This is a genomic window from Bordetella genomosp. 12 (assembly GCF_002261355.1).
GTDB lineage: Bacteria > Pseudomonadota > Gammaproteobacteria > Burkholderiales > Burkholderiaceae_B > Bordetella.
Window position 1 is genome coordinate 681,687 of the sequence record NZ_NEVU01000002.1, and the last position, 219,370, is coordinate 901,056.

At 64.8% G+C, this 219,370-nt stretch carries 241 protein-coding genes, 2 tRNA genes and 2 pseudogenes (2 of these 245 only partly in view); 140 read left to right on the top strand and 105 right to left on the bottom strand.

Features of this window, described 5'->3' with window-relative positions:
• On the bottom strand, positions 1-976 hold the 5' portion of the coding sequence (locus CAL22_RS08490; protein WP_094812195.1) for a D-alanyl-lipoteichoic acid biosynthesis protein DltD. 134 nt of this gene lie to the left of the window's left edge; only the first 976 of its 1,110 coding nucleotides appear in the window; it begins with the start codon at positions 974-976; the stop codon falls past the left edge of the window.
• Between the two features lie 332 nt (positions 977-1,308).
• On the opposite strand from CAL22_RS08490, the gene CAL22_RS08495 reads away from it, so the two are divergent.
• A tRNA-Pro gene (locus CAL22_RS08495) sits at positions 1,309-1,385 on the top strand.
• A 199-nt stretch (positions 1,386-1,584) separates the two neighbouring features.
• Positions 1,585-1,839, top strand: a complete 255-nt coding sequence (locus CAL22_RS08500) for a DUF1488 family protein (RefSeq protein ID WP_094812197.1) — start codon at positions 1,585-1,587, stop codon at positions 1,837-1,839.
• A gap of 130 nt (positions 1,840-1,969) precedes the next feature.
• Here the strand turns inward: CAL22_RS08500 and CAL22_RS08505 are convergent, their stop codons facing one another.
• Positions 1,970-6,406, bottom strand: a complete 4,437-nt coding sequence (locus CAL22_RS08505) for an autotransporter outer membrane beta-barrel domain-containing protein (RefSeq protein WP_094812199.1) — start codon at positions 6,404-6,406, stop codon at positions 1,970-1,972.
• Between the two features lie 468 nt (positions 6,407-6,874).
• Between CAL22_RS08505 and CAL22_RS08510 the strand changes: the two genes are divergently transcribed.
• From CAL22_RS08510 to CAL22_RS08540, 7 genes are all read left to right on the top strand, one after another.
• Complete coding sequence (locus CAL22_RS08510) at positions 6,875-7,507, top strand: GntR family transcriptional regulator (protein ID WP_094813533.1); 633 nt, start codon at positions 6,875-6,877, stop codon at positions 7,505-7,507.
• A gap of 27 nt (positions 7,508-7,534) precedes the next feature.
• Positions 7,535-8,524 (top strand): tripartite tricarboxylate transporter substrate binding protein, encoded by a 990-nt coding sequence (locus CAL22_RS08515; protein WP_094812201.1) that lies wholly within the window; start codon positions 7,535-7,537, stop codon positions 8,522-8,524.
• Positions 8,525-8,551: 27 nt separating this feature from the next.
• Positions 8,552-9,556 carry a Bug family tripartite tricarboxylate transporter substrate binding protein gene (locus tag CAL22_RS08520; protein ID WP_094812203.1) on the top strand — a complete coding sequence of 335 codons (1,005 nt, stop codon included), beginning with the start codon at positions 8,552-8,554 and terminating at the stop codon, positions 9,554-9,556.
• Between the two features lie 32 nt (positions 9,557-9,588).
• Positions 9,589-10,650, top strand: coding sequence for an isocitrate/isopropylmalate dehydrogenase family protein (locus CAL22_RS08525; protein WP_094812205.1), 1,062 nt, complete (start codon positions 9,589-9,591; stop codon positions 10,648-10,650).
• A 2-nt stretch (positions 10,651-10,652) separates the two neighbouring features.
• Positions 10,653-11,522, top strand: a complete 870-nt coding sequence (locus tag CAL22_RS08530) for an amidohydrolase family protein (protein ID WP_244193818.1) — start codon at positions 10,653-10,655, stop codon at positions 11,520-11,522.
• 338 nt (positions 11,523-11,860) lie between these two features.
• Positions 11,861-12,070, top strand: a complete 210-nt coding sequence (locus CAL22_RS08535; RefSeq protein ID WP_094812207.1) for a cold-shock protein — start codon at positions 11,861-11,863, stop codon at positions 12,068-12,070.
• A 258-nt stretch (positions 12,071-12,328) separates the two neighbouring features.
• Entirely contained in the window at positions 12,329-13,159 is an 831-nt protein-coding gene (locus CAL22_RS08540) for a DNA/RNA non-specific endonuclease (protein ID WP_167383580.1), read from the top strand.
• 22 nt (positions 13,160-13,181) lie between these two features.
• On the opposite strand, the gene CAL22_RS08545 is transcribed toward CAL22_RS08540, so the two are convergent.
• The 3 genes from CAL22_RS08545 to CAL22_RS08555 all read right to left on the bottom strand — a co-directional run bounded on the left by CAL22_RS08545 (position 13,182) and on the right by CAL22_RS08555 (position 15,976).
• Positions 13,182-15,143, bottom strand: coding sequence for a BCCT family transporter (locus CAL22_RS08545; protein WP_094812209.1), 1,962 nt, complete (start codon positions 15,141-15,143; stop codon positions 13,182-13,184).
• Between the two features lie 191 nt (positions 15,144-15,334).
• Entirely contained in the window at positions 15,335-15,583 is a 249-nt protein-coding gene (locus CAL22_RS08550) for a hypothetical protein (protein ID WP_094812212.1), read from the bottom strand.
• A 114-nt stretch (positions 15,584-15,697) separates the two neighbouring features.
• On the bottom strand, positions 15,698-15,976 hold the full coding sequence (locus tag CAL22_RS08555) for a hypothetical protein (protein ID WP_094812214.1): 279 nt from the start codon (positions 15,974-15,976) through the stop codon (positions 15,698-15,700).
• Between the two features lie 91 nt (positions 15,977-16,067).
• On the opposite strand from CAL22_RS08555, the gene CAL22_RS08560 reads away from it, so the two are divergent.
• A complete protein-coding gene (locus CAL22_RS08560) occupies positions 16,068-16,520 on the top strand; it encodes a low affinity iron permease family protein (RefSeq protein WP_094812216.1) in 453 nt (150 codons plus the stop codon).
• Here CAL22_RS08560 and CAL22_RS08565 read toward each other — a convergent pair.
• Entirely contained in the window at positions 16,517-16,987 is a 471-nt protein-coding gene (locus CAL22_RS08565) for an Lrp/AsnC family transcriptional regulator (protein ID WP_094812218.1), read from the bottom strand. The genes CAL22_RS08560 and CAL22_RS08565 overlap by 4 nt on opposite strands.
• A gap of 265 nt (positions 16,988-17,252) precedes the next feature.
• Here CAL22_RS08565 and CAL22_RS08570 point away from each other — a divergent pair, with 265 nt between their 5' ends.
• Both CAL22_RS08570 and CAL22_RS08575 read left to right on the top strand, forming a co-directional pair.
• Entirely contained in the window at positions 17,253-17,846 is a 594-nt protein-coding gene (locus CAL22_RS08570) for a BPSL1445 family SYLF domain-containing lipoprotein (protein ID WP_094812221.1), read from the top strand.
• A 45-nt stretch (positions 17,847-17,891) separates the two neighbouring features.
• Positions 17,892-18,176, top strand: a complete 285-nt coding sequence (locus CAL22_RS08575) for a CsbD family protein (RefSeq protein ID WP_094812223.1) — start codon at positions 17,892-17,894, stop codon at positions 18,174-18,176.
• 61 nt (positions 18,177-18,237) lie between these two features.
• On the opposite strand, the gene CAL22_RS08580 is transcribed toward CAL22_RS08575, so the two are convergent.
• Entirely contained in the window at positions 18,238-18,420 is a 183-nt protein-coding gene (locus tag CAL22_RS08580; RefSeq protein ID WP_094812225.1) for a hypothetical protein, read from the bottom strand.
• Between the two features lie 458 nt (positions 18,421-18,878).
• Between CAL22_RS08580 and CAL22_RS08585 the strand changes: the two genes are divergently transcribed.
• The 4 genes from CAL22_RS08585 (at position 18,879) to CAL22_RS21460 (ending at position 20,974) form a co-directional block, all read left to right on the top strand.
• Positions 18,879-19,091, top strand: a complete 213-nt coding sequence (locus CAL22_RS08585; protein ID WP_244193819.1) for a hypothetical protein — start codon at positions 18,879-18,881, stop codon at positions 19,089-19,091.
• A gap of 152 nt (positions 19,092-19,243) precedes the next feature.
• Complete coding sequence (locus tag CAL22_RS08590) at positions 19,244-19,456, top strand: hypothetical protein (RefSeq protein WP_094812229.1); 213 nt, start codon at positions 19,244-19,246, stop codon at positions 19,454-19,456.
• A gap of 130 nt (positions 19,457-19,586) precedes the next feature.
• On the top strand, positions 19,587-20,663 hold the full coding sequence (locus CAL22_RS08595; RefSeq protein ID WP_094812231.1) for an AGE family epimerase/isomerase: 1,077 nt from the start codon (positions 19,587-19,589) through the stop codon (positions 20,661-20,663).
• Positions 20,664-20,758: 95 nt separating this feature from the next.
• Positions 20,759-20,974, top strand: coding sequence for a hypothetical protein (locus tag CAL22_RS21460; RefSeq protein WP_094812233.1), 216 nt, complete (start codon positions 20,759-20,761; stop codon positions 20,972-20,974).
• A 6-nt stretch (positions 20,975-20,980) separates the two neighbouring features.
• Here the strand turns inward: CAL22_RS21460 and CAL22_RS08605 are convergent, their stop codons facing one another.
• Together CAL22_RS08605 and CAL22_RS08610 are read right to left on the bottom strand one after the other, a co-directional pair.
• Entirely contained in the window at positions 20,981-21,346 is a 366-nt protein-coding gene (locus tag CAL22_RS08605) for a Rieske (2Fe-2S) protein (RefSeq protein ID WP_094812235.1), read from the bottom strand.
• Positions 21,347-21,399: 53 nt separating this feature from the next.
• Positions 21,400-23,199 carry an ABCB family ABC transporter ATP-binding protein/permease gene (locus CAL22_RS08610; protein WP_094812237.1) on the bottom strand — a complete coding sequence of 600 codons (1,800 nt, stop codon included), beginning with the start codon at positions 23,197-23,199 and terminating at the stop codon, positions 21,400-21,402.
• A 147-nt stretch (positions 23,200-23,346) separates the two neighbouring features.
• Between CAL22_RS08610 and CAL22_RS08615 the strand changes: the two genes are divergently transcribed.
• Positions 23,347-24,150, top strand: coding sequence for an aldo/keto reductase (locus CAL22_RS08615; protein WP_094812239.1), 804 nt, complete (start codon positions 23,347-23,349; stop codon positions 24,148-24,150).
• A gap of 3 nt (positions 24,151-24,153) precedes the next feature.
• Positions 24,154-25,140 (top strand): aldo/keto reductase, encoded by a 987-nt coding sequence (locus CAL22_RS08620; RefSeq protein ID WP_094812241.1) that lies wholly within the window; start codon positions 24,154-24,156, stop codon positions 25,138-25,140.
• 54 nt (positions 25,141-25,194) lie between these two features.
• Here the strand turns inward: CAL22_RS08620 and CAL22_RS08625 are convergent, their stop codons facing one another.
• Positions 25,195-25,389: a hypothetical protein gene (locus tag CAL22_RS08625; protein ID WP_094812243.1), complete on the bottom strand. Its 195-nt coding sequence runs from the start codon at positions 25,387-25,389 to the stop codon at positions 25,195-25,197.
• Positions 25,386-26,561, bottom strand: coding sequence for a PepSY-associated TM helix domain-containing protein (locus tag CAL22_RS08630; protein ID WP_094812245.1), 1,176 nt, complete (start codon positions 26,559-26,561; stop codon positions 25,386-25,388). The genes CAL22_RS08625 and CAL22_RS08630 overlap by 4 nt, the downstream gene beginning before the upstream one ends.
• A 102-nt stretch (positions 26,562-26,663) precedes the next feature.
• Between CAL22_RS08630 and CAL22_RS08635 the strand changes: the two genes are divergently transcribed.
• Positions 26,664-27,392, top strand: coding sequence for a metallophosphoesterase (locus CAL22_RS08635; RefSeq protein WP_208621936.1), 729 nt, complete (start codon positions 26,664-26,666; stop codon positions 27,390-27,392).
• Here the strand turns inward: CAL22_RS08635 and CAL22_RS08640 are convergent.
• Both CAL22_RS08640 and CAL22_RS08645 read right to left on the bottom strand, forming a co-directional pair.
• Positions 27,387-29,918: a penicillin-binding protein 1A gene (locus CAL22_RS08640; RefSeq protein ID WP_094812247.1), complete on the bottom strand. Its 2,532-nt coding sequence runs from the start codon at positions 29,916-29,918 to the stop codon at positions 27,387-27,389. The genes CAL22_RS08635 and CAL22_RS08640 overlap by 6 nt on opposite strands.
• Positions 29,919-30,089: 171 nt before the next feature.
• Positions 30,090-32,006: a S9 family peptidase gene (locus tag CAL22_RS08645; RefSeq protein ID WP_094812249.1), complete on the bottom strand. Its 1,917-nt coding sequence runs from the start codon at positions 32,004-32,006 to the stop codon at positions 30,090-30,092.
• 134 nt (positions 32,007-32,140) lie between these two features.
• Here CAL22_RS08645 and CAL22_RS08650 point away from each other — a divergent pair, with 134 nt between their 5' ends.
• On the top strand, positions 32,141-32,587 hold the full coding sequence (locus CAL22_RS08650) for a BPTD_2524 family lipoprotein (protein WP_094812251.1): 447 nt from the start codon (positions 32,141-32,143) through the stop codon (positions 32,585-32,587).
• A gap of 24 nt (positions 32,588-32,611) precedes the next feature.
• Here CAL22_RS08650 and CAL22_RS08655 read toward each other — a convergent pair whose 3' ends face one another.
• Positions 32,612-33,040: a PaaI family thioesterase gene (locus CAL22_RS08655; RefSeq protein ID WP_094812253.1), complete on the bottom strand. Its 429-nt coding sequence runs from the start codon at positions 33,038-33,040 to the stop codon at positions 32,612-32,614.
• A 170-nt stretch (positions 33,041-33,210) separates the two neighbouring features.
• Between CAL22_RS08655 and dinB the strand changes: the two genes are divergently transcribed.
• The gene (gene dinB, locus CAL22_RS08660; protein ID WP_094812255.1) at positions 33,211-34,293 is read left to right on the top strand and encodes a DNA polymerase IV; all 1,083 of its coding nucleotides are present in this window, start codon (positions 33,211-33,213) and stop codon (positions 34,291-34,293) included.
• A gap of 11 nt (positions 34,294-34,304) precedes the next feature.
• Here the strand turns inward: dinB and CAL22_RS08665 are convergent, their stop codons facing one another.
• Positions 34,305-34,766, bottom strand: coding sequence for a GatB/YqeY domain-containing protein (locus tag CAL22_RS08665; protein WP_094812257.1), 462 nt, complete (start codon positions 34,764-34,766; stop codon positions 34,305-34,307).
• Between the two features lie 139 nt (positions 34,767-34,905).
• Between CAL22_RS08665 and hmpA the strand changes: the two genes are divergently transcribed.
• The 3 genes from hmpA (at position 34,906) to CAL22_RS08680 (ending at position 37,958) form a co-directional block, all read left to right on the top strand.
• Positions 34,906-36,132, top strand: a complete 1,227-nt coding sequence (gene hmpA / locus CAL22_RS08670; RefSeq protein ID WP_094812259.1) for an NO-inducible flavohemoprotein — start codon at positions 34,906-34,908, stop codon at positions 36,130-36,132.
• 21 nt (positions 36,133-36,153) lie between these two features.
• Entirely contained in the window at positions 36,154-36,591 is a 438-nt protein-coding gene (locus tag CAL22_RS08675; protein WP_094812261.1) for an Rrf2 family transcriptional regulator, read from the top strand.
• Positions 36,592-36,710: 119 nt separating this feature from the next.
• The gene (locus CAL22_RS08680) at positions 36,711-37,958 is read left to right on the top strand and encodes a D-amino acid dehydrogenase (RefSeq protein WP_094812263.1); all 1,248 of its coding nucleotides are present in this window, start codon (positions 36,711-36,713) and stop codon (positions 37,956-37,958) included.
• Between the two features lie 7 nt (positions 37,959-37,965).
• Here CAL22_RS08680 and CAL22_RS08685 read toward each other — a convergent pair whose 3' ends face one another.
• Positions 37,966-38,799 carry a 3-keto-5-aminohexanoate cleavage protein gene (locus CAL22_RS08685; protein ID WP_094812265.1) on the bottom strand — a complete coding sequence of 278 codons (834 nt, stop codon included), beginning with the start codon at positions 38,797-38,799 and terminating at the stop codon, positions 37,966-37,968.
• Positions 38,796-39,761, bottom strand: coding sequence for a 3-hydroxyacyl-CoA dehydrogenase family protein (locus CAL22_RS08690; RefSeq protein WP_094812267.1), 966 nt, complete (start codon positions 39,759-39,761; stop codon positions 38,796-38,798). Before CAL22_RS08690 ends, CAL22_RS08685 begins: the two co-directional genes overlap by 4 nt.
• A gap of 111 nt (positions 39,762-39,872) precedes the next feature.
• On the opposite strand from CAL22_RS08690, the gene CAL22_RS08695 reads away from it, so the two are divergent.
• Positions 39,873-40,787, top strand: a complete 915-nt coding sequence (locus tag CAL22_RS08695) for a LysR family transcriptional regulator (RefSeq protein ID WP_094812269.1) — start codon at positions 39,873-39,875, stop codon at positions 40,785-40,787.
• Here the strand turns inward: CAL22_RS08695 and CAL22_RS08700 are convergent.
• Positions 40,784-41,467: a GntR family transcriptional regulator gene (locus tag CAL22_RS08700; RefSeq protein WP_094813541.1), complete on the bottom strand. Its 684-nt coding sequence runs from the start codon at positions 41,465-41,467 to the stop codon at positions 40,784-40,786. The two genes, CAL22_RS08695 and CAL22_RS08700, sit on opposite strands and share 4 nt — an antisense overlap.
• A complete protein-coding gene (locus CAL22_RS08705; RefSeq protein WP_094812271.1) occupies positions 41,467-43,203 on the bottom strand; it encodes an IlvD/Edd family dehydratase in 1,737 nt (578 codons plus the stop codon). The genes CAL22_RS08700 and CAL22_RS08705 overlap by 1 nt, the downstream gene beginning before the upstream one ends.
• Positions 43,204-43,418: 215 nt before the next feature.
• On the opposite strand from CAL22_RS08705, the gene CAL22_RS08710 reads away from it, so the two are divergent.
• Both CAL22_RS08710 and CAL22_RS08715 read left to right on the top strand, forming a co-directional pair.
• On the top strand, positions 43,419-44,411 hold the full coding sequence (locus tag CAL22_RS08710) for a tripartite tricarboxylate transporter substrate binding protein (RefSeq protein WP_167383616.1): 993 nt from the start codon (positions 43,419-43,421) through the stop codon (positions 44,409-44,411).
• 203 nt (positions 44,412-44,614) lie between these two features.
• Entirely contained in the window at positions 44,615-45,355 is a 741-nt protein-coding gene (locus CAL22_RS08715) for a hypothetical protein (RefSeq protein WP_143276948.1), read from the top strand.
• Positions 45,356-45,532: 177 nt separating this feature from the next.
• Here the strand turns inward: CAL22_RS08715 and CAL22_RS08720 are convergent, their stop codons facing one another.
• Both CAL22_RS08720 and CAL22_RS08725 read right to left on the bottom strand, forming a co-directional pair.
• Positions 45,533-45,973 carry a hypothetical protein gene (locus CAL22_RS08720; RefSeq protein ID WP_244193820.1) on the bottom strand — a complete coding sequence of 147 codons (441 nt, stop codon included), beginning with the start codon at positions 45,971-45,973 and terminating at the stop codon, positions 45,533-45,535.
• A gap of 11 nt (positions 45,974-45,984) precedes the next feature.
• Positions 45,985-46,545, bottom strand: coding sequence for a UDP-N-acetylglucosamine acyltransferase (locus tag CAL22_RS08725; RefSeq protein WP_094812279.1), 561 nt, complete (start codon positions 46,543-46,545; stop codon positions 45,985-45,987).
• A gap of 774 nt (positions 46,546-47,319) precedes the next feature.
• Here CAL22_RS08725 and CAL22_RS08730 point away from each other — a divergent pair.
• Positions 47,320-48,477, top strand: a complete 1,158-nt coding sequence (locus CAL22_RS08730; protein WP_094812281.1) for a linear amide C-N hydrolase — start codon at positions 47,320-47,322, stop codon at positions 48,475-48,477.
• Positions 48,478-48,618: 141 nt separating this feature from the next.
• Here the strand turns inward: CAL22_RS08730 and CAL22_RS21285 are convergent.
• The 3 genes and pseudogenes from CAL22_RS21285 to CAL22_RS08745 all read right to left on the bottom strand — a co-directional run.
• Positions 48,619-48,841: pseudogene (locus tag CAL22_RS21285) on the bottom strand (transposase); the annotation flags it as partial.
• A 78-nt stretch (positions 48,842-48,919) separates the two neighbouring features.
• Positions 48,920-49,336 carry a type II toxin-antitoxin system VapC family toxin gene (locus CAL22_RS08740; RefSeq protein ID WP_094812285.1) on the bottom strand — a complete coding sequence of 139 codons (417 nt, stop codon included), beginning with the start codon at positions 49,334-49,336 and terminating at the stop codon, positions 48,920-48,922.
• Positions 49,333-49,590, bottom strand: coding sequence for a FitA-like ribbon-helix-helix domain-containing protein (locus CAL22_RS08745; RefSeq protein ID WP_094812287.1), 258 nt, complete (start codon positions 49,588-49,590; stop codon positions 49,333-49,335). The genes CAL22_RS08740 and CAL22_RS08745 overlap by 4 nt, the downstream gene beginning before the upstream one ends.
• Positions 49,591-49,823: 233 nt before the next feature.
• On the opposite strand from CAL22_RS08745, the gene CAL22_RS21290 reads away from it, so the two are divergent.
• The 4 genes from CAL22_RS21290 to CAL22_RS08760 all read left to right on the top strand — a co-directional run bounded on the left by CAL22_RS21290 (position 49,824) and on the right by CAL22_RS08760 (position 51,370).
• Positions 49,824-50,108, top strand: coding sequence for a hypothetical protein (locus CAL22_RS21290; RefSeq protein ID WP_244193821.1), 285 nt, complete (start codon positions 49,824-49,826; stop codon positions 50,106-50,108).
• 117 nt (positions 50,109-50,225) lie between these two features.
• Positions 50,226-50,618 (top strand): integrase core domain-containing protein, encoded by a 393-nt coding sequence (locus CAL22_RS21295; protein WP_244193855.1) that lies wholly within the window; start codon positions 50,226-50,228, stop codon positions 50,616-50,618.
• Between the two features lie 63 nt (positions 50,619-50,681).
• Positions 50,682-50,978: a CopG family ribbon-helix-helix protein gene (locus CAL22_RS08755; protein ID WP_094812289.1), complete on the top strand. Its 297-nt coding sequence runs from the start codon at positions 50,682-50,684 to the stop codon at positions 50,976-50,978.
• A complete protein-coding gene (locus CAL22_RS08760; RefSeq protein WP_094812290.1) occupies positions 50,975-51,370 on the top strand; it encodes a type II toxin-antitoxin system RelE/ParE family toxin in 396 nt (131 codons plus the stop codon). Before CAL22_RS08755 ends, CAL22_RS08760 begins: the two co-directional genes overlap by 4 nt.
• 135 nt (positions 51,371-51,505) lie before the next feature.
• Here the strand turns inward: CAL22_RS08760 and CAL22_RS21120 are convergent, their stop codons facing one another.
• The 28 genes from CAL22_RS21120 to CAL22_RS08890 form a co-directional block, all read right to left on the bottom strand.
• Positions 51,506-51,673: a hypothetical protein gene (locus tag CAL22_RS21120; RefSeq protein ID WP_167383581.1), complete on the bottom strand. Its 168-nt coding sequence runs from the start codon at positions 51,671-51,673 to the stop codon at positions 51,506-51,508.
• 519 nt (positions 51,674-52,192) lie between these two features.
• Positions 52,193-52,268: transfer RNA gene (locus CAL22_RS08765), tRNA-Ala, on the bottom strand.
• A gap of 56 nt (positions 52,269-52,324) precedes the next feature.
• On the bottom strand, positions 52,325-53,110 hold the full coding sequence (gene xth, locus CAL22_RS08770) for an exodeoxyribonuclease III (protein ID WP_094812292.1): 786 nt from the start codon (positions 53,108-53,110) through the stop codon (positions 52,325-52,327).
• A gap of 133 nt (positions 53,111-53,243) precedes the next feature.
• On the bottom strand, positions 53,244-53,462 hold the full coding sequence (locus CAL22_RS08775) for a helix-turn-helix transcriptional regulator (RefSeq protein WP_094812294.1): 219 nt from the start codon (positions 53,460-53,462) through the stop codon (positions 53,244-53,246).
• A complete protein-coding gene (locus tag CAL22_RS08780) occupies positions 53,462-53,728 on the bottom strand; it encodes a hypothetical protein (RefSeq protein WP_143276949.1) in 267 nt (88 codons plus the stop codon). The genes CAL22_RS08775 and CAL22_RS08780 overlap by 1 nt, the downstream gene beginning before the upstream one ends.
• Positions 53,721-54,098, bottom strand: coding sequence for a hypothetical protein (locus tag CAL22_RS08785; protein ID WP_094812297.1), 378 nt, complete (start codon positions 54,096-54,098; stop codon positions 53,721-53,723). The genes CAL22_RS08780 and CAL22_RS08785 overlap by 8 nt, the downstream gene beginning before the upstream one ends.
• Positions 54,088-54,555, bottom strand: coding sequence for a hypothetical protein (locus CAL22_RS08790; RefSeq protein ID WP_094812299.1), 468 nt, complete (start codon positions 54,553-54,555; stop codon positions 54,088-54,090). The genes CAL22_RS08785 and CAL22_RS08790 overlap by 11 nt, the downstream gene beginning before the upstream one ends.
• 1 nt (position 54,556) lies before the next feature.
• Positions 54,557-54,829, bottom strand: coding sequence for a hypothetical protein (locus CAL22_RS08795; RefSeq protein WP_094812301.1), 273 nt, complete (start codon positions 54,827-54,829; stop codon positions 54,557-54,559).
• A complete protein-coding gene (locus CAL22_RS08800) occupies positions 54,826-55,035 on the bottom strand; it encodes a hypothetical protein (RefSeq protein WP_048939998.1) in 210 nt (69 codons plus the stop codon). The genes CAL22_RS08795 and CAL22_RS08800 overlap by 4 nt, the downstream gene beginning before the upstream one ends.
• Complete coding sequence (locus CAL22_RS08805) at positions 55,035-55,226, bottom strand: hypothetical protein (RefSeq protein ID WP_043223546.1); 192 nt, start codon at positions 55,224-55,226, stop codon at positions 55,035-55,037. Before CAL22_RS08805 ends, CAL22_RS08800 begins: the two co-directional genes overlap by 1 nt.
• Positions 55,226-55,507 carry a hypothetical protein gene (locus CAL22_RS08810; protein ID WP_094812303.1) on the bottom strand — a complete coding sequence of 94 codons (282 nt, stop codon included), beginning with the start codon at positions 55,505-55,507 and terminating at the stop codon, positions 55,226-55,228. The genes CAL22_RS08805 and CAL22_RS08810 overlap by 1 nt, the downstream gene beginning before the upstream one ends.
• Positions 55,504-56,406, bottom strand: a complete 903-nt coding sequence (locus CAL22_RS08815; protein ID WP_094812305.1) for a hypothetical protein — start codon at positions 56,404-56,406, stop codon at positions 55,504-55,506. Before CAL22_RS08815 ends, CAL22_RS08810 begins: the two co-directional genes overlap by 4 nt.
• A 1-nt stretch (position 56,407) precedes the next feature.
• Positions 56,408-56,908 carry a hypothetical protein gene (locus CAL22_RS08820; protein WP_143276950.1) on the bottom strand — a complete coding sequence of 167 codons (501 nt, stop codon included), beginning with the start codon at positions 56,906-56,908 and terminating at the stop codon, positions 56,408-56,410.
• A 50-nt stretch (positions 56,909-56,958) separates the two neighbouring features.
• A complete protein-coding gene (locus tag CAL22_RS08825; RefSeq protein WP_094812309.1) occupies positions 56,959-57,489 on the bottom strand; it encodes a hypothetical protein in 531 nt (176 codons plus the stop codon).
• A 10-nt stretch (positions 57,490-57,499) separates the two neighbouring features.
• Positions 57,500-58,051: an HNH endonuclease gene (locus CAL22_RS08830; RefSeq protein ID WP_094812311.1), complete on the bottom strand. Its 552-nt coding sequence runs from the start codon at positions 58,049-58,051 to the stop codon at positions 57,500-57,502.
• Between the two features lie 84 nt (positions 58,052-58,135).
• Positions 58,136-59,128 carry a recombinase RecT gene (locus CAL22_RS08835; protein ID WP_094812314.1) on the bottom strand — a complete coding sequence of 331 codons (993 nt, stop codon included), beginning with the start codon at positions 59,126-59,128 and terminating at the stop codon, positions 58,136-58,138.
• A gap of 2 nt (positions 59,129-59,130) precedes the next feature.
• Positions 59,131-59,607, bottom strand: a complete 477-nt coding sequence (locus CAL22_RS08840; protein ID WP_094812316.1) for an HNH endonuclease signature motif containing protein — start codon at positions 59,605-59,607, stop codon at positions 59,131-59,133.
• On the bottom strand, positions 59,604-60,461 hold the full coding sequence (locus tag CAL22_RS08845; protein ID WP_094812318.1) for a PD-(D/E)XK nuclease-like domain-containing protein: 858 nt from the start codon (positions 60,459-60,461) through the stop codon (positions 59,604-59,606). The genes CAL22_RS08840 and CAL22_RS08845 overlap by 4 nt, the downstream gene beginning before the upstream one ends.
• Positions 60,458-60,661, bottom strand: coding sequence for a hypothetical protein (locus CAL22_RS08850; RefSeq protein WP_094812320.1), 204 nt, complete (start codon positions 60,659-60,661; stop codon positions 60,458-60,460). The genes CAL22_RS08845 and CAL22_RS08850 overlap by 4 nt, the downstream gene beginning before the upstream one ends.
• A gap of 2 nt (positions 60,662-60,663) precedes the next feature.
• Positions 60,664-60,900, bottom strand: coding sequence for a hypothetical protein (locus tag CAL22_RS08855; RefSeq protein ID WP_094812322.1), 237 nt, complete (start codon positions 60,898-60,900; stop codon positions 60,664-60,666).
• Positions 60,897-61,253, bottom strand: a complete 357-nt coding sequence (locus CAL22_RS08860; protein ID WP_094812324.1) for a hypothetical protein — start codon at positions 61,251-61,253, stop codon at positions 60,897-60,899. Before CAL22_RS08860 ends, CAL22_RS08855 begins: the two co-directional genes overlap by 4 nt.
• A 2-nt stretch (positions 61,254-61,255) precedes the next feature.
• On the bottom strand, positions 61,256-61,441 hold the full coding sequence (locus CAL22_RS08865) for a hypothetical protein (RefSeq protein ID WP_094812326.1): 186 nt from the start codon (positions 61,439-61,441) through the stop codon (positions 61,256-61,258).
• 37 nt (positions 61,442-61,478) lie between these two features.
• Entirely contained in the window at positions 61,479-62,234 is a 756-nt protein-coding gene (locus tag CAL22_RS20995; protein WP_143276951.1) for a DUF7666 domain-containing protein, read from the bottom strand.
• Between the two features lie 196 nt (positions 62,235-62,430).
• Complete coding sequence (locus tag CAL22_RS08875; protein ID WP_143276952.1) at positions 62,431-62,640, bottom strand: hypothetical protein; 210 nt, start codon at positions 62,638-62,640, stop codon at positions 62,431-62,433.
• A gap of 115 nt (positions 62,641-62,755) precedes the next feature.
• Complete coding sequence (locus tag CAL22_RS21000) at positions 62,756-63,082, bottom strand: hypothetical protein (protein ID WP_143276953.1); 327 nt, start codon at positions 63,080-63,082, stop codon at positions 62,756-62,758.
• A 133-nt stretch (positions 63,083-63,215) separates the two neighbouring features.
• On the bottom strand, positions 63,216-63,410 hold the full coding sequence (locus CAL22_RS08880) for a hypothetical protein (protein ID WP_094812332.1): 195 nt from the start codon (positions 63,408-63,410) through the stop codon (positions 63,216-63,218).
• A 39-nt stretch (positions 63,411-63,449) separates the two neighbouring features.
• Positions 63,450-64,022, bottom strand: a complete 573-nt coding sequence (locus CAL22_RS08885; RefSeq protein WP_143276954.1) for a hypothetical protein — start codon at positions 64,020-64,022, stop codon at positions 63,450-63,452.
• Positions 64,023-64,129: 107 nt separating this feature from the next.
• Positions 64,130-64,582, bottom strand: coding sequence for a hypothetical protein (locus tag CAL22_RS08890; RefSeq protein WP_094812336.1), 453 nt, complete (start codon positions 64,580-64,582; stop codon positions 64,130-64,132).
• A gap of 42 nt (positions 64,583-64,624) precedes the next feature.
• Here CAL22_RS08890 and CAL22_RS08895 point away from each other — a divergent pair, with 42 nt between their 5' ends.
• Positions 64,625-64,867: a transcriptional regulator gene (locus CAL22_RS08895; protein ID WP_094812338.1), complete on the top strand. Its 243-nt coding sequence runs from the start codon at positions 64,625-64,627 to the stop codon at positions 64,865-64,867.
• On the opposite strand, the gene CAL22_RS08900 is transcribed toward CAL22_RS08895, so the two are convergent.
• The 3 genes from CAL22_RS08900 to CAL22_RS21125 form a co-directional block, all read right to left on the bottom strand.
• Entirely contained in the window at positions 64,854-65,504 is a 651-nt protein-coding gene (locus CAL22_RS08900; RefSeq protein ID WP_094812340.1) for a hypothetical protein, read from the bottom strand. The two genes, CAL22_RS08895 and CAL22_RS08900, sit on opposite strands and share 14 nt — an antisense overlap.
• A gap of 50 nt (positions 65,505-65,554) precedes the next feature.
• Positions 65,555-65,854: a hypothetical protein gene (locus tag CAL22_RS08905; RefSeq protein ID WP_094813543.1), complete on the bottom strand. Its 300-nt coding sequence runs from the start codon at positions 65,852-65,854 to the stop codon at positions 65,555-65,557.
• Positions 65,855-65,939: 85 nt separating this feature from the next.
• Positions 65,940-66,104 carry a hypothetical protein gene (locus CAL22_RS21125; protein ID WP_094812342.1) on the bottom strand — a complete coding sequence of 55 codons (165 nt, stop codon included), beginning with the start codon at positions 66,102-66,104 and terminating at the stop codon, positions 65,940-65,942.
• A 76-nt stretch (positions 66,105-66,180) separates the two neighbouring features.
• Between CAL22_RS21125 and CAL22_RS08915 the strand changes: the two genes are divergently transcribed.
• From CAL22_RS08915 to CAL22_RS09085, 35 genes and pseudogenes are all read left to right on the top strand, one after another.
• Entirely contained in the window at positions 66,181-66,486 is a 306-nt protein-coding gene (locus CAL22_RS08915; RefSeq protein ID WP_094812344.1) for a hypothetical protein, read from the top strand.
• Positions 66,487-66,488: 2 nt separating this feature from the next.
• A complete protein-coding gene (locus tag CAL22_RS08920) occupies positions 66,489-66,896 on the top strand; it encodes a recombination protein NinB (protein ID WP_094812346.1) in 408 nt (135 codons plus the stop codon).
• A 179-nt stretch (positions 66,897-67,075) separates the two neighbouring features.
• Entirely contained in the window at positions 67,076-67,210 is a 135-nt protein-coding gene (locus CAL22_RS21420; RefSeq protein WP_279628538.1) for a hypothetical protein, read from the top strand.
• Positions 67,210-67,905 (top strand): hypothetical protein, encoded by a 696-nt coding sequence (locus tag CAL22_RS08930; RefSeq protein WP_094812348.1) that lies wholly within the window; start codon positions 67,210-67,212, stop codon positions 67,903-67,905. The genes CAL22_RS21420 and CAL22_RS08930 overlap by 1 nt, the downstream gene beginning before the upstream one ends.
• The gene (locus CAL22_RS08935) at positions 67,887-68,273 is read left to right on the top strand and encodes a hypothetical protein (RefSeq protein WP_244193822.1); all 387 of its coding nucleotides are present in this window, start codon (positions 67,887-67,889) and stop codon (positions 68,271-68,273) included. Before CAL22_RS08930 ends, CAL22_RS08935 begins: the two co-directional genes overlap by 19 nt.
• Positions 68,270-69,211: an AAA family ATPase gene (locus CAL22_RS08940; RefSeq protein ID WP_094812350.1), complete on the top strand. Its 942-nt coding sequence runs from the start codon at positions 68,270-68,272 to the stop codon at positions 69,209-69,211. Before CAL22_RS08935 ends, CAL22_RS08940 begins: the two co-directional genes overlap by 4 nt.
• Positions 69,208-69,792 (top strand): RusA family crossover junction endodeoxyribonuclease, encoded by a 585-nt coding sequence (locus CAL22_RS08945; protein WP_094812351.1) that lies wholly within the window; start codon positions 69,208-69,210, stop codon positions 69,790-69,792. The genes CAL22_RS08940 and CAL22_RS08945 overlap by 4 nt, the downstream gene beginning before the upstream one ends.
• Positions 69,789-69,992: a hypothetical protein gene (locus CAL22_RS08950; RefSeq protein WP_032954932.1), complete on the top strand. Its 204-nt coding sequence runs from the start codon at positions 69,789-69,791 to the stop codon at positions 69,990-69,992. The genes CAL22_RS08945 and CAL22_RS08950 overlap by 4 nt, the downstream gene beginning before the upstream one ends.
• Positions 69,989-70,429, top strand: a complete 441-nt coding sequence (locus tag CAL22_RS08955; protein ID WP_094812353.1) for a hypothetical protein — start codon at positions 69,989-69,991, stop codon at positions 70,427-70,429. The genes CAL22_RS08950 and CAL22_RS08955 overlap by 4 nt, the downstream gene beginning before the upstream one ends.
• 318 nt (positions 70,430-70,747) lie before the next feature.
• Positions 70,748-71,308: a hypothetical protein gene (locus CAL22_RS21300; protein WP_244193823.1), complete on the top strand. Its 561-nt coding sequence runs from the start codon at positions 70,748-70,750 to the stop codon at positions 71,306-71,308.
• A complete protein-coding gene (locus CAL22_RS08965; RefSeq protein ID WP_094812355.1) occupies positions 71,298-71,783 on the top strand; it encodes a terminase in 486 nt (161 codons plus the stop codon). Before CAL22_RS21300 ends, CAL22_RS08965 begins: the two co-directional genes overlap by 11 nt.
• Positions 71,770-73,047 carry a terminase large subunit gene (locus CAL22_RS08970; RefSeq protein WP_094812357.1) on the top strand — a complete coding sequence of 426 codons (1,278 nt, stop codon included), beginning with the start codon at positions 71,770-71,772 and terminating at the stop codon, positions 73,045-73,047. The genes CAL22_RS08965 and CAL22_RS08970 overlap by 14 nt, the downstream gene beginning before the upstream one ends.
• Positions 73,048-73,051: 4 nt before the next feature.
• Complete coding sequence (locus tag CAL22_RS08975) at positions 73,052-74,470, top strand: DUF4055 domain-containing protein (RefSeq protein ID WP_094812359.1); 1,419 nt, start codon at positions 73,052-73,054, stop codon at positions 74,468-74,470.
• Positions 74,442-75,554 carry a phage minor head protein gene (locus CAL22_RS08980; RefSeq protein ID WP_244193824.1) on the top strand — a complete coding sequence of 371 codons (1,113 nt, stop codon included), beginning with the start codon at positions 74,442-74,444 and terminating at the stop codon, positions 75,552-75,554. The genes CAL22_RS08975 and CAL22_RS08980 overlap by 29 nt, the downstream gene beginning before the upstream one ends.
• Before the next feature lie 5 nt (positions 75,555-75,559).
• A complete protein-coding gene (locus CAL22_RS08985) occupies positions 75,560-75,802 on the top strand; it encodes a hypothetical protein (protein WP_032954938.1) in 243 nt (80 codons plus the stop codon).
• A 122-nt stretch (positions 75,803-75,924) separates the two neighbouring features.
• Positions 75,925-76,527 carry a hypothetical protein gene (locus CAL22_RS08990; RefSeq protein WP_094812361.1) on the top strand — a complete coding sequence of 201 codons (603 nt, stop codon included), beginning with the start codon at positions 75,925-75,927 and terminating at the stop codon, positions 76,525-76,527.
• Between the two features lie 26 nt (positions 76,528-76,553).
• Positions 76,554-77,522, top strand: coding sequence for a major capsid protein (locus tag CAL22_RS08995; protein WP_032954940.1), 969 nt, complete (start codon positions 76,554-76,556; stop codon positions 77,520-77,522).
• A gap of 9 nt (positions 77,523-77,531) precedes the next feature.
• Positions 77,532-77,783 carry a hypothetical protein gene (locus tag CAL22_RS09000; protein ID WP_032954941.1) on the top strand — a complete coding sequence of 84 codons (252 nt, stop codon included), beginning with the start codon at positions 77,532-77,534 and terminating at the stop codon, positions 77,781-77,783.
• Positions 77,784-77,843: 60 nt separating this feature from the next.
• A complete protein-coding gene (locus CAL22_RS09005) occupies positions 77,844-78,326 on the top strand; it encodes a DnaT-like ssDNA-binding protein (RefSeq protein ID WP_032954942.1) in 483 nt (160 codons plus the stop codon).
• Between the two features lie 2 nt (positions 78,327-78,328).
• The gene (locus tag CAL22_RS09010; protein WP_094812363.1) at positions 78,329-78,721 is read left to right on the top strand and encodes a hypothetical protein; all 393 of its coding nucleotides are present in this window, start codon (positions 78,329-78,331) and stop codon (positions 78,719-78,721) included.
• Between the two features lies 1 nt (position 78,722).
• Positions 78,723-79,121 (top strand): HK97 gp10 family phage protein, encoded by a 399-nt coding sequence (locus tag CAL22_RS09015; RefSeq protein WP_032954944.1) that lies wholly within the window; start codon positions 78,723-78,725, stop codon positions 79,119-79,121.
• A complete protein-coding gene (locus CAL22_RS09020; RefSeq protein WP_094812365.1) occupies positions 79,118-79,540 on the top strand; it encodes a DUF4128 domain-containing protein in 423 nt (140 codons plus the stop codon). Before CAL22_RS09015 ends, CAL22_RS09020 begins: the two co-directional genes overlap by 4 nt.
• A 7-nt stretch (positions 79,541-79,547) precedes the next feature.
• Positions 79,548-80,048 (top strand): HNH endonuclease, encoded by a 501-nt coding sequence (locus CAL22_RS09025; RefSeq protein WP_094812367.1) that lies wholly within the window; start codon positions 79,548-79,550, stop codon positions 80,046-80,048.
• Positions 80,049-80,197: 149 nt separating this feature from the next.
• Positions 80,198-80,818 (top strand): phage tail protein, encoded by a 621-nt coding sequence (locus CAL22_RS09030; protein WP_244193825.1) that lies wholly within the window; start codon positions 80,198-80,200, stop codon positions 80,816-80,818.
• A gap of 12 nt (positions 80,819-80,830) precedes the next feature.
• On the top strand, positions 80,831-81,160 hold the full coding sequence (locus CAL22_RS09035; RefSeq protein WP_094812369.1) for a phage tail assembly chaperone: 330 nt from the start codon (positions 80,831-80,833) through the stop codon (positions 81,158-81,160).
• Positions 81,161-81,177: 17 nt separating this feature from the next.
• The gene (locus CAL22_RS09040) at positions 81,178-81,468 is read left to right on the top strand and encodes a DUF1799 domain-containing protein (RefSeq protein WP_032954949.1); all 291 of its coding nucleotides are present in this window, start codon (positions 81,178-81,180) and stop codon (positions 81,466-81,468) included.
• A 24-nt stretch (positions 81,469-81,492) separates the two neighbouring features.
• Positions 81,493-83,952 (top strand): annotated as a pseudogene (locus tag CAL22_RS09045) (phage tail tape measure protein); the annotation flags it as partial.
• Between the two features lie 317 nt (positions 83,953-84,269).
• Positions 84,270-84,650, top strand: coding sequence for a hypothetical protein (locus tag CAL22_RS09050; RefSeq protein ID WP_143276955.1), 381 nt, complete (start codon positions 84,270-84,272; stop codon positions 84,648-84,650).
• Complete coding sequence (locus tag CAL22_RS09055) at positions 84,643-85,158, top strand: DUF1833 family protein (protein ID WP_094812374.1); 516 nt, start codon at positions 84,643-84,645, stop codon at positions 85,156-85,158. The genes CAL22_RS09050 and CAL22_RS09055 overlap by 8 nt, the downstream gene beginning before the upstream one ends.
• On the top strand, positions 85,155-85,496 hold the full coding sequence (locus tag CAL22_RS09060; RefSeq protein ID WP_094812376.1) for a hypothetical protein: 342 nt from the start codon (positions 85,155-85,157) through the stop codon (positions 85,494-85,496). The genes CAL22_RS09055 and CAL22_RS09060 overlap by 4 nt, the downstream gene beginning before the upstream one ends.
• The gene (locus tag CAL22_RS09065) at positions 85,493-88,363 is read left to right on the top strand and encodes a host specificity factor TipJ family phage tail protein (protein ID WP_094812378.1); all 2,871 of its coding nucleotides are present in this window, start codon (positions 85,493-85,495) and stop codon (positions 88,361-88,363) included. Before CAL22_RS09060 ends, CAL22_RS09065 begins: the two co-directional genes overlap by 4 nt.
• Positions 88,364-88,420: 57 nt before the next feature.
• Positions 88,421-91,210 carry a hypothetical protein gene (locus CAL22_RS09070; RefSeq protein WP_094812380.1) on the top strand — a complete coding sequence of 930 codons (2,790 nt, stop codon included), beginning with the start codon at positions 88,421-88,423 and terminating at the stop codon, positions 91,208-91,210.
• Positions 91,207-91,527, top strand: coding sequence for a hypothetical protein (locus tag CAL22_RS09075; protein ID WP_094812382.1), 321 nt, complete (start codon positions 91,207-91,209; stop codon positions 91,525-91,527). The genes CAL22_RS09070 and CAL22_RS09075 overlap by 4 nt, the downstream gene beginning before the upstream one ends.
• Complete coding sequence (locus tag CAL22_RS09080; RefSeq protein ID WP_094812384.1) at positions 91,528-91,818, top strand: holin; 291 nt, start codon at positions 91,528-91,530, stop codon at positions 91,816-91,818. It abuts the gene before it with no gap.
• Positions 91,815-92,225: a M15 family metallopeptidase gene (locus CAL22_RS09085; protein WP_094812386.1), complete on the top strand. Its 411-nt coding sequence runs from the start codon at positions 91,815-91,817 to the stop codon at positions 92,223-92,225. Before CAL22_RS09080 ends, CAL22_RS09085 begins: the two co-directional genes overlap by 4 nt.
• A gap of 23 nt (positions 92,226-92,248) precedes the next feature.
• Here CAL22_RS09085 and CAL22_RS21130 read toward each other — a convergent pair whose 3' ends face one another.
• From CAL22_RS21130 to CAL22_RS09100, 3 genes are all read right to left on the bottom strand, one after another.
• Positions 92,249-92,590, bottom strand: a complete 342-nt coding sequence (locus tag CAL22_RS21130) for a hypothetical protein (RefSeq protein WP_167383582.1) — start codon at positions 92,588-92,590, stop codon at positions 92,249-92,251.
• Positions 92,591-92,676: 86 nt separating this feature from the next.
• The gene (locus CAL22_RS09095) at positions 92,677-92,895 is read right to left on the bottom strand and encodes a hypothetical protein (protein ID WP_094812390.1); all 219 of its coding nucleotides are present in this window, start codon (positions 92,893-92,895) and stop codon (positions 92,677-92,679) included.
• A gap of 11 nt (positions 92,896-92,906) precedes the next feature.
• Positions 92,907-94,163, bottom strand: a complete 1,257-nt coding sequence (locus CAL22_RS09100) for a tyrosine-type recombinase/integrase (protein WP_094812392.1) — start codon at positions 94,161-94,163, stop codon at positions 92,907-92,909.
• 141 nt (positions 94,164-94,304) lie between these two features.
• On the opposite strand from CAL22_RS09100, the gene CAL22_RS21005 reads away from it, so the two are divergent.
• Together CAL22_RS21005 and CAL22_RS09105 are read left to right on the top strand one after the other, a co-directional pair.
• Complete coding sequence (locus tag CAL22_RS21005) at positions 94,305-94,613, top strand: hypothetical protein (RefSeq protein ID WP_143276956.1); 309 nt, start codon at positions 94,305-94,307, stop codon at positions 94,611-94,613.
• Positions 94,614-95,192: 579 nt separating this feature from the next.
• Complete coding sequence (locus CAL22_RS09105; RefSeq protein ID WP_094812394.1) at positions 95,193-95,699, top strand: hypothetical protein; 507 nt, start codon at positions 95,193-95,195, stop codon at positions 95,697-95,699.
• A gap of 395 nt (positions 95,700-96,094) precedes the next feature.
• Here the strand turns inward: CAL22_RS09105 and yidD are convergent, their stop codons facing one another.
• The 4 genes from yidD to CAL22_RS09125 all read right to left on the bottom strand — a co-directional run bounded on the left by yidD (position 96,095) and on the right by CAL22_RS09125 (position 97,978).
• Positions 96,095-96,316, bottom strand: a complete 222-nt coding sequence (yidD, locus tag CAL22_RS09110; RefSeq protein WP_208621940.1) for a membrane protein insertion efficiency factor YidD — start codon at positions 96,314-96,316, stop codon at positions 96,095-96,097.
• Entirely contained in the window at positions 96,300-96,551 is a 252-nt protein-coding gene (locus CAL22_RS09115) for a DUF4177 domain-containing protein (protein ID WP_094812396.1), read from the bottom strand. Before CAL22_RS09115 ends, yidD begins: the two co-directional genes overlap by 17 nt.
• Positions 96,552-96,917: 366 nt before the next feature.
• Complete coding sequence (locus CAL22_RS21480; RefSeq protein ID WP_094812398.1) at positions 96,918-97,100, bottom strand: integrase core domain-containing protein; 183 nt, start codon at positions 97,098-97,100, stop codon at positions 96,918-96,920.
• A gap of 215 nt (positions 97,101-97,315) precedes the next feature.
• Positions 97,316-97,978 (bottom strand): GntR family transcriptional regulator, encoded by a 663-nt coding sequence (locus CAL22_RS09125; RefSeq protein ID WP_094812400.1) that lies wholly within the window; start codon positions 97,976-97,978, stop codon positions 97,316-97,318.
• Between the two features lie 94 nt (positions 97,979-98,072).
• Here CAL22_RS09125 and CAL22_RS21425 point away from each other — a divergent pair, with 94 nt between their 5' ends.
• The 9 genes from CAL22_RS21425 to CAL22_RS09165 all read left to right on the top strand — a co-directional run bounded on the left by CAL22_RS21425 (position 98,073) and on the right by CAL22_RS09165 (position 105,963).
• Positions 98,073-98,204, top strand: coding sequence for a hypothetical protein (locus CAL22_RS21425; protein ID WP_279628539.1), 132 nt, complete (start codon positions 98,073-98,075; stop codon positions 98,202-98,204).
• The gene (locus tag CAL22_RS09130) at positions 98,201-99,493 is read left to right on the top strand and encodes an amidase (RefSeq protein ID WP_094812402.1); all 1,293 of its coding nucleotides are present in this window, start codon (positions 98,201-98,203) and stop codon (positions 99,491-99,493) included. Before CAL22_RS21425 ends, CAL22_RS09130 begins: the two co-directional genes overlap by 4 nt.
• A gap of 8 nt (positions 99,494-99,501) precedes the next feature.
• A complete protein-coding gene (locus tag CAL22_RS09135; protein ID WP_094812404.1) occupies positions 99,502-100,698 on the top strand; it encodes a CaiB/BaiF CoA transferase family protein in 1,197 nt (398 codons plus the stop codon).
• Between the two features lie 15 nt (positions 100,699-100,713).
• Positions 100,714-101,505: an enoyl-CoA hydratase gene (locus CAL22_RS09140; protein WP_094812406.1), complete on the top strand. Its 792-nt coding sequence runs from the start codon at positions 100,714-100,716 to the stop codon at positions 101,503-101,505.
• 70 nt (positions 101,506-101,575) lie between these two features.
• Positions 101,576-102,553, top strand: coding sequence for an ABC transporter substrate-binding protein (locus tag CAL22_RS09145; RefSeq protein WP_094812408.1), 978 nt, complete (start codon positions 101,576-101,578; stop codon positions 102,551-102,553).
• Positions 102,554-102,571: 18 nt separating this feature from the next.
• Complete coding sequence (locus CAL22_RS09150; RefSeq protein WP_094812410.1) at positions 102,572-103,417, top strand: ABC transporter permease; 846 nt, start codon at positions 102,572-102,574, stop codon at positions 103,415-103,417.
• Positions 103,418-103,424: 7 nt separating this feature from the next.
• Positions 103,425-104,174: an ABC transporter ATP-binding protein gene (locus CAL22_RS09155; RefSeq protein WP_094812412.1), complete on the top strand. Its 750-nt coding sequence runs from the start codon at positions 103,425-103,427 to the stop codon at positions 104,172-104,174.
• A gap of 14 nt (positions 104,175-104,188) precedes the next feature.
• Complete coding sequence (locus tag CAL22_RS09160; RefSeq protein WP_094812414.1) at positions 104,189-105,061, top strand: polysaccharide deacetylase family protein; 873 nt, start codon at positions 104,189-104,191, stop codon at positions 105,059-105,061.
• A gap of 17 nt (positions 105,062-105,078) precedes the next feature.
• Positions 105,079-105,963 carry an alpha/beta fold hydrolase gene (locus CAL22_RS09165; RefSeq protein WP_094812416.1) on the top strand — a complete coding sequence of 295 codons (885 nt, stop codon included), beginning with the start codon at positions 105,079-105,081 and terminating at the stop codon, positions 105,961-105,963.
• A 24-nt stretch (positions 105,964-105,987) separates the two neighbouring features.
• Here the strand turns inward: CAL22_RS09165 and CAL22_RS09170 are convergent, their stop codons facing one another.
• Positions 105,988-106,680, bottom strand: coding sequence for a M48 family metalloprotease (locus CAL22_RS09170; protein WP_244193856.1), 693 nt, complete (start codon positions 106,678-106,680; stop codon positions 105,988-105,990).
• A gap of 233 nt (positions 106,681-106,913) precedes the next feature.
• Complete coding sequence (locus CAL22_RS09175) at positions 106,914-109,196, bottom strand: heavy metal translocating P-type ATPase (RefSeq protein ID WP_094812420.1); 2,283 nt, start codon at positions 109,194-109,196, stop codon at positions 106,914-106,916.
• Between the two features lie 102 nt (positions 109,197-109,298).
• Between CAL22_RS09175 and cadR the strand changes: the two genes are divergently transcribed.
• Both cadR and CAL22_RS09185 read left to right on the top strand, forming a co-directional pair.
• Positions 109,299-109,733 carry a Cd(II)/Pb(II)-responsive transcriptional regulator gene (gene cadR, locus CAL22_RS09180; RefSeq protein WP_094812422.1) on the top strand — a complete coding sequence of 145 codons (435 nt, stop codon included), beginning with the start codon at positions 109,299-109,301 and terminating at the stop codon, positions 109,731-109,733.
• Positions 109,734-109,889: 156 nt separating this feature from the next.
• Positions 109,890-110,492, top strand: coding sequence for a nitroreductase family protein (locus tag CAL22_RS09185; RefSeq protein WP_094812424.1), 603 nt, complete (start codon positions 109,890-109,892; stop codon positions 110,490-110,492).
• Between the two features lie 76 nt (positions 110,493-110,568).
• Here CAL22_RS09185 and argH read toward each other — a convergent pair whose 3' ends face one another.
• Entirely contained in the window at positions 110,569-111,981 is a 1,413-nt protein-coding gene (argH, locus tag CAL22_RS09190) for an argininosuccinate lyase (protein WP_094812426.1), read from the bottom strand.
• A 110-nt stretch (positions 111,982-112,091) separates the two neighbouring features.
• Here argH and CAL22_RS09195 point away from each other — a divergent pair, with 110 nt between their 5' ends.
• A complete protein-coding gene (locus CAL22_RS09195; protein WP_094812428.1) occupies positions 112,092-113,399 on the top strand; it encodes a mechanosensitive ion channel family protein in 1,308 nt (435 codons plus the stop codon).
• 75 nt (positions 113,400-113,474) lie between these two features.
• Positions 113,475-115,529: an NAD(+) synthase gene (locus CAL22_RS09200; protein WP_094812430.1), complete on the top strand. Its 2,055-nt coding sequence runs from the start codon at positions 113,475-113,477 to the stop codon at positions 115,527-115,529.
• A 55-nt stretch (positions 115,530-115,584) separates the two neighbouring features.
• On the opposite strand, the gene CAL22_RS09205 is transcribed toward CAL22_RS09200, so the two are convergent.
• Positions 115,585-116,475 (bottom strand): LysR family transcriptional regulator, encoded by an 891-nt coding sequence (locus CAL22_RS09205; protein WP_094812432.1) that lies wholly within the window; start codon positions 116,473-116,475, stop codon positions 115,585-115,587.
• A 121-nt stretch (positions 116,476-116,596) separates the two neighbouring features.
• Between CAL22_RS09205 and styA the strand changes: the two genes are divergently transcribed.
• The 7 genes from styA (at position 116,597) to CAL22_RS09240 (ending at position 123,543) form a co-directional block, all read left to right on the top strand.
• Positions 116,597-117,862, top strand: coding sequence for a styrene monooxygenase subunit StyA (gene styA, locus CAL22_RS09210; protein ID WP_094812434.1), 1,266 nt, complete (start codon positions 116,597-116,599; stop codon positions 117,860-117,862).
• Positions 117,863-117,946: 84 nt separating this feature from the next.
• Positions 117,947-118,456 (top strand): styrene monooxygenase NADH-dependent flavin reductase subunit StyB, encoded by a 510-nt coding sequence (gene styB, locus CAL22_RS09215; RefSeq protein ID WP_094812436.1) that lies wholly within the window; start codon positions 117,947-117,949, stop codon positions 118,454-118,456.
• A gap of 46 nt (positions 118,457-118,502) precedes the next feature.
• Positions 118,503-119,012, top strand: coding sequence for a styrene-oxide isomerase StyC (gene styC, locus CAL22_RS09220; protein ID WP_094812438.1), 510 nt, complete (start codon positions 118,503-118,505; stop codon positions 119,010-119,012).
• A gap of 51 nt (positions 119,013-119,063) precedes the next feature.
• Complete coding sequence (gene styD, locus CAL22_RS09225; protein ID WP_094812440.1) at positions 119,064-120,554, top strand: phenylacetaldehyde dehydrogenase StyD; 1,491 nt, start codon at positions 119,064-119,066, stop codon at positions 120,552-120,554.
• Positions 120,555-120,606: 52 nt separating this feature from the next.
• A complete protein-coding gene (locus CAL22_RS09230; protein ID WP_094812442.1) occupies positions 120,607-121,299 on the top strand; it encodes an OmpW/AlkL family protein in 693 nt (230 codons plus the stop codon).
• Positions 121,300-121,417: 118 nt separating this feature from the next.
• Positions 121,418-122,746 carry a phenylacetate--CoA ligase PaaK gene (gene paaK / locus CAL22_RS09235; RefSeq protein WP_094812444.1) on the top strand — a complete coding sequence of 443 codons (1,329 nt, stop codon included), beginning with the start codon at positions 121,418-121,420 and terminating at the stop codon, positions 122,744-122,746.
• 458 nt (positions 122,747-123,204) lie between these two features.
• On the top strand, positions 123,205-123,543 hold the full coding sequence (locus CAL22_RS09240; protein WP_094812446.1) for a P-II family nitrogen regulator: 339 nt from the start codon (positions 123,205-123,207) through the stop codon (positions 123,541-123,543).
• A 149-nt stretch (positions 123,544-123,692) separates the two neighbouring features.
• Here CAL22_RS09240 and CAL22_RS09245 read toward each other — a convergent pair whose 3' ends face one another.
• Positions 123,693-124,598, bottom strand: coding sequence for a LysR family transcriptional regulator (locus tag CAL22_RS09245; RefSeq protein WP_094812448.1), 906 nt, complete (start codon positions 124,596-124,598; stop codon positions 123,693-123,695).
• A 111-nt stretch (positions 124,599-124,709) separates the two neighbouring features.
• Here CAL22_RS09245 and ggt point away from each other — a divergent pair, with 111 nt between their 5' ends.
• The 5 genes from ggt to CAL22_RS09270 all read left to right on the top strand — a co-directional run bounded on the left by ggt (position 124,710) and on the right by CAL22_RS09270 (position 131,664).
• Positions 124,710-126,338 (top strand): gamma-glutamyltransferase, encoded by a 1,629-nt coding sequence (gene ggt / locus CAL22_RS09250; RefSeq protein ID WP_094812450.1) that lies wholly within the window; start codon positions 124,710-124,712, stop codon positions 126,336-126,338.
• 65 nt (positions 126,339-126,403) lie between these two features.
• Positions 126,404-127,924 (top strand): ABC transporter substrate-binding protein, encoded by a 1,521-nt coding sequence (locus CAL22_RS09255; RefSeq protein WP_094812452.1) that lies wholly within the window; start codon positions 126,404-126,406, stop codon positions 127,922-127,924.
• 67 nt (positions 127,925-127,991) lie between these two features.
• Complete coding sequence (locus tag CAL22_RS09260) at positions 127,992-128,936, top strand: ABC transporter permease (protein ID WP_094812454.1); 945 nt, start codon at positions 127,992-127,994, stop codon at positions 128,934-128,936.
• Positions 128,933-129,802 (top strand): ABC transporter permease, encoded by an 870-nt coding sequence (locus tag CAL22_RS09265; RefSeq protein ID WP_094812455.1) that lies wholly within the window; start codon positions 128,933-128,935, stop codon positions 129,800-129,802. Before CAL22_RS09260 ends, CAL22_RS09265 begins: the two co-directional genes overlap by 4 nt.
• 14 nt (positions 129,803-129,816) lie before the next feature.
• Complete coding sequence (locus CAL22_RS09270; RefSeq protein WP_094813553.1) at positions 129,817-131,664, top strand: dipeptide ABC transporter ATP-binding protein; 1,848 nt, start codon at positions 129,817-129,819, stop codon at positions 131,662-131,664.
• A gap of 50 nt (positions 131,665-131,714) precedes the next feature.
• Here the strand turns inward: CAL22_RS09270 and CAL22_RS09275 are convergent, their stop codons facing one another.
• Positions 131,715-132,350: a LysE family translocator gene (locus CAL22_RS09275; RefSeq protein ID WP_094812457.1), complete on the bottom strand. Its 636-nt coding sequence runs from the start codon at positions 132,348-132,350 to the stop codon at positions 131,715-131,717.
• An 80-nt stretch (positions 132,351-132,430) separates the two neighbouring features.
• Here CAL22_RS09275 and CAL22_RS09280 point away from each other — a divergent pair, with 80 nt between their 5' ends.
• Positions 132,431-132,979 (top strand): YaeQ family protein, encoded by a 549-nt coding sequence (locus tag CAL22_RS09280; RefSeq protein WP_094812459.1) that lies wholly within the window; start codon positions 132,431-132,433, stop codon positions 132,977-132,979.
• A 163-nt stretch (positions 132,980-133,142) separates the two neighbouring features.
• Positions 133,143-134,321, top strand: a complete 1,179-nt coding sequence (locus CAL22_RS09285; protein ID WP_094812460.1) for an MFS transporter — start codon at positions 133,143-133,145, stop codon at positions 134,319-134,321.
• Here the strand turns inward: CAL22_RS09285 and CAL22_RS09290 are convergent.
• Complete coding sequence (locus tag CAL22_RS09290) at positions 134,307-134,942, bottom strand: chorismate--pyruvate lyase family protein (protein ID WP_094812462.1); 636 nt, start codon at positions 134,940-134,942, stop codon at positions 134,307-134,309. The genes CAL22_RS09285 and CAL22_RS09290 overlap by 15 nt on opposite strands.
• Before the next feature lie 66 nt (positions 134,943-135,008).
• Here CAL22_RS09290 and CAL22_RS09295 point away from each other — a divergent pair, with 66 nt between their 5' ends.
• The gene (locus CAL22_RS09295) at positions 135,009-135,740 is read left to right on the top strand and encodes a pseudouridine synthase (protein WP_094812464.1); all 732 of its coding nucleotides are present in this window, start codon (positions 135,009-135,011) and stop codon (positions 135,738-135,740) included.
• Positions 135,741-135,810: 70 nt separating this feature from the next.
• On the opposite strand, the gene CAL22_RS09300 is transcribed toward CAL22_RS09295, so the two are convergent.
• Entirely contained in the window at positions 135,811-136,722 is a 912-nt protein-coding gene (locus CAL22_RS09300) for a LysR family transcriptional regulator (protein WP_094813555.1), read from the bottom strand.
• Between the two features lie 211 nt (positions 136,723-136,933).
• Here CAL22_RS09300 and CAL22_RS09305 point away from each other — a divergent pair, with 211 nt between their 5' ends.
• The 3 genes from CAL22_RS09305 to adeC are packed head-to-tail and all read left to right on the top strand — an operon-like array spanning position 136,934 to position 142,785.
• The gene (locus CAL22_RS09305; protein ID WP_094813557.1) at positions 136,934-138,130 is read left to right on the top strand and encodes an efflux RND transporter periplasmic adaptor subunit; all 1,197 of its coding nucleotides are present in this window, start codon (positions 136,934-136,936) and stop codon (positions 138,128-138,130) included.
• Between the two features lie 12 nt (positions 138,131-138,142).
• A complete protein-coding gene (locus CAL22_RS09310; RefSeq protein WP_094812465.1) occupies positions 138,143-141,313 on the top strand; it encodes an efflux RND transporter permease subunit in 3,171 nt (1,056 codons plus the stop codon).
• Positions 141,310-142,785 (top strand): AdeC/AdeK/OprM family multidrug efflux complex outer membrane factor, encoded by a 1,476-nt coding sequence (adeC, locus tag CAL22_RS09315; protein WP_094812467.1) that lies wholly within the window; start codon positions 141,310-141,312, stop codon positions 142,783-142,785. Before CAL22_RS09310 ends, adeC begins: the two co-directional genes overlap by 4 nt.
• Before the next feature lie 95 nt (positions 142,786-142,880).
• Here the strand turns inward: adeC and CAL22_RS09320 are convergent, their stop codons facing one another.
• From CAL22_RS09320 to CAL22_RS09345, 6 genes are all read right to left on the bottom strand, one after another.
• Complete coding sequence (locus CAL22_RS09320; protein ID WP_094812469.1) at positions 142,881-143,132, bottom strand: GlsB/YeaQ/YmgE family stress response membrane protein; 252 nt, start codon at positions 143,130-143,132, stop codon at positions 142,881-142,883.
• A 97-nt stretch (positions 143,133-143,229) separates the two neighbouring features.
• Positions 143,230-143,853: an SCO family protein gene (locus tag CAL22_RS09325; RefSeq protein ID WP_094812471.1), complete on the bottom strand. Its 624-nt coding sequence runs from the start codon at positions 143,851-143,853 to the stop codon at positions 143,230-143,232.
• A 108-nt stretch (positions 143,854-143,961) separates the two neighbouring features.
• On the bottom strand, positions 143,962-146,019 hold the full coding sequence (locus tag CAL22_RS09330; RefSeq protein ID WP_094812473.1) for a M3 family metallopeptidase: 2,058 nt from the start codon (positions 146,017-146,019) through the stop codon (positions 143,962-143,964).
• Between the two features lie 126 nt (positions 146,020-146,145).
• Positions 146,146-147,000 (bottom strand): bifunctional methylenetetrahydrofolate dehydrogenase/methenyltetrahydrofolate cyclohydrolase FolD, encoded by an 855-nt coding sequence (folD, locus tag CAL22_RS09335; RefSeq protein WP_094812475.1) that lies wholly within the window; start codon positions 146,998-147,000, stop codon positions 146,146-146,148.
• Positions 146,997-147,623, bottom strand: a complete 627-nt coding sequence (locus tag CAL22_RS09340; protein ID WP_094812477.1) for a response regulator transcription factor — start codon at positions 147,621-147,623, stop codon at positions 146,997-146,999. The genes folD and CAL22_RS09340 overlap by 4 nt, the downstream gene beginning before the upstream one ends.
• On the bottom strand, positions 147,620-149,374 hold the full coding sequence (locus tag CAL22_RS09345) for a PAS domain-containing sensor histidine kinase (protein WP_094812479.1): 1,755 nt from the start codon (positions 149,372-149,374) through the stop codon (positions 147,620-147,622). Before CAL22_RS09345 ends, CAL22_RS09340 begins: the two co-directional genes overlap by 4 nt.
• Positions 149,375-149,918: 544 nt before the next feature.
• Here CAL22_RS09345 and aceE point away from each other — a divergent pair.
• Genes aceE through lpdA form a run of 3 tightly spaced genes read left to right on the top strand, consistent with a single transcriptional unit; the run spans position 149,919 to position 156,119 of the window.
• Positions 149,919-152,630, top strand: coding sequence for a pyruvate dehydrogenase (acetyl-transferring), homodimeric type (aceE, locus tag CAL22_RS09350; protein ID WP_094812481.1), 2,712 nt, complete (start codon positions 149,919-149,921; stop codon positions 152,628-152,630).
• Positions 152,631-152,642: 12 nt separating this feature from the next.
• Positions 152,643-154,322, top strand: a complete 1,680-nt coding sequence (aceF, locus tag CAL22_RS09355; RefSeq protein ID WP_094812483.1) for a dihydrolipoyllysine-residue acetyltransferase — start codon at positions 152,643-152,645, stop codon at positions 154,320-154,322.
• A 15-nt stretch (positions 154,323-154,337) separates the two neighbouring features.
• Positions 154,338-156,119 carry a dihydrolipoyl dehydrogenase gene (gene lpdA, locus CAL22_RS09360; RefSeq protein WP_094812485.1) on the top strand — a complete coding sequence of 594 codons (1,782 nt, stop codon included), beginning with the start codon at positions 154,338-154,340 and terminating at the stop codon, positions 156,117-156,119.
• A 170-nt stretch (positions 156,120-156,289) separates the two neighbouring features.
• On the opposite strand, the gene CAL22_RS09365 is transcribed toward lpdA, so the two are convergent.
• Both CAL22_RS09365 and CAL22_RS09370 read right to left on the bottom strand, forming a co-directional pair.
• Entirely contained in the window at positions 156,290-157,930 is a 1,641-nt protein-coding gene (locus tag CAL22_RS09365; protein ID WP_094813559.1) for a FliC/FljB family flagellin, read from the bottom strand.
• A gap of 206 nt (positions 157,931-158,136) precedes the next feature.
• Complete coding sequence (locus tag CAL22_RS09370) at positions 158,137-158,880, bottom strand: RNA polymerase sigma factor FliA (RefSeq protein WP_094812487.1); 744 nt, start codon at positions 158,878-158,880, stop codon at positions 158,137-158,139.
• A 426-nt stretch (positions 158,881-159,306) separates the two neighbouring features.
• Here CAL22_RS09370 and flhD point away from each other — a divergent pair, with 426 nt between their 5' ends.
• From flhD to flhF, 15 genes are all read left to right on the top strand, one after another.
• Positions 159,307-159,630 carry a flagellar transcriptional regulator FlhD gene (flhD, locus tag CAL22_RS09375; protein WP_094812489.1) on the top strand — a complete coding sequence of 108 codons (324 nt, stop codon included), beginning with the start codon at positions 159,307-159,309 and terminating at the stop codon, positions 159,628-159,630.
• A gap of 32 nt (positions 159,631-159,662) precedes the next feature.
• A complete protein-coding gene (gene flhC, locus CAL22_RS09380) occupies positions 159,663-160,235 on the top strand; it encodes a flagellar transcriptional regulator FlhC (RefSeq protein ID WP_094812491.1) in 573 nt (190 codons plus the stop codon).
• A gap of 235 nt (positions 160,236-160,470) precedes the next feature.
• Positions 160,471-161,346 carry a flagellar motor stator protein MotA gene (gene motA / locus CAL22_RS09385; RefSeq protein ID WP_094812493.1) on the top strand — a complete coding sequence of 292 codons (876 nt, stop codon included), beginning with the start codon at positions 160,471-160,473 and terminating at the stop codon, positions 161,344-161,346.
• Between the two features lie 18 nt (positions 161,347-161,364).
• Positions 161,365-162,309: a flagellar motor protein MotB gene (gene motB, locus CAL22_RS09390; protein ID WP_094812495.1), complete on the top strand. Its 945-nt coding sequence runs from the start codon at positions 161,365-161,367 to the stop codon at positions 162,307-162,309.
• Between the two features lie 8 nt (positions 162,310-162,317).
• Entirely contained in the window at positions 162,318-162,692 is a 375-nt protein-coding gene (locus tag CAL22_RS09395) for a response regulator (protein WP_094812497.1), read from the top strand.
• 54 nt (positions 162,693-162,746) lie between these two features.
• On the top strand, positions 162,747-164,744 hold the full coding sequence (gene cheA / locus CAL22_RS09400; RefSeq protein WP_094812499.1) for a chemotaxis protein CheA: 1,998 nt from the start codon (positions 162,747-162,749) through the stop codon (positions 164,742-164,744).
• 13 nt (positions 164,745-164,757) lie between these two features.
• Positions 164,758-165,261 (top strand): chemotaxis protein CheW, encoded by a 504-nt coding sequence (cheW, locus tag CAL22_RS09405; protein WP_094812501.1) that lies wholly within the window; start codon positions 164,758-164,760, stop codon positions 165,259-165,261.
• Between the two features lie 43 nt (positions 165,262-165,304).
• Positions 165,305-166,999 (top strand): methyl-accepting chemotaxis protein, encoded by a 1,695-nt coding sequence (locus tag CAL22_RS09410; protein WP_094812503.1) that lies wholly within the window; start codon positions 165,305-165,307, stop codon positions 166,997-166,999.
• A gap of 7 nt (positions 167,000-167,006) precedes the next feature.
• Positions 167,007-167,855, top strand: coding sequence for a CheR family methyltransferase (locus CAL22_RS09415; protein ID WP_432264295.1), 849 nt, complete (start codon positions 167,007-167,009; stop codon positions 167,853-167,855).
• Complete coding sequence (locus CAL22_RS09420) at positions 167,852-168,901, top strand: protein-glutamate methylesterase/protein-glutamine glutaminase (protein ID WP_094812505.1); 1,050 nt, start codon at positions 167,852-167,854, stop codon at positions 168,899-168,901. The genes CAL22_RS09415 and CAL22_RS09420 overlap by 4 nt, the downstream gene beginning before the upstream one ends.
• Before the next feature lie 30 nt (positions 168,902-168,931).
• Positions 168,932-169,321 (top strand): chemotaxis response regulator CheY, encoded by a 390-nt coding sequence (gene cheY, locus CAL22_RS09425; RefSeq protein WP_094812507.1) that lies wholly within the window; start codon positions 168,932-168,934, stop codon positions 169,319-169,321.
• A 7-nt stretch (positions 169,322-169,328) separates the two neighbouring features.
• The gene (gene cheZ / locus CAL22_RS09430) at positions 169,329-169,958 is read left to right on the top strand and encodes a protein phosphatase CheZ (protein WP_094812509.1); all 630 of its coding nucleotides are present in this window, start codon (positions 169,329-169,331) and stop codon (positions 169,956-169,958) included.
• Between the two features lie 152 nt (positions 169,959-170,110).
• Complete coding sequence (flhB, locus tag CAL22_RS09435) at positions 170,111-171,253, top strand: flagellar biosynthesis protein FlhB (RefSeq protein WP_094812511.1); 1,143 nt, start codon at positions 170,111-170,113, stop codon at positions 171,251-171,253.
• A gap of 3 nt (positions 171,254-171,256) precedes the next feature.
• On the top strand, positions 171,257-173,374 hold the full coding sequence (flhA, locus tag CAL22_RS09440; RefSeq protein ID WP_094812513.1) for a flagellar biosynthesis protein FlhA: 2,118 nt from the start codon (positions 171,257-171,259) through the stop codon (positions 173,372-173,374).
• The gene (flhF, locus tag CAL22_RS09445) at positions 173,371-175,803 is read left to right on the top strand and encodes a flagellar biosynthesis protein FlhF (RefSeq protein WP_094812515.1); all 2,433 of its coding nucleotides are present in this window, start codon (positions 173,371-173,373) and stop codon (positions 175,801-175,803) included. Before flhA ends, flhF begins: the two co-directional genes overlap by 4 nt.
• Positions 175,804-175,862: 59 nt before the next feature.
• On the opposite strand, the gene CAL22_RS09450 is transcribed toward flhF, so the two are convergent.
• From CAL22_RS09450 to flgA, 3 genes are all read right to left on the bottom strand, one after another.
• On the bottom strand, positions 175,863-176,345 hold the full coding sequence (locus tag CAL22_RS09450) for a flagella synthesis protein FlgN (protein ID WP_244193827.1): 483 nt from the start codon (positions 176,343-176,345) through the stop codon (positions 175,863-175,865).
• A complete protein-coding gene (flgM, locus tag CAL22_RS09455; protein WP_094812517.1) occupies positions 176,342-176,641 on the bottom strand; it encodes a flagellar biosynthesis anti-sigma factor FlgM in 300 nt (99 codons plus the stop codon). Before flgM ends, CAL22_RS09450 begins: the two co-directional genes overlap by 4 nt.
• Before the next feature lie 125 nt (positions 176,642-176,766).
• Complete coding sequence (gene flgA / locus CAL22_RS09460) at positions 176,767-177,462, bottom strand: flagellar basal body P-ring formation chaperone FlgA (protein ID WP_094812519.1); 696 nt, start codon at positions 177,460-177,462, stop codon at positions 176,767-176,769.
• Between the two features lie 172 nt (positions 177,463-177,634).
• Here flgA and flgB point away from each other — a divergent pair, with 172 nt between their 5' ends.
• From flgB to CAL22_RS09535, 15 genes are all read left to right on the top strand, one after another.
• A complete protein-coding gene (gene flgB, locus CAL22_RS09465; protein WP_094812521.1) occupies positions 177,635-178,045 on the top strand; it encodes a flagellar basal body rod protein FlgB in 411 nt (136 codons plus the stop codon).
• A gap of 20 nt (positions 178,046-178,065) precedes the next feature.
• Positions 178,066-178,485 (top strand): flagellar basal body rod protein FlgC, encoded by a 420-nt coding sequence (gene flgC, locus CAL22_RS09470; protein ID WP_094812523.1) that lies wholly within the window; start codon positions 178,066-178,068, stop codon positions 178,483-178,485.
• Between the two features lie 11 nt (positions 178,486-178,496).
• Entirely contained in the window at positions 178,497-179,198 is a 702-nt protein-coding gene (locus tag CAL22_RS09475) for a flagellar hook capping FlgD N-terminal domain-containing protein (RefSeq protein WP_094812525.1), read from the top strand.
• 66 nt (positions 179,199-179,264) lie between these two features.
• Complete coding sequence (gene flgE, locus CAL22_RS09480) at positions 179,265-180,485, top strand: flagellar hook protein FlgE (RefSeq protein ID WP_094812527.1); 1,221 nt, start codon at positions 179,265-179,267, stop codon at positions 180,483-180,485.
• A gap of 12 nt (positions 180,486-180,497) precedes the next feature.
• The gene (locus CAL22_RS09485) at positions 180,498-181,262 is read left to right on the top strand and encodes a flagellar basal body rod protein FlgF (protein WP_094812529.1); all 765 of its coding nucleotides are present in this window, start codon (positions 180,498-180,500) and stop codon (positions 181,260-181,262) included.
• Positions 181,263-181,311: 49 nt separating this feature from the next.
• On the top strand, positions 181,312-182,097 hold the full coding sequence (gene flgG, locus CAL22_RS09490; RefSeq protein WP_094812531.1) for a flagellar basal-body rod protein FlgG: 786 nt from the start codon (positions 181,312-181,314) through the stop codon (positions 182,095-182,097).
• On the top strand, positions 182,097-182,783 hold the full coding sequence (locus CAL22_RS09495) for a flagellar basal body L-ring protein FlgH (RefSeq protein WP_094812533.1): 687 nt from the start codon (positions 182,097-182,099) through the stop codon (positions 182,781-182,783). The genes flgG and CAL22_RS09495 overlap by 1 nt, the downstream gene beginning before the upstream one ends.
• A gap of 4 nt (positions 182,784-182,787) precedes the next feature.
• Complete coding sequence (locus CAL22_RS09500; protein ID WP_094812534.1) at positions 182,788-183,924, top strand: flagellar basal body P-ring protein FlgI; 1,137 nt, start codon at positions 182,788-182,790, stop codon at positions 183,922-183,924.
• Between the two features lie 12 nt (positions 183,925-183,936).
• Complete coding sequence (flgJ, locus tag CAL22_RS09505) at positions 183,937-184,905, top strand: flagellar assembly peptidoglycan hydrolase FlgJ (RefSeq protein ID WP_094812535.1); 969 nt, start codon at positions 183,937-183,939, stop codon at positions 184,903-184,905.
• Between the two features lie 75 nt (positions 184,906-184,980).
• Positions 184,981-186,630: a flagellar hook-associated protein FlgK gene (gene flgK / locus CAL22_RS09510; RefSeq protein ID WP_094812537.1), complete on the top strand. Its 1,650-nt coding sequence runs from the start codon at positions 184,981-184,983 to the stop codon at positions 186,628-186,630.
• A 17-nt stretch (positions 186,631-186,647) separates the two neighbouring features.
• Complete coding sequence (gene flgL / locus CAL22_RS09515; RefSeq protein ID WP_094813565.1) at positions 186,648-187,889, top strand: flagellar hook-associated protein FlgL; 1,242 nt, start codon at positions 186,648-186,650, stop codon at positions 187,887-187,889.
• Positions 187,890-187,963: 74 nt separating this feature from the next.
• Entirely contained in the window at positions 187,964-189,802 is a 1,839-nt protein-coding gene (locus CAL22_RS09520) for a methyl-accepting chemotaxis protein (protein ID WP_094812539.1), read from the top strand.
• 133 nt (positions 189,803-189,935) lie between these two features.
• The gene (locus CAL22_RS09525; RefSeq protein WP_094812541.1) at positions 189,936-190,367 is read left to right on the top strand and encodes a hypothetical protein; all 432 of its coding nucleotides are present in this window, start codon (positions 189,936-189,938) and stop codon (positions 190,365-190,367) included.
• A 110-nt stretch (positions 190,368-190,477) separates the two neighbouring features.
• Positions 190,478-192,211 carry a methyl-accepting chemotaxis protein gene (locus CAL22_RS09530; RefSeq protein ID WP_094812543.1) on the top strand — a complete coding sequence of 578 codons (1,734 nt, stop codon included), beginning with the start codon at positions 190,478-190,480 and terminating at the stop codon, positions 192,209-192,211.
• A 146-nt stretch (positions 192,212-192,357) separates the two neighbouring features.
• Complete coding sequence (locus CAL22_RS09535) at positions 192,358-193,992, top strand: methyl-accepting chemotaxis protein (protein ID WP_094812545.1); 1,635 nt, start codon at positions 192,358-192,360, stop codon at positions 193,990-193,992.
• Between the two features lie 41 nt (positions 193,993-194,033).
• On the opposite strand, the gene fliR is transcribed toward CAL22_RS09535, so the two are convergent.
• From fliR to fliF, 13 genes are all read right to left on the bottom strand, one after another.
• Positions 194,034-194,822 (bottom strand): flagellar biosynthetic protein FliR, encoded by a 789-nt coding sequence (fliR, locus tag CAL22_RS09540; RefSeq protein WP_094812547.1) that lies wholly within the window; start codon positions 194,820-194,822, stop codon positions 194,034-194,036.
• Positions 194,823-194,827: 5 nt separating this feature from the next.
• The gene (gene fliQ / locus CAL22_RS09545) at positions 194,828-195,097 is read right to left on the bottom strand and encodes a flagellar biosynthesis protein FliQ (RefSeq protein ID WP_032956713.1); all 270 of its coding nucleotides are present in this window, start codon (positions 195,095-195,097) and stop codon (positions 194,828-194,830) included.
• A gap of 16 nt (positions 195,098-195,113) precedes the next feature.
• On the bottom strand, positions 195,114-195,881 hold the full coding sequence (gene fliP / locus CAL22_RS09550) for a flagellar type III secretion system pore protein FliP (RefSeq protein WP_094812549.1): 768 nt from the start codon (positions 195,879-195,881) through the stop codon (positions 195,114-195,116).
• A gap of 19 nt (positions 195,882-195,900) precedes the next feature.
• Positions 195,901-196,215 (bottom strand): flagellar biosynthetic protein FliO, encoded by a 315-nt coding sequence (gene fliO, locus CAL22_RS09555; RefSeq protein WP_094812551.1) that lies wholly within the window; start codon positions 196,213-196,215, stop codon positions 195,901-195,903.
• A 6-nt stretch (positions 196,216-196,221) separates the two neighbouring features.
• Entirely contained in the window at positions 196,222-196,743 is a 522-nt protein-coding gene (gene fliN / locus CAL22_RS09560) for a flagellar motor switch protein FliN (RefSeq protein WP_094812553.1), read from the bottom strand.
• Complete coding sequence (gene fliM / locus CAL22_RS09565) at positions 196,736-197,740, bottom strand: flagellar motor switch protein FliM (RefSeq protein WP_094812555.1); 1,005 nt, start codon at positions 197,738-197,740, stop codon at positions 196,736-196,738. The genes fliN and fliM overlap by 8 nt, the downstream gene beginning before the upstream one ends.
• Positions 197,741-197,742: 2 nt before the next feature.
• Complete coding sequence (locus CAL22_RS09570) at positions 197,743-198,336, bottom strand: flagellar basal body-associated FliL family protein (protein ID WP_094812557.1); 594 nt, start codon at positions 198,334-198,336, stop codon at positions 197,743-197,745.
• A 138-nt stretch (positions 198,337-198,474) separates the two neighbouring features.
• Positions 198,475-199,770 (bottom strand): flagellar hook-length control protein FliK, encoded by a 1,296-nt coding sequence (locus CAL22_RS09575; protein ID WP_244193828.1) that lies wholly within the window; start codon positions 199,768-199,770, stop codon positions 198,475-198,477.
• Between the two features lie 16 nt (positions 199,771-199,786).
• Positions 199,787-200,233 carry a flagellar export protein FliJ gene (gene fliJ / locus CAL22_RS09580; RefSeq protein WP_094812559.1) on the bottom strand — a complete coding sequence of 149 codons (447 nt, stop codon included), beginning with the start codon at positions 200,231-200,233 and terminating at the stop codon, positions 199,787-199,789.
• Entirely contained in the window at positions 200,226-201,686 is a 1,461-nt protein-coding gene (fliI, locus tag CAL22_RS09585; protein WP_094813569.1) for a flagellar protein export ATPase FliI, read from the bottom strand. Before fliI ends, fliJ begins: the two co-directional genes overlap by 8 nt.
• On the bottom strand, positions 201,668-202,405 hold the full coding sequence (gene fliH, locus CAL22_RS09590; RefSeq protein WP_094812561.1) for a flagellar assembly protein FliH: 738 nt from the start codon (positions 202,403-202,405) through the stop codon (positions 201,668-201,670). Before fliH ends, fliI begins: the two co-directional genes overlap by 19 nt.
• Positions 202,398-203,408, bottom strand: a complete 1,011-nt coding sequence (fliG, locus tag CAL22_RS09595; protein WP_094812563.1) for a flagellar motor switch protein FliG — start codon at positions 203,406-203,408, stop codon at positions 202,398-202,400. The genes fliH and fliG overlap by 8 nt, the downstream gene beginning before the upstream one ends.
• A complete protein-coding gene (gene fliF, locus CAL22_RS09600) occupies positions 203,398-205,044 on the bottom strand; it encodes a flagellar basal-body MS-ring/collar protein FliF (RefSeq protein WP_094812564.1) in 1,647 nt (548 codons plus the stop codon). Before fliF ends, fliG begins: the two co-directional genes overlap by 11 nt.
• Before the next feature lie 277 nt (positions 205,045-205,321).
• On the opposite strand from fliF, the gene fliE reads away from it, so the two are divergent.
• Positions 205,322-205,660: a flagellar hook-basal body complex protein FliE gene (fliE, locus tag CAL22_RS09605; RefSeq protein WP_094812566.1), complete on the top strand. Its 339-nt coding sequence runs from the start codon at positions 205,322-205,324 to the stop codon at positions 205,658-205,660.
• 8 nt (positions 205,661-205,668) lie between these two features.
• Here the strand turns inward: fliE and CAL22_RS09610 are convergent, their stop codons facing one another.
• The 7 genes from CAL22_RS09610 to CAL22_RS09640 form a co-directional block, all read right to left on the bottom strand.
• The gene (locus CAL22_RS09610; RefSeq protein WP_094812568.1) at positions 205,669-206,076 is read right to left on the bottom strand and encodes a hypothetical protein; all 408 of its coding nucleotides are present in this window, start codon (positions 206,074-206,076) and stop codon (positions 205,669-205,671) included.
• A complete protein-coding gene (locus tag CAL22_RS09615; protein ID WP_094812570.1) occupies positions 206,069-206,371 on the bottom strand; it encodes an EscU/YscU/HrcU family type III secretion system export apparatus switch protein in 303 nt (100 codons plus the stop codon). Before CAL22_RS09615 ends, CAL22_RS09610 begins: the two co-directional genes overlap by 8 nt.
• Positions 206,368-207,618 carry a flagellar hook-length control protein FliK gene (locus CAL22_RS09620; RefSeq protein ID WP_094812572.1) on the bottom strand — a complete coding sequence of 417 codons (1,251 nt, stop codon included), beginning with the start codon at positions 207,616-207,618 and terminating at the stop codon, positions 206,368-206,370. The genes CAL22_RS09615 and CAL22_RS09620 overlap by 4 nt, the downstream gene beginning before the upstream one ends.
• Positions 207,615-207,965, bottom strand: coding sequence for a flagellar protein FliT (locus tag CAL22_RS09625; protein ID WP_208621942.1), 351 nt, complete (start codon positions 207,963-207,965; stop codon positions 207,615-207,617). The genes CAL22_RS09620 and CAL22_RS09625 overlap by 4 nt, the downstream gene beginning before the upstream one ends.
• 46 nt (positions 207,966-208,011) lie before the next feature.
• Positions 208,012-208,440: a flagellar export chaperone FliS gene (gene fliS, locus CAL22_RS09630; protein ID WP_094812574.1), complete on the bottom strand. Its 429-nt coding sequence runs from the start codon at positions 208,438-208,440 to the stop codon at positions 208,012-208,014.
• An 11-nt stretch (positions 208,441-208,451) separates the two neighbouring features.
• Entirely contained in the window at positions 208,452-209,828 is a 1,377-nt protein-coding gene (gene fliD, locus CAL22_RS09635; RefSeq protein ID WP_094812576.1) for a flagellar filament capping protein FliD, read from the bottom strand.
• A gap of 134 nt (positions 209,829-209,962) precedes the next feature.
• Positions 209,963-210,331, bottom strand: coding sequence for a flagellar protein FlaG (locus CAL22_RS09640; RefSeq protein WP_094812578.1), 369 nt, complete (start codon positions 210,329-210,331; stop codon positions 209,963-209,965).
• A 149-nt stretch (positions 210,332-210,480) separates the two neighbouring features.
• On the opposite strand from CAL22_RS09640, the gene CAL22_RS09645 reads away from it, so the two are divergent.
• A complete protein-coding gene (locus CAL22_RS09645) occupies positions 210,481-211,218 on the top strand; it encodes an IclR family transcriptional regulator (protein WP_094812580.1) in 738 nt (245 codons plus the stop codon).
• Between the two features lie 4 nt (positions 211,219-211,222).
• Here CAL22_RS09645 and CAL22_RS09650 read toward each other — a convergent pair whose 3' ends face one another.
• The 4 genes from CAL22_RS09650 to CAL22_RS09665 are packed head-to-tail and all read right to left on the bottom strand — an operon-like array spanning position 211,223 to position 214,987.
• On the bottom strand, positions 211,223-212,389 hold the full coding sequence (locus CAL22_RS09650) for an acyl-CoA dehydrogenase family protein (RefSeq protein WP_094812582.1): 1,167 nt from the start codon (positions 212,387-212,389) through the stop codon (positions 211,223-211,225).
• The gene (locus CAL22_RS09655; protein WP_094812584.1) at positions 212,389-213,606 is read right to left on the bottom strand and encodes a CaiB/BaiF CoA transferase family protein; all 1,218 of its coding nucleotides are present in this window, start codon (positions 213,604-213,606) and stop codon (positions 212,389-212,391) included. Before CAL22_RS09655 ends, CAL22_RS09650 begins: the two co-directional genes overlap by 1 nt.
• Entirely contained in the window at positions 213,603-214,568 is a 966-nt protein-coding gene (locus CAL22_RS09660) for a Bug family tripartite tricarboxylate transporter substrate binding protein (RefSeq protein ID WP_094812586.1), read from the bottom strand. Before CAL22_RS09660 ends, CAL22_RS09655 begins: the two co-directional genes overlap by 4 nt.
• 32 nt (positions 214,569-214,600) lie before the next feature.
• The gene (locus tag CAL22_RS09665; protein ID WP_094812588.1) at positions 214,601-214,987 is read right to left on the bottom strand and encodes a cupin domain-containing protein; all 387 of its coding nucleotides are present in this window, start codon (positions 214,985-214,987) and stop codon (positions 214,601-214,603) included.
• A gap of 162 nt (positions 214,988-215,149) precedes the next feature.
• On the opposite strand from CAL22_RS09665, the gene folC reads away from it, so the two are divergent.
• The 4 genes from folC to purF form a co-directional block, all read left to right on the top strand.
• Positions 215,150-216,454, top strand: a complete 1,305-nt coding sequence (gene folC / locus CAL22_RS09670) for a bifunctional tetrahydrofolate synthase/dihydrofolate synthase (protein WP_094812590.1) — start codon at positions 215,150-215,152, stop codon at positions 216,452-216,454.
• A 118-nt stretch (positions 216,455-216,572) separates the two neighbouring features.
• Entirely contained in the window at positions 216,573-217,400 is an 828-nt protein-coding gene (locus CAL22_RS09675) for an SPOR domain-containing protein (protein WP_094812592.1), read from the top strand.
• Positions 217,397-217,885: a CvpA family protein gene (locus tag CAL22_RS09680; protein ID WP_094812594.1), complete on the top strand. Its 489-nt coding sequence runs from the start codon at positions 217,397-217,399 to the stop codon at positions 217,883-217,885. Before CAL22_RS09675 ends, CAL22_RS09680 begins: the two co-directional genes overlap by 4 nt.
• Before the next feature lie 43 nt (positions 217,886-217,928).
• Positions 217,929-219,370: the 5' portion of an amidophosphoribosyltransferase gene (gene purF / locus CAL22_RS09685; RefSeq protein WP_094812596.1), read on the top strand. 79 nt of this gene lie beyond the right edge of the window; 1,442 of the gene's 1,521 nt are visible here — the first part of the coding sequence; its start codon is at positions 217,929-217,931; its stop codon lies off the right edge, out of view.

A 219,370-nucleotide genomic window follows, 5' to 3' on the forward strand; every position in this document is an offset into this window, starting at 1 on the left:
GCGCGCAAAGCGCGAGGATGCGCTGGCGCACGGGTTCGAAGCGCTCCAGATCCCGATAGACCAGTGGATTGAGCGGCTGGAGCACCAGCAGGCTTTTTGCCTGCTGCCGCGCCAGCAAGGCCATGAGGCGTTCCAGGTCGGCCAGTTCGGCGGCGGGATTCATGTCTGCCGAATAGGCATCCAGGCGTGCGGGTGTGAGTTCACGCAGAAACGTGTCGAGATAATCCTGGCGCACGCCATAAGAATTGTTGGCCATGAGGGGCAGTTCGGCCTGCTGGGCCTGTGCGTGCAGGCTCGGCCAGTCAGCCGGGCCGTGTGACCAGGGCTTGGGGGGCGGCATCGGGCCCGAAGCCTGCGGCGGGCTGAACCAGTGCTGCGCGGTCTGTTCAGCCTGGCTGCGCAATTGGTAGGCGAGCTCGGCCGCGGCCGCGATCGCGACATCGGTGTTGCCGCGCCTGCGCCACCATTGCGCCAAGGCGTCCCGTGCCTGTGCCTGATCCATGAGACGCGGCATCAACGGCAGCACATGCTCCTTGAATGCGGCCCGATCCAGGCCGCGGGAGTCAAACCAACCCGGCGAGACCATGATGACGACGCGCGACGGGGGCGAGAGCTTGTCTTGCTGCGCGGCGAGCAGGAAGTACATGCCCAGCGACTGAAAATAAGCATGGCCGTAAGCCATGACAGGCGCCGCGAGCTCGCGGGCCAGGAAGTGATACGGGATGAAGCGCAGGTCGGAGCTGGTCAGTTCGGAGGAGCCCAGCAAGACGACGGCTTCACCATGCTCGAGCGCGTGGCCCAGCCTTTCCAGCGTGCCGAGTTGGGCGGGATAGTTGGAGCCAAGATTACCCACGTGGCCGGATACCAGGGCCTGGCGAGGAATGCCGCTGGCCGGCATGAAGAGGTGCAGGGCCATCACGGTGGCCGCGGCCGCCAGGATGGCCAGAATGTGCGCGCCGCCGCGCCCCATTAGCATCGCTCTCAATTCGCGCGCTCCTCATCGCTTGACCAAGATGCCCCGGCGCTGCGGGCACGGGCTCGAACCCGAAGCGGTGCGAGCGCACGAGTGTAGCAACGAAGGTGGCGGCCGCACATCCGGGCGCGTGATGAGCGCGCCTGCGGCGGTCTAAAGTCACCGCGGCGGCACTCAATAAACGGGCTTGTGCGCAAAGCCTGCGCAAAAAAGCGTAAGGCCCAGGCCGCTTTGCGTCTTCTTTGCGCAAAGCGAAAAAAATAGCCGGCACGACGAAAAAAAGTGGTGTGATCCGTGCACTCTTAATTTTTTTCTGCTATAGTTTCGTTCTCTTTCGGGGCGTAGCGCAGCCTGGTAGCGCACTTGCATGGGGTGCAAGGGGTCGCGAGTTCGAATCCCGCCGTCCCGACCAGAAAGACAAAAGGGGCTAGTGATTATTCACTAGCCCCTTTCCTATTTGCGCGCTGCGTTGCGACCGGAGTGTGGTTGTGCTGCGGATAGAGCCTTGCGGCAGACGCCTTCTATCAAGGCGCGGCTTGCCGCCAGGGCGCGCGGATCAGACCTTATCGTGATCACGCCCGCTTATTTCTGCGCGGCATTCAGGAGCTCCCATGTTTGATGAGACCGCTCGGTTCAGTCCGAATCCCAAAGGCGTGGCATTTGCCTTTGATGATGGTGACGGCGAGCCGTGCGTGGGGTGGGTGGCCGTCGATGCGCTGGCCGAGTTGATGGGCAGGGACCTCAGCCCGGATGAGGCGCTGGCTGCCTATCGAGACCATTTTTCCCGCATCCACGCGATCGTCGAGCGCAAGATCGCGCGCAGCCAGGGCAGCCGGGTGTTCGTGGAAGATTTGTTCGGCGCCTGATGCGCCGCCGCGCTGGCGGCGTGCTGTGGGCGGCGCGTGCCGCCCGCCTTCTTGGTGCCGCGCTTCAGGGGCGTTGCGCCGGAGCCAGGTTGCTAGAGGCAGCCTTGGCCCCGGCATGGCGCGCCGCGGCTCACCATTGATAACGCAGCGTGGCGCGTGTGCTGCCCGACTGATAGCGATGCCCGAACTCGCCTTGCACTTGCAATCCGACCGCCAGGCCGCTGGCCAGGCGCAATTCCGTGAAGGCCGACAGCAGGGCGGTGTCGGCCACGGGGGCGATGCCGCTGGCGGCCAGCGAGTCGTCGGGCAGGTTGCGCAGTGAGGTCTCGACCCGCGGGTTACGCGTATGCGCGTGTGCCCACGCTGCAGACGTGCGCAGGGCCAGCGATCGGCCGCCTGGCAGGGCGTAGACGCGATCCAGTGACGTGCCAAGTTCGGTGCGCAACTGAGTGACCGAGCGGCGCTCGTAGTTCAGCGCGAGTTGGCCGGGCGCCTCATATTTGGCCGATTCGTCATAGCCAGGTGTCGTGAAGCGCTGGGCCTGCACGGCGGCGTAAGGCGTGAAGCCGTAGCCATCCGGCAGGTTCAGGCGCCAGCCGCTTTCCAGTCGAGCCGTCACACCGTGCGCATCGAAATCGCTGTCATACGCCGCATTGAGCAATTGCAGCGTGCGCTTGCCTGTCATGCGATGCTGGTTGTATGACACCGCGGCAGAGGCATACGCCGGGCCGAATTCCTGTCTGGCAAAGGCGCCCAGTTGCAGCAGGTTGTCGTGGCCGCGATAGGTGTCGCCCGCATCGAAGCGCGATACGCCCACGCCCACGGCAACCCCCACCGTCGTGTGGGCCGCGACACGCCGGTCCATGCCGATGGCCAGACCAAAGCCGCGCGTATCCAGGCTTGCTTCGGATTGTTTGCGGTCCAGGCCCATGCTGCTGGTGTCGCCATAGATTTGCGCCCAGACGCCGTTATCCGGTTCGCCCTGTCCGGCGGACTCGGTCGCGCCGCGCAAGGCGTTCTGCCTTTGCAGCAGGGCGCGGCTGAACGCCGTATCCAGGCGCATGCCGGCAAGGGCGGCCGAGGACGCCGCCGCTCCGCTGACATTCCAATAGGCTTGGTTCAGACGTTCGACGGTGGGCACTTCCACCAGTTTTTCGACCGGGCGCTCGAAGTGAGTCAGCCCCCGGCTTTGCGCCAGGCCGATGAGTGCGCCAAGGCGCGCGCCGTCGCTATTGAGGCCTTGCGGGCTGAAGTCCGCCGAGGAACTCAGCTTCAGTGTGCTGCCCTCCTGGCGTAGTCCGAACGTCATGATGGCGGTATTGCCCAGCGTCAGGCCAGACACATCGACCGGACCGCTGGCACGCAGGAAGTCGCCCAGATCGGTCGTGCCAGGCTTGATTTGACCGGCATTGAGGAAGGAGGCCTGCAGCTTGCCGGCCAACTGGGCCGCGCCGCTGACTTCGAAGGTGTCCACCGTGGCGCCGGCGTGATCCACGCGCAACTCGAGGATGCCCGAGGATTCCTGGCGCAGATCGCCCGAGATGCGCGTCACGCCCTGGGCCGCGCCGCTTTTGAGGACCCCTTCGTTGCGCAGCAGGCCGCCGCCCAGGTCGATCGCACTGCCGGCCACGATCACGCCGCCGGCCAGATTGTGCAGCAGGTTGCTGGCGCCCTGAGCAAGCTGGACATTGCCTTGCAGCGTCCCGGCGTTGCTGACGGTGGTGTCGCCGCTCAGCGTGCGCACGGCCAGGCCTTCCGCACCGTCGATGTTGGCGAGATTGCCCCGGTTGTTGAGCTGGTTGGTGGGGCCTTCGAAGTCCACCGCGCTGCCTCCCGAGCCGCCTATCAGCGTCGAGCCCCGGCCGACGTCGACGATGGGGTCGGTCGACGACATGGTCTTGATGGCCGAGGCCCCGGCGCCGGTCGCTGAAATGGTCACCTTGTCGGCGACCACGACATGGACCAGCCCGCTGCTGCCGGATGTGCCGCCCAGGAACTGGGTCGTCGTGCCGTTGAGGACCAGACCGCCGCCGCCACGCACCGATTGCGCCACCACGCCGTGCGCACCCGCGCCCGTGGTGGTGATGGGAGCGTTGACGTTGACCGTGACGGCCGCGGCGTTGCCGCTGCCCGATTCCAGGTGCGCGGTCACCGCGCCACCGGTGGAGATGACCGCGCCGCCTCCGCCGCCGACGGACTGCGCCAGAATGCCGTAGGCGTTGATGCCGCGGGTCGTGATGGCGCCGTTGCTGGTGACGGTGACCGCGCCGGCATTCGCGCCGCTTGGCCCTCCGCCCAGCGTGGCGCTGCCCGTGGCGTAAGCCAGGCCGCCGCCGCCGCCGATGCTTTGCGCGACGATTCCCAGGGATCCTGCGCCGGTGGTGCTCACGGCGGCCGAGCTGGTGACGGTCACGTCGCTGGCTGCCACGCCCAGGCTGTGGCCCGAGGACACCGCGCCCAGGTCCACATTGCTGGCCTGGGTCAGGCTCACGCCGCCGCCGCCGCCCACCGATTGAGCCACCACTGCGGGCGAGAGGGCCGCCGTCGTCGCGACGCTGCCGCTCAAGGCCACTGTCACGGTACCGCCCGTGCCGGCCACGCCGGCACGGCCGCCCAGATTGACCCCGCCGCTGAAGGGATTGCTGCCGGCCGTGGCCGCCACGGTCGTGCCGCCGCCCAGGCTCTGCGCCAGCAGGCCGATAGACTGCATGCCGAAGGTGGCGATGTCCTGATCGCTGCTGACGCTGACGGCGCCGCCGTTGCCGCCGGTGCCGCCGCTGCCGCCCAGCGAGGCGCTGTTGAGCACGCCCACTCCGCTGCCCGCGCTGGCGAAGGCGCTCACGCCGCCGCCGCCGCCCACCGATTGGGCGAACAGCGCGGTGGACTGCGTGCCGAACGTGCTGATGCTGCTGGCCACGCTCACGGTGACCGCGCCGCCTGCGCCGCCGCCGCCGCCCGTGCCGCCCAGGCCGGCCGAGACGGCCACGCCACTGGCGGCGGAGGCGCTACTGCCGGCGCTGCCGTTCGAGGCGCTGTTGTCCTCGGTCGAAGAAGTGTTGCCGGCCGACGCGGCCGTGTTGACCGCGCCGCCGGATCCGCCGCCGCCTCCCACCGATTGGGCAAAGATGCCGGCGGAGTTGTCGGCATAGGTCAGCAGGGCGCCCGTGGCGTTGACCGTCACCATGCCGCCCGCTCCGGCACCCGCGCCGATGCCGCCCAAAGACAGCGCCACGCTGGCTTTACCGGCGTCGGCATTGCTGCTGCTGGCGCCGCCATTGCCACCGCCGCCGCCCACGGATTGGGCAAAGATGGCCGGTGATTGGGCGCCGACCGCCACGGCGCTGCCAGTGACGATGGTGCCCTGATGGGTGACCGTCACCGCCGCGCCGGCGCTGCCGGCACCGCCCGCGCCGCCCAGTGACAGGCCGGCCGCGTAGCCGCCGTCAGATCCGTCCCCCGACCCTTTGGGCTGGGAGGTGCTGCCGGCGGCTGGCACCGTTCCGGCGGTGGCGGCGTTGCTGTCGCCGGTAGGCGCCGATGCCGTGGATTGGGTGCCGGTCGAGGCGCTGGTCTTGCCGTCGCCTTTGGCGGCGGCTGCCGCCGACGCGGCGCTGGAGGCGGCGCCGCCATTGCCGCCGCCGCCACCGACCGATTGCGCGAAGATGCCCGCCGAGTTCGCGCCCAGCGTACCGATGTCACCGGTATTGAGGACCGCCACGGCGCCCGCGGCGCCGCCGCCTGCGCCCGATCCGCCCAGGCCGAAGGAGGCCGCGGCCTTGCCGCCGCTGGACGAGGTGCTGACCGCTGAGCCGCCATTGCCGCCGCCGCCGCCCACGGACTGCGCGAAGATGCCATGGGATTGCGTCCCGCTGGTGCGGATGGTGCCGCTGTTGGAGACGGCGACCATGCCCGCGTTGCCTCCCGGCCCTCCCGAGCCGCCGAGACTGAGCGAGGCCGAGGCGTTGCCGCCGCTGGCGTCGGTGCTGCTGGCGCCGCCGTTGCCGCCGCCGCCGCCGACGGACTGGGCGAAAATGCCATTGGACAAGTTGCCTTGGGTGGTGATGGCGGCCGAGCTGCTCACGCCCACCAGGCCGCCGCTGCCGCCTGCGCTGCCCGCGCCGCCGATGGCCAGGGCCGCTCCGGCGCCGTTATCGGCTTGTTGTTCGTCCTGCGCGGACCCCGCGCCATCGCTGGGGGTGAGCTTTTTAGCGATGGATAGCGTGACCTTGCCCACGGTCTTGCCGACCAGGCCGGTGTAGGCGGCCGCCGCCGCATCCTGCACGGCGCCGTCAGCGCCGGCCGATTTGCTCGAGGCTGACCCCCCGTTGCCACCGGCCCCAACCGTGCCGCCGGAACAGCCTGCGGCGACAATGGTGCCATTGAAACTGCCGCCGGCGGGGTTGAACACCACCGTGCGGGTCACGCTGGGTGCGGTCAGCGCGTCGGTGCCCGGCACCGGGCCGCTGGCGCAGGAATGGTTTCCCGTGGCATCCAGACCGGCCAGGCCGTCGGCGCCGAACAGAAAGGTCGTGCTGGGACTTTGAAAGTAGTTCGGACCTGTGGTCACCAGGCCGTCGGCCTGGGCAGCATTCAGGAAAAGGGAGCCGCCCGCCAGCAGTGAGAGCGCCAGACCCCCGGGCGCTTGCGGTCGCGCTCCGTGGTGTTGCCGGGCGCCTGCGCGGCGGGGACGGAAAGGAGCGTGAACGGCATGCTGCGAGGTCCAGGGGTGGGCGGACGGCGGTGGGACGCGGGCCGCCCGGCGGCTGGGGACATCCTGCTTCGACAGTCCTGTCCGCTCCCGCGCCAGACGTGGCGGGGTCACGGAGCGGACAGAATATTACATAGTATTAATGAATGTAAACGTGCGGATCGCAGAGCGATGGGCTGGGGCCGCGCGGTCGGATCCGGGAGGGCCGCAAGCGGGGTTAGCGTCTTGCGGCAGCCGGATATCCGCCGTGTCGCCGGGCCAGCGGCGGCAGGACGTTTGCGCCCTTCTTTTTTGTATGCAAAAATATACAAAACAAGCGAGATCACCGTGCCTATTCCCACGCGCAATTCCCAAGCCTTCGCGGCCTATACCGAGATCAAGCGGCGCATCCTTGGCGGGATGTTCACGCCCGCCGACCGGCTGCGCGAAGTCGAGGTCGCCGATCTGCTGGCGATGGGCCGCACGCCCGTGCGTGAAGCGCTCAAGCGCATCCAGGATGAGGGCCTCATCACCCATGAGCCCGGACGGGGCCTGGTGGTGACCACCATGGATCAGCAGGAGGTGGGTGAGCTGTATTCCATGCGCGAGGTGCTGGAGGGCGCGGCAGCCGCCTTCGCCGCGCGTCACGCCACCGATGCGGAGATCGCCAACATGCAAGCCTTGCTCGATGAGGGCGACCACGGCGATCCCGTCACACAGAATCTGCGTTTTCATCAAGCCATCTACAGCGCCGCGCACAACCGCTATTTGCTGCGATCGCTGCAATCCTTGACGGAGACCACCTATTTGCTCGGACGCAGCACGCTGAGTTCGCCGCAGCGGGCCGAGCGCTCGCATCAGGAGCACCAGGCCATCGTAGATGCCATCCGTGCCCGCGACGTGCAAGGCGCGCAAGACGCGGCCCGACACCATATTCACCAGGCCCTGCTGGAACGCCTAAAGATGCTGCGCCAGGGCTGAGCGCGGCCATCGATCGGAGACAAGTCGATGAAGCAGTTCAACCTATCCCCCCGGCGGCTGCTGGCGGGGCTGGCCCTCGTATTGCCCGCGTTCGGCGCGGCCGCAGCGGACGCCGTCGCCAGCTATCCCGACCGCCCCATTACGCTGGTCGTGCCTTTTGCGGCCGGCGGCGGCACCGATAGCATCGCGCGCGATATGGCGCGCACGCTGGCCGACAAACTGGGCCAGCCCGTGGTCGTGGAGAACCGGGGCGGCGGCGGAGGCTCGATCGGCGCCTCGCTGGTGGCCAACGCGCGCCCTGATGGCTACACCTTGCTGTTCGCCACGTCGACCTTCGTGACGAATGCGGCGGCCGGCATCAGCACCAACTATGACGTGCTCAAGTCCTTCGCGCCCATCGCGATGCTGGGCCGCGGCCCGCTGTTCGTGGTCACGGCCAAGGACCTGAACCTGAAGTCCATCGCCGACTTGCGCGCGCTGGCCGCCAAACCGGAGGCGGAGCTGAACTTCTGCTCGGCGGGTAACGGCAGCATCAATCATCTGGCCGGCGAACTGTTCAAGCAGAAGACCCAGGCGGCCATGACGCATGTGCCCTATAAGGGCAGCGGCCCGGCGACGGTCGACCTGCTGGCCGGACGCGTGCAGGTGTTTTTCGCCACGGTGCCCACCATTCTTTCCCAGGTGCGGGATCAGCGCGTCGATCTGCTGGCGGTCACGGGCAAAACGCGTTCGCCGCTCTTTCCGGACACTCCGACGGTGGCCGAAGCCGGCGTCGCGGACTTCGACATCACGACGTGGTGGGGAGTGCTGGCGCCGGCCGGCACGCCAGCCGGGATCATCGCCAAACTCAATCAGTCGATCAATGATGCCGCCGCCGACAAACTGCTTGCCGAACGCTTGAGCCACGAGGGTGCGCAAGCCATACGCGGCACGCCGGAGGAATTCGCAGAGGCGCTCGCCGCGGAACTGCAGATGTGGCAGGGCGTGGTGAAGCAATCGGGCATGGCGCTGGACTGACACAGACACGAACAACGAGGAGACAGCATGCATCATCATCAACATCCGGCCAGCCCCATCCGCCGACGCCTGTTGCAGGGCGCCGCCGGCGGCCTGGTCTGGGCGGTGGCCGGCGCGGCCCGTGCCGCCGAGACTTACCCGTCCCGCCCGGTCACGATCATCGTGCCGTATGCGCCGGGCGGGCAGGGCGACGTCTTTGCCCGCTTGCTGGCCGAGCGCCTGGGCACGGAGCTCAAGCAGACTTTTATCGTCGAGAACCGGCCTGGCGCCTCGGGGGCGGTGGGTTCACGCCTTGTGCTGCGTGCGCCCGCCGACGGCTACACGCTGCTGCTGGGCCAGACCGGTGAGATGGCCGTCAACCCCTACGCCATGAAGTCCCTGGGCTATGATCCGCTGCGCGAGTTCGCCCCGGTGATTCTGGTCGGCGATTCGCCCCTGGTGCTGGCCGTGCCCGAGAACTCACCCTATGCCGATCTGGGCGCGTTGATTGCCGCCGCGCGCGCCAAGCCCGATACCGTGGCCTATGCTTCCTCCGGCACCGCCACGCCGGGGCATCTGGCCGCTGCGGCGCTGGCGCTGGGCACCCAGACGCAGATGATCCATGCTCCCTATAAAGGCGCGGGGCAGGCCATGGCGGACTTGCTGGGCGGCCATGTCGGCTTTTTCTTCTCCAGTGCGTCGGCCGCCATGCCGCATATCAACAGCGGCCGCCTGCGCGCGCTGGCGGTATCCTCGCGGCAGCGTCTGGCGGTGCTGCCCGCCGTGCCCACCATCAGCGAAACCCTCGTGCCGGACTTTCAGTTCAGTCTCTGGGGCGGCTTGTTCGCGCCGGCCCAGACTCCGGCCACGGTGGTCGCGCAGTTGAATGCGCGGCTCAACGCCATTTTGGCCGAGCCGGCCATCAAGTCGCGCCTCGAAGGCGATGGCGCGGCGGTGCGCGCCAACAGCCCCGAGGAATTCACGGCCTTCGTGCGCAGCGAAGCCGCCAAATATCAAAACCTGGTGCAAGCCACCGGGGTTCAGGTCGATTAAGCCCGGCCGTTACTCAGACAGGAAAACTCTCCATGAAAATCGTTGTACTCCCCGGCGATGGCATCGGTCCCGAAACCATGGCGGTGGCCGTCGACGTGCTCGAGGCCGCGTCGCGCCGTTTCGGCCTGGGCCTGCAATTCGAGCATGAGCTTGCCGGGCATGAAAGCCTCAAGCGGCATGGCGCCACTGTCACGCCGGCCTTGCTGGAGAAGGTCAAGGCGGCCGATGGCCTGATGCTCGGGCCCATGGCCACCTATGATTTCAAGGATGAGGCGCGCGGCGAGATCAATCCCTCGATGTACTTCCGCAAGAATCTCGATCTGCATGCCAATATCCGCCCGGCCCGCACTTACCCGGGGATGCCGGCGCGTCTGGGCGAGTTCGATCTGGTGGTCGTGCGTGAAAATACGGAAGGCTTCTACGCCGACCGCAACGTGGCCTCCGGCGGCAGCGAAATGCTGATTACGCCGGATGTGGTGGTCTCCTTGCGCCGGATCACGCGCCAGTGCTGCGAACGCATCGCGCGCACCGCTTTCGAACTGGCCATGACGCGCAACAAGCATGTCACCCTGGTTCACAAGGCCAACGTGCTCAAGCTGGGCGACGGCATGTTCCTCGACATGTGCCGCCAGGTGGCCCAGGAGTTTCCGCAAGTACGGGTCGACGATGTGATCGTCGACGCCATGATGGCGCATGTGGTGCGCGCGCCGCAGCGCTACGACGTCATCGTCACGACCAATATGTTCGGCGACATCCTTTCCGATCTGACGGCCGAGCTGTCGGGCAGCCTCGGGCTGGGCGGTTCGCTGAACGCGGGCCGTGACTACGCCATGGGCCAGGCCGCGCACGGCTCCGCGCCGGATATCGCCGGGCAGAACATCGCCAACCCCATCTCGTTGATACTGTCTGGCGCCATGCTCTTGAACTGGCATGGTCAGAAGACCGGCAATCCGGTCTACACCCAGGCCGCGTCTGCCATCGAGGCCACCATCGCCAAGACGATTCTGGCGCAGGAATGCACCCGCGATGTCGGCGGCAAGCTGGGCACGCGCGAGGCGGGCGCCGCTTTTGTCACCCGTTTGCTGGAGGGCTGAGCATGGATGCGGCACTGCCTTCCCATGCCTGCGATTGCCATGTGCACGTGGTGGGGCAGCCCGCCGACTATCCCATGCTGCCGGACCGGCACTACACCCCGGGACCGGCTTCCGTCGCGGCCCTGCGCAGCCACCTGCAGCGCCTGGGCCTGGCCCGCGCCGTGATCGTTCAGCCCAGTATCTATGGCGATGACAATCGCCTGCTGGTCGACAGCCTGCTGGCTTTGCAGGGTGCGGCGCGCGGCGTGGCGGTGGTTGGCGACGATGTCTCCGATGAGCAACTCGCGCGCCTGCACGAGGCAGGCGTGCGCGGCTTGCGCGTCAATCTGGAAAGCACGGGGGCCAGTGACGCGGCCACGGTCAGCCGGGCCTTGTCGGCCTGGTCCGCCAGGCTGGCGGGCCAAGGCTGGCACATCCAGGTCTACGCCTCACTGGAGGCCATCGCCGCTGCCGCGCCGGCGCTGGCCCGTCTGGCCGTTCCCGTGGTGCTGGATCACTTTGCCATGATTCCGGCGCACTTGCCGCTGCAAGATCGCCGCGTGCAGCAGGTGCTGGACCTGGTGGGGCAGGGCAAGGCCTATATCAAACTGTCGGGCGCCTATCGTGTCGCCGCGGATCCCGATGACCCCGCCCAGGCCGCCAATGTGGCTGCCCTGGCGCATGCCATCGTGGCGCGCAATGCGGAGCGCGCGCTGTGGGCCAGCGACTGGCCGCACACGAATCGCGAGCCGGGCAAACGGGCGACGCAGGTCAGTGCTTATCGCGACGTGCCGCCCGCGCGCCTGGTCAGGGAGATCGGGGACTGGCTGGCCGATCCCGGCCTGCGCCGGCAGGTATTGGCGCTCAATCCTGCACGCCTGTACGGTTTTTAGCCGGCGGCGGCGCCTTGGCCGGAAGCCCTTTGCCATCGTGACACCAGGGATTCAGCGCCATGCATTGATACGGCGTTGGATTTTTGCATTTGAAATGCCCGTGGTTTTCAGGCGGACGCGCCGTGTTTTCATGATTCATCGGCAGGCCGGCGCGGCCGTACAGCAACGCCTGCCCGTTGCACGGCGCGCGGAATCCGTACGTCCCTGTTTGATAATGTTACCCAGGCATGGCTGCGCCACAGCAGAATGCCGACTATTTGGTAACACCGCTATCTTTATGCCCGGCGACAGTCCACAGTGGGTGCGAGGGAATATCTCTCTCGCAACTAGGAAATACATTGAAAACTGAAACTGGTGTAGTGAAGTGGTTTAACAGCGAAAAGGGCTTTGGTTTCATCATGCCGGAGTCTGGCGGCAAAGACCTCTTCGCCCATTTCTCGGAAATCGTTGGCAGCGGCTACAAGTCGCTCGAAGAAAATCAACGCGTCACCTTCGTTGAAGGCATGGGTCCCAAAGGGCCTTGCGCCACGAAAATCGAAGTGATCTAAGCGATCGAATTCGGCAGCTGTCGTGCCGATTGCAGGGCTGACCTTGAGTCGTATCGGGTCAGCCCTTTTCTATTTTGACGCCGGCAAGTTATTCGGCCGCGCTCGCGGCCCGGTGCGCGGTGGCGGGTCATCTACAATCGCTGCCCTGAAACTGCCCCTGATTGGGCGGCAGGATAATCTTGAAACCGCATGACGCGCACCAGACGAACCGTTTCCAAATCCAGGCGCCGCCCGGCAGCCTCTCGTTCCAACCATCGGATGGGACGTTTTTTCCGAGCCCTGATCGTTTCATCGGTCGCCACTTTCGGCGCAGTGACCTATGCATTGGGCCCCAAGTTTTCCTTGCTGCCGGCGGATATTCTGGCCCGGCTTGGCTGGCCCCCGCAGACCGAGGTCGCGCCCGCGGCGCTGCCCTCCGGCGATATGCTGCAGACGCGCTTTGCGGACTGCCCGGAGTTTTTCCCGCCAGGGCAGATGCCGGCGGTGCCGGCCAGTCCCAAGTTGCGTGAACTCTGTTTCTCGTCCTTCGCCATTTTGCACGATGGCCAGACCAGAACGCCCGTGGTGGTGGCCGAGCGCCTGAATCGCAGTGCGGTGAGCCAGGCGCAGGGCATGTCACGCACCGACCGGTTCTATCCCGAAGCGCGCCTGCCCGCCGCGGAGCGCGCCGAGCTGGCGGATTATCGCGGCTCGGGGTATTCGCGCGGCCACATGGCGCCGGCTGGGGACATGGCCACCGCCGAAGGCATGGCGCAGAGCTTCTCGCTGGCCAACATGGTGCCCCAGGATCAGAAGCACAATGCCGGGCCGTGGAGCCGCATCGAGCAGGACACCCGCAAATATGCACTGCGGGCGGCCGGCGATGTGTATGTGTTCACCGGGCCGGTTTACGCCGCGCAGCCCCGGTACATCGGTGCCGGCGTCGCCGTGCCGCAGTCGCTGTTCAAAGTGGTTTATGACGCCACCACCCAGCGCGCCTGGGTCCACTGGCAGGACAACAGCTCAGCCGCCAAGGTGCAGGCCCCCATCAGCTACGCGGACTTCGTGCAACGTACCGGCATGCGCTTGCTGCCGCCGGCCGCGCACTGAAGCGGGGCGGCGGCGTCCGCCCTCAGCTCACCACGTGCAGGTAATGGCGGTGGCGTTCGTACTGATCCAGGATGTCGCCGATGACTTCGGCGCGGCTCCAGCCCATGATGTCATAGTCCTGGCCCCCTTCGCCGAGGTGGACTTCGGCACGGAAATAGCGCCGCTCTTCTTCGTCGCGGGCGTCTTCGGGCGTGAGGCTGGGACGTATCTCGGCCACGGGCATGACGGTGTAGCTGAAGTCCAGATACTGGCCGTGATGGGCCACGTGCAGGGTGACGCCGCCGTCTTCACCGTCGTCGACGCGGCAGGCATAGCCTTCCTTGGCGAGTTCTTCGGCCACGTTTTCCATGGCCGGGCGCGCCACGTCAGCGATAAAGCGCTGCACATGGGCGCGGCGCGGCATCATCACCATGTTGCGAATGCGGCGCTGCCAGGTTTCCGACTGCGGCCGGACCGCCCCGCGGCTGGTGCTGCGATAACGTAGCCGGCGCTTGGCGCTATCGAGTTTCAGCGCCTTGAGCAGGCCATAGATAGCAATCAGAATGACGACGGAAAACGGCAGCGCGCTGGCCACGGTGGCCGTTTGCAACGCCTTCAGACCGTCGGCCAGCAAGAGCGCGATGGCCAGCGCGCCCATCATGATCGACCAGAACACCCGTTGCCAGACAGGGGCGTTGTCCACGCCCGAGGCCAGCATGTCCACCACCAGCGCGCCCGTATCGGCCGAGGTGACAAAGAAGATCAGCACCATCACCACGCAGAAGAAGGACATCACCGTGGTCCAGGGGAACTGCTCGAGGAAGACGAACAGGGCCAGTGTGCTGTCGGCACGGATAGCCTGGCCGAAATCCGACATGCCCCCGGTCAGGATGTGGAAGATGGCCGAGTCGCCAAACACCGTCATCCAGAAAAAGGTGAAGCCGGTGGGCACCAGCAGCATGCCGCCGAGAAACTGCCGGATGCTGCGTCCGCGCGAAATGCGGGCGATGAATACGCCCACGAAAGGCGACCACGCGATCCACCAGCCCCAGTAGAACAGCGTCCAACCGCCGATCCAGTCCGTCTGGTCGTAGGCATACAGGTTGAAGGTGCGCGCCACGATGCCGGACAGGTACACGCCGACGTTTTCGACGAAGGCCTGCAGCAGGAACACCGTGGGACCGGTAAACAGCACGAAGAGCAGCAGCAGCACCGCCAGCACCATATTGGCTTCGGACAGGTAGCGCACGCCTTTGTCCAGGCCGCTGGCCGCCGACAGCGTGGCCAGGCCGCAGGCGATGACGATCAGCCCGATCTGCACGGGGATGCTGATGGGCACGTCGAACAGATAGTTCAGGCCCGCGTTCATCTGGGCCACGCCCAGGCCCAATGAGGTCGCCACACCCAGCACGGTGCCAATGATGGCGAAGATGTCGACGGCATTGCCGATCGGGCCGTAGATGCGGTCGCCCAGGATGGGGTAGAGCGCCGAACGCAAGGTCAGCGGCAGGCCATGCCGGAACGAAAAGTACGCCAGGATGAGCGCGACGGCGGCATAAACCGCCCAGCCATGCAGACCCCAGTGAAAGAAGGTGATGCTCAGGGCCTCGCGCGCGGCTTCGGGCGTGCCGCCCTGGCCCAGCGGCGGGTCCAGAAAGTGCATGACGGGCTCGGCCACGCCGAAGAACATCAGACCGATCCCCATGCCGGCGGCAAAGAGCATGGCGTACCAGGTGGGGTCGCGGTAGTCCGGCTGGCTGTGGTCCGGGCCCAGCTTGATGTCGCCATAACTGCTGAACGCGATCAGCACCATCGTCACCAGAATCGTGGCCACGGCCAGCATGTAGAACCAGCTGGCATTGGCGAAGATCCAGTCCTGCACCGCGCCGAACAGCCATTGCGCCCGGGCGGGAGCCAACACCGCGAACAGGGCCAAAGCGAGAATGAGGGCGCCCGAGATAAAGAAGACCGGACGATTGATCAGAATGCGGGGCTGTTGCGTCATAGGGCGCTCGGAGAGGGGCGTGGCGTCATGGGTGCTTCACTGCCGGCCGCCGCGCGTCCTGCCCGAAACCGGGGCAGCGTCGGCACGGGGCCAGGCGCGAAATGATGCCATGAACCGCGAAGGCGGGTCGATATCGCGCGCAGGGACCAGGCAGGCCGCGCGATGCGCCGGCCGGCTTGCCAGCCCTGGCCCTAGCCCGGGTCGCGGTTGATGCCCTGCCAATGGCTCGCGCCAGGCAGGTAGAGGGGCAGCCCTTCGTGGCTGGCCAGCGCGGCGCGGGCCTCTTCCGCCGAGAACGGCAGGCCGAATTCGCGCGAAAGCTGGGCCAATGCTTCGGCGGCGGTGGTGATCCCCCAGCGTTCCAGGGGCTGCAGACGCGCCGCCACGGCCGGATCCGTATCGGAAAGATGCAACAAGCGCAGTACGTTTGCCTTGCTCATATCGTCCCCTGAGGTGTTGGGCGGCGTGCGGCCCGGATCACGCGCCAGGCGCCGCCAGCTAGTGTGATCCTACCCCGAAACCCCGCCGCCCGGCAGCCGGATTTGCGCCTGGAGTCAGGCCGCGGGCGTCTTCAGGGGCGGATGACCGGCGGCCTCCAGGTAGGCATTGACGGCCAGCGTCAACTGGCCCAGCGCCTGCCCGGTCAGGGGGCGGTCGGCACGCGGCTCGACCAGCCCACGGGCAATTTTCTCGAAGGCCGCGCCAAAGCGCGCGCGCGTGGGCTCGTCCTGAGCTTCGATCAGGCAGTGCAGGGCGGATTCAGCCGTGGCGGTCTTGGCGGCCAGTTCCTGGATGGCTTGGGCGAAGGCGACGAGAACTTCCTGGTTTTCCATGGTGTTTCCTGATGCAAAACGCCAGTGTAGGCGATTGCCTGGCGCAGGGCGCTGCGCTATGGTCGGTGAGCCGAGACCCCGGAGATCCGCCATGCCGCATTCCCCTTCCAGGCAAGCCAGCACACCTTCGGCCTCGCGCGGCCCGTCGCGTGTGGCCAGCGCTTTCGATCATTTCGCCCGTTTCGCCACGCGCTGGGCGGGCAGCTCGCTGGCCTTCGCCACGGCCCTGGCGCTGGTGCTGGGCTGGGCGGTGAGCGGGCCTGTTTTCGGCTATTCGCAAACCTGGCAACTGGTCATCAACACCGGTACGACCATCATTACCTTCCTGATGGTTTTTCTGATTCAGCAGAGCCAGAACAAGGATAGCCAGGCCGTTCACCTGAAGCTCGACGAACTGCTGCTGGCGCTCAAGGGCGCCGACGACGGTCTGGTCGATGCCGAAGATCTCGACGAAGCGCAACTGCGCGAACTGGCGGATCACTATGCGGCGGTGGCCAAGCACCTGCAGGGGCGCTTGAGCCGCCTCGATGCGGGCAGCGCCTAGCGCAGCGGGACGGCCGTGGTGTAGAGCACCTGTTTGAGCGCGAAACTGGAGCGGATACTGGCTACGCCGGGAATGCGCGTGATGCGCTCGACGATGAGCCGCTCGAGGGCGTCGACATCCTCGACCAGGGCGCGCACCAGATAATCCGCGTCGCCGGACATGAGATAGCACTCCATGATTTCGGGCAGGACGGCGATTTCGCGCTCAAACACATCGAGCGCCGCCTTGCGCTGCTTATCCAGCGAGATCTGGATGAACACATTGACTTTCAAGCCCAGCTTGCGCGCGTTGAGCAGCGTCACACGGCGATCGATCAGGCCTTCGGTTTCCAGGCGGCGCACCCGCGCCAGACAGGGCGACGGGGAGAGGTTCACGCGCTGGGCCAGCTCGACATTGGATAGCCGGGCGTCGCGCTGCAGTTCGTTGAGAATGCGGATATCGGTGGCATCGAGATCGGATGCTGGCATGAGTGAATTGCCTTGCCGGAAAGCGCCATGCGGCTGTGCTGCCATGCTAGCGGATTGCGGTGATTTGCGGCAGTGGCCGGGCGGGCCGGGGCCTGCGGGCCTACCTGCGGCGTGCAATGCTGACAATACCTTACCAATGCAGGGCTGAAAGCACTTGAAGTTTCGTTCAGTAACATTTTTGGGGCGATCTGTCGCCAAATTGTTGCGATGCGTTGGTCTGGCTTTGCTAAGCTGAATACGACCTCAACCACGGAAGGAGGGTCCCATGTTTAATGCCTATACTCGTACCCGGCGCGCGGGAATGGCCGCAGCAGCCGTTGCTTTGGCAGGACTGGTTTTCACGGGTTGCACCACCACCAAGGCGCAGGACAGCGGCACCGCTTCCAGCCAGCGCCAGGAAATCAATTCGGGTGCCGATAACGCGCTGTCGCGCCTGAATCAAGCTTCGCCCGACGCGGCGGCCCTGATTCAGAAGGCCAAGGGCGTGCTGGTATTCCCGTCGGTGGTCAGCGCCAGCTTCATCGTTGGCGCGCAATACGGCAAGGGCGTGCTGCGCGTCGGCGGCAAGGACGTCGGCTACTACAGCACCACCGCCGGTTCGGTCGGTTTCCAGGCTGGCGCGCAATCCAAGGCTGTCATTCTGCTGTTCATGACCCAAGAATCGCTGGATAAATTCCGCAACAGCAATGGCTGGACGGCTGGCGTGGATGCCTCGGTGGCGGTGGCCAATATCGGCGCCAATGGCCGTATTGACACCATTTCGGCACAGAAACCGGTGGTCGGCTTCATTCTGACCAACACGGGTCTGATGGCGGGCGTTTCGCTTGAGGGTGCCAAGATCAACAAGCTGGATCTCTAAGGTAGGCGCGCCGCCGTGAGGCGGCGCTATCAAAGGAGCTGCAATATGTCGATCGATACAGTGACAGGTAAGGCCAAGGAACTGGCGGGCCGAGGTGAAGAGGCCGCCGGTGAAGTGTTCGAGGACGCCAAGCTGCGCGCGCGCGGGCTGGCGCGCCAGATGGAAGGCAAGGTGCAAGGCGCCATGGGCTCGGCGGCGGATAGCATCGATGACGTTGCCGACACCGTGCAGTCGCTGGTGCGCCGTCATCCGGTGGGTTCGCTGGTGGCCGTCGGTGTGGCCGCGTATCTGCTGGGCCGTGTCGCGGGCGCCATCCGCCGCCGCCATTGATCAGCGGTTCTGGCCACAAAAAAAGATCCCGGTATTTACCGGGATCTTTTTTATTGCCGCTTTACTCCCATGAAGAGACGAGCAGAAAGCCCAGCGGAATAATGAGAAGAAACGCATACGTCGATCCGGCCAGGGCGGCTGACATCTTGGCCGCGATTTCCGTCCCGGCGGATTGCCAGGTTTTCACCGCCAGTGCAGCGATGGCCAGGATCACCAACAACGAACAGACTGCTACATAGGTCATGTTGCCTCCGTCACACCCCCGGGGGGTACAACGGCGTCGCGGGGGTCGCAACGCCTTGTTCATGCTGTGGTAAATGCATTTTGCGCCCCTGACTTGGAAAGTATCCTAGGGTTTTCCTGGGGCGTTTTCGCGCGGCCGCAACGCCGTTGCGCTGCCGCATGCGTGTGGGTTGCAACGCGTCAATGTCAGGGGGACGGTTGCCTGGCCCGGGAAGACCGTGGCATAGCCGGCTCAGACCTGCCCATCGCGGGCCGAATTGGTGCGCTGCACTCGTGCATTGCGCAAATATTGCGCAATGTAGCAAGGGGTACGGCCGTGTTGCGAGACGGCCTCGCCGGCGGTTGCACGGCCCGTTTGCGTGTCATCACCACGCCAAGTGCAGGGAAATGTGTTTCAGCCCCCCGCAAGGCGGCGGAAGCGGGCATGATATGTTCTGCGCTTTTCGTTTCGAGGTTCAGATGGCACGGCACGCGTTTCAACAAGGGGAGTTGGCCTATTGGCTGCAAATCATCGCCGAACAGGGCGACGCGGCGCAGGTGCCTGAGAACTTTGCCGAGGCGTTGTTGACGCTGCGCTGTGTCGAGCGCGGCCGTGAGGGCCAGCTGGTGATCACGGAGAAAGGCAAGCTGGCGCTCCACATGGAAGGGCCGGGAGCGATTCATCGCGCTTAAGGGGTATTGCGGAACACACTGTTGCGCAATCGGCTCGCCGGCCGGTTGAACTTGCAAGCATTGGGACAGTCCAAGTAGTACAGGCGGGAGTTTTCCGCCCTCCAACAAGACGGTCATCCGGCCGACTTGAAGCTAACTGGGAGGACGCCATTATGCAGCTTCGCGACCAGGAAGTACTGATAGACCTGTCTACGGCCGCCATGGATACAGGCGGCTATGGGGTATTGCTTACCGTGACGGCCGAAGGCGGCACCGAGATAGACGCCGCGTTTTCTTACCTGGGCCCGTGCACGTCACTGGATGAAGCACGCGATAGAGCGGAGTCTTTCGCGCAGGATTGGCTGAGCGAAAACATATATCGTTAATCTTCCCAACCCTCAACGACGCCAAGGGCCGGCCACATACCGTGGACCGGCCCGCGTCGCTTCTGGGGATCGCTGCTGGACTTGGGTTATTCTGCTGGTCGGCCGCGACGCACTCTTTTTGCCAGCAAGCATGTCTCACTCTGATCTCGCCGATATTCAATCCCTTTTGCGCCAGCACTATAGCGATGTCGTGCTGCCCCTGTGGCTGAACGCGGGTTTCAATCCCGCCCTCGGCTTGCCCTACGAAGCGGTGGACGACACCAGTTCGCGCCCTTTGCCGGTGGCGCGATACCGGGCCATGGCCTGTGCGCGGCAGATCTTCATCTACGCCCGCGCGCCGCAGGGTCAGGAGCATGCGGGCCGTTTGTTCGACACCTTGCAGCGGGTGTTCCGCAATCCGGCCGGCGGCTGGTTCTACAGCGTGGACGCCGCGGGGCAGCCCCTGGATGACACGCAGGATCTCTACACGCATGCCTTCATCGTGCTGGCCTGCGCCGTGTATTTCGAGCGCACCCGGCGCAGCGACGCCCACAAGCTGCTGCTGGCCACGGTGCGCGATATCGAAAGCCGTTTCCGCGACGCGCAGGGGTGTTACATCGCCGCACGGGCAGCAGATGGCACGCTCCTGCGCGGCCGCGAGCAGAATCCCGTCATGCATTTGACCGAGGCCTATCTGGCGGCGGCGGCATTGGCCGAACCCGCCTGGTTCGCGCAACGGCTGCGCGAACTCGCGCAGCAGGTGTTCGATGTTTACGTCGATGCCGGCAGCCATTGCATTCTCGAGCTTGCCCGTGGCGAGGCGAACAACCGCATCGAACCGGGTCATCAGTTCGAGTGGTACGCCCTGTTGGCCAGCGCGCCCGAGGTGTTTGCCGGGTTGGAGCTGGCCGCGGTGGTGCCGCGCGCCGCTGCCTGGGCCGAGGCCCGGGGCGTGGCGGCGCAGACGTGTGGCGTGAGCGCGGCGCTGGCGCTGGATGGCAGCATCATCGATGACCAGCAGCGTATCTGGGCGCAGACCGAGTACGCGCGCTATCTGGCGCTGGTGGCCAGCCCGCAGCGGCTGCGGCAATTGCAGGCCTTGCGCGGGCGGTTTCTGCACGCCGGCGGCTGGCACGAAGTGTTGGGCCCGGAGGGCGAGGTCCTGCGGCGCGACATGCCGGGCACGACGCCTTATCACCTGTTTACCGGCTACGTCAGCGTCGATTGAGTCCCTCCGGTACAGGCCAGGCGCAGGCCTCTGTTACTGGAAAGCTCGTGTTGTGGCTATCCCTTACAATTTGGTAATTATTGAAGAGGGAAGCCATGAGCGTGATGTGTCCTGCGTGTCAGTCGATTCAACCGGGGCTTTCTGGTGTGATACCGCACCAGCAGTTGGGTCATCAGGGGTATACGCAAGCAACGCAGCGAGGGCGGGAGACCCATCGCGAAGATCATTTCCGTTGCATTGAGTGCGACGCCAAGTGGCTGCGCGAGACGGACAGGTGGGGCGTGGATCTGGGGTTTCGCCTGGCGCCCTGAGCCCTTTCATAGCGGCTGGATCTTGCCCGCCGGCAGCCAGTAGACCGCGCCGTCGCGTTCCTCGACCATCAGGGCGGTCAGGCGGCTGTTTCTGCCTGCGCCGCCGGCGCATACGCCGGTGTCCGGTTGAAACGTGGCCCCGTGCCGCGCGCACATGAGCAGATCGCCCGCGCGCGTGAAAAAACTGTTTTCCCAGTCCATCTCGACGCCGACATGCGTGCAGCGGTTGAGATAGCCATAGACCTTGTCCTGATAGCGGACAAAAAAGACGGTGGTCTGGCCCGCGCCGTCGGTAACGGGCAGTTTGACCCCTGGCCCGCCATTGACCAGGGATTGCGCGTCGCATACGCGCACGGCGGTCGGTTCAGACATACCGGCATTCCATAAGTGGGCAGGCGCCCATTTTGCCACGCGCAGGGACGGTTTCAGACCGCAATGGGAGCGCCGGATTCCTGCTGCCGGGCCCACAGGCTGGCATAAACCCCCTTGCGTGCCAGCAGGTCAGCGTGACGGCCCCGTTCCACCACCCGGCCCTCGCCCAGTACGATGATGTCGTCGGCATCGGCAACCGTGGACAGGCGGTGGGCGATGATGAGTGTGCTGCGCCCCTGGCTGACCTCGCGCAGATTGTCCTGGATCTCGCGCTCGGTGTGCGAGTCCAGCGCGCTGGTGGCCTCGTCGAAAAGAAAGATGCAGGGATTCTTGAGGATGGTGCGGGCGATCGCCACGCGCTGCTTCTCGCCGCCGGACAGCTTCAGCCCACGCTCGCCGACGACGGTGTCATAGCCCTCCGGCATGCCCATGACGAGGTCGTGGATATGCGCCAGGCGGGCGGCTTGATGCACCTGGGCTTCGCTGGCTTCGGGGCGGCCGTAAGCGATGTTGTAGCGGATCGTGTCGTTAAAGAGCACGGTGTCCTGAGGCACGACGCCGATGGCAGCGCGCAGGCTGGTCTGGCGGACCGTGCGGATGTCCTGCCCGTCGATCAGGATGGCGCCCTGTTTGACGTCGTAGAAGCGAAACAGCAGCCGCGCGAGGGTGGACTTGCCCGCGCCCGAGCTGCCCACCACGGCGACGGTCTTGCCCGCCGGGACCGTGAAACTCACGCCTTTGAGAATGGGGCGGCGCTCGTCATAGCCAAAACCCACATCGCGGAATTCGATCGTGCCGCCCTGCAGCCGCAGGTCGGGCGCGGCGGGTTGATCGGCCACTTCGCGGTCCTGGCCCAGCAATTCGAACATGCGCTCCATATCGATGAGCGCCTGCTTGATCTCGCGGTAGATGAAACCGAAGAAACTCAGCGGGTCATAGAGCTGCAGCAGATAGGTATTGACCAGCACGAAGTCGCCCAGCGTGTAGCGGCCCTGGGCGATGCCTTGAGCCGCCATCCACATCACCACGGTCAGGCCGGCCGAGATGATGAGCGCCTGGCCGATGTTCAGGATGGACAGGCTGACCTGGCTGCGCACGGCGGCGCGCTCGTAGCTGCGCAAGGACGCGTCGTAGCGCCGCGCTTCGTGCTCTTCATTGCCGAAGTACTTGACCGTTTCATAGTTCAGCAGGCTTTCGACCGCCTTGGTGTTGGCCTGAGAGTCTGTTTCGTTCATCTCGCGCCGGAACTTGGCGCGCCACTCCGTGACGATGAGGGTGTAGGCCAGATACAGCGTGACCGTCAGGCCCGTGGCCAGCGCCAGCCAGCCGTCGAACATCTTCCAGAGCACCACGCACACCAGGCCGATCTCGAAGAACGTCGGCAGTACGTTGAACAGCAGAAAGGTCAGCAGGGTCTGGATGCCTTTGGTGCCGCGCTCGATGGCGCGCGTCAGCCCGCCTGTCTGGCGTTCGAGGTGAAAACGCAGCGCCAGTCCGTGCAAGTGCCGGAAGATCTGCAGACCCACGGCGCGGATGGCGTGCTGCGCCACGCGCGCGAAGATCGCATCGCGCAACTCCGAGAACAGCAGCGACAGCACGCGCGCGGCGCCATAGGCCAGGATCAGCCCGACCGGCACGACCAGCTTGCCCGGCGTGCCCTGGCCCAGCGCGTCGATGGCCTGCTTGTACAGAATGGGTACGTAGACGAGCGCGGCCTTGGCGATGATGAGGCTGAGCACGGCCAGCACGACGCGCGCTTTCAGGCCCGGACGGCCAGGCGGCCACAGATAGGGCAGCAGCGTGCGGATCGTGGCCAGGCTACCACGCGGCATAGGGGAAAGAGGGGCGGACATTGTGGGGCGGGGGCGCGGCATTCAGGGCCGCCGGCTAGGGGAGATGTCCGAATTATCCCCTACGCAGCTATGATGGTCCTCGACACCGTCGCCAACGGAGGAGGCGGGACGATACCGGGAGGTTGTATGGCAACACGCGTTCCTGTCATGCCTTTGAACGATGGCAACGCCATGCCCCAGCTTGGGTTTGGCGTCTGGCAAGTCCCCAATGACGAGGCCGCCGCGGCGGTCACGGCGGCCTTGCAGGCAGGCTACCGATCGATCGACACCGCGGCCATTTACGGCAACGAGGTCGCCGTCGGCCAGGCCATCAGCGCCGCCGGCGGCGCACGCGATACGCTGTTCGTGACCACCAAGCTTTGGAATGACCGCCACCAGCACGCTCGGGCGGCACTGGAAGACAGCCTGGCCAAGCTGGGTCTGGCCTATGTGGATCTCTATCTCATTCATTGGCCCATCGCGGGCAGTTCGTCTTTCCTGGACGCCTGGCGCACGATGATAGCGCTGCGCGAGGCCGGCCTGACGCGGTCGATCGGCGTGTCCAATTTCACGCGGGAAAACCTGACGCTGCTGATGGAGTCGACCGGCGTGATTCCTGCGGTCAACCAGATCGAACTGCATCCGGGGTTCGCGCAGCGCGAGTTGCGGGCCTTCCATGCCGATCATGGCATTGCCACCGAGTCCTGGAGCCCCTTGGGTCAGGGCGGCGCCTTGCATGACGCCACCCTCAGCGCGATCGCGCATCGTTTGGGAAAAACGGCGGCACAGGTGATTCTGCGCTGGCATCTGCAAAGCGGCCTGATCGTGATCCCCAAGTCGGTGACGCCCTCGCGCATCAAGGCCAATATCGAGGTGTTCGATTTCGAACTCAGCAGTGAAGACATGCAGGCCATCGACGGCCTGTCCAATGGCAAACGGCTGGGCCCCGACCCGGCTGTCTATAAGGGTTGAGACATGCAATACGTGAAATTGGGCAATACCGGCGTGAAGGTCTCGCGGCTGTGCCTGGGCTGCATGACCTACGGCGATCCGCAGCGGGGCAAGCACGCCTGGACGCTGGATGAGGCGCAAAGCCGGCCGCTGCTGCGCCAGGCGCTGGACATGGGCATCAATTTTTTCGATACGGCCAACAGCTATTCGGATGGCTCCAGCGAAGAAATCGTCGGGCGTGCCTTGTGCGATTTCGTCAAGCGCGAGGACGTCGTCATCGCCACCAAAGTGTATTTTCCCGTCGGTGGGCATCGCGGCGGCTTGTCGCGCAAGGCCATCATGCGCGAGATTGATGCCAGCCTGGCGCGGCTGGGCACGGACTACGTGGATCTCTATCAGATCCACCGCTGGGACTATGCGACGCCCATCGAGGAAACCCTGGACGCGCTCAACGATGTCGTCCGCGCGGGCAAGGCCTTGTACATCGGCGCTTCGTCCATGCATGCCTGGCAATTTGCCCGGGCCCTGTTTCTGTCGGAGCAAAAAGGCTGGGCGCGCTTTGTGACCATGCAGAACCACTACAACCTGATGTACCGCGAAGAAGAGCGCGAGATGCTGGGTTTGTGCGCGGACCAGAAGATAGGCGTGCTGCCCTGGAGCCCCTTGGCGCGGGGCAAACTCACCCGGGATTGGGATGAGAGCAGCCAGCGGGCCGAGAGCGACGAGGTGCTGCAAAATATTTACCGTGCCACCGCCGAGTCGGACCGCCTGGTGGTGCAGGCGGTGGCGGATGTGGCGGCCGCGCGCGGCGTGCCGCGGGCGCAGGTCGCGCTGGCCTGGCTGCTGCATCAGCCGGGCGTGACCGCGCCCATCATCGGCGCCAGCCGGGCGGGCCATCTGCAGGATGCGCAGGCGGCCTTGGCGTTGAAGCTGGACGCGGCGGAAATCGAGCGTCTGGAGTCGGCCTATGTGCCGCATCCGGTGGCGGGCTTTACCGAGGCACGGCGCTGACCCGCGCCAGACGAACAAGCCCGCATGCGCGGGCTTGTTCGTTGAGAGGGCGCGCTAGGCGCGGGCTTTTTTGTCTTGCGGCCGCAGCCAGTACCAGCCGATGACCAGCAGGGGCCAGGTCAAGGCGGCCCAGGAGGCCCAGTGCCACAGGCCCGTGCCCAGCAGGGCGGCCAGCAGACCGAAAACCGCCAGCAGGCCGAGGTAGATGGGCGCGCCCCAAACGAACCAGAATTGTTGGCGGGGTGTCATGCGGGTTTTCCTTGCGGCGCGGCGGCCTGCTGATGTTTGCGTACGAGTTCGGCCACGCGCGCGTCGGTCGTTTTGCGGCGCGCGATCCAGAGATAGAGGCCGCTGGCCAGCACCACGATGGTGATGAGGTCCAGGATGGCCCAGATGATTTTCAAGGGCAGGCCGCCATAGTCGCCGAAATGCAGGGGCCGGGAGACCTCCAGCGCCGTCAGGTACCACGGCATTTGCGCCACCTTGGCCAGCTCGCCGGTGGTGCCGTCGATCAGCACCGGGGTGTGCAGTTTGGAGGTCAGCGGCGTGTCGCCCCGCATCCAGACCGTGAAGTGCTGCGGACTGCCGTAAAGATTGCCGGGATAGGCCATGGAGGTGATCTTGGTGCCAGGCAGCGCCGCCAGCGCGTTGTCGGCCACGAGCTGGGGCGAAGCCAGCTGCTTGGGCACAGGCTTGCCTTGGTAGGGTTCCAGCAGGGCGGTCAGTTCGGTGGCTTGCCAGAGACGGAACAGGGGCGTGGACAGTTCATTGATGACGCCGGTCAGCCCGACGACAAACGCCCAGACCAGGGTGACCACGCCGAGCAGATTGTGCAGGTCCAGCCATTTGATGCGGGTCGAACGGCCGGCGCGCACCGTGCCGAATTCGAGCTTCTTCATGAAGGGGCCGTACAGCACGATGCCCGAGATGATGGCCACGCAGAACAGCAGGCCCATGAAGCCGAGAAAGAGTTCACCCGCCAGGCCGGCATACAGATCCATGTGCAGGGCCAGCATGATGCCCATGAAGGAAAAACGGTCGGCACTGTAGAGCGGGCCATCGTGCAGTAGTTCGGCGCTGCGCACGTCCACGCGCACGGCATGCCCGCGCTCGGTGGACTTGGCCTGGTCGGGCGTCATGCCGACATAGGCCTGGGGTTCGTCCGGATCCAGATAGAGATAATCGATCAGCTCATCGGGATACTGCGCGCGGGCGGTCGCGGCGATCTTGTCCAGGCTGGCCATGGGCGTGTCGGCCGGCATCTCGACGATGGGCTTGCCTTCGTCGAACAGATGCTCGATCTCCTCATGAAAGATGAGGGGCAGCCCGGTCACACAGATGATGAACAGGAAGAGGGTGCAGACCAGGCTGGTCCATTTATGGATCAGGTACCAGGTCTTGATTTTTGCGGCGGCGAGCATGGCGCGAGCAGAAATTCCGAAAGATAATCAGGAATAATAGTTATTTGCAGGATCATAGTTCAAGATTTCCGCCCTGGGCAGGGCAATGGTTTAATTCCCTTCATGCTTGCCAGTCATCTTCCCGACGCCAGCGGGATTCTTCAGCTGGGCCCCAACCCCCGGGGCCGGGATCTCGCCGTGGGCGATATCCACGGCCATTTCGACCGCCTGCAGCAGGCGCTGGATGCTTTCGGCTTCGACCCGGCTCGCGACCGGCTTTTTTCCGTGGGCGACATGATCGATCGCGGGCCGGACAGCGAGGCGGCCGCCGATTGGCTGGACCAACCCTGGTTTTTCGCGGTGCAGGGCAATCATGAGGATATGGCCGTGCGGCATGTCCGCAACGGGCAGGTCGATGTCGACAACTGGCGCCGATACGGGGGCGGATGGTTCCTGGATCTGCCCGCGCAGCGCCAGCGGGTGCTGGCGGCGCGCTATGAGGCGCTGCCCGTGGTGATCGCGCTGCAGACGGCGCAGGGCGTGGTGGGCCTGTTGCATGCGGACAGCCCGGTGCGCGATTGGTCGCGCCTGGCCGAGGCGATGCGGGACCATCGCCGGCGTTCACGCGCCCGGGCGCAGTGGTCGCGGGACCGGCTGAGCCAGGCAGATGCCGGCGGCGTGGCCAATGTCCGCGCGGTCGTGGCCGGGCATACGCCCGTGCCCGAGCCGGTCATCCTGGGCAATGTCTATCACATCGACACCGGCGGCTGGCAGGATGGCGGTTATTTCACCTTGCTGGAGCTGGGCAGCCTGAGCCTCTGGCCCAGGCCGGCGCGCGCAACCCCGCTATAAAGGGCGCGCGGCGATGGCGCCCGGCGCCGTGACCGCGCCCAGGTTGCCCGCCGAAGCGGCGGCCGGGCCGGCCTGCGAGGTCGAATGGACGGCCGGGGGCGCGGCCGGCACCGGGATGCTCAGGGGGGGCGCGGACTGGCCCGGCTGGCGCACGCGCGTGTCGCTATCGTCGGCGGGGCGATAGTTGTTCAGGAAATCGGACAACGCATCCCCGGTGCTGAGATCCAGCGCCGCAACGGCCTGCCCGGGCGGAAACTCGCTGAAGTAGTAGTTGCCGTTATCGGCGATCAGGCCTTGCGGCCGGGGCGGGCGAGGGGTCTCGGCCACGCCCTTGAGCATGGGGCTGGCGTAGTCCAGCCAGGTGGTCAGCGCCAGGCCGCTGCCGAACTCATTGCTGCCCAGACTGCGCGGCTGGTCAAAGCCCATCCAGACCGTGGTGACCATATCGCGGTTGTAGCCGGAGAACCAGACGTCGACCGAGCCATTGGTGGTGCCCGTCTTGCCGGCGAGGTCGTTGCGCTTGAGCGTGCGATAAACCCGTGCCGCCGTGCCCTTGACCGTGGTGTCGTGCATGATGTCGTCCATGACCCAGGCGGTGCGCGGATCGATGGCGCGCACGGCCTCGTCGCCGGCGACGTCCGGTTTGGCCTGCATCAGCACCTTGCCCGAACGGTCGGTGACACGATCGATCAGAAAAGGCGTGAGCCGGTAGCCGCCATTGGCAAAGACGCTGTAGGCATTGGCCACTTGCAGGGGGGTGGCCGCGCCCGCGCCCAAAGCGATGGGCAGCACGGCGGGCCAGCGGTCGCGATCGAAACCGAATCGGGTCAGATAGTCTTGCCCATACTGCGGCGTGATGGCCTGCAGCAGCCGGATCGACACCATGTTCTTGGATCGGTAGAGCCCTTCGCGCAAGGTCAGCATGGGTTCGTACTGATTGTTGTCGTTCTTGGGCTGCCAATCGCGCGATCCGGTCTGCGCGGCCGTCATCATGAACGGCTGATCGGAAATCTGCGTGCCCGGCGTGAAACCGCGTTCCAGCGCGGCGGCGTAGATGAAGGGCTTGATGGTCGAACCGGGCTGGCGCCAGGCCTGGGTGACGCGGTTGAATGCGCCCCGGAAATAATCGAAGCCGCCCACCATGGCGCGGATGGCGCCATCCTGGGGCCGCAACGACACCAGGGCCGCCTGCAGCGCGGGCATGTTGATGATCTCCCAGCCGTCGTCATTTTTGTGCAGATACACGACCGAGCCGCGCTGCAGGCGCAGGTCGGCGGCGGCCTTGGGGTTGAGGGCGCGCGCCACGACGGCCAGCGCCTTTTTGTCGTTGACGGTGACGATATCGTTGCTGCTGCGCGCAACCTTCACTTCCGTGGGGCTGGCCGCCAGCACCACGCCGGCGTACAGGCCGTCGCTGTCGGGATGTTCTTCCTGGACGCCGTCGAGCAATTCATCGAAGGCCTGGGCGTCGCCTTCGATGCCATCGGGCAGATCGACCTGGCCTTCCGGGCCGGGGTAGGGCGCGCGGCGGGTGTAATCGAGCACGCCGTCACGCACGGCGCGGTAGGCTGCCTGCTGGGCTTTGGAGTCGATGGTGGTGTAGACGTCGATGCCCCGCGTGTAGGCGTCTTCCTTGTAGACCCCATACATCAATTGACGGGCCAGTTCGGCGGGGTATTCACCGCGTACCGCGTAGCCGTGCGAGGCGCCGCCTTCGGCGCCGCGCACGGAGATCTTCTCGGCACGCGCGGCCGCGACCTGTTCGGGCGTGAGAAAGCCCAGCGCCTGCATGCGGCCCAGCACATACCCTTGCCGCGCCTTGGCGCGATCGAAGTTCGACAAAGGGTTGGAGCGCGAGGGGGCTTTCGGGATACCGGCCAGCATGGCGGCTTCGGCCGGCGTGACATCCGCCAGGGCCTTGCCGAAATACGTGCGCGCCGCGGCGGCAAAACCATACGCGCGATGCCCCAGGTAGATCTGGTTCATGTAGAGCTCGAGGATCTGGTCCTTGGTGAGCTCAGACTCGATCTTGTAGGTGAGCAGCAGTTCGTAGAACTTGCGGGAATAGGTTTTTTCGGACGACAGATAAAAATTGCGCGCCACCTGCATGGTGATGGTGCTGGCGCCCTGCGTCTTGGACATCTTGACCAGATTGGTCAGGCCCGCGCGCAATACGCCCGTCCAGTCTATGCCGCTGTGTTCATAGAAGCGGTCGTCCTCGGCGGCCAGCACCGCATGGCGCATGACTTCCGGAATCTCGTCAAAGCGCAGCACATTGCGGTGTTCTTCACCGAATTCGCCGATGAGCACTTTGTCGGCCGTGTAGACGCGCAGCGGCACGCGCGGACGGTAATCCGTCATGGCGTGCAGTTCCGGCAGGCTGGGCCAGGCCATGGCCAGGGCCAGCCCCAGGACGATGAGGCCGGATAGCGCCAAGCCGCCGGCGGCGATGCCGGCTTGTATGAGGAGACGTCGTTTGCCGCCGGCCTTGGCCGGGCGGTCCTGGGATTGCGGTGCGTGATTCATCGGAGCCGATTCTAGGGCAGAACCGCATAGACCAGCCCGAGGGGCCAAAGGTTTCCGTAACCAAACATGGCGGCCAGGCGGACGGCCGCGGGGGCTGGCGCAGAGCTGAAAAAAAGGGACGCGGCCTTACCGGCAGCGTCCCGCGAGTGTAACGCCGGCGCGCCGGCCGGATCAGGGCTTGAGGTGATCGACGAAGAATTTTTCCATTGCCGAATAGAACTCGAACTTGTCCTCTTCGTTGTGGAAACCGTGGCCTTCGTTGTCCTTGACCATGTATTCGACCTCCACGCCCCGGTCGCGCAGCGCCTGGACGACCTGATCGCTTTCGGCCTTGTTCACGCGCGGATCCTTGGCGCCCTGAGCGATGAACAAGGGTGTTTTGATGCGGTCGACATGCAGGGCCGGGGACGTGGCCGTCAGACGCGCTTTGTCACGCACCGGGTCGCCCACCATGTCCTGCATCTTTTCGAGCATGGGTTTCCAGTAGGGCGGAATCGTCTGCATGAAGGTGAACAGGTTGGAGACCCCCACATAATCGACCGCGGCGGCATACAGATCCGGCGTGAAGGTGATGCCGGCCAGGGTGGCGTAGCCGCCATAGCTGCCGCCATAGATACCGATGCGCTTGGGGTCGGCGATGCCCTGGTCGATCAACCACTTCACGCCGTCCGTGATGTCATCCTGCATGGCCAGGCCCCATTGCCCGAAGCTGGCTTCCCAGAACTGGCGGCCGTAGCCGGTCGAGCCGCGGAAGTTCATCTGCAGGATGCAGAAGCCCCGGTTGGCCAGGAACTGGACTTCGGGGTTGTAGCCCCAGCCGTCGCGCGCCCAGGGACCGCCGTGGGGATTGACGATGCAAGCCAGGTTTTTGGGGTCGCGCCCTTTGGGCAGCGTCAGATACCCGTGGATGGTCAGGCCGTCGCGCGAGGTGTACTGAATCGGCTTGACGATGGCCATGTCGGCCTCCGGCAGCGCAGGGTTGATGACGGCCAGCTCATGCAGTTTGTCGTGGGTCGCGTCGTAGAGATAACGCACGCCCGGCGTACGGTCGTTGTAGGCCGCGACGATGAAGGTGTCTTCGGCGAGATTCCAGCTTTGCAGCGCGAACTCGTAGCCCGGCAGGTGCTGCTTGAGCTTGTCGAACAGCTTGCGGGTGTCTTCATCGAAGAAACGGTACTGCGGCTTGTCGGTCTGATAGGCCGCCAGCGTCAGCACTTTGCGCTTGCGCGAAAAACCGGCCGCGTCCAGATCCACCGTGTCGGCTTCGAAGATCTTTTCTTCGGCATCGGGGCTGGCCGGGTCGATCACGACCAGGGCCAGGCGGTCGCGGCCGCGATTGGACAGCGCGTAAAGTTTCTTGTCGTCGAAGGTGAAGAACGACGGGCTGACGCTGGTGCGGTAGTCGGTCGTGATGATAGGGCGGAACGGCGATTGTTCGTCGTCGCGATAGAGCAGGGTGGTGTTCAGGCCATCGCTGGTGACGGCCGCGCGCACCCGGCCGTGATGGTCGGTCTGCCAGCCCACGACGTTGCCGGGGTTCTCGGCCACGCGCGTGGCCTGGCCGGTGTGTACGTTGACGCGGTAGACGTCGAAGATCTGCGGATCGCGCTGGTTGTGCGAAATCAGGATGTGATCCGGATCGTCGGGCAAGTCATCCTCGATGCCGGCGCGCACGCCCTCGAAGGGCGTGAGGTCGGTGACCTTGCCATTATTGATATCCACGGCCACGACATGGAAGTTCTCGTCGCCGCCGAAATCCTTCTGGTAGAGGACGGTGTGCGACCCTTTCCAGAAGAAATTGCTGATGTCGCGCGCGCTTTCGCTGGTGAGTTTGCGCGCCTGGCCCTGCGGTTGGCCATCGGCCAGCGGTTGCACATAGATATTCATGCGCGGCGGGCTGCCGTCGATGCTCACCGGCTGCATGAAGCCCAGGGTCTTGCCGTCGTCGGCCAGGCGGAAAAAGCCCTTGTCCGGGTTGCGGAAGAAATCCTTGAGGGGATATTGGCGCGGGGGCTGCTGCGCCGCGGCGCCCAGGCTGGCGCCGATCAGGCCGGCGGCCAGGAGGGTGCGGGAGAGAATTTTGAGCAAGATGACCTCCGGAATGCGGGCGCGGCATCCGCTGCGAAACGCCGCGCCTGGAGCCTTCGATCATGCCACAGGCCTCGGGCAGGTGTCGAACCGGCGCGAATGCGGGATAATCCCGCGCAGTCTATGGAGGAATCATGTACAAAGCCATCCCTCTTGCCGCAGCGGTCCTGGCCCTGGCCGGGTGCGCGGTCGGGTCCGGGCCCAACGGCGGCGCGCTGTCGGAAGAAATGCAGGCCCAAGTGCCGGTCAAGGCCGCCTATGAGGCCGCCGTGGCCCAGGCCGAGCGTTGCCTGGTCGGCCAGGGCGGCTACCGGGTCGATGGCCGGCTCGACGAGCGGTCGGCCACCCTGCGCGTGCTCACGCCGTTTGGCGATAACGAGATGACGCGCGTGGAAATCCAATCCACGGGGCCGGCCTCCTCGGCCGTACACATCAATATGTGGGGGCGCAGCATCTGGAACACCGATGCGATGCGCGCCATGAAGGAAGCCATCACCTTTGGCGTGCCTTCGTGCGTGGCCTACATGCCCGGCGATCCGCAGACCAAGGAAGAGGTCTGGAAGCGGCCGCAGCCGCGCTGAACGCGCGGCCCGGCCGCATTGGACTCAATCGCTGCCGGGCCGCTGGGCGACCAGCTTGAAGGTCGCCGAGGCCTTGGCCACCAGTTGATCCTTCTCGTCGCGGATCTCGCCTTCGCAGAAGGCGATGGAGCTGCCCTTGCGCAGGCAGCGCGCCTCGACCACCAGATCGCCCATCCCCGGCGCGAGGAAGCTCGTGGTCATGTCGATGGTGGCCATGCCGATGTTGGCCTGATGGCCGCGCGCCGCGGCGCTCAAGGTGAAATCCAGCACACTCATCATCGTGCCGCCATGGACATGGCCGCGGCTGTTGGTCAGTTCGCGCCGCCAGGGCAGGCGGCAGCGGGCCACGCCGTCCGTGATGGATTCGGGAATCAACCCGAGGTAGTCCATGAGGGGAATCTCCAGGCCGAAGTAATCCGTGGGCGCGCGTGCTGTTGTGTTCTGTTGCGTCATGGGTAGCTGAGGGCCCGTCGGGCCAGGGATGCCGAGAAACCTCGCACTGTAGCGCGAAACCCCGCCTGGCCCCAGGCTGCTGTCCCCAGGGTGGTCAGTCTCGGTCATAATAGCGCTACCGTATATTTATCCAGTAGTTCGGGCGGGCCGGCAACGGGCCGCCGCAGGTGATGACCGACCCGACCCGCAAAATCGTGCATATCGACATGGACGCCTTTTATGCGTCTGTCGAGCAACGCGACCGGCCCGAGTTGAAGGGGCTGCCGGTCATCGTGGCCTGGACTGGCGCGCGCTCCGTCGTCTGTGCCGCCTCCTATGAGGCCCGGCCTTTCGGCGTGCACTCCGCCATGGCGGTGTCGCGCGCGCAGCGGCTGTGCCCGGATGCCGTCTACGTGCCGCCGGACTTCAATCGCTATCGGGCCGTGTCCAGGCAGGTGCGCGAGATCTTCGCCCGCCATACCGACCTGATCGAACCGCTGTCGCTGGACGAAGCCTATCTGGATGTCACGGTCAACAAGCAGGGCCTGCCGTCGGCGACGGCCGTGGCCGAAGTCATCCGCAGCCAGATCCGCCAGGAAACCGGCCTGACCGCGTCAGCGGGCGTGGCGCCCAACAAGTTTCTGGCCAAGATCGCCTCCGACTGGAACAAGCCGGACGGCCTGTTCGTGGTGCGTCCCTCCAGGGTGCTGGCCTTTCTCGAACCCTTGCCGGTGCGCAAGGTGCCGGGCGTGGGCAAGGTCACCCAGGCGCGTCTGCAGGCCCTGGGCATCGAGACGGTGGGCGAGCTGGCCACCCATGGCCTGGCCGAACTCGAACATCATTTCGGGCGCTATGGCCGGCGGCTCTACGAGCTGGCGCGCGGCCTGGACGAGCGTGAGGTGCAGCCCGATCAACCTTTGCAGCAGGTGTCGGCCGAGACCACCTTCGAGCGTGATCTGCTCTTGCCGCAATTGGACGAGACGCTGGAGCGCCTGGCGCTGCGTGTCTGGGAGCAGGCGCGCAAGAAGGGGCAGTTGGGGCGTACCGTGGTCCTCAAGCTCAAGACCGATCGCTTTCGCATCCTGACCCGCAGCCAGACGCTATTGCAGCCGCCGTCCTCGGCGCAGGCATTGGCCGCCATCGCGCGGCTGCTGTGCGACCGCGTCGAGCTGCCCGCCCACACGCGCTATCGGCTGGCGGGCGTGGGCATGAGCAATTTCGCGGATCCGCTGGACAGCGCGCGCCAGCCAGACCTGTTCGGCGGCGCTTTCTAGCGGAACGCCGCTCAGGCCAGGCGCGCCTTGATCTGTTGCGAGATCAAGGACATGTCGGCGCGGCCGGCCAGGGCCGGCTTGACGATGGCCATGATCTTGCCCATGGCCGCCGGGCCGGTGACACCCTGAGCCTGCACTTCGGCAACCGCGGCGGCCACCACGGCTTCGACCTCATCGGCGCTGGCGGCCTGCGGAAGAAACTCCTGCAGCACGAGGACTTCGGCTTTTTCCTGGTCAGCAGTTTCGCTGCGGCCAGCCGACTCGAACGCGGCAATGGATTCCCGGCGCTGCTTGACTTGCTTCTCGATGATGGCGGTGATCTCGGCGTCGCTGACGTCGCGGCGCTCATCGACTTCCTTCTGCTTGATGGCCGCCAGCAGAAAGCGCAGGGTGCCCAGGCGGGCGCTGTCTTTGTCGCGCATCGCCTGCTTCATGGCGTCGGAGAGAGTGGTCTTGAGCGTGGTGGTGCTCATGGCGGAATCCTTGAGGGTTGCTGCAAAGCCCGTGTTTTAACCGCGCCCGCGCCCAGGCCGCAAGTTGAGGCCGCTTTTAAAAGATGTAGAATAAATACATGTTTAAGCCAGCCACGCTGGTATTCCCGAGGAGCAAGCTATGTTGAGCGTCACCGTCCGTGAACTGGTCAAGTCCACGGCCCCTGTCCTGAAAACCCATGGCGAAGCGTTGACGCGCCATTTCTACGCCCGCATGTTCGAGGGCAATCCGGAACTCAAACAGGTCTTCAACCAGGGGCATCAGCAAAGCGGTCAGCAGCAGCAGGCGCTGGCCCTGGCGGTGGCGGCCTACGCCGAGCACATCGACGATCCTTCCGTGCTTGGGCCGGTGCTCGAGCGCATCGCCCACAAGCATGTCAGCCTGGGCATACGTCCCGAGCATTACGCCATCGTCGGCAAGCATCTGCTGGCGTCGATCCGCGAGGTGTTGGGCGAGGCCGCCAGCGAGGCCTTGATCCACGCCTGGGCGGCCGCCTACGGCCAGTTGGCCGATGTGCTGATCGCGCTCGAGTCGCAGCTGTACGCCGCTTCGGCCGCCAAAGCGGGCGGCTGGACGGGCTGGCGCGGCTTCAAGGTGGTGGGCAAAGTCCCCGAAAGCGCGGAGATCACGTCGTTCTATCTGCGGCCTGCCGATGGCGGGCCGCTGCCGGATTTTCTGCCGGGCCAGTATCTGTCGGTGCGCTTGTATATCCCGGAGCTGGGCTTGATGCAGCCGCGCCAATACAGCCTGTCGGATGCGCCCGGCAAGCGCAGCCTGCGCATCTCGGTCAAGCGTGAGGCGGCCGGCAGCGGGCCAGCCGGGCGCGTGTCCAACCGCCTGCACGACGACATCCAGGAAGGCGACGTGCTGGATGTCGCCCCGCCCCAGGGCGATTTCGTGCTCGATGTCGAGGCGGGCACGCCGGTCGTGATGGTGTCGGCGGGCGTGGGCATCACGCCCATGATGGCCATGCTCAACACGCTGCTGCAACGCCAGCAGGAGGGCGGGCCGGCGCGCGAATTGCGGTTTATCCACGCCTGCCGCAGTGCGGCGGTGCACGCCATGCGCGATGAGGTGGCGCAGGCCGCCGGTCGCCATGCCAATGTGCGGCGCCACGTCTTCTACGAGCAGGTGGGCGAGCGCGATCGCCTGGGAGTGGACTACGACCATGCGGGCCGTGTGGATTGGCAGCGCATCGCGCACGACGCGGTGTTGCCCGAGGCCGATTACTATCTCTGTGGCCCGCTGCCTTTCATGCGGGCGCAACACGAAGCGCTGAGCGCGCTGGGCGTACCGGCCGGGCGCATCCACGCCGAGGCTTTCGGCACCGGCGGCCCGGGCTGTTAGCACTGACTCTTCCCCTACGCCATGCAACTGACCCGTTTCTCCGATTTTGGCCTGCGCGTCCTGATGTATCTGACGCAATGCCGGGCGCGCGCCCAACCCGTGACCATCCCGGAGATCGCCGAGCGCTTCGCCATCTCGCGCAACCATCTGGTGAAAGTGGTGCATTTCATGTCGCAACAGGGGTGGGTGGCCGCCACGCGCGGCAAGGGCGGCGGCCTGGCGCTGGCCCGGCCCGCGCAGACCTACCGCCTGGGGCAATTGTTGCGGGTGTTGGAGCACCAGGCCGGGCTGGTGGATTGCGGTGATCCGCCCTGTGCGCTGCAGGGCGCATGCCGCCTGGCGGGGGTGCTGAACGACAGCCTGCAGATCTTCTACGAGAGCCTGGACCGCCATACCCTGGCCGATCTGGTGGCGCCGCCTACGGGGGCGGCCATCATCCGATTGCATCGCGCCGCCTGAGCGCTGCCGGCCGGGCCGACCAAACCTTTGGTTATGGCTGCCCGCCGCATAGGCATTTGCCGCCGGCCTGGCAGCCTTGCAGAATCGAGCGTTGTCTTTCTTTTCCGGGTTGCGGGCGTATGCGCGTATGTGTGATTGGTGCCGGGGTCATCGGTGTGACGACGGCCTATTTTCTGGCGCGCGAAGGCCATGAGGTGGTGCTGGTCGACAGCCAGGCCCAGCCGGCCGAGGTGTCCAGCTACGCCAACGGCGGGCAACTGAGCTATAGCTATGTCGCGCCCCTGGCCGGCCCCGGGGTGCTGCCCAGCGTGCCGGGTTGGCTGCTACGCGCCGACTCGCCGCTGCGCTTTGTGCCGCGCCTGGATCCGCATCAATGGCGTTGGTGCCTGCAGTTCGCGCTGGCCTGCAATGCCGCGACAGCGCGCCGCTCCACCGCGCAACTGCAAAGCCTGTCCTACCTCAGCCGTGACGTCCTGCATCGTCTGCTGGCGCAGGAATCGCTGGCATTCGGCCATTTGCGTAATGGCAAGCTGATTGCCTACCGCAGCGCCGAGCTGCTGGACAAAGCGCGCAAGCTGGCGGCCTATCAGGCCAGCCTGGGCGCCGAGCAGCAGGTGCTGGATGCCGCGGCCACCCTGGCCTTGGAGCCGGCGCTGGCGGGCATGGGATCCAGCCTGGCGGGCGCCATCTATACCCCGAGCGAAGAGGCGGGAGACTGCCATCAATTCACGCTGGCGCTCTACGAGCGGTTGCAAGCGCATGGCAACGCGCAATGTCTGATGAACACCCGGGTCCGCAGCCTGTGGACCGAAGGCCGGCGCGTGGTGGCGGTGCGGACCGAGCAAGGCGATATCGGGGCCGACGCGGTGGTGTTGGCCACGGGGGTAGGCACCCGGGATCTGCTGCGGCCGCTGGGGCAGGATGTGCCGCTCTACCCCTTGAAGGGCTACAGCCTGACCCTGCCATTGACGCCCGGCGATACGAGCGCACCGGCGATCAGCGTGACCGATTACGAGCGCCGTATTGTCTATGCCCGCCTGGGCTCGACCTTGCGGGTGGCCGCCATGGTGGACATCGGCAGCCACGACCGCGGCATCGATCCTGACCGTATCGCGCTGCTCAAGCAGCAGGTTGCCCAGGCCTTTCCGGCGCTGGACTTGAGCCAGGCGCGGGCCTGGGCCGGATTACGGCCGGCCACGCCGACCGGCAAGCCCCTGATCGGGCGTACGCGCGTGGCCGATAACCTGTGGCTCAACATCGGCCAGGGGGCGTTGGGCTTTACGCTGGCCTGCGGCAGCGCGGCGTTGCTGGGCACCTTGATGAACGGCATGGCGCCGCCCATCGACCCGCTGCCGTTCCAGCCTTGATGCGCGCTTACCCCAGCGCGCCGTAGATGGCGCGCGCCTGGGCGGCGTTGGCCAGCGGCCGGCCCAGCACCCGTGCGCCTTCGGCGGCCTGGCGCACCAGCGCGCTGTTGCCGGGCGCGACGCGGCCGTCGCTGAGCAGCAGATTGTTTTCAAATCCCACGCGCATATGCCCGCCCAGGGCCGCGGCCGTCGTGACGCAGGCATTTTCCTGGCGGCCGAAGGCGCAGATGGCCCAGGGCAAGGTCTGGCCGCTGATCTGCAGGAAAGGCAGCAGATCCTGCGGCGAGGACTGCTGGCCGGCCACGTAGCGGCCCAGCACGTAGAGCAGGGCCCAGCAGCCTTGCGGCACCAGGCCGCGGGCGCGGAAATCCTGCCAGCGAGCCAGATCCTCGGCGCTATAGAGGATGATCTGCGTCATGATGCGTTCGGCGGCGATCCAGGCGAAGAAGGCCGCCAGCTCATGCTCGCTGATGTCGGGCACCGCGATCTCGCGCAGCCCGATGGAAACCGCCTGCGGCTTGAGTTCGCGCACCATGGCCATCTGCTGCCCGGCCTGGTAGACGCCGGCCGCTTCGCTGGTGACCTGCACCAGCATCTCGCGGCCCACGGCGCGCTCGACCGCGGCCAGGGCATCGCGATAGGCCTGCACATCGAGCGAGTGCTTGCCTTCGGGCGTGCGTACATGCATGTGCATCATGGCCGCGCCGGCGTCCAGGCAGGCGCGCGCCTCGGCGGCCAGCGCGTCCGGCGTCATGGGCACGGCCGGGTGGTCCTGCGCCGTTTTGTAGGCACCGTTGGGCGCCACGGTAATGATCAGGGGTGAATCGGCCAGCAGTGTCACGGTTCGATCTCCGGGAGTTCGTTCGACAGCAGTTCCAGTCCGGCGCGCAACAGCGTGTCGTAGCGTTGGCGCTCGGCGGCGATGGCCTCCGGTGTCCAGGTGTAAAAGCCCGCGCCGGCCTTCATTCCGTGGCGGCCGTCGGCCGCGCGCTCGGTCAGGCAGCGCGCCGGCTGCGCGTCGTTGCAGAACGTGGGATACATGGTGGCGCCCGCGGCGGCGTGCACGTCGATGCCGGCATGGTCGCGTTGCATGACGGGGCCGGCGGCCAGAAAGCGGAAGCCAAAGCCAAAGCGTACCGCGTTGTCGACGTCCTCGGGCGAGGCGATGCCCTGGTCGATGAGGGCGAAGGCCTCGCGCGACAGCGCATGTTGCAGGCGGTTGGCCAGAAAACCCGGCAGATCGCGGGCCACGCGCACCGGCACCATGCCGCAGCGCCGCATGAAAGCAAACAGGGCGTCGGCGGCGGCCGCGTCGCTGGCCTCGCACAACACGACTTCGACCAAGGGCACCAGATGCGCGGGCATGAAGAAATGCAAGCCCAGCATGCGCCCGCGTGTGCGCAGTCCCGCGCCGATGGCGCTGATCGGAAAGCTCGAGCTGTTGCTGGCCAGGATGGTGTGCGCATCGGCGAGCGCTTCGAGTTCGGCAAACAGCGCCTGCTTGAGCGCCAGCCGCTCGGGAATGCACTCGATGACCAGGCCCACGCTGCGCCAATCGACGTCAGTCAGGGCGGGCACGACCGATACCGGTCCGGTCTGCGCCGCGCCCGGCAGGGCGGCGAGATTTTGCTGCACACGGCCGGGCAGGGCGGCGGCGCGGCCGGCGTCGGGTTCGATGACGGTGCATCGGCATTGGGCGCGGGCCAGCACCACGGCCACGTCGGCGCCCATGGTGCCGCCGCCGACCACGACGACATGCGAAGTGGCGGGACGCGCCAGGGCGGAATAAAGGCTTGCATTCATGCTGCGGACTTCCGGGTTGGGATGTCAGGCAGTGTAGGCAAAGGCTTTTGATTGATGAATCAGATTTTTTAAATAGAATGATCGATATTGTCGATCAATAAGGAAAGTGGGATGGCCATCAACCTGTCGATGCGGGATATCGACACCGTGCTGGTGCTGGGCCGCATGCTGAACTTCCGGCAGGCCGCGGCGCACTTGCATTTGTCGCAGTCGGCGCTGTCGACCCAGGTGCTGCGCATCGAGGAAACGCTGGGGGTGCGCCTGTTCGACCGCAGTACGCGCAGCGTGCGCCTGACGGCGGCCGGGCAGGTGTTTCTGCAGCAGGCGGCCAATTTGCAGGTTGCCTTTCGCGAGGCCATCGACGCGGTGGGCGGCATCGCACGTGCCGATCAGGGGCAGGTGGCCGTCGCGGCCCTGCCGTCGCTGGCGGCCCGGTTGCTGCCGCGCGTGCTCATGGCGTATCGCAAGGCCCATCCCGGCGTGGCGCTCAAGGTGCACGACGTGCTGTCGGGGCCGGCGTTCGATCTGGTGCGCGGCGGCGAGGTGGACTTCGCCCTGACGGCCGCCGACCCGCAGCAGGCCGACCTGCATTACGAGGCGCTGATGTCGGATAGTTTCATTCTGCTGGTGCCGCCGGATCATCCCCTGGCGCGCTCGCGCGCGCCCGTGCGCTGGCTGGAGACGGTGGACGCGGCTCATGTTTCGATGGTGCAGCCCAGCAGCGTGCGTCAGTACACCGAATGGGCTTTTCTGCAGAATCGCGTGCGTTTCCAGCCGGCTTTCGAGGCCGAACATCTGGCCACCATCGTGGCCATGGTGGAGTGCGGCTTTGGCGTGGCGGCGCTGCCGGAGATCGCCGCGCATGCCGTGGCGCATCAAGGTCTGATCGAGCGGCCCCTGATCGGTCCGGTGGCAGAACGCTCCATCGGCCTGGTCACGGCGCGTCAGCGCAGCCTGTCGCCGGCCGCTCAGGCGCTGGTCGAGCTGCTGCGCGGGCATGCGCCTGCGCGCGCCCGGCGCCGTTAGGCCGGCTCGGGCGCCACACCGTGGCGGGCGCGCTCGGCCGCCAGATAGGCGTCGCGCGACGGGATCAGGTGGCGCGCGCAGATGTCGGTCAGCGCCGCGCGATTGCCCTCGCGCAAGGCTTCGATCATGGCCCAGTGTTCCTGCCGGGCGCGTTCGCGATAACTGGCCTGCGCCAGCGTGCCGAAGCGGATCGGGTGGGTGCGGCGTGCGTATTCTTCGATGGCCTGCTCAAGGACTGGGTTGCGCGTCAGGGCAAACAGCGCACGATGAAAACGCTGATTACTGCGGAACACGGCGCGGGCATCGCCCAGACTGACGGCCGCGTCGTGCTCGCGCTGGATGCCGATGAGTTCCTGCAGACTTTGCGCCGGCACGGGCAGGGGAATCTGCGCGGCCGCGCGCGTTTCCAGTAATTCGCGCAAGGCGTACAGCTCGACCACTTCCGCGGCCTGGAAAGCGCGCACCTCCGCACCGATATTGCGCTTGCGTTGCACCGCGCCCATGAGCTCCAGGTTCGCCAGCACATTGCGCACCGCGTGGCGCTTGAGCCCGAAGCGGGCCATCAACTCGTCTTCGGTCAGGCGCTGGCGGGGATGCAGGCGGCCCAGCACGATGTCCTCTTCGAGGGCATCGCGGGCGCTATCGGCCGTAAAGGCGGCCGGCTCGGCAAGCAGGGTCATCATCGATCGGGAACCTTCTGAGTCATGTCCGCGGCGCGCAGGAAATCGAAATCGACCCCCTGGTCGGCCTGCGTGACGCTTTGCAAAAAGAGCTTACGATAGCCGCGCTCGGCCTGGGGCCGTGTCTGCGGCGCCTCGGCGGCGCGGCGGGCGAGCTCTTCGGCGCTGACCTGCAGCTCGATCAGCCGCTCGCGCAGCGACAGTTTGATGCGGTCGCCGTTGCACACATAGGCCAGCGGCCCGCCAACGGCGGCCTCCGGCGTGACGTGCAGCACGATGGTGCCGGCGGCCGTGCCGCTCATGCGCCCATCGGAGACGCGCACCATGTCCTTGACCCCGGCGCGTGCCAGTTTTTTGGGGATGGGCATATATCCGGCCTCTGGCATGCCGGGCGCTCCCGTCGGGCCGATGCGCTTGAGCACCAGCACGTCATCGGCGCGCACGTCGAGGTCTTCGTCATCGATGCGCCGCGCCATATCGGCCGCATCCTCGAACACCACGGCGCGGCCCTCGTGTTCCATGAGATCCGGATTGGCTGCGGATTGTTTGATGATGGCCCCGCCCGGCGCCAGATTGCCGCGCAACACGGCCAGGCCGCCCGCGGGATAAATGGGCGCGCTGCGCGGCCGAATGACATCCTGCGCGAAGGGCGCGGGCGCGGCCTGCAGTTCCTCGCCCAGGGTGCGCCCCGAGACCGTCAGGGCATCCAGATGCAGCAAGGGGGCCAGTTCACGCAGCAGGGCGGGCATGCCGCCGGCTTTGTGGAAGTCTTCCATGTAGTGCTGGCCCGAAGGTTTGAGGTCGACCAGCACAGGCGTTTCGCGGCTCATGCGGTCCAGCCCGGCCAGATCGATTTCGATGCCCAGGCGCCCGGCGATGGCGGTCAGGTGCACGATGCCATTGGTCGAGCCGCCGATGGCCAGCAGCACGCGCAGGGCGTTCTCGATGGACTTGCCGGTGATGATCTGCTGCGGGGTCAGGCGCGCGGCGGCCATGGCCACGGCGGTCGCGCCGGTCTGTTCGGCCACGCGCACACGATCGGCGGTGACGGCCGGCGCCGAGGCGCCGCCGGTGATCATCATGCCCATGGCTTCGGTCAGGCAGGCCATGGTGCTGGCCGTACCCATCACCGAGCAGGTGCCCACGCTGGCCACCAGCTTGTTGTTGACCTCGGCGATATCCTCGGCGTCGATCTCCTCGGCCCGGTAGCGGCCCCAGTAGCGGCGGCAATCGGTACAGGCGCCGACGCGCTCGCCCCGATGCGCGCCGGTGAGCATGGAGCCCGTGACCAGTTGGATGGCGGGCACGCCGGCCGAGGCCGCACCCATCAATTGCGCCGGGACGGTCTTGTCGCAGCCGCCGATCAGCACCACGGCATCCATGGGCTGAGCCCGGATCATTTCCTCGGTGTCCATCGACATGAGGTTGCGCAAATACATGCTGGTGGGCTGGGAGAAACTCTCGTGCACGGAGATCGTGGGAAAGTCCACCGGCAGGCCGCCGGCCAGCATGACGCCGCGTTTGACGGCTTCGATCAGTTGGGGGGCATTGCCGTGACAGGGGTTGTAGCCGCTGCCGGTATTGACGATGCCGATCACCGGCCGCGAGAGCGCGTCGTCGGTGTAGCCCGCGCCCTTGATGAAGGCCTTGCGCAAAAACAGCGAGAAGCCGCTATCGCCGTAATTGGTCAGTCCCTTGGAAAGCCCGCTATCCGGGGATGGCTTCTTTTCGCTCATGATCGCCTCAATAATATTATTGATAATTAAGTTCGCGCAGCTTAAATCTAGTCTTGACTGCACCGCAAGCAGAATTTTTCGAATCGATTATTGATCGATAAAACAGATCAGTAATTCAAAAATTACTGATTCTTCAATCAAGGTGGCTCCTCCTACACTGCAGGCGAGCGAGCCGGGCGCCACCCTCCATTCTTCTCCCGGCAAGAGGAGACATGATGTTCGACTGTCGTCACATGGCGCGTCGCGCGCGCCTCGCGTTGCTGGCCGGCATCGCCGGCGTGACCTTGAGCGCAGCGGCGGCCGCCGCCTATCCGGAGCGCCCCATCCGCCTGATCGTGCCATACCCGCCCGGCGGCGCCACCGATGTGATCGGGCGCGTGCTCGCCCAGGAAATGACCGGTGCGCTGGGCCAGACCGTGGTGGTGGAAAACCGCGCCGGCGCGGCCGGCAATATCGGTGCGGATCAGGTCGCCAAGGCCAATCCCGACGGTTACACGCTGCTGATGGGAGCGCTGACCAGCCATGCCATCAATGCCGTCCTCTATACGGACACCGTCAGCTACGACATTGAAAAGAGTTTTGCGCCGGTCTCCATCGTCGGTACGGTGCCCCTGGTGTTCGTGGTCAATCCGCAAGTGCCGGCGCAGTCGCTGAGCGACTTCATCGCGCTGGCCAAATCCCGCCCTGGCGCGGTGACCATGGCGTCGGCGGGCAACGGCTCGCCGCAGCATCTGGCCGCGGAGATGTTCAAGCGGGTGGCGGGCGTGGACGTGCTGCATGTGCCCTATAAAGGCAGCGGCCCGGCCATGACCGACCTGATGGGCGGGCAAGTCATGAGCATGATAGAAACCGTGCCGGCCGCGCAGGGCAGCGTCAAGGCGGGCAAGCTGCGCGGTCTGGCCGTGGCCGCCGACGCGCGCGCCGAGGCGCTGCCTGACGTGCCGACCACGGCCGAAGCCGGTCTGGGCGGTTTTCAGGTGAGTTCGATGTTCGGCATCGTGGCGCCCGCAGGCACCCCCGCCGAGGTCATCGCCCGGCTCAATGGCGCCTTGAAGGACATCCTGGCCCAGCCCAAGGTGCGCGAGGCCTTGCTGCGGCAGGGCGCGGTCGCCACCTGGACGAGCCCGCAGGAGGCGGCCGCCCGCATAGGCGCGGAGCGCCAGCAGTGGGCCAAAGTCGTGGCCGACGGGGGCGTCAAACCCGATTGAACTGGCATGGCCTGTCAGTGACCGCCGGCACGGGCTGCCGGCGGTTGTAAATCCGCCGCATCCGCCTCGCCCGGCTGCGTTCAAAGCCGATTGAAAGTTTCAGTTTCTACACTGTGAACATGCCGGTCGGACATTGCAGCGGGTGGTTTGCCTAGCAGGGCGAATCACGAAAAACAGCGCCGCTTCCATCAGGAAGCGCTCGCGTGACGTCCGTCACTCAGCACCATGCCCGGTGCGTGCCGACCGCCACTCTGGAGATGCGCCGCGTGACCGCCATTTACATCGACAAGCGCCTGGACGCGGCGACCGCCATGTACTGCCGCCTTACCCTGGCGGAGTTCCGCGATTTGCTGGATTCGGCCCAGATACGCTTTCATGGGCGCGGCACGGTCTGGCCCGCCAGTCTTGCCGAGCGTGGCGCGCGCATGCCTTGCGGCGTGGCCGTGCAGATTCCGCAGGTCTGGCGCGATCGCTTGCAGACCCCTGAGCCGGAATCTGCCTGGGTGGACAGCCAGGCCCTGATCGGTATGCAACGCTGGTTTCTGAGTGCGCCGCCCGAAGGCCAGCCAGACAGCGTGATCCTGCGCTCCAGCGTCGGCGCGCTGGCCAATGCCGCCCAGGCCTGTGAGGGCTTGCGTCTGGTGATCGCGCCAGTGCGTTATGCCGCGCCCATCATGCAGCGTTCCGGCGGGATGCGCCTGCCCGACCTGTTCAGCGGCAAAGTGCAGCGGCGGCGCGAACGCGAAGCCCGCGTCATCGCCATGCAAGACCAGGAAGCGCAAGGGCCCGAGGGCATCACGCGCGTACGGCGTGCCCTGGCCTTTGCCCTGACGACACTGGTGTGCGGGGTCATGGCGCCGGCCGCCTTGCCCGACGAGACCTTGCAATGGGTGGCCGAGCTGGCGCAGACCCGCCTGGGTCTGCTGGTGTCGCGGCTCGGGTGAGGGTAGCCGCAATGCCAAAGGACGCGCGGGTCGGCCGATCAGAGTACCTGTTTGAGTGGCCAACCCGGCAGTCGCAGCGCACCGCAAATCAGCGGGTGGGGTCTGCCATGTTGAGGCATTGACGGGCCTGGATGCGTATGACGCGAGTCTAGCCGCCAAGCTCGGATAGCAATGGCCTCAGTGTCGCGGATCCGCAATAACGCGTGATGGGTTGCCGTACAACACCAGCACTTTCGCGCCCGTTTCAAATCTAGGTGACGCCCCTTGGACGAGCGTCATGAGATTGCCATTGTCGGTTTGAACAACGTACTCGACACCGCTTTGTTGCGTGGCCGACGATTCGGCTGCGGCACCGATCAGCCCGCCGACCACGGCACCGCCGACGGCACCAAGGACATTGGCCCGCACGCCGCCGCCTATGGCCGAACCCGCCACGGCGCCGCCTAGGCCGCCGGCGGTCGCGCCCATGCCGGAGGTTCCGAGAATATCCACATCCCGCACGCTGACTATCGTTGCTCCGACCGTGCGGTTTACCTGGCCCACGGAGCCGGCCGAATAGCTATTCGGATTGACATTGTGCGCACAACCGGCAAGAGCCAGCAGGGTCGAGGCTAGCAAGCATGTGCGAATCATTTGGCGGCTGCCCGAGGAAACATCGGTTTGCTAGGGTCGACAGTTTCCAGGGCCTGGAGAAACTGAGTGATATTGTTCTGGACTGCCCGGTTTATAGATTCACGCGCCCGGGTGACGCCGAGAAAGGCATATCCCATCGGGACAGTGCCTTCCGAGGCAACGTCCTGAGTAAAAATAATATCGCCGTTGGAGCGATCAATGATTTCGTATCGGGCGATGGTTTTTGTTGTCATGGAAAACCCGCCGCCCGGCGCGTCAAGTCCAAGAATCTTGACGGCCAAATTAACTTTTCGGGGAGCATCGTCGCGGAAAATCGACATGCGGTTGACTGCTTCCTGCAGCGCTTTGTCCCACAGTTGGGGTACACCTTCCATGCCCCAACTGATTTCTCCTTTCGCTTCGTCCGGACGAGCGAGAGTCACTGTCATCGACTTCAGTTCTGCGTCTATTTTCTTTTCGCTATAGCCAACATTCGGCGTCGAGAAATTCAGAGGCGGTGGTGCCGCGCACCCAGTAAGCGTCAAGCAAGTAGCAGCAATCAGTATTTGTTTACGCATTTTGTCTCAATATTGTAAAAAAGTGTCGAAATAGTATCACTGTAAATTATCTATTTAAGTGAGTTTGTTCTGGGGTAAACCCTTAATTTCGGCGTCGACAAGCTAAAGCGGTTCTTATATTTCTTCTCATATTCTCTGCCTGACAACTGAAGCAGGTCGGGCGTGGGACGCTCGCACCCCGGCGCGGAGCGCGACCTCCCTGAGTGCGGATGGAAATGGCCGTGATGATTTGTCGGGAAAGTAAAAGCCCCGCTGTCCGGATGCCAGAAAAGGCTGATCGTTTTTGAACTAGGCCGGCAGGCCCATTGATAGAGAAGTGCAGGGACCAATCGCACTGTTGTGCCAAGGTCGGCACAGGCGTGCGTCGATCGGCGTGGTGTTAGCTCAGGGCTGCTTGCCTGGATGGCACTGCGACCGTTTCGGACAGAGCGGATCGCCGCAGTCTGTGGATCGGAGTCCAGCCTTTACGCCGTTTTGGTTGGCGCAATTGCCCCAGTCAGCTTCGCCATAACGTCTGCGGACGCCGCTTCCGGTTTGCCGGTTCGCACCCGGAGTAGTGCTCTTCCATTAACCGCGAACCGGCTTGTCGGGCTAACGAATGTGTGTGCAGAAGTATCTAAGTTGCGAAAATTGATTCGAGACGCTAGTCTAGCTCGCTGCCTGGGTCGTAAAGACAACCACGCAACAGTTCATTTTTCCGTGACGGGGACATGGGTTTTCCGCAGGGTTGAATGCGTCGTTTGAATAATTGGATTCCCTTGTTGGGAGAGTGTGATGAACCTGAAAGCGACACTGCAACGCACCGTCGTTGCCACGGCACTGGCAATGCTTGTTCCCAGCCTGGGCCAGGCTTGCACCTCATTGCTGTATACCGATGGGAAGGGCGCCTCATACGCGGGCCGCACCCTCGAGTTGGCGATGGAGTTGCCCTATCAAGTCGCCTATTTCCCCGTCAGCACCAGCTTTGGTTCCAAGGCGGATAACCATCACGTGCTGGACTTCAAGACCAAGAACGCCTTTGTCTCCATCGGCGTGCCTGACCCCGTCAATGGCCAGTTCAAGGCGCTGCAGGGCGTCAACGACAAAGGGCTGACGTTCAGCCTGCTGGCGTTCCCCAACGCGGACGGCCCGGCCAATGCAGCCAGCCAGACGACGGCCGTGCTGGCGGCGATCGACCTGGGCACGTGGACCTTGTCGCAGTTCAACACGGTGGCCGAGGTCAAGGCCGCCCTGGAAAAACAGCCCGTGCTGGTCACGTCCCTGCTGCCCAAGGGCCAGTTGAAGACGCCGTTCCACTATGCTTTGCACGATGCCAGCGGAAAATCCATCGTCATCGAGTACAGCGGTGGGGCGCAGCACGTCTACGACAACCCGGTCGGCGTCATGACGAATGGCCCGACCTTTCCTTGGCACATGACCAACCTGGACAATTACTCCTTCTTGAGCAACAAGGATCAGTCCAGCTGGCAGATCAACGGTAAAACCTTCCAGCAGCCCGACACCGGCATCGCAACCGCCGGATTGCCGGCCTCCAATACCTCGGTCGGGCGCTTCGTCCGGGCCGTGTATTACTCCCACTTCGCCGAAAAGGTCGACAGTCCGGACAAAGCCCTGCTCACGCTGGCGCACATCATGAACAACTTCGATCGTCCGCGCGGCATCACGGTGGACAAGAGCGAGACCCAGAGCATTGCCGGCATTCCCGTGCCTCCCGTGGCGGGCGAACCGGGCTACAGCTCGGAATACACCTCGTGGACCACGCTGACGGATCTGAACAAGCACCAGATGCTGGTGCGCACGTATGCCAACATGAACTACGTGCGTTTCGATCTCAACACCCTGGCGCAAAGCAAAGCCGTCAAGCAGGTGCCGCTGGCGTCGATCTCGGCCGACGTGACGGACGGCTCCAAGGTGCTGCTGGCTGCCAAATAAGCCTGGCCCTGGCCGGGCTGCCTGCGTTTTGGCGGCCTGGCGTGATCACGGCTGCCCCGAGGAAATCGGGGCAGCCGTTTTCTTTATGCAGGCGCGCCGGGCTCGGGGATAGAGCAGGAGACGGTGAGGACCGCGCCCGCAAGTCAGGTCGGCCGCAACCCGCTTGAGCCTCGCGTTTTTCTCTTCATGCTGGCGCAGTCGGCGAATCTCGCTCGCCGCAAGGTCACCGTACTTCTTCCTCCAGTTGTAGAGCGTAGCCTCTGATATCCCCCATCCACGGCAGGACATCCATTACAGGCGTTCCGGCTTCTGCATGGCGTAGTGCATATGTCACTTGCGGCTCGGTGTAACGAGACTTCTTCATCGCGTCCTGCTCCTTCGTCCCAAGAGCCTGAAGCGACCTTACTCTAGTTGTGACTTACTCACGTTCTTTGGGAGAACGTCACTCCCAAGGGTTGATGACGGCCAGCCCTGCGGCTGCAAAGGGACTGGTGTCGCGTGTGGCAACCGTATAGCCACGCGCAATGGCAGAGGCCGCAATGTAGCCATCCGCCTTTCCTATAGCGTTACCTGCCGCCCTGGCGGCTCCCATCAGCTCAGCATAGGCCCGCGATGCGTCCAGGTCGAAAGCCAGGATGCGCCCACCGAAAGCCGGGATCACTTCACGCTCCAACCGATCAAGGTAGATTGTCCGGCGCTTGCCTGCGGGCATCAGAGCCAGGCCGAAGCGGAGTTCGGCCACGGTGATGGCGGACAGGTACAGGGTTTCGATCATTTGCGCGTCCAGCCAGGTCAGCACCTGGGGCGCAGGCTCGGCCTTCCACAATTCGGAGATGACGTTGGTGTCGATAACGATCATTCGAAGCTCATCGGCTCGGCGGGCGTCTTATCGCGCTGCTGGTTGATGGCTTCGGCTTCGGCGTCGGTCAAGCCTTGGGCCTCGCGGGCAATGGATGCCAGCATCGAACCGAGCTTGATGCGACCCTCTGGCCGTGCGGCTTGCTCCAGGATGCGGCGAACCTCTGCCTCGGTGCTGTGACCGTGCATGGCTGCCCGTACCCGGATAGCGCGATGCACTTCCTCGGGGATGTTCCTGACAGTGATAGAGGCCATGATTCAAACCCTCAATATGCTGTATTTGATATCAAATTATAGTAATGAAATCATTTTAGCAAGGTTGGGGTGATGTACTTGTCCTTGTCCAGCGGTGGCTGGCCAGCCTCGATAAGGGAAGTGAAGGAGGAATACCGGCTTGCCGGTGGGCTTAGTTCACCCATCTTGCCCGTTGTTGACTGCAAGCCGAGGGCATCACCGTCTCGCTCGCCAAACGGTGTCGCTGGTTCGGTGTGCCGCGCCGCACGGTGTACTACAAGCCAGTGAAGGCCGCAGCGAAGGTTGAACCGAAGGTCGTTACGCTGATCAAGACGATGATCGAGCAGTCGCCGTCGTTGGGATACCGGACCGTCGCGCACCTGCTGGGGTTCAACAAGAATACCGTGCAGGGCGTGTTCCAGCTGATGGGCTGGCGGGTTCGTAAGTGGCCGATCGGCTTCAGGCCGCGGATACAGGCGCTGCCATCGGTGGCAGCGATGCCTGACGAGCGCTGGTCCACGGATATGTGCCGGGTATAGGCTGGCCGGGACGGTGGGCAAGGCTGGCACCTGTCTCGCAGCGGCAAGGCCTGCACTGTGGGTAGTGCCCTAGAACATGCCTTGATTGCACGCTTTGGGACGTTGGGCCGCGTGCTGATGCCGTTTCTGTTGCGCTCGGATAATGGGCTGGTGTTCACGTCGCGCAGCTACACCACACTGGTACGCGGCTATGGGTTGCGCCAGGAGTTCATCACACCGCATTGCCCTCAGCAGAATGGCATAGTCGAGGGTGTGATCCGCAAGCTCAAAGAGCAGTGCGTGCATCGGCATCGCTTCGAAACGATCCAACATGCCAGCCGCGTCGTCGGGGATTGGATACGCTTTTATCACCACCGGCGCCTACACCAGGGCGCTCGGCATAAAGACCCCGGTATAGGCATTTGCATAAGTCACTTAATATGGGCAGGTTCTGCTGGGTCAATACAAATGCGGAATGTTGGCAACCAGATCGGCAGGAAAGCCGAGGCAGAAAGAAGAGTGACCCTATGACCCCTCGCCAACATCAGCGCCGTGTTATATTGCACTAATCATGTAACACATTGGGGTTGCGCCATGAGCGAAGCTACCTTCACCTTCCGTGTCGATGAGTCTCTGAAAGCCGAGTTCTCCAACGCTGCCAAGGCGCGCGACCGTAGCAGCGCCCAGTTGTTGCGTGACTTCATGCGTGATTTCGTGCGGCAGCAGGAAGAAGCGGCTGCACATGATGCTTGGTTTCGTCGCCAGGTGCAGGTCGGCCTGGATGCAGCCAACGCAGGTGACGTGATCGCCGCTGTAGAAGTTGAAGCCGAGGCCGAAGCCTGGCGTGCCGAGGTACGCCGCAAGCTGGCCAGCAGCTCCGCAGAGTCGTGAAACTGGTTTGGACACGGCAAGCGCACGCCGACAGAAAGAAGATACGCGAATACATCGTGCAGCACGCTCCAACGGCGGCGCTGGCCCTGGATGAGCTATTTTCAGAAAAAGCCAGCCTGCTGCTCGACCATCCCAACCTTGGCAGGCAGGGACGTGTGCCCGGCACCAGGGAGCTGGTAGCCCACCGAAACTACATCCTGGTCTATGACCTATCGGGTGGTGCGGTGCGTGTGCTGCGACTGCTGCACGCTGCCAAGCAATGGCCGCCGCGCTATACGATGGGTGAGTTGCTGGAAGGCCTGGAGTCCTCTGGTGCATACCCGTTGCCCCCCGAAGGGCGCGAATGGGTCGATGCGCCATCGGTAGGCAGGGAGTGGCCTGTCGAGGAATGAACAGGGCGACCACTCGACCGCCCCTGCCGTTCTGCTGAAGAATAATCCGGTAAGAATAATAAGATTCTTCTTATTATTACCGCGTCGCGCAGATCCTACGCCGGGGGCAACGTCTGCCGGATTGCCGCCAGGGCATCACGGAAATCGGCTGCATGGCGACAAGGCAAAGTTCGCGGCGATGGCGGTGCGTGCGTTCGCAGGCAGGTGCTTGCGGATTGCATAGCCACGATGGTGGTGCTCCAGGGCATCGCCTTCCGCCGCCAGGTAGAACACCTTGCCGGTCTTGCTCGGGGCCAGGTTCACGGAATCTAGACCTAGCCGACCATGGGCTTGCTCTACTGAGTCGCCGTGGCCGGCATCGCGTCGGAAGAGACTCGGTGGGGTGGTGCCCCAAGTTGCTTGCCGGCTTTCCGTGGCGATACCGGCCTTTGTTTAACCGGCCCCATTCTGACCGGCGGGGGTATCGACTGGCGATGCTTTCGCATCCTTTCTGGCGTTCCCACCGATCCGTTTACGGTGGATGCTGCTGAACAATCCGCGGCTCTCGCTCGGTGATGCGTGAGCGGCGCTACGCGCATCCATCCTTGGCTTTTTTCTCGGAGCCGTTCCAACGTCTTCGGCGCGTGGCAAACCGAATTTCTCGATAAGGGGTATGTCAGCTACAGCTTCGTGCGTTGTCATGCGTTGCGCGTGATGGAAACCCGCTGTGGGGCGCTGTGGCTTGCCTCAGTTTTTCTACCTCTGTTGTGGCAAAACCTGCCCTGAAATGCAAAACGAGGCACGACATCGCTAGATGTGGTGCCTCGTTTTGGCCGGGAATTATGGTGGAGCGGAGGAGGATCGAACTCCCGACCTTCGCATTGCGAACGCGACGCTCTCCCAGCTGAGCTACCGCCCCAAAAACAGAAGATCGAAACTATACACGAATTTTTTCGTGGTGTGCGTGGCGCGGAGTCAGGCGCGCAGATCCAGGGTCGCGATGACCGGGGTGTGGTCGGAAGGCTGTTCGTTGCCGCGCGGCGCCTTGTCGATCACGCAGGCGGTGCAGGCCGGCTTGAGCGCGTCGGAGAGCAGGATGTGGTCGATGCGCAGACCGGCGTTGCGGCGGAAAGCGAACATGCGGTAGTCCCACCAGGTGAAGGATTTTTCGGGCTGCTCGAAAAGCCGGAATGCGTCGGTCAGACCCAGGCCGAGCAAGCCCTGGAATGCCGTGCGTTCGGGTTCGGAGACCAGCACCTGGCCTTCCCATTTTTCCGGGTTATGGACGTCTTCGTCGGCGGGCGCGACGTTGTAGTCGCCGAGGATGGCCAGGCGCGGGTGGGCGCGCAGCTCTTCCTGCAGCCAGCGCTGCAGGGCGGCAAACCATTCCAGTTTGTAGGCGTACTTGTCGCTGCCCACGCTCTGGCCGTTGGGACAATAGGCGCAGATGATGCGCACGTCGCCGGCCGGGCTGGGCAGGGTGACGGCGATGACGCGTTGCTGCGGATCTTGGTAGCGCGGGATGTTGCGCACCTGGGCTTGCCCGGGCTCGCGCGTGAGGATGGCCACGCCGTTATAGGTCTTCTGGCCGGCCCAGGCGGCGTGGTAGCCGATCTGGGTGAAGGCTTCGAGCGGAAACTTGTCATCGGCCAGTTTGAGTTCCTGGATGCACAGGGCATCGACCGGGTTGTCGGCCAGCCAGGCGATGACCTGCGGCAGGCGGACATTCAGGGAGTTGACGTTCCAGGTGGCTAATTTCATGTTTTTCGTAGACCGTTTATTCATGCGGTTCTTGGCGGGGGCGCCTTCCAAAAACCCGGTCTAGCTACTCATCTGGCTACTCATCCGGGGCGTGGTTGGCGTTCCGCCTGGGACAAGGCCAGATGATACCTGCTCATGCCGCCTTCTTCTTCTTGCTGCGCTCGATCAGCGCCTGCACGCTCTCGACTGTGATCCGCGCGGCGTCGCCGATCACGACCTTTTCCAGATCGCCGCGCTTGACCAGCCGGTAGATCATGGTGCGCGACAGGCCAAGGGCTTCCTCTGCCTCGCGCAGGCGGTACAGAAGTTTCGGCGCCGCGACCGGTGCTTGGTGTTGGGCTGCGTGTGCCATTACTGCTCCTTGTTGTCGGTGGCGCGCATAGCCTTGGCCAGCGCTGGATGGTCAGCATTGAAGTCGCTCTGCTGGTGCATGTGAATGGCGTGGCGTAGGGTGGCGACTTTGACTATTTCGGATCCCAGCGCCATTTCCAGACGCTCGACTTCCATCAGGTTCTCAGCTGCCGCCATCTCCAGATGGTCGATGTACGTCTGCGGCTGGCAATAACGGCAGCCATCGCCGTTCAGCCGGATCGTCAACGTGCATTTGCATTCACTCATGCTTTGCGCCTCCGTCCTTGCTGGGCTGGGTGGCACCTGTCAAGGATTGCTTGACGACTGCCGGGATCGCCGGTTGATAGGCGTGATCGTGGAACGCGCTCATGTGCTGTGCGCGGCCGGAATACGCATCACCGCCCTTCGGTTGGCAGATCCCCAGATCGACAAGTGCGGCGTGCAGCGTGTCCCACTGGCGCTCTACGTCCATAGCGGCCATTCCCATCGACGCGGACAAATTGCCGCGCTTCTTGGGTGAGCAGTCCATTCCTGCGTCCCGTGCGCGTTCGCTCTTGCGCAGGTAGTCGGACTGAGCCGCGCGCAGGTTCTTGGCGGCTGTGATGGCGGCGTCCAGGCGCTGAAGGTCAGGCTTCATCGCTGTTCCCCTTCTGCGCGCCCGGTTGCGCGGACAGGGCGGCGCGTAGGTATTTGCGCCACCACCATTTGCCAACGGCACCCGGAGCACGCTCGCCGAAATAGACACCGTGCAGCGGGCCTTCGCCCAACAGGAAAGCGAACACTGGATGATCCGCATCGCGCACCGCCTCGCTGGCCTGGGGCGCGGCATAGAGGGAGTCGCCTGCTACGAACTCGCCCGCAGCGCCAGGGGAAAAGATGGCCAACTTGGAGTTGTGCTTGGGCGTGAAGATGGCCAGATCGCCGTTTGCGTCTTCGCGGATTTCACCCCAGGGCTTTTGCGCCTCCCCGGCTACAGGGGCGCTTGCCAGGGTGAGGATGGCGCGCGCGAAGGTGATGTACGCGAGGTCGTTGTCCTTGCGCGTCCAGCCGGGGAGTACCTTGTTGGCCAAGTCGATGATTTGGCTGTCTTTCATGTCAATCTCCCTTGAACTCGCGAATCGCCGCGCGCGCCTTTTCAATGGCTGGGTGGTACTTCTCATGCCAACCGTCGAAATTCTCGGCTCCGGCAAAGGCTTGCAGCGCCTCGAATAGGGACTGCGCCCGCTCATCGGCTACAGGGGCGCGCAGCTTGGACAGCAGGGCGGATTCGATGGCGCGAGCCATGGCGATGCTACTGCTTCCAAATTTCAGGATGCTGATGCATTCTTCGTCCGTCAGCACAGGCTGGGGGGTGTTTTTGTCAGTCATGTCCTGTCCTCGGTGGTGGGCTGGGCGGCGCGGCTCCAGCCGCAAGCGTGGTGGATGCCCAGGCCGGGCATGTCCGGGTCGGGGTCGTAGCTATCCGGCCATTCGGACTCAGGTAGCACCTTGCTCTGCCCAAGGGTGGCGCCGGGTATCTTGTAGAAGCAGACGTGCGGCGCTGGGCCGTAGTGGCATCCGTCGTTGCAAGCCATCACATCGTCACTCCATGGTTGTGTGCCACCTGGACCTTCCCGCAGCCAGGGCATACATGCCGGTAGCCCTGGCCTGGCGGGATGCAGATGTACATGGGGAAGCCGTGTTCTGGATGGATGCAGGTCTGCTCCTTGGGCAGCTTGTAGAAGCCGCTTTCCTTCTCAATCTTGAAGAAGCCGGACTTATCCATCACGCCTCTCCCTGCTGCGGGACCTGGGCGGCGACAAACGATGGCTCGTATTCAACATTTACTTCCCATCGCCCGATCTCGGGGCCGGTGAAACCGTCGAATATGGCGAACGTCAGCGGCCAATTGGCCTCAAAGCCGTCATGGTTGTGGAAGTAGTCTTCGGCGCATGCCTCGGCTTCCTCTTCGTCGATATCATCGACAGACGAACGTTGGACGAACTCCGGGGCCAAAGTGCGGCTACCCAAGCCAGACTGCGGCCAGACGCGTGCGTAGAACCTCATGCTGCATCTCCTTTGTGCGGGACCTGGGCGGCGAGGGCGGCGTCTACGAACGCAACAAGCGACTCGCGTTGCCGCCCTGCAATCGTCAACGTAGTGAAACGGCCCGACTGGTAGTCGAAACCGACGTTCTCCGCGTGGCTAAAAATCCAGCGCCACCGCGCCGCATCCTGAGCATCGCCTGAGCCAGGATCTGCATAACTCGGGCCGCGGACAAGGCCCAGAGCCTGGGCTGCGGCGGTCGCAATGGCAGCAAGCTTGGCGTTGCGGATGGCGGCAGGGCTTTCAGGGTCGGTGCCGCAAGTTTCCTTAGCGGCGTCTGCCTCGCGCATGATCCAGCGCAGGGTCCAGCGCGTTAGATCGTCCCGCGCATCGCCAGCAGCGGGAGCACGGCGGCGGTCCCATCCCTTCACGTCTGCCTCGCTCAAGTGCAAGCCGCGTTTTTCCGCCCATTGTTCCAAGAGCTTTACGGCAATCGTGGCTTCCTTGGATGCCCCCAACGTAACCGGCTGATCCAGCGTCGTGAGGAACCCCATAAAGTCGAACAGGGCGCCTGCGATTACGCTGTCCTTCGCATCGTCCTGTGCGCTGGCACGCCAGAACACAGCAACCAGCCCCTGCATGGCAGTACCAAGGATGTCGTGCTCACGGCACAAGGCGACGAATTGCGGGTCATCGTGCGGATACCCTTCGCGCTGGCTTTCGGGCTGTGCGCTGGCGGGAGGGGTGTCCACTTCGAGCGCTTCGTTCGCCTCATCAAGAACTTCGCCAACGGTGCGGCGGCGGCCCTCAAGCACGATCACGTCCTGCTCTTTGCCAAGCGCCGCCAAGCTGCTGGCTGTCCAGAGCAGGCTATCGCGCAATTTCTCAGCCAGCTTCCAGCCGGCGGGTAGGGTGGTCATATCAGGCTCCGGTGGCGCGCGCGGCGTCAAGCTCAGCGCGGATCTGGGTTTGCAGCAGCAGGTCGGTCTGGTCGTCCGGGTCGGCGGTGGCCATGGCGCGGCGCAGGGCGGGCATGGTGGTGGCCAGGCCGGCCATGGTTTCGGCGCGGATCGGGACCAGATATTTCAGGGCGATGTGCAGCTCGCGCAACGGCTCCAGCGGAAGCGTGCGGCCATGCCGCGTGCACCACATCTCGAAATGCCAGATGACCCCCTCGATTGCGCCGGCGGCCTCGTACCATTTGCCGTCGCCTGCTCGAAAGTCCGGGAAGCCCTGTGCATCGGTGTGCACGGTGCCGTCGCGGTTGATCTGGTCGATGATGGCCTCAAGCGGGCGTAGCACCAGGTCGGTGGCGACGAGCATGGGCGCGCGCTTGTCGCGTTCGACGCGGCGGCCGGCTCTTACGCGGGCCTGCTGCTTTTCCATCATGCGGCGCTGCTGGCGGTTCATGGCGGGGATCATGTCGTTCTCGGTATAGGTGGCCGGCGGGCAGCGCCGCGCCGGCCGTGGGGTTATGCCGCTTCGGGTTCCAGGTTCAGGCCAAGCGACTGCTGCTTCTCGACGGCGGGCGTGACGGAGATATCCACCTCGCCGCCCAGGACCTCGTACAGGCGCTTGATCTGGTCCCCCGTGGGGTTGCACTTCACCCGGAAGCAGTAGCGCGCGCTGCCACCTTCGAGCAGATCAACTGAGAAGTGGTCGACGTCGGCCGTCTCAAAGCCGATATCGGACGCGCCGCCCAGGCCAAAGCCGATGACGACCTGCGCGCCCTTCAATTCGTGCTTCAGGCGCACCGTGCCGATCAGGTCGCCGAAGACGCGCACGGTCGGTTCCTGTGCAATGTCCTCGAAGCCCGGAACGGCCGGGTTCTCGTCCACCTTGTAGAAGGCGTGGCGCAGGCGCTGGTGGAACGCCGACAGCAGGCCGTTGCTTTCCGTGAAGGCGATCTTCAGGTCCGCGCCGCCCACCTTTTCGTCGCCGGGGTTCTCGGGGCGCACGTTCAGATGAGCCAAAATCACGGTTTGTTTTTCAAGCATGAACATTCCAGATTCCTTATGATCTGTAAGTCTTGTGGTTGATGATGTTGTTGATCGCTGCTCGGGAGAGCCCATACTGTTCGGCGACTTGGTATTGGCGGCTGCCGGCGGCAACCAATGCTCGAATGGTTTCTGCGTCGGTCATGGATAGGCGGCGCGTAGAAAGCCCCATCGCGGCGGTGCGCGACCTCCAGGCATCATCGATAGCGATCAGCCCATTTCGGTATGCGTGTCGGACGTTATGGCTCCGCGTGCACCATTCGAGGTTTTCGGCCCTGGGGTCGGCGGGGTCGCCATTGATGTGGTTGACCTCTGGAAGGCCATGCGGGTTAGGGAGCCAAGAAAGCGCTACCAGCCGGTGAACCAACATCGTCCGTTGCTTGCCTGCGCTATCCGTAAGGCGTGCCACCGGATACCCTAGGCTCAGCGGAGTTTTCAGCCACTTCCCATCGTGGGAGAACGTTTGCCCGCGCATGCCAATCCATTTCCTCGGGAATGACCAAACTCGACCGTCGGCCGTTGTGGCGTAGAGGCCGCCAAACCCTGGGATGATCTTCATTTCCGACATTCGTCAATCTCCTGTGGGCGCTACGTTGGGAAATTAGGTGGGCGACGCCTGGGGGTTCCTCGGTTGCGGCGCCGCCCTGGGAGATCAGGCGGCCGGGGTCAGCTCGTCGCGGCGGTTCTGGTAAGCCCGCTGCAGGGCGTCGTAGTGCTCGTCCGGCGCGTCACGCAGGCTGTCGCCCACCAGGTCGAGCGCGTCGATGGTGGTGGCCTCGGTGATCTGCTGGAGGATGGGCGAGGGGTCGTAGACCAGGGCTGCCGGCGCGTCGTCATCGGCAGGCGCGGGAGTGATGTAGTCGCCGTCCAGCACGTTGTCGAGTGCCTGCGATTCGCCACGGGCGTTCAGCTCATCCAGTGCGGCGGCGCTGGCCAGTTCGATACTGACCGGCAGGTACTTGAACAGGCGGCGCAACACGGTCTTGCGGCCCATCTCCGAGAAATGCCCGCCCCACGGGCTGGAGGCTTCCTTTCCGTAGCGCTTGGCTTGCTTCCACCCCTGCGAGGCGTCGCGGATATCGAGCACCTGCTGGTAGCTCATGACCTCGAATGCATGCCCGCCGCCGACCAATTTGGCGACTGCATAGAAAGCGACGATGTCGCCGCGCTCGCCCATCGCCGGGCGATGCTCCAGCTTCTCATCCAGCCCGTAGGCGTACTCGAAATGGTCATTGGCGTGCACGGCGTGGGCGGCAATGCTCACGATCTGGCCAGAGCGGCGCGCGAGATCAATCAGGCCCTTGTAGCCCAGGACAATCTGCACCTCGACAATGCCCTTCTGGCGGTTTTCGAAGGGGATCAGGTAGGCGTGCCCCAGGGGAGTGTTGGGCTCCAGGCCAAGCTGGGAGACCTGGACCACGGCGCCCATAAGCGATTCGACCGTGCAGCCCATGAGCTTCGGGGTGGTGCGCAGTGCGCCGAGTGCGATCTTGAGCATGCGATCCGGGCTTACGTGGCGCGGCAGCACCGCGGCGAGCGTGGCCTTCTGCGATTCCATGAACGCCTTGACCTGGCCGATGCCGGCCTGCGAGGCGACCATCTTGGAGGTCTTCTTGAGGTCCGCGAGGGAAGTGGTTTGGGACATGATCAATCCTTGTGGAAAGCTGCCTTTGCAGCCAGGTAAGCGTTGTGAGCTGCTTCAACGGTCTTGAAGCAACCCAGGTGCTTCGTCGTGCCGTTTGCGCGGATCTGCGCAATGAATCTCGTGCCGCGCGCATGTACCCCCAGAACGCCCAGCTTGTTTGTGGCGCGTGCGCAGCGGACATTGCGGTTGTTCAAGAAGCGATCAGCCTGACGAAGGTTGCTGATTGCGTTGTTTGATCGGTTCCCGTCGATGTGGTCGATTTCATCGGCCGGAAGCTCGCCAGCGCAGACCAGCCAGGCAAGCCGGTGCGCGGCTCTGCGGCGCCCATCGATTGATATCTGGATGTACCCCTTGCCGTTGTTGCTTCCGGCGATAGCGCCAGCCACAGCACGTCGACCCGAACGCTTCCAACGGAACACTCCGGTCGCAGGCTCGTAGTCAAGGAGTTCGAGAACGCGCGCCTTCGTGATTTGGCTCATTTGTCTGACTCCATCGCCCAAGAAGGCAAGCGGACAACCTGAATTTCTGTCGAGTAACCGGGCCAGACATCGCTGCGCAGGCAATCGGCATACCGGGCAAGATCGGATTGGTACTTTCTGCGACCGGCGTCCAGGCTGTCTTCGTCCAGCATCACCGCGCTTGACGAGAACGGATAATCGGTTTCTACAGCCACGAACACGAACGCAAGCACATTGAGACCACTGGCGCGAGCGAACCCATCCGTGTAGAACGCGGCTTGAACGTCGTACCTTTTCCTTGCCACTTGCCGGGCGAACTCGGCCGGGCTGGCATCGCTGAAAGTCTTGACGTCCAGCAGCACCACGCCGGACTCGCCGGCCGGGTGGACCCAGTCGGGCCTGCAGCGGCACAGAACGCCAGTGTCCGGGTCGATCCAGTAGGCGGAAACCTCGGGCCGGCCGGCGGCCAGGGCTTCGGCCACATCTGGAAGGCGGCGCACGCTCTCGGCCTGGCGCAGCGCCGTCTCGCGCTGCTCGGGCTTGATGGCGATCACGCCGGCCGGCAGGCTGGCTTCCCATTCCTTCCACGCCTTGGTGGCGCGCGAGACGTCCGGGCCCACCGCATAGCGCTTGTCGAACTCGGCCGGCTCCAGGATGGCGCAGTGCGCGAGTTGGCCTTCCAGCTGGCCTTTGCGCTCCGGCTCAGGCGGGCGCGCCGGGTTCAGCGTCAGGTCGTAGAAATTGGCTGGCGACACATTGATGCGATCCAGCCCGGTTTTGCTGATTCCAGGCCCGCCGTGGTACTCCTCGATGGGCATGCCCACGATCACGCGCGGGGCGTCGATCATGGTCACGGGTTCGGTGATGGCGTTCATGCTTCAGACTCCGGGATGCCGGACCGAATGCGCAGCTCGCGGATCGTGGCGGCGGTGAATTGGCTGTCCGGGTCGTGGCCGAACCATTCGCACGCGGCGACGACGCCGAACGCGCGGATGGCGTTGTCGAATGCGTCGGCCGGCACGCGCTCGTCAACAGGCGGAATCTCGCCCGGGCCGCCGTGGGGGATGCGGGACATGCTCACTCCTTCGCCGCATACGCGGTCTTCCCGCCATCGCTGGCGGTGTGGATGGGTTCGCCGTGGGCGTCGAGGGTCGGGCCGATGACGCCGGTCATCAGCAGCAGGGAAAAGACGATGGCGGCGCCGCACAGGCCGTAGCAGGCGACGTTGATATCCCACTGCTTGCGGTAGGCGAGCAGGTACAGGGCCAGGGCGCGGCGGGAGAGGGTGCGGAGGGTGAAAAGGGCGGTGGTCATTGGTAAACCCCCATCGCGCACTGCGCATTGACCCGCTCTTGCGCCGTCGCTTGAATGAATCTGCCCAGCAGCTCAGCGAGGCCGGCGCGAATGCTCGGGCAGTCGCCGGTATCCAGCAGGGCCAGCAGCACGTTCTCTCGCAGGTTGCTGACGTGATCCATCAGCACTTCGGCCCACCATTCGGCTGTCTCGCCGTAGGCATAGGCAGCTTCATTGGCCAGGACGGCCTGCACGGCGGTCACGGCTTCGGCGCGGTCAACTTCGGGGACGTCGCCGGGGTAGGCCTCGCCGGGGCCTTCATAGGGCGAGGCAGTGCGGGATGGGTCATCGTGGCGATAGGAGGGGGTCAGCATGGTCAGGCCTCCACCGACTGCCCGGCCAGCTCGCGATAGCGGCCGAACTCATCGCCGAATGCCGATGCAATGCGCGCGCGGTTCGTGAAATCCGCCAACTGCCACAGGCGGGCCAGCTGCTTGACGAAGTTGCCGCCGTACTGCGACATGGCCTGGACGGCTTGCTCGTCGGTGATGGTGGTGGTCATGGTTATCTCCTTGCCCCGGCACCCGGGGCGGGGTGGGTCAGGCTTCGATGAACTCGCCTTCGGCGCTCAGCGAATACCAGGTGTCGGGCTTGATTCCGTTCTCACCGACGATGGCGGCGGCCGCCTTCCGGATCACATAGTCATCGTCTCGATACACGAGAAAAAGAGCATTCCCGAGGGCGCCCATTGCTTTGCCGGCGTAGCCGCAGGCCATGGCAGCACCCTGGTAGCCCGTGGCAGAGGCAGCACCCTGGTCGCCCGTGGCAGAGGCAGCACCCTGGTAGCCCGTGGCAGAGGCAGCACCCTGGTAGCCCGTGGCAGAGGCAGCACCCTGGTAGCCCGTGGCAGAGGCAGCACCCTGGTCGCCCGTGGCAGAGGCAGCACCCTGGTAGCCCGTGGCAGAGGCAGCACCCTGGTAGCCCGTGGCAGTCTCGCCTTCGGGCCTTGCCCGCGAAAACGTGTATTCGATGGCCGCCTTGATCAGGCCAGCGAGGCCGATTTCAGCCTTGATGGTGATGCGAGAACTGGCCAGCTTCGTGTCGCTACCTTCGCGGCTGATCTTTCCGCCTTGTTCAACCAGGGCAAAGCGCGAACCGGCCGGCGGGTAGTAATCGAAGACGTTCAGCGGATACTCGCAAGCGTGGAAGCCGCGGTCGCAAGCTTTGATCGGGCCTTTCATTTCATAGGTCTTGCCCACTTCGTACTGGAACGGCTTGTCGCCGCCCGTGCAGGTCAGATCGGCGTTGAACGCCTTGTAGCTGGTGACGACTTCTTCTTGCGGCTGGTCCGGCATTGTTGTTCTCCCGTTCTCCCCGGGGTGGGGAGGTTGGCCTCTGCTCGGTGATGCATGAGTGGTGAGGCGTTGGGAGAATATTAGCTAAAGGCTAATGATCAAGGCAACGGAAATATGAGCAAAAAGCTAATTTTTTTGTAACAGGCAACAAAAAGCCGCCCGGAGGCGGCTTGGGGGTGGCTAGGCCCGATACCTACTAGTGGTTAAGAGCGCTCATGACTCCGCGCACTATTCCCGGTAGCGCCGGAAGGACTTGCGCAACGATGATGGTACCTACGACCCACATAATGATGCTGGTCTTGGCGTTGGCAATTTCGGATTTCAAATCGCCTCGAACATCCGCCAGCTCGGCCTTGGTCACATAATTCGAACGCATTACCGCCAAGTCCTGGCGGACTTGGGTCATGGTGTCTTCAAGGGCCTTTACGCGCGCTTCCATAGTTTCAATAGTACCCCCTCCATTACCGCCGTCAAACCCCGGAGGGAAGTCTCGCGCAGGAGTCACAGGAAATGGAAGCACCTTATTCGCCGGTTGCATTCGTCGCCTCTTGGGACCAACGTAGGACGGTCGCCAGGTTGAATAGCCGCAAATTTCCGCAGTGGTCGCATTCCAGGGACAATGTGGGAAAGCCGCCACCGACAGTCTGCCGGACATGACCGTTCTCATCGATCATAAGATAGGCGAGTCCCTCAATGGGAATAGCGTTCCCGCCACCAGCGTTGGTGCCTCGTGAAATCCAGCCAGCGTCTTTTTTGCAGACTTCGCATACCGTTTGGACTTCCTTAGCTTTCAGGAACGCGGAAAAAACTTCGAACGGGACCACAGGGGAAGTATCTTTAGGATTCATGCCACTCTCTGTTTATTCGCATTGTTTCGCCATCGTATGGACAAGTAATCACGTCCTTGTCCACTGTCCCGCCTCGTCATCCCGCGGCGTGGCGCCAGGTCTGATTGCACGCGGGGCACTGGGCAGCCAGCCACTACCGCATCAACGCCGGCATTCCATTGCGAGCCGACGACGCCGCGGACATCAGGTCGGACACTGACACGATTGTCACGATGATGGTGGCCACGGCAAGGACCTTGGCAACCTTGTTGACGTCTGGCCTGGTCAGACTGGCGACCATCCGAGTGATGATGTAAGCAGCGATCATGACGCCTATGGCTGGGATCATGTTGGGTCTCCTGTGTTGTGATTCGTAGTAGTTGTCGACTTACATCTGGCTCGCTGCTTTTGATGCTTTGTCCGCCTTGCCTTTCGAGTAGGTGGCTTGAGTGCGATTGTGGTAGATCATCATGGCGGACTCATCTACCTGACCAGCGCGTTCGGTTAGTTCAATCGTCACGGCCTTCCCTCTCCAGCTTGCGGCCTCCGAGCGAAACTTGCCGCCACCAACGCTCTGGACTGTCTGTTGGGAACTGTTGGTAGGTGGGCCATAGCGCTCCACCAATATCTTCCGCAGCGATTCGTAGTTTTGCTGTTTCGTAGTGAGGAGGAAGCTTCGGACTGCGTTGTCGTACATGCCCATCGTCAGCGTGTAGCCAAAGTCGAAACTTAGGGCGTTCCAAATCTGATAGACATCGTTCGAAGCGCTATAGATGCATGGCGTGTCCAAGCGAGGGTTATAGATATCGCAGCGGGAAAAGTTTGCTGTGTAGGGTGCGCCAAGCTGCACGCCGATGAAACTTGTTGGCTCTTTGCCCCAGCCTTTCGCAATGGCAGGGGAGGATAGCGCTGTGGAAAGACAGCACATCAGTGTGGCAATCGCTAGATTCGAAACCTTCATAGCTTCCCTCCGGCCTTCGGATTTTGCAGTTTGTAGTCTCTATAGCATTTCGTCACAGTGAGTCCAAAAAAATTCCGTTGGACCAGACGAGCGTGAGTCGGGGCGGATCAGGCGGCCTTATGGGCTTCGTCACTTTTGACAGAAGGAGACGCCCCAAATGCCTTAACTTGACTGATTACCCAGTCCTCAATGGCTTCCTTCTGCCTTGGGGTCAGCCGGTCAAAGTCGGCTTGAGGTAGGCGGGGGAATGGCCAGTTTCCTGAGTCTGTGCCGGCGTCCGCATGGTTGATGTCGAGCCATCCTTCTGGCTTCCCCATCTTTTTCTCAATGAACCGGCATGTGCCGGCCCTCATCCCTCTTGGCGTGCCAGTCGCTGAGTTTTTTGAAGCATTCAGCCATTGGCTTACCTGGGACTGGTCACGTTCCAGCCGCTCGGCGAGGCGGCCAACGCCGCCAGCTTCTTTAGCAAGCGATGCCAGGTTAGCCCGGCGGATGTCATCAATCAGCATTCCATCATTTGATAGCCATTGGCTAACGATTGGAATTTGCAAAAGGCTCATATTTTTCTTGCGGTTGAATTAGCAAAAGGCTAATATCGGCTCATGAAATTAGCCGAATACCTATCCCAAGAGCGTGGTCGCCAAGCGGCATTGGCCAAGGCAATCGGTGCTCACGCGCCAGATGTGAGCCGTTGGGCTCGCGGCGAACGGCCTATCCCTGTTGAGTTCGGCGGCCCCATCGAGGTGGCTACCGGAGGGCAGTGCACGCGCCGAGAGCATTGGCCCGAGGACTACGCCCGCATCTGGCCCGAGCTGGCTGAGCGGCAGGAGGTTACTCATGCTTGACGTCCTGCGTCGGGCTTTCGCGCCCAGGCCTATCCGAGTCGAGGCTCGGTCCATCCATGCCGGAGACGATCTCATTCTGTCCGTCCGGGAGTGGCCTGCATCGCAAGACATGGTCGGCTTCCTGAACGCAACGCAGCAGCAGTTCCCCGGCGTTCGTATTCACCTGCTGGTCGGTTTTGACTCGGTCCAGGTATGCGGGGAGCAGGGCAGCGCCCAGGGCGAACATGCCACCGATGAACGCCAGCCAAAGCTGCCCATTCAGCAGTACCGCGATGAGGCGCTTTCGCGCGGGGCGAAGCCTGGTCCACAGGGAAATGTTGTTTTGCTCACCTGGGCATCCGCTGGTCGGGTCGTAGTCGTATCTGTCCCGCCACAGGTAAAGGGCGATGCGGTCGAAAAGTTTCAAGCGAGTTCCCCCGGCGTAGATCAGGAAGGTGTAGGAGCCTCCGATTCTACGTTCGGCGGGGACGCTCTGTGGCCGGCCAACAACGGCGACGTTTTCCACTTCGCGGCTCGGCAGTGGCTTGCATTGAAGCGGCCCGATTTGCTGGCTTCGGATCGAGACAAGCAGCGCGTTCGTTGCTTGGCCAAAAAGCTCCGCAAGGCTGCCAAAGCCTACCTTGACCGAAGACCCCATGCTGGATTGGCAACCTCCGCGCCGCAGCAGGAGGCCGCGTGATGCCGCTGTCAGCCCTTGTTCACGTTCGACGTGACCCGATGGGACTCGGCGGACGCGAAAGCCATACGTGCTTTGGAGTCGACTTTGTGTCCATGCGCGCGGCACCAGGCGGGGAATGTGTCTGGGTCGATGTATGCCTTGATGACGACGTACCCGTGCTTGAGCATTTCCTTCCGACCCTCTTCGGCACGCTTCTCCCAGTCGTCGAAGGTATCGGGGAATGTATGGGCGTCGTCCGAAATGGCGCGAACCCTGTCGTAGTCCTCTCGCCGATACCAGGCAATGCCAACGCCACCGATTTGATTCATGGCCAATCCCTTTTTGGAAACGATTGATATGTGGAAATTCCATCGTATCCGATTGGGGGTGGCCGCCCATTTCCGTCTGCATGGCTCAATGCACCGTCGCGCCGGCGGCTTCCGCGCTTTCCCAGGCCATACGGTCGCGCTCGGCGCGCAGCTCTTCAAAGATAGCCATCACCGCGGCTTCGGACGGGTCCACGAAGGTGCGCCGGGCGATGTCCTGGGCGTTCTGCAAGAGCTTTTCGGTGTCGGTCATTTCCTACTCCATCGAATCAGTACCGCCAGTGTGCCCAGCGGCTTATTCCAGGGCATTCCTTTCCTTTTGAGCAGCCATGATTCCCATTGAACCGGCCGGAATGACCGGTCCCCACATCATCGAAACGGCCTTGCGCTTGGCAATGGCCAACCAGGCCCAGCGCCAAAAGCTGCTGGATGAAACGGGCTGGGATGCCAGCATGCCGTCCAAGATTTGTTCAGGCGCCACTGGCATCACGCTGGAAAAGCTCGACTCAATGTGCCGTGCACTCGGGCTGACCATAGTTCCGGTTAGCTACATGGACTATCTGGCCCAGGGCAATGAAATCGGCTCGCGATGCTGCAAGGCGCGCTTGAGCCTGGGCAACTGCGGGGCGAGGTAGGCATGCGCTACCCGCTCAACGCCCGCACGCGCCAGCGCGCGCACCGCGACATCGACGCCGCGCCCGATGGCTTCTTCTTCGCGCCACCCGTCGAGCCCACCCGCACGCTGGGCCAGTCGGCCAAGCTGCACGCCATGCTGGCCGACGTCTCTCGGCAGGTGAAATGGCCGGTGAACGGCCAGCTCGAGCGCCTGAGCATCGACGACTGGAAGGCTGTGATCGTGGCCAGCCTCATGCAGGAAAAGCGCATGGCGGCCGGCGTGCGTGGCGGCTTCGTCATCCTGGGCAAGCGCACCAGCTCCATGACCATCCGCGAGATGTCGGAGTGCATCGAGTTCCTGTACAGCTTCGGCGACGAACAGGGCGTGGTCTGGTCGGAGCCCATCGAGGTTCCGGGGTGGGTGCGCTGATGTGGAACGACACCACCGCGCGCGCAGCAGATCGGCGCCTGGCTCGATTCCCCGATGGATCTGGACGAGTTCTACGGCCGGCCCACGTTCGCACGCTGTGCGGTCGTCCTGGCCGTCTGGCTGCTCCTGTACCCCGTATGTCATGTCTCGGCGCGCGCGCTGCGCGGGGGGAGCCTGTGATGCTCAAGCGCTCCGCACCCATGACCCGCAAGACCCCACTGCGCGCCACCTGGCACTGGGGCTACACGCGCGGGGAACCCGTGCGCGCCCAGAAGATGGCCGCGAACGACGAAAAGATGAAGGAGGCCGCGTAATGGCCGCTGACTGGATCAAGATGCGCGTCGACCTGCCGACGCATCCGAAAGTTGTCCGCATTGCGTCCGCTTGCGAAGCGGACAGACTGCGTGTGATTGGTGGACTTTTGTCCGTTTGGGGTCTGTTCGATGCCCACTCGATCGACGGGAAACTGGAAGGCTACACGCCAAAGGTGATGGACGAGACCATCGGCTTCCCGGGTTTTTCAGACGCCATGATCGCCGTCGGCTGGCTGGAATTTGATGGCTTTTCCCTCTGGATGCCCCAGTTTGACGAGCATAACGGCCAGTCCGCCAAGAAGCGCGCACAGGATGCAGACAGGAAGCGAAACGACCGAAATTTGTCCGCTTCGGAAGCGGACAAAAAGCGGACTAGAGAAGAGAAGAATAGAAAAGAAAAAGATAACCCCCAAAGCCCCCTTCCGGGGGTGGAGGGCTGGGCGTTGCCGGACTGGGTTCCTGCCGAACCCTGGCAGCAGTTCGAGGAAATGCGGCGGAAGAAGAAAAAGCCCATGACCGACGCCGCCCGCAAGCTGGCCGTCGCCAAGCTGGACACGCTGCGCTCTGCCGGCCACGACGCAGCCGCGGTCATCGGTCAGTCCGTCCTGCACGCCTGGGACTCGTTCTACGAGCTCAAGGGCGGGGCCGCGCTGGCGGGGTCCGGGAACGACCAGCCGTGGACGGGGGCAGTGTGATCGGCCACCAGACCCTCATCGCGGCCCGCATGGCGGGCTACCGGCCGACCGACGTCTGGCTGACAGCCGTGGAGGCCGAGCCGGCCTATGGCCGTTTCACCCATCCCGAGGCGCAGCTGGGCCAGATGTCGAATGGCCGCTGGGTGGGTTTCCCGGATATCCACATCCTGGCCAGCGAGTCCGCGGCGGCATTGGACTTGCGGGCGGTGGTGGGTCTGGTCGTCCACGTCTTGGCGGATAGCCGCGACCGCGCCGAGCAACTGCTCAGCCGAGTCGCCGAGTTTTCGCCGGTCAAAATCATCGCTTCTGGCGGTTGGGGCATGCTCCTGTGGGAGCCTGGCCGAGGCATTCAGGAGTTCCTGCCGTGAGCCAAATCATCCATTCCGGCGATATCGACTTCCAGGCCTACATGGCTGAGTCCGAGCCGCAGGCCAAGGTGCTGGCCGCCGAGGCCTGGCGTGACGACCTGGTACGCACTGTCGAGCACGGCGAGCAGATCACGGGTGCGAAGCTGCCCTGGGCCAAGACGCACGACCTGCTGCGCTTCCGCCCGGGCGAGGTGACGCTGTGGCAGGGCATCAACGGGCATGGCAAGAGCGAGTTGCTGGGCCAGGCCTGCATCGGCTTTGCGAACCAGGGCGAGCGCGTGTGCATCGCCAGCTTCGAGATGAAGCCCCAGGCCACCTTGAAACGCATGCTGCGCCAGACCGCCATGAACAGCCGGCCCAGCGTGCAGGCGGTTGATCGGCTCATCGACTGGTCACGGGATCGACTTTGGCTCTACGACCAACAGGGCACTGTGACGCCGGCCATGCTGTATGCCGTGATCCGGTACTGCGCTGACCGTCTGAAGGTCCGCCACATGGTGATCGACAGCCTGATGAAGTGCGTGCGCGGCGAGGACGACTACAACGGCCAGAAGGACTTTGTGGACATGCTCTGCACCCTGGCGCGCGACCTGCGGCTGCACATCCACCTGGTCCACCACGCCAAAAAGGGTGAGAACGAGGACCAGGTGCCGGGCAAGTTCGCCGCCAAGGGCTCGGGTGCCATCGTCGACCAGGTCGACCAGCTGCTGACCGTCTGGCGGAACAAGAAAAAGGAGCGGATCGCCGAGGCCGAGCTGCGCAAGGACGGCGAAGTGTCCGCCGAGACGCACGAAACCCCGGACGCGCTGCTCATCTGCGACAAGAATCGGCACGGCGAGTGGGAAGGGCGGATCCAGCTCTGGCGCCACGCCGACAGCCTTCAGTTCGTCGGCGACAAGCGCCGGCAGCCATTGGACATGATTGGGAGCCTCGCATGACCCACCCACACCTGGCCGCCAAGCAGGCGGACATCGCACTGGACCCGCTGGCGGGCACACTGGCGGGTAGCTACGCGCGCGCGCAAGGGCCGGCCGGCGTGCTGCTGACCCTGCCGTACCCGATCAGCGCGAACCGCTACTGGGCCAGCCGCACGGTCACGCCGCGGGGCAGGCCGGCCTTCACCAGCACCTACGTCACGCCCGAGGCGAAGGCCTACAAGGCGCAGGTGCAGAAGCTGGCGCTGGTGGCTGGTGTGCGCAAGCCGATCGCCGGCCGGGTGCGGGTGGAGTTCACCCTGTACCCGAACCGCCCGCAGGACTGGCAGAAGCGCATGCGCAAGGACGGCGCAGCCTGGGATGACACCGTCCAGTGCCTGGACCTGGACAACGCCCAGAAGGTGGTGCTGGACAGCCTGAAGGACGTCGTTTTCCAGGATGACGCCTGGGTGCGCGAGATCAGCGCCCGCCGGGCCGAGCCGGACGAGTTCGGCGCGCGGCTGGTGGCGGTCGTCACGCCGCTGGCCGTCGAGCAGCCGCAGACCGACCTCTTTGGCGCCGCGGCGCAGGAGAGCGCGGCATGACATGGGCCCGCCGATCCGACCGGGGTGACCCGGTCAAGGTGCTGGAGCGCCGCCAGGAGCCGCCGCCGGTGCGCAGCTGCGCCGGCTGCCAGCACATCCAGCTGGTCAAGAGCGATTTTGACGGTCGCCGGGTGCTGGCATGCACCCAGGGGCTCCCGGTCGGGCAGCGCTGCCGCCTGTTCGAGGAGCGCGGCCGATGAAGACGCCGAAGCTGCTGCTGGACCGCCTGCCGGCCGACTTCCATGCACGCCTCGAGAATTGGGGCGAAGTCATGCGTAGCCGGCCGCATTACGCTGTCTCGCCCACCTACGAGGTGTGCCGCAGGCTTGCGAAGCGGGCAGGGCAGGGCGCATGGGGAGGGGAAGAAGACGTGCGCGAGCTCGACGAAGGCGACGCAGGCCTTATCGAGGCTGCCTGGCGCAATTCGGTCTACCGCATGCTGCATCAGCATCGCGACATCCTGCGAGCCCACTACGTGACGCGCTCCTACTGGCTGGCCACTTGCCGTGCGCTTGGCCTGCGGACGCGGGAATACGACGACGTGCTGGTGCGGGCGGTAGGCAATTTCGAGGATTTTGTTGCACGCTACGCCGTTGTTGTGCATAATCCGGCCCAAGACAGACCGACTACCGTCTAACGACGTGACCCGATGCCCGCAGGCGGACGTCGCGCGTCCGGAAGAAACAAGCCCCGAGCCAATGGCCGGGGCTTTTTCTTTGCGGGCTTCCAGTCAACGCAGACTCACCTCCCCAGGACACCGCCCAGCCAGACGGGCGCCCGCGCGGGGGATCAAAGCGCGCGGGACTTTCTCCCCGGCCTCGTCGCCGGGTCTGGCAGACGAGAACCGCACACGCCCAGCTCGCCCAGTGGGCGGGTAAGTCGGATGGGCGCATCCTGAATCACTTTCAACGCGGAATCGATGCCTGCGGCGTCGCTCCCAGAGGGACCGCGCACCATGGCACGACCATCCAAGTACCAACCCGGGTTCGCCGAGCAGGCCGCAAAGCTTTGCAAGCTCGGAGCGTCTGACGAGCAGATCGCGTGGTTCTTTGACGTAACTCTGGCTGACATTGCCCTATGGGCTTGGCAGCACGAGGAGTTCTTCCAGGCCATCACGCCTAACGACGAGCGGCGCCGGCAGTGGGCTGAGGCAGATAGACTGAGCCGGTCCTTGGTCTCGGCGTATCGCCGAGCGCGTCGAGTGCGCAACCCAACGGAACGAATTGCCAATTCCGTGCGCGCCCGTATGTGGGCTGCGCTGAAGGGCAAGACGTCTGGCGCTTGCTTGAGTCGCCTCGGCTATTCCCTGGAAGATCTGCGTGCGCACCTTGAACGGCGGTTCCAGCAGGGGATGACCTGGGAAAACTATGGAAAGTGGCACATCGATCATATAAGGCCGTGCGCTTCGTTTGATCTGACCGATGCGCAGCAGTTCGCCGAATGCTGGTCCCTTGAGAACCTGCAGCCGCTATGGGCGGCAGAGAATGTCAGGAAAGGGGCTCGATATGTCGCGTGAGACGAAAGCGGACCAGCCGCGCAAGCGCGGGAGGCCGTCTGCCTATCAGGAAGAATACGCAGTGTGGGCGGAAAAGCTCGCCAAACTTGGCGCAACCGATGCTGACCTCGCCGATGCGTTCGGCGTGACAGAGGTGACCGTCAACACCTGGAAGAAGCGGCGCCCGGAGTTTTCTTTAGCCCTAAAAAGGGGCAAAGCCCTGGCCGACGCCGAGGTGGCCGACAGGCTCTACCAGCGCGCCCTGGGCTACACGCATGCCGAGGACGACATCCGGGTTTGCGACGGCGTGATCGTTACGACCCCGACGACCAAGCACTACCCGCCGGATACTGTGGCCTGCATCTTCTGGCTGAAGAACCGGCGCCCGGATCTCTGGCGCGACAAGCCGGACCCGACCAACGACGACAACGCGCCGCCTCCGGTGAAGGTCGTGATCGAGGTGGTGAACGCGAGCGTCCCTGATGCCGACGCTTAACCAGCCCCAGGCCCGGTTCCTGGCTCTGCCGCACAAGTTCCGCGCGTTCGTCGCAGGTTTCGGCAGTGGCAAGACCTGGGTGGGCGGGGCCGGCCTGTGTAGGCACGCCTGGGAGTTCCCGCGCGTCAACTCGGGGTACTTCGCGCCGACCTACGGCCAGATCCGGGACATCTTCTACCCGACGATCGAGGAGGTGGCCCACGACTGGGGCCTGGCTGCCAAGATCAACGAGTCGAACAAGGAGGTGCACCTGTTCGCCGGCCGCAAGTACCGCGGCACGGTGATCTGCCGGTCGATGGAAAAGCCGGGCGACATCGTGGGTTTCAAGATCGGCAAGGGGCTGATCGACGAGCTGGACGTGATGAAGGCGGACAAGGCCGCGCTGGCCTGGCGCAAGATCATCGCGCGCCTGCGCCACACCGCGCCCGGCCTGACCAACGGCGTGGACGTGACCACGACGCCCGAGGGCTTCAAGTTCGTCTATCAGCAGTTCGTCAAGCAGGTCCGCGAGCGCCCCGAGCTAGCAGCGCTCTACGGCCTGGTGCAGGCCAGCACCTACGAGAACGGCAAGAACCTGCCCGAGGACTACATCCCGTCGCTGCGCGCGAGCTACCCGCCGCAGCTGATCGCGGCGTACCTGCGCGGGCAGTTCACCAATCTGACCAGCGGCAGCGTGTACGCGAACTTCGACCGGCGTCTGCACCACACGGACGCCGCCGAAGAGCCGCACGAAGAGCTGCACATCGGCATGGACTTCAACGTGCTGAACATGACGGCCACGGTCAACGTGATCCGGGCCGGCCTGCCGCTGACGGTGGGCGAGCTGACGAAGGTCAGGGACACGCCGGAAATGGCCCGGATGCTGAAGGAACGGTTCAAGGACAAGGGGCACGGCATCACGATCTACCCCGACGCGAGCGGCGGCAACACCAGCAGCAAGAACGCGAGCGAGTCGGACCTAAGCATCCTGCGCAAGGCCGGCTTCACCGTGCGCGTGAACAGCCGAAACCCGGCCGTGAAGGACCGCATCAATGCCGTTAACGGCATGCTTTTGAACGATGAGGGCGCCCGTCGGTGGCTGATCAACACCGACCGCTGCCCGACGCTGACCGAGGCGCTGGAGCAGCAGGCCTACGACAAGAACGGGGAGCCCGACAAGTCGACCGGGCACGACCACCCCAACGACGCCCAGGGCTACTTCCTGGTGCACCGCTACCCGATCACGCCCACCGGCATGAGCCGCATCAAACTCACAGGAACCTGAGACCATGCCCGTAGACGCAAAGCATCCTCTCTGGACGGCCAACCAGCCGCGATGGGAGCGCTGCCGCACCGCGCTGCAGGGCCAGGACGCCGTGCATGCGGCCGGCGAGAAGTACCTGCCCAAGCTGGCAGGCCAGGACGAGGCGGAATACGACGCCTACAAGGGGCGCGCGCTGTTCTACGGCGCCACGGCCCGCACCGAGGAAGCGCTGATCGGGATGGTGTTCCGCAAGGAGCCGACCGTCACGCTGCCCGCGGCGCTGCAGCCCATGATCGACGACGCCGACCTGTCCGGCACGCCGGTGGACACCTTCATCGAGAATGTGACCAAGGAAGTGATCGACGTCACCCGCGTGGGCGTCCTGGTGGATTACCCGGTGGCCAACGGCGAGTTCATGACCGTGGGCCAGGCCCAGGCCGCCGGCATGCGCCCCTACCTGGCCACCTACAAGGCCGAGGCGATCATCAACTGGCGCACGGCCCGGGTGCGCGGCGTGAGCCAGCTGGTGCTGGTGGTGCTGGCCGAGTGCTACACCGAGCCGAAGGACGAGTTCACCGCCGAGGAAAAGACCCAGTACCGCGTGCTGGACCTGGTGGATGGCTTCTACCGCGTGCGCATCTACCGCACCGACCTGAACACCCCGGCGTTCGAGTACACGCCGATGATGAACGGCAAGCGGCTGCCCTATATCCCCTTCGTGCTGATCGGACGCAACGGCGAGGCGGTCGACCCGCAGAAGCCCGTGCTGCTGGACCTGGTGGACGTGAACATGTCGCACTACCGCGGCACGGCGGACTACGAGCATGCGCTGCATTTCACGGCGCTGCCCACGGCCGTGGTGACCGGGCACGAGCTGAAGGAAGGGGAAAGCCTGAAGATTGGGTCTTCCGAAGCCTGGGTTTTCCTCGAAGACACGGCCGACGCCAAGTATCTGGAATTCTCGGGCCAGGGCCTGGACAGCATCAAGGTCAGCCTGGAGCGCAAAGAGGGCATGATGGCCACCCTTGGCGCGCGCATCCTGGCGCCAGAGAAGCGCGACGCCGAAGCAGCCGAGACGGCCAAGATCCACCGGGCTGGCGAGAACAGCGTGCTGGGCGGTATCGCCCTGGGCGTGGGCCGGTCGCTGGCGAAGGCTTTCCGGTGGGCCGCCGAGTGGGCGGGCGCCGGCAGTGGCACGGTCGAGGTGAAGCTGAACACCGAGTTCTTCCCGGCCGGCCTGACCGCCCAGGACCTGACCGCCCTGGTGGGCGCTTTGCAGGCCGCGGCGATCAGCCCGGAGACGTTCTACGACAACATGCGCCGCGGCGGCATCATCGACGACGGCGTGACGTTCGAGGAAGAGCAGGCCCGCATCGAGGCCGCCGGCCCGGCGCTGGGCACGCTGGGAGGCCCGAATGGCCAGCCTGCAAACGGAGCTGTATGACGCGACCGTCCGGCACTCCATCGACCTGGTGCGGTACAGCAACGGGGTGGTGCGCCGGATCGTTGCGCTGCTGAACCGGGTTGACGCCGAACTGGCCGATCAGGTGGCCCGCGCCATGGAGAGGCTGCCGGCCAGCGCCTTCACGGTGGCGCGGCTGGAGGAGTTGCTGAAGGACATCCACACCCTGAACGCGGAGGCGTACCAGCAGGTGCGCGGCGAGCTGGAGAAGGACCTGCGGGACCTGGCAGGCTACGAGATCGGCTATCAGGGCCAGCTGTTCGACGCGCTGGGTATCGAGTTCACCACGCGCGGCGTCACGGCCGGGCAGGTGTACGCCGGCGCCATGGCCCAGCCGTTCCAGGGCCGCCTGCTTCGGGAATGGATGACCGGCTTGGAAACAGGGCGAGCCAGCCGCATCCGCGACGCGGTGCGCATGGGCTATGTAGAGGGACAGACCATCCAGCAGGTGGTGCAGCGCGTGCGCGGCACCCGGGCGAAAGGCTACGCTGACGGGCTGCTGGAGATCGACCGGCGCAACGCGGAGGCCGTGGTGCGCACCGCCATCAGCCACACGGCCGGGTTCGCGCGGGACCGCTGGTACGACGCTAACGACGACATCATCGGCGCGCTGGCCTGGGTCAGCACGCTGGATTCGCGCACCAGCCAGATGTGCCGGCTGCGCGACGGTCTGCGGTACGAGCCGGACTCACACAAGCCGATAGGCCACAAGGTGCCATGGGGCGCCGGGCCTGGCCGGTTGCATTGGCAGTGCCGCAGCACGTCGGTGCCGATCCTCAAGGGCATGGAAGACGACCCGCTCATCGGCACTCGGGCAGCAAAAGATTACCGAGACAGCGCGCGCGGGAAGGGCGAGCAGGTGCGGGCGACAACGACCTATGCGGACTGGCTCCGCAGGCAGCCCGCCGCGATTCAGGACGATATCCTGGGCCCGACCCGCGGCGCGCTGTTCCGCAAGGGCGGCGTCGAACTGGAGAGCTTCTACAACGACCGAGGCGTGTATCTGACGCTGGCCGAGCTGCGCCGCAAGGACGCTGCCGCCTTCGCGCAGGCCGGCGTAGAATAGCGCGCATGCCCCTGCACCTCGTCCCTGACGCCCCGAAGCCGGCGGAAACGGAAAAGGACCGGATCCGGAAGCGGATCAAGGCCCTGCCGAAGCCGAAAGACATGATCCAGTGCCCCCGCTGCGGTGGGCGCGAGGTCATCGAGACGCGCATCGGCGTGTTCGAGACCGCCAGAACATGGAGCGGCGGCACGAAGGCGCTGCTGTGCGCGCTGTGCTTCATGCGAGGCGAGCGCGTCGTCTTGAAGTGACCTGACCATTACCCATAGGGCCCGCCACCGCGCGGGCCTGCTTCTTTCTAAGCCCTGCTGGCCGAGCCAGTGGGGCTTTTGCTTTTGGGGCTGAGCCCTGCAACCGTCCAGAGGACAACACCATGCCGCTTGACCGTAATGACCCCGAAGTGAAGGCCCTGTTGGAAGAGGCGGCCGCCGAGGCCACCGAGGCGCTGAGCGCCAAGAACAAGGAACTGCTCGCCGAGCTGCGCCAGGCGAAGGCGAAAGCCAAGGGTTCCGAGATCGACCCCGAAGAGCATGCCCGGCTCCAGACGCAAGTCGAGGAGCTGACCGGCAAGCTCGACAAGGTGACGAAGGACAGCACCCGCCAGATCGAGAAGCTGACCAAGGACCTGACCGACAAGGAAGGCGCCTTGACCCAGCACCTGATAGACGGCGGCCTGACGTCCGCGCTGGCCAAGGCCGGCGTAGCGCCGCACTTCATGGACGCCGCCAAAGCGATGTTGCGCGGCCAGGCGTCGATCAAGGACGGTGCCGCGGTCATCGGCGACAAGCCGCTGGCCGACCACGTCACCGAATGGGCCAGCTCCGATCAGGGCAAGCACTTCGTCACCGCGCCCGCGAACAGCGGCGGCGGCGGGCAGGGCGGCAGTGGTGATGGCAAGACCACGGGCAATCTGGGCGGCACCCGCGATGAGCGCGTGGCAGCCCTCAAGGCCCAATTTCCTGAACTCGCGGGCTGATCCCGCACCACGCACAAGGAACGACCATGTCTCTCTCGCAGATGCAGGTTTTCAACAAGTACTTCATGCCCGCGATCATCGAGACGCTGGGCCAGCAGATCCAGAAGTTCAACGCGGCCTCTGGCGGCGCCATCATGCTGTCCACGGGCGGCTGGGAAGGCGATTTCCTGCAGGAATCGTTCTACCAAGCCATCCATGGCGCGCGCCGCCGTGTCGATCGCTTCGCCGCCAACGGCAACGCCGCCGCCACCGACCTGACCCAGCTGAAGCACAGTTCGGTGAAGGTCGCCGGCGGCTTCGGCCCGATCCGGTTCGAGCCGGGCCAGATGACCTGGCTGAACAAGCCGACGGCCGAGGGCATCGAGGTTGCGTCCCGCAACTTCGCCGAGGCGCTGCTGCAGGACCAGCTCAACACCGCCGTCGCCGCCCTGGTGGCCGCCATCAGCAACCAGGCCGCCGCCACCAGTGACGTCTCGGCCACGGCCGGCCTGACCTACTCGGCGCTGAACGATGCGCACGCCAAGTTTGGCGACAGCTCCAGCCTGATCGTGGCGAACGTGATGACCGGCCAGGTCTACCACAAGCTGATCGGCCAGAACCTCGCCAACGCCCAGCAACTGTTCCAGTACGGCGCCGTCACCGTGGTCGACATTCTGGGCAAGACCGTGGTTGTGACCGATGCCCCGGCTCTGTACGCCACGGGCACGCCCAACCTGCAGAAGGTGCTGGGCCTGGTCTCCGGCGCCGCGACGGTGACCGATGCGGGTGACGTGATCACCAACATCGACACCACCAACGGCAAGGAGCGCATCGAGACCACGATGCAGGTGGACTACACCTTTGGGCTGGGCCTCAAGGGCTACACCTGGGACGAGGTCAACGGCGGCAAGTCGCCGAGCGACGCCGAACTGGCCACCGGAACCAACTGGGACAAGGTGGCCACCGACATCAAGCACACCGCCGGCGTGATCGCCATCGGTGACGCTTCCAAGTAAGGAGCCATCATGACCCAGAAGACCAAGCTGCCCATCTGGTATCTGCCGGGCCCGTTCTACCGCTACGAGCAGGACGTCAAGGCCGAGGCCGCCAAGGCCGGTGTGCGCATCGTCGACGCCAACGTCACTGCGAGCCGCGCCGGCGCCGCCAAGGACGTTCCGAAGGTCACCCTGAAGCCGGAGTACCGGCCGAAGGGCAAGGCCGAGGCCGCCAAGGAAAAGGAGCCCGACCCGCAGCCCAAGGACCCGGCCAAGACCTGACCGCCGTTTGACGGTCGCCCCTGCTCGCGCGGGGGCTTCCGTCAGCCTGTGGAGATACCCATGACGTTGACCGTCGAAGATGGAACTGGCCTGCCGAACGCAGACAGCTACGTGAGCGTGGCAGCCTGCCAGGCCTACGCTGTAGCCCATGGCTTGGCGTTCGCCGGCGAGGCGGCGGCACTGGAGGCCGCTCTGCGCAACGCCACGCTGTACCTGGATGGTGAATACACCTACCGCGGCGAGCGCGCCACCGACACGCAGGCGCTGGAATGGCCGCGCACGGTGGCCACCGGCGTGCCGCGTGAGGTGGTGAACGCCTGCTGCGAGCTCGCGGCGCGCGCGCTCAAGGGCCCGCTGTGGCAAGACGTCAGCAACACCACCGCAGGCGCCGCCATCGAGAAGACCGTCGGCCCGATCACGACGAAGTACGCCAGCGTGGTCGGCGCGCGCAACGATGGCCAGACGCGCTACGCCGGCGTGGCTGCCATGCTGCGCCGCTGGCTGTCGTCCTACGGCTCGTCGGTCAAGCTGGTGAGGTGCTGACTGTGGCTACCTTCGACTACGCCGACATGGCCGCCACCGCGCAGGAGCTGCTGGTGGAGTTTGGCTGCCCAGTCACAGTGCGCCAGGTCGTGACGGGCGAGTACGACCCGGACCTCGGAGAGGCGCCCACCACCACGGTCGACAACGGCGGTATCGGCGCGCTGTTCGACTACACGGCGCAGGCCGCGGGCCTGGCCAACCTGGCCGACTCCGTCATCGAGACCGGCGACAAGCAGATGTACCTGGCGCCGGAGCTGGCCGCGGGCGGCACGATGCCCGAGCCCAAACCGGCCGACCTGGTGCTGGCGCTGGGCGCGACTTGGCGGGTTGTGAGCGTCAAAGCCCTGGCGCCGGCTGGGGCCGTGTTGCTCTATGAAATCCAGTTGAGGCGATGACATGAGCTTTTCCGCTGACATAACCCGGTTTATCCAGAGGGCCAATGGAAACATTGACCGAGCCACGAGGGAGGCCACGGTGCTGCTGGCACAAACGGTGGTCACAAGATCCCCGGTGGACACGGGAAGGTTTCGCAATAACTGGCAGTTTTCGGCAGCAGGGATTGACCGGACGATCTCGCCAGGGGTGGACCCGCAAGGCCAGATGACAATAAAGCGCTTGGTCTTAGCCATCAGAAAAACCGGGTCGGGCGGGATCACCTACCTGTCAAACTCGTTGCCGTATGCAGTGCGGCTTGAAAACGGGTGGTCTGACCAGGCCCCGCAGGGCATGGTCAAGCTGACCGTGCAGGAGTTCCAGCATTACGTGAGCCAGGCGGCGAAGGACGCGAACAAATGAGCCAGGACCTCATCCGCGCCGCTTTCGAGAAGCCGCTGAACGACTGGGCGAAGGCGCGCACGCCGGCGCTGCAGGTCGCGTGGCAGAACACGAAGTTCACGCCGCCTACCAATACCGTGTACTTGCGCGCCTACGTGCTGCCGGCCGCGACCATCAGCCGGGACGCCGCCGGAGATCACCGGCAGTACCGCGGCCTGTTCCAGGTGAACGTGGTGATGCCGATCGGCGCTGGCTCGCGTGCCGCTGAGCAGATCCAGGCGGAGCTTGACGCGCTGTTCCCTGTCAACCTGCGCATTCCGTCCGGCGGCCTCGCGGTGCGCGTGCGCACGCCCATTACGAGTGGACAGCCTGCAACGGGCGACGCCGACCACACCGTGCCCATATCCCTTGGGTACGACGTCCAGTTTTACCCGGAGTGAAAAAGCAATGAACGAAGCCAGAATCACGGCGGAACGACTGCGTTCAGTTGTCCATTACGACCCCGAAACGGGCAAGTTCACGCGGTTGGTACGCCTCGCCCAGCGTCACAACGTGGGCGATGATGCGGCCCATGCCACCGCCAACGGTTATCAGCGCGTCGGCATCGACGGACAGCGGTATCTGGCGCATAGGCTTGCCTGGCTATATGTGTACGGAGCATGGCCCACACAGCATATAGACCATGTGAACGGCGACCGCTCAGACAATCGCATTGCAAACCTTCGGGATGTCCCTCAGGCCGTGAATATGCAGAACCGTCGACACCCACAGGCTGACAACAAATCAGGCTACCTCGGGGTGTATTGGGAGCGAGGTGCGAAGAAATGGCGCAGCCGCGTGCAAGTTGCTGGGAAGGCACACGAAGTCGGGCTGTTCGATGACCCCGCCGTAGCTCATGCGGCGTATGTAGCGAAGAAGCGGAAGCTGCACGAAGGATGCTCGATCTGAAGATTCGGCGTATGCCGATGGCCCGTAAGGGCGCAACTGGAACCCGCCGCATGGCGGTTTTTTATTGCCCTCTGGGCTTCGATGAGGGGCCGTTGGCCCCCTAAGGAACTATCATCAGCGCAATATTCCCCAATGGCACCGTATTCTCGGTGTCGACCGCCCTGGGTGCGGCCTTGGCCGTGTCCGCCATCACCAACGCCAATCCGGCGGTCGCCTCGGCCACCACGCCGCCGGCGGACGGCAGCATCTTGATCGTCAAGTCCGGCTGGACGGAACTGAACGAGCGCGTGGTGCGCTCGGACAATGCGGCCGCCAGCACCTTCGAACTGGAAGGCATTGACACCTCCAGCTTGATCCGCTTCCCGGCCGGCCAGGGCGCCGGGTCGGTGACACCGGTCACCACCTGGGTCGACCTCTCCCAGGTGACCAGCGTGGAGAAGACGGGCGGCGAGCAGCAGTTCTTCCAATGGCGCTACGTCGAAGACCGCAGCAGCCGCCAGCGCCAACGGCCGACCTTCAAGAACGCCAAGGTCATCACCTTGACGCTGGACTACGACCCGGCCCTGGCCTGGTACGAAGCCCTGCGCGAGGCCGACGCGGTGAAGGACCCCGTGGTGCTGCGCGCGCGCCTGCCGAACGGCGACGCGCTGTACTACCTGGTCTATCCGTCCTTCGACGCGGACCCGTCGATGACGTTGGACCAGAACATGCAGAACACCGCGACGTTCTCCATGACGTCGGATTTCACGCGCTACGCGCCGCTGCCGTAACAAGGGGTCGGGATGAGCAAGGTCATTTTCAAGTTGCAGCCCGCCCCGACCTTCGCCGTGCCGGTGGAAATCCCCCGGCACGGCGAGGAGCCGGCCAAGATCCGCGTCACGTTCAAGCACAAATCCCGCGAAGAGCTGGCCGACTTTACGAAGCGCGCGGGCGAATCGAATCCCGACCAGGACGTCGCCCTGGTGCGCGAGATGATCGCAGGCTGGGAAGGCCCGGACATGGAGTTTTGCGACGAGGCGATCCAGCTTTTGATCCAGAACTACCAGGGCGCGGTGCCGGCCCTGGTGCAGGCATACGTCTTGGAGCTGATGCAGGCCCGGCGAAAAAACTGATCGCCGCGGCGGAGGAGATGTATCGGCTCGAACCGGACACGGCCAGTTTGGCCGAGTTCGGGCTCAGGGCAGATGACTTCCCCGTCGCGGTGATCGAGCTCTGGCCCGAGAACGTGACGCCAAAGGTCGTATTCGAGGCCATGGGGACGCAGTGGCGCATAGGCTACGGCGGCCCTACCGGGCTCGATTACAGCGCGCTCTCGAGCGTGATGAGGATGCTGGGTGTGCCGCCATCCGACGAGGTCGACGTATTCGACAGCGTGCGCGTGATGGAAGCCGCAGCCCTGCGGATGATGAACAAGAAATAGCCCTGCGGGGCGGAACGGTGCCTTATGGCTGATGAAGTCGCCTCCCTCGTACTGCGCGTCGACAGTACCCAGGCCAAAAGTGCGTCGTCCGACCTCGACAAGCTGGCCACCTCTGGCGCGAAGGCCGAGCAGGCCGCGCTCGATGTAGGCACGGCTGGCAAGGCCGCTGCCGCCGGCTTGGGCGCGATGGGCCAGGCAGCCAAGACGACCCAGGCGCAGGCGGCAGCGGCAGCGATGTCGGCGGGCGAGCTGCGCATGGCTATGCGCTCGCTGCCTATGCAGATGACCGACATCGCGGTCGGCCTGTCTACGGGGCAATCGCCGTTCTACGTGCTCATGCAGCAGGGCGGCCAGCTGAAGGACCTGTTCGGCGGTATTGGGCCGGCTATCAAGGCGGTCGCCGGGTATGTGGCCGGCCTGGTCACGCCGTTCACCGCAGCGGCGGCTGGGGTGGTCGCCTTGGCGGTGGCGTACCAGCAAGGGGCGGAGGAAGGCCGACGCTTCAACGCCGCGATCACGATGACCGGCAATGCGGCCGGCGTGACGGACAGCCAGCTTGCCGCCATGGCAAAGCGGATCGGCGACGTCCAGGGGACGACAGGGAACGCGGCCGCCGCCCTTACCAAGCTGGTCGACACCGGGAAGATCGCGGGCGACGCGATTGAGGGCCTGGGTCGCGCTGCGGTGCTGAGCGAGGCCGCCACCGGCCGCAGTGTCGACGACATGATCAAGGACTACGAGCGCATCGCCGATGCGCCGGCCGAAGCCTTGACCAAGCTGAACGAACGCTACCACTTCCTGACACTGGCGGTATACGACCAGGTGAAGGCGCTCGAGGAAGAGGGTCGGACCCAGGATGCCGCTCGGGTGGCGCTGAATACCTACGCGCAAGCGATGGAGGAGCGCAGCGTTCAGGTCGTCGAGAACATCGGCACACTGGAGCGAGCCTGGAATTCGGTAACCGGCGCAGCGAAGGGCGCTTGGGACGCCATGCTGGCGGTCGGCCGCGAAAGCTCGCTCGAGCAGAAGCTTTCCCAGGCGCGGAAAAACTTGGAGTCACTGGAGACGTCGCGCTTTCGGACGTTCCTCGATGACGACCGCATCAAGCAGCTGCGCGGTGAAGTTGCCGGCCTCGAGGAGTTGGACAAGTGGCAGAAGGCAGCGGCAAAATCTCGGGCAGACGAAGCCGGCGTGGTGGCGCGCGCCATCCAGGCACAACGAGACCTGGATGCCTACATGGATTCCCGCAAAGGGACATCCTTGGATTCCGCGATCAAGGCAGAGAACGCGGCATTCAAGAAGGCAACAGCCGAATTTAAGGAAAACAGCGACGAGTACAAAAATGCTCTGAAACTGCATCTTGAGCGCGTGGCGCAGATCCAGAAGCAGTTCGCAGGGCCGAAGGGTGGCGCCGGCACGGTTGCCGCGGGGGTACGCGAGCTGGAGCAGGCGCGCCAGCAGGAGGCTGCATTGCGCGCCCAGCTGGAAAGCGCGGCGAAGATCACCACGGCGCGCCAGGAGCTCGTCAAGTTCGAGCAGCGCATTGCTGACCTGAAGGCCAAGGACCAACTCACGGCCGACGAGAAAAGCGTCCTGGCCAACGAGACGGCCATCCGCCAGCAGTTGGAGCTCAATTCTGGTCTTGCTGATCAGATCACCCTCCAGAAAGAGGTCGTTCAGCTGAAGGTGCTGGAGCGGTCGGCGCAGGAGACGCTGATCGCAGATCAGCAACGGTACAACGACCTGCTAAGCGGGTACACGGCCAGCCCGCGGGTACGCGAGCAATTGCTTGCCCAACAGCAGATCTACCGCGACTTCCAGCGACAGGTACAGCGTGCGGCCGAGCAGCAAGCCGCCGGAGAGTTGTCTCCTCAAGGCTATGCGGACCGTGTACAGGTGCTCAAGCAGAGCTTGGACGATCGTCTGGCGTTGCAGGCCGACTATTACAGCAAAGTCTCCGCACTGGAAGCGGAGTGGCGTAACGGGGCCATCGGCGGTCTGAACGACTACTTTGAGATGGCTGGCAACGTCGCCAGCGCGACCCGCGGAGCCTTCAACAATGCGTTCCAGGGCATGGAGGACGCGCTAACCCAATTTGTCACTAGCGGAAAGCTGAGTTTCTCCAGCCTTATCAAGAGCATTCTGGCCGACATCGCTCGCATTTCAATCCGCCAGGGGATAACGGGGCCGTTGGCAAGTGTGCTTGGGTCTGTTCTTAGCGGGGTCTTCTCGGGGTTCGGCGGAGCACCAACAGCTGGGCAAGTGGCCAGTGCGACGCAAGGAGTCAATGCCGGCCTGCCTCTGTCGTTGGCCGGCGGAGGCTATACCGGTCCCGGCGCCAAAGACACCCCTCGGGGCGTTGTCCATGCTGGCGAAATCGTCTGGAGCCAGGACGACATTGCCCGGTCGGGCGGCGTGGCTGTCGTTGAAGCGATGCGCCTGTCTGCTGGTCAGCGGGCCTACACCCAGCCGCTGATGGCTGCCGCGGCGCCATCGGCGCCCAAGATCACCGTCCAGAACTATGGCACACCCCAGGACTATGAGGTCGGTCTGACCCGTGACGAGGTCATTCTGATCTCGCGGGACCAGATTTACCGCGAAGGCCCGCGCATGGTCTCGGGCGAGCTGTCGAAGTCGAATTCCCGCTCGTCTCGGGCTATGCAGAGCAGTTTCAACGTGGAGCGAAAGCGATGATGCCGCGCATGCCCTTCAGCCCGGTAGAGGCCGGCTACTCAGCGCAGCCGGGGGACAGCACACAGCGCATCCAATTGGATGGTGGCTCCGGTCGTTATCGAACCGGCGTGAGTGATAACTCGCACCAGGTGGACGCGACCTGGGCGCTCTTCGACGCCGACTATGACGCCTTTATGGGCTTCGTTCGCCTTTGGAAGCGTAGCGGGGGGCAGCCCTTCAAGGTTGCTCTGCCGCTCGATGGGAGCATAGCCGAGGACTATGACGCCTGCTTCGTCCCGGGCTCGATTCAGTTGACGTCGAAGAACGGGCCGGTGTTCCTTGTGAGCGCCAGGCTCGAGGTGTTTGCGCTGGCCAAGTATGAGGACGCCGACACAGACCCCTACGCAACGGCGTATGAACTCCTGCCGTACTACGGCTCTTTCGTGGCCATCCAGGACATGATGAATCGCCTGGAGCAGCTGGTGAACAAGGATTGGCCCCATGCCTGACGTCGACAGCCGCTATTTGGACTTCTTCCTTGCCGGCGACAGCGGTGTCGCGGAGATCCACACCTTGGAAATCTCGCAGCCCAGCTTTTCGCAAGTGTGGAGGCTGCAATGCCACTACCGCAAGGGCCTGACGACCAAACTGGAGTCCGGCCAGGAGGTCGATTGGATCTACCTGCCGATGCGCCTGCGGCCGCTGGAGGAACGCGGGAATCTAGATTTTGGGCTATCCGTCACCCTGGGCGACACCGGCGACATCCTCCCGGATGAGATCCAGCGCGCGCGGGAAGCTGGGACCTTGCGCGCCTCGCCGCCCCGAGTTGTGTACCGAATCTACCGCTCCGACGACCTGGACCACCCAATGTACGGCCCTATCACCTTGGAGGCGAGGGAGATCGGGCGCACGCGGGAGGGAGCGCAGTTCAATGCCCTCGCGCCGGAGCTCAACGTCAGCAAGACCGGCGAGCAATACAGCACGGACCGGTTCGAGGGACTGCTGGGGCTGCTGTGATTGACGACCTGCTGGAGCGCCAGTACGACCGGAAGGCATACAACTGCCTTCACTTCGCCGCGGAAGTGTGGGAGCGGCTGACGGGTGATGCGGCCTTGCGGTCGGTCCGGGAGGAGGACTTCCGCGCCGGTGGCATGGCGGCCGTCTTCAGGCGCTATCGGCGCGTTCCCGGGCCTACTGCCGAGCCGTCTGTGGTCCTGATGGAGACGCTGTCAGGCGAGGCGCATATCGGCGTGTGCTGGCGCCGGCGGCTCCTGCACATCAACGAAATCGGGCCGCAGTTCCTACCGCTCGACGCCGTGGCGGTGCTCTACAGAAACATGAGGTTTTGGGTATGACACGGGTGTACCTGTATCGAGCGCCTGACGAGCGACGCGAGGAATTTGACGTTGATGACGTCCTTGCTTTCCTGGTGGAGCAGTTCGGGCCGAGATTCCCGGCCGGCGGCCGCATCATGGATCTTTCGTCCGGGGCGATCGTCACTCCGCGCACGCCTGAAGCGGTGCTTCAGCTGCAGCAGGCAACAGGCCCGCTGCTGGTCGAGGTTTTTCCCCGCGAGTTCATCTCTCTCGGGGCGGTCCTCACTGCGCTGGCAGTGTCGACGGCCAGCATCATCCTGTCGTCGATCTTCGCCCAGGATCCGCCCACCGCCACGCAGCGCAACGTCCAGCAGGAAAGCCCCAACAACGGGCTGTCGGAGCGCACCAACCGGGCGCGGGTTAATGGCCGGATTCCAGACGTCTATGGGAAGGTGCGGTCTACCCCGGATCTCCTTGCGGCGCCCTACAAGGTATTCGAGAACCACGTCGAAAAGGAAGTGGCGTATATGTGCGTGGGCCGTGGTGCCTACGATATTCAGGACGTGCGTGACGACACGACGCTGGCTTCCGAGATCCCCGGCATGTCCGTGGAGGTCTTCGGGCCCAATACTTCGCCCAATAGTGGGGCTGCCCCCCAGCTGCGCATAGGCAATCCCATCGGCTTGCCCGTCCTGAACGTGAAGCGCTGCAATAGTGTCAATGGCCAGGTGCTTCAGCCGCAGGACGTGGGCCAAGTGGTGCGCCGAGGCATGGTGTTCTCGTCGCCGAATGTGATCACCTCGCAGGACGAGGATGTCGATTTTTCGGAGTTCTTCGTCCCTGGCGATGTGGTGGCTATCTCAGGCGCGGCCCAATACGCTGGCGCCTATACCTACACGATCACGATTCCGCCTGGCGCGTTGATCGTCTTGGAGGGCTCCACGAGCGGCAGTATCAGGTTCTCGGGGGATCACAGGGCGAACTGGGCTGTGGGGCAGTTCGTCACGGTGTCGAACGGTACGGTCACCTGGGATGCGGCGGGCGGGATCGGATCTACGAACATCAACGGGACCTACCCCATTACCGGCGTCGGGTATTCCTCGCTGGAGGATCGCACGATTCTGTACCTGGATGTCTCGGCCAACTCGACTGCCTGGGCCTTGATCGGCGGGGCGTCGGACGGGGCTGGAGGCGGGCCTACTCTTACGCGACCGTCCGACCAGGTGCAGTTCGATCTCTCGGGCACCTATACGGTCAACACCGTGACCTCCAGCATCCTGACGCTCAACAATGCGGTCGTGGTCAACCCGCAGTGGCAGGTACTTGCGGATGATTGCGGCGGGGTTTCCAAGACCCTCTACCCGGTCATAACGACGACCGGCGAGCGCTGGGTGGGCTGGTTCACGGTGGAGAGCGTGAAGCCCATCACGCGGCTGATCGCCAATCTGGTCGCGCTCAACGGCCTCTACAAGGACAGCGGGCGTCAACAGTACCGAACCAACGTATCTGTGGTTATCGAAGCGGTGCCGCTAAATGCCGCCGGCGATGAGGTCGGGCCGGTGCAAAGCTGGTCGGGAACGGTCGTTGGATCGGCAAGTACGCGCGCCACGCGCGCGCTGACCATGGACGTCATGCTTGCCACTCCTTCGCGCAAGCTGCGGATTCGAGCCCGGCGGGTGAGCGCGAGCGACACGACATTCGAGGGCTCGGTGGTGGATGAGGTGAAGTGGCGAGACCTATATGCCTGCGCGTCGGTTGCCGCTTCACATTTCGGCAATGTGACGACCGTGCACGCTGTCACCATGGCCACCGATGGGGCCCTGGCAGTGAAGGAGCGCAAGCTCAACATGCTGGTGACGCGCAAGCTGCCCAGGCGCGAGGCAGACGGGTCGTTTTCGACCACCTTGTACCCGACGACAAATGTGGCGGATATCCTATCGGCTATCTGTCTGGATCCGAAGATCGGCAACCGGTCACCCTCGGAGGTGGATTTCGATAACTTCTACCAGACCGCGGAGGATATCCGAGATTACTTTGGCGTCGATGTTGCCCAGTTCAACTACACGATCGACAAGGACAACCTCTCGTTCGAAGAAATAGTCTCCATGGTCGCTGAGACGATCTTCTGCAAGGCGTATCGTCGAGGCAGCGTGATCCGGCTTTTCTTCGAGCGCCAGACGGATGATTCCGCGCTCCTGTTCAATCACCGGAACAAGTTGCCCGGCAGTGAAAACAGGACGGACCAGATCGTCTCGGAAGAGCGCTATGACGGGATCGAGTACCAGTGGATAGACCCCGACACTGATGCGATGGCCTACATCTACCTACCCGAGGATCGTTCCGCCGTCAATGCAAAGGTGATCGAGTCGGTTGGTGTGCGAAGTATCGAGCATGCATACCTTCAGGCCTGGCGGGCCTGGAACAAGCTGCGGTTTCAGGATGAGACGACGGCTTTCGATGCACTGCCGGAGGCCAATCTCCTGACGCTCTCGGAGCGGATCTTGGTTGCCGATAACACCCGGGGCGAGTCGTGGGACGGGGACGTGCTGAGTGTGGTGGAGGGCGACGGGCGGCTCATCCAGTTGTCCCAGCCATTCACCTGGGGGCCTGGGCCTTACACGATCTTCTTGCAGGGCAGCGATGGCCTGGTGGATGCAATATCGGTGAGCGATGGCGGCGGTCCTCGTTGGGCCCTACTGGCTCGTGCCCCGCGCACGCCCGTGATCCCGCGTGGTCAGGCCTACAACACAACGACGTACATCATCGTCAACGCAGCCAATGCGCGCAAGGCAAAGCCCTTCCTGGTGACCGAGAAGGGGGCGCCCAATGACGACGGGACTATTCCGCTTACGGCGATCAATTACGACGATCGGTACTACCAGAACGACCGCGACTTTTACTCGTAAAGAGACACATGCCGACATGGGCCCTGCTTAGCGGGGCTTTTTATTTGGGAAATGACAATGGCCGCTAACACGCCGATCACGATTCAGCAGCTGGCGAACGCGCAACGTGACGCCACGGACTTGGAGCGATATGTAAATGATGTCATCCCGGCTCTCGTCCAGAGCCGGATCGGGGGGCTCAAGCCGAACTACGCCAAGCTGGTGGCAGATTTCGAGGGGGAGGCGGGCTACATCTTGGCTCAGACGCGCGATCACGCGGACCTCGCGATTTACAACATGACGTCCTTTGTGGATCGCGGCGCGTGGGCGCCTTTGACGGCTTATCAGCGCAAGGATGTCGTGACTGTCGCCGGCATTGCGTATGTAACGCTTGAAGCGCACACCTCATCCGAAGATTTCTCGGTCGATTTGGCCGCCGGCTTATGGCAGGTTTTTCAAGGCGTGAATCGCGCCGAGCTGGCGGATGGGCCAGGATCTTCGATGGTGGGGTTCTTGCAGGCTGGTACCAACTCCCAACCCATGAGTCTGTTGGATCGTGGACGGTATGAGGTCTGGCTGGGTGACAAGGTTGGCGCTTCGGATGCCGCGCTGGCCGACGCTCTGCTCTTGCCCGAGCGAGTGGAGATTCCTGCCTCGACTGGTGCCATCGACATCTCCGCGGAGCGCGTGGCGTCGATTCTGGCCAAGCTCAATGTGATCGCAGCGCGGGGGCTGTTGGAACTTCGGTTGCCGGCCGGGGTAGTAGAGGTGAACTCGGCCGGGGCCCTGGCTACGATTGGCCAGAACGAGAATGTGGTCATCACTGGCGCGGCCCCGATCGCTGCGACTTTGGAGTCGGTGGTGGGTGTGTCTGGAGCACCTGGAGCATGGAGTGTCGTGCTCCAGCTCAGCACGGATCAGGCCCAGGTCGGGCAAGTCCTTCAGATCCGGGACATGCCGGGCGGCATCACCTATTTCCAAGGCGGGAGCCCGCGACGTCGCTATGACGGTGAGTTGGCGGTGGGCAACAACCGGATGGGTACGATCACGACCAGTGGGACGACGTGCACGTTGTCCATCGGCACGCAGGACGCGAACTTGGCGGTGGGTGATCTGGTTCATATACAAGGGCAGACTCGGGTCGTCACGGGCATCGACCCTTCCCCGGCCAAGACGTTCACCATCAACCAAGCGCTGGACAAAGACGTTTCAGGCTACCAGTGGTGGTACTACACGCTCCCGGCAGCAGGCACGATCAGCACGTCCGGTCGCGTCACGGCAGTAACTGGGTCCGGGACGTCATTCACGGGTGCGGCAAACCCGGGGGACTTCATCTTGGCCGACGGCATCATGGCAGAGATCGGTTCTATCGAGTCCGGGACCGGCCTGACCCTGGTGGTGGCGGAGAACTTTGCCCCGGGCACACCGTACACGATTGTCCGGGGTTCAGTCCTGCATGAGGGCAGCTTCGAGATTACGTCGGTGGACGGGTTCAACGTGACCGTGCGGAACCGCTGCCAGGTTCGTCCGCCGGTAAACGGTGTCGTCGGTGGCGCGCCTGTTAGCGTCATCAGGACTGTCCTGAAGCAACGAGGTACTGGCCCGGGTTTGTTGTTTGAGCGTGGCGCGATTCTGCGGGAATTGCGGAATGTCGCGCTGGTCGGGTCTGGGCTCAGTGAGTCCGCCGCTGGGCTGGCCATGAATGGGGTCGGCCAAGCCTATAACCAGGGGAATTCCGCCGTATACCTTGGGGAGAACTCAGCCGTTCTGGAGTGGGGCTACGGTGCCTTCATGTCCGCCGGCTGCGTGCTCTTCGGTTGGAAGACGCACATCTGCAACAACTTGAATGCAGGGGTCGAGGCCATCGACGGAGCCAGTTGGTATCTGCGCCAGGCGGTGATTTCGCACAACCGCGACATCGGCATCCTTTCGTCTGGAGGGTATGGGCGGGTCAGCGAGGCGCGCGTCTGTGGCAACCGACTGCAGGGTGTGCGCCAGGATGTCGGCTCGGCCATCTACGGTGATTCGGTGTTCTTGTGGGGCAACGGTTCGCACGGTGTGCTGGGCGTGAATCGATCCGGCATCCAGTGTGCAGACGGCTACATCATCAAGTCCGGCGGTAACGGCATCAACCAGCAGAACGGCGCCGGAGGCCGCTTCTCTCGGATGCTGGTGGCGGGCAGCGCGCAGCATGCGCTTACGGTTGACGGTTGCCACGACGTGGAAATCACGCAGGGCTGGCTGACTGGATCGCGCGCCGGGCAAAGCGGCATGGTCTGCTCGCACGGGACGGTGAAGTTCGGCAACGGCGCGTCCACCGGCAACGCGGCTGCGGGCCTGTTCGCACAGGAGGGCGGCCGCATCTTTGCCCAGAGTGGGCACAGCACCAAGAACGGCACGAACGGCGCACGCTCCGACAGCCAGGCGCTGATCCAGATCACCGGCGGCCGGGTCGCTGGGAACGTGGGCGCCGACGTAGCGCGCCAGGGCGGCACGGTCACGACCGACACCAACCCTTTCGGCACCTGGCAGCAGGGCGCCGTCTATTCCCGGCTGGTCACCATTGCGGATGACGCGGTCTATTCGATTGACCTGGGCGACGCGACGGTATCCGTCGAGTACGTGTCTGGTAGCTCCACCGCCTTGACCGGAAAGGTGCGCGCGCGTGCTGGCGCCGGTGGCGGAAGCATTTCGCAGGCCTACGGCGCCGGCATCACGATCTTGCAAAACACAGTGCTGACCGGCACGACCGGCGTCGACGGTGACGTGACCATGTCGGTATCTTCCAACGGCTTCTTTTATGTCGAGAATCGCGCCGGCGCCTCCCGTGCCGTGACGCTGAAAATCATGGGAGCGGTGAACAAATGAGCAATCTTGAATTCAAGCCCGTCGGCGAGAACCAGTACGAAGTGATGCAGGATGGTCAGCCGATGATTATCTGCACGCGGCCGGGCCAGAGCCCAGAACATGCGCTTGCCGAATCGCAACAGCCAGAAGAACCTGATTACCGCGATCAGCGAATACGAGAGTACCCGGCCCTCAATGACCAAATGGACCAGGTCGCCAAAATTGCGCTGGCCCTACGCGCGGCCGGGATGCTGCCGCCGGTCGAGCAATCAGTCCACGACTGGCTGGATCATGTGGCTGCGGTAAAGGCCGAGTTTCCGAAACCGGAGGGGCAATAAGTGAACGACTGGGAAAAGACATTCGCGTGGTTGGCAGGTATGGGCGCGCTCATCGCTATCGGCCGGGCGCTGACAAGCCAGGAGCATTTGTCGTGGCGAGTCATCGTTGGCCGCACGATCCTCGGGAGTGCCGTTGCAACGGTCGCGGCGCTTATCTATATCCCCTTCCCAGACGCACCGTTGCCGGTCGTCGTGGGTGCGGGTGCCGGCCTGGGAATCCTCGGGGAACAGGTCCTGGAACTGGCCGCGCGTCGCTTGATCTCCTTCAAGCTCGGGGGGGACACCAAATGAGGGGATTCGAGTTGAGCGACCGAGACCGCGCCCGCCTGGCCGGCGTACACCCGGATCTGGTCGCCGTGGTGGAGCTCGCTGCGCGCCGCTATGAGTCGCGCTTCATGGTGGTCGAAGGGGTGCGCACGCCGGAGCGGCAGCGCGAGCTGGTGGCCAAGGGCGCCAGCCAGACCCAGAACAGCTTCCACCTGAAGCAGGCTGACGGCTGGGGGCACGCGGTCGACCTCGCGCCTCTGGTGGGCGGGGCGATTCCGTGGAGCGACTGGGCGGCATTCCGAGGCCTGGCCGACACCATGAAGGCCTGCGCCGAAGAGCTGCGCGTGCCGCTGGAATGGGGTGGTGATTGGCGGACCCTGAAAGACGGCCCGCACTTCCAGATTCCTCGTGACTGGAAGGGGCGAGCATGATCCCGCGCGCGATCTGGCCGTATCTAATCGGCGCTGTCGTGCTCGCCCTGGGGCTGCTTGCGTTTTACTGGCATGGTGGGCGCCAGTACGACGCCGGCGTGGCAGCCGAGCGAGCCGCAACCCTTGAAAGACAGGCGCGGCTCGAGCGCGCCATGCAGGAGGAGAAAGACCGTGCTGATGCCCAATACCGCGGCGCCGTGCTGGCCCGCCAGACTGCTGAAAAAACTGTTGCTGCTCAGCGTGGCCGTATTGACGGGCTGCTGCGGCAGCTTGCCCAGCGGCGGTCCGAGGCTGCCGGAGCCGGCAGCGGACCTGATGCAACCGGCCCCGACTGGATCGGAGTTATTGGGTCGTGTGTCGGCCAATATGAGCAGCTGGGAAAAGATGCTGCTCGATGGGCTGACCAGGTGAACGGCCTCCAGGGCTACATCCGGGGGCTGGGCATAGCGCCCTAGACCCGCTCCGCCCGCTTTGCCACCCAGAACCAGTGGCTGAACTTGCCGCGCTTGGCCTTCTGCTTGCGGAAGGTGATGCGCACCGCGCCCAGGTGGCCGGCGTCGACTACGGCGTCGTAGTCCCGGTCCTCGGCGGTCGCCGCAGGCGGCAGCGTCTTCATGGCCTCGCCAACATAGGGGCCGCTCACTTGCTCTAGGATGCCGTTGTCTTCCATGCTCTCTCCGTTCAGGACGCGGCGCGCAGCGGCGTAACGTTCCAATCCTTGCCGCTGGCGCAGCTTTCCAGGTAGGCCGCCCACAGTTCCAGCGCGGCCCGGCGCTCGGGGATGTCGTCCCGCACGTCATAGATCGCCTCCATCCCCTTGAGCTTGTGATTCAGCGCCAGCTCCGAAATCTCATTGCTCACGCCCAGGTTGCGCATGTGGCCCTTGGCGGTGCTGCGTGTGTCGTGCGGGGTGAACCGGCGGATGTCCAGGTCGCCGCGGTCGAAGGCGCGCCGGATGGCTGCCCATAGGGTGGTTTCGCCTACATGCGTGTCGCCGCCCTGGTTGCGCCGGCGGCGCTCGTGCCTGGCCGGCAGCACCCATTCCGACGTGCCGGCCAGGGCCTGCAGTTGCCGGAACCAGCCGGCCACGGTCGGCGTGAGTGGCACGGTGAAGCCGCGGCGGACCTTGACGTGTTCTTCTGGCACCCACCAGGTACCGCGCTCAAGGTCGACATACTCCCATCGCGCCTTGGCCAGCTCCACCGATCGGACGCAGGTGGCCAGCAGGATGCGCAGCGCCAGGGCGTTCTCGGTGCCGATATCCTCGATGCTGGCGAGCAGGCCGCGCAGCTCCGCCTCGGTCAGCATCACGCGGCGCTTGATCGGTGGGCGCGGTCCCATGAGGGACACCAGATCCACGCCGGCGGCCGGGTTGGTGTCGATCAGGCGCAGGCCGCAGGCGTGGGCGAATAGCTGCTTGGCCGTGGTCAGGATGCGCTTGCTGATGGTCCAGGTACGTTTCGCGGACGTGAGCATGTGCACGACGTCGGAAGGTTGAACCTGGTCCACTGGAATGACGCCAAGCTTGGGCAGGATCACCTTGTCCAGATCCCAATTCCGGTAGGTGATGGTGTCGGCGGCCAAGCCCGAAAGCTTCTTGGCGCGGAAGTCCTCGACCAGCGTCCGAACGTTCGATACTTTGGTTGCCCGGGCTTTGGTCCGTTGCTTCTCCAACGCAGGGTCGGCGCCGCGGTCGATTGCCGCCCTGAAATCCCGTGCCGCCTTGCGCGCGGCCGCCAGGGAAATGTCGGGGTAATTCCCGATCGTGACTTCTTTTTGCGGACCGCCCTGGCGATAGCGCAGCACCCATGTCGCGGTTCCGGCCGCTGACAGGGTAAAGGTCAGGCCATCGCCATCACTGCGCGCCAGCTTCTCGCCCGCGCTGACCCAACGCCTAAGCTGGATGTCGTCCAGCAGATGCTTTTCCCGTTTTGCCACCCGAATCCCCTCTGAAATGAGTAGCTAGACGCTCTGGCTACTCACCTGGCTACTCATTGAACTGTCGCCAGCAAAGTACTACATGCAACGCCGGGAAACAAAACAGCCCGCGTTTATGCGGGCTGGCGGGGGATCGTGTGCATGGTGGGAAACGGCGGGCCACCCGGATCGGGCTTGCAGGTGGCTATTTTCATAGAATTTGTAGATCTTTATTTTGTGCGGGTTTCCAAGCTGGTAGATCTCGAAAAATCCCTGTGGCTACTCACCTCGGGCGTGGTGAGCATTCCCGCTATCGATGGGGCCGATGATACCCGGTCATGCGGCCCTGTTGCGTTTCCCGCGCTCAATCAGGGCCTGGACACTCTTGACAGTAAATCTGGTGGCGTCCCCGACCTTGATCTGCTCAAGATTGCTGCTCTTGAGCAAGCAGTAGATCATGATGAGGGATAGCCTAGGTCAGCCAACAACGCAGGCCCGCAATGCAGATGGAGGTAGTGTGTTGATGGACTCGTATGTCGAGGCCGAGGCGCGCCCTGCGAGGTGCATCCCATGTGTCGGCGCGTTCATTGGCAGTGCCGAGTCGCGTTGTAGGTTGGTCCAATTGCACTTCGATGCCGAAGGCACGCTGCTGCGGCACTCCAGCTAGGAGAGCACTTGGGGATCGGAATTGGGTTTGCAGCAGGATAGGTCGACTTCGTGGCAGATCAGCCTAGGGGACCGTAGAGGTGGCATGGCAATTAATTCACAGGTTCGTTCGCGCACCGCGAGTCTCTGGGAAACTAAGGCTGAGAATGCAGGTCTTACCTTTGACGCAGGCTTCAGTTCGTCCTGGGATCGTAGAGTTGCTCCTCGCTGCTGCGAAATCGGATACACTGTCCGGGACGAACTGGCCCGGCGGGCTCCCGCCAGATCTTTCGAAGTTCGAGCATCTGCCTGTGGATAACTGTGTAAGGCGGTTATCATTTTCGGCTAATTTTTGCCTTGCTTCGCGTGTCGCGAGGTTTGATCGCGTCCGGCTTGAGGTGAATCATGCGATCCATTACTTACACTACCAGCTTAGTCTCGTTCATTGTTGAGGACGCCCGCAATGTTAGCGCGCGCTCATTGTCGCTGCTGCGCGCGATTGAGGATACGGTCGCTGGCAACGAGGTTCTTTCCAATACATTCAGTTCCATCGCAAAGAATTCTGGCGACGTGGCCGAATCTCTATGCGATCGCGACTTAGCTTCTCGTAAAAAATTGGATGATGATTCCGGGTCGGTGCAAATTGCTTTTGATGAGGCGTTGGATACTATTGGGGAGCTCTGTCGGTTTTTGGAGCGGAAACGTAGCGCGGCAATTAATGATCTTCAACTTAGGCCTGATGACGGCGTGGTTGAGTCTTTCGATAAAGCAATCGCTTCAGTCAAAGAGGCATTCAGTCACATGCACGACTTAAAATGGGCTGTGATGGAGAATGATGCGGATATTGCAGCTGGCAGTTCTCCGGTCCCGGTGTCCGATATAGAGGATTTTCTCAGTTCTCTTGGGCGTTGAGTTTTGGCGGCCGTAGTAATCGAGTTTCTTTCTAGAAAAGAGACTTTTGAAAAGGATTTCAAACGGGCTCCCCCCGAAATTCAGAAGGCCGTGGGAGAGGCTCTTAGAAATCTGATCAAATACCCACAACCAAGCAAGTTGAGACTGCACTCCATAACAGGTTGCTTCCATCCGAGAATTCTCAAGATTGATGTGCTTTCGAATAAGTCTTGGCAGATTACATTTGAAATGGACGGAACTGAGGCAATTTTGAGGCGCTTGGGGACTCATAGAGAAATCGATAGGCTTCCTTGATTAGGCCTGCTTGAACCGAAAGAAAGAAGTCTCGTTCTCGGGGCTTTTGTTTTTTATGGGAAGATAGTAGGAAGGGTACGCTTGCGCTTGCACACCAGTGGCTACGGTAGGTCTACCCCTCCGGCTGGTGGCCTACACCTAAGGAGCCGTGAAAGAGTTAAGCGCCAGCCTTGCCAGAAACCATATTTTGACACGGCTAAAAGACAATACTCCGAGCAAGTTGGCTCGAACCGACAAGAGCCTTTGAGTCGGGCCGGGGCGAAGCGCCTATATGTCCCAACTATGGCACCTGTGACATAGTCGGGATCAGTCTTGAACTTCACGCCGGAAAGAAATCACGTGGTACTGGCTGAACTCGGTCTTTTTTCCGAAGAGAGCTGCAATGCAGCCGGCAGTGGTCTGCACACCGATGCTGTCTATTCGATGGAACTCCCACCCATTCCTTGCGTGAGTGTTAACAACGCTCTGAAGGTACGCTGCGGCTTCGTTTCCTTTGTGTTTTCGCGCTTCAACGCTGATGTTAGGAGGAACCTGGATCATGTGGTATTCGTATTTCATTGTCTCTCCTCTCACTCCATCATGAAATATATTTTTGGTACACATTGCTTGTGCGCAGCTTCAATTCTGTTTTGAGAAGCATCGACCCGAGTGAGTATACGGCTTCACCTCCGCGTGCCCGCCGCCCCTCCCATCATCTCTCGATTTGGCCCCAGCCAGGCCATGAACCCAGCGCTCGGACTGATACCCGCCCTGCAGATGACGTCTCGCCGTTGTGCAGCAGTTGAAAACTAGAATTCGGTCGTGTCGGAGAGGTTGGTCTTCTGTGCCGGGACGTATTTACTCGGGGTCAGCATGTGGAATAAACCAAGGGGCCTGCCGTCATTATAATCAGCACGCCATGCTTCAATGATTGCCTTCTTATGCTCAAGAGTTGAAGTCATTCGCATCCAGACACGTATCGCGTAGCCGACCGTTAAACGACTCGCAAAGGCCGTTATCTTTGGATTTTCCCGGTTGAATGAAGTCCAGCAAAGCTTTGTTCTCCCGCGGCCATAAATCCAGTGCTCTGGACGTGAATTCTGTCCCTTGAAGACCAGCAACTTGCACAGCGGTGCATTCTCAGCTTCCCGCCCCTTCAGGCGTCTGACATTTTCGGTCTCTGTGCTCCCGTACTTCTTCCTTTATGGGATTCTCGTGGCCCGGGGCGTTGCGGGCGCGCAGCGCGGCGCGCATGCCGCCGGGCGGGGCAGCTAGTGCCGGGCGGGGCCGGCAGGGATGCCCAATGATACCGCGCAGCGCCAGGGCCGGGCGGCGCCGTGCACTCAGGTTTTGACCATGGAGCGCGGCAGGTTGATGAGGAAGTCGGCCAGGCCTTTGGCCCCCTGAGCCAGACTGATGTGCCGCATCATCATGCGGTGCGCGCGATCGGGGTCGTTGGCGAGGATGGCTTCGACGAGTTCACCGTGCTGCTCATACGAGGCGCGTACGCGGCCCACGGCGGTGAACGCGTGACGCAGATAGGCGCCGGTGCGTGCGCGCAGGCCGACCAGTTGTTCGCGCAGATAGGGATTGCGGCAACCCCGGTAGAGGATCTCATGGAAGTCGTGATTGGCTTCGCGCCAGGCCTGGCTGTCGTCGGCCTCGGCAATGGGGGCGGCGGCGCGGTGCACGCGCGCGAGTTCTGCGCGTTCTTCGGCGCTCATGCGCTGACAGGCCATGCGGGTGCAGACCCCCTCCATTTCGGCCATCAGCTCCCAGATGGCCAGTAATTCCTGCACGTCCAGCCGGGCGACCACCATGCCGTTGCGCGGCTGGCTCTCGAGCATGCCTTGCACTTTGAGCTGCAGCAGGGCTTCGCGCACGGGCGTGCGCGAAGCCTGGTAGCGGGTGGCCAGCTGCTGCTCGTCGATGGGATCGCCGGGCAGCAGCACGCCATGGCGGATGTCGTTCTCCACGGACTGGCGTATGCGTTCACTGACTTTCATGGTCTATGCATAGAAATACTGATTGCACGAAATTATCCACCGATCTATAAATATATTTATAGTCTAAAAAATAATACACAAGGGGTTTTTCGATATGCAAGGTCCCGTTCCTACGCCCGAGGATGTGGCGCGCACACTGGCCAGGCTGGGTATTGCAGCCAGCGCGCGTGAGGCGGCCTCGGTGGCCAAAGCCCTGGCGCGGCTGGCGCCGGAGCCGCAAGCATGACGCCGGCCGGGCTGCCAGCGTCCATCGCCGCGCTGCGCGCGGCCCTGGCAGGCGGCGAGCTGAGCGTGGCTGATGCCCTGGCGGCGCAGCGCGAGGCTTTTGCGCGGCAACGCTGGGATTGCGTGGCGAACCTGCTGCCCGCGCCGCCGATCCCGGCGCGGAACCTGCCGCTGGCCGGGGTCGGTCTGGCCCATAAAGACATCTTCGTGCTGCCGGAGCACGCGCCGCACTGCGGCGCCGGATATGCGTGGCCGGGCGCCGATGAGGTGTCCCCGCTGGTGCAGGGCCTGGCCGCGGCCGGGGCCCCGCCACTGGCCACGCTGGTCATGGCCGAGCATGCCTGCGGCGCCACGGGTGAGAACCCGCGCTATCCCTTGCCTCAAAACCCGCTGGATGCACAGGCCGCGGTGGGCGGATCGTCGAGCGGATCGGCGGTGGCCGTGGCGGCGGGACTCTGCTATGCCTCGCTGGGAACGGACACGGCGGGGTCGGTGCGGATTCCGGCGGCCACGTGCGGCCTGCTGGGCCTCAAGCCCACGGCGGGCCTGCTGTCCAACCGCGGGGTGGCGCCGCTGGCTCCGTCGCTGGACACCGTGGGGCTGCTGGCCCGCAGCGCTGACGATCTGCGTCGGGTGTGGGAGCAACTGGTGCCGGCCGCGCAGTCGGAGCCGGTTCAGCGCATCGGCACCTGCTGGCGGCATCCCGAGGGCGAACCCGACGCCGAGGTACTGACCGTGCTGGAGGACTATGCAGACCGCTGCGCGCCCCAGCGCCGCGAGGTGGCTTTGCCCGGTCTGAGCGAGTGGTCGCGCCTGGGGCAGACCGTGCTGTATGCGCAGGCTTACGCCAGCCACGCCCCGGCCTTGCGGGGCCAGGAGCCGGCGCTGGGCAGCCTGGCCCGCGCGCTGGCCCTGACGGGCGCGGCCCTGCCCGAGGCGTGGCTGGCCCAGGCTCAGGCAGAGCGGGATCGCTGCACCCGGGATTTTCTGGCGCAGGCGCTGGCCGACAACGATGTGCTCCTCACGCCTGCATTGCCGCGCGGCGTGCCGGATTGGGAGCAGGTACTGACCACCTCGGCGCGATTTGAGGCGCGCCGACTGCTCGATATGTTTCGCTGGTTTGCCTTCGTGAACTATCTCGGCCTGCCAGCGCTGGTGTTTCCGGTCGGGCGTGATCGCCGGGGCCGGCCGGTATGCGTGCAGGCCATCGGGCGCGCGGGCGCCGAGGCCCGGTTGCTCGCCCTGGCGCAGGCCAGCTCTCCATTTACGTTTTCTCTGTCTCAAGGTTGAATCGCATCATGCCTTCGCTTTCCGCTTCGCCAGCCCTGCGCCGCTTTCGCGTCCTGGATCTGTCCCGGGTGCGTGCGGGCCCGACCTGCGTGCGCATGCTGGCAGATTTCGGCGCGGATGTGATCCGCATCGAACCGCCGCCGGGCGTCGATCCCAATGAAGCCATGTTCGCCGCGGACCGCTGGAGCGGGGACTTCCAGAATCTGAACCGCAACAAGCGCTCCCTGACGCTGAATCTCAAAAAGCCCGAGGGACTGGAGGTCTTTCGCCGCCTGGTGGCGGGGGCGGACGTGGTGGTCGAAAACTGGCGCCCCGATGTCAAGGCGCGGCTGGGCGTGGACTACGCGTCATTGCGCGCGCTGAACCCGCGCATCATTCTGGCCAGCATTTCGGGTTTCGGGCAGACGGGCCCTTACGCGGGCCGGCCGGGGTTTGACCAGATCGTGCAGGGCATGGGCGGCCTGATGTCGGTGACCGGTCTGCCGGGGCAGGGCCCCGTGCGCGCCGGCCTGGCCGTGGCAGACTCCAGTACGGGTCTTTATACGGCCATCGGTATTCTGACCGCCTTGCTCGAACGCGAGGTTTCCGGCGAGGGGCAGTGGGTGCATGCCTCGCTGCTGCATGCGCAGATCGCCATGATGGATTTCCAGGGCGCGCGCTACCTCAACGACGGCGATGTGCCGGTGCAGGAAGGCAACGACCATCCCACCAGCAGCCCCATGGGGTTGTTTCAGGCGCAGGATGGGGCCTTCAATCTGGGCGCCTCGGGCGAGGGCAATTGGAAGCGCTTTTGCCAGGCGCTGGGGCGTCAGGATTGGCTGGCCGATCCCGAATACCAGACCGAAAAGCTGCGCGTGCGCCATCGCCAGCGGCTCAATGCCGAGATTCAGGCGGTGTTCGAGCGCCAGCCCGTCGCCTACTGGGTCGACGTGCTGAACGCCGCGGGCGTGCCGGCCGGGCCGGTCTACAACGTGCCGCAGATGTTCGAGGATGCCCAGGTGCGCCATCTGGATGTCGCGCGCCGCTGCGAGGCCTGGCAAGGCGGCGAACGCACGCTGATCACGCAGCCCGTCACGCTGGCGCGCACACCGGCCGATATCGAGCGCACCGCGCCGGGTTGGGGGGAGCATACCGACGAAGTCTTGCGCGAGGCGGGTTATGGGGAGCAGGATATCCAGCGTCTGCATGAGACCGGCGTGGTCTGAGCACGGAGCCGCAACATGAACGATCTTCAGCCCGGCCGTATCGAGGCCGACAAACAAGCCGGCGTGCTGCGCGTGCGTTTCTGCAATCCGGCGCGATTCAATGCCATGTCGCTGAGCATGTGGCAGGCGCTGCATACCGTGCTGGTGCAGGCGCAGGAAGACGAGGCGCTGCGGGCCATTGTGCTGCAGGGCGAAGGCGAACGCGCTTTTGTGTCGGGCGCCGATATCTCGGAGTTTGGCGCGCAGCGCAATGATCCGTCACAGGTGGCGCGCTATGACCAGGCGGTGAGCGCGGCCCAACAGGCGCTGGCCGACAGCCGCATTCCCACCATCGCGGTGATCCAGGGGGTTTGCATGGGCGGCGGCATGGGCCTGGCGCTGGCCTGCGACCTGCGCTATTGCAATGCCTCGGCGCGCTTTCGCATGCCGGCCGCGCGCCTGGGTCTGGGCTATGCCCTCGATGGCGTCAAGCGCATGAGCGACATGCTGGGCGCGGCACGCACCATGGATCTGTTTCTGACGGCCCGCAGCTTCGACGGGAATGAGGCCGCGCGCATCGGGCTGGCCCATGAGGTGTTTGCCGACGCGGATTTCGCCGTCGAGGCCCAGTCGCGCGTCGAGGCCGTGGCCGGCAACGCGCCGCTCACCTTGCGCGCAGCCCGTCTGGCCTTGCGCCATCTTCTGAACGCAGCGCCGGCGGCCGTCGAGGTCGAGCAGGCGGTGCAGCAATGTTTTGGCAGTGCCGATTATCGCGAGGGGCAAGCCGCCTTTCGCGAGAAGCGGCCGCCGGTTTTCAAAGGGCGGTAGAACAACGCCTTCATCAGCCAGGGCCGCGCAGTCTTCATCGGCCGCCGAGTATCAGCACAAGGGGAAATACATGAAAACGTTTTATCGGACCGCCATCACGGTCTTCTTAAGCGGATTTGCCAGCCTGGCCGCCGCGGTGGGGCCGCAACCGGCGCCCGCGCCGCAGAAGCAGACGCTCAACGTCGGCTATGTGAAGGTCGGGCATCTGTCGCCCATGATCTTCATTGCCGAGCCGTTGAAGGCCTGCAACGTCGAAGTCAATCCTGTGGAGTTCGTGCGGTACGCGGACGCCCGCACCGCGCTGCTGTCCGGTTCGCTCGATGTCTCGGGCATCGGGCCGGCCGATCTGGCCATCGCGCTGGCGCAAGGCAGCGAGAAGATCGTCGGCCTGTCCGGCGTGGCCTCCTCGCCCAAGTATCTGGTCACGCGCAAGGGCGTGAAGATGGACGATTGGAAGGATCTCGCCGGCAAGCGGGTCGGCATTGCGCCCGGATCGGCCGTGTGGTTCCAATGGGCGGCCACCCTGGCCGAGAAGGGCATCCCCTACAACAGCTTCACGGCGGTCAACATCCAGGGCGGCGGGACGGCCTTCGTGCAGGCCTTGCAACGCGGCGACGTGGACGCCGTGGCCTTGTGGGAGCCGTTCGAGTCGCAGCTGGTGGCAGACGGCACCGCCTACTTTGCCAAGAACCTGGAATATAGCCAATCGAAGGCCGTGGGGGCGGAGCTGGGGTTGCTGGCCGCCACCCGCGAAGCCCTGACCAACAAGCGCGAGGCGGTCAAGTGCTTCCTGTGGGCCTATAAGCAGGCGGAAGAGAAGCTCGCCAAAGATCCCGAAGCATTTGCCGAAGCGTATGCCAAATACACCAACCTGCCCCTGCCGGTCACGCGTGAATCGGCCAAGCTGATCAAGCTGGGCGGCGTGCTGGATCTCGGGCAGTTGCAGCGTCAGGCCAAGACCTTCCACGATCTGGGGGTGATTCCCAAGGATGTCAGCGGCCAGATCAGCAAGGTGTGGGATCCGACGCTGATGCGCGAGGTTCAGTAGCCGCCTCAGGAGCCAGTCATGAACTCTTCTATCCTCAAACAGGCGGCGTCCGCGCCGCGTGTGGGCGGGCACGGCGCGGCCTGGCGCCGCGCCGCCACCGCGCTGGTGGTGCCGCTGCTCATCCTGGCGGTCTGGCAATGGGTGGGGCAGTCCGCCGACATGGCGGGCGTGCTGCCCACCCCGGTGGAGGTCGGCAAGGCCTGGTACGCCTGGATTTTCGGTAACCCCGGCATGGGCCTGAATCCCTACCAGGGGACCTGGGTGAGCAATGTGCAGTACTCGACCTTGCGGGTGGCGCAAGGGTTCGTGCTGGCCATGCTGGCCGCGATCCCGCTGGGTCTGGCCATTGGCTGGAGCCGGTTGGCCTCGCGGTTGCTCGATCCGCTGATCCAGGGGCTGCGGCCGATTCCCATCACGGCCTGGCTGCCGTTCTCGATTGCGCTGTTCGGCATACGCGACATGGGCTCGATCTTCCTCATCTTTCTGGGCGGCTTCTATGCCATCGTGGTCAACACCACGCAGGGCGCCCGCGATGTGGACCGCAACCTGGTGCGCGCGGCGAGCATGATGGGCGCTTCGCCGGCGCAGATGTTGCGCCGCGTCGTGCTGCCGGCCGCCATGCCGTCCATTTTCACGGGCTTGCGCATCGGGCTGGGTATTTCCTGGACGGCGGTCATCGTCTCGGAGATGGTGGCCGTCAAGTCCGGCCTGGGCTATGTGCTCTGGGATGCCTATTACGTGGGCCGCATGGACATCGTGCTGGCCGATATGGCGTCCATCGGCTTGATGGGCTTTTTGAGCGATCGTTTGTTGGTCGCTGTCGAACACCGCGTCCTGGCCTGGCGCATGCTCCAGAATCATTGAGGGTGTCATGTCGGATATATCCGTTACGCAGTTGAGTAAAACCTATCCCGGCGTATCGCCCGTCCACGCGCTGGATCACATCGACCTGCAGGTCGAAGAAGGCGAGTTCGTCGCCTTGCTCGGCCCGTCCGGCTGCGGCAAATCGACCCTGCTGAATCTGATCGCCGGTTTTGAGTTCCCGTCGGAGGGGCAGTTGCGGGTCGGCAACCAGCCCGTGGTCCGGCCGGGGCCGGAGCGCGGCGTGGTGTTCCAGGAGGCCGCGCTCTTTCCCTGGCTCAATGTGTGGGAGAACGTGGTCTTCGGGCCCAAGATCGCGGGGCTGTCCAAGAGCGACTATGTGCCGCGCGCCGAAGAAATGCTCGAGATCACCGGGCTGTCGGCCTTCAAGCAGCACCTGCCGGTGCAGTTGTCGGGCGGGATGCGCCAGCGCGTGGGCATTGCCCGCGTGCTGACGCTGGGGTCGAAAGTGTTGTTGATGGACGAACCCTTCGGGGCGCTCGATGCGCAAACCCGGCTGACCATGCAGGAGCTATTGCTATCGGTCTGGCAGCGCTTGCGCAAGACGGTGGTCTTTGTCACCCACGATATCGATGAGGCCATCCTGCTGGCCGACACTATCTATGTGATGTCGGCGCGCCCGGGGCGCATCGCCACGCGCATCACGGTGCCGATCGAGCGTCCGCGTTCGCTGGATTTGATCACCGGCGAAGTCTTCAATGGCCTCAAGCGCGACATCCTCGGCCAGATGCGCCATTGACTCCGGAATCCCTCATGTCCAATCCCCGCATTGCTCACGCCTTTCCGCAAGACCGGCCGCCCTGCGAGCCGCCCGCCGGCGGCAACATCATGGTGCATCTGGTGATCAACGTCGAGAACTGGCGCTTCGATCAATCCATGCCGCGCACGATCATCACGCCGCCGCATGGGCGCGAGACGGTACCCGATGTGCCGAATTTCAGTTGGGCCGACTACGGCATGCGCGCCGGCCTGGCGCGCATGCTCGAGGCCATCGCCGCGCGCGGGCTGCCGGCCTCGACCAGTTGCAACGCCAGCGTCATCGATGCCTATCCGCGCGCCGCCGAAGCCATGCTGCGCGCCGGCTGGGAGTTCATCGGCCATGGCATGCATCAGCAGTCGCTTAATCATGGCGACGGCGAGCGCGAGCTCATCGAAGCCTGCCTGGAGAAACTGCGCGCCTTCACCGGCCGCCGGCCGCGCGGCTGGTTGAGTCCCGGGCTGCGCGAAACGCTGGACACGCCCGATATCCTGGCCGCGGCCGGGGTGGAGTATGTCTGCGATTGGGTGGTCGACGATTTGCCGAACTGGATGCAGGTGCGGCAGGGCAGCCTGATCCAGATGCCCTACAACCTGGAACTCAATGATTCCGTCATCTATGCGGTGGAAAAGCATTCCACGCCGGAGTTTCTCCTGCGTCTGACCCGCACGCTGGAGGTATTCACCCGCGAGGCGCAGCGCAGCCCGAGAGTGCTGGCCCTGGGTTTGCATCCCCACCTGATGGGCGTGCCGCACCGGTTCGGCGATTTCGAACGCATGCTGGATCTGTTGATGCAGCAGCCCGGGGTGGTCTTCATGACGGGCGGGCAGATCGCGGATTGGTTCACCTCGCAATACCCGGCACCCTGATACGGCGATCGCCCATCATGAATCAAGTACTGACCGACGATGGCGTGCGCCTGTGTTACGAGAGCGTGGGCGAGGGGCCGCCCGTGCTGTTCGTGCATGAGTTTGCCGGTGACATGCGCAGCTGGGAGCCGCAATTGCGCGCGTTCGCGCGCCGCCATCGCTGCATCGTCTTCAATGCGCGCGGCTATCCGCCCTCCGAGGTGCCGCAGGCGCCGCAGGCCTATTCCCAGGCGCGCGCGGTGCGCGACATGGCCGCGGTGCTCGACGACGCCGGCATTGCGCAGGCCCATATCGTCGGCCTGTCCATGGGCGGCTTCGCGGCGCTGCATTTCGGGCTGGCCTTCGCGGCCCGGGCACGGTCGCTGACGATCGCCGGCGCGGGCTACGGCGCCATGGGGGCGGACCGGCAGAGTTTTCAGGCCGCCTCGCAGGCTGCCGCCACGCAGTTCGAAACCCTGGGCAGCGGCGCCTATGGCCCGATCTATGCCGAAGGCGCGGCGCGGATCCCGTTTCAGAACAAGGATGTGCGCGGATGGCGGGAGTTTGCGCAGGCGCTGGCCGGCCACGATGCGCGGGGCGCGGCACTGACGTTGCGCGGCGTGCAGGCGCGCCGGCCTGCGCTGGACACGATGCAGGCTTCGCTGGCCGAGATGCAGGTGCCCGCGCTCGTCATCGCCGGCGATGAGGACGATCATGCCTTACAGGCGTCGCTGTTCTTGAAGCGGGTTTTGCCCAACAGCGGTTTGCTGGTGCTGCCCAAGACGGGGCACACCATCAACCTCGAGGAACCCGAGGCCTTCAACCGCGCCGTGCTGGATTTCATTGCCCAGGCCGAGGCCGGCCGCTGGCTGCCGCGCGATCCGCGTTCCATCGGGCAGGTCATGCCGCCTGGCTCGACCTGAGCGGCGGCACGACCCTCGCGGCGCTTACTTGCCGCTGTCGATGCGCTGCTGAATATGCTTGGCGCGCGCCGGCGACGAGGGGTGAGAACTGAGCATGCTGCTTTGGCCGCCGTCGAGTTCGGCCAGCTTTTCGAAGGCCGTCACCAGGCCTTGGCGATTCATCTTCTTCTGCGTGAGCAGGTCAAAGGAGTAATCGTCGGCGGCCGACTCCTGCGCCTGCGAGAACTGGGCATTGATGAATTTTTCGGTCAGGTCGCCCAGTTGCGAAGAGGTCAGGGCACTGACGGCGCTATTGCCGGCGGCGCCGGCCGCGGTGCGCGCCGCGCTCACGGCATAAGCGGTCTGCATGGCCTTGCGGGTGTGGCCCAAGGCCACGTGACCCATCTCGTGGCCGATGACGCCGCGCAGTTCGTCGTCGTTCATTTTGTCCATCAGCCCGGTATAGACGCGCACGCAGCCGTTGCCCATGGCCCAGGCATTGACCTCATCGGTCTGGTAGACCTTGTAGTTGATCTTTTGGCCGTTCAGATCCATGTTGCCAAAGCCCGCCATCACGGTGTTGAGGCGCTTGGCGTATTTGCTGTTGGCCGGCGCGATCTTGGATTGCGCATCGCTTTCCTTGCAGGCCGCATCCGAGAGCTGCACGATGTCGGCGTCCGTCAGGCTCACGGCGCGGGCCATATTGCCACCCGCGCCCAGGAGGCTGTTGGTGTCCATGTTCTGCAGGTTGGCGCAGCCGGCCAGGGTCAGGCTGCCGGCCAGGGTCGTCCAGCACAGGGCGCGTTGGGTTGGCGTCATTTTCCTCTTTCCTCATCGATGTTGATCTTGGCGGCGCCATCGGGGGCGCGCCTGAACTCTAATGGGGTCGGAGAAAATCCGGATGTGATGGGTTTTCTATTCAAGACAAAACATGAACGGCCCGGGGGGAAGTTGTTGCGGAATGTCTCCCATCATGCCGTTTTGGCCGCGCGCAGCAGGCGCAAGCCATTGGCCACCACCAGCAGGCTGGCGCCCACGTCCGCGAACACCGCCATCCAGAGCGTGGCGTGGCCGGTGACGGCCAACGCCAGAAACACCACTTTGATACCCAGCGCCAGAACGATGTTCTGCATCAGCACACGGTGCGTGGCGCGTGACAGCCGCAGGAAACTGCAAATTTTGCGCAGGTCGTCGTCCATCAGGGCCACGTCTGCCGTTTCGATGGCCGTGCCGGTGCCTGCCGCACCCATGGCAAAGCCGATATCGGCGCGCGCCAGGGCAGGGGCGTCGTTGATGCCGTCGCCGACCATGCCCACCAGACCGTCGCTGCCGATCTTGGCCGCCACGCGCTCGAGTTTGTCTTCGGGCAGCATGTCGCCATGGGCCTCATCGATGCCGGCTTCGCGCGCCACGGCCTGGGCCGCGCGGTTATTGTCGCCGGTGAGCATCAGGGTGCGCACGCCCAATGCATGCAGGTCCGTGATCGCCTCGGCGCTGCTGGGCTTGAGCGTATCGGCCACCGCCGCCAGCGCCAGCACCTGGCGGCCATCGCTGAGCAGATTGGCGGTCTTGCCGGCCGCTTCGAGCGTGTCGATGCGCGCCTCGACGGAGTCGTCGAGCACATTGAGCTCGCGCATCAGGCGGCGGTTGCCCAAGTAGTATCGGGTCTGCGCAATCTGGCCGGCCACGCCGCGGCCCGGCAGCGCCTCGAAGCCGTCGACCGGCAGCACGTCCGCCGCGGTATAGGCTTGGGCCAGGGCGCGCGACACCGGGTGATCCGAGCGCGCAGCCAGGCTGGCCGCCACGCGATCCGGCGCCAGGCCGTCAGCCGTGGCCGGCTGCAGCAGCACCAGGTCGGTCTGTACCGGTTTGCCCTGGGTGAGGGTGCCGGTTTTGTCCAACGCCAGCCAGCGCAGCTTGCGGCCGTTTTCCAGGTACACGCCACCTTTGATCAGGATGCCGCGCCGTGCGGCGGCGGTCAGGCCGCTGACCACGCTGACGGGCGTGGAGATCACCAGGGCGCAGGGGCAGGCGATGATGAGCAAGGCCAGTGCCCGGTAAAGTGAATCCATCCAGGTGTGGCCCAGCAGCAGCGGGGGGACGACGGCGACCAGCACCGCCAGCAGCACGACGGCCGGGGTGTAGACGCGCGAGAACGTGTCGATAAAGCGCTGCGTGGGCGCGCGCGCGCCCTGGGCCTGCTCGACGGCATGGATGATGCGGTCCAGCGTCGTGTTGCCGGCAGCTGCCGTGACGCGGTAATCGAAGCCGCCGGAGGCATTGATGGTGCCGGCGTATACCGGATCGCCCACTGTCTTTTCGACCGGCAGGCTTTCTCCGGTGATGGGCGCCTGATCGACGGCCGAGCGGCCGTCGATCAGCGTGCCGTCGGCGGCGATGCGCTCGCCCGGCCGCACGCGCACGGCATCGCCGATCTGCAACTGGTCGGAGGGCACGTCGCTCCAGCTGCCATCGGGGTTCTGGCGATGCGCGGTTTGCGGCGCGAGCTCCATCAGGCCGCGCACGGCGTTGCGCGCCCGGTCCAGCGCCCGGGCTTCGATGAGTTCGGCGACATTGAAGAGGAACATCACCATGGCCGCTTCCGGCCACTGGCCAATGAGCACGGCGCCGGTCACGGCGATGCTCATCAGGGCGTTGATGTTCAGGTTGCCGTTGCGCACGGCGATCCAGCCTTTGCGATATGTGCCCAGACCGCTGGCCGCGATGGAGGCCAGCGCCAGCAGCGCCGTCAGCCAGGCGGGCAGGGCGGCGAAATGCGCGGCCTCGGCCAGCGCGGCCAGCACGCCGCCGGCGGCCAGCAGGCGCCAGCCCCCGGGTTGGGCGGACGCCGCCGGACGGCTGGTCTCGACCGGTTCGGGGGTCATGCCCAGGCTGGTGATGGCCTGCATCACGGCCTCACGCGCGCCCTCGGCATGCACGACGGTCAGCACGCGCTGCATGAGATTGAACTCCAGCTCATGCACCTGCGGCATGCTGCCCAGCTTCTTGCGGATCAGGGTTTCCTCGGTGGGGCAGTCCATCTGGCCGATGCGCAGGCGCGAGAGTTGCTCGCCTTCGCCCGCGTGGAGCCCCGTTGCCGCCAGCGCGGCCTTGTCGGGCAGGGCGTGGTCGTGATCGTGGGGGTGATCGTGGTCGTGCCCATGCCGTCCGCCTGCCTGCTCGGCGTGCGCGTCGTCATGCGCGGCGTGCGCGCAGCAAGAGGCGGGGTGGGCGTCATGCGAGGACTTGGACATGATGATCTCGTGTTGTTACGTCCCTTATATAGCGGGAGAAGCTGTTGGCATTGCACACCCTGGAGTTACTATAGGGTCAAGCGTTGCGAACCGGAGCCCAGGATGAAGATCGGTGAATTGGCCAAGGCGGCCGCCACGACGGTGGAGACAGTCCGCTACTACGAGCGTGAAGGGCTGCTGCCCGCGCCGCAGCGGGGCATGAACAACTACCGCAGCTATGGGCAGGTGCATCTGGAGCGGCTGCGCCTGATCCGCAATTGCCGCGCCCTGGACATGACCCAGGACGAAATCCGCGCCATCCTCAGGCTGGCCGACAATCACCAGGCCGGCTGCGGCGGCATCAATGAGCTCTTCGACGAGCATATCGCTCACGTGGATGCCCGCATTGCCGAGCTTACCCAGCTCAGAGCCCAGTTGACCGAGTTGCGCCAGCGCTGTGTCGCGGCGCATCCCGACGCCGACGATTGCGGCATTCTGCACGGGCTGTCCGAGATGCAGGTGGACGAGCGCCCGGAGCGCCACACACACCTGGGGTGATCCGCGCGCCAATACCCGTACCGCCGGGCGGGGAGATAGGCCGGGCGGCGCGGGGCGCGCCTACAATAGGAACGTTTCTCATTGATCGGCCCGGCGCATGAGGCCCGGGTCAGGCGGCTTGCTACCATAGCTGCCCTCCGCACCCATTCGAGCACCATGACCGACGCCCTGACCCAACCCGCCCTGCATGCGCTGAATACGCGCCGTTCCGTGAAGTTTCTGCGCGCGCCGGCGCCCAAACCCGACGAGCAGGCGCTGATCCTGCAAGCCGCCATGAGCGCGCCGGATCACGGCGCGCTGCGTCCCTGGCGTTTCGTGCGCATTCAGGGCGAGGCCATCGACCGCTTCGCCGATGTGGCCCTGGATGCGGTCAAGCGCAGCGGCGACGTCCGCATGACGCCCGAAAAAGAAAAATCCGTGCGCGCCTGGATGGCCGATGTGCCGCTGTTTCTGGCCTTGGCAGCCAAGATCGATCACAACTCCAAGGTCTGCGAGCAGGAGCAAGTGCTGGCCGCGGGCGCGGCCGTGATGAACATCCTCAACGCCACCCATATGCTGGGTTATGGCGCCTTCTGGAGCACGGGCCTGGGCACGTATGTCGAAGCAGTGCAGGAAATTCTCGGCCTGGATCCGCTGGAGTACCGGTTCCTGGGCTATCTGGCCATAGGCACGCCGGCTTGCGCCGTACCGCAGCACGAACGTCCGGACTTCCGTGAGTTTCTGAGCGACTGGACGGGCGAGACGCCGGCAGCCGGATAGGCGCGGGCGCCGGCCCGGCCAAGCAAATGGGCCCCGTAAGGGGCCCATTTGCTTGGGTGCCGGAAACCGGCGTGCCTCAGGCGGTTTCGTCGATGACGCGTTGCGCCTCGATGCGCACGCGCTCGGGAGCCGTGCCGCCGATGTGCTTGCGCGCGGCCACCGAGCCTTCCAGGGTCAACACATCGTGGATGTCGGCCTCGATGGAGGGGTGATAGGCCTTGAGCTCATCGAGCGTGAGATCGGCCAGGTCGCAGCCCCGCTGCTCGCAATCGCGCACGGCATGGGCGACCACTTCGTGGGCATCGCGAAAGGGCAGACCGCGCTTGACCAGGTAGTCGGCCAGGTCGGTGGCGGTGGCAAAACCCTGCAGGGCCGCAGCACGCATATTGTCGGGCTTGACCTTGATGCCGCCGGCCATGTCGGCAAAGATGGTCAGCGTATCGCGCACGGTGTCGACCGTGTCGAACAGGCCTTCCTTGTCTTCCTGGTTGTCCTTGTTGTAGGCCAGCGGCTGGCCCTTCATCAGGGTCAGCAAGGCCACCAGGTGGCCATTGACGCGTCCGGTCTTGCCGCGCGCCAGTTCGGGCACGTCGGGGTTTTTCTTTTGCGGCATGATCGAGCTGCCGGTGCAGAAGCGGTCGGCCAGGTCGATGAAGCCCACGCGCGGGCTCATCCACAGCACCAGTTCTTCCGACAGGCGCGAGACGTGCGTCATGATCAGGGCGGCCGCGGCGCAGAACTCAATGCCGAAATCGCGATCCGAGACGGCGTCGAGCGAGTTGCGGCACACGCCATCGAAATCCAGGCTGCGGGCGACGCGCTCGCGGTCGATGGGATAGGACGTGCCGGCCAGGGCGGCGGCGCCCAAGGGCAGGCGGTTGACCCGCTTGCGGCAGTCGGCCAGCCGCTCGGCATCGCGGCCGAACATTTCGGCATAGGCCAGCAGATGATGGCCGAAGGTGACCGGCTGGGCGACCTGCAGGTGGGTAAAGCCGGGCATGATGGTCGCGGCGTTGTCCAGGGCCACGGCGGCCAGGGCGTGGCGCAACTGGCGCAGCAGGCCGATCAGGTTATCGATCTCATCGCGCAGCCACAGGCGGATGTCGGTGGCGACCTGGTCGTTACGCGAGCGGCCGGTGTGCAGGCGCTTGCCCGCGTCGCCGACCAGCTCCACCAGGCGCTTTTCGATGTTCAGGTGCACGTCTTCGAGATCGAGCAGCCACTGAAAGCTGCCGGCGTCGATTTCCGAGAGGATTTGCTGCATGCCGCGCTGGATGTCGGCCAGATCCTGGGCGGAGATGATGCCCTGGGCGGCCAGCATGTCTGCGTGCGCCAGCGAGCCGCGGATGTCGTGGCGCGCCAGGCGCTTGTCGAAATCCACCGACGCGGTGTAGCGCTTGACGAGATCGGAGACGGGTTCGGAGAACCGTGCGGACCAGGCTTGGGCCTTGTTGGCGAACTGGTCTTGCTGGGAGGAATGATTTGCCATGATGGCGGGAATTATAGGGCCTGGAAGGCGGACTGGCGCACGGGCGTTGCCGGCCGCGATATCGGATAATGTGACCGCAAGGACCCCGAGGCAAGGAGCAAGCGTTGACGATGCAGTGGCAAACCGTGGCCGCCACCCTGGACGAGTACACCCCCACCCAGGCCTGGGCACAGACCCTGGTCGGCGTGGCGGTGCTCGCGCTGGCGGCGCTTTTCATTCAGTGGGTGGTGGCCCGGCTGGTGCTCTATTTTGCCCATCGCCTGTTGCGCGCCTCCGGCCATGAAGACTGGGACCAGGCCTTGCAGCGCCGCCGCGCCTATCAGAATCTCTGGTATGCCGTGCCCTTCGCGGTGGTTTCCGTGGGCATCGGGCTGGTGCCCCACGCCGAGCGGGTCGTCACGCTGGTCGGGCGGCTGGCGCACGCGGGTGCCTGGATCTGTGTTTTCGTCGCCGTCAGCGGCGTGCTCAGCGCCTGGCAAGACACGTACTCGGCGACCACGCGCGCGCAGACCCGTTCCATCAAGGGGTATATCCAGATCTCCAAGCTGATCATGGTGGCCATCTGTGTGGTGCTGGTGCTGTCCATCCTCATGGACCGCTCGCCCTTATGGATGATCTCCGGCCTGGGCGCGCTGTCGGCGGTGCTGCTGCTGGTGTTCAAGGATACGCTGCTGTCGCTGGTGGCCAGTACGCAGCTGACCTCCAACGACATGCTGCGCATCGGTGATTGGATCGAAATGCCGCAAGCCAACGCCGACGGTTTCGTCAAGGACATCGCGCTGCATACGGTGAAGGTGCAAAACTGGGACAACACGGTGACCACCGTGCCGACCTACAAGCTTTTCTCGGAGAGCTATCGCAACTACCGGCAAATGTTCGAGTCCGGCGGGCGGCGCATCAAGCGCACGCTGCGCATCGACGCCACGTCCGTGCGCTTTCTGGATGCCGCCGAGTCCCAGCATCTGATGCGGTTTCGCCTGCTGCATGACTATCTCCAGGCCAAAGAGACCGACCTGGCGCGGGCCAACCAGGAGCTGGGCGAACTGGCCGAGGTTCCGGCCAACCGGCGCCGGCTGACCAATATCGGCACCTTTCGCGCCTATGCGCTGGCGTATCTGCGCCAGCATCCCGAGGTGCGCCAGGACATGGCCATGATGGTCCGCATGATGGAGCCCCAGGCCGAGGGCATCCCGGTGGAGATCTATTGCTTTACCGCGTTGACGGCCTGGGTCGAGTACGAGCGCATACAGGGCGATATCTTCGATCATCTGCTGGCCATCCTCCCGGAGCTGGGCCTGCGCCTGTATCAACAGCCGTCGGGCGCGGACCTCTCCGCTTTTTCCGGCCAGTTGCGGCAGTCGGTGCTGCGTGAAGCCCGGCTCGAGCAGGCGCTGCCGCCCGTGCAAAGACCGGGCTGACAGCAAGGGCAATGGGGGCGTCCCGTGCAAGAAGTCGAGTCGTCAGGCATGATGGTGGCAACTAAGGATACGAGCATGAAAAAGGCATTTTTGAACCTTTATAACCACGGTTTTGCCCGTGTCGCCGTCGGTGTTCCGGAGTGCCGCGTCGCGGACCCCGCCTTCAATGTGGCGCAGACGCTGGCGCTGGCTCGGCAGGCTGCCGCCGACGGCGCCGTGCTCGTTGCCTTCCCGGAGCTGGGACTGTCGGCGTACACCTGCGATGATCTGTTCCACCAGGAGGCACTGCTGGATGCCTGCACGCGCGCCCTGGGCGAGCTGGTCCAGGCCTCCGAGACGCTGGACCTGATCATGGTCGTGGGCCTGCCGCTGCGGGTCAATCACGCGCTGTTCAATTGCGCGGCGGTCGTGGGCGCCGGCCGTGTGCACGGGATCGTGCCCAAAAGCTATCTGCCCAATTACGCGGAGTTTTACGAAGCCCGGCAGTTCAGCGCGGCCGACTGCGCCACCGTCGACAGCGTGCGGCTGCTCGGTGCGGACGTGCCCTTTGGCGCGTCGCTGCTGTTTGACGTACCTGGCATCCCGCATTTCAAGTTTCATGTCGAAATCTGCGAGGACGTATGGGTGCCCATTCCCCCCTCGTCCTTCGCCGCGCTGGCAGGAGCCACGGTTCTGTTGAATCTGTCCGCCTCCAACATCGTGATCGGCAAGTCCGCCTACCGGCACCAATTGGTCAGCCAGCAATCGGCGCGCTGCCTGGCGGCCTATCTGTATTCCTCGGCCGGCAAAGGCGAGTCCACCACGGACATGGCCTGGGACGGGCAGGCGCTCATTTATGAAAATGGCGAGCGCCTGGCCGAATCGGAGCGCTTTAGCGATGCGTCGCATCTCATTTATGCGGACATCGATGTCGAGCGGCTATCGCGCGAACGCATGCACCAGACGACCTTCGCGCAATCGGCGCGACGGCATCGCGAAGAGGTCGGGCGGTTCCGCGTGGTGACGTGTGACGTGCCGGTCGACACCACGCATGACTTGCCCTTGCGGCGCAGCGTCAAGCGCTTTCCGTACGTGCCCGATGACGTGCGCGGGCGCGAAGCGCGCTGCCGCGAGGTGTACAACATCCAGGTCACGGCCCTGGTCCAGCGGCTGGCCTCCAGCAATTTGTCCAAGGTCGTCATCGGCGTGTCGGGCGGGTTGGATTCCACCCACGCCCTGCTGGTTTGCGCCCAGGCCATGGATCGCCTGGGCCTGCCGCGCACCAACATACTGGGCGTGACCATGCCGGGGTTTGCGACCAGCGACCGGACGCTCGCGCAGGCGCGGCGGCTGATGCAGGTCGTGGGCTGCTCCGCTTCCGAGGTCGATATCCGGCCGAGCTGCCTTCAAATGCTGAAGGACCTGGGCCATCCCTTCGTCAACGGCGAGGCGCAATACGACATCACCTTTGAAAATGTCCAGGCCGGCGAGCGCACCAATCATCTGTTCCGGCTGGCCAACTATAGCGGCGCAATCGTGATCGGCACCGGCGACCTGAGCGAGCTTGCGCTCGGCTGGTGCACCTACGGTGTGGGCGATCACATGTCTCATTACAGTGTCAACGCCAGCGTACCCAAGACCCTGATCAGCCATCTGGTCCGCTGGGCCGCCGACACGCTGGAAGGGGACGCCGACGGCGCCCAGGTCCTGCGGGAGATCGTCGATACCGACATCAGTCCGGAGCTGGTCCCCGGCGCGCAAGCGGGCAAGATCGAGCAGAAGACCGAGAGCGTGATCGGGCCCTACGAACTCCAGGATTTCAATCTTTATCACGTGCTGCGCTTTGGCTTCCGTCCGTCCAAGGTCGCCTTTCTGGCCCTGAGCGCCTGGGGCGACAAGGCCGCCGGCAGCTGGCCCGCGGATATGGCCGGCCAGCCGCGCGACTACTCCCTGGCTGACATCAAGAAGAACCTCGGCATCTTCCTGTTCCGGTTCTTCAAGATCAGCCAGTTCAAGCGATCGTGCGTTCCCAACGCGCCCAAGGTCGGCACCGGCGGCTCGCTGAGTCCCCGCGGCGATTGGCGCGCGCCGAGCGACTCCGAAGCCAGTGTCTGGCTGGCCGACCTCGAGAACATCCCTGACAAAACCTAGGCAGCGGGCGGCGCCGGCCGGCAACGCCCGGCGCCGCATGCCAACGATAGCGGCATCAGAGTCCCTTTACGTGCTCCAGCACAAAGTCGATGAAGACACGTGCGCGTTGCGACAAAAATCGGGTCTGCGGATAGACGATGTTGATGGGTTGCGGCGTGGCGTAATAATCGGTGAGCAACGCCTCCAGTTTGCCTGACTGGATGTCGGCGTTGACGCGCCAGGCGGGCACGAGACTGACGCCGAGGTGCGACAAGGTGGCTTCGCAAATCGCGTCCAGGTCGTTGACCCGTATTGCGCCGCTGATCTCCACGGCCTGACGGCCGTTTTCCGAATCGAACTCCCAGCGGCTCCAACGCTGAGCATAGGCATAAGCGATACAGCTATGGTCGGCAAGGTCCTGCGGGGATTCCGGGCGGCCATGCCGTTTGAGGTACTCCGGGCTGGCCACGACCATCTGTTGTTCCATGCCCAGTGTGCGCGTGACCAGCGTGCTGGAAGGGAGCTGACCGACCCGGATTCCCAACTCCATTCCTTCCTCGACGAGGTCAAGCGTGGAGTCGGTAAAGACCAGATCCAGAATCAGGCGCGGATGCCGGGCCAGTAGTTGGGGAAGCAGCGGCATGATCAGGCGCCGCCCGAATGCGCCCGGCATGGTGACGCGCAGAGTGCCGGCCACGCCGGTCGCGGGAACGCCGCGGGTCTCCGAGCGCACCACGTCGACGGCATCGATGAGTTGCCGGACATGAGGATAGAGCTGCAAGGCCTCCGCGGTGGGGCTCAACTTGCGGGTGGTGCGCCGAAAGAGCTGCATGCCCAGGGTTTCTTCGAGCGAGGCGATCTGCTTGCTCACCGCGGATTGGGATATTCCCTGGGCCCGGCCCACCGCCGAAAAACTACCGCGTTCGAGCGTTCGCAAAAAGGTCTGTAAAAGCAATAGGTTATCCATTTCTCTCGCTTTTATTCAATCCATACTGGAATGTATGTTAATCCACCTAGCCTGGTTTTCGATTAAATGGCACGAGAATATATTCACTCCCATTCCAAACCAAAACGTAGGGAGACAAACCGTGGCTCGTAAGAGAATCGGCATCATTGGCGCCGGGACGGCCGGCTTGCATCTGGGTCTTTATCTTCTGAAGCACGGCGTGGATGTCACCATCCACACCGACCGCAAGCCCGAGGAATACGCCTCGATGCGGCTGCTGAATACCGTGGCGCATCATTCGGTCACGGTTGCGCGGGAGGCCGCGCTCGGGGTGGACCATTGGCCCGATATGGGCTACTACGGGCACTATTACTACATCGGCGGGCCGCAGCCCCTGCGGTTTTACGGCGACCTCGTCAATCCCAGCCGCGCGGTCGATTACCGGATTTACCAACCCCGGCTCATGGAAGACTTTCTTGAGCGCGGCGGCGACCTGGACTATCGAACCCTGGATGCCGCAGATATACCGGCCATGGCCGATGCCTATGATTTGATCGTGGTCAGTACCGGTAAGGGGCCGCTGGGCCAGATGTTTCAGCACCGCGCGGAGTTTTCCCCCTTCGATCGTCCCCAGCGCCTGCTATGTGCCGCGCTGTTCAAAGGCATCGAACAGGCGGACATCCGTGCCGTCACCATGTCTTTCTCACCCGGCCATGGCGAGATGATCGAGATTCCCACCGTCTCGTTTGGCGGAATGGTCACGGCGCTGGTGATCGAGAACATTCCGGGCGGCGACATGGAAATCGTCGCCAGGCAGAAGTACGACGAAGACCCTGCGGGGTTCATGAAAATGTTGCTCGGAAAACTGCGTGTTCACCATCCGAGCGTTGCCGAACGGATCAACGAACGCGAGTTCGATCTGGCCAACAGCCCGCTGGACATTTTGCAGGGTGCCGTCACGCCCACGGTACGGGCCACGCACATGCCGCTGGGCAATGGCAAGATGGCCTTGGCGCTGGGCGATGTGCACGCGACGGTCGACCCGGTGCTGGGGCAGGGCGCCAACATGGCCTCGCACGCCGCGTGGATCGTGGGAGAGGAAATCGTGCGGCAGGACGTTTTCGACGAGCGCTTCTGCGAGCACGTGAACCTGCGTCGCCAGGACCGCGTGCTTAGCGCGACGCGCTGGACCAACTTCATGCTGACCAATCTGCGGACCCTGCCGGTCGAACTGCAGCAGTTCATTGGCGAGCTCTATCAGAACCGCGATCTGGCTGATGCGTTCACCGACAACTTCAATTATCCGGAGCGGCAATGGGATGTGTTCTCCAGTCCGCAACGCATGGCCGCCTGGTGTGAGCGCCTGAAGGCGCAGGCCGCAGACAGAAGCGTTCCTGCGGCCGCCTGACCCGCCGCGTTTCCCCAACAACAGGTTTTCACTGTCCTTCCCATACTGGGACGGGAGGGTGGCTTCCTGCGCCCGTGAGCTGCAATGACCAATACCGAACTTGGCCCCGAGGCCCTTTCCATCGACGAACGAACGCAGTTTCGACAGGCAGTTTCTCAGTTTGCAACCGGCATCGCGGTGGTGTCGGTGCAGGCCGAGAACACGGCCGAGGTCCATGGGATGACGATCAATAGTTTTACGTCGGTCAGTCTCGACCCGCCGACGGTGCTGATCTCGCTCAAGAGCGGCCGAACCCACGGGCTGATCCGCAATCATCTGCGCTTTGGTGTCAGCGTCCTGCATGACGAGCAGGTCGGCCTTTCGGCGCTTTTCAGCGGTAAAGCGCCAGCGGATTCTCGGCCCGAGTTCGTCGTGCCGAATCATTCTCCCGTCCTCCGTTCGGCGCTGGCTTGGTTCGAATGCGAAGTCCAACAGCAGGTGGACATCCATGATCACACGCTCTTTATTGCGCGCGTCACCGCCAGCGGGTGTGTGCAAGGAGCGCCATTGTTGTTTTTCTCCAGTCGATACCACCGGCGCCAGAGCTGGTCTTGAGCCGGTCTGAGCGCGCGCCCTCATTCAATGTTTTTTGGAGACAGTCATGGACAAGTCATTTCAACAGCGCATGGCCGGCCACGGCGTACTCATGATTTTTTGCACGCTGCTGTTCGGCCTTGGCCTGTGGATGAAGTTATTGGAGGGGTTCGAGCTGTATCCCGGTTTCATTTTGCCTTTCAACATCCCTGGCACGCCCGAGGGATGGGCGCGGGCTCACGTCGGGCCCGCCCTGAACGGGATGATGGTGATCGCGGTCGCTTTCGTGCTGCCCGGGCTGCACTTTAAGGAAGGCGCGCAAAAGTGGCTTGGCTGGATCGTGGTCGCGGACGGCTGGTCCAACGTCATTTTTTACTTGTTCTCCAACTTCGCCTCCAACCGCGGCTTGTCCTTTGGCGGCAATCGCTTTGGCCCGGGCGACGTATTTGGGGTCATCGCTTTGGCGCCTGCCTATCTATTCGGTGTGCTGGCGATGGTGGCGCTGATCGTGATCGGCTGGGCTGCTGTCCGGCCCAGGTCCGGGCAAGCACATGCCCGGCGTGCCGAGGCGGCGTAAGGCGGCGTGGACACGCGCAGATTCCGACGACAGATTATTCAGGAATTCACTATGGATACCCAAGCTTCAGAATGCGCTACCGCGCTGCGCGACAAGATGCTGATCGGCAGCGAATGGCGGGAGGCGCAGTCCGGCGCCACGATACCGGTCTTCGACCCCGCGACCGGCAAGGCGATTGCCTGTGTGCCAGATGGCAGCGCCGCAGACGTGGATCACGCCGTTGAAACGGCCTGGCGGGCCTTTCGTTCCCCGGCCTGGTGCGCGATGCCGCCGGCGGCCCGAGAGCGGCTCCTGCTTCGTTTGGCCGATCTGCTGGAGGCCAACGGCGAAGCACTTGCCCTGCTGGAAACCCGGAACAACGGCAAGCTTCTGGCTTACTCGAGGATGTTCGAAGTCGGGGCCGGCGCGCAGTGGTTGCGCTACATGGCCGGATGGGCAACCAAGATCAGCGGCTCCACGCTGGACCTGTCATTGCCCCTGCCGCCCGGGCGGCGCGCATCGGCCTTTACCCGAAGGGTTCCCGTCGGGGTGGTGGGCGCCATCATCCCCTGGAACTTCCCCCTGTTGATGGCGATATGGAAGATCGCGCCCGCCTTGGCCTGCGGCAACGCGGTGGTGCTCAAACCGGCGGAGGAAACGCCGCTCACGGCGCTGCGGCTGGGCGAACTGGCCTTGGAGGCCGGCTTTCCGCCTGGCGTGCTGAATGTCGTGACGGGACGAGGGGAGAGCGCCGGGGCCGCGCTGGTTGCGCACCCGAAAGTCAGCAAGATCGCTTTCACCGGCTCTACCGAGGTGGGGCGGTTGATCGGCTCGGTCTGCGGGCGCAACCTCAAACCGGTGTCTTTGGAGCTTGGCGGGAAAAGTCCGGTCATCGTACTGGATGACTGCGATCCGGCCATCGCGGCTCAGGGGGCGGCCGAGGCGATCTTCTTTAACCATGGCCAGGTGTGTACCGCGGGTTCACGACTGTATGTGCATCAGGGTATCTATGACGCCGTGCTCAGCCGCCTTGCCGAGATCGCCGACGGCATGGTCGTCGGTTCCGGCCTGGCGGCGCAGACACACATGGGGCCTTTGGTATCGCAGCGCCATCTTCAGCGCGTGCGCGGCCTGATCGACTCCGGGATCGAGGACGGCGCCGAGCGGCTGTGCGGCGCAGCGGCCGTGCCTGACGAAGGTTATTTCGTACGTCCGACGGTTTTTGCCAATCCTGACCGACGGCCCATGACGTTGCTGACGGAAGAAGTCTTCGGACCGGTGTTGGTGGCGATGCCCTTCACCGACCTTGCCGACGTCGTGGCGCAGGCGAACAACAGTGTCTATGGATTGGGCGCCAGTGTCTGGACGAACCGCCTCGACGCCGCGATGAATCTGTCGGCATCGCTGGAGGCGGGCACGGTCTGGGTGAACACCCACAACATGGTTGATCCCAATCTGCCCTTTGGCGGCTTCAAGGACTCGGGTATTGGCCGCGAACACGGCGCTGCCGCGATTGACAGCTACACCACCGCCAAGGCGGTGTGCCTGACGTACGCCCAATGAAGGCTGGCCGGGCCGTCGCGCCCTGCCGAAACAGAAAAAATCAGGAGACGACATGCGTGCAAAGCAATGGGCCGGACGGGCAGGCAAGAGCCTGATCGCGGCGTTCTTGGCGTGCCCCGCGGTGGGCGGATTGGCGCAGGCGCAGGAGGCCGGGGCGCGGGAGGAGCCAGGTCCGTGGTACCTCAGGGCGGGCCTGGCCTGGGCGGCCTTTGACGAACGGGCCGACCTCAAGGCGGGCGGGCAGACTGTGCCCGGGGCCAATGCCAAGGTGAAGGACAACCTGACCTTGCTGGCGGAGTTCGGCTACCACTTCACGCCGAACATCGCCCTCGGGTTGCTGGTGGGCTATCCGCCTACGACCACATTGAGCGGCGCGGGGTCGGTGTCGAGTGTCGGCAAGATAGGCAAGGTGAAATATGCCCCCGCCGCCTTGACCCTGCAATACCAGTTCACCCAGCTGGAGCGCTACAGCCTTTACCCCTACCTCGGGGCGGGCGTGACCTATATGAAGATCTTCAATGCGAAGGACGGCAACGTTACGCATTTTGATGCCAAGGATGCCTGGGGCGGGGTGGCGCAGGCGGGCCTGGAGTATCGAATCACACCGCATCTGGGCGTGTTCCTGGATGTGAAGAAGTTCATCGTTCATACCAAGGCAAGCGGCTATCTCGGGCCGGCGCCCGTGCGCGCGGCCGTCACGCTGGATCCGCTCGTCACGACGGTGGGCCTGGCGTTTCGCTTCTAGGTATCCGCGCCGGGCGGCAGGCTCTCCCTGCAAGCGTGTGCGGGGGGCTGCGCAAGAGCGCGTTTTCAATCCATCGGCGGGATGGCGATGCCAGCCGGCTTAGAGCGGGAGAACTGAAATGGCGGGACACCTTCCCGGCGCGGACTGGCCTGCGGCCATCGAGCGCGTGAGCACGGATGAACTTCAGGCGCTGCAGCTGCAGCGCCTGCGGAAGACCTTGGAGCATGCCTATGCGCATGTCGGGCACTACCGAAAGACCTTCGACGCAGCAGGCGTGCATCCCAGTGACCTGAGAGTCCTGTCGGATCTGGCGAAATTTCCGACGACCTCAAAAAGCGACCTCAGGGACAACTATCCCTTCGGCTTGTTCGCCGTGCCGCGCGAAGCGCTCGTCCGTGTGCATGCGTCCAGCGGCACCACGGGCCGGCCTACCGTGGTCGGCTACACCCAAGGCGACATCGATACCTGGGCCGATGTCGTGGCCCGGTCGATTCACGCGGCGGGGGGACGGCGCGAAGACACGCTGCAGAACACCTTCGGCTATGGGCTGTTCACGGGAGGCTTGGGCATTCATTATGGCGCGGAGCGGCTGGGATGCCTGGTGATTCCCATGTCGGGCGGGCAGACGGAAAAGCAGGTCCAGCTGATTCGGGACTTTTCTCCCACGATTATGCTTGCCACGCCTTCCTACATGCTGACGATGATCGACGAAATGGAGCGGCAGGGGATGGATCCGTCCCGGACCAGCTTGAAGCGTGGGATCTTTGGCGCCGAACCCTGGACCGAGGCGATGCGCCGGGAGATCGAGGGCCGTCTTGGCATCGATGCCGTCGACATTTATGGCTTGTCAGAAGTCATCGGGCCGGGCGTGGCCTGCGAATGCGCCGACAGCAAGGATGGCCCGGTGATATGGGAAGACCACTTTTATCCGGAAATCATCGATCCGCTGACGGGCGCGGTGCTGCCGGACGGCAGCCAGGGAGAGCTGGTCTTCACTTCCCTGACCAAGGAAGCGATGCCCATCATCCGCTATCGGACGCGCGATCTGACCGCACTGTTGCCCCCCACGTCCAGATCGATGCGCCGCCTGGCGAAAATCACGGGGCGCTCAGACGATATGTTGATCATCAGGGGCGTCAACGTGTTTCCGACGCAGATCGAGGAAATCATTCTGGGCCTTCCCGCGCTGAGCGCGCAGTATCAACTGACGATCAGCAAAGAGGGCTATATGGATGCACTGGCCGTCGCGGTGGAGGCCAGGCCGGAGATCTGCCCCGGCCTGGCGGACAGAGAACGCCTGCGGCTGGCCCGGGAACTTCAGCAACGCATCAAGGACAATGTGGGGGTGTCGACCCGAGTCTCGATCGTGCCTTGCGGACACATACCGGCCAGCGTCGCGGGCAAGGCCAAGCGGGTGGTCGACGTTCGCCCGATGGGGCCGGGTTGAGCCGGGCGGGCAGGGCCCGCGCGGCGACGGTGGTGCGCGGCCTGATGCCTTTTGAAGGCGGCAGGCGGCAGAACGAAGTCGTGTAGACTTGCGCGGCTGACGCATCCGTCCGTCTCGACAGGGCGTCCTCCAGGTGTCTGCGCCTGGCGGATAGTGCGGCCAGGGGCGGTCCGGCCCGGTGCTGCGGCCTGGCCCGGCTTGCCGGCTGGCGCGACGTGCAGAGTGGCCGCCGCGGCGGGCCGTGATCGGCCCCGCGCGTGGTGACCGAGGGGGGCGGCTGCCGCCGGCCGGGCGGCATTGCGGCTTATCTGCATCAATGCCGAGGGGCGCTGTCAGGCGCGGCCCGGATTGCGCGCGACGCGCTGCGCATTTGGCCGGGATTGGCGCTATTCTGTTAGCACCGGATGTCTCAACTCCCCCTGAGTCAGCACGCCACAATAATCTCCAGGACTGAGAAAGTGAAACAAGTTACCGCCATCATCAAACCGTTCAAGCTCGACGAGGTTCGCGAGGCGCTGGCCGAGGTCGGCGTCAGCGGCCTGACGGTCACCGAGGTCAAGGGTTTCGGCCGCCAGAAAGGGCACACGGAGCTGTACCGAGGCGCGGAGTATGTGGTGGATTTTCTGCCCAAGATCCGGGTCGAGGTGGTGTTGGCCGACGAGCTGGTCGATCAGGCCATCGAGGCCGTCCTCAAGGCTGCGCGCACCGGGAAAATCGGCGATGGCAAGATTTTCGTGACACCTGTGGAACAGGCCATCCGGATCCGCACGGGCGAGGCGGACGAAGAGGCGCTTTGACGGGGTCCGTCGCGGCAAGGCATGCCGCGGCCGGCAGGCGCCGCGGCGCGATCCGCCAGATTTCAAGGCCCGAGGCCGGCACTGCGCCGGGCTCGGGCCTTTTGCATGGCCTGGCGTGCGCGCCACTCGGGGTCCGGCGCCGCAAGCGGCTAGCGCGGCGGGGGCAGGGCGCGCGCGGTGAAGATCTCCTGGCAGGCCTGGCAGATGGCGCCCGTGATGTCCTGACGTGCGTGTTCGCGCCGCTCGAGCATGCCGATGGCGCGCGAGGTCGGGCCGAGGTCGGCAGGCAGGGGGAGTACCCGTAAATCCCGGCTGTCGAGCCAGTTGGCCCCGTTGAGCAAGGGCAGCAGGGTGACACCGGTTTCCTGGCGCACGAGCTCGACCAGGGTTTCAATGGCGTTGAGTTCCAGAAATTCGGTAACGGTGATGCCGAGACGGCGCAGTACGCGATCGATTTGCAGACCCGTGCGCTGGGTGCGGTCAAAGCGCAGAAAGGGGTTGCGTGCCAGGACCTCATGGACGTCCGAACCGCCGCTGGCCCCGGGGTGGGCGAGAACGACGAGCGGCTCCTCGTAGAGGGCCGTCCAGCGGGTGGAGGCCATCTTGCGCCCGGCCTCCACGACGAAGGCCGCGTCCAGTTCGCCGGCCTCGACCTTGCCGGCCAATTCACTGGCTTTGCCCGACAGTACGCGCACGTCCAGACCGGGGTGCTGGCGCTTCATCAGGGTGACGACCTTGGATAAGGTGCCCATACAGGAGACGATGGCGCCCACGGAGACCGCGCCGGCCAGCGCGTCCGAGGTCGTGCGCGGCAGGCGCAGGCGTTCGTACAGGTCCAGTAATTGTTTGATTTCGGGCAGCAGCTCGCGGCCGGCCGCATTCAGAATGGCCAGGCGGCCGCTGCGGTCGAACAACTCGCGGCCGAGCTCGGCTTCCAGCGAGCGCATCTGAAAGCTCACCGCGGCCTGGGTCAGCGCGACCTGTTCGGCGGCTTCGGCGAAGGTGCCGTGGTGCGCCACCGCCAGAAAGGTACGCAAAAAGCGCAGGGTGCTCATGCTGTTCGATATACAAAAATAGTTTTAATGACGGAGCAAAAAATCAAATTGATTTAATTAAATCACAAGTGTAATTTCACCCGTTTGTCCCCGAATCCCGAGAGCCGCGCCATGAAACCGTTCGACTGGAGCAATCCCTATCCCTCCCACCGCATTCCGCTGTTTGCGCGCAATGTCGTGTCGACCTCGCATCCGCTGGCCGCGCAGGCCGGGCTGCGCATCCTGCTCAAGGGAGGCAACGCCGTGGACGCCGCCATCGCGGCGGCCGCGACCATCGTGCTGGTCGAGCCGGTCTCCAATGGCCTGGGCAGCGACTGTTTCGCGATTCTGTGGGATGGCAAGGCGCTGCATGGCCTGAACTCCTCGGGCACGGCGCCCGCGGCCTGGAGCGTCGAGTATTTCAAGCGCAAGTACGGCACGGATGCCGCCGGCCTGGCCAAACAGCCCAAGCGCGGCTGGGACACGGTCACCGTTCCCGGCGCGGTCGCGGGCTGGTCGGCCCTGCATGAAAAATTCGGCAAGCTGCCGTTTGAACAGTTGTTCGAGCCGGCCATCGAGATCGCCGAGCGCGGTTACGCCGTGCCGCCGGTGGTGGCGCATAAATGGGCCGCGGCGGCGCAGGAACTGAGCGAGCAGCCCGGTTACGCCCAGGCCTTCCTGCCTCAGGGCCGCGCGCCCAAGGTGGGCGAGCACTTCCGTTTCCCCGACGCGGCCTATGCGCTCAAGCGCATCGCCGCCAGCGGCGGGCGTGATTTCTACGAAGGCGAACTCGCCGAGCGTATCGCGGCCTTCAGCAAAGAATGCGGCGGCGCGCTGACGCTGGACGACCTGCGCAATTACCGCCCGCAGTGGGTCGAGCCGATTCGCAAGGCGTATCGGGGCTATGAACTCAACGAAATCCCGCCCAACGGGCAGGGGATCGCCGCCTTGATCGCGCTGGGCATCTGCGAGAAGTTCGATCTGGCCAATATGCCGGTGGATTCGGCGCAGTCGCAGCACGTGCAGATCGAGGCCATGAAGCTGGCCTTCGCGGATCTCTACCGCTATGTGGCCGACCCGCGCTGCATGGAGGTCACGCCGGTGCAGATGCTGGATGACGCCTATCTGGCCAGCCGCGCCAAGCTCATCCAACTGGACCGCGCCACCCATTTCGGGGCGGGCCGCCCGCACGCCGGCGGCACCATTTATCTGACCGCCGCCGACGAAAACGGCATGATGATTTCTTTCATCCAGTCCAACTACATGGGGTTTGGTTCCGGCGTGGTCGTGCCGGGCACGGGCATCAGCCTGCAGAACCGTGGCGTCGGTTTCTCCATGGATCCGGCCTCGGCCAACGTGGTCGAAGGCGGCAAGCGCCCGTTCCACACCATCATTCCGGGTTTTCTCACCCAGGGTGGCCAGCCGGTCATGAGCTTTGGCGTCATGGGCGGCGACATGCAGCCCCAGGGACATTTGCAGACGGTCGTGCGCATGCTGGACTATCACCAGAATCCGCAGGCGGCCTGCTGCGCGCCGCGTTGGAAGGTCAACCGCGACTTCACGCTGGATATCGAGTCCACCATGAACCCGGCCGTGGTCCAGGCACTCAAGGAAATGGGGCACTCGCTGAAGTCGGTCGACGATCCTTACATGGATTTCGGTGCCGGCCAGTTCATCTGGCGCATGCACGGCGCAGACAATGAACTCGGTTATGTGGCTGCCAGCGACACCCGTCGCGACGGCCAGGCCGTCGGTTTCTAAGCATGGCGCGGGCGCCCCGCCAAGCGGCAGGCGCCTCTTTTCATCAACAAGGGGAAATAAACACGATGCGTACCTGGAAACCTTTGGGACTGGCCATGGCGGCCACCACGCTCGCGCTGGCGGGCACGGCAGCCCTGGCGCAGGATCTGCGCATAGGCCTGCAGGAGGATCCCGACGTACTGGATCCGCACCGCGCGGTCACCTATGTGGGCCGCATAGTCTTCACGTCGCTGTGCGACAAACTGGTGGATCTGGACGACAAACTGCATTTCGTGCCGCAATTGGCGACGTCCTGGTCCTGGAGCGACGACAACAAGGCGTTGACGTTCAAGCTGCGTGACGACGCCTATTTCCACGACGGCAGCAAGTTCGACGCCGCCGCTGCCAAGGCCAACCTCGAGCGCGCCATGACGCTGCAAGACAGCATGCGCAAGGGCGATCTGGCTTCGGTCGAGAAGATCGACGCACCCGATGCCCAGACGCTGGTTCTGCATCTGAAGCGCCCGGACGCCACGCTCGTGGCCCAGTTGTCCGACCGCGCCGGCATGATGCTCTCGCCCAAGTCCTTCGAGGGCGAGGCCGCGGCCGTGGGCCGCAAGCCGATCTGCTCGGGGCCGTACAAGTTCGTCGAGCGCGTGCAGAACGATCGCATCGTGCTGGAGAAGTTCGACAAGTACTACGATGGCAAGGACTACGCTTTCAAGCGCCTGATCTTCCTGCCCATTCCCGATACCACCGTGCGGCTGTCCAATCTGCGCGCCGGCGGCCTGGACATTCTTGAGCGTCTGAATCCCTCGGATGCCCCGCAGGTCCGCAACGACAAGAGCGTGCAGTTCAAGTCGGTTTCCGGCCTGGGCTTTCAAGAGGTGTTCTTCAACCTGGCCAATGGCAAGCGCGCCGAGACCAGCCCCTTCAAGGATGCACGCGTGCGCAAGGCGTTTGAGCTGTCGCTGGACCGCAACGTCATCAACGAGGTCGTGGGCGGCGGTATTTTCGAGCCGGCCGGCCAGGCTTTCCCGCCGGGCGGCCCCTATCACTCGAGCAAGTTCCCGGCGCCCAAGCGCGACGTGGCCAAGGCGCGCGCGCTGCTCAAGGAAGCCGGGCTGGACAAGGTCAAGGCGGAGTTTGCCTTCGGCAACAACACCACTACCTCTGCCATCGCCGAGATGATCCAGGCCATGTCGGCCGAGGCGGGATTCGAACTCGCCCTGCGCCCGACCGAGTACGCCGCCTTGCTGAATGAGGCGCGGGCCGGCAACTTCGAGATCGTCATGCGTGGCTGGTCGGGCCGGGTCGATCCGGACGGCAACCTGTACCCGTTCGTCAGCTGCAAGGGCGCCCTCAACGACGGCCGCTACTGCAACCCCGAAGTCGACAAGTTGCTGACCGAAGCGCGCACGGTGCCCGATGAAGCCAAGCGGATGGCGATTTACGACCAGGCGCAGAAGCTGCTGCACGACGACGCTCATAACTTCTACCTGTACTATCAGCCCTGGCCTTTTGTGCTGGGCAAGAATGTGCGTGGTTTCACCGCCTATCCCGATGGGATGATCCGCCTCAAGGGCGTGAGCCTGGCGCAGAAGTAAATCCTGCCGCAATGGCCGCACGCCCGCGCGTGCGGCCGCGGCGCTTTTGTTTTTCCGGTTTTCTAGCATGCTCAAACTGATACTGCGCCGCGTGGTCGTAGCGATCCCGACACTGATTCTGGTGTCCATGATCGTCTTCATGCTGCAAAAAATCCTGCCAGGCGATCCTGTCCTGACACTGGCCGGCGAGGAACGCGATCCCGCCGTGCTGGATTATCTGCGCGACAAATACCGCCTCGACGATCCGCTGCCGGTGCAGTACATGGCCTGGGTGGGCCAGGTCGTGCAGGGGGATTTGGGCAAATCCATGCGCACCGATGTGCCGGTGCTCACGCTCATCGGCCAGAAGCTGCCGGTCACGCTGCAACTGGCGGCCATGGCAATGGTGTTCGCCATGCTCATCGGCATACCGATGGGCATTCTCGCGGCGGTCCGCAAGGGCACGGCCGTGGAGGTCGGCGCCAATGTGGCCGCGTTATCGGGGATGTCCATCCCCAACTTCTGGCTCGGCATCATTCTCATCATGCTGGTATCGGTGCAGTGGCAACTGCTGCCGGCTTCGGGCTATGTTTCGCCGGCCGAGGACTTCTGGCTGTCGATCAAGACCATGCTGATGCCGGCCTTCGTACTGTCGACCGCCATCGCGGCCTATCTGATGCGGCATACCCGCTCGGCCATGCTGGAGGCCTTGAGCGCCGACTATGTGCGCACCGCTCGCGCCAAGGGGGTCTCGGCGCGCAAAGTGGTTATGCGCCACGCCTTGCGCAATGCGCTGATGCCCATCATCACGCTGGTGACGCTGCTGTTCGGTGAGCTGCTGGCCGGCGCGGTGCTGACCGAACAGGTCTTCACCATTCCGGGCTTCGGCAAACTGATCGTCGATGCGGTCTTCAATCGCGACTACGCCGTGGTCCAGGGCGTGGTGCTCTGTGTCGCGGTAGGCTTTATTTTCATGAATCTGCTGGCCGATGTCCTGTACGTCCTGGTCAATCCCCGTTTGAGGCATCAATGAGCGCGACCACCGCTACGGCCGTCCCGCCCCGCGCCGGTAACCGCGCCTGGGCCAAATTCAAGCGCAACAAGGTCGCCCTGGTGGGCGCTTTCATCGTGCTTTTCTTCGTGGTGATGGCGCTGTTCGCGCCGCTCATCGCCAACCACGATCCTTTCCAGACCAGCTTCATGACCATTCGCAAGGCGCCCTCGGCGACCTATTGGATGGGCACCGACGAGCTGGGCCGCGACATCTTCAGCCGTCTGGTGTATGGCGCGCGCGCCTCGCTCATGGCCGGGATGGTGTCCGTCCTGATCGCCCTGATCGTCGGGGTGCCCTTCGGGCTGGCCGCCGGCTATTTCGGCGGCTGGACCGACAGCATCATTTCGCGCGCCACCGAAGCCTTGCTGGCCATTCCGTTTCTGATCCTGGCCATCGCGCTGGCCGCCTTTCTGGGGCCCAGCCTGATCAACGCCATGATCGCCATCGGGGTGTCGGCCGCGCCGAAATTCATCCGCATCACGCGCGGCCAGGTCCTGGCCGTGCGCAATGAAGATTACGTGCAAAGCGCCAGGGCGCTGGGCGCGTCGGATCTGCGCATCATCGCGCGGCACGTCTTTCCCAACGTCATGCCGCCGCTGATCGTGCAGGCCACCATCACCATCGCCACGGCCATCATCGCCGAGGCCAGCCTGTCGTTTCTGGGCCTGGGCCTGCAGCCGCCGAACCCGTCCTGGGGCTCGATGCTGAATACGGCCAAGAACTTCATGACCCAGGCGCCCTGGATGTCGATTTTCCCGGGCTCGGCGATTTTTCTGGCCGTGCTCGGCTTCAATCTGTTGGGCGACGGTCTGCGTGACGCCCTGGACCCGCGTCAGGACAAGTAAGCATGATCGCAAGCATGGATAATCAACGCGTGGTGCAGGTCGACGGCCTGACCGTGCGCTTCAAGACACCCACGCGCACGGTCGAAGCCGTGCGGGATGTGTCGTTTCACGTCAACCGGGGCGAAACGCTGGCCATCGTGGGCGAGTCCGGCTCCGGCAAATCGGTCACGTCGCTGGCGCTGATGCGGCTGGTGGAATATGGCGGCGGCAGCATCGCTGCCGGCGATATGTTGCTTCGCCGGCGCAGCGGGGAGGTGCTGGACCTGGCGCGCGCCACGGAACCGGTGCTGGAGAAGGTGCGTGGCGCGGATGTGGCCATGATTTTCCAGGAGCCCATGACCTCGCTGAATCCGAGCTTCACGGCCGGTTTTCAGATCGCCGAGGCCTTGCGCCTGCACCAGAACCTGGACGCGCGCGCGGCCCGCGCCGAAGCGCTGCGCATGCTCGAGCGCGTGCGCATCCCCGAGGCGCGCGCCATCATGGACCGCTATCCGCATCAACTCTCCGGCGGCATGCGCCAGCGCGTCATGATTGCCATGGCCCTGTCGTGCAAGCCGCAGTTGCTCATCGCCGATGAGCCGACCACGGCGCTGGATGTCACCATCCAGGCCCAGATCCTGCAGTTGATACGCCAGCTCCAGGAAGAAATGGACATGGGCGTGATCTTCATCACCCACGATATGGGGGTGGTGGCCGAGGTCGCCGACCGCGTGCTCGTCATGTATCGCGGCGATAAGGTCGAGGAGGGCGGCGCCGACGAGCTGTTCGCGCAGCCCCGCCATCCCTATACCCGCGCCTTGCTGTCGGCGGTGCCGCGTCTGGGGGCCATGCAGGGCACGGATCTGCCGCGGCCTTTTCCCTTGCTGCGGGTCGACGGCGACAGCCGTACGCAGGCCGCGCCCGAAGACGTGGATACGGTGCGGCGCGCCAACGGACCGGTCCTCAAGGTGCGCGATCTCGTCACCCGTTTCGACATCCGCGGCGGTGTGTTCGGCGGTGTACAGAAACGGGTGCACGCCGTCGAAAAGGTGAGTTTCGATCTCTACCCTGGCGAGACGCTCTCGCTGGTCGGTGAATCGGGATGTGGCAAGACCACGACGGGCCGGTCCCTGCTGCAGTTGGTCAAGAGCCAGGGCGGCAGCATCGAGTTCGACGGCCGCAATATCGGCACCTTGCGCGGCGCGGCGATGCAGACGCTGCGTCAGCATATCCAGTTCATTTTTCAAGACCCCTTCGCTTCGCTGGATCCGCGCATGACCGTGGGCGACTCCATCATGGAGCCGCTGCTCATTCACAAGGCGGCGCGGGGCAAGGCGGCCGAGGAGCGGGTGCGCTGGCTGATGGACAAGTGCGGCCTGCTGCCCGAGATGATAGACCGCTATCCGCATGAGTTCTCCGGCGGCCAGCGGCAACGCATCTGCATTGCGCGCGCGCTGGCGCTCAACCCCAAGGTCGTGATCGCCGACGAGTCGGTGTCCGCGCTCGATGTCTCGATCCAGGCGCAGATCGTCAATCTGCTGCTGGATTTGCAGCGCGAGCTGGGCGTGGCCTTCCTGTTCATTTCGCACGACATGGCCGTGGTCGAGCGCATCAGCCATCGGGTGGCGGTGATGTATCTGGGGCAGATCGTGGAGATCGGCCCGCGCCGGGCCATTTTCGAGAATCCTCAGCACCCCTATACCAAGAAGCTGATGGCCGCCGTGCCGATCGCCGACCCGCAACGCCGGCATCGGCAGCGGTCATTGCTGATCGATGAAATTCCCAGCCCCGTGCGCGATGTGGGCGACGAGCCGGTGGTGCAGCCGCTGGTGCAGGTGGGCGAGGGGCATTTCGTGGCCCGCCATTCGGTCGGCGTGTACTGAGCGGCGGCGTCGCCGGGCTTGCCTGGCGGGATGCCGGCGGCAGGCCAGGCTTAAGCGCGCGACAGGGCGAGCTTCAAGCCGAAGGCGACAAACACCGTGCCGGTGGCCGCGTCCAGGCCCCGGCCCACGCCGGGCCTGCCCAGCCAGCGCGCCAGCGGCCGGGTGGCGGCCACCAGCGCGCCGAACCACAGCATGCCGATGGCGGCGTGCACGACGGCCAGCAGCAGGCTAAAGCCCAGCACATCCACCCCGGCGGGGATGAACTGCGGCAGGAAGGTGAGGTAGAAAATCCCGACCTTGGGATTGAGCAGATTGGTCAGGCAGCCGCGGCGCCACCAGCCCAGCGCACCGGTGCCGGGCTGGGCTTGCGCGGGCGCGGTCAGGCCGTTGGCCGCGCGCGGCTGGCGGGCCCGCCACAGCATGCCCGCGCCCAGATACAGCAGGTACACCGCCCCGGCGATGCGCAGCAGATCGTAGGCCAGCTGCGATGCCGCCAGGAGCGCGCCCAGACCGAAGGCGGCCGCCGCGCCCCAGGCCAGGCAGCCGGCGCATATGCCCAGCCCTGCCATGAGCGCGCGTCGCGCGCCTTCGGTGGCCGCGGTGCGCAGCACCAGCGCCGTGTCCAGGCCCGGCGTGAGCGTCATGATGAGGGCGGCGAGCGCGAAGGAGAGCAGGGCGGCAGTCATGGTGCAAAGCGATGGTTGAAGCCCGATGATACGCGCAGGCGTTATGATGGCGGGCTTTGGCGACTCCGCCGGATGGTTTCATGGCCCTGCGCGCAACAATTTACAAAGCCGACCTCAACATTGCCGACACCGACCGCCACTATTACGGCAGCCATGGGCTGACCGTGGCGCGTCACCCCTCGGAGACCGATGAACGCATGATGGTGCGCATTGCCGCATTTGCCATGCATGCGGACGAGTCCCTGGCCTTCACCAAGGGCTTGAGCGACACGGACGAACCCGACATCTGGTCCAAGGACCTGACGGGTGCGATTTCGCTCTGGGTCGAGGTGGGCCAGCCTGAGGAACGCCGCATTCTGCGCGCCTGCGGACGGGCCGATCAGGTGGTCATTTACTGCTATGGCGGCCATGCCGCCCAAGTGTGGTGGGACGGCGTGCGCAGCAAGGTAGACCGCGCCCGTAATCTGCGGGTGGTCAATTTGCCGGCCGCGCAAACCCAGGCGCTGGCCGCGCTGGCCGAGCGCAGTATGCAGATCAACGTCAACATTTCCGATCAGACGGTGTATGTGTCGGCCGCGCAGGGTGAGGTCGCCTTGGAGCCGGAGGTCTGGCGCCAGGCCAAGGACTGATCCGGCGCGCGCCATTCTGGCGTACACTCTGCCCTGTCGTGCCGGGCCAAGCGCCCGCCGGCCGTAAGCGTTTACGTCAACCAACGCACCTACCGATGCTCGGCCATCGGGGTGCGTTGCGTCATCCATGCACCCCCCGCGCCGGGCCTGCATGGAGAAAGCAGTGTTTCCTTCCTTCCTGTCCGCCCGATACGGCGCCCGTCTGCTGGCGCTCACGGCGGTGCTTTTCGTTTGCTATCTGTGCATCGGCATGTCCTTCGCGGTCGTGCCGGTTTATGTCGCGGGCACCTTGGGCCTGGACAACTTCTGGGCCGGCCTGGCCGCCGGCAGCGCCTTTCTGGCCACGATCTTCACCCGCACCTACGCCGGGGGTTTAGCTGACCGTCTGGGCGCCAAGCCGGTGACCGTGCGCGGCCTGCTGGTCTACGGGCTGGGGATTGCCCTGTCCTGGACGGCGAGCTTGAGCGGCCACTGGACCGCCTTCGGCCTGTTGCTGGGCGGACGTGTCCTGCTCGGCCTGGGCGAGAGCCTGGTGGCCGTGGGCGTGATCACCTGGGGCATCGCCCTGGCGGGCGTGGCGAACTCCGGCCGTGTGCTGGCCTTGATCGGCGCGGCCATGTATGGCGCGCTGGCCCTGGGCGGGCCGGCCGGGCTGGTCTTGTTCGAGCGCCTGGGCTTCGGCGGCATGATGGCCGTCGGGGCGGTCCTGCCGCTGCTGGCTTTGCTGGGCTTGGCGCCGCTGCCCGGCGTGCCCCGGCAGGCCGCGGCCGCGCGCCGGGGGTTCCTGCCCATCCTGGCGCGCATCTGGGAGCACGGCGCCATCGTCTGCCTGCAAGGCATCGGCTTTGCGGCGATCGGCGCCTTCTTTGCCCTGCATTTTCTGCAGCGCCATTGGGACTATGCCGGCCTGGGGTTGACGGCCTTCGGCGCCGGTTTCGTGCTCGTGCGCATGGCTTGCGGGCATCTGCCCGATCGGGTGGGCGGCCTGCCGGTGGTGATCGTCTCGCTGGCCGTGGAAATGCTGGGCCAGTTGCTGATCTGGCTGGCCGACGGCCCGCAGCTTGCCTTGGCCGGGGCGTTTCTCACCGGGCTGGGATGCTCGATGGTCTTTCCCGCCATGGGGCGCGAGGTGGTCAATCGCGTCGAGCCGGCCTTGCGCGGCACGGCGCTAGGGGCCTTCTCCGCGTTCCAGGACCTGGCTTATGGCCTGACCGGGCCGCTGGCCGGCCTGCTTGCCGACCGCAGCGGCTACGGGCATGTGTTTCTCGTCGGCGCGGCGGCCGCGGCGACAGGGCTGGCCCTGGCGCTGAGCCTGCGCCGGCGGCAATCAGCGGCGCGGTGAGGCCGGCTGGGCGGCGCTGCTGGCGCGCCGGTCATGCGGTTTGAGCGGCGGCAGCGTGCGCCCGCCGTGGTCCCAGAAGGCCGGCAGAAAGCACTCCGCCACGAGCAAGGGCTGGCCATGCCGCCAGAAGACCGAGCGCCGCGCCCAGAGCGCGCGCGCCTCGGCCGCCGAGACGGACGGCAGGGCGGCGATCATGCGATAAAACGGCAGCGGCGACGCCAGGCGGCGGCAGGCAAAGGGCGAGCGGGTGACGCTGCGGTCGTGGTAGAGCATGTCGGCCAGCGGCCGGGTCAACAGGCGCCGCATGCCTTGCCAACTGCCGTGCGAGGCCGTCAGCGGGGTGAGGCTGCGCGCGGGCACACTGTCCACGCCGTCGACCGACATCAGAACTTCGCGCACCCACACCGGTGCGCCCGGGGCGATGTGCATGGCCCGCGCCTCGTCCGGCGCGGCCCCCTCGGCGTACTCGCCCACCACGCGCAGGCGGACCTGGCCCAGTTGGCGCAGACCGGCGGTCAGCGCACCGGGGCGGAACAGCCAATGGCGTTGTTCGGGCGTCAGAATGGCGGGAGCGTGAGTCAGCCAGCCTGCGGCCAGCGGTGCTTGATACGAGACAGTCATGGTTGCGTATTATGCCAAGACGCCTGGGGCAAGGGCCGCGCCCCGCCTCGCTTTACAATACGCGCCATGGAAAAAGTACGTATCTCCAAGTTGATGTCGGAGCGGGGCCTGTGTTCCCGCCGCGAAGCCGATGGCTATATCGAGCGCGGCTGGGTGCGGGTCGATGGCGTGGTGGTTTCCGAGCTTGGCGCCAAGGCCTACCCCGATCAGACGATCACGCTGGAACGCGCCGCGCGGGCGGCACAGACTTCGTTGGTCACCATTCTGATCAACAAACCTATCGGTTACGTGTCGGGCCAGGCCGAAGACGGCTATACGCCGGCGGCCGCCCTGATCGATGCGCGCAGCCAGTACGAGGGCGACCGCTCAGGCCGCCGCTTTGATCGGGCCCATCTGCGCGGCTTGGCCGTGGCCGGACGGCTGGATATCGACTCGCAAGGCTTGCTCATCCTGACCCAGGACGGGCGCGTGGCCAAGCAGCTGATCGGCGAAGACTCGGCGGTCGACAAAGAATACCTGGTGCGGGTCGATGGCAAGCTCGGTGAGCGCGGCCTGGCCCTGCTCAATCACGGCCTGACGCTCGACGGCAAGCCGCTCAAGCGCGCCGATGTCCGCTGGCAGAACGACGATCAATTGCGGTTTGTGCTGCACGAAGGCAAAAAACGCCAGATCCGGCGCATGTGCGAACTGGTCGGCCTGAAGGTCGTGGGCCTCAAACGCGTGCGAATCGGCCGGATACGCCTGGGCGATCTGCCGCTGGGCCAATGGCGCTATCTGCGCGAGGACGAGCGCTTCTGAGCCGCACGCGCACGCCGCAGGCCCGGCCGGGTTTGCGCAAACCGGTTTCAGTGGATTACAAATGCGGGGCTCAGGCTGGGTCGTGAAACAGCCTGGCGCTATGCTTTTTACCCGGCCCCTGCATGTCCAGGCGCTCCATCAGAAACTCGATGAAGATGCGTGTCTTGGCGGGCAGTAGCCGGGTGTCCGTGACTGCATAGACCGGGAAAGGGCCGGCATGCCAGTCCGGCAAGACTCTTTCCAGTGGGCGGCTTTCATCGCCGCGCACACTGCCCAGGATGGCAATGCCTGCGCCAAGGCCCGTCAGACTGCGCAGCATGGACACGCTATTGACGGAATACCGCTTGCCCGGCGTGATCTCGATCTGACGCTGGCCATCGGTCAGCGGCCACCGGGTGACCCGGCCGGCGTGTCCGACGCGGAACTCCATGCATTCATGTTTGATCAGATCATCCGGGTGCGCGGGCCTGCCGTGCCGGGCGAGGTAGTCGGGCGAGGCGTACAGATAGGCGGGCAGCTTGCCCAGCAGGCGTGCAATCTGGGTCGAATCCGGCAGGTCGCCGATCTGAATGGCGACATCGCAGGCTTGAAACACCCGGGTCGCGTGCTCGGGGCTGGCGATGTCCAGGTAGAAATCCACTTCGGGGTAGCGTTGCGAGAACTCGACGAAGCATTCGGCCAGAAACTCCGTGGCGAAGTCGGCGGGCAGGTTCACGCGCAAGGGCCCGGAGGGCGTTTCGAGCAGGTTTTGCAGTTCTTCGTGCACCACCTGGGCTTCGGCCACGATGCGCTGGCAGCGATCGAAGTACAACTGCCCTGCAGGGGTGAGTTCGACCTTGCGGGTGGTGCGGGCCAACAATTGCAGGCCGATGGAGCGCTCGAGTTCGGCTACCTGGCGCGAGAGTGTCGATTTGGGTATGCCGAGTTTTTCCGCCGCGCGGCTGAAATTGCGCGTCTTGGCCACTTCGACAAAGAGTTCCATGCCTTGCAGTCGGTTGTTCATGGCGTGTGAGCTTAAGGTGTCTTCAGCCCTTTTATTGTCCCAGAAATGGAATGATGTTTTCGAATTCGATGACTTTGTTTCTGGGGCGGGATAAAGGAAAATGTGACGTTTTGCATTGCAGCAAAACGCGTACCGGAGGCAGGTGTGCAGGCCTGCCGCCGGGGATAGGTTGGATTCGGGAATGGATCATATGAAAAGCAAGAAGCAGGTATGGCGCGGCGTGGCCGCGCTTTCGGCGGCGGCCCTCGCCCTCGCATTGTCCGGCTGCGGTAAAGAGCAAGCCCAGCCCCAGGCCGGCAAGCCCCAAGTGGGGGTCGTGACCCTGAAGTCGCAGCCTGTTTCGCTTTCCACGGAGTTACCCGGCCGCACGTCGGCGTTCAGGATCGCCGAGGTCCGCCCGCAGGTCAACGGCATTGTGCAAAAGCGCCTGTTTACCGAGGGCGCCGAAGTGCGCGCCGGCCAGCAGCTCTACCAGATCGATCCCTCGGTCTATCAGGCGACCTACGACAGCGCCAAGGCCGCCCTGGCCCGGGCGCAGGCGCAGCAGCGCACGGCCGCGCTGCTGGTGGACCGCTACAAGCCGCTGGTGGAAACCCGCGCCGTCAGCCGCCAGACCTACGATGACGCCGTGAGCTCGCGCGACCAGGCCGCCGCCGACGTGCTGTCGGCCAAGGCCGCCCTGGAGACGGCGCGTATCAACCTGGTCTATACCAAGGTGCTGTCGCCCATCGACGGCATCATCGGCCGTTCGCAAGTGACCGAAGGCGCGCTGGTGACGGCCAACCAGACCAACGCCATTGCTTCGGTGCAGCAAATCGACCCCATCTACGTCGACGTCACCCAGTCCAGCGTGCAGTTGCTCAAGCTCAAGCGCGCCCTGGCCAGCGGTCAGTTGCAGCAAGCCGAGGGCGCGCAGGCCGCCAAAGTCACCCTCATGCTCGAAGACGGCAGCGTCTACGACGAGCCGGGCAAGCTCGAGTTCTCGGAAGTGACGGTGGACCCGACCACGGGTTCGGTCACGCTGCGCGCGCTGTTCCCCAATGCCAAACATCAATTGCTGCCGGGCATGTTCGTGCGCGCCCGCCTGGCTCAGGGCGTGGCTTCGGCCGGCCTGCTCGTGCCGCAGCGCGGCGTGGCGCGCAGTCAGCGCGGCCTGCCCACGGCACTGGTGGTCAACGGGGAGAACAAGGTCGAATTGCGCGAGCTGGTCACCGACCGCGCGCTGGGCGACCAATGGCTGGTAACCAAGGGTCTGGCCGCGGGCGACCGTGTCATCGTCGAGGGGCTGCAGTCCGTGCGCCCGGGTATCGAGGTCACCGCACAGGAATATCAAGCCGGCGCAACCGCGCCGGCCGGGCAGGGCGGCCAGGCGCCGGCAGCTAAGTAAGGGAGCCAGCGCATGGCAAAGTTTTTTATCGACAGGCCGGTTTTCGCCTGGGTGATCGCCATCGTGCTGATGATGGCCGGTGCTCTGTCCATCCTCAGCCTGCCCGTGGCGCAATACCCCAGTATTGCGCCGCCGGCGATCGCCATCAACGTGACCTATCCTGGTGCTTCGGCCCAGACCGTGCAGGACACGGTGGTCCAGGTGATCGAACAGCAGATGAACGGCATCGACAACCTGGAGTACATCTCTTCCGAAAGTAATTCGGATGGCAGTGTCTCCATCACGTTGACGTTCGGCCAGGGCACCAATCCGGATACCGCCCAGGTACAGGTCCAGAACAAGCTGGCCGTCGCCCAGCCGCTGTTGCCGCAGGAAGTGCAGCAGCAGGGCATACGGGTGACCAAGGCGACCAAGAACTTCCTGATCGTCGCCGGCTTTGTGTCCTCCGACGGCACGATGGACAAGTCGGACCTCGCCGACTACGTCGCATCCTATGTGCAGGATCCGATCAGCCGCACGCCCGGCGTGGGCGACTTCCAGTTGTTCGGCGCCTCCTATGCGATGCGGATCTGGCTCAGCCCCGAGAAGCTGATCAATTACAACCTGTCCGCCTCCGACGTCACCAATGCGATCAAGGAGCAGAACGTTCAGGTGTCGTCCGGTCAGTTGGGCGGCCTGCCGGCCACCCGGGGCCAGCAGCTCAATGCCACCGTCATCGGGCCGACGCGTCTGCAAACGCCCGAAGAGTTCGGCGACATCCTGCTCAAGGTCAATACCGATGGCTCGCAGGTGCGTCTGCGCGACGTCGCCAAGATCGAGCTGGGCGCGCAGGGCTATTCCATCGATAGCTATTACAACGGTAAGCCCGCATCGGGCCTGGCGGTCAAGCTGGCTACCGGGGCCAACGCCCTGGATACCGCGCAGGCCGTGCGCGACACCATCAACAACCTCAAGCCCTATTTCCCCCCGGGCATGGAGGTGGTCTATCCCTACGACACGACGCCGTTTGTCAGCCTGTCCATCGAGAGCGTGATCCATACGCTGCTCGAGGCCATCGTCCTCGTGTTCCTGGTGATGTACCTCTTTTTGCAGAATGTGCGGGCAACCCTGATCCCGACGCTGGCCGTGCCGGTGGTGCTGTTGGGTACCTTCGGGGTGTTGGCGGCATTCGGCTATTCCATCAATACCCTGACCATGTTCGGCATGGTGCTGGCCATCGGGCTATTGGTCGATGACGCCATCGTGGTGGTGGAAAACGTCGAGCGGCTGATGGTGGAGGAGGGCTTATCGCCCAAGGCCGCCACACGCAAGTCCATGGGCCAGATCACCGGCGCGCTGGTCGGCATCGCCATGGTGCTGTCGGCGGTGTTCATCCCGATGGCGTTTTTCGGCGGCTCGACCGGTGTGATCTACCGCCAGTTCTCCATCACCATCGTCTCTTCCATGGTGCTGTCGGTGCTGGTGGCCATCGTCTTCACGCCGGCATTGTGCGCCACGCTGCTCAAGCCCGTGCCCAAGGGGCACCATGGCACCAAGAAGGGCTTCTTCGGCTGGTTCAACCGTTCCTTCGAGCGCTCGACGGAAAGCTATGCCAATGCCGTGGGCCGCAGCCTGACGCGCGGCAAGCGCCTGCTGGTGCTGTACGTGGTGCTGATTCTGGCCATGGGCTGGTTGTTCACGCGCATCCCGACGGCCTTCCTGCCCGAAGAGGACCAGGGCATTCTGTTCGCCCAGGTCCAGGCGCCGTCCGGCGCGACGGCCGAACGCACCAAGGTGGTCATCGACCAGGCCGTGAACTACCTGCTCAAGGACGAGAAGGATTCGGTGGCGTCGGTGTTCGCGGTCTCGGGCTTCTCCTTCGGCGGCCGCGGGCAGAATGCCGCCATTCTGTTCATCAAGCTGCGCGACTGGAAAGACCGCTCCGGCAGCGAGTTGCGCGCCGCCGCGGTGGCGCAGCGCATCAACGGCTACTTCGCCACCCACATTCACGATGCGCAGGTGTTTGCGTTCGCGCCGCCTGCCGTGATGGAGCTGGGCAACGCCAGCGGCTTTGACTTCATGCTGCAGGACCGCGCCGGCGTGGGCCACGAGAAACTCCTGGCCGCGCGTAACCAGTTGCTGGGCGAAGCCGCGCAAAGCCCGGTGCTGGCCCGCGTGCGTCCCAACGGCATCGAGGATGCGCCGCAGTATCAGCTCGACATCGACCGCGAGAAGGCGCGCGCCCTCGGCGTGGCCATTACCGACATCAACAGCACGCTGTCGACCGCGTGGGGGTCATCCTACGTCAATGACTTCATCGATCGCGGCCGGGTCAAGAAGGTGTTCGTCCAGGGCGAAGCCGCGTCGCGCATGCTGCCCGACGATCTGGATAAATGGTATGTGCGCAATACGTCGGGCGACATGGTGCCGTTCTCGGCCTTCGCCAAGGCGCATTGGACGTTCGGCCCGCAGAAGCTGAACCGCTACAACGGCGTGCCGGCATACAACATCCAGGGCGAGCCTGCGCCGGGACGCAGTTCGGGCGAGGCCATGGCCGAAATGGAGCGCATCGCGGCCAAGCTGCCGACCGGCGTTGGTTTCGAGTGGACCGGCCTGTCGTTCGAAGAGCGGCTGTCCGGCGCGCAGGCCCCGGCGCTGTACGCGATCTCGCTCATCGTCGTCTTCCTTTGCCTGGCGGCGTTGTACGAGAGCTGGAGCATTCCGACCGCCGTCATGCTGGTGGTGCCCCTGGGGGTGCTCGGGGCGTTGGCGGCGACCTTGATGCGCGGTTTGTCCAATGACGTGTATTTCCAGGTGGGCCTGCTCACTACCGTGGGGCTGGCGGCCAAAAACGCCATCCTGATCGTGGAGTTCGCCAAGGAGCATTACGAGAAAGGCGCCGGGCTGACCGAGGCGGCCATCCACGCCGCGCGGCAGCGTCTGCGGCCGATTCTCATGACGTCCATGGCCTTCGTGCTGGGCGTGGTGCCGCTGGCGATTTCCAACGGCGCCGGCTCGGGCAGCCAGCATGCCATCGGTACCGGCGTGATCGGCGGCATGCTCTCGGGCACCTTCCTGGCGATTTTCTTCGTGCCGCTTTTCTTCGTGGTGATTCTGCGCCTGTTCAAAGTCCGGCGCCGGACCGAGATCCACGCCGAGGAAGAGGCACTGCATCCCCATTCCAACGGAGATCAGCAGCAATGATCCCGAGCATCAAAACCCTGTTGTCGATTTCGCTGGCCAGCGCGCTGGCCGGCTGCTCGCTGGCGCCGAAGTACGAGCGCCCGGACGCGCCGGTGGACTCCGTCTACCCCAGCGGCCCGGCCTATGGTGTGGCCGCGCAGCTGCCCGCCGGGCAGGTGCCCGCCGCCAATGTCGGCTGGCGTGATTTCTTCCATGATCCGCTGTTGCAGCGGATTCTCGAGCTGACCTTGGCCAACAACCGCGATCTGCGCGTGGCCGCGCTCAATGTCGAGGCCGCGCGCGCGCAGTACCGCATTCAGCGCGCCGACCTGATGCCCACCGTGGGCGTGGCCGGCGATGCGACGGTGCAGCGTTCGCCCGGCGACCTGACGCAAACCGGCCGGCCGGAGATTTCGCGCCAGTACCGCGTCGGCGGTGCGGTGTCTTCCTGGGAGCTGGATCTCTTTGGCCGCATACAGAGCCTGAGCGAAGAAGCCCTGCAGACCTATCTGGCTCAGGACGAAACGCGTATCGCCACGCAGTTGACGCTGATCTCCGAGACGGCCAATGCCTATCTGACGCTGCGCGCCGATCAGGAGCTTTTGCAGCTGACCAAGGACACGCTGGCCTCGCAGGAGAACTCGTACAAGCTCACCACGCAAAGCTTTGACCAGGGCGTGGCGACGGCGCTGGACATGAGCCAGGCCGAGATCTCGCTGCGCACGGCCCAGCGCAATCTGGCCCAGTATCTACGGCAAGTGGCCCAGGACCGCAACGCTCTGACGCTGTTGGCCGGCCAGCCCTTGCCGGCCGACGTGCTGGCGCAGCTCGATGAAGCCAAGCGCCTGCCCGACGACATCGTCATCGCTGACCTGCCGGCGGGCTTGCCTTCGGATCTGCTGGCGCGCCGCCCCGACGTGCGTGCGGCTGAGCACGTGCTGCGCGGCGCCAATGCCAATATCGGCGCGGCGCGCGCGGCCTTCTTTCCGAGCATCAGCCTGACGGGCATGGCCGGCACGGCCAGTGCGTCGCTGGGGGGCCTGTTCAAGGCAGGGTCGGGCGCCTGGAGTTTCGCGCCGCAGATCAATTTGCCGATCTTCGCAGGCGGCTCGCTCATGGCCAATCTCGACCTGGCCCATGTGCGCAAGCGCATCGAGGTGGCCAATTATGAAAAAGCCATCCAGACAGGCTTTCGCGAGGTGGCAGACGGGCTGGCCGGGCGTTCGACGCTGGATGATCAGATCGCGGCCCAGCGGCTCCTGGTCGACGCCAGCCAGCGGGCCTATACGCTGTCGGACCAGCGTTTCCGGCAGGGCGTGGATGACTATCTGAGCGTACTGGACTCGCAACGTTCGCTGTACACGGCCCAGCAGGCGCTGGTTGATGCGCGCCTGGCTCGCTTGAGCAACCTCATTACGCTGTACAAGTCTCTCGGCGGCGGCTGGACCGAACGCACCGTCACGGCGGATGCGTCGGGCGCGCAGGCGCAATAGCGTCGGGTCTAGCGCAATGAAAAAGGGCGGGCACGAGTGCCCGCCCTTTGCGTTGTGCCGCGCGCCTTGCCGGCGCCGGCCATCGCGGTTTGCGTCTACGCGCGCTTGCGCGAGATGAGGCCCACCACGAACAGCACGATGATGGCGCCGACCACCGAGGCGATCCAGCCAGCCGGCTCACCCGGCGCATACCAGCCCAGCGATTGCCCGAGATATCCGGCGACCACCGAACCCACGATGCCGAGTATGGCGGTCATGATGATGCCCATGCTTTGATCGCCGGGCATCAGCGCGCGGGCGATGAGCCCCACGACGAAACCGACGATGATCATGATGATGATGCTCATGCTGCACTCCTTCTTCCGGGATGGTGGCAGCCATCATACTCACGAGCTTGCCGCGCCGGGTGTAACAACTGGTGATCCGGCGCGGTCTGCTCCGCTTTCAGCCTTGTGTGATATCCAGCAATTGCTTCAGGTCTCTGGTGATGTCCGCCACACTGTCGGTGTCCGAGGCCAGCAGGCGCGCCCGTCCCGTCTTGTCAAAGATGTAGACGCCGCGGCTGTGGGTGACGTCATAGTGGTCGGCCGTATCGCCGGGCCGGGGCTTTTCGATCTGGTAGGCCACGCGGTAGCGGCGCGCCAGATCGGCGATCTGTTGTTCGCTGCCCGTGACACCCAGGGCTTGGCTATTGAAGGCATTGACGTAGGCTTGCAGGATATCGGGCGTATCGCGGTGCGGATCCACGCTGACAAACAGAATGCGCACGTTGCGGGCCCGTTCCCCCAACTGCTGCAACACCGCGCTCAGTTGGGCCAGGGTGGTGGGGCAGATGTCCGGGCAACTGGCGTAGCCGAAAAACAGCAGCACGGTCTTGCCCTTGAGATCCTCGCTGCTGAGCGTGCTGCCGCCTGCGGCTGGCAGCTTGAACTTCAGATCCGGCAGATGCCCCTTGACGTCGTATAGCGTCCAGTTCGCGCTGCGGTCACCACAGGCGCCCAGGAGACTCAGGCAGGCCAGCAGAAAGAGGGCGCGCAAAACGCGGCCGGAGAAAAGCGTGCGCAGCATGGGCAAGGAGGCGGCAGGCGCCGCGCCGGGAGTCGTGGGGGCGGGTTTGATTCTACGTCATGCCCGGGCGCGGGTGCTCAGCCCGGCGGGCGCCGGGCTGAGGCGGGGTCAGGCGGCGTCGAGCATGCCGCTATGACGCAGCAAGGCATCGATGCGCGGGGCCCGGCCCCGGAAGGCCGCAAAGGACTCGGCCGCCGGTCGGGCGCCGCCCACGGCCAGGATCTCGCGCCGGAAACGCATGCCGGTGGCCGGATCCAGGGTGCTGTCGCTGACCTGGGCGGCCTCCTCGAACGCTTCATAGGCGTCGGCCGAAAGCACTTCCGCCCATTTGTAGCTGTAGTAGCCCGCGCCGTAGCCGCCGGCAAACAGATGCGAGAAGGCATGCGGGAAGCGGTGCCATTGCGGCGGAAACAGCACGGCGACTTCGGCCCGGACGGTCTGCAAGAGCGCCAGGACATCGGCGATGGGCATGCCGCCGGCACGATCGTGCATCAGCATGTCAAAGAGCGCGAATTCGATCTGCCGCACGGCCTGCATACCGCTTTGGAAATTGCGCGCCGCCAGCAAACGGTCATAGAGCGCGCGGGGCAGGGGCTCGCCGCTGTCGACGTGCGCCGACAGCTTCTGCACCACGGCCCATTCCCAGCAGAAGTTCTCCATGAACTGCGAAGGCAGTTCGATGGCATCCCACTCGACGCTGGCAAAAGCCGAGGCGCCGGGTTCATCGACTTCCGAGAGCAGTGCATGCAGGGCATGGCCGGTTTCATGGAAGAGGGTGATGACGTCGTCGTGCGTGAGCAGCGCGGCTTTGCCGCCGTTGGGACGGGAAAAATTGCAGGTCAGATAGGCGACCGGCGTTTGCACTTTGCCGCCGGCCACACGGCGGTTGCGCTCGCTGTCGACCCAGGCGCCGCTTTGCTTGCCGGCGCGCGCGTAGAGATCCAGATAGAGGTAACCCAGCGTCTGCCCGGCGGGCGATGTCACGCGCACGCCCCGCGCATCCGCGTGCCAGGTCGAGACCTCGGCTTCCTGCAGGCGTACGTCGAACAGGGTTTCGATGACCTCGAACAAACCCGCCAGTACGCGCGGCTCGGTGAAGTACTGTTTGATCTCGTCCTCGGAGTAGGCGTAGCGCGTTTCGCGCAGGCGCTCCGACACAAAGGGTACGTCCCACGGCTGCAGATCATCCAGGCTCATCTCGGCCTGCGCGAAGGCGCGCAGCTCGGCCAGATCTCTTTGGGCATGCGGTTTGGCACGCGCGGCCAGATCACGCAGAAAGGCCGTGACTTCAGCCGCCGAGCCTGCCATGCGGGTTTGCAGCCGCAGGTCGGCGAAGCTGGCGAAGCTCAGCAGCGCGGCCTCTTCGGCGCGCAGCGCCAGCAGTTCTTCGATGAGAGCGGAATTGTCGAATTCGGCCGCGCCTTGCTCGGACGCCACCGTGCCATAGGCGCGGTAGAGGGTCTCGCGCAGCGAGCGGTCGCGCGCATATTGCATGACGGGCAGATAGCACGGCATCTTGAGCGTGAGCAGATAGCCTTCGCGGCCCTGTTCGCGCGCCGCGTCGGCCGCCGCGGCCACCACATCGGCCGGCACGCCGTCCAGGCGGCTGGCGTCGTCCAGGTGCAGCGTCCAGGCATCGATGGCATCGAGGACGTTTTCGGAGAACTTCTGCGAGACCTGGGCTTCGCGGTCGGAGACCTCGGCGTAGCGGGCGCGCGCCTGACCCTGCAGCTCCACGCCGCTGAGCCGGAAGTCGCGCAAGGCGAGTTCCACCACGCGGCGGCGCACGGGCGGCCATTGTGCAAAATCGGCAGCCTCGGAGAGCCGTTGATACTGGCGGTACAGCCCATCATGCAGGCCGACCCAGGTCGAGAACTCGGTGACTTTGGGCAGCGCCGCGTTGTAAGCCTCGCGCAACGCCGGGGTATTGACCACGGCATTCAGATGGCCGGCGACCGACCAGGCGCGCCACAGGCGCTCGGATTGGGTGTCCAGCGGTTCGACTATGGCTTCCCAGGTGGCGGGCCGGGCCGGGTCGGCCGCCGCGTCGACGGCCTGGCGGGCCAGAACCAGCAGCTCGTCGATGGCCGCAACGATGTGTTCGGGTTTGACGCTGGCGTAATCAACCAGATCGGCCACGGGGGCGAGCAGCGGATTCTGAGTCATGGGGGTCCGTTTAAAAAGGCGTGACAGGGCTTGCCGGCGCGCGCGGCGCTGGCAGTTGCTTGATATATGGGGAGTATGCCCGGGATTGCAAGCATCCGGCAGGACGGGCCCTGCCGGATCCGGTCGTCAGCCCGCCAGCGTGCGCTCGGCCGCCTCGACGGTGTTGACCAGCAGCATGGCGATGGTCATGGGGCCCACGCCGCCTGGCACGGGCGTGATGGCCGCGGCCACCTCGCGTGCGCTGGCGAAATCCACGTCGCCGCAGAGTTTGCCATCGTCGCCGCGATTGATGCCCACGTCGATCACGACCGCGCCGGGCTTGACCATATCGCCGGTGATCATGCGCGGGCGGCCTGTGGCCACCACCAGCACGTCGGCGCGGCGGGTCTGAGCGCCCAGGTCACGCGTTTTCGAGTTGCACAGCGTGACGGTCGCGCCCGCGGCCAGCAGCAGCATGGCCATGGGCTTGCCGACGATGTTGCTCGCGCCCACGATGACGGCCTCGGCGCCACGCAGGGCGACGCCCTCGGCTTCGAGCATCTTCATCACGCCATACGGCGTGCAGGGGCGAAACAGGGGCTGGCCGGTCATCAACAGGCCGGCGTTGCTGATATGGAAGCCATCGACGTCTTTTTCGGGGGCGATGGCCTCGATGACCTTGTGCGCGTCCAGGTGGGCGGGCAGCGGCAGTTGCACCAGGATGCCGTGGATGGACGGATCGCGGTTGAGCGCATCGATGCGGGCCAGCAGATCCGCTTCGCTCAGATCGGCCGGGTATTGCTCCTTGACCGAGTGCAGGCCGGCTTTCTCGCAGGCCGCCACTTTGTTGCGCACATAGACTTGGGAGGCCGGGTCTTCGCCCACCAGGACGACGGCCAGGCCGGGACGCGCGCCCTTGGCGGACAGTGCCGCCACGCGCTGCGCGACGTCTTCGCGGATACGCTGCGAGAGGGCGACGCCGTCAATGATTCTTGCGGTCATGCGTGGGCCTCGGGTTTGGCCAAAGCGACTTTCATGAGGTCGGCTACGGTGGTCACTTCCAGTTTTTCCATGATGTTGGCGCGGTGCGCCTCGACGGTCTTGATGCTGATGCCCAGGTCGTCGGCGATCTGCTTGTTCAAGCGGCCGGCGACGATGCGCTCGAGCACCTGTTGCTCGCGCGCGGTCAGGCGCGCCAGCATGGCTTCGTGGTCTTTCTGGGCCTGGTGCTTGGAGATGCGCTGCGCGGCCTGCTCCAGCATGCGGGCAACGATCTCCCGCAGGTCCGATTCATTGAAGGGCTTTTCCAGGAAGTCGATGGCGCCTTTCTTCATGGTGGACACGGCCATGGGCACGTCGCCGTGGCCGGTGATGAAGACGATGGGCAAGGGCGCGTTGCGGGCGATGAGCTGCTCTTGCAGTTCGAGGCCGCTCATGCCGGGCATACGGACGTCGGCGATGAGCACGCCCACCTGGGCGGGGTCGTATTCGTCGAGGAAGGACTCACCGCTGGCGAAAGCGCGAACCCGGTAGCCATTGGCCTCCAGCAGCCAGCGCAGGGAATCGCGGACAGCTTCGTCGTCATCAACGATGTATACCGTGCTCGACAGGTGGGGGGTGTTCATGCGTGCAACTCCTCTGACTGGTCATTCCGGGCAGGCGCTTCTGGCGCCGCGCAGGGCAGGGTAAAGCGGAAGATGGTTCCGCCAGCCGGATTGGGATCGGCCCACAAGCGGCCATGGTGCGATTCAATAATGGTACGGCAGATATTCAGCCCCATGCCCAGCCCCTGGGACTTGGTACTGAAGAAGGGTTCGAAGAGCCGCTCGGGCTCGGCAATGCCATGGCCACGGTCGACCACGGCCACTTCCATCTGGTTGTCGTGCGGGATGACCGCCACCTTGAGCTCATCGGACTCGCTGCCCTCCATGGCCTCGAGGCCATTTTTCAGCAGATTGAGCAGCACCTGTTCGATGAGGATGGGGTCGGCCATGACGTCTGGCGCGGTCGAGGGCACGAAGCTGTCGATGCGGATGCGCCGCTTGCGCGCGTCGATCTCGGCAAAACCGATGGCGTTATCGACGATGCGCCCGATGGGCACGCGCTGGCGGCGCGGTTCGCTGCGTTTGACGAACTCGCGGATGCGGCTGATGATTTTGCCGGCGCGCTCGGCCTGCGCGGCCGCTTTTTCCAGGGCCGGCAGCAGCATGTTGGGGCTGGTGTGGCCGGCCTTGACCAGCGCGACGGCGCCCATGCTGTAGTTGGCGATGGCGGTCAGCGGCTGGTTCAGTTCGTGCGCCAGCGACGAGGCCATTTCGCCCATGGTGGTCAGGCGGCTGGTGATCTGGATTTTTTCCTGTTGCACGCGCGAGGCTTCTTCATGCGTGCGGCGTTCGGTAATGTCGCGCGCCACCTGCATGCGCACGCGCCGGCCATCCGTCCAGGCCAGCATCCGGTGATGAACTTCGAACCAGCGCTGCACCGAAGGCGCGAAGACCTCCACCGACTCATCGGTGAAGCGGCCGCGGCGGCCGGCGAGCAGCTCGTCGTGGCCGCCGGTCTGGGCGCCGAAGACGCGGCGATAGGTGCGGTTGGCGAACAGCAGTTCCAGCCCGTCGTGGGTGTCGGCCGTGACCGAGATCGCGTCATCCAGGCCCTCGAGCACCGTCATGAAACGTTCGTGCGCGGCGGTCAGCGCCTCGCGGATGCGCTTGGGCTCGGTGATGTCGGTCATGGAGGTCATCCAGCCGATCTGATTGCCATTGGGGTCCAGCAGCGGCGACACATACATGCGCGCGGTAAAGCGCGAGCCGTCGCGGCGCTGCGCCTCGACTTCCAGGCCGCTGGAGGGGGTCTTGCCTGAGGTCAGGACATCGAGGGTGTGCTGATGCTGCTCGTGGCGGCCAGGCACCCAATAGGGAAAGGGCGGGCTGCGGCCGATGAGGTCGGCTTCGTTCCAGCCGATCATGCGGCAGAACGCCGGGTTCACATAGGCGATGCGGCCTTCCATGTCCAGCACCCGCATGCCGGTGGACATGGAGTTTTCCATCGCGCGCCGAAAGCCGGTTTCGGCGATGAGGGCCGCTTCGGCCGTGGAGCGAAAGCGCGTGTAGCGCCACAGCATCAACAGGCTGATGATGATGACGATGGACAGCGCCAGCACCACCCAGAGCAGCCGCTGCTGGCGCAGTTCCTGGTCGATGGTCACGAACATGACGCTGTCGTCATGGATGCGCTGCAGCCAGAAAAACATGCCCATCACACATATATAGAGGACGAGCACCAGCGCGGGCGTCACCCAGTACAAACCGCGCCGGCGGGAGCGGGCGTGATCGTGGAATGAATTCGGGATGTTGGACTTGGCGGGACTGAACATAGGCATGCGGCCGTTAGGCTGCGTATTTTACGGGGTATTGCGGCAGGGGTGGGCCGGGCGCAGGTGCCGGCGGGCCGGCTGTGCGGGGCTGGCCGCCGCCGGAGCGGATATTTCGATGTTGCACTGCGCCATATTACGGCCGGCAGCCGGGATTTTTGCGGCATTTTGTCTATGAGGCCGGGCGTGGCTGCGCCGCCACAAGGCGGGAGGGCGCGGCCCCCGGACGCAGGCGCCGCAGCTGGCCGCGGCCTCCCGAGGCCGGGTTTTCGCCCGCATTCCCGGGCATCCCGGGCGGGCTGGCCTGCTCAAAGCCTGCTCAGGCATCATAGGCATGGGATTCAGAAAATTGTCAATTTTCCGCATTATGAAATGCCGTACCGCAACATGAAATTTTTCTTGCCGCAGGCTAACCTAGCTACTTAGAATGCGCGCTCGATGGTTGGCGTCCCCGATTCGTTCGCGGGGTGTCGGCGCGCATAAACTTCTGTACCCCGCTTACCCATATACGGGGTGTGGTCCAAGAAACCCCATCAGGAGACACACGATGTCCTCTCCCGCTCAGGCCGGCGGCCTTCTGGCTGCCAACGACGAAGACACCCAAGAAACCCAGGAGTGGCTGGAAGCCCTGGCCGCCGTCCTCGATCGCGAAGGTCCGCAACGCGCGCACTACCTTCTTGAGCGCCTGATCGATGAGGCTCGCCGCTCCGGCGCCCATATCCCGTTCTCGCCCAACACGGCCTACGTGAACACCATCCCGCCGGGCCTGGAGCCCGCGCATCCGGGCAATCTGGAGCTGGAATCGCGGATTCGCTCCTATGTGCGCTGGAACGCCATGGCGATGGTGGTCAAGGCCAACAAGCATAACCCGGCCGACGGCGGCGATCTGGGCGGCCACATCGCCTCTTTCGCCTCGCTGGCGACCATGATCGGCTGCGGCCAGAACCACTTCTGGCACGCTGAAAACGAAAATCACGGCGGTGACCTGGTTTACTTCCAAGGCCACACTTCGCCCGGCATGTACGGCCGCGCCTATCTCGAAGGCCGCCTGACCGAAGAGCAGCTCAACCATTTCCGCCAGGAAGTCGACGGCAAGGGCCTGTCTTCCTATCCGCATCCCAAGCTGATGCCGGATTTCTGGCAATTCCCGACGGTGTCGATGGGCTTGGGCCCGCTGATGGCCATCTATCAGGCGCGCTTCCTGAAGTACCTGCACGCCCGCGGCATCGCCGACACCAGCAAGCGCAAGGTCTGGGTGTTCTGCGGTGACGGCGAAATGGACGAGCCCGAGTCCCTGGGCGCCATCGCCCTGGCCGCGCGCGAGAAACTCGACAACCTGATCTTCGTCATCAACTGCAATCTGCAGCGCCTGGACGGCCCGGTGCGCGGCAATGGCAAGATCATCCAGGAACTCGAAGGCGACTTCCGCGGCTCGGGCTGGAACGTGATCAAGCTCATCTGGGGCGGCTACTGGGATCCGCTGCTGGCGCACGATAAGGAAGGCATCCTGCGCAAAATCATGGAAGAAACCGTCGACGGCGAGTACCAGGCGTACAAGGCCAACGACGGCAAGTTCGTGCGCGAGCATTTCTTCGGCAAGCACCCCAAGCTGCTCGAGGCCGTCGCCCGCATGAGCGACGAAGACATCTGGCGCCTGAACCGTGGCGGCCACGATCCGCACAAGGTGTACGCGGCGTTTGACGCGGCCTCCAGCCACAGCGGCCAACCCACCGTCATCCTGGCCAAGACCATCAAGGGTTACGGCATGGGCCAGGTGGGCCAGGCCAAGAACCCGACGCACCAGCAGAAAAAGCTGGAGCTGGATTCGATCCGCGAATTCCGCGATCGCTTCGGCATCCCCATTCCGGACGATCAGCTCGAGAATCTGCCGTACTTCAAGCCCGCCGAAGACTCGCCGGAAATGAAGTACCTGCACGAACGCCGCAAGGAGCTGGGCGGCTATCTGCCCAAGCGCCGCCAGAAGGCCGACGAGCAACTCAAGGTGCCGGCGCTGGAAGCCTTCAAGGCCGTGCTCGAACCGACCGCCGAAGGCCGCGAGATCTCGACCACGCAAGCCTTCGTGCGCGTGCTCAATCAGATCCTGCGCGACAAGCAGATCGGGCCGCGCGTGGTGCCCATCCTCGCCGATGAGTCGCGCACGTTCGGCATGGAAGGCCTGTTCCGCCAGATCGGCATTTATGCCCCCGAGGGCCAGAAGTATGTGCCGGTCGACAAGGACCAGGTCATGTACTACAAGGAAGCGGCCGACGGCCAGCTGCTGCAGGAAGGCATCAACGAAGCGGGCGCCATGAGCTCGTGGATCGCGGCGGCCACGTCGTACTCCACCAACAACCGCATCATGGTGCCGTTCTTCATCTATTACTCGATGTTCGGCTTCCAGCGTATCGGCGATCTGGCCTGGGCGGCCGGCGACATGCAGGCGCGCGGCTTCCTGCTGGGCGGCACCGCCGGGCGCACGACGCTCAACGGCGAGGGCCTGCAGCACGAAGACGGCCACAGCCATATCCTGGCCTCGACCATCCCCAATTGCGTCTCTTACGACCCGACTTTCGCGCATGAACTGGCCGTCATCGTCCAGCACGGCATGAAGCGCATGGTCGAAGACCAGGAAAACGTCTATTACTACCTGACGGTGATGAACGAAAACTACGCCCAGCCGGGTTTGAAGGCGGGCGATGAGGAAGGCATCATCAAGGGCATGTACAAGCTGCAGTCCAAGGGCGCGGCCAAGGCCAAGGCCCGTGTGCAGCTGATGGGTTCCGGCACGATTCTGCGTGAAGTGATGGCCGCTCAGGACCTGCTGGACGCCGATTGGGGCGTGGCGTCCGACATCTGGAGCGTGACCAGCTTCACCGAGCTGCGCCGCAACGGCCTGGATGCCGAGCGCTTTAACCTGCTGCATCCGGAAGCCCCGGCGCAGGTGGCCTATGTGACCGAACAGCTCTCCTCGACCGATGGCCCCATCATCGCCTCGACCGACTACATGAAGCTGTTTGCCGATCAGATCCGCCCCTTCATGCCCAAGGGCCGTGAATACAAGGTGCTGGGCACGGACGGGTTTGGCCGTTCGGACTTCCGTAGCAAGCTGCGCGAACACTTCGAGATCGACCGCCACTTCGTGGTCGTGGCCGCGCTCAAGGCGCTGGCCGACGAAGGCAAGGTGCCGGCCGCCAAGGTCGCCGAAGCCATCAAGAAGTACGGCATCAATCCGAACAAAGCCAACCCGCAATACGCCTGAGGGTAGACAAACATGAGCAATATCGTGGAAATCAAGGTTCCCGACATCGGCGACTTCAAGGAAGTGGAAGTCATCGAAGTGCTGGTGGCCCCGGGCGACACCATCGAGGCCGAACAAAGCCTGATCACGGTGGAGTCCGACAAGGCCTCCATGGAAATCCCCGCCTCGCAGGGCGGCGTGGTCAAGTCGGTCAAGGTCAAGGTTGGTGACAAGATTGCCGAGGGCGGCGTGATCCTGGAGATCGAGGCCGCCGCCGCAGCCGCGCCCAAGGCAGAAGCCGCGCCGGCCGAGGCCCCCCAAGCGCAGCCGGCCCAGGCGCAAGCCGAAGCCCCGGCCGCGGCCGGCAAGGCCGATGCACCCGCCGCGGCCAGCGGCCCGGAGGATGTGGCCGTGCCCGACATCGGCGACTTCAAGGATGTGGAAGTCATCGAAGTGCTGGTGGCCGTGGGCGATACGATCAAGCCTGAGCAAAGCCTGATTACGGTCGAGTCCGACAAGGCCTCGATGGAAATTCCCGCCACGGCCGGCGGTGTGGTCAAGTCCATCCAGATCAAGGTGGGTGACCGCATCAACAAGGGCGATGTGATCCTGGTGGTCGAGGGCGGTTCGGCCGCGCCGGCGGCCAAGGCCGAAGCTGCCGCGCCCAAGGCGCAGGGGTCCAAGGCTGAGGCTGCCCCGGCGCCGGCCAAGGCGCAAGCGCCTGCCGAGGCCAAGGCCGCGGCGCCCGCGCAACGTCCTTCGCCCACGCAAGACCTGGAGGATGCGGACCTCAAGCCCGGCCAATTGCCGCATGCCTCGCCCTCGGTGCGCAAGTTTGCACGCGAGCTGGGCGTGAATCTGTCGCGTGTGAACGGCAGCGGTCCCAAGGGCCGTATCGTGCTCGAGGACGTGCGCGGCTTCGTCAAGACGGCCCTGGCCGCACCGGCGGCCGCGGCCCCCGGCGCCGGCGACGGCGCGGCGCTGGGCCTGCTGCCCTGGCCCAAGGTGGATTTCACCAAGTTCGGTCCGGTCGACGCCAAGCCGCTGTCGCGCATCAAGAAGATTTCCGGCGCCAACCTGCATCGCAACTGGGTCATGATCCCGCACGTCACCAACAATGACGAAGCGGACATCACCGATCTCGAAGCCCTGCGCGTGCAGCTGAACAAAGAGAACGAGAAATCGGGCGTGAAGGTCACGATGCTGGCCTTCGTCATCAAGGCGGTGGTTGCCGCCCTGAAGAAATTCCCCGAGTTCAATGCCTCGCTGGACGGCGACAACCTGGTCTACAAGCAGTATTTCCACATCGGCTTCGCGGCGGACACGCCCAACGGGCTGGTGGTGCCGGTGGTGCGCGATGCCGACAAGAAGGGCATTATCGAATTGGCGCGCGAGACCTCCGAGCTGGCCAAGAAGGCGCGCGACGGCAAGGTGTCGCCCGCCGACATGCAAGGCGGTTGCTTCTCGATTTCGTCGCTCGGCGGCATCGGCGGGACGCACTTCACGCCCATCATCAATGCGCCCGAAGTGGCCATTCTGGGCCTGTCGCGCTCCTTCCAGAAACCGGTGTGGGACGGTAAGCAGTTCGTGCCGCGCCTGACGCTGCCGCTGTCGCTGTCGTACGACCATCGCGTCATCGATGGCGCGGCCGCCGCGCGCTTTAACGCCTACCTCGGCCAGTTGCTGGCTGATTTCCGCCGTATCGCGCTGTAAGCGCCCGGAGACAAGATGAGCAATCTCAAGCCAATCAAGATCCCGGACATCGGTGACTTCAAAGAGGTGGAAGTCATCGAAGTGCTGGTCGCCGTGGGCGACACCATCCAGGCCGAGCAAAGCCTGATCACCGTCGAATCCGACAAGGCGTCGATGGAGATCCCGGCCTCCGAAGGCGGCGTGGTCAAGTCGGTCAAGGTCAAGGTAGGCGACAAAGTCGCCGAAGGCTCGGTGATTCTGGAAGTCGAGGCGGGCGCCGCGGCGGGCAAGGCCGAGGCTCCCGAGGCCGCCAAGGCCGATGCGCCCAAGGCCGCTGCCGCGCCTGCCAAGGCCGAGCCCGCCAAGACGGCCGCGCCGGCGGCCGCCGCTTACAGCGGCTCGGCCGATCTGGAGTGCGACGTTCTGGTGCTGGGCGCGGGCCCGGGCGGCTATTCGGCTGCCTTCCGCGCCGCCGATCTGGGCCTGTCGACCGTGCTGGTCGAGCGCTACGCCACCCTGGGCGGCGTGTGCCTGAACGTCGGTTGCATTCCGTCCAAGGCCCTGTTGCACAATGCCGCCGTCATCGACGAGGCGCGTGCCCTGGCCGCGCACGGCATCAGCTTCGGCGAGCCCAAGATCGATCTGGACAAGCTGCGCGGCTATAAAGACAGCGTGGTGGCCAAGCTGACGGGCGGCCTGGCTGGCATGGCCAAGGCGCGCAAGGTCAGCGTGGTGACCGGGGTGGGCGAGTTCGCCGACCCTCACCATCTGACGGTCAAGGCCGCCGATGGCAAGACCCAGACCATCCGCTTCAAGAACGCCATCATCGCCGCCGGCAGCCAATCGGTGAAGCTGCCTTTCCTGCCGCAGGATGACCGCATCGTGGACTCGACCGGCGCACTGGCCCTGCGCGAGATCCCCAAGAAGATGCTTATCATCGGCGGCGGCATCATCGGCCTGGAGATGGGCACGGTGTACTCCACGCTGGGCGCGCGCCTGGACGTGGTCGAAATGCTCGATGGCCTGATGCAGGGCGCGGACCGCGACCTGGTCAAAGTGTGGCAGAAGATGAATGCCGGCCGCTTTGACAACATCATGCTCAAGACCAAGACAGTGGGCGCCGAAGCGCGCGCTGACGGCATCTACGTCAGTTTCGAGGGCGAAGGCGCGCCCAAGGAAGCGCAGCGTTACGACCTGGTGCTGCAGGCCGTGGGCCGCAGTCCCAATGGCAAGAAGATCGCCGCCGACAAGGCGGGCATCGCCGTGACCGACCGGGGCTTCATCGAGGTCGATCGCCAGATGCGCACCAACGTGCCGCACATCTTCGCCATCGGCGACATCGTGGGCCAGCCCATGCTGGCGCACAAGGCCGTGCACGAAGGGCATGTGGCGGCCGAAGTCTGCGCCGGCCAGAAGTCCTTCTTCGACGCCCGCGTCATACCGTCGGTGGCTTACACCGATCCGGAAGTGGCCTGGGTGGGCCTGACCGAAGACGAGGCCAAGAAGCAGGGCATCAAGGTCGAGAAGGGCGTGTTTCCGTGGGCGGCCTCGGGCCGCGCCATCGCCAATGGCCGCGACGAAGGCTTCACCAAGCTGCTGTTCGATGCCGAGACGCACCGCATTCTGGGCGGCGGCATCGTGGGCACCCATGCGGGCGACCTCATCAGCGAGATCGCATTGGCCGTTGAAATGGGCGCCGACGTGGTGGACATCGCCAAGACCATCCACCCGCACCCGACCCTGGGCGAGTCCGTCGGCATGGCCGCCGAAGTCGCCGAAGGCGTGTGCACCGACCTGCCGCCGCAGCGCAAGAAGTAAGTCCGCCGCCGCGCACGACAAAGCCGCCTTCGGGCGGCTTTGTCGTTGGGGCAGGGGCATGTGGAGGCTTGCTTGCGCGAGCCAGGCAGAACCAAAGATAAAGGCCGGGAGAGTCTCCCGGCCTTCGATCCTTGCCGCGGCCTGGCGCGAGGCCAGGCCAGCCGTTGCGATTAACGCAGCAGCGACAGCACGGTTTGCGGCACTTGGTTGGCCTGAGCCAGCACCGAGGTGCCCGCCTGTTGCAGAATCTGCGCCTTGGTCATGTTGGACACTTCCGTGGCGTAGTCTGCATCTTCGATGCGCGAACGCGCGGCCGACAGGTTGTTGACCGTGTTGTTCAGGTTGGTGATGGTCGATTCAAAGCGGTTCTGAATCGCACCCAGCTTGCTGCGCAGCGAGTCGACCTTGGACAGGGCCTTATCCAGCGTGTCCAGCGGGTTGGCGGTGGCCGTGCCCGTGTGCGTGGCTTCGGTGGTCAGCGAGCCCGTGCTGTCATCCAGATAAACTGCCGTGCCCTGGGCGGTCGTGACACTGCCGTTCGTTTGAACGTAGTAATCCTTCGTCGTTTCAGGGGTAATCGTCAGCGAGCCATCGGCCGGGTCAATATAAACGTCGGTGCCATTCTTGACGGTCGGGCTGGAGCCCGTGCCGATTGCGTAGGTGGTGCCGCTGATAACGACGTCACCGCCGGAGGCCGCCAGCGCGGCGGTCATGTCGGCCTTGCTGTAGTTCAGGCCGGCGGCCGTGGCATCGCTCGAGTCGCCAGCCGCAGTGTAGGTGGCGCCATTTTCGAACTTGACCGTGCCGCCGCCGTTGCCGCCGCTGTAGAGAGACTCTGCCAGGTTGGTCGCCGTTGCGAGGGGGTCGGCCGAATCGGCACGGGTTTTGGTCAGGTTGCCGGTCCCGTCGAGGTAAAGCGCTGCACCATCATCGGCGGCTTTGATCGAGCCGTCCGAGCTGATCAGGACGTCTTGCGAGCTGCCGCCGATCGTGACGGTGGCTTTCTGAGAGCCCGAGGTGGGGGTCAGGGCGGTGGCGAGGTCATCGTCGTCACCAACCGTCTTGCCGTAGGTGAAGCTGCCCGAGGTGGCGTTGTAGGTGTACGTCGTGCCACCAACGATGGCGGTCGAACCGGTGCCCAGCTTGCCGTAGACATCGCTCAGCGTCGCCTTGGTATTGGCGGTGGCGACGCTGTACTGCGTCACGCCATCGGTGGTGCCGATCTTGGTGCCGCGAGAAATGAGGTCGGTTTCAGCGGCGGCCTTGTTGGCCGTGCTCTTGCCGTCCACGTTGAAGTTGCCCAAACCCAGGGTCGAGGAGGTGATTTCTTCGAGGTCGATGTCGATGGTTTCGCCATCGTTGGAGCCGACCTGGATGCTCATCTTCTTGTCAGCGGCCAGGACCTTGACGCCGTTGAACTGGGTCTGGCCCGAGACGCGGTCGATTTCTTCCAGGCGCTGGCCGATTTCGTCCTGAATCGACTTAAGATCGGAGTCCGAGTTGGTGCCGGTGGTGGCTTGCACCGTCAGCTGGCGGATGCGCTGCAGGTTGTTGTTGATTTCGTTCAACGCGCCTTCGGTCGTTTGCGCGACCGAGATGCCGTCGTTGGCGTTGCGGGCCGCTTGGGTCAGGCCTTCGACGTTGGCGGTGAAGCGGTTGGCGATGGCCTGGCCGGCGGCATCGTCCTTCGCGCTGTTGATGCGCAGGCCGGAGGACAGGCGCTCGATGGCGGTGCCCAGGGCCGATTGCGACTTGTTCAGGTTGTTGGTGGCAACCAGCGACAGGTAATTGGTGTTGATAACAGCAGCCATGAATAGCTCCCAAGAGAGAAAGGCTTCTTCAAACTGGGCAGCGGGGCCGCCCATCTCCGGGGATGCGTCGTGGTGCATGCCGCGCATCTCCCGCTGCCTGGATAACGTCCCCGACTTTGCGATCTTTAGGTATTTACGGGCGAGTTACAAATTTTTTTACGCCCGCCGTCCACGCAGATGTGGCGGGCGATCCGGCCGCGCTGGGTCTAGATGACGTGCGAGAGTAGTTGCGGCTCGGGCAGTTTGGCCCAGGCCATTTCCTGCAGGCTGGCGCGCAGGCGCGCGGTGGCCTGCGAGCGCAATTGGCAGACGCGGGCTTCGGTGACGTTGAGCACCGCGCCGATTTCTTTGAGATTGAGGCCTTGCTCGTAGTAGAGCGACAGCAGCAATTGCTCGCGCTCGGGCAGACGCTCGATGGCCTGGATCAGGCTGGCCCGCAGGTCGGAGGCCAGCAGGGCGTTGAGCGGGTTGCCGCCGCTTTCCGCGCAGGCCTGCTGCCACTGGCCTGCGCTGCTGTCGCCTTCGGCGTCGATATTTTCGTAGTGCAGGATCTGGATGCCCTGGGCATCCGAGAGCATGGCTTGGTATTCGTCCAGCGGCACGCCCAGCTCCTGGGCGATTTCCGTTTCGGTGGGCGGGCGCATGAGGCGCTGCTCCTGGCGCTGGATCGCGCTTTCGATGCGGCGGCTCTTGCTGCGCACGCTGCGCGGCAGCCAGTCCTGGCTGCGCAGCTCATCGAGCATGGCGCCCCGGATGCGTGCCGTGGCATAGGTCTCGAACTGGGCGTCGGGGGTTTCCTGGTAGCGGCGCACGGCATCGAGCAGGCCGATGGTGCCGGCCTGCATCAGATCATCGAGCTGGACGCTGGCCGGCAGGCGGGCAAGCAGCTGCAAAGCCAGCTTGCGCACGAGTGGCGAGTATCGGACCAGGCTTTCTTCTGCGTTGGGCATTCAGGTCTAGGCGACGGGTTCTTGCTGTATGCGGCTGCCATTGTTGCTGCGCCGCAACGGCCAGGAGACGAGGGGGTCTACGTGCTGAACAGCCTATTTCCACACCGTGATTGTGGGGAAATCCCAGATATTCATTCGGGTAATCACGCAATGTTTTGAGCGTTTATTTACGAATTTGCGATGTAACATATGAAATAGCTGTAACAACTATCGTGTAGTTTTTTTGAAATACTGAAAAAGATCAACGTTTAGTCATAAAAATCAGAGAAAATGACAGCCAACATGGTAAATTGCATGCAAATTGCGATCAACTGATACATTTCGCATTAAGACGAAAACAACAGGCCTGTGCACGGATTTCGGGGGCGCGCGGTCCTGTCTGCGCGACCCCGACTAATGCCAGCGTTTTAGTCACAGGAGTAAAAAGTGAATACTGCTGACAGTTCCTTGCTTGCGGATATCCGTGAAGTCAATCTGTCGTACTTGTTGTTGGCGCAGCGCATGTTGCGCGACGACTATGCAGCCTCCATGTTCCGCCTGGGTTTCAGTAATGAAGTGGCCGACATTCTGATGCGTCTGTCACCCGCGCAGTTGGTAAAACTGGCCAGTTCCAGTTCTTTGCTTTGCCGTTTCCGGTTCGATGATTACAGCTTGCTGTCGGCCCTGACCCAGGATGTGCTGGGCGGTGCGCTGCAACAGGCGCACGCCACCATTCTGCTGGCCAGACAGCCCGTCGAAGAGATCGCTTAAGACATGGCCCTGCAACGCATGGTTGAGGCGTCATGGCCATAAAAAGTGTGGCGCAGGAGGCCGATGAGATCCTGCTGGCCAGTTCGATGATCACGCTGGGCGCGCGCCTGCAGGTTCTGGAGGCGGAAACCAGCCTCAGCCATGACCGGCTGGCCCGCCTGTACCGGGAGATCCGGGGCTGTTCTCCGCCGAAGGGCATGCTGCCGTTCTCGGTGGACTGGTTCATGACCTGGCTGCCCAATATTCACTCGTCCTTGTTCTACAACGTGTTTGCATTTTTGAACACGCGCACGAGCAGCAAGGGCATACGCGCCATCATCGACGCCTACCGCCTCTATCTCGAGCACGCCGCCGTGGATACTTCCGGCGCGCCGACCGACGAACCCGTGCTCAGTTTCACGCGGGCGTGGATGCTGGTGCGGTTTTTTGACAGCGGCATGCTGCAGTTGTCGGCTTGCCGCCAGTGCGGGGGGCATTTCATTGCCCACGCCCATGACCCCCAGAGCGATTTCGTCTGCGCCATTTGCCGCCCGCCGCCGCGGGCCGGCAAAACGCGGGCAGCCGCCCGGGCACGCGCCGGCGGCCGCACGCCGGCCGGGTCGTGAGGCGGGTGGCCCTTAACGGCCGCGCGCGGCCAGGCTTAAGGGCGCCAAACACGGCAACAGCCCCCGAAATCTGCCCCTAACCCACGTTTTGCCGCAGGGCAGGCGGGCGATGATTGGCGCTGTTTGTTCGCTGGGCTGGCCCCCGCAATGCAAGTGTTTTCCGGGCGCAGACGGCTCATGAGGTGGGCGCGGCGTCCCGGAGGGCGATTTTTAGACTCGATGGCAGAGGCCTGATATGTTGGTAGTTATCGGATATGCGGTGGTCATCATCGCAGTGATCGGCAGTTTCGTCGGGCTCGGCGGGCACCTGGGTGCGCTCTATCAGCCTTTCGAACTGACGCTGATCGCCGGAGCCGCGATCGGCGCCTTTCTTGCCGGCAACAGCCGCAAGTCGCTTGCCCTGGTGCGCCAGGCCATCCCGCGCGCGTTCAAGAGCGCGCCGTACAGCAAAGACCTGTACATGGAGCTGATGGCGCTGCTGTACGTGCTGCTGAACAAGGCGCGCCGCGAAGGCCTGATGGCCATCGAATCGCACATCGAGGATCCGCAATCCAGCCCGATTTTCAATGAGTATCCGCGCATCATGAAGGATCCGAAGCTGATGGAGTTCATCACGGATTACCTGCGCATCATGATCAGCGGCAATATGAGCTCGTTCGAGATCGAAACCTTGATGGACGAGGAGATCGAGACCTTCCGCCACGAGCGGGAAGTGCCCACCCATGCCTTGCAGCAGGTAGCCGACGGCTTGCCGGCTTTTGGCATCGTGGCCGCCGTGCTGGGGGTGATCAAGGCGCTGGCCGCCGTAGACCAGCCGCCGGCCGTGCTGGGTGATCTGATTTCCAAGGCCATGGTGGGCACCTTTCTCGGGGTGCTGCTGGCGTATGGTTTCGTCGCTCCGCTGGCTTCGCGCGTGGAGCGGCGCACCTCGGAATCGGTCAAGGTGCTGGAGTGCATCAAGGTCACGCTGCTGGCCAGCATGAACGGCTATCCCCCCCAACTGGCGGTCGAGTTCGGCCGCAAAGTGTTGTTCTCGGCGGTGCGCCCGTCTTTCGGCGAGCTGGAAGAACACGTGCGCCAGGCCAAGACGACGGCCCCTGGCCGCGCCTGACCTCAGAGCGGCCCCAGCATGAGCACGGTCAACAATCACCGCGTGGTGATCCGGCGCAAACGGGTCGCCAGCAAGGGCCATCACGGCGGCAGCTGGAAGATCGCGTACGCGGATTTCATCACCGCGATGATGGCGTTCTTTCTGGTGATGTGGCTGGTCAGCATCGTGCCGCGTGAAGAACTCAAGGGCATCGCCGATTACTTCCGCATGCCTTTGCGGGTGGCGTTGACCGGCGGCCCCAGCACCTCGGCGCAGACCAGCGCCATCCCCGGCGGCGGCACCGATCCGCAAAAGGAGTCGGGCGAGGTGCATCGCGGCCAGAGCCATCGCGTCGAGGCGCAGCCCGACGCCGAGCGGCGCGACCGCCATCGCCTGGAGTCGCTCAAGCGGCGGCTCGAGTCGGTGATCGATAGCAGCCCGGTGCTCAAGAGTTTCCGGCCGCAGTTGCTGCTGGACCTGACCACCGAAGGCTTGCGCATACAGATTGTCGATAGCCAGAACCGGCCCATGTTCGCCACCGGCAGCGCTCAGGTGCAGCCCTATATGCGTGACATCCTGCGCGAGCTCGGCCCCGTGCTCAATGACCTGCCCAACAAGCTGAGCATCGCCGGCCATACCGATGCGACCCAGTACGCCCGCGGTGAGCGCGCCTACAGCAATTGGGAGCTGTCGGCCGATCGGGCCAACGCCTCGCGCCAGGAACTGGTGGCCGGCGGCATGCATGAAGGGAAGGTCATGCGCGTGCAGGGGCTGTCTTCCAGCATGAGCCTGGTTAAAGATGATCCGTATGCTGCCGTTAACAGGCGCATCAGCCTAGTGGTGCTCAATGAAAAGACGCAGCGCCGCATCGAGGCCGAGAACGCGGCCGCGGCCGACGTGTCCTCGCGCGATGCGCAGGACGTGGGGCGCGCCGTGGATGAACACAACAAAAGCCAGGACGCGGCGACGGCCGCGCAGGAGTAGCAGCGGGTATGGCAGCAACGATATTGGTGGCGGACGACTCGGCAACGATGCGGATGATCGTTCAGGCGGCCCTGACTGCGGCGGGCTGGCAGGTGGTGACGGCGGCCAACGGCCAGCTCGCGCTGGACGTGGCGCGCCAGCGCGCCGTGGACATGGTCATCAGTGACTGGAATATGCCGGTCCTGGGCGGGTTGGGCCTGATTCAGGGCTTGCGGCAGGAGCCGCGCTACGAAGAGGTGCCGGTGCTGGTGCTCACCACCGAGGACGACGTGGACAGCAAGCTGGCAGCTCGCGACCTGGGTGTCTGCGGGTGGCTGAACAAACCGCTCGATCCTGACACCCTGGTGGAACTGACCGCGGAGCTGCTGGGCACGCCGCGCTGAGCTGGTGTGCTGCGCAGTGCCGCAAGGCAAGCACTTTAGGAAGGCATACCGTTCATGAGTTCAGCTCTGGATCTCAGTCAGTTCTACGACACCTTCTTCGATGAGGCCGACGAACTGCTCGCGCAAATGGAGCAGCTGCTGCTGGAACTGGACATCGGCGCGCCCGACATCGAGCAGCTCAACGCGATATTCCGCGCCGCCCACTCCATCAAGGGGGGCGCGGCGACGTTCGGCTGTTTTCAAAAACTGGCCGGCACCACGCATCTCCTGGAAAACCTGCTGGACGCCATCCGCCGCGGCGAGATGCCGCTGCGCGCCGATATGGTGGATACATTCTTGGAAGCCAAAGACGTGCTCAAAAGCCAGTTGGACGCTTATCGCGCCGCCGAAGAGCCCGATGACGCCGTATTCGAGCGCATCTGTGCCGTGCTGCGTCAATTGGCGCTCGAAACCCATGAGCCGGCCGCAGCGCCTGCCCCGGTTATCGTGCAGCCCGAGCCGGTGGAGGTCGCCACCTCGGCCGGCGACGCGCTGCCCTTGCGCCTGCACATCCGCCAGATCTCCGACAAGGACGCGGCCGCCCTACGCGAAGAAATGGGCAACCTGGGCGAGGTGCTGGCCGCCGAGCGCCTGGCGGATACCTTGACGGTCTGGGTGCAGACGACGTGTTCGGCCGCCGATATCGAAGCGGTTTGCTGCTTTATCATCGACGCCAATCAGATGGAACTGCGCCGCGAAGCGGCTCCCGCGGCCTTGACGCCGCCGCCGGCCGTGCCCGCCGCCGAGCCGGCGCCGGCCGCGCCCGCGGTCGAACCGTCCCGGGCGGCAGCGCCCAGACCGGCGCAGCACGCCGACAAGGAGTCTACCTCCATCCGCGTAGGCGTGGAAAAGGTCGACCAGATCATCAACCTGGTGGGCGAACTGGTCATCACGCAGGCCATGCTGGCGCAGACGGCCTCGACGCTGGATCCGGTGCTGCACGACCGGCTGCTCAACGGCATGGAGCAGCTCGAGCGCAACGCGCGCGATCTGCAGGAAGCCGTCATGTCCATACGCATGATGCCGATGGACTACGTCTTTAGCCGCTTTCCGCGCGTGGTGCGCGATATCGCCGGCAAGATGGGCAAGCAGATCGAACTGCAGACCTATGGCCGCGCCACCGAGTTGGACAAGAGCCTGATCGAGCGCATCATCGATCCGCTCACGCACTTGGTGCGCAACAGCCTGGACCATGGCATCGAGACCCCCGAGAAACGGGTGGCCGCTGGCAAGGATCCGGTGGGCCAACTGGTGCTGTCGGCGCAGCATAATGGCGGCAATATCGTCATCGAGGTCAGCGACGATGGCGGCGGCCTGAGCCGTGAGCGCATTCTGAAGAAAGCCCTGGCGCAGGGCTTGCCTGTCAACGAGAACTCGCCCGACGAGGAAATCTGGCAACTGATCTTCGCCCCGGGATTCTCCACGGCCGAACAGATCACGGACATTTCCGGGCGCGGCGTGGGCATGGACGTGGTGCGCCGCAATATCCAGGACATGGGCGGCCATGTGCAGCTCTCCAGCCAGCCCGGCCAAGGCACGACGACGCGCATCGTCCTGCCTTTGACGCTGGCCATTCTGGACGGCATGTCGGTACGCGTGGGCGGAGAAACCTTCATCCTGCCCTTGAACCATGTCACCGAGTCGCTGCAGCCGCGCGAGGATCAGATCTACACCGTGGCCGGCAATGAGCGCGTCATGCATGTGCGCGGCGAATACCTGCCGCTGGTGGAAATGCATCGCGTCTTTTCCGTGCGACAGGCGCAGGCCGACCCGACCCAGGCCATCGCCGTCATCATGCAGGCCGAGGAGCGCCGTTTCGCGCTGCTGGTCGACCATCTGATCGGCCAGCACCAGGTCGTGGTGAAGAACCTCGAATCGAATTACCGCAAGGTGCCCGGCATCTCGGCGGCCACCATTCTGGGCGACGGCAGCGTGGCGCTGATCGTCGATGTGTTTGCCCTGGCCCGCGCCAACCGCGAGCGTTGGGCCCAGCCCGAAGCCATTCTGAATTGACGGAGAGCCTAGCATGGCAGCCAAACCCGATTCCGCCCACCACCGCCGCGCCGATGACACCGGCAGCGAGTTTCTGGTCTTTACCTTGGGCTCCGAAGAGTACGGTATCGACATCCTCAAAGTGCAGGAAATCCGCGGCTATGACGCCGGCGCGGTGACCCGCATCGCCAATGTGCCGCCGTTCATCAAAGGCGTGACCAATCTGCGCGGCATCATCGTGCCCATCGTCGATCTGCGCATCAAGTTCAATCTGGGCAGCGTCGAATACAACGAACAGACCGTCGTCATCATTCTCAACCTGGATCGCCGCGTGGTCGGCATCGTGGTCGATGGGGTCTCGGATGTGCTGATGCTGAGCACGGCACAGATCCGCCCGGCGCCGGAGTTCGGCGCAACGCTGTCGACCGAGTATCTGACCGGCCTGGGCACGCTGGACGATCGCATGCTCATCCTGGTGGATATCGAACGCCTGATGACCAGCGATGAAATGGCGCTGGTGGAGAAGGCGGCGTCCTAGCCGCCCGCCGGTCTCGTCTCTTACTTCGCGGTTCAGGAACGCTATGCGCAACTTTTTGGCGAATCTGTCGATACGCACCAGTCTGCTGGCGGTGCTGGGCTTTTTCTCCGTGATGCTGATCGTCGGGGCGGCACTGGGTGTGCTGTCGCTGCGGGTCAGCAACGCGACGCTGGAGGAGGTGCGCCAGACTCAGGCGCTGGCGGATTCCGCCTCCCGCCTGGCCACGGCCGCCAAGGATACGGTAGATGGCCTGGGCCGGGTCGGCGTGGCGCATTACGGTGAAATCGTGCGCAGCATCGGCCAGCCCATCCTGCCGCAGCAGGGGCTGTCGGCCGAAGCCGCGGGCCTGCTGGAGCGGGCGCGCGCCGCGCTCAATCGCGCGCAAGCCGAACTGGAGCATTTCAGAAGCTTGCCGCAGCCGGAAAGCGCGCAGGCCAGCCTGGGCGCGGTGCAGACGAGCTACCAGGGGCTGGTCCGCCAGGCACTCGAACCCATGATTGCGGCCTTGAGCCAAGGCGATATGCCGGCGTACCAGGCTTTGCTGGGCGGCCGCCTGGACAAGCTGGAAGCCGACTTTGTGCAGGCCATCGCCGCCTTCGATTTCTGGCGGGCCAGTGAGTTTCTCGACGCCTACGAAGTGGGCCAGCAACGTTACGCGATGGTGCTCACGGCCGTGGCCGCTGGCGGAGTGCTGGCCGCGCTATTGATCTTCCTGACCTATCTTTTCCTGCGCCGGCGTGTTTTGCAGCCGCTGCGCTCGGCCGGCAGTCACTTTGACCGGATAGCGGGAGGGGATCTGACGGCGCGGGTGGAGGTGCGCAGCAGCAACGAGATCGGTCAGTTGTTCGGCGCGCTCAAGCGGATGCAGGAGAGCCTGACGCGCACGGTGTCGTCGGTGCGTCGAGGTGTGGATGAGATCAATGTGGGGGCGCGCGAGATATCGGCGGGCAACACGGATCTGTCGAGCCGCACGGAGGAGCAGGCGGCGTCGCTGGAAGAGACGGCGGCGTCGATGGAGGAGCTGGCGTCGACGGTGCGGCAGAACGCGGACAATGCGCGGCAGGCGAATCAGCTGGCGGCGAGCGCCTCGGATGTGGCCGAGCGCGGGGGTTCTGCGGTGTCGGAGGTGGTGCAGACGATGCAGGGGATCTCGGCGAGTTCGCGCAAGATCTCGGAGATTGTGTCGGTGATCGACGGGATTGCGTTTCAGACGAATATTTTGGCGCTGAATGCGGCGGTGGAAGCGGCGCGCGCCGGGGAGCAGGGCAAGGGTTTTGCGGTGGTGGCGGGCGAGGTGCGGTCGTTGGCGCAGCGCAGCGCGCAGGCGGCCAAGGAGATCAAGGGGCTGATCGAGGATTCGGTGGGCAAGGTGTCGGCGGGTTCGCAGCAGGTGGAGCGTGCGGGGGCGACGATGCAAGAGATTGTGGCGTCGGTCAAGCGGGTGACGGACATCATGGGTGAGATATCGGCGGCGTCGCAGGAGCAGTCCAGTGGCATCGAGCAGGTGAACCGGGCGATCACGCAGATGGACGAGGTGACGCAGCAGAATGCGGCGCTGGTCGAGCAAGCGGCGGCCGCCGCGGGCGCGCTGCAGGAGCAGTCGCAGCATCTGGCGCAGGCCGTGGCCGTGTTCAAAATCCAGGGTGGAGAAGTCATCGACCTGGCCGCGGCCGCGTTGGCCGGGCAGGCACGCAGACAGCCGCTGGCGGGCCAGGATCCGCTGGCGCTGGAACACTGAGGCGGGCGTGACGAGCATTCCAGGCAATGCCGGCTTTGGCGCCGAGCGCCAGTTCGATTTTCGCGACGCGGACTTCGCGCGCGTGCGCAGCATGATTTACGCCCGGGCCGGTATCTCGCTGGGCGAACACAAGCGCGAAATGGTCTATAGCCGGCTGGCCCGGCGCCTGCGCGCGCTGGGCGTGGGCGATTTTGCCTCCTATCTGCACGCCCTGGAGCAGGAGCCGGCCGCCAGCGAGTGGGAGGAGTTCGTCAATGCGCTGACGACCAACCTCACGGCGTTCTTCCGCGAATCGCATCACTTCCCCATTCTGGCCGAGTTCGTGCGCAGCCGCAGTGCGCCCTTGTCCATCTGGTGCTGCGCGGCGTCGACCGGCGAGGAACCGTATTCGATTGCAATGACCTTGGCCGAGAGCGGGCGGGACAGCGGCAGCCGTGTCTACGCGACCGACATCGATACCCATTGCCTGAGCCGCGCGCGCGCCGGCGTGTACGCCTGGGAACGGGTAGCCAAGCTGGGCGATGCGCGCCTGCGCCGGTTTTTCCTGCGCGGCAAGGGGGCCAATGAAGGCCAGGTCAAGGTACGCCCGGAGCTGGCCCAAGGGGTGGTCTTCGAGACGCTCAATCTGCTGGCGCCGGCCTGGCCGATCCAGGAGAAGTTCGATGCCATCTTCTGCCGCAATGTCATGATTTATTTCGACAAAGCGACCCAGGCCCGGATCTTGCGGCGCTTTGCGCCTTTGCTCAAACCGGGCGGGCTGCTGTTTGCGGGCCACTCCGAGAATTTCACCTATATCAGTGACGATTTCCGTCTGCGCGGGCAGACCGTCTATGAATGCGCGGCCGGCCAGTCATGAGAAAGATCAAAGTGCTTTGCGTGGACGACTCCGCCCTGGTGCGCGGCCTGATGACGGAAATCATCAACGCCCATCCGGACATGGAAGTGGTGGCAACCGCGCCAGATCCGCTGGTGGCGCGCGAACTCATCAAGCGCCACAACCCGGATGTCCTGACGCTGGACGTGGAAATGCCGCGCATGGACGGGCTGGATTTTCTGGAAAAGCTCATGCGGCTGCGGCCCATGCCCGTGGTCATGGTGTCGTCGCTAACCGAGCGCGGCGGAGAAATCACCCTGCGGGCGCTGGAGCTGGGCGCCATCGATTTCGTCACCAAGCCCAAATTGGGCATTCGCGATGGTCTGCTCGAGTACTCCGAGCTCATCGCCGAGAAGATCCGCGCGGCCGCGCGCGCCCGGCTGCGGTCGCCGGGCGCGCCGGCCCTGGCCCCCGTGCGGCTGCACAGCCCCTACACCAGCTCGGAGAAATTGGTCATCCTCGGCGCGTCCACTGGGGGCACCGAGGCCATCCGGGAGGTCTTGCAACCCTTGCCCGCCGACAGCCCGGCCATGCTCATCACCCAGCACATGCCGGCCGGGTTCACACGTTCCTTCGCGCAGCGGCTCGATACCCTGTGCGCGGTGACGGTGTGCGAGGCCGCGCATGGTGAACGCGTGCTGCCTGGCCACGTCTATCTGGCCCCGGGAGGCGAGCAGCATATGAAGCTCGCCCGCAGCGGCGCCAACTATGTCATCGAGCTCGAGGCCAGTGAGCCCGTCAATCGCCATAGGCCCTCGGTGGACGTGCTGTTTCATTCGGCCGCGCAATCGGCCGGGCGCAACGCGATCGGCGTGCTGTTGACCGGCATGGGTAAAGATGGCGCCGCCGGCCTGCTGGCGATGAAGCGCGCCGGGGCAATGACCCTGGCCCAGGATGAGGCTAGTTGCGTGGTTTTCGGCATGCCGCGTGAAGCGATACAGCTCGGCGCGGCCGACGAAGTCGTGCCCCTGGCGGAGATGAGCGCAAGAATTCTGCTGCGCGCGGGCGACCGAGGCCATCGGGTCTGAGCGCAATACAACAATCCTATTGGAGTTCAAATGGTAGATAAGGGCATCAAAATTCTGGTGGTGGACGATTTCCCCACGATGCGGCGCATCATCCGCAACCTGCTCAAGGAGCTGGGGTTCGAGAACGTGGACGAGGCCGAGGACGGCGTGATCGCGCTGGAGAAACTGCGCAATGGCGGTTTCCAGTTCGTGGTGTCGGACTGGAATATGCCCAATCTCGATGGTCTGGAAATGCTCAAACAGATCCGCGCCGACGCCGCGCTGTCCGGGCTGCCGGTGCTCATGGTGACCGCCGAGGCCAAGAAGGAGAACATCGTCGCGGCCGCCCAGGCCGGCGCCAGCGGCTATGTGGTCAAACCCTTCACGGCGGCGACGCTGGAAGAGAAGCTCAACAAGATTTTCGAGAAACTGGCCGGCTGAGGGCGTCATGACAGAGACGACGGGTACGCTGCAGGAATCCGGTGACCTGATTCACAGGATCGCCTCCTTGACCCGCATGCTGCGTGACAGCATGCGAGAACTCGGCCTGGACCAGGCCATCAAAGATGCCGCCGAGGCGATTCCCGACGCGCGCGACCGGCTGCGTTACGTGGCGCAGATGACCGAGCAGGCCGCGACCCGCGTGCTCAATGCGACCGAGGCCGCCGGTCCGGTCCAGGACGATATGGCGCGTTCGGCCAAGGCGCTCGATGCGCGTTGGCAGCAATGGTATGACCAGCCGCTGGAGCTGCCTCAGGCGCGTGAGCTGGTCAAGGACACGCGCGCCTTTCTGGCCGATGTGCCTGAGCGCACGCAGTTCACGCAGGCCAGGTTGATGGAAATCGTGATGGCGCAGGATTTCCAGGATCTGACCGGCCAGGTCATCATGCGCATGATGGACGTGGTGGGCGCCATCGAGCGCGAACTGCTGCAGGTGCTGCTGGACAACGTGCCGCAGGAGCGCCGCGAAGAAGCCCAGAGCCTGCTCAACGGCCCGCAGGTCAACCCGGCGGGCAAGGCCGACGTGGTGACCAGCCAGGATCAGGTCGACGACCTGCTTGCCAGTCTGGGATTCTGAACGCCGTGGCGCCCCGAGGCGTCGGCCCCGGGGCGGGCAGGCGGCGGAATAGGGCGCCTTTCGGCCCCTTTCTTGGCTGATCGCAGGGGCTGGCCGGGCCCTAGAATCTCGGCGGGCGGCCTGCATCCTCGCGGTTGGTCCGTGTTCAGACTATGGCCGAAGAAAGCGATCTCGAGAAGACAGAAGCCGCCTCACCCCGGCGCCTGGAAAAGGCGCGCGAGGAGGGGCAGATCGCGCGTTCGCGCGAGCTGGTGACGTTTGTGATGCTGGCCGTGGGCGTAGCGGGCCTGTGGCTGGGCGGCGGCGCGCTGTACCGGGGGCTGTCCGGCGTGATGCGTGGCGGCATGGGCTTCGATCAGCGGGTGGCCCAGGACACGTCGGTGATGGTCAGCCTGGCCGCGCAGTCTGCCGCGCAGGCCTTGTGGACCATTCTGCCAGTCTTTCTCATGCTGGCCGTGGCGGCGGTGCTCAGCAGCATTGCCCTGGGCGGGCTGGTGTTCACCGGGCAGCCGCTGGAATTCAAATTCTCCAAAATCAATCCGATCTCCGGGCTGGCGCGCATTTTCTCGGCGCAGACCTTGGTGGAGTTGTTCAAGGCGTTCATCAAGGCCTTTCTCGTGGGCGGCGTCGCGGTCTGGGTGATCTGGCGTTACCACGACGATATGTTGGGCCTGATGCACATGGCGCCGTCGGCCGCGCTCACCTCGGCGCTGCAACTGGTCGCCTTGTGCTGCGCGTTCATTGTTGCCTCGCTGGCGCTGGTGGTGCTGATCGATGTCCCCTGGCAGATCTGGACACACTTGAAGAAGCTGCGCATGTCCAAGGAGGACGTGCGCCAGGAGCACAAGGAAAGCGAAGGCGATCCGCACATCAAGGCCCGCATCCGGCAGCAGCAGCGCGCCATGGCGCGCCGCCGCATGATGGCCGAGGTCCCCCGGGCCGACGTCGTGATCACCAATCCGACCCATTACGCGGTAGCCCTGCGCTATCACGAAGGGGAGGGGGCGGCTCCACGGGTCATCGCCAAGGGCAGCGGCCTGGTCGCTGCGCGCATCCGCGACATCGCCGGCCAGAGCCGCGTTCCCACCCTGGAAGCGCCGCCTCTGGCGCGCGCTCTGCATCAACATGTCGAACTCGGCCAGGAGATTCCGGCCGCCTTGTATACCGCGGTGGCGGAAGTGCTGGCCTGGGTGTTCCAGTTGCGCAGTTGGCATGCGGGCACCGGTGAGTGGCCCGTCGCGCCGACGGCCGTGGCGGTGCCGGCGGGGCTGGACCCCGCCGCCCAGGGAGCTTGAGCCATGAGCGGCCTTTTTACGCTCTTGAAGACGCAAGGCGCGGCCAACGCCCGCATCCTGGCCGGCCCGGTGCTGATCGTGCTGGTGTTGGGCATGATGGTGCTGCCGCTGCCCACCTTCCTGCTGGACTTGCTGTTTACCTTCAATATTGCGTTGTCCATCATGATCCTGCTGGTGGCGATGTTCACGCGCAAGCCGCTGGATTTCGCCGCCTTCCCGTCGGTTCTGCTGTTTGCCACGCTGCTGCGCCTGTCGCTGAACGTGGCCTCGACGCGGGTGGTGCTCCTGCATGGCCACCAAGGGCCGGATGCAGCCGGCAAAGTGATCGAAGCCTTCGGCCACTTTCTGGTGGGCGGCAACTTCGCTGTCGGGATCATCATTTTCGTGATCCTCACCATCATCAACTTCATCGTCATCACCAAGGGCGCGGGACGGATCGCCGAAGTCGGCGCGCGGTTCACGCTGGACGCCATGCCCGGCAAGCAGATGGCCATCGACGCCGATCTGAATGCCGGCCTCATCGGCGAGGACGAGGCGCGCCGGCGCCGCGCCGAGGTGGCCCAGGAGTCGGACTTCTATGGCTCCATGGATGGCGCCAGCAAGTTCGTCCGCGGCGACGCCGTGGCGGGCTTGCTGATCATGGTGATCAATGTGGTCGGCGGGCTGATCGTGGGCGTGGCCCAGCACGATATGTCGCTGTCCGACTCGGCGCGCGTCTACACCTTGCTCACCATCGGCGATGGATTGGTGGCGCAGATCCCGGCGCTGGTGATTTCCACCGCCGCGGGCGTGGTGGTGTCGCGCGTATCGACGGACCAGGATATCGGTCAGCAGATTCTGGGCCAGCTGTTTTCCAATCCGCATGTCATGTATCTGACGGCGGCGATCATCGGCATCATGGGCTTGATCCCCAACATGCCGCACATGGCGTTTCTCAGTTTTGCGGCGCTGCTGGGCGCGATAGGGTATCAGCTCACCAAGCGGGAAGCAGAGCGCTTGCGCAAAGTGGCGCAGGAGCAGCCGCAGGCAGCCGCCCAGGTTCAGGCCGCCGCGGCCGAAGCGAGCTGGGATGACGTGACGATGGTCGATCAACTGGGACTGGAGGTGGGGTATCGCCTCATTCCACTGGTCGATCACGCCCAGAACGGCGAGCTGCTGCATCGCATCCGCAGCCTGCGCAAGAAGTTCGCCCAGGACGTCGGCTTTCTGCCGCCGGTGGTGCATATCCGCGACAATCTCGAGCTCAAGCCCAACGACTATCGCATTCTGCTGTCCGGGGTGGAGGTCGGGCGCGGGTCGGCCATGCCGGGTCAGTGGCTGGCCATCGATCCGGGCGGTGTCTCCACGCCGATCAAGGGCACGGCCACGACGGACCCGGCTTTCGGCTTGCCCGCAGTCTGGATAGACAACGGGCAGCGCGATCTGGCCCAAGTCTCCGGCTATACGGTGGTCGATGCCAGTACGGTCGTAGCCACGCATTTGAATCACCTGATGCATCGCCACGGCTCCAGTCTGCTCGGCCGCCAGGAGGTGCAGCAGTTGCTCGACCGTCTTGGCCGCGACGCGCCCAAGTTGATCGAAGACCTCGTGCCCAAGACCTTGTCCCTGACCACCTTGCAGAAAGTGCTGCAGGGCCTGTTGTCGGAAGAGGTTCCCATCCGCGATATGCGCAGCATCATCGATACCGTGGCCGAGCATGCACCGCGCCTGGCCGCGATGGCCGGCAACGCGGGCGGCCAGCCCGATGTGCAGGAACTCATTGCCTTGACCCGCCGTGCCTTGGGCCGGGCGATCACGCAGCAGTGGTTCCCCGGCGATGGCGAACTGCGCGTCATCGGGCTGGACGTCAAGCTCGAGCGTGTGTTGTCGCAAGCCATGGCCACCAGCGGGGGGCTGGAGCCCGGCCTGGCCGAGACGCTGCTGCGCGAGGCCCAGGCCGCCGTGTCGCGACAGGAGGGGCAGGGCAATGCGCCCGTCCTGCTGGTGTCGCCGCCCTTGCGCGCGCCGCTGTCGCGCTTTCTGCGGCACCATCTGCCGCAGCTGGGTGTTTTGTCGAATGCAGAAATTCCGGATGAGCGCGTGGTGCGCGTCACCGCGCTGATCGGGGGTAGCCAACCGTGAAGATTCACCGCTTTATCGGCGCCAATACGCGCGATGTGATGCGCCAGGTGCGCGAAGCGCTGGGCGACGATGCGCTCATCGTGTCCAACCGCAAGGTGGAGCAGGGAGTCGAAGTACTGGCCACCCTGGAAAGCGAATTGCCCGCGCAAACGGAGGCGCCGCCGGCTGGCGGCTCGGGCGCGCCACTGCCGCGGCCGCAACCCCCCGCGCCGGCCAGCGTCAGCGCGCGGCCGGACAGCTTTCTGGCCACGCGTTCGGCGGCCGCCTACGGCGCGGCCTTGACGGCGGCCGATGCCGGCGCCGCCGAGGAGGGGGTGCCCGCTGCCGCCATGCGGACCGCGCCGCCCGTGGAGTCCATGGCCCGCCTGCCGGATGCGCCCATGCCGGGCGCGGCTGCGTCCTTGCCGGATGCCGGCCCGCCCAGCGTGCATGCCGCCATCGACGCCTTGCGCGGCACGCTGGAGAGCCGGATGGACGGGCTGTTGTGGGGCGCGCGCAAGCCGGCGCGCGAGCCGGTCAATGCGAGCCTGTTCAGGGTGCTGCTGGAGGCGGGATTCAGCATGCCGCTGGTGCGCGCGCTGCTTGAGCGGCTGCCGCCGGAGCTGGACGCGGCCCGGGCGCGGGACTGGGCGCGCAACGAACTGCTGACGCATCTGCCGGTGCTGCGCGATGAAGGGGCGTTCCTGGCGGCAGGCGGTGTGCTGGCCCTGGTCGGCCCGACCGGCGTGGGCAAAACCACGACGCTGGCCAAGCTGGCGGCGCGTTGTGTGGCGCGCGAAGGCCGCGAGCAGGTCGCCATGCTGACCACGGACAATTTCCGGATCGGCGCGCTCGAGCAATTGCAGATCTATGGCCGGCTGATGGGCGTACCGACCCGTTCGGTGCGCGACGCCGCGGAACTGCAGCAGGCCCTGGGCGAGCTGGGCAGCCGCAAGATCATCCTGATCGATACGACGGGTATCAGTCAGCGCGACCGCAATGTGGCCCAGCAGGCAGCCCTGTTGTGCAGTGGCGGGCGGCAGGTGCGCCGCTTGCTGGTGCTCAATGCCGCCAGCCAGGGCGACACGCTGGACGAAGTGGCCCATGCCTATCGGCATGGCGTGGGCGAGGACGTGGTGGGCTGCATCATCACCAAACTGGACGAGGCCACGCGGCTCGGCCCAGCACTGGACACCGCTATCCGGCATCGGCTGCCGATTCACTATATTTCGAACGGCCAGAAGGTGCCCGAGCATCTCGTGCCCGCGCAGGCGCAGCCGCTGGTGGACCATGCCCTGGCCAGTCTGCAGCGCCCGCTCTATGCGCCCAGCGAGGCCGATCTGGCCGGGCTGTGGCAGAACGTCGGCAAGGATCCGGGGCTGCAGCGCCGCCTGTTGGTCGCGGCGATGCAGCCGGCTGGCGGCGAGGCCGCGGTCGACGAGGCGCTCGACTGGCTGGGCCGCGACCCGGCCTGCAAACTGGGCCGGGTCATGTGGCGCGCGATCGCGCGCGCGCCCGCGGCCGACGCCGTGCGGGAGCAAGCCTTGGCCACGCTGCGCCGTGAGTTTCCGGCGCAATGCGGGCAGTTTCTGCTCGCCGTCCATGGCAAGAGCGCGCTCAAGGGCGCAGGGCTGCCCGGCGGCCATCTGCACACCACGCTGATGCTCAGCGACCGGGGCGCGGCGCTGGCCGCCCCGGCTCAACATCTGGTGCTGCCGCACGGCAATCTGAACACCCTGGGCCTGGATCCGCAATCCCCTCTGGAGCCGATGCTCGCGCGCGCTGCCTGGCTGAATGAGGCTTTAGCCGATGTGCCCCGGGTGCAGGTCTTCGAACTGGGGACGGCCGGCCTGCATCAGGCGCTGTCCGATGCCGGCGAGCGCTGGCTGGCGCGTTGCCCTGGCGGGCAACGGGTGGTGCACGATGAGTGCCCGACGACGCTCAATGCCGTGGCGCGCAGCCTGGGGTATGTGCCTGCCGGCGAACTGGCGGGCGGCGATACCCTTTGGGCCTGCGGCACGCAGTTGTTGCTGCCTGCCCGCGCAGCGGAGCAGACCGTGTTGCGCATGATCGGCGCAAGGGTGGTCGATGCGCACAGCGGCGAGGTCAAGGCGCAGTACTTCGGACTGAGCAATCTCACGGCGGAACAGGCCGACGCGGCGACGGTGGCGGGTTGGCTGGTTCACCAGGAGCGCGTCAAGACGGCTTTCCGTTATATCCCCCATGCCTGGGCGGCCTTGCCGCGCGTGCATGGGGTCGATGCCTTGCGCGCTCAGGCCTTGTTGGCCGCTCAACTGGCGGCCGCCTGCTGGCAGCTCAGCCAGGCGGAATCGGCTTGCGCCTGCCTGGGCGGGCTGATCGGCGCGGCCGAACGCAAGATGCCCAGCCGCTTGTTGCCGGTGGCGCTGCTGAAAATGTATGCCTTGCTGGAGATGGCGCAGGAGCACTGAGGCCCGCCGGCGGTAAGCGCCGGGGGCGGTGCATGCCCGCCAGACGGCGGGCTGCGGGGTCAGGTCGCGACGATGGCGCGGCTCGCCCCGCCCAGGGGCCGGCCGCGGCCTTGGGCGTCATACGTGGTGGTGTTCTGGCTGCCCAGGCGGCGCAGCGCCTGCAAGGTTTGCTCGGTATAACGCAGATTGACTTCCAGCAGGATGGCATTGCGCTGGTTGGCGTCGCGCGCCTGAGCGGCATGGTCCTGCAGGCGTTGCCATAGCGGCGCCAGTTCGGCGTGCGCGCCCGCGGCAGCGTCGGTGCCGGCGTGGCCGGGCGCCAGGGCCATGGCGGCAAGAATGCGGTCGCGCTCCTGGCTGGCAGCCACCAGCTGGTCGGCCAGGGCCTCTTTGTGCTGGGCCGCATCCTGCAGCGCCTGGGCGGCCTTGCGATCCAGCAGCGCTGCGCTTTCGGCCTGCAGCGCGCTCAGAAACTGCTCGATGAGCGCCGTTTCGGTCTCGAGGCAACGTGCCAGGGCGGCGGGCAGGCTGGCCGGGCTCACTTGATCAATTCCTTGGCGCTGGCAATCAGGCTGTCGGCAATACGCGAGGGGTCGATGCGCAATTGGCCGGCTGCGATGGCCGAGCGGATGGCCGCCACGCGCTCGACATCGATGTCGCTACTCCCGTCCTGCAAGGCGAGCAACTGGCGCGACGCGCCGCTGAGTTCGACCTGCGAGCTGCTCGTATTACCGGCGGTGCTGCTGGCGGCCCCGCCGTAGGCCTGGGCCACGGCGCTCTCGGCGCGCTGCACCGGGTTGCTGGCAACCGGGCGGGCGAGGGTAGTGTTGATCTTCAAGGTATTCTCCACTGGGCGGCAGGCCAGCTGGGGTTAACAGCGCCTGCTCTGCCTTGTTATGCCAGGGTAACGGCGGCAAGGCGGCAAACTTTAGGGGCCGTTGGATCTACTGGTTTGTAACATATCTACAACTGGACCTCGACTTCGCCGGCGGCCTGGACCACCCCGCTGACGATCTGGCCGGAGGCCGTGCGCACCTGAACGGTGGCGCCCGGCGGCGCGTCGCCCATGGCCTGCCCCTCGCTGCTGACGGTGAAGCCGCTGCCACGCGCCACGATGCGCACGTTCTGGCCGCGCGTGATGGAGTCGGCGTTGCGCAGCGCCGCGCCGCGTATCGGCTGGCCGGCATGGATGCGATAACGCGCCTGCATGCCCAGGATGCCGGCCGCGTCGGTCAGCGCGCCGGCCGGCAGGCTGAGGAGGTCGCCCTGGCGGGCATCGAGATCATCGGGGGTGACGGTCTTGCCGGCCGGAATCTGACGGCCGGCCACATAGTAGGTGCCGGTCAGGCTCACGCTGGCCTGGACATAGGCCGTCCAGTTGTGGGGCGAGGTGCAGCGCACCCCGACCGTCATGCGCGCACGCGGCCGCAAGGCGGCCGGCATGAAGGCCGACGGGGCGTCGCAGGCGGGCAGGCGGTCACTCTTGACCGGATCCATGACGATGTCGGCCTGATCGGCCACCGTGGCCAACTGCGCCTGCAGGAAGTCCTGCGCCAGCCGGGCGATGCGCTCGGGCGACTCGGCGGTTTGGGCGACGGCGGGCGGGCTGACCAGGGCGAACTGGCCGCTCAGCAGGGCGATAAGGAGGGTGGCGCGCATGATGACGAGATTGTAGAAACGCCAAGGCTGCCGCCAACACGGGAATTGCGTCGGAAATAGCGGTTTATTTGCCTGATTGTCATTCGCCCGCGGCCCCTAAGATGCCGTCATGCCACAAAAGGCCGGTCCGCCCAGCGGTTCGGCCTGCCACTCCACATTGAAGGCCTGACCCATGCTCGACCGGCTAAACGAGGACTTCCGCTTTTTTCAGCAAGCGCTCGCCGTGCGCGCACAGCGCCAGGAAGTGCTGTCGTCCAATATCGCCAATGCCGATACGCCGAACTACAAGGCGCGGGATTTCGACTTCAAGACCGCCATGCAGAACGCCGTCGAAGCCCGGACGCGGCTGCCCGATACCCAGCTGACGCTGACTTCCGCGCAGCATATCGCGGCCAAGGCCAGCAGCACCGGGGATGCCCCGGAGATGCTCTATCGCATGCCCTATCAGGCCAGCCTCGACGGCAACACCGTGGACATGGATATCGAGCGCGTGCAGTTCGCCGACAACACCCTGCATTACCAAAGCACCCTGCAGCTGCTGTCGAACCGCATCAAAGGCCTGCAATCGGCCATTTCCGAATAAGCCTCCAGGAGCCCACTGCCATGTCCTTGCTCAGTGTCTTTGATATTTCCGGCTCCGCGCTGGCGGCCCAGTCGCAGCGCCTGAACGTCGCCGCGAGCAATCTGGCCAATGCCGACAGCGTGGCCGGTCCCGACGGAAAGCCTTACCGGGCGCGCCAGGTCGTGTTCCAGGTCAACCCGGCGGCCGGCCAGGCGGCCGGACAGGAAATCGGCGGGGTGAAGGTTGTCGGCGTGGTCGAGGATGCGTCGCCGCTGAAGATGGTCTACGACCCGCGGCATCCCCTGGCCGACGCCCAGGGCTATGTGTCCATGCCCAATGTGGACCCCGTGGCCGAGACCGTCAACATGATTGCCGCCTCGCGTTCCTATCAGGCGAACGTCGAGGTACTCAACACCGCCAAACAATTGATGCAGCGCACGCTGACGATAGGTCAGAGCTGAGCGAGGACACGATGACGACCGTCAGCACCACCACCAGCAGTACCAGCGCCAGCAGCGCCCAGGTCGGACAGGCCACCGCGAGCGCGGCCAAGACCATCCAGGATCAGTTTCTGACCCTGCTGGTCACGCAGCTCAAGAATCAGGATCCGCTCAACCCGATGGACAACGCCGAGCTCACCTCGCAGCTGGCGCAGATTTCCACCGTCGAGGGGATCACCAATCTGAACAACACCCTGTTGTCCATCAGCGGCCAGATCGATGTTTCGCAGTCCATGGACGCGGTCGCGCTCATCGGCAAGGCCGTTCTGGTGCCGGGCAACAAGACCTCGCTGGGCACCAACGCCGATGACCCGACGCAGCGCACGGCCACGCCGGTAGGCTATGACGTTCCGGCGGATGCGGCCAAGCTGACCATCAAGATCATGGATGCTTCGGGCAATGTGGTGCGCACCGTCGAGCAGACCAATGTTGCCACGGGCGTCTATACCTACGACTGGGACGGCAACAACGACAGCGGCGCGGCCGTCAAGGATGGCGCCTATACCTTCCAGGTGACGGCCTACGACGCGGACAACAAGTCCATCGCGGCCGAGGCGCTGACCTACGGCGTGGTCAAGAGCGTGGATTACTCCAGCGACGGGCTGCGGCTGGATCTGGGCCTCAATGGCGGCAAGGTCAGCATGCTCGACATCCGCAAGGTACTGAATGGTTGACGCGGTGCCCGCCCCGGGGCAGGCCCGGGCGGCGCTTTCCTAATACGGCATTGATGGGATAGAAACATGGGATTCGGACAAGGATTGAGCGGGCTGAAGGCCGCATCGCAGAACCTGGACGTCATCGGCAACAACATCGCCAACTCCGGCACCGTGGGCTTTAAGTCGGGGTCGGTGTCGTTCGCGGATGTCTATGCCAATTCGCGCGTGGGCCTGGGCGTGAAGGTCGCTGGCGTGAACCAGCGTTTCACGGTGGGCACGGTAACCACCACCGGCGGCGAGTACGACATCGCCATCGACGGCAGCAAGGGTTTTTTCCGCATGGCGGATTCGGCCGGCAACATCGTCTACACGCGTAATGGCGAGTTCAGCGTCGACAAGAATTTCTACATCACCAACGCCATGGGCTATCGCCTGACCGGCTATCCGGCCAGCGGCGCGGGCACGGATCCGGTGGCGCTGCAGGTGCCGCAGGGCAACATCGCGCCCCAGGCCACCGCCAGCGCCAGCACACAGACCAACCTGAACGCCAATGCCGACGTGGTGGCGTCGACCTCGGTGTTCGACCCCACCAATAGCGCCACCTACACGGACTCGGTGCCCACCACGATCTACGATTCCCTGGGCAACTCGCACCAGATGGTGCAGTACTTCGTCAAGCGCGAAGCCAGCGCTTCGGGCGAGAGCCAGTACGACGTCTATTACACCGTGGATGGCAGCGCCGTGACGGTCGATAACGGCCAGGATCACACCACGCTGACCTTCAATAGCGCCGGCGTGTTGACCTCGCAGCCCAGCCGGGACATCGTCATCCCGAATCCGGGCGGCACGACCTCGCCGGCCGCCGACATTACGCTGCGCATGAGCTACCAGAACGTCACCCAGTTCGGCAGCGATTTCAGCCCGAAGATCACCGCCGACGGGTATGCCAGCGGCGAGTTCTCGGGTATTTCCATCGCCAAGGATGGTTCCATCGTGGCGCAATACACCAATGGCGAGTCCCAGTCGGTGGGCACGATTGCGCTGGCCAACTTCAACAATGTGGGCGGGCTCAAGCCGGTCGGCGACAACGCCTGGACCGAAACCAGCGAATCCGGCCAGGCCACGCTCGGCCAGCCCGGCAGCAACGGGCTGGCCCAGTTGGTGGGGCAGGCGCTGGAAGCCTCCAACGTCGATATGAGCCAGGAACTGGTCAACATGATTGTCGCCCAGCGTACGTATCAGGCCAACGCGCAGACCATCAAGACCCAGGATGAAGTCCTGCAGGTCCTGATCAATCTGCGTTAAGCCGGGATCGCCATGGATCGCGTCATTTACACCGCCATGAACGGCGCGGCCCGCACGGCTGAGCATCAGTCCGTGCTGAGCAACAATCTGGCCAACGTCGGGACGCCGGGCTTTCGCGAGCAGTTGGCGATGTATCGCTCGGTGCCGGTCAACGACGGCACGTCGCTGCCGACCCGCGTGGCCACCGCGACCACGACGCCGGGCAGCAACTTCAGCCTGGGCGTGATGCAGTCCACGGGCCGTGATCTGGACGTGGCGCTGTCGGGCGAGGGCTGGCTGGCGGTTCAGACCGGGCAGGGCGAGGCCTATACGCGTGCCGGCAGCCTGCAGGTCGGAGCCAACGGCCTGTTGCAAAGCGCCAATGGCCAACCCGTGCTGTCCGACCAGAATGGCTTGATCGATATCCCCGACCAGGCCGCGCTGACCATTGCCAGCGACGGCACCATCACGGCTGTCGGTGCGGGCGATGCGCCGGACAATATTCTTAATCTGGGGCGGCTGAAGATGGTCAACGCGCCGCAGGCGCAGCTGCTGCGCGGCGACGACGGCCTGTTTCGCTTGCCCGCGCAGGCCGACGGGCAGCCGGCCGCCGCGTTGCCGGCCGACCCGTCGCAACGCCTGGTCGCCGGCGTGCTCGAAGGCAGCAATGTGAGCCCATCGGGCGCCATGGTCGCCATGATCGAGAATGCGCGCCGCTTCGAGATGCAGATGCAGGCGGTCAATGAAGCCAACCGCAATGCCGATCGCGCCAACGGTCTGCTGTCGATCTCGACCTGAGTCCCATTAGTCAATGCGCCGGCCGTGGGCCGTGCCAGGAGTTTTCATCATGATGCGTTCGTTGTGGATTTCCAAAACGGGCCTCGAGACCCAGCAGGCCTCGATGGACGTGATTTCCAACAACCTGGCCAACGTCCAGACCAATGGCTTCAAGCGCGGCCGCGCGGTGTTCCAGGATTTGATGTATCAAACCCTGCGCCAACCCGGCGCCCAGGTCGGCGACGCGAATCAGTTGCCCACCGGGCTGCAGCTGGGCACCGGCTCGCGGGTGGCCGCGACTCAACGCCTGCAAAGCCAGGGCAATCTGAACAACACCGGAGCCGAAATGGACGTGGCCATCCAGGGCCGCGGCTATTTCCAGGTCGATCTGCCTGACGGTACGCAGGCGTACACCCGCGACGGCGGCCTGAGCCTGGATCAGAACGGCCAGCTCACGACCGTGGGCGGCTATGTGATCCAGCCGCCGATCAACGTGCCGGACAACGCCATGAGCCTGACCATAGGCAAAGACGGCACCGTGTCTGTCACCCAACCGGGCAACACCGGGGTCAATGTGCAGATCGGTCAGCTGCAGCTGGCCACCTTCATCAATCCGGCCGGCTTGCAGAGCGTGGGTGAAAACCTGTATCTGCAGACGGACTCCTCCGGGCCGGCCAATCTGCTGCAGCCGGGCGTGGACGGCGCGGGCAGCATCATGCAGAACTATGTCGAGACGTCCAACGTCAACGTGGCCGAGGAACTCGTCAACATGATCACGGCGCAGCGCGCCTACGAAATGAACAGCAAGGCAGTCAAGACCTCGGACGAGATGCTGGCCCGGCTGACGCAACTGTGATGCGCAACACCGTCGTCCGTTTGCTGGCGGGTCTGCTGCTGGTCTTGTCCGCAGGCTGCGCGCTCATCCCGCCGGAACCCGTGGTCATCGGGCCGACGACGGCGCCGCCTCCTACGCCGGCGCCGCCGTCGAGCCGGCCCAACGGGTCCATCTATCAGCCGACCTCCTACGGCAACTATCCGCTGTTCGAGGATCGCCGGCCGCGCAACATCGGCGATATCGTGACGGTGATGCTGGAGGAAAAGACCAATGCCGCCAAGGGCGTGGCCACCAACACCAGCCGCTCGGGCAGCGCCAGCCTGGGCGTGAGCGCCTCGCCGAAGTTCATGGACAGCGCCATCAATGCCAAGCTCGATACCGATATGTCGGGCGAGAACGCCTCCAAGGGTACCGGCAGCAGCAGCGCCAACAATACGTTCACCGGCTCCATCACCACCACCGTCGTGGGCGTGCTGCCCAACGGGAATCTGCAGATCGCCGGCGAAAAACAAATCGCCATCAATCGCGGCAGTGAGTATGTGCGCGTCTCCGGCGTCGTTGATCCGCGCTCCATCACCGGCACCAATTCGGTGTCTTCCACCCGGGTGGCCGATGCCCGCATCGAGTACCGCAGCAAAGGCGTCATGGATGAAGTCCAGACCATGGGCTGGTTGCAGCGCTTTTTCCTGATTGCCTCTCCGTTCTGACCTTATGACACCACGCACAACGTCTCAGTCCTTGTCGCTTCTGCTCGCACGGGCATGCCTGGCGCTGCTTGCCCTGGCTGCCGTGCCGGCGCAGGCGGCCGAGCGTCTCAAGGATCTGGCGACGTTTCAGGGTGTGCGGGGTAATCAGCTGATTGGTTACGGGCTGGTGGTGGGCCTGGACGGCACGGGCGACCAGGTCCGCCAGACGCCTTTTACCCAGCAAAGCCTGACCAACATGCTGTCGCAACTGGGCATCACCGTGCCCGCGGGCAGCAACATGCAGTTGAAGAACGTCGCCGCCGTCATGGTGACCGCGACGCTGCCGGCCTTCGCACGGCCGGGGCAGACCATGGATGTGGTCGTGTCGTCCATGGGCAATGCCAAGAGCCTGCGCGGGGGCACCTTGCTGATGACGCCGCTCAAAGGCGCCGACAATAGCGTCTATGCGATCGCCCAGGGCAATGTCCTGGTGGGCGGCGCGGGCGCAGCGGCGGGCGGCTCCAGTGTACAGATCAATACCCTGAACGGCGGGCGGATATCCGCCGGGGCGATCGTCGAGCGGCCGGTGCCGACCACGTTCGCTCAGGACGGACTGGTCTACCTGGAAATGAACACCAGTGATTTCGGTACGACCCAGAACGCCGCCAATGCCATCAACCGCCAGTTCGGCGCGGGGACTGCGATGGTCATGGATGGTCGGGTGGTGCAGTTGCGTGGCCCGTTGGATCCGGCCATGATGCCGGCGTTCTTGTCGCAGATCGAGAATCTGCCGGTCACGCGCGCGCCCGCGGTGGCCAAGGTCATCATCAACGCCCGTACGGGTTCGGTCGTGATGAACCGCACGGTCATGATCGAAGAGGCGGCCGTCGCGCACGGCAATCTGTCGGTCATCATCAATCGTCAGAATCAGGTTTTCCAGCCGGACACGCCCTTTACCGATGGGCAGACCGTGGTCGCGCCCAATACGCAGATCGAAGTGCGCCAGGAAAATGGCGCCTTGCAGCGCGTCAGCACGAGCGCCAATCTGGCCGATGTGGTCAAGGCGCTCAATGCCTTGGGCGCTACGCCGCAGGATCTGCTGTCCATCCTGCAGGCCATGAAGTCCGCCGGTGCGCTGCGCGCCGAGCTGGAAATCATCTAAGGCCGGGCCAGCATGGCGCTGACTTCCTCCTCCGGTTTGGGCGCATCCCAGGACTCGGTGTTCGATCTGGGCAAGCTCAGCGAGCTCAAGCGCGGCGTGGGCAAGACGCCGGACGACGCGCAACAGCAAAAGCAAGTGGCGCAGCAGTTCGAGGCCCTGTACATCCAGATGATGCTCAAGCGCATGCGCGAGGCCACGCCCAAGGATGGGCTGTTCGACTCGCAGCAGACCGAAATGCTGCAATCCATGGCCGACGAGCAGATGGCGCTGCAGCTGGCCAAGCCGGGCTTGGGGCTGGCCGACGCGCTGCTCAAGCAGATGCAGCAGGGGCAGTCCGGCTCGGATGCCGGTAGCGCCGCAGCGACCGTCTCTCAGGCATTGCAGGCCAGCGAAGTGGCGGCGGGGCGGCCCGATGCAGGGGTGACGGCCTTGTTGAACCTGATGCGCGGCAACCGGACCTCGGGCGGGGCCCTGGCCGCCGCCGACGGCGCCCCGGACCATGTGGTGGACTTTGTCGCCCGCATGGCGCCGGCCGCCCGGGCCGCCGCCTCCGATAGTGGCGTGCCCGCGCGCCTCATCCTCGGACAGGCCGCGCTCGAATCCGGCTGGGGCAAACGCGAGATCCGCCAGGCCGACGGCAGCACCAGCTACAACCTGTTCGGCATCAAGGCGGGCGCGGGCTGGAAAGGCAAGGTCGTCAATGTGCTGACGACCGAGTATGTCGATGGGACACCGCAGAAAGTCACGCAAGCGTTTCGGGCTTATGACTCTTATGAAGAGGCGTTCGCCGACTACGCCCGCCTGTTGGGCAACAACGCCCGTTATGAACGCGTCACGCAGTCGCGGGATGAGATCGAGGCTGCCCGCCGTATCCAGGATGCCGGCTACGCGACCGATCCGCGCTATGCCGAAAAGCTGATCAGCATCATGAGCCAGTTACGCGCGTCGGTGGCGCGCGCGGATTTTTCAGGCCAGCCCTAAATTCCGGCTGCGCGCTGCCGTTAAGGATATATCCGAACCCTCTCTGAGCCGCCAGCGGCAAACTCCGGGGACAGCATGAATCTGTACAACCTGGCCATGACGGGCCTGAACGCCTCGCAGGCGGGTCTGGAAGTCACGAGCCACAACATCACCAACGCAGCGACCGACGGCTACAGCCGTCAGCGCCTGGTTACCTCGACGGCGGGCGCCGCTGAGAGCAGCCAGGGCTTTTATGGCCGGGGCGTGCAGGTGGACACCGTCAAGCGCCAGTACGACAGCTTTCTGTACAAGCAATTGGTCGGCGCCAAGGGCAGCGCCGCGCAACTGAGCGCGCAGTACGATCAGCTTTCGGCCATCAACAACCAGTTTTCCGACCGTACGGTCGGGTTGACGCCCGCCTTGTCGGCGTTTTTCAGCAGCCTGAACTCAGCCGCCAGCTCGCCGGCCGATGCGGCCGTGCGCCAGGATCTTTCGGGCAAGACCAGCACCTTGGTCACCCAGCTCAATTCCGCGTATCAGCAACTCGAGAACCAGCGCGATGGGCTCAATACCCAGGTGTCGAGTGCGGTGTCGCAGGTCAACAGCTACCTGGAACGCATCAACGACCTCAACCAGCAGATCACCGTCGCGCGCAGCAAGAGCAATCAGCCGCCCAACGATCTCTTGGACCAGCGTGACTCGGCGCTGTCGGAACTGAACGAATTGGTCGGCGTACGCTGGTACGAGCAAGGCGACAGCCTGAACATCTCCTTGCAATCCGGGCAGACGCTGTTGTCCGGCCGCACGGTCTATCCGCTGGCTGCGGTCAACTCCGCGACCGACGCCAGCCGCACGGCACTGGCCTATACCCTGCCCGACGGGCAGGGCGGCACGCAGACGGTCGAACTCAAGGACGAGCAAGTCAGCGGCGGCACGCTGGGCGGGCTGCTCAGCTTTCGGAGTTCGGCGCTGGATGCCGTGGAGGATCAATTGGGGCAGCTGGCCCTGGGCCTGGCGTTGTCGGTCAACGCCCAGAGCGCCAAGGGGCTGGATCTCGATGGTCAACCCGGCGGCGACGTCTTCACCCTCAAAGCGCCAAACGCGATCCCCAATGCGGGCAACAGCGGCACCGTCGGCATCACGTCGGCCTACACCGATGCGGCGCAGATCCATGCCAGCGCCTACAAAATCGAGTACGACGCCGCAAGCGGATACAAAATCACCAGGTTGTCCGACAACACGGCGGTCAGCTATACGACGGATTCGACCACCGGCGCCATGAGTTTCGACGGGGTCACCATCACCCCGGACGGCCTGCCTGCCGATGGCGATAGTTGGGAGTTCAAGCCCACCCGCGATGCCGCGCGCGACATCACCCTGGCCTTGACCGACCCGAATCAATGGGCGCTGGCCGATGGCTCGGGCGGCACGACCAATGGCCAGAATGGCCTGGAGCTGGCCAAGCTGCAGACGGCCAAAGTGCTCAACAACGGTTCGACCAGCCTGAACGAGCAATTCTCACAACTGATCAACAACGTGGGTGTGCAGACGCAGCAGGTCAAGACGGCGATGACGGCCGCCGATAACCTGACCGCCCAGCAGCAGTCGGCGTTCTCTTCGGTCTCCGGTGTGAATCTGAACGAAGAGTACGTCAACCTGGCCGTCTACCAGGAGCAGTATCAGGCGAGCGCCAAGATCATCGATGTGGCGAGCCAATTGTTCGATACCTTGTTGGGCCTGCGCTGAGCCCCTGGAGCGAGATGATGCGTCTTAGCACTTCCCAAATCTATCAAAACGGTCTCAACGGCATCCTCAACCAGGAAAGCCAGATGTCGCGGCTGCAGGAGCAACTCTCCAGCGGCAAGCGGGTGCTCACGCCCTCGGACGATCCTCTGGCGGCCTCGCAGGCCATCAATGTCGCGCAGACGGCCAGCATGAACAGCACCTATGCGTCCAACCGCAATGCGGCCAAGCAGTCGCTCGGCTTGGAGGAAAACGCCCTGACCTCGGTGGTCACGACGGTGCAAAGCGTGCTGCAGCGCGTGGTCGAAGCCGGTAACGGAACCATGAGCGACGCCGATCGGCAGTCGCTGGCCACGGCGCTCAAGAGCGCGCGTGATCAACTGGTCGGCCTGGCGAACTCCACCGATGGCAACGGTCAGTATCTGTTCTCGGGCTATCAGGGTTACACCCAGCCCTATGAAATCGATGGCGACGGCAACGTCAGCTACAAGGGCGACACCGGGCAGCGCATGCTGCAGGTCGAACAAAGCCGCCAACTGGCCGGCAGCGATATCGGCAGCGATATCTTCAGCCGCGCCGTATCCGGCACGCTGTCATATATCACTTCGGCAGGCAGCGCGACGACGCCCAACACCGGCACCGGCCAGTTCAGCACGGTGTCGCTGCAGGCGCCCACCGCGGACAACTACGTCGGCGCCAACTTCGAGATCAGCTTCTCCACCAATGCCGACACCGGCGCGCTTCAGTACACCGTTACCAGTGACGCGCCAGGCTACACGCCGGTGACGGCGGACTACAAAGAAGGGGCCACCATCGATATGGGCGGCGTCTCCTTGTCCATCAAGGGCCAGCCGGCCGCCGGCGACAGCTTTTCGGTGCAGACGCCCGACAGCGGCAATATGGATATGTTCGGCATGCTCAACGATCTGATCACGACCTTGGAGCAGCCCTCGCAGAACAGCGATGTGCAGACCGCCACGCTGGTCAACAAACTGGCTACCGCCAACAAGACGCTGTCTCTGGGTCTGGACAATGTGCTGACCGTGCGCGCCTCGGTGGGCGCCCGCCTCAACGAGATCGACGCGCTGGATGCCACGGGCACCCAGAATGGCCTGAGCTACACCCAGCAGCTGTCCAAGCTGGAGGACGTGGATATTTACACCACCACCAGCGATCTGCTGTTGCGGCAGGTCGCCCTGCAAGCGGCGTCGTCATCGTTCTCGAAGATCATCGGCTCCAGCCTGTTTTCGATGAACAACTAAGGCGCCGCTTGCCGGCATGACATTTTCTCGCGCGCCACGGCAGGCGTGCGGTATCGATAAAGAACGGAATAAGCATGTTTGCGAATATGAAAGTCCGGACCAGCATGATTCTGGTGCTCGGGCTCTTCTTCCTGGCGATGTTGGCGTCGAACGCCGCCGGTTGGTGGGGCCTGAATGCAAGCAACTCCCGGTTGGACAGCGTCAATCGGATCTTCACGGATCAGGTGATGGCCAGCTACGCCGGCTACACCGTGGCGCTGCGTTCGCGCATCAACATGAACAACGCGATGGCCAATCTGCAGGAAGGCCGCCTGAGCGAGTTCGAAGAGCAAAGCAAGCTCGCCAAGCAGGGGCTGGTCGAGGCGGCCAAGCGATTCGAGACCTTCAGCAAGGCGCCCAAAACGCCCGACGTCCAGGAAAAGGCGGCGCCGCTGGAGGCCAATTTCAAGACCTATGTGGAAGGCTTGAAGCGCCTGCAGGACGCGCTGGCACGCCAGGCTATTGCCGACTACATGCAGCTCATTCCCGAGGTCTCCGCGCAGAATCTGCGTTTCGATACCTCCATGGAAGCCTATATGAGCTATGTCGATGGCATCACCGATGCCTATGTCGCCGAAGCCGAGGTCGCCCACGTCCAGTCGAATGGGGTGATTCTGGCGCTGGTGGGGCTGTCGATCGTGCTGGCGCTGGGCGCGGCCCTGTTCATTTCGCGCAAAGTGCTCAAACCGCTGGTCGAGGCGGGCGGTCACTTTGACCGGATAGCGGGAGGGGATCTGACGGCGCGGGTGGAAGTGCGCAGCAGCAACGAGATCGGTCAGTTGTTCGGTGCACTCAAGCGGATGCAGGAGAGCCTGACGCGCACGGTGTCGTCGGTGCGTCGAGGTGTGGACGAGATCAATGTGGGGGCGCGCGAGATATCGGCGGGCAACACGGATCTGTCGAGCCGCACGGAGGAGCAGGCGGCGTCGCTGGAAGAGACGGCGGCGTCGATGGAAGAGCTGGCGTCGACGGTGCGGCAGAACGCGGACAATGCGCGGCAGGCGAATCAGCTGGCGGCGAGGGCCTCGGATGTGGCCGAGCGCGGGGGTTCTGCGGTGTCGGAGGTGGTGCAGACGATGCAGGGGATCTCGGCGAGTTCGCGCAAGATCTCGGAGATTGTGTCGGTGATCGACGGGATTGCGTTTCAGACGAATATTTTGGCGCTGAATGCGGCGGTGGAAGCGGCGCGCGCCGGGGAGCAGGGCAAGGGTTTTGCGGTGGTGGCGGGCGAGGTGCGGTCGTTGGCGCAGCGCAGCGCGCAGGCGGCCAAGGAGATCAAGGGGCTGATCGAGGATTCGGTGGGCAAGGTGTCGGCGGGTTCGCAGCAGGTGGAGCGTGCGGGGGCGACGATGCAAGAGATTGTGGCGTCGGTCAAGCGGGTGACGGACATCATGGGTGAGATATCGGCGGCGTCGCAGGAGCAGTCCAGTGGCATCGAGCAGGTGAACCGGGCGATCACGCAGATGGACGAGGTGACGCAGCAGAATGCGGCGCTGGTCGAGCAAGCCGCGGCCGCCGCGGGTTCCCTGCAGGAGCAGGCCCGTTATCTTTCTGAAGCGGTGGCGGTATTCAAGGTCAACGCCGGCGAAGTCATCGACGTGCCCACGCGCCAACTGGCGGGTGCGGCGGGTGCGGCGGGTGCGCCGCGAGTCGCCGCCCCGGCCGCGCCGTCCGCAGCGCCCGCGGCGGCCCCCGCGGCCGACACCCCGCGGCTGGCCACGCGCGCGGCCAAGGCGGGCACGCCGGCCGGCGCCAGCTCGCGCCGTGCGGTTCGCCGGCCTGCCGCTGCCAATGGGCATGCGCCGACCGAGGCCACGGCCAGCCCGGCCACGCCGCGCAAGCCGGCCGCGGATGACGATTGGGAATCATTCTGAGCACGCACACACGGCGCTGATTCGGCGCGGCAGCCGGTCACCGGTGTGACCGCGGCAACCATGACCGGGCCCGATGGACGGGCCGCAAGCAGGGCGGACAGACCCTGGGGAGTAGAAAACGGTGTTCAAACAGATGATGGCAGGGTGCCTGGCAGCCTTGCTACTGGGCGGCTGTTCGGTGTCGGGGCATAACTTCGATGGCGGCAAGCTGTCGACGCTGACCCCGGGGCTCAGCACGCTCAACGATGCGACTCGCGCGCTGGGGGCCCTGCCCGACCAGGTGTACGGACGCCCGGATGGCGGGCAGGTGGTCCTGTGGCGCTCGCAGATCACCTTCGTGACGGACGGCTTTTACAGCAGAAAAGAGGCTTTGCTGCAGTTCGGGCCCGATGGCCGCCTCGTGCGTTTGCTGAACACGACCAATATTCTGCTCGAACCCTGGGAGCGCGAGAAACTCCTGGGTCCGGCACCGCAGCCACCCGCCGTGGCCGCCGCTGCGGCGGCGCCGCCGCCGGGGCTGGAAGTCATCGTGATCCCCGGTCCGGCGGAAACCGCCGCCCGCTGATCATCTTCGCCGCGATACCGCTGCCACAGGGACGGGCCCGCCATCGCTCGGGCCGGACCACAGGCTGTTTCGATACTCACTTTTGCCTTACAAGAAAGACGGGGAAGTACATGGAAACCAGTTTCGAATCCGAGGCCAAGCCGGTCAAGTCCAGAAAGCGCGCCCGCGCTGCCAAGCCCAAGCAACGGCGGGGCTTCTCCCTGCGCAATGCGCATGTCGGCACGTTATTGCTGGGTCTGCTGGGATTCTTTGCCGTGCTGATCGCCGCGCTGGGGGCGATGTCGGCCTACTTTCTGCAGCAGAACTACCACGCCGTACAGGAACTCAGCGACCTTACCGGGCGGGCCAAACAGGTCGAGAGCATCAATAGCGACATGCTGCGCGCGCGCGTCTCGCTCATGGTTGCCGCAAGGCATCTGCAGGAAGCGGGATGGGGCAATGGCGAAAACTCCGCGCAGGCGGCGGCCAAGGCCTTGAAGGATGCCACCGACCTGCTCAACGGCGTGCGCAACCGCTTCAGTGAGTTCCAGAAGAACATGCTGGAAGACGACACCGGGCGGCAACTGTCGATGAACCTGGTGCGGCGCTACCGCTCGTATATCGATGATGGCGTGGACACCATGGTCGAGGCGCTGCGCAGCGAAGACTATTCGACCTTCTATATGGTGAACAACGAGTACGGCACGCCCCGCAGCGCGACCTTCATCGAAGCCATTGCCGAGTTCTCCAAATATATCGACCGGCAGCAACAGTCGACCATCGACTACGCGCGCCAGAGTTTCGATCGGGCCATCATCGCCGTGGTCGCCGCCGTGGTGCTGGCGTTGCTGCTGATGATCCTGTCTCGGGTCGTCTTCGGTCGCCTGGTCGTGCGGCCCTTGCTGGATGCCGGCAGTCACTTCGACCGGATAGCGGCAGGGGATCTGACGGCGCGGGTGGAAGTGCGCAGCAGCAACGAGATCGGTCAGTTGTTCGGTGCGCTCAAGCGGATGCAGGAGAGCCTGACGCGCACGGTGTCGTCGGTGCGTCGCGGTGTGGACGAGATCAATGTGGGGGCGCGCGAGATATCGGCGGGCAACACGGATCTGTCGAGCCGCACTGAGGAGCAGGCGGCGTCGCTGGAAGAGACGGCGGCGTCGATGGAGGAGCTGGCGTCGACGGTGCGGCAGAACGCGGACAATGCGCGGCAGGCGAATCAGCTGGCGGCGAGCGCCTCGGATGTGGCCGAGCGCGGGGGGTCTGCGGTGTCGGAGGTGGTGCAGACGATGCAGGGGATCTCGGCGAGTTCGCGCAAGATCTCGGAGATTGTGTCGGTGATCGACGGGATTGCGTTTCAGACGAATATTTTGGCGCTGAATGCGGCGGTGGAAGCGGCGCGCGCCGGGGAGCAGGGCAAGGGTTTTGCGGTGGTGGCGGGCGAGGTGCGGTCGTTGGCGCAGCGCAGCGCGCAGGCGGCCAAGGAGATCAAGGGGCTGATCGAGGATTCGGTGGGCAAGGTGTCGGCGGGTTCGCAGCAGGTGGAGCGTGCGGGGGCGACGATGCAAGAGATTGTGGCGTCGGTCAAGCGGGTGACGGACATCATGGGTGAGATATCGGCGGCGTCGCAGGAGCAGTCCAGCGGCATCGAGCAGGTGAACCGGGCGATCACGCAGATGGACGAGGTGACGCAGCAGAATGCGGCGCTGGTCGAGCAAGCGGCGGCCGCTGCGGGCGCGTTGCAGGAGCAATCGCAGCATCTGGCGCAGGCCGTGGCCGTGTTCAAGGTGAATACGGGCGAAGTCATCGACGTTGCCACGCCCAAGCTGGCCGGCGGCTACAAGGCTCCCATGGTGGGCCAGCACTGATTTATCTAAGCGGGGCCGTTCAGGCGGCCCCTCATCTGGCCCGGAGACGCCGGGCCCATTCGATTTCCGCGACGATCCGGCCCAGTCCGGATCGTTTGTTTCTTAAAGCAGCGTTTTCGCGGTAAAGCAGGACAGGAGAGCAGGCAGTGCGTGTCAATCTACCCATTTTTGACGACGAAACGCTTCTACGCGAGGATCAGTATCTGATTTCCCGCACGGATACCCAAGGCCGCATCGTTTATGCCAATCCGGCCTTTGTGGAGGTCAGTGGTTTCGAGCGCGACGAACTGATCGGGCAACCTCACAATATCGTGCGCCATCCGGATATGCCGGCCGAAGCGTATGAAGATCTCTGGCGGACGCTGCAAAGCGGACAGTCGTGGCTGGGCGTGGTGAAAAACCGGCGCAAGGACGGCGGCTACTACTGGGTGTTGGCCAACGCCACGCCCATCCTCGAAGAGGGGGAGGTCGTGGCTTACTCGTCCGTGCGCGTGCGTCCTTCGGAGGAACAGATCGCCGCCGCCGAGGAATACTACGAGCAATTGCGCGAAGGACGGGCACGCGGCTGGCGGCTTCGCGAGGGCCAGGTCGTGCCACGAGGGTGGCGCAGCTTGATGGCGCGGCTGGCCTTCCCGTGGCGCCGCGGGGCACGCGCGCAGATGCTGCGCGCGGCGCTCTTGTCCAGCGCGCTGTTTGGCGGGCTGGCCGCCTGGATGCTGGCCATCCATTGGGACAGCCTGGATCGTGTGCAGGCCGGATTGGGCGTGGGCGGCGCGGCGGCCGGTGTGCTGTTGTTGTGGCTGGCGCAATGGCGGCTGGCCCGCAACCTGCTGCGGCCCTTGCGCGAGGCCGCGGACATGGCGCGTCAGGTCGCCGCCGGCAATCTCACCAGCCAGGTATTTGCCGATACCAAGGACGAAGTCGGCAATCTGGCCTTCTCTCTGGATGTGATGCGCAAGAGCCTGATCGGTATCGCGGGCGACGTCTATCAGGGCATCGCCGCCACGACCCACGCCGCGCAAGGCATTGCACAAGGCAATCAGGAGCTGTCGCTGCGCACCAGCGATCAGAGCGCCTCCCTGCAGAACACGGCCTCGAGCATGCAGCAGCTCACCGCGACGGTCAAACAGAACGCCGAGCATGCCCGCCAGGCCAATGACCTTGCCGCCAGCAGCATGGACGTCGCACGGCGTGGCGGCGACGCGGTCGATCAGGTGGTGCACACGATGCATGGTATTTCGGACAGTTCGCGGCGGATTGCGGATATCGTCAACATCATCGAGGGCATTGCCTTCCAGACCAATATCCTGGCGTTGAATGCGGCGGTCGAGGCCGCGCGCGCGGGCGAGTCCGGCAAAGGCTTCGCCGTCGTGGCGGGCGAAGTGCGCAGCCTGGCGCAGAAAAGCGCGCAGGCCGCGCGCGAGATCAAGGACCTGATCGGCGAGTCGGTCGCGCGCGTGACCGAGGGCTCGGCCCAGGCCGAGCAGGCGGGCGCCACCATGCACGACATCGTGGACGCCGTAAGGCGCGTGACGGATATCATCGGCGAGATCTCGGTGGCCTCGCAGCAGCAGGCCAGCGGCATCGAACAGATGGAGCACGCCGTGGCAGAGATGGACGGCATGACGGACAAGAACAGCGGGCTGGTGCAGCAGTTGGGGGCGGCAGTCTCGCAGCTCAGCGGGCAGTCCGCGGCCTTGCGCGAGACGATCCAGGTGTTCCGGCTTACGCGCGACAACGGGGACCGGCGCCTGGCGTACCACGGGCCAGAGGGCGGTTGAGACGGAGATGACGCCCGGGCCCGGCCGCGCCGGGCCCGGCGCTAATGGGTGGCGAATCCTTGCGCCACGTCGCTCATGGCGTGCAGGCCGCGCTCGAAGAGCGCCTCCAGGAAGGGGCCGGCATGCGGCAGCACCACCGCCAGCACGAGCAGGCCCACCGTCAGCATGATAGGGAAACCCACTGCGAACACCGTCAGTTGCGGGGCGGCGCGATTGAGAATGCCCATGGCCAGATTGATGGTCAGCAGCGCGCACACCAGTGGCAAGGACAGCAGCAGGCCGGAGACAAAGACGGTCCCGCCCCATTGCAGCACCACGCCGAGACCGTTGCGATCGAGCATCGCGGGGGTCAAGGGCAGAACATCGAAGCTGCGCACCAAGGCCGCCAGCATGAGCAGATGGCCGTCCAGGGTGAGAAAGAGCAGCATGGCCACGATGTTCAGAAACCGCGACAGCACGGCGGTATTGGCGCCGGTCGACGGATCGAAGAACGAGGCGAAAGACAGGCCCATTTGCAGGCCCACATATTCGCCTGCCGTCTGCACGGCGGCGAACACCACCCGCATGGTCAGGCCTAGCGCCACGCCGATCAACACTTGCTGCGCCAGCAGGAGCAGGCCCTCGTAGCTGCTGGGCGAGACCGCGGGCATGGCGGGCAGGCCAGGCGCGATGGCGGCCGCAAGCATGAAGGACAGGCCGATCTTGACCTTGACCGGAATCGCCGATTCGGAAAACAAGGGGGAGGCACCGACCAGCGCCAGGATACGGATGAAGGGCCAGACGAACTGTCCCATCCAGCCATTGAGCTGATCGATGGTAAAGCTGAACACGATCGTCAGGAGATCAGCATGGGAATGCCGCTGATCAGTTGCCGGATGTAGTCGACCAGCAGTTCGATCAACCAGGGGCCGAGCAAGACGAGCACGCCGCACATCGCCAGCAGCTTGGGAATGAAGGACAGCGTCATCTCATTGATCTGGGTGGCGGCCTGGAAGACGCTGATGACCAGGCCCACCACCAGCGTCACCAGCAATAGCGGTCCGGCCAGCGCCAAGGCGATCTTCATGGCCTGATAGGCCATGGTCATGACGGTTTCTGCGGTCATTGCGCGGGTGCCCCGGTCATTGGTAGAAGCTCTGAGCCAGTGAGCCCAGCAAGAGATTCCAGCCGTCGGCCAAGACGAACAGCATGAGCTTGAACGGCAAGGACACCGTGACGGGTGGGACCATCATCATGCCCAGCGCCATGAGCACGCTGGCAACCACCAGGTCGATGATGAGAAAGGGGATGAAGATCGTAAACCCGATCTGGAACGCCGTTTTCAGTTCGCTGGTAATGAAGGCCGGGATCAGGATGCGCATCGGGACTTTCGAGGGATCTTCGATCTTGGGCAGGTTGGCCAGGTTGGCGAACAGGACCAGATCGTTCTCGCGCGTCTGATGCAGCATGAAGGTATGCAGGGGCGCGCCGGCGCGCTCGACCGCCGTCTCAAACGGGATGCTTCCGGCCGATAGCGGCTCATAGGCGTCGGTATAGATTTTGTCGAAGACCGGCGACATGGTGTAGAAGGTCAGAAACAGCGCGATGCCGACCAGCACATGATTGGGCGGCGAGGTCGCCGTGCCCATGGCGCTGCGTAACAGCCCGAGCACGATGATGATGCGGGTAAAGCCCGTCATCATCAGCAAGGCGGCCGGCAGGAAGGACAGCGACGTCATCAGCAGCAGGGTCTGCATGCTGAGCGAATAGGTTTGCGAGCCGTTGGCCCCCGGGGTGGCGGTCAGCGCCGGCAGCGTGGCCTGGGCGATGGCGCCGTCCGGCCACAGGGCCAGCGCGGCGAGCAGCGCAAGCCCGAAAGCGGGCAGGCAGGAAGAGAGGGCTGGCTTCATGTATGACAGAGCGGCCGGCTTACCGGCGGGTGAGCGCCTGCCCTAGTTTGTGGGCGAAACTGGCGGCATCGGCAACCGGGATCTCGCCCGCGGGCAGGGTATGCAAGGTGGTGATCTGGCCCGGCGTCACGCCCAGGACCAGCCAGGTCTTTTCGACTTCGATGATGACTACGCTCTGACGCGGGCCCAGGGTTTGCGAGGCAATCTGGCGCAGCAGCGCGCCTTGCGCGCGCGGACCCACGCCTGCGCGCCGGGCCAGCCATCCCGCGACGAGGATGGCCGCCACCACCAGCAGCAGGCCGAGCACCACGCGCATCAGGCTGGCTTCGTTCATGATGCCCTAGCGCCGGCTGTTCAGACGATTGATGCGTTCGGAGGGAGTGATGATGTCGGTCAGGCGGATGCCGTATTTGTCCTCGACCACCACGACTTCGCCCTGCGCGATCAAATAGCCGTTGACGAAGATGTCCATGGGTTCGCCGGCCAGGCCGTCGAGCTCGACGACCGATCCCTGGCCGAGCTGCAGCAGGCTTTTGATGGTCAGGCGGGTGCGGCCCAGCTCGACGGTGAGCTGAACAGGCACGTCCATGACCAGGTCGATGTCCGCGCCGCCCGCGCCAGCCTTGTCGCTCAGCGGCTTGAACACGGCGTGGGCCGCCGATTGGGCCGCGGCTGCGGGTTTGGGCGCGGCGGAAGCCTGTTCGGCCATGGCGCTGGCCCAGTCATCCTGGCCGCGCAGGCCGTCTGCCTGGGTGGCCGGCGCGCTGCGGGCCTGCTCGGCGAGTGCTTCAGCCCAGTCGTCGGCCGCACTGGAAGCCGCGCCGGCGCCAGCTGGATCGGGCCGCTCGTTCGTGTCAGTCATGGTCGGGGATCTCGTTGGAATCGTCTTGGTTGAGCATGCTTTGCACGCGTAACGCGTACTGGCCGTTGAAGACGCCGTAGCTGCATTCCATCAGCGGCACGCCGTCCACATGGGCGGTAATGGTTTGCGGAACTTCCACCGGCAGGATGTCGCCCACTTTCAACTGCGACAGCGCGCCGATGGTCGAGGGGATGTGCGCGAACTCCGCCACCAGATCCACATCGGCGCTGCGCACCTGGCGCGACAACTGCTGCGACCAGCGCTGATCGACTTCTTCGAGCGCCGAGTCCTGCAGCGGCCGGGTCAACAGATCGCGCACCGGCTCGATCATGGAGTAGGGCAGGCAGATGTTCAGGTCGCCGCCGGTCGCGCCGAACTCGATATGAAAAGAAGACACCACGACGACCTCGTTGTCCCCGGTGATGCTGGCGAACTTGGTATGCATCTCGGAACGCACATACTCAAATTCGATGGGATAGACCGGGTCCCAGGATTTGCCATAGCTATCCAGGGTCAGATTGAGCAGCCGGCGGATGATGCGCTGCTCGGTCGTGGTGAAATCGCGGCCTTCGACGCGGGTGTGGTAGCGCCCGTCGCCGCCGAACAGGCTGTCGATCACCAGAAATACCAGGCTGGGGTCGTAGGTGAACAACGCCGTGCCGCGCAGCGGTTTCATCTGAATCATGTTCAGATTGCTGGGCACAGGCAGATTGCGTTCGAAGTCGGCGTACTTCAGGATTTTGATCGAACCGACGGTAATGTCGGCGCTGCGGCGCATGAAATTCAGCAGCACGTGGCGCATATTGCGCGCAAAGCGCTCGTTGATGAGCTCCAGCGTCTGCATGCGCCGGCGCACCACCCGATCCGGAGAACTCAGGTCGTAGGCCCGCGTGCTGTCCGCGGCATTGGCCTGGTTTTGCTTGGCGTCGCTTTCGCCGGTGACTCCCGCGAGCAGCGCGTCGACTTCGTCCTGAGAAAGAAATGCCTCGTAGGCCATGCTTATTGCACCACGAAGGCCGTAAACAGAACGTCGGAGACGGCCTGGCCGTCGGGCAGCGGGGCGAAGGGCTTGCTCAGGGCAGCCTGCAGGCTTTTGGCCATCGCCTGCTTGCCCGGCAAGGATTGCACCGACTGCGGCGTCTGCGAAGACAGCACCATCAGGATGCGATTGCGTACTTCGGGCATGTAGCGTTCCAGCCGCTGGCGTGAGGATTCATCGCCCAGGCGCAGGGTCAGCCCCACATGCATGATGCGCTCCGACTCCGCATCATTGATCGTGACGGTGAAGGCCTCGAGCGGAAAGAAAATCGGCGCGGCAACCACGGCGGGTTGCGCCGGCGGCGGCGCATAGTTGACCGGGGCCGCGCCCGCGCCCGCGGCGGCGGCCTGGCCTTGTTGCTGACCCACGCCCAGTTGCACCGCGGCCTGCTGTTGCTGCTGCTGATAGCGCGACATGAAGTACCAGGTCCCCGCGACGCTGGCCACGACCACAAGGACCAGAATCAGCAGCGCCAACAAAGGGCGCAGCAGTTTGCCTGCGCCGCCGGTGGCGCCGCGGGCGGCAGGCATGGCGGGAGATTTGGAGGTGGCCATTGTTGGAAGGGTTCGGGCTAGGCGAAGGAGTTGTCGTGATGAAGGGATTCTGCCCCAAGTCCGTCAGGGCCAGGGGGGCGAAAAACAGGGCGAAAGGCAGGTATCTCCGCCTATTGCTGCCCGGCCGGCAGCTCGCTGTCAGGCGTAAGTGTTGACGAGGCCGTCATGCGCCTGGCCGAGGCGCGCCGCAGGGCTGTCGCCGCGCGCCACGGCCTGAGGCGATGGGTTGTCCTGCGACTGTCCCTGGCCTGTCGAAGATTGCCCGGAAGACTGCCCGTCTGCCTGGCCGGACATGGCTTGCTGGCCCTGTTCGCCGACATGCGTCTGGCCCAGCGAAATGCCCGCTTGCGACAGGGCTTGCTGCAACTGTGGCAGGGCCGTTTCCACGGCGTGGCGCACCGCGGCGTGCGCGGAGACGAAGCTGGCGCTGGCCACGCCGTCGTTCAGGCTGAGCGTGACGCGCAATGGCCCCAGATCGGGAGGATCCAGGCGCAGTTCCGCAGTATGGCTGCCCTGGGTCAGATTCTGGCTGAAGGTCGCGACCTGGCGGCTGAGCTCCTGGCCCCATTGCGTGGCGCCTACCGGCGTGCTGAGCTGCAGGCTGGCGGTGGCGGAGGCCCCATCGGCGGTCACGGGCAGACGTGCTGCCGACAGGTCCAGGGCCGCGAAGGCTTCCTGAGGCGCGGGGGCCGGCTTGCCGGTCACGGCTTCCAGCGTGTCCGGCGGGGGGGCGGAAGCCGCGCGCGAGCCGGTGGCTCCGGCGGCGTCGACAGCTTGCGCCGCCAGTGCGGCGTGCGCTTGCGGCACCGTGTTGCTGACCGCGCGCGGGCTTTCCTGTGCGCTGTCGGCAGGCGTTCTGGACTGGGCCGCGGGGCGCGGTTTTGCCGGCGTGATGCTGGCCATCGTCTGCGGCGCTGCGGCGAGGGTGCGCACGTCCTCTTCTGCCTCCCGGGTCTCGGCCAGCGCTGCGGCGTTGCGGGGCGTCGCGGCCTTGGCCGCCGCGACCTGTGCCTGGACCTCGGCCGCCTGTGCGGCGATATCCAGCGCCTGTTGCGGCAGCGTCGTGACAGCGGGCGGCAAGGCGGCGGGCTGGACCAGGCCCAGCATGGCGGCGAGATCCGCAGCGTCGTCGGGTTGCGTCGCGGCCGCCGATGCTTTGATTTCCTCCGGCTTTCCGTCCGTGTCCGCGGCAGGGGCGGCGGCCGCTTCAGGCGTGGCGTTTGGCTTGCTGGCCTGCGGCCGGTCCTTGTCGCGGCCGCGCAAGGAAGTATCCGGTTGCGCGGCGTCCTTGGCGTTTTGCCGCTTGAGCGTGGCGGCAAACCCGCCATCGTCGGCGCGCTTGCCGGCGGCGGGGAGGGCGGCGGTCGTGGTCGCGGCAGGGGTCGGCGTGGCGGGGCTGGTCAACGTCAGGGCTAAAGCGGCAGCATTCATCATCGCGGCGGTCCGGGGTTTACATGCCGGCCTGGCGGCGAACCAGGCGAGCCGAGATTTCATCATTGGCGCGCTGTTCGCGGCGCGCCTCGGTCAGTGCGCGGCTGCGGGCGTCGCGTTCGGCCAGGGTGTCGAAAGAGCTGAGCTTGCGCTTTTCGCGCTGCCAGTTCAGGCGTCCTTGCATCAATTGCATGTCGGCTTTCTGCAGTACATGGGTCTGCTGGCTGATGGCGTCATCAAGCGTGCCGATGAAGCGTTGATAGTTATGACAATCGGCCGCGGGCATGCCGGCGATCATGGCATCCTGCAGACGCTTGAGGTAATCCTGCCGGTAGTCATGCAGCATGCTCAGCTGACGCTCGGCATTGCCACGCTCGGCGTTCAGGCGGCCCAGTTCCCGGGCGGCCTCGTCGGTGCTGTCCTTGGCCAGGCTGATCAGCATATCCAGCGGCAGTTGACTAGGCATGCATCTCTCCAGTGGCGAAGGTAGCGCGCAGGATTTCCACGGCATCGGCGTAGCTGACGTTCTCGCCGATGTTCTGTTGCAGGTAAGCCTCCAGGCGCGGATAGCGCGCGATGGCGTCGTCGAGCTGGGGGTCGGCCCCGGCCACGTACGCGCCGACGGAGATCAGATCGCGGTTGCGCTGATAGCGCGACAACATCTGCTTGAAGCGGCGCACCATATTGAATTGCGGCTGCGAGATCAGCGAGGTCATGGCGCGCGAGATGGAGGCTTCGATATCGATGGCGGGATAGTGCCCGGCCTCGGCCAGCGAACGCGAGAGCACGACATGGCCGTCCAGAATGGCGCGCGCGGCATCGGCGATGGGATCTTGCTGGTCGTCGCCTTCGGCCAGCACGGTGTAGAAGGCCGTGATCGAACCCGCCTTGCCGTTGGGGCCGGGCGCACCCATGCCGGTGCGTTCGACCAGCGCCGGCAGTTTGGCGAAGACCGAGGGCGGATAACCTTTGGTGGCGGGCGGCTCGCCGATGGCCAGGGCGATCTCGCGCTGCGCCATGGCGTAACGCGTGAGCGAGTCCATGATGAGCAAGACGTCCTGGCCCTGATCGCGGAAATGCTCGGCCAGCCGGGTGGCGTAGGCCGCGCCCTGCAGGCGCAGCAGCGGCGAGACATCGGCCGGCGCGGCCACCACGACCGAGCGCGCCAGACCTTCGGCGCCCAGATTGTGCTCGATGAACTCCTTGACCTCGCGGCCGCGCTCGCCGATCAGCCCGACGACGATGATGTCGGCGCGCGTGTAACGCGCCATCATGCCCAGCAGCACGCTCTTGCCCACGCCAGAGCCGGCGAACAGGCCCATGCGCTGCCCGCGCCCGACGGTGAGCAGGCCATTGATGGCGCGCACCCCGACATCCAGCACGGTATCGATAGGCGCGCGCGTCAGGGGATTGATGGGATGCGCCGACAAGGGCGCGAGATCGGCGCCCGTGAGGGGTCCCAGGCCGTCGAGCGGCCGTCCGGCGCCATCGACCACGCGCCCGAGCAGAGCATCGCCTACCGGAAGATGGCGGCCCAGTTGCGGCTTGGCGTTGCCATTGAGCTCGGCTTTGCGGGGCAGGGGAACCGGCCGCTGCACCGCCGGGTCGGCCGGCATGACGCGGGCGCCGGGCGGCAGCCCGGAGATGTCGGCTTGCGGCATCAGATAAAGGGTGTGGCCATCGAAACCGACGACTTCGGCATCGGCCCAATGATCATGGCCGCGCGCGATTTCGATGCGGCAGGCCGCGCCGACCGGCAGCCGCAGGCCGGTTGCATGCAGCACCAGACCGGTCGCGCGTGTGATGCGGCCGGTGGCCAGGGCGGGCTCGGTCGACGCCGCGCGGATCGAACCGATCTGCAGTTGGGTCTGCCAGCGATCGATGGCTGCGGCCGGTTGGCTCACGCGCTTTCCTCCCAGGCGGTGGCGCGGCCCAGCGAGGCCGCTACCCGGCGCCAGCGGGTCTGCAGGGTGGCGTCGATATCGCCCAGCGGCGATTCGGCGCGGCAGCCGCCGCGCGAGATGGATTCGTCGGCCAGCACGCGCCAATTGCCGTCGCGCAACTCTTCGGCCAAATGCTGGCGCACCAGCTCGAGATCCAGCGGATGCACCCACAGGCGCAGCACGCCGCCCGAGCCTGTGGCCGGCATGCGCAGCACTTCGCGCACGGCTTCCAGCATGCTGTGCGGTTGTTCGGCCAGCGTGGTGCGCAGAATTTGCCCGGCGACGTCCAGGGCCAGCGTCAGCAGCGCCTGGCCCATTTGCTCTTCCAGTTGGTTCAGCGAGCGGGCGGTGGCCGCCGACAGCGCGGCCAATTGCAGCCCTTCCTGGCGCGCCAGCTCGCGTCCTTCGGCCAGGCCCGCGGCGTAACCATCCTGCTGGCCGGCCTGCCAGCCCGCTTGCTGCCCGCTCGCTCGGCCTTCGGCCAGACCGGCTTCATAGCCGTGCGCATACCCTTCCTCGCGGCCCTGCGCCTCGGCCTGGGCACGCCATTGGCGTTTGAGCACTTCCGGATCCGGGCCAGGGTCGGCGGCGGCCGGGGCGGGCGGTTCGGGCTCGGGCGGCGTGTCGAAGGACGCCATCTGCCATCGACGCCAGGCCTCGCTGCCGACTGCGTCAAAGGCGGGCGCTTCAGACATAGCTGTCCTCGCCCTGGCTGCCCAAGGTGATCTGGCCGCCTTCGGCCAGACGGCGGGCGATCTGCAGGATCTTCTTCTGCTCGCCTTCGACCTTGGACATGCGGATGGGACCCTGCGCGTCGAGGTCCTCGCGCAGCATTTCCGCCGCGCGGCTGGACATATTCCGCAGGAACTTGGTGCGCAGCTCTTCGGTGGCGCCCTTGAGGGCGACCATGAGCGTGTCGTTGTCGATTTCCTTGAGAATGAGCTGGATACCGCGATCCTCGACATCGATGAGGTTGTCGAAGACGAACATCTCATCGACGATCTTCTGCGCCAGATCGGCATCGCGCTCGCGCAGACTCTCGACCACGGATTCTTCCTGGTTGGAGTTCATCATGTTCAGGATCTCGGCGGCCGTGCGCACGCCGCCCATCTTGCTGCGCTTGGCGCCTTGGCCGGCCAGCACCGAATTGAGCACTTCGGTCAGCTCGGACAGGGCGGCCGGTTGAACGCCGCCGAACGTGGCGATACGCAGCATGACTTCGTTGCGCAACCGGTCGGCCAGCATGCTCAGGACGCCGGCCGCGCGGTCGCGCTCCAGGTGCACGAGGATGGTGGCGATGATCTGCGGATGCTCGTCGCCGATGAGTTCGGCCACGGTGTGCGGGTCCAGCCAGTTCAAGGCGTCGATGCCGCTGCCGCCTTCGCCGGCCTCGAGGATGTCCTCGATCAGTCCTGCGGCACGGTCGCTGCCCAGCGCCTTGGTCAGTACGGTGCGGATGTAATCGTCCGAACCCAGCGTCACGGCCATGAATTGGTCGGCTTCCTGACGGAATTCTTCCAGCACGCCGGCCACATCGCCGCGCGTCACCTGCTTGAGCGTGGCCATGGCCGCGCCCACCTGTTGCACTTCACGCGCCGTGAGGTATTTGAAGACCTCCGCGGCGGCATCTTCGCCGAGCGACATCAGCAGCACGGCGCTGCGGGTCATGCCGTCGAGCGGCTTGGCGTCACTTTTCATCTTTGGTCATCCAGGCACGCAGCACCATGGCCACCGCGCGGGGATCCTTGGTCGCCATTTCACGGGCGCGTTGCAGGTTGTCTTCGTAGCGATTGACTTCCTTGGCGCGGGCGGTGGCCAGCGCCTCGCGCTCGGCCTCGGCGCGCGTGGCCGCCGCTTCCTCGGGGCTGACTTCGGGATAGAAGTAGCCGGTGATCACCGGACGTATCTTGCGATAGAGCCAGAACGCGATCAGCAGCCCGAACAGCCAGCCCAGCGCCGTTTTCAGCATGGCGATGAGTTCGGGGTCGCGCCACATCGGGACGACCGGCGGGCTGTCGTTGAACTGGCTGTTGACCACATTCAGCGAGTCGCCGCGCGGCTCGGAGTAGCCCATGGCCTCGCGCACGAGATTGGTCAGTTTGTTCAGTTCCTCGGGCGGCAGCGCCTGCGGCTCGCCGTCCTTGCCGGGCAGGTAGTTGACGACCACGGCCACCGACAGGCGCTTGAGCTGGCCGACCGGCTGCTTGACGTGGCTGATCGTGCGATCGACCTCATAATTGGTCGTGGCGTCGCGCCGCTCGCTGCCCGGGGGCTGCTGCGGCGCCTGCGTGCCGGTGGCGTTCTGCGCTGCCTGGGGCTGGCGCGGCTGCGTGGCCGCGGGCGTGGCCACCGGGGCCTGGACGCCGGCCGGGGGCTGGTTGCTCAGCGCGCCCGGCACGCCGCTGGCGCCGGTGGCGCCGATCTGCCGCGAGTCGCTGGTCTGTTGGCTGCGCACGGCGGCCTGGCCCGGTTCCTGGTTGGGACGGTAGCTCTCCGAGGTTTCCTCGCGGCGCGCGAAGTCCATTTCGGCGCTGGCCTGGGCATGCACGTTGCCCGGGCCGACCAAGGGGTTCAGGATGGTGAGAATGCGCTCGACGGTGCGCTGTTCCACTTCGCGTACCAGCCGCATCTGATCGGCATCCATGCCCCGGCCTTCGCCGGCGGGTGTGGACAGCAGCCGCCCGTTCTGATCCACGATGGAGACATTGTCGGCGGCCAGATCGGGCACGCTGGAGGCCACCAGCCAGGCGATGGCCGAGACCTGGGCCTCGGCCAGGCTGCGTCCCGGGTGCAACGTCAGCAGGACGGACGCGGTGGGCGGCTGGCGGTCGCGCACGAACAGGGATTGGCGCGGCAAGGCCAGATGCACGCGCGCATGCTGCACCGAATGCATGGCTTCGATGGATCGCGCCAGCTCGCCTTCCAGGCCACGCTGATAATTGATCTGCTCGGCGAACTGGCTGGCGCCGAAACGCGCGTTGTCCATGAGCTCAAACCCGACCGAGCCGCCGCGAGGCAGCCCCTGGCTGGCCAGCTGCATGCGTGCGTCGTAGACCCGGTTGCCCGGCACGAGAATGGCCGTGCCATTCTCGCTGAAACGGTAGGGGACGTTCATCTGGCCCAGCGCGGTGACGATGGCTCCGCCGTCACGGTCGTCCAGATTGGAGAACAACACCTTGTAGTCCGGCTCCCGGCTCCACAGCGATACCGCCACGATGAGCGCGATCAGGGCCGCCACGCCACCCAGCAGCAGCGGCTTGGGCAGCGCGCGCACTTTTTCCAGAAACGGAAATCGCGCCAGCAGGGAGGTGCTCAGACTGGCTTGCTGGTTCACGGGCGGCTCCCGCAGGCTACGCGGAGCGGATGACTGGACAGCATGGGCGGGGTGGGCAAAGTGCACGCGAGGGATAGGGGAGGCTGGATTATGGCGGGTTGGCCGGCAATCCCAAGCGTCGAAAACAAGCGTTTTTTGGTGTCTTTTGTCTCCTATGTGGCGGCGTGCCGGGCAAGCGCCGAAGTGCGCGGGTTTTTGACGCTTGATAGGCGCAATGCCCGGGTCCGCCGCCTGTTAGTCTGCCGGCTATCGTGTTTCGCCCGTGCAAGGATTGAATATGTCGGTTTCCGGCGTCTCAGGTATCGAAAGCATGCTGCAGCAGATGCGCGCCGTCGTGCGCGCCGCCCAGGACGGCTCGGCCGGCGCGGCGGATCTATCGCCTGCCGCCGCCCCGGCCAGTTTTGCGGCCGAGCTGCAGAACTCCCTGCGCAAGGTGTCCAACGCCCAGAACGCCGCGACCGCGCAGGCCAAGGCCTTCGAGCTGGGCGCGCCCGAGGTGTCGCTCAATGATGTGATGATCGATCTGCAGAAGGCCAGTCTCGGCTTTCAAACCACGGTGCAGGTGCGCAACCGCCTGGTTGCCGCCTACAAAGAAATTTCGTCGATGTCGATCTGAGGCCGGCCTCAGGCTGGCGTATCCACCGGCGTTTCGCGCCGCAGCAGCTGCGGAAATTCCGTGACCATGCCGACACTGCCGTCGGCGAAATTCAGCACGGTCGGGCGGCCGGCCTGAAACTGCAGCCGGCTGCCGTCGTCCAGGGAAATGGAGAGCTCCACCGGCAGCGTGCCATTGAGCAGTTGGGCGCCGCCCGGCATGACTGCTGCCTGTTGCGGGTCGTGCGGACGCCAGAATAACAGGCTGGCCTGCCAGTCCGTACCGAGCAATTTGATGGGCCAGCTGCGGCCTTGCCCGTCCTGGGCGTGGGCGGTGTTGCCCGGGTGAACGGCGTCCTTGAGGAGGTCGATGATCTGCTGGGTGTCACGCAGCAGCTCGGTGTGGCACAAGGGCGGGGGGCTGAAAGGGTTAGGCATGCGCGGCCTCGGTGGTGGCGGGCAGCTCCCGGGCTTCCAGACGATACAGCCAGGCGAGCAATTCGGCCACGGCGGTGTAGAGCTGTGGCGGGATGTGCGAATCCAGGTCGACCTGCATCAACAGGCCGACGAGCTCGGCGGACTCGTGGACATACAGGCCATGCTCCTTGGCGGTGCGCACGATGGTATCGGCGAGCTGTCCATAGCCTTTGGCCACCACGCGGGGCGCGCCATCGCTTTCGTCGTAACGGAGCGCCACCGAGGCGCCGCGGGAAGGGTCGTCGGTCGGCGTCATGCGTCTGGCAAGAGGAAATCGGGAATCTGGACGGGCGGGGGCGCGACAGCCTGTACGCTCAGGTCGCTGAGCGTCAGGCCCGCGCCGGATAGCTGCTGGCGCAGCGCGGCGGCGGCTTGCTTGAGCTCGCCGGCGCTTTGCGGCGCAGTCAGCTGCAGTACCAGTTGCGAGCCGGCCAGCGACAGGCGGGCTTCGATCTCGCCCAGCCGAGGCAAGTGCAGCGTCAGGCGGCTGGCCCAATGGCTGTCCGGGTCCTGCGGTGCTTCGCCGTAGGGGTCGCGCCGCAGTTCCCAATCCATGTCGGCGCCGGGCCAGGGCTGGCCTTGCCAATGCACGACATGGTTGGCCAGGATCTCTAGCTGTTGGCGCACCAGGGCGTTGGTCTGCGGATGCAGGCCGGCGACCGGGGCGCCGGGCTCCTGTGCGCTGGCGCCCTCGGCCTGCGCACTGAGCGACAGCACCGCCGATCCCGAAGGCACCGAGGCCGGGCTGGCGGCCGCGCCGGCACGGCCGTGGACGGCGTTGGGCGTCGGCGCGGCGGGCGGCGGCGGCAGGGCCGCCTGCGGCTCGGCGCGCAAGGCCTCGGGCGCGCGCTGACCGTAAACCATGTCCGTCAAATGCGACTCATAGAACAGGCCGCTGGTCTGCAGGCTCTGGCGCAGCGCCTGGGCGAAAGCGGCCGCGCTGGGCAGCGGCCCAGCCGCTGCGCCGGACGCGCTTGGCGCGATCTGCGCGGGCCGGCCGGGCGGTGCCGAAACCGCGGCGTTCTCGACTTCGTCCGGCTGGGGCTCGGCCGACGGTGCTGGCGCGGCCTGCGCCGCGTTGCCGCGGGCGGGGTCGGGCGGGGTCCATAGTGCGCTGGCGCCCTGGGCGGCGGGCGCGGCGCCTGGGTATTGAGCCAGCAAGGACAGGATGATGCGCGCCGTATTGCCCAGCGTGGTGGGGGCCGAGGCGGTCGTGTCCCGGCTCGTGACCAGGCCGCGGGCGGCCAGGGCGAGTGCGGCCGCCGTTTTGGCGTCGACGACCGCGGCCTGACGTCCGGCCTGATCCGGCGTCGCACCAACCTGCCGCCTGGGATCGCGCGTCGCGTCATCGGTCTGGCCGGTGCGCGCCGTCTGCCCGGGTTGCCCCACCGCATCGGCGCGGGCGCCCGTCAGCGTGTTGGCGTGCGCGGCCATGGTGGTGCCCAGGACGGCGTCCAGGCGCTGCACCAGCACATTGCCCAGGGCGGGCGGGCCGACACTCATGCGCTATTCGCCTTGCCGCCATAGGTGGCCAGCAGCGATTGCTGCCGCTTCATGCGGCCCAGCAGGTGGCCCAGGCGGGCCAATTGGGGCACGGCCAGGTCACGCACGGCGGCATCGTTTTCCAGGATGCGCACCAGCAGGTCGTACTTCATGGCGCGGCCGGCTTCGTCCAGCGCAGCGGCGGGATCCAGGGCGCGCAGTTGGTCGACCAGCGCTATATATTGACGTCCCAGGACCAGCACTTGGGTCCAGTCCTCGTCCTGCGCGGACGACAGCATATCTCCGGTCACGGAGGCGATGTCCTGATACAAATCGAGAACGGGGGCTTGCTGCATGAGAGCCGTCATGGATGTCTCGCGGTCGAAGCAAAAGGCAAAAAAGAAGAGGCCGTATTCAGGCCGAAGCGCCAGCGGGGGCCGGGTCTACCGAGCTCTCCCAGGCCGAAGCCAATTCCGCCAGCAGGCGGTCCGCCACGTCGAGTTGCCCGGCGTCGGCGTGCAGATTGGCTTTGAGCAACGTGCGAGTGACAAAGTCGTAAAGCTCGGAGAGGTTCGCCGCGAGTTCGCCGCCAGCCTCCATATTGAGCCCCTGCTTGAGGCCTTCGTCCACGATGCGCGTGGCCTTGGAGATGGCCTGGCCGCGCTCGGCGACACGGCCGGCCTCGAGATGAAGTCGGGCCTGGGCGATCGCGGCGCGCGCGCCGCGATACAACAAGGTGATGAGGCGCTCCGGAGCAGCGCTCATGACCTCGGTTTCCAGGCCTATGTCCTGGTAGGAGCGGGCGGATTGGTAGCCCGTCGGGCGGCGCACGGCATAAGTCATGATTTACAACGCTAGTCGGAAGACGAGGTCAGGGCGGCGAACTGCTGGGTCAGGTACTCGCTGGTGCTCTTTAGCTGCACCACCAGCGCATCCAGTTTGACGAACTGGGTGCGGTAGTTGGCCATGGTCGCCTCGATCTGGCTTTCGGTGGATTCGTATTGCTTCTTGAGGGTCTCGAGCGTTTTGTTCAGCCCGTCGGTGCGGGTTTTGATCGAGCCGTTGGTGCCCAGCATCTTGTCGGTCGCGGCGCCCATTTTGGATGCCACGCCGTTGGTGCCGGCAAAAACGCGCAGCACGTCGTTGGGGTTTTCGTTCAACGCTTTGGTGAACTTTTCGCTGTCCAGGCTCAACTGGCCCGTCGAGGAGTTGATCGTGATGCCCAGTTGGCCCAGATTCTGGACAGTGCCTTCGCCCGTGGCGACCTGCAAGGCCGCCGCGACGGCGGACTGGATGTTGCGCGCGGTTCCGTCGCCGGTCAGGGCGCTCTGCGTTTCGTCGGCGACACTGAAGGCGGTCAGGTCCGCGATCGTCGACTGCAGCGAGTTGTACGCATTGACGAAGGATTGCACCAGCGTGGTGACTTTGCTGTTGTCTTGCGAGATGGTCAGCGTGGCGCCATTGCCGCCGGTGGCGGTGACCGCGGTCAGATTCAGCGTGATGCCGTCGATGGCGGTGGTCACCGTGTTGGTCTGGCTGGTGACGGCAATACCGTTGATGGACAACTGCGCATCCTTGGCGGCCGTCAGCACCGTCATCGGCGAACTGCTATCGCTGGCGTCGTACTGGAGGGTGGCAGCCAAGGTGTCGTTACCGGTGACAGCAATCTTGCTGACCGCAGCCTTGGTGCCCTCGGTGTTGGAGGACACCATCAGGTAATAGTTGTTGTTGCCATCATTGACCACCGTGGCGCTCAGACCGAGCGAGTCATCGCCGTTGATGGCCTTGACGATGCCGTTGAGGGAGGTGTCCGTGCCCAGCGTGACAGACTTCTCTTCGCCGTTGATGGTGAAAGTCACCGTGCCGCCCGTTCCCATACTGTCGACGCGGCTGCTATAGGCCTGGGTTTGCAGGGATTGCGCGGTGGCCAGCTGGGTTACCTTGATGTTGTAGGTGCCCGCCGTCGCGCCGGTGCCGATGCTCGAGGTCACGCCGTCGCCCGTCACCTTGTTGGTGAGGATGTTCGAGCCGGTCATGCCGGTGAGGTCGGACGCGGCTTTCTGCAAGGTTTCCACCGCGCTCTGGATCTTGCCGAACGCCGAAATCCGCGTCTGAGCGCTGGTCTGCTGATTGGTGATCAACGTCAGCCGTTGCTCTTCCGCGGCCTGCAGTTTGTCCAGCGTATCCTGCAGTGGCAAACCTGAGGAGCCGAGCGACGAGATGGTGGCCATGTGGGGTACTCCTTGCTAGCGAGACGATTCTGTCAAAGATTGGTGCCGCCTTAAGCGCCGGGTAGAGGCATAAGCGCGGGCTAATTCGGGGTTTATGCGCTCGCGCACCACGCTGGTGCGCGAGCGGACGTGATTCAGGCCGTGGTCTCCACGGTATTGCCTTGCAGTTTCACGATCATCTTGGCGTACCGGATGGCCGCATCGGTCGGAATGGTGCGCAGCACTTCGCCGCTTTCACTGTCGCGCAGCGAGATCACGATGCGGTGCAGGTCCGGATCCATGTCAAAGTGCAGCTCGGTCGCCCACGCTTGAAGCTGCTTGTTGATGTCCTGCACGGCGGCCGCAACCGAGGCTGCCGCCTCCTGGGAGTCCGCCCTGGCGGGCTGGGCCGGGCCGGCGGCTGGGGTGCGCGGCGGTTCGGCGGATGCGGGCAGGGCGGCGGCGGGCGCCGTGCTGGCGGGCGCCGAAGCGGGCAAGGACAGGCTGATGGGGCTGACAGTCATGTTCACTCCAGCGCGGGGTGGCCGTGGGATTTCGATCGCTCAAAGATGGGGGTGACGCATCATCGGTTGGGTAAAAATCTCAGCTACCATAACGGCAGGCTGAACAAGAACTTTAGGCCGCGCCTCCTCCCCATCCTTCCGTTCTGGCAATGAGTGTCAAAACCGCCCTGCGCGTGATCGAGATCATCGAGACCTATGCCCGCGAAAAGCGGGCATTGTCGTTGTCGGAGCTGGCCCGCCTGCTCGATGTCCCGGTCTCCAGCTGCCTGGCCCTGATCCGCACCCTCGCCGAGCTCGGCTATCTTTATGAGACCGGCCGCCGGCAGGGCTATTACCCGACCGGCCGCCTGCTGGCCATGGCGCAGCGCATCGCCCGCGCCGACCCCGTGCTGGACCGCGTCTATCCCAGCCTGCTCGAACTGCGCGAGGCCACGCGCGAAACCATCGTGTTCGCCAAACTGGACGCCGCCTCGCGGGTGGTCTATCTGGAGGTGCTGGATTCGCCTCATACGATCCGATACGCACCCGTTGCAGGCGAGTTCCGCGAAATTCACGCCAATTCGCTGGGCAAGGCGCTGCTGTCGCAGCTCCCGCCGCCACAGCGCGCCGAGCTGCTGGCCCGTGCGCCGCTGACGCGCTTTAATGCGCGCACACTGGTCGAGCCGGCGGCGGTCGAGGCCGATCTGCAGCAATCGCGCGAGCGGGGGTGGTTCTCCAATATCAGCGAATCCATCCCGGATGTCGGCGCCATCGCCTGGCCGCTGAGCCTGTCGGGCGAGCACTACGCCATCTCGGTGGGCGGGCCGGTCTACCGCATCGAACCGCAGCAGGCGGTGTATGCCAGCATCCTGCGGGCGGCCTGCACCGCCCTGGAGCAGGATCGCTGAAGCCTCAATAGGATTTCGGCAGGCCCAGCACTTTCTCCGCGATGAAACACATGATGAGCTGCGGGCTGACCGGGGCGATGCGCGGGATATAGCTTTCCCGCAGCAGGCGCTCGACGTGGTACTCCTTGGCGTAACCCATGCCCCCGAGGGTCAGCACCGCGGTCTGGCAGGCTTGGTGGCCCGCCTCGGCCGCCAGATACTTGGCGCTGTTGGCATAGGGCGCGCACGGCTTGCCCGCGTCGTAGAGGCTGGCGGCCTTGAACACCATGAGATCGGCGGCCTCCAATTGCATCCACGCCTGCGCCAGGGGGTGCTGCACACCCTGGTTCTGGCCGATGGGCCGCCCGAAGACCACGCGTTCCGAAGCGTATTGCGCGGCGCGTTGCAGTGCGGCCCGGCCTATGCCGACCGCTTCGGCGGCGATCAGAATCCGTTCCGGATTCAGGCCATGCAGGATGTATTCGAAGCCGCGACCTTCCTCGCCGATGCGGTCTTCGGCCGGGATGCGCAGCCCGTCGATGAACAACATGTTCGAGTCCACCGCCTTGCGGCCCATCTTGTCGATCTCGCGCACTTCGACCCGCTCGCGGTCCAGGTCGGTGTAGAACAGCGTCAGGCCCTGTGTGGGCTTGGCGACATCGGCCAGGGGCGTGGTCCGCGCGAGCAACAGCATTTTGTGCGCGACCTGGGCGGTGGAGATCCAGATCTTTCTGCCGTGCACGACATAATGGTCGCCCTGGCGCTCGGCACGGGTCTGCAAATGGGTGGTGTCCAGGCCGGCGTCCGGTTCAGTGACGGCGAAACAGGCCTTGTGCCGACCCGCAATCAGGGGCGGCAGCCAGCGCTGTCTTTGTGCCGCGTCGCCGAACACCACGACGGGGTTCAGGCCGAAGATGTTCATATGGACCGCGGAGGCGCCGGCGAAACCCGCGCCGCTGGCGGCGATGGTCTGCATCATCAGGGCGGCCTCGGTCATGCCCAGCCCGGCGCCGCCAAACTCGGGCGGCATGGCGATGCCCAGCCAACCATCCTGCGCCAGCGCCGCGTGAAAATCGTGCGGAAATCCGCCGGCCTGATCACGTTCCAGCCAATAGTCGTCGGGGAAACGCGCGCAGACGCGTGCGACGGCGTCGCGCACGGCCAATTGATCCGAAGAGAATTCAAAGTCCATCAAGATTGTCCATCCAGGCAGGCGTGTTGGGTCATCAGGGCATCGATGGCGGCCTCGTCGAGACCGGCTTCGCGCAGGAGTTCGCGGCTGTGTTCGCCCAGCCGGGGAGCGGCGCGCCGCAGCGACAGCGGCGTGCGCTCGTAGCGCCCCAGCGGGGCGGTGGTACGCAGGCGGCCTTCCGTGGGGTGATCGACCTCCCGCACAAAGCCGGTCTGGCGCAGATGCGGGTCGGCGATCAGGTCTTCCACGCCATACAGGCGCGAAGCCGGGATGTCGGCGGCTTCCAGGTCGCGCAGCCAACTGGCGCTGTCACGCGTGGCGATGATCTGCGCCACGAAGGCGTAGACCGCTTCGATATGGCGTGCGCGCGCCGTGTGGTTGCAGAACCGGGGATCTTCATTGAGCTCGGGCTGGCCGATGAGCGCAAAGAAGTTGCGCCAGTGCTTGTCGTTATAGATAAGCAGGCAAAGATAGCCGTCGGTGGTGGCGTAGGGGCGGCGATGTGCCGCGAGCAGGCGCGCATAGCCTGTGGGTCCCAGGGGCGGCTCGAAACTGTGGCCGCCCAGATGATCGCCCAGCACCATATGCGCCATGCCCTCGAACATGGGCACTTCGACCGCCTGGCCCTGCCCGTCGGCGCGCGCGCGCAGCACACCGGACAGCAGGGCGATGGCCACGTGCAGGCCGACGCTGCGGTCGGCCAGGGTCAGCGGCGCATAGCGCGGCAGATCCCCGCTTTGCCTGGCGCTCAGATCGGCGATGCCGGTTTGCCCCTGAATGAGGTCGTCGTAGGCAGGCCGGCCCGCATAGGGGCCGGCCTCGCTGAAGCCGTAGGCGCCGACATACACGAGGCGCGGGTTGCGGGCGGCCACCGCCGCGTAATCCAGCCCCAGGCGCGCCATGGCCTGAGGGCGGATGTTGTAGAGCAGGGCGTCGCAACTCTCGGCCAGCTTCAGGCAGGCCTGGCGGCCGCTTTCCTGCTTGAGGTCCAGCACGATGGAGCGTTTGTTGCGATTCAGGTGCAGGTAGAGATGCCCCATGCCGGGATTGCGCATGGGGCCGACGGCGCGCATGTTGTCGCCGGCCGGCGGCTCGACTTTGATGATGTCGGCGCCCAGATCCCCCAGCACCTGGGTGGCGTAGGGTCCCATGACGACGGAGCTCAGGTCGAGGATGCGCACGCCCGCCAGCGGGCCTGTCAGGGCGGCTTGCGTCATTGGGCTTCGATGCCGGCGTCGCGGATGAGCTGGCCCCATAGATCGCGCTGCTCTGACACGAAGGCGGCGAACGCCTGCGGCGTGCCGGAGAAGGCATCAAAGCCCAGACCGGCCAGCTTCTGTTTGATGGCTGGATCGCGCACGATGTCATTGATGGCGGCGTTCAGGCGTTGCACCACCTCGGGCGGCAAGCCCGCCGGGCCGAAATAGCCGTTCCAGGAGTTCAGATCGAAATCCGCCACGCCGGCTTCTTTCATGGAAGGCAGTTGCGGCACGATGGCGCTGCGCTCGGCGGTCGACACCGCCAGCGCCCGCAACTGGCCTGACTGGACGAAGGGCAGGCCCGAGGCCAGGTCCGTGAACATGAAGTCCACCTGGCCGCCCACCACGTCGGTCATGGCCTGGGGCGTACCTTTGTAGGGGACATGCAGGATGTCGATGCCCGCGCGCCTGGCCAGCGTGGCGCCGGCCACGATGCCGGTGCTGTTGCCGCTGGCATAAGTCACCTTGCCCGGATGCTGGCGCGCATAGTCGACCAGTTCCTGCACCGTTTTGTAGGGGCGTTTCGGATTGGCAACCAGAAGGAACGGCAGGTTGCCGCCGCGCGCGATCGGGGTGAAATCCTTGACCGGGTCGTAGGGCACCTGTTTCATCAGAAAGGGCGCCGCCGAATGCGAGGTATTGGTCGTGACGAACAGCGTGTAGCCATCGGGCTTGGCGCGCGCCACGTAATTGGCGGCGATGGTGGCGTTGGCTCCCGGCTTGTTTTCCACCACGATCTGCTGTCCCAGGCGGTTGCCCAGTTCCATGGCGAAAATCCGCCCCACCGCATCGGTCCCGGATCCGGCCGGAAAGGGCACCACCAGGGTGATGGGTTTATTGGGATAGTCGGCGGCGGCCGCCGGCTGAGCCATCGCCGTCGCGGCCAGGCACAGCGCTGCCATTACTCGCGGCAAATTCATGGAATGTCTCCTTGAGGGGGGCGCGCGTGGCGTCAACCGCGGATGACGCGGTCGGGGCGCTCTTCGTAGGGCGGGGTGTAGATGACCAGCAACCGGGCGGGCTGCGCGCTGGTGACGGTAAACAGATGGGGGATGTCGGCGGGGAAGTAACAGCAGTCGCCCGCTTGCATGTCGGCGCTTTCGTCGCCCACCTGGGCGCGGGCCGTGCCCTCGAGCAGATAACAGACCTGCTCGATGCCGGGATGGGCGTGAGGCAGGGCGCCGCTGCCTTGCTCGATGGTGCCGAGCAAGACTTCGACATGCCGGGAGCCCACCGTCTCGGGGCTGATGAGGCGGCGGTTGGTGGTGCCGGTGTGGTTGGCAGGGTGGTAGGCGGTGGCGTCGCGTTCGCGTACCAGCCAGGTCGGTTTGCGGTGCATCTTGTCTCCTAAAAATTCTTATTTGTGAAAACAGTTTCACATATGAGAAAAATGACGGCAAGCCCTGATGCGGCCTCGCCTCGCCCATTCCCCTGCGCGGGGCCCGGGTAAATACCGAGACGTCCCTGCTAAAATGACGGCTGTCTTACTCATGTGTCCGCCATGCCTCCCCGTCCCGACGCCACAGCCGGCCTTGCCGACTGGCTGCACTACCTAGAGTCCCTGCACGCCAAGACCATCGATCTCGGGCTGGAGCGCGTCAAGGCCGTCGCCGAGCGCCTCGCGCTGCGTCTGGACGCCGTGACGTTCACGGTGGGCGGCACCAATGGCAAAGGCTCGACCTGTGCCATGCTCGAAGCGATTCTGCTGTCGGCCGGCTACCGCGTCGGCCTGTACACCTCACCGCATCTCATCGACTTCAATGAGCGGGCGCGGGTCAATGGCGAAATCGCTTCCGACGCGGCGCTCATCGAGCAGTTCCAGGCGGTCGAAGACGCCCGGGGCGAAACCAGCCTGACCTATTTCGAGTTCACCACGCTGGCCATCTTGCGGATGTTTTCGCAGGCGCGCCTGGATGCCGTCGTGCTCGAGGTCGGTCTGGGCGGCCGGCTCGATGCGGTCAACATCATCGATGCGGATGTGGCCATCGTGACCAGCGTGGATCTGGATCACATGGACTACCTGGGCGACACCCGCGAGAAAATCGGCTTCGAAAAGGCGCATATCTACCGCGCGGGCCGGCCCGCCATTTGCAGCGATCCCGTGCCGCCGCAAAGCCTGCTGGATCACGCGGCCGCCATCGGCGCCGATCTTTGGCTGTTCGGGCGGGATTTCAATTACTCCGGCGATCGCCAGCAATGGGCCTACGGCGGGCGTGATGTACGCCGCAGCTCCTTGGGGTATCCGGCGCTGCGCGGGGCCAACCAGTTGCTCAATGCCTCGGCGGCCTTGGCCGCGCTGGAAACCGTGCGCATGCGCCTGCCGGTGCCGCAGCAAGCCGTGCGCCTGGGCCTGCTGCAAGCTAACTTGCCGGGGCGCTTTCAGATACTGCCCGGCCAGCCCACCGTCATCCTGGATGTTGCGCACAATCCGCATGCTGCGGCCGTGCTGGCGCAAAACCTCGACAACATGGGTTTCCATCCCTACACGCACGCCGTCTTCGGCATGCTCAGCGACAAGGATCTGCCGGGCGTCATCGCCAAGCTGGGCAGCCGTGTCGATCACTGGTATTGCGCCGGTCTGCCGGGCGCGCGCGGCAGCGACGGCGCCACGCTGGCTGGGCAGGTGCGGCAGGCGCTCCCGCCTTCGCCCGCGGGCGCCGAAGCGCCAACCGTAACCGCCTATGACGACCCGGCACAAGCCTATGCCGCTGCGCGCGAAAAGGCAGGTGAGGGTGATAGAATCGTCGTGTTTGGGTCCTTCCTCACGGTTGCCGGCGTTTTGCAGGCATTGGGCCGCAAGGTATAGACAACGCAACGGCCATGCCGCGCTCCGGTCACCCTGTGCGTAGGCCTTTCGCCAGCAACCGCGGGCAAGTGCGCAGCGGGAGGGTTCCCGCCGTGCCGGCCGCCAGGATGTGAGTTCCATGGGTTTGTTCACACGCAAAGATTCCGCCTCTGAATCCTCGCCCTCCCGGCCGCGTCCGTCGGTCTCCAGCGAGGCCCAGGCGGCCGAGTTGCGCGGCCGTGCCCGCCGCCGCCTGGCCGGTGCCATCGCGCTGGTGCTGGCCGCGGTCATCGTCCTGCCCATGATGCTCGATTCCGAGCCGGTGCCGGTGTCCGATGACATCCCGGTGCGCATTCCCGATCGCAACAGTCCCTATCAGCCCAACGTATCCGAGCCGGTCGCCGTGCCTCAGGCTCCCGCGCAGCCGCCGGCCGATGCCGGGCAGGCGCCGGCCACGCCGCCGGATGTCGCCGCCGCGCAAACACCGGGCGCGCATGGGGTGCCGCCCGCAGGTGCGCCGCAGGCCAACGCCGTGCCGCCGCCGCTGGCTGCCACCACGCAGCCGCCGCGCCCGCAAGAGGCTCCCAAGCCGGCCGATAAACCGGCGCCGGCCAAACCTGCTGACAAGCCCAAGGCCGATAACCGTTCGGATGACGGCGCGCGCGCGCTCGCCCTGCTGGAAGGCCGCACGCCCGCGGCAGCGGCCAAACCGGCCGCCAAGCCGGCCGCCAATGGCAATTTCGTGCTCCAGGTGGCCTCTTACACCACGCAGTCCGATGCGCAGGAGCGGCGCGGCAAGCTGCACCAGGCGGGCGTGACCAACGCCTTCGTCGAACAGGCCAACATCAATGGCAAGCAGCAATACCGTTTGCGCGTCGGGCCTTTCCCTTCGCGTGAAGCGGCCCAGGCGGCCCAGGCGCGTCTGCGTACCCTGGGTTATGACAACGGCTTCATTGCTGCCCAGTGACTGGCTTCGACTTCGTCGTCATGACGATTCTTGCCGTCTCCGGCATCCTGGGTCTGGTGCGCGGCCTGCTGAAAGAAATGCTATCGCTGGTGGCTTATCTGCTGGCCTTCGCGGCGGCGATCTGGTGGGGCCCCACGGTCTACACCTGGCTGCAGCCTTATATCGAAACCAGTGTGCTGCGCATGGGGGTCTCCTACGCAGCGGTCTTCATCATCGTGTTGCTGGCCGTGGGGCTGGTCAACATGACGCTCAGCGCGTTGATCCGCAGTACCGGCCTGTCGCCGGCGGATCATGGACTGGGGGCGGTGTTCGGGCTGGCGCGGGGGCTGCTGATCATCGTCGTGCTGGTGGCGCTGGCAGGCTACACCCCGCTGCCCGAAGAAGTCTGGTGGAAAGACGCGATGTTTTCGCATTCGGCCACCGAAGCCGTCAGGCAGCTCAAGGCGGCCTTGCCGCCGTCGCTGGCAACCTGGCTGCCGTACTGAATTACTGATTGTTTTACCGTTTTATATCTATTAGGAACTCACCATGTGTGGAATCGTCGGGGTCATCGGGCGCGGGCCGGTCAACCAGCTGCTCTATGACAGCCTGCTGTTGTTGCAGCATCGCGGCCAGGACGCCGCGGGCATCGCAACGATGCACGGCAATCACTTCAATATGTACAAGGCCCACGGCCTTGTGCGCGACGTCTTCCGCACGCGCAACATGCGGGCGCTGCCCGGCACCAGCGGGGTCGGCCAGGTGCGTTACCCGACCGCCGGCTCCAGCGCCAGCGAAGAAGAGGCACAGCCGTTCTACGTGAACGCGCCCTTTGGCATCATGTTCGCGCACAACGGCAACCTGACCAATTGGCGCGAGCTGCGCGAGTCGCTCTATCGGGTCGACCGCCGCCACATCAATACCAACTCGGACTCCGAGGTGCTGCTCAATGTGCTGGCGCACGAGCTGCAGTCGGCCGCCAGCGGCGTGTCGCTGGACGATGACGCGATTTTCCGCGCCGTCTCGGCGCTGCATCGCCGCGTGCGCGGCGCTTATGCCGTCGTGGCCCAGATCTCGGGTTACGGCCTGCTGGCCTTCCGCGACCCGCATGGCATCCGTCCGCTCTGTATCGGCCGTCAGGAAACCGATGAGGGCGTGGAGTGGATGGTCGCCTCCGAATCCGTCGCGCTCGAAGGCAGCGGCTTTAGTTTCGTGCGCGATGTGCAGCCGGGCGAAGCCGTGTTCATCGACCTCGATGGCCGTCTGGCCAGCCGCCAGTGCGCCGAGAACGCCGAACTCGTGCCCTGCATTTTCGAGTATGTCTACTTCGCGCGGCCCGACTCGATGATAGACGGCGTGTCGGTCTACGACGCCCGCCTGCGTATGGGCGAGTATCTGGCCGACAAGGTGGCGCGCAATATGCGTCTGGGCGATATCGACGTGGTCATGCCTATCCCGGACTCGTCGCGTCCGGCGGCCATGCAACTGGCCGCTCGCCTCAATCTCGATTACCGCGAAGGCCTGATCAAGAACCGTTACGTCGGCCGTACCTTCATCATGCCGGGCCAGGCCGTGCGGCGTAAATCCGTGCGCCAGAAGCTCAATGCCATCGGCATGGAGTTCAAGGGCAAGAACGTGCTGCTGGTCGATGACTCCATTGTTCGCGGCACGACCAGCCGCGAAATCGTCGACATGGCGCGCGCCGCCGGGGCCAACAAGGTGTATTTCGCCTCTGCCGCGCCTCCGGTGCGTTTCCCCAATGTCTACGGCATCGACATGCCCACGCAGAAAGAACTCATCGCCACCGGCCGCAGCGACGATGAGATCGCGCGCGCAATCGGCGCCGATTCCTTGATCTACCAGGATCTGCACGACATGCAGCAGTCCGTGCGCGATATCAATCCCGCGCTCAAGCGCTTCGAGGCATCCTGCTTTGACGGCGAGTACATCACCGGCGACATTACGGCCGAGTACCTGGCCCGTCTGGGTCA

Coding starts and splice junctions, on each gene's coding strand:
- CAL22_RS09130 (WP_094812402.1), top strand. CDS start 98,201: ATGACGCCGGCCGGGCTGCCAGCGTCCATCGCCGCGCTGCGCGCGGCC.
- CAL22_RS09370 (WP_094812487.1), bottom strand. CDS start 158,880: ATGCCCAACGCAGAAGAAAGCCTGGTCCGATACTCGCCACTCGTGCGC.
- CAL22_RS08565 (WP_094812218.1), bottom strand. CDS start 16,987: ATGCCAGCATCCGATCTCGATGCCACCGATATCCGCATTCTCAACGAA.
- dinB (WP_094812255.1), top strand. CDS start 33,211: ATGACCGACCCGACCCGCAAAATCGTGCATATCGACATGGACGCCTTT.
- CAL22_RS09185 (WP_094812424.1), top strand. CDS start 109,890: ATGACCGACGCCCTGACCCAACCCGCCCTGCATGCGCTGAATACGCGC.
- CAL22_RS09025 (WP_094812367.1), top strand. CDS start 79,548: ATGAACGAAGCCAGAATCACGGCGGAACGACTGCGTTCAGTTGTCCAT.
- flgL (WP_094813565.1), top strand. CDS start 186,648: ATGCGTCTTAGCACTTCCCAAATCTATCAAAACGGTCTCAACGGCATC.
- CAL22_RS08595 (WP_094812231.1), top strand. CDS start 19,587: ATGTCTCACTCTGATCTCGCCGATATTCAATCCCTTTTGCGCCAGCAC.
- CAL22_RS08920 (WP_094812346.1), top strand. CDS start 66,489: ATGCGCTACCCGCTCAACGCCCGCACGCGCCAGCGCGCGCACCGCGAC.
- CAL22_RS09530 (WP_094812543.1), top strand. CDS start 190,478: ATGGAAACCAGTTTCGAATCCGAGGCCAAGCCGGTCAAGTCCAGAAAG.
- flgJ (WP_094812535.1), top strand. CDS start 183,937: ATGGCGCTGACTTCCTCCTCCGGTTTGGGCGCATCCCAGGACTCGGTG.
- flhA (WP_094812513.1), top strand. CDS start 171,257: ATGAGCGGCCTTTTTACGCTCTTGAAGACGCAAGGCGCGGCCAACGCC.
- CAL22_RS09175 (WP_094812420.1), bottom strand. CDS start 109,196: ATGTCCAAGTCCTCGCATGACGCCCACCCCGCCTCTTGCTGCGCGCAC.
- CAL22_RS08615 (WP_094812239.1), top strand. CDS start 23,347: ATGCCTTTGAACGATGGCAACGCCATGCCCCAGCTTGGGTTTGGCGTC.
- CAL22_RS08895 (WP_094812338.1), top strand. CDS start 64,625: ATGAAATTAGCCGAATACCTATCCCAAGAGCGTGGTCGCCAAGCGGCA.
- CAL22_RS08530 (WP_244193818.1), top strand. CDS start 10,653: ATGGATGCGGCACTGCCTTCCCATGCCTGCGATTGCCATGTGCACGTG.
- CAL22_RS08550 (WP_094812212.1), bottom strand. CDS start 15,583: ATGAGCAAGGCAAACGTACTGCGCTTGTTGCATCTTTCCGATACGGAT.
- CAL22_RS21000 (WP_143276953.1), bottom strand. CDS start 63,082: ATGAATCCTAAAGATACTTCCCCTGTGGTCCCGTTCGAAGTTTTTTCC.
- lpdA (WP_094812485.1), top strand. CDS start 154,338: ATGAGCAATCTCAAGCCAATCAAGATCCCGGACATCGGTGACTTCAAA.
- CAL22_RS09015 (WP_032954944.1), top strand. CDS start 78,723: ATGAGCTTTTCCGCTGACATAACCCGGTTTATCCAGAGGGCCAATGGA.
- flgE (WP_094812527.1), top strand. CDS start 179,265: ATGGGATTCGGACAAGGATTGAGCGGGCTGAAGGCCGCATCGCAGAAC.
- CAL22_RS09575 (WP_244193828.1), bottom strand. CDS start 199,770: ATGATGAATGCTGCCGCTTTAGCCCTGACGTTGACCAGCCCCGCCACG.
- CAL22_RS08875 (WP_143276952.1), bottom strand. CDS start 62,640: ATGACCCAAGTCCGCCAGGACTTGGCGGTAATGCGTTCGAATTATGTG.
- CAL22_RS09230 (WP_094812442.1), top strand. CDS start 120,607: ATGCGTGCAAAGCAATGGGCCGGACGGGCAGGCAAGAGCCTGATCGCG.
- CAL22_RS09200 (WP_094812430.1), top strand. CDS start 113,475: ATGAAAAAGGCATTTTTGAACCTTTATAACCACGGTTTTGCCCGTGTC.
- CAL22_RS08855 (WP_094812322.1), bottom strand. CDS start 60,900: ATGACCACCGCCCTTTTCACCCTCCGCACCCTCTCCCGCCGCGCCCTG.
- CAL22_RS09660 (WP_094812586.1), bottom strand. CDS start 214,568: ATGAATTTGCCGCGAGTAATGGCAGCGCTGTGCCTGGCCGCGACGGCG.
- CAL22_RS08710 (WP_167383616.1), top strand. CDS start 43,419: ATGTTCGACTGTCGTCACATGGCGCGTCGCGCGCGCCTCGCGTTGCTG.
- flgC (WP_094812523.1), top strand. CDS start 178,066: ATGTCCTTGCTCAGTGTCTTTGATATTTCCGGCTCCGCGCTGGCGGCC.
- CAL22_RS09255 (WP_094812452.1), top strand. CDS start 126,404: ATGCGTACCTGGAAACCTTTGGGACTGGCCATGGCGGCCACCACGCTC.
- aceF (WP_094812483.1), top strand. CDS start 152,643: ATGAGCAATATCGTGGAAATCAAGGTTCCCGACATCGGCGACTTCAAG.
- CAL22_RS08880 (WP_094812332.1), bottom strand. CDS start 63,410: ATGATCCCAGCCATAGGCGTCATGATCGCTGCTTACATCATCACTCGG.
- CAL22_RS08665 (WP_094812257.1), bottom strand. CDS start 34,766: ATGAGCACCACCACGCTCAAGACCACTCTCTCCGACGCCATGAAGCAG.
- CAL22_RS08630 (WP_094812245.1), bottom strand. CDS start 26,561: ATGCTCGCCGCCGCAAAAATCAAGACCTGGTACCTGATCCATAAATGG.
- CAL22_RS08815 (WP_094812305.1), bottom strand. CDS start 56,406: ATGACCACCCTACCCGCCGGCTGGAAGCTGGCTGAGAAATTGCGCGAT.
- CAL22_RS09675 (WP_094812592.1), top strand. CDS start 216,573: ATGGGTTTGTTCACACGCAAAGATTCCGCCTCTGAATCCTCGCCCTCC.
- CAL22_RS09195 (WP_094812428.1), top strand. CDS start 112,092: ATGCAGTGGCAAACCGTGGCCGCCACCCTGGACGAGTACACCCCCACC.
- CAL22_RS08680 (WP_094812263.1), top strand. CDS start 36,711: ATGCGCGTATGTGTGATTGGTGCCGGGGTCATCGGTGTGACGACGGCC.
- fliS (WP_094812574.1), bottom strand. CDS start 208,440: ATGACTTATGCCGTGCGCCGCCCGACGGGCTACCAATCCGCCCGCTCC.
- CAL22_RS08800 (WP_048939998.1), bottom strand. CDS start 55,035: ATGGCTTGCAACGACGGATGCCACTACGGCCCAGCGCCGCACGTCTGC.
- flgG (WP_094812531.1), top strand. CDS start 181,312: ATGATGCGTTCGTTGTGGATTTCCAAAACGGGCCTCGAGACCCAGCAG.
- CAL22_RS09325 (WP_094812471.1), bottom strand. CDS start 143,853: ATGCTGCGCACGCTTTTCTCCGGCCGCGTTTTGCGCGCCCTCTTTCTG.
- fliE (WP_094812566.1), top strand. CDS start 205,322: ATGTCGGTTTCCGGCGTCTCAGGTATCGAAAGCATGCTGCAGCAGATG.
- fliJ (WP_094812559.1), bottom strand. CDS start 200,233: ATGCCTAGTCAACTGCCGCTGGATATGCTGATCAGCCTGGCCAAGGAC.
- CAL22_RS08650 (WP_094812251.1), top strand. CDS start 32,141: ATGTACAAAGCCATCCCTCTTGCCGCAGCGGTCCTGGCCCTGGCCGGG.
- CAL22_RS09140 (WP_094812406.1), top strand. CDS start 100,714: ATGAACGATCTTCAGCCCGGCCGTATCGAGGCCGACAAACAAGCCGGC.
- CAL22_RS09135 (WP_094812404.1), top strand. CDS start 99,502: ATGCCTTCGCTTTCCGCTTCGCCAGCCCTGCGCCGCTTTCGCGTCCTG.
- CAL22_RS09495 (WP_094812533.1), top strand. CDS start 182,097: ATGCGCAACACCGTCGTCCGTTTGCTGGCGGGTCTGCTGCTGGTCTTG.
- CAL22_RS08790 (WP_094812299.1), bottom strand. CDS start 54,555: ATGAAAGACAGCCAAATCATCGACTTGGCCAACAAGGTACTCCCCGGC.
- styB (WP_094812436.1), top strand. CDS start 117,947: ATGACCAATACCGAACTTGGCCCCGAGGCCCTTTCCATCGACGAACGA.
- cheA (WP_094812499.1), top strand. CDS start 162,747: ATGAGTTCAGCTCTGGATCTCAGTCAGTTCTACGACACCTTCTTCGAT.
- CAL22_RS08990 (WP_094812361.1), top strand. CDS start 75,925: ATGCCGCTTGACCGTAATGACCCCGAAGTGAAGGCCCTGTTGGAAGAG.
- CAL22_RS08785 (WP_094812297.1), bottom strand. CDS start 54,098: ATGAAGCCTGACCTTCAGCGCCTGGACGCCGCCATCACAGCCGCCAAG.
- fliH (WP_094812561.1), bottom strand. CDS start 202,405: ATGTCTGAAGCGCCCGCCTTTGACGCAGTCGGCAGCGAGGCCTGGCGT.
- CAL22_RS08640 (WP_094812247.1), bottom strand. CDS start 29,918: ATGAATCACGCACCGCAATCCCAGGACCGCCCGGCCAAGGCCGGCGGC.
- CAL22_RS08985 (WP_032954938.1), top strand. CDS start 75,560: ATGCCCCTGCACCTCGTCCCTGACGCCCCGAAGCCGGCGGAAACGGAA.
- CAL22_RS08570 (WP_094812221.1), top strand. CDS start 17,253: ATGTTTAATGCCTATACTCGTACCCGGCGCGCGGGAATGGCCGCAGCA.
- CAL22_RS09395 (WP_094812497.1), top strand. CDS start 162,318: ATGGCAGCAACGATATTGGTGGCGGACGACTCGGCAACGATGCGGATG.
- CAL22_RS08945 (WP_094812351.1), top strand. CDS start 69,208: ATGACCCACCCACACCTGGCCGCCAAGCAGGCGGACATCGCACTGGAC.
- CAL22_RS09275 (WP_094812457.1), bottom strand. CDS start 132,350: ATGACTGCCGCCCTGCTCTCCTTCGCGCTCGCCGCCCTCATCATGACG.
- CAL22_RS09105 (WP_094812394.1), top strand. CDS start 95,193: ATGCGATCCATTACTTACACTACCAGCTTAGTCTCGTTCATTGTTGAG.
- ggt (WP_094812450.1), top strand. CDS start 124,710: ATGAAACCGTTCGACTGGAGCAATCCCTATCCCTCCCACCGCATTCCG.
- CAL22_RS09665 (WP_094812588.1), bottom strand. CDS start 214,987: ATGCACCGCAAACCGACCTGGCTGGTACGCGAACGCGACGCCACCGCC.
- CAL22_RS08585 (WP_244193819.1), top strand. CDS start 18,879: ATGGCACGGCACGCGTTTCAACAAGGGGAGTTGGCCTATTGGCTGCAA.
- CAL22_RS09005 (WP_032954942.1), top strand. CDS start 77,844: ATGACGTTGACCGTCGAAGATGGAACTGGCCTGCCGAACGCAGACAGC.
- CAL22_RS08995 (WP_032954940.1), top strand. CDS start 76,554: ATGTCTCTCTCGCAGATGCAGGTTTTCAACAAGTACTTCATGCCCGCG.
- CAL22_RS09295 (WP_094812464.1), top strand. CDS start 135,009: ATGGAAAAAGTACGTATCTCCAAGTTGATGTCGGAGCGGGGCCTGTGT.
- CAL22_RS09265 (WP_094812455.1), top strand. CDS start 128,933: ATGAGCGCGACCACCGCTACGGCCGTCCCGCCCCGCGCCGGTAACCGC.
- CAL22_RS08830 (WP_094812311.1), bottom strand. CDS start 58,051: ATGTCGGAAATGAAGATCATCCCAGGGTTTGGCGGCCTCTACGCCACA.
- CAL22_RS08690 (WP_094812267.1), bottom strand. CDS start 39,761: ATGAATGCAAGCCTTTATTCCGCCCTGGCGCGTCCCGCCACTTCGCAT.
- fliQ (WP_032956713.1), bottom strand. CDS start 195,097: ATGACCGCAGAAACCGTCATGACCATGGCCTATCAGGCCATGAAGATC.
- flgB (WP_094812521.1), top strand. CDS start 177,635: ATGCTCGACCGGCTAAACGAGGACTTCCGCTTTTTTCAGCAAGCGCTC.
- CAL22_RS09020 (WP_094812365.1), top strand. CDS start 79,118: ATGAGCCAGGACCTCATCCGCGCCGCTTTCGAGAAGCCGCTGAACGAC.
- fliG (WP_094812563.1), bottom strand. CDS start 203,408: ATGAAAAGTGACGCCAAGCCGCTCGACGGCATGACCCGCAGCGCCGTG.
- fliO (WP_094812551.1), bottom strand. CDS start 196,215: ATGAACGAAGCCAGCCTGATGCGCGTGGTGCTCGGCCTGCTGCTGGTG.
- fliM (WP_094812555.1), bottom strand. CDS start 197,740: ATGGCCTACGAGGCATTTCTTTCTCAGGACGAAGTCGACGCGCTGCTC.
- CAL22_RS08825 (WP_094812309.1), bottom strand. CDS start 57,489: ATGTTCATGCTTGAAAAACAAACCGTGATTTTGGCTCATCTGAACGTG.
- CAL22_RS09650 (WP_094812582.1), bottom strand. CDS start 212,389: ATGGACTTTGAATTCTCTTCGGATCAATTGGCCGTGCGCGACGCCGTC.
- CAL22_RS21125 (WP_094812342.1), bottom strand. CDS start 66,104: ATGACCGACACCGAAAAGCTCTTGCAGAACGCCCAGGACATCGCCCGG.
- CAL22_RS21425 (WP_279628539.1), top strand. CDS start 98,073: ATGCAAGGTCCCGTTCCTACGCCCGAGGATGTGGCGCGCACACTGGCC.
- CAL22_RS09640 (WP_094812578.1), bottom strand. CDS start 210,331: ATGACTGTCAGCCCCATCAGCCTGTCCTTGCCCGCTTCGGCGCCCGCC.
- CAL22_RS08740 (WP_094812285.1), bottom strand. CDS start 49,336: ATGATCGTTATCGACACCAACGTCATCTCCGAATTGTGGAAGGCCGAG.
- CAL22_RS08745 (WP_094812287.1), bottom strand. CDS start 49,590: ATGGCCTCTATCACTGTCAGGAACATCCCCGAGGAAGTGCATCGCGCT.
- CAL22_RS08905 (WP_094813543.1), bottom strand. CDS start 65,854: ATGAATCAAATCGGTGGCGTTGGCATTGCCTGGTATCGGCGAGAGGAC.
- CAL22_RS08705 (WP_094812271.1), bottom strand. CDS start 43,203: ATGAGCGAAAAGAAGCCATCCCCGGATAGCGGGCTTTCCAAGGGACTG.
- CAL22_RS08775 (WP_094812294.1), bottom strand. CDS start 53,462: ATGGCACACGCAGCCCAACACCAAGCACCGGTCGCGGCGCCGAAACTT.
- CAL22_RS21295 (WP_244193855.1), top strand. CDS start 50,226: ATGCCGTTTCTGTTGCGCTCGGATAATGGGCTGGTGTTCACGTCGCGC.
- CAL22_RS08545 (WP_094812209.1), bottom strand. CDS start 15,143: ATGACGCAACAGCCCCGCATTCTGATCAATCGTCCGGTCTTCTTTATC.
- CAL22_RS09290 (WP_094812462.1), bottom strand. CDS start 134,942: ATGACTGTCTCGTATCAAGCACCGCTGGCCGCAGGCTGGCTGACTCAC.
- CAL22_RS08730 (WP_094812281.1), top strand. CDS start 47,320: ATGAACCTGAAAGCGACACTGCAACGCACCGTCGTTGCCACGGCACTG.
- CAL22_RS08625 (WP_094812243.1), bottom strand. CDS start 25,389: ATGACACCCCGCCAACAATTCTGGTTCGTTTGGGGCGCGCCCATCTAC.
- CAL22_RS08980 (WP_244193824.1), top strand. CDS start 74,442: ATGGCCAGCCTGCAAACGGAGCTGTATGACGCGACCGTCCGGCACTCC.
- CAL22_RS08590 (WP_094812229.1), top strand. CDS start 19,244: ATGCAGCTTCGCGACCAGGAAGTACTGATAGACCTGTCTACGGCCGCC.
- CAL22_RS21420 (WP_279628538.1), top strand. CDS start 67,076: ATGCTCAAGCGCTCCGCACCCATGACCCGCAAGACCCCACTGCGCGCC.
- CAL22_RS21005 (WP_143276956.1), top strand. CDS start 94,305: ATGGTGGGAAACGGCGGGCCACCCGGATCGGGCTTGCAGGTGGCTATT.
- CAL22_RS08780 (WP_143276949.1), bottom strand. CDS start 53,728: ATGAGTGAATGCAAATGCACGTTGACGATCCGGCTGAACGGCGATGGC.
- styC (WP_094812438.1), top strand. CDS start 118,503: ATGGACAAGTCATTTCAACAGCGCATGGCCGGCCACGGCGTACTCATG.
- CAL22_RS09165 (WP_094812416.1), top strand. CDS start 105,079: ATGAATCAAGTACTGACCGACGATGGCGTGCGCCTGTGTTACGAGAGC.
- CAL22_RS09620 (WP_094812572.1), bottom strand. CDS start 207,618: ATGAGTGTCGGCCCGCCCGCCCTGGGCAATGTGCTGGTGCAGCGCCTG.
- hmpA (WP_094812259.1), top strand. CDS start 34,906: ATGTTGAGCGTCACCGTCCGTGAACTGGTCAAGTCCACGGCCCCTGTC.
- CAL22_RS09345 (WP_094812479.1), bottom strand. CDS start 149,374: ATGTTCAGTCCCGCCAAGTCCAACATCCCGAATTCATTCCACGATCAC.
- cheW (WP_094812501.1), top strand. CDS start 164,758: ATGGCAGCCAAACCCGATTCCGCCCACCACCGCCGCGCCGATGACACC.
- CAL22_RS09205 (WP_094812432.1), bottom strand. CDS start 116,475: ATGGATAACCTATTGCTTTTACAGACCTTTTTGCGAACGCTCGAACGC.
- CAL22_RS09075 (WP_094812382.1), top strand. CDS start 91,207: ATGAGCAATCTTGAATTCAAGCCCGTCGGCGAGAACCAGTACGAAGTG.
- CAL22_RS08820 (WP_143276950.1), bottom strand. CDS start 56,908: ATGATCCCCGCCATGAACCGCCAGCAGCGCCGCATGATGGAAAAGCAG.
- CAL22_RS08555 (WP_094812214.1), bottom strand. CDS start 15,976: ATGGAAAACCAGGAAGTTCTCGTCGCCTTCGCCCAAGCCATCCAGGAA.
- CAL22_RS09260 (WP_094812454.1), top strand. CDS start 127,992: ATGCTCAAACTGATACTGCGCCGCGTGGTCGTAGCGATCCCGACACTG.
- CAL22_RS09085 (WP_094812386.1), top strand. CDS start 91,815: ATGAGGGGATTCGAGTTGAGCGACCGAGACCGCGCCCGCCTGGCCGGC.
- CAL22_RS09365 (WP_094813559.1), bottom strand. CDS start 157,930: ATGGCTGCTGTTATCAACACCAATTACCTGTCGCTGGTTGCCACCAAC.
- CAL22_RS09150 (WP_094812410.1), top strand. CDS start 102,572: ATGAACTCTTCTATCCTCAAACAGGCGGCGTCCGCGCCGCGTGTGGGC.
- flhC (WP_094812491.1), top strand. CDS start 159,663: ATGGCCATAAAAAGTGTGGCGCAGGAGGCCGATGAGATCCTGCTGGCC.
- CAL22_RS08540 (WP_167383580.1), top strand. CDS start 12,329: ATGGGACGTTTTTTCCGAGCCCTGATCGTTTCATCGGTCGCCACTTTC.
- CAL22_RS09570 (WP_094812557.1), bottom strand. CDS start 198,336: ATGGCCACCTCCAAATCTCCCGCCATGCCTGCCGCCCGCGGCGCCACC.
- flgA (WP_094812519.1), bottom strand. CDS start 177,462: ATGCGCGCCACCCTCCTTATCGCCCTGCTGAGCGGCCAGTTCGCCCTG.
- CAL22_RS09000 (WP_032954941.1), top strand. CDS start 77,532: ATGACCCAGAAGACCAAGCTGCCCATCTGGTATCTGCCGGGCCCGTTC.
- CAL22_RS09065 (WP_094812378.1), top strand. CDS start 85,493: ATGACACGGGTGTACCTGTATCGAGCGCCTGACGAGCGACGCGAGGAA.
- CAL22_RS08835 (WP_094812314.1), bottom strand. CDS start 59,128: ATGTCCCAAACCACTTCCCTCGCGGACCTCAAGAAGACCTCCAAGATG.
- CAL22_RS09475 (WP_094812525.1), top strand. CDS start 178,497: ATGACGACCGTCAGCACCACCACCAGCAGTACCAGCGCCAGCAGCGCC.
- aceE (WP_094812481.1), top strand. CDS start 149,919: ATGTCCTCTCCCGCTCAGGCCGGCGGCCTTCTGGCTGCCAACGACGAA.
- CAL22_RS09055 (WP_094812374.1), top strand. CDS start 84,643: ATGCCTGACGTCGACAGCCGCTATTTGGACTTCTTCCTTGCCGGCGAC.
- CAL22_RS08755 (WP_094812289.1), top strand. CDS start 50,682: ATGAGCGAAGCTACCTTCACCTTCCGTGTCGATGAGTCTCTGAAAGCC.
- CAL22_RS08695 (WP_094812269.1), top strand. CDS start 39,873: ATGGCCATCAACCTGTCGATGCGGGATATCGACACCGTGCTGGTGCTG.
- CAL22_RS09525 (WP_094812541.1), top strand. CDS start 189,936: ATGATGGCAGGGTGCCTGGCAGCCTTGCTACTGGGCGGCTGTTCGGTG.
- CAL22_RS08850 (WP_094812320.1), bottom strand. CDS start 60,661: ATGTCCCGCATCCCCCACGGCGGCCCGGGCGAGATTCCGCCTGTTGAC.
- CAL22_RS08810 (WP_094812303.1), bottom strand. CDS start 55,507: ATGAGGTTCTACGCACGCGTCTGGCCGCAGTCTGGCTTGGGTAGCCGC.
- motB (WP_094812495.1), top strand. CDS start 161,365: ATGAGCACGGTCAACAATCACCGCGTGGTGATCCGGCGCAAACGGGTC.
- CAL22_RS08865 (WP_094812326.1), bottom strand. CDS start 61,441: ATGACCACCACCATCACCGACGAGCAAGCCGTCCAGGCCATGTCGCAG.
- CAL22_RS08900 (WP_094812340.1), bottom strand. CDS start 65,504: ATGGGGTCTTCGGTCAAGGTAGGCTTTGGCAGCCTTGCGGAGCTTTTT.
- CAL22_RS21300 (WP_244193823.1), top strand. CDS start 70,748: ATGGCACGACCATCCAAGTACCAACCCGGGTTCGCCGAGCAGGCCGCA.
- argH (WP_094812426.1), bottom strand. CDS start 111,981: ATGGCAAATCATTCCTCCCAGCAAGACCAGTTCGCCAACAAGGCCCAA.
- CAL22_RS21460 (WP_094812233.1), top strand. CDS start 20,759: ATGAGCGTGATGTGTCCTGCGTGTCAGTCGATTCAACCGGGGCTTTCT.
- CAL22_RS09410 (WP_094812503.1), top strand. CDS start 165,305: ATGCGCAACTTTTTGGCGAATCTGTCGATACGCACCAGTCTGCTGGCG.
- CAL22_RS20995 (WP_143276951.1), bottom strand. CDS start 62,234: ATGCCGGACCAGCCGCAAGAAGAAGTCGTCACCAGCTACAAGGCGTTC.
- CAL22_RS08575 (WP_094812223.1), top strand. CDS start 17,892: ATGTCGATCGATACAGTGACAGGTAAGGCCAAGGAACTGGCGGGCCGA.
- CAL22_RS08610 (WP_094812237.1), bottom strand. CDS start 23,199: ATGTCCGCCCCTCTTTCCCCTATGCCGCGTGGTAGCCTGGCCACGATC.
- CAL22_RS08845 (WP_094812318.1), bottom strand. CDS start 60,461: ATGAACGCCATCACCGAACCCGTGACCATGATCGACGCCCCGCGCGTG.
- CAL22_RS08560 (WP_094812216.1), top strand. CDS start 16,068: ATGCCGCATTCCCCTTCCAGGCAAGCCAGCACACCTTCGGCCTCGCGC.
- CAL22_RS09040 (WP_032954949.1), top strand. CDS start 81,178: ATGTATCGGCTCGAACCGGACACGGCCAGTTTGGCCGAGTTCGGGCTC.
- CAL22_RS09170 (WP_244193856.1), bottom strand. CDS start 106,680: ATGGACACCAACAGCCTCCTGGGCGCGGGTGGCAATATGGCCCGCGCC.
- CAL22_RS08955 (WP_094812353.1), top strand. CDS start 69,989: ATGAAGACGCCGAAGCTGCTGCTGGACCGCCTGCCGGCCGACTTCCAT.
- styD (WP_094812440.1), top strand. CDS start 119,064: ATGGATACCCAAGCTTCAGAATGCGCTACCGCGCTGCGCGACAAGATG.
- CAL22_RS09245 (WP_094812448.1), bottom strand. CDS start 124,598: ATGAGCACCCTGCGCTTTTTGCGTACCTTTCTGGCGGTGGCGCACCAC.
- CAL22_RS09145 (WP_094812408.1), top strand. CDS start 101,576: ATGAAAACGTTTTATCGGACCGCCATCACGGTCTTCTTAAGCGGATTT.
- adeC (WP_094812467.1), top strand. CDS start 141,310: ATGATCCCGAGCATCAAAACCCTGTTGTCGATTTCGCTGGCCAGCGCG.
- CAL22_RS09305 (WP_094813557.1), top strand. CDS start 136,934: ATGAAAAGCAAGAAGCAGGTATGGCGCGGCGTGGCCGCGCTTTCGGCG.
- CAL22_RS09155 (WP_094812412.1), top strand. CDS start 103,425: ATGTCGGATATATCCGTTACGCAGTTGAGTAAAACCTATCCCGGCGTA.
- CAL22_RS08635 (WP_208621936.1), top strand. CDS start 26,664: ATGCTTGCCAGTCATCTTCCCGACGCCAGCGGGATTCTTCAGCTGGGC.
- CAL22_RS09500 (WP_094812534.1), top strand. CDS start 182,788: ATGACACCACGCACAACGTCTCAGTCCTTGTCGCTTCTGCTCGCACGG.
- CAL22_RS08500 (WP_094812197.1), top strand. CDS start 1,585: ATGTTTGATGAGACCGCTCGGTTCAGTCCGAATCCCAAAGGCGTGGCA.
- CAL22_RS09280 (WP_094812459.1), top strand. CDS start 132,431: ATGGCCCTGCGCGCAACAATTTACAAAGCCGACCTCAACATTGCCGAC.
- CAL22_RS08515 (WP_094812201.1), top strand. CDS start 7,535: ATGAAGCAGTTCAACCTATCCCCCCGGCGGCTGCTGGCGGGGCTGGCC.
- flgK (WP_094812537.1), top strand. CDS start 184,981: ATGAATCTGTACAACCTGGCCATGACGGGCCTGAACGCCTCGCAGGCG.
- paaK (WP_094812444.1), top strand. CDS start 121,418: ATGGCGGGACACCTTCCCGGCGCGGACTGGCCTGCGGCCATCGAGCGC.
- cheZ (WP_094812509.1), top strand. CDS start 169,329: ATGACAGAGACGACGGGTACGCTGCAGGAATCCGGTGACCTGATTCAC.
- CAL22_RS09340 (WP_094812477.1), bottom strand. CDS start 147,623: ATGAACACCCCCCACCTGTCGAGCACGGTATACATCGTTGATGACGAC.
- CAL22_RS08520 (WP_094812203.1), top strand. CDS start 8,552: ATGCATCATCATCAACATCCGGCCAGCCCCATCCGCCGACGCCTGTTG.
- CAL22_RS09095 (WP_094812390.1), bottom strand. CDS start 92,895: ATGGAAGACAACGGCATCCTAGAGCAAGTGAGCGGCCCCTATGTTGGC.
- CAL22_RS09485 (WP_094812529.1), top strand. CDS start 180,498: ATGGATCGCGTCATTTACACCGCCATGAACGGCGCGGCCCGCACGGCT.
- CAL22_RS09655 (WP_094812584.1), bottom strand. CDS start 213,606: ATGACGCAAGCCGCCCTGACAGGCCCGCTGGCGGGCGTGCGCATCCTC.
- CAL22_RS08970 (WP_094812357.1), top strand. CDS start 71,770: ATGCCGACGCTTAACCAGCCCCAGGCCCGGTTCCTGGCTCTGCCGCAC.
- CAL22_RS09300 (WP_094813555.1), bottom strand. CDS start 136,722: ATGGAACTCTTTGTCGAAGTGGCCAAGACGCGCAATTTCAGCCGCGCG.
- fliD (WP_094812576.1), bottom strand. CDS start 209,828: ATGGCCACCATCTCGTCGCTCGGCTCCTCAGGTTTGCCACTGCAGGAT.
- CAL22_RS08840 (WP_094812316.1), bottom strand. CDS start 59,607: ATGAGCCAAATCACGAAGGCGCGCGTTCTCGAACTCCTTGACTACGAG.
- folC (WP_094812590.1), top strand. CDS start 215,150: ATGCCTCCCCGTCCCGACGCCACAGCCGGCCTTGCCGACTGGCTGCAC.
- CAL22_RS09520 (WP_094812539.1), top strand. CDS start 187,964: ATGTTTGCGAATATGAAAGTCCGGACCAGCATGATTCTGGTGCTCGGG.
- CAL22_RS09625 (WP_208621942.1), bottom strand. CDS start 207,965: ATGACGGCTCTCATGCAGCAAGCCCCCGTTCTCGATTTGTATCAGGAC.
- CAL22_RS09160 (WP_094812414.1), top strand. CDS start 104,189: ATGTCCAATCCCCGCATTGCTCACGCCTTTCCGCAAGACCGGCCGCCC.
- CAL22_RS09115 (WP_094812396.1), bottom strand. CDS start 96,551: ATGAAATACGAATACCACATGATCCAGGTTCCTCCTAACATCAGCGTT.
- CAL22_RS09310 (WP_094812465.1), top strand. CDS start 138,143: ATGGCAAAGTTTTTTATCGACAGGCCGGTTTTCGCCTGGGTGATCGCC.
- CAL22_RS08700 (WP_094813541.1), bottom strand. CDS start 41,467: ATGACCCTGCTTGCCGAGCCGGCCGCCTTTACGGCCGATAGCGCCCGC.
- CAL22_RS09330 (WP_094812473.1), bottom strand. CDS start 146,019: ATGACTCAGAATCCGCTGCTCGCCCCCGTGGCCGATCTGGTTGATTAC.
- CAL22_RS08950 (WP_032954932.1), top strand. CDS start 69,789: ATGACATGGGCCCGCCGATCCGACCGGGGTGACCCGGTCAAGGTGCTG.
- CAL22_RS08580 (WP_094812225.1), bottom strand. CDS start 18,420: ATGACCTATGTAGCAGTCTGTTCGTTGTTGGTGATCCTGGCCATCGCT.
- CAL22_RS09610 (WP_094812568.1), bottom strand. CDS start 206,076: ATGCCTAACCCTTTCAGCCCCCCGCCCTTGTGCCACACCGAGCTGCTG.
- CAL22_RS09615 (WP_094812570.1), bottom strand. CDS start 206,371: ATGACGCCGACCGACGACCCTTCCCGCGGCGCCTCGGTGGCGCTCCGT.
- fliN (WP_094812553.1), bottom strand. CDS start 196,743: ATGACTGACACGAACGAGCGGCCCGATCCAGCTGGCGCCGGCGCGGCT.
- motA (WP_094812493.1), top strand. CDS start 160,471: ATGTTGGTAGTTATCGGATATGCGGTGGTCATCATCGCAGTGATCGGC.
- CAL22_RS08725 (WP_094812279.1), bottom strand. CDS start 46,545: ATGCGTAAACAAATACTGATTGCTGCTACTTGCTTGACGCTTACTGGG.
- CAL22_RS09035 (WP_094812369.1), top strand. CDS start 80,831: ATGAGCAAGGTCATTTTCAAGTTGCAGCCCGCCCCGACCTTCGCCGTG.
- CAL22_RS08605 (WP_094812235.1), bottom strand. CDS start 21,346: ATGTCTGAACCGACCGCCGTGCGCGTATGCGACGCGCAATCCCTGGTC.
- xth (WP_094812292.1), bottom strand. CDS start 53,110: ATGAAATTAGCCACCTGGAACGTCAACTCCCTGAATGTCCGCCTGCCG.
- CAL22_RS09320 (WP_094812469.1), bottom strand. CDS start 143,132: ATGAGCATCATCATCATGATCATCGTCGGTTTCGTCGTGGGGCTCATC.
- folD (WP_094812475.1), bottom strand. CDS start 147,000: ATGACCGCAAGAATCATTGACGGCGTCGCCCTCTCGCAGCGTATCCGC.
- CAL22_RS08965 (WP_094812355.1), top strand. CDS start 71,298: ATGTCGCGTGAGACGAAAGCGGACCAGCCGCGCAAGCGCGGGAGGCCG.
- CAL22_RS08655 (WP_094812253.1), bottom strand. CDS start 33,040: ATGACGCAACAGAACACAACAGCACGCGCGCCCACGGATTACTTCGGC.
- CAL22_RS08525 (WP_094812205.1), top strand. CDS start 9,589: ATGAAAATCGTTGTACTCCCCGGCGATGGCATCGGTCCCGAAACCATG.
- CAL22_RS09125 (WP_094812400.1), bottom strand. CDS start 97,978: ATGAAAGTCAGTGAACGCATACGCCAGTCCGTGGAGAACGACATCCGC.
- CAL22_RS08675 (WP_094812261.1), top strand. CDS start 36,154: ATGCAACTGACCCGTTTCTCCGATTTTGGCCTGCGCGTCCTGATGTAT.
- CAL22_RS08915 (WP_094812344.1), top strand. CDS start 66,181: ATGATTCCCATTGAACCGGCCGGAATGACCGGTCCCCACATCATCGAA.
- CAL22_RS09645 (WP_094812580.1), top strand. CDS start 210,481: ATGAGTGTCAAAACCGCCCTGCGCGTGATCGAGATCATCGAGACCTAT.
- fliP (WP_094812549.1), bottom strand. CDS start 195,881: ATGAAGCCAGCCCTCTCTTCCTGCCTGCCCGCTTTCGGGCTTGCGCTG.
- CAL22_RS09070 (WP_094812380.1), top strand. CDS start 88,421: ATGGCCGCTAACACGCCGATCACGATTCAGCAGCTGGCGAACGCGCAA.
- CAL22_RS08885 (WP_143276954.1), bottom strand. CDS start 64,022: ATGAAGGTTTCGAATCTAGCGATTGCCACACTGATGTGCTGTCTTTCC.
- CAL22_RS08860 (WP_094812324.1), bottom strand. CDS start 61,253: ATGCTGACCCCCTCCTATCGCCACGATGACCCATCCCGCACTGCCTCG.
- CAL22_RS08890 (WP_094812336.1), bottom strand. CDS start 64,582: ATGAGCCTTTTGCAAATTCCAATCGTTAGCCAATGGCTATCAAATGAT.
- CAL22_RS08930 (WP_094812348.1), top strand. CDS start 67,210: ATGGCCGCTGACTGGATCAAGATGCGCGTCGACCTGCCGACGCATCCG.
- CAL22_RS08620 (WP_094812241.1), top strand. CDS start 24,154: ATGCAATACGTGAAATTGGGCAATACCGGCGTGAAGGTCTCGCGGCTG.
- CAL22_RS08975 (WP_094812359.1), top strand. CDS start 73,052: ATGCCCGTAGACGCAAAGCATCCTCTCTGGACGGCCAACCAGCCGCGA.
- CAL22_RS08805 (WP_043223546.1), bottom strand. CDS start 55,226: ATGGATAAGTCCGGCTTCTTCAAGATTGAGAAGGAAAGCGGCTTCTAC.
- cadR (WP_094812422.1), top strand. CDS start 109,299: ATGAAGATCGGTGAATTGGCCAAGGCGGCCGCCACGACGGTGGAGACA.
- CAL22_RS09270 (WP_094813553.1), top strand. CDS start 129,817: ATGGATAATCAACGCGTGGTGCAGGTCGACGGCCTGACCGTGCGCTTC.
- cheY (WP_094812507.1), top strand. CDS start 168,932: ATGGTAGATAAGGGCATCAAAATTCTGGTGGTGGACGATTTCCCCACG.
- CAL22_RS09420 (WP_094812505.1), top strand. CDS start 167,852: ATGAGAAAGATCAAAGTGCTTTGCGTGGACGACTCCGCCCTGGTGCGC.
- flhB (WP_094812511.1), top strand. CDS start 170,111: ATGGCCGAAGAAAGCGATCTCGAGAAGACAGAAGCCGCCTCACCCCGG.
- CAL22_RS08795 (WP_094812301.1), bottom strand. CDS start 54,829: ATGACTGACAAAAACACCCCCCAGCCTGTGCTGACGGACGAAGAATGC.